The sequence below is a fragment of the Streptomyces sp. NPDC054783 genome, from assembly GCF_053611725.1.
Window position 1 is genome coordinate 1 of the sequence record NZ_JBSHAY010000002.1, and the last position, 227,945, is coordinate 227,945.

The following is a 227,945-nucleotide window of genomic DNA, read 5'->3' on the forward strand; positions in this document are numbered from 1 at the left end:
ACCGCCGCCGAGGCACTGTCGGAGGCCAGGTGCAGCGACACTCCGGCCTGGCAGTTGGTGACCTTGCCCGCGGTGCCGGTGTACTGCCTGGCCACGCACGCCGAGGCGTCCCCGTCCTTGAGGAAGCCCGTGTCATCCACGACGAACGCGGTCGGCTTGATCACCTGCTGCATCCGCCAGGCCAGACGCGCACGCACATGCGCCGCCTCCCACGGACTGGAGGTGATGAAGTGCGCCAGGGCCTGCCGGTTGCCGTCCTCACCCAGCCGGGCGGCCATCGGCTCCACCGACTTGCGCCGCCCGTCCAGCAGCAGCCCTCGCAGATAGACCCCGCCCCACCGGCGCTGATCCGCCCGCGCGAACGGCTCGAACATCTCCGCCGCGAAGTCCTCCAGATCACACCGGACCGCGGCCAACTCCCCACCCAGCACACCCGGTCAACGACACACCCGATCAAACAGACACGCCACCGGCGAATGAACCTGACCAAGCACTACTAGCGGATCTTCAGAAGTGGCGCACCTGCCAACCCGTACCTCCCTAGCATTAGGTGACGGGCGTCACAGCGGAGGATAAGTGTCAACAATTGCAACTATTGCTGCCGATTCGTCCAGTTTGACAGACATGCAGCAAAAGCTGATCGTCGGGTTGACGAGTGCATTCGTCGGCATCTTCGGAACCCTCCTGGTTCACTTCCTCAAATCGCGCCAAGAGCCGCGAAAAAAGGTTTCCTGGGATTCCATCACAGAGCCCGGCCTCGGCGGCATCGACCCTAAACTCAGAGATAAATTGCGGATCTCCTACAATGGAACGCAAGTAGATAACCTATTTTCCGCCCGATATAGGCTCACAAATAGCGGAAATACGGTTATCAAGAATCAGAGGATTCGCTTCTCAATCCCGCCCGATGTGAAGGTTTTGGAACTCGCTCCAGCGCCGGACCCTGAACCGGAGTTGAAGGTTGAGAGAAGTCCAGAATCAACAAGTGGGCAGATCGTTTACACAATCGGACAGCTAGAGCGGGGCGAGGAGGTAAGTTTCAGCCTCGTCCTCAACGGCCAAAACGCACGGCAATGGAAAGCTAAGACGTCCAACGAGGAGGGGGACGTAGACGTTAATGAGCGTGACGCTCAGCGAAACGTCGAAGACCGAGCTCATGTAGTACCCTTCTTGACTTCAGCGTTCCTCCTTTTCACTGTGCCTCCGATGGTTAGCAATCTCCTGTTCGACGATGCACTGGGGGATGCACTTGCCGCTCTACTTGGCATCACATTCCTTTTGTCGTCCCTCCTCCACTTGCACCCGACCCTCCGGCTCATCAGGGATACTTTTTTCTCAGGCGGAACCAAAGGCACGAACATCGAAGGGGATGCTTTGTTCTTTAACGGCGCCATCGGGGGAGACGTAACAGGAAAACTCGTGCAGCACAGGAAACAAGGAGATGACACAGCGCAGATCTGAATTAACACAACCAATTGCATCCCGCACCAGGGCCTGTGGCACCTTATTGGCTAATTAGCCACCAGACTTCTTCTGGTGCCACGCTTGCATGTCTATAGGGCGGCGGAGCGGCTTTGGGCTGGAGCTGATTTGGCGCGAGTGATCATGGCCCCTTAAGCTTCCGGCGAGTCGGGCAGTCTGTGGACCTGCCCGTTAAGACACCGTTTCTTTTGGCGGGGCGCGGCGTTAAGCCCACGTGGAGAGGCTTGTAGAGCATCTGGTTCCGGACGGTTTATGGGAGTTGTTCCGACGGGTTGTGCCGCCGACGGTCGTGCAGCGGCCGCAGGGTGGTGGCCGTCGGCGTGCTGGCGACCGGGAGGTGCTGGCGGCGATCGTGTTCGTCGCCACGTCCGGCTGCACCTGGCGCCAGCTCCCCCCAGTCTTCGGAGCCCGTTGGCAGACGGTCTACCGCCGGTTTGCCCAGTGGAGCCGGGACCGAGTGTGGGCCCGGTTGCACCGAGTCATCCTTGACGAACTCGGCGCCCAGGGCGAGCTGGACTGGTCCCGGTGCGCCATCGACTCGGTGAGCATCCGCGCCGTCAAAGGGGGCCACTGACGGGACCGAATCCGAAACCGGCACCGCTCGGTCAGCGGTCATCAGGGCGCCTACGACATGCGGGAGACATCAGCCGGCACCCGCCCGCCGCCGTGACGCTGCCCTGGCGAGCGGTCGACGGTGCACCGGTCACGGCATCCGTGCTCTTCAGCAGAAGTCAGGGCCGCCCGGTGAACCGAAACGACTTCAACCGCGGGGCCTGGCGCCCGGCCCTCGATGCGTCGAGCATCCCTCTCGGCCGGGCGAGCGGCATACATTCGCTGAGGCACTTCTACGCCTCGGTCCTGTTGGACGCGGGGGAGAGCATCAAGGCTCTGTCCGAGTACCTCGGGCACCACGACCCGGGCTTCACCCTGCGGACGTACACGCACCTGATGCCCAGCAGTGAGAAGCGGACTCGCGACGCGGTGAACCGTGCCTTCGCGGACGGCCCGGACACCGATGACGGCCCCACGACGGCCCCGGGGGAGTGAGGAGGCAGGAGACACGCAGGTCAGCCCGAGCATGGCCTGACTTGCCGGTCTACTGATCACGGGTCCCCCCCGAACGGCGGGACCGACGAAGCCCACGGCTCTGACCAGTTCAGATGCCGTGGGCTTCTGTCGTTGGTGGTCGGCGTCGATCGTACGTTCCAGCCGCGTTCAGACGGGACTCGAGTTCCTCCTCCTAGCTTTGGTGATCGCCAGAGAGACGACGTTCTCAACTGCCACAGGGAGACTCGATGTCCGACAAGACCACTGCCATCCTCGCTGCCCTCGACGGTGACAAGACCCTGCGTTCGGCGATCATCCAGCACCTCGCCACGACCCACGCGCAGGAGTTCGTCAACCCGCTGCGCGCCGAGCTCGGCGGCAACGACGACCTTTCGCTGGGCGCCGTGAACTCCAACAAGGAGTGGCAGGAGTAACGAGCCGCGACCCCGGCCGGGTTCCCTCCGGGGGGCCCGGCCGCCCGTTTTTCCCCACACCCCTTGTCCAAGTCGAAACGGCGGTGATCGCCTTGCCCACCCTCGCCCCCGACGCGTGCGCCGTCGGGCCCGGTACGACCCGCGCGCTGCTGCTGCGCGACGACCGGGAGGCCCGCACGGAGCTGCTGCTCCGCCTGCTCTACTCGAAGACGTCCGCCGACGTGGTCGCTGACGCGCTGGCCGCCGGCGAGGTGCGGGTGTGCCCGGAGACGGCCGCGGTGCTCGCCACCGTCGACTTCCACGCCCTGACCGTGGAACGCGCGGCCCGGCTGCGGAACCTGAACCGCCACCTGCAGCGCACCTGCCCGCCGCTGTGGCAGTGCCTCGACAAGAAGACCCTCACGCCGCTGGTCGAGGGCTACGCGGACTCCGACGCGTTCTGGCGCAGCACCGGTCGCACGCTGTTCGAGAACTTCTGTCTTTACGCCCACGGCGCCGTCCGGGGCCGGTCCGCGCTGCTCGGGGACGTCTTCCAGCTCTTCGGGCTGGTGAGCCGCTTCTCCGCGCCCGAGCTGATCGCGCCGCCCGAGGACGTGTGCGCCTGTACGACCGGGATCCCGGGCGAAGGCATGGACATGACGAAGTCGGCCTTCTCCCCCTGGGACGACGACGGGCTGCTGCCGCCGGTCGTGCCGGGCGCCCTCCAGGTCGAGTCGTTCCGGTCCGCCTGGCGCCTGGTCGACGAGCGGGGCCGGCTGCCGCGCTCCGCGGAGCCCGGCGCACTCGAACCCGGTGACCACCAGATCGTCGTAGCCGCCTTCCCCGGTCACCGGGTGACGGCCGCGGCCCTTCCGCTGTGAAGCAGGTCAGCATGACACCAGCAAAGGCTCAGACCATCGCCCGGCTCGGCTTCGGGCTCGACTGGCAGTACCGCGACCGCTACCCGCAGAGCATGGCCGAGCTGCGTACCAAGTACGACGGCCGGCTCAGCCACCTCTCGGTGGTGTCCCTGCCCAGTGCCGGGGACGCGCGGGTCTTCATGGACGAGTGCGCCCGCGGGCTGCCCGTGGTGCATCATCTGCCCGGCGTGGCACCGGCGGCGCCAGGCGGCCCCAACCTCGAGCTCTACACCCGCCTGGAGGCGGTGAGCGACGTCCTGGACGCCGTGTGGACGTGCGAGGACATCGGTCTGTGGTCGATCGGCCCGTATCCGCTGCCGTACTTCACCCCGCCCCTGTTCGAACCCGAGCTCGCCGACCACGTCGTCGAGGGCATCCGCACACTGCACCGCCTCGGCCGCTACCCGTTCGTGCCGGAGATCCCCTCCTGCACGCTGGCGGTCGGGCGGATGAGCCTCGGCGACTTCTTCCACCGGGTCACCGACGGCGCCGACTGCGATCTGCTGCTCGACGTCGCCCACGTCTTCTCGTACGCGGTCGCCGCGCGCCGGCCCTTCGCGGAGGTGCTGCGCTCGCTGCCGCTGGAACGGGTGGTGGAGATCCACGTGGCGGGCGGCTACATCGACCCGACCTTCGACAACCGCTACCTCGACACCCACAGCCACTCGGTGGCCCCGGCCGTCATCGACCTGCTCCAGGAGGCGGTGGCCGCCTCGCCGCGGCTGCGGGCCGTGACGTACGAGATCGGGGTCGGCCTCGACGCCGGGAACCTCGACGAGGACTTCGGCCGGATCGAGGAGCTGCTCGCCCAGACCGACTGGACGCCGGCGGTCGTAGGCGCGTCCGGCCTGGCCCCGGCGGGTGCGGCATGACGGGGATTGGGGCGGGTGTCCGCGTCCTCGTGATGAGCGACGGGTCCGTACCGGCCGCGGAGGGCTCGCCCACCGACGGCCACACCGAGCGGGTGGCCCGGCTGTGCGCGCGGCTCGCGCCCGGCGCGGAGATCGGGTACGCCTGCGCCGCGGACCTCAAGGCCCGCACTCTCGCCGCCGATCTGCGCCGCATCGTCACCGGCTGGGACGTCGTCGCCATGCCCTGGTCCTCCCCCGAACCGGACGCCGAACGTCTCGGTGTGCGACGCGCCTTCGAGGAGGTCGCCCGCGATCCGGCCATGCCCCTTTTCGTCGCCGCCGCCGGCCACGACGGCCCGGGACGCCTGCGCTTTCCCGCCTCCTGTACGTCGGTGCTGGCGGTCGGCGTGACGGGGGCCGACGGGGCGCCGACGGCGTACTGCGGGACGGACCTGGTGGGCCGTAAGCCACAGGTGCTGGTCGCGGACGGGGCGTATCCGACCGAGTCCGCGTCCGGTGGGTTCGAGCCGATGCGGGGGACCTCGGCGGCGGTCGGGGTGGTCGCCGGGTGGGCGGCCGTGGTGCTGGGGCGGTTGCGGGGCGGTGGGAAAGCGGTGCCCTCGGCGTTGTTGCGGGCCGCGCTGCTCGCCTCGGCCGGGCCCGGTGGCGTGCTGGAGGGCGGGCCCCAGGACCTGGACGCGTCGGCTGCCCAGGGTGCCGACGTGCAGGTGTTCGCCCTGGACAGCGGGGAGTTGCGGCTGCGCGTCGGCAGCGGGTCGGCGCGGGTCGCCGTCGTCGCGGCGGGGGCCGCGGAAACCGTCTTCGGCGGAGACCGGCCGCTGTGGCAGCCGCCCGCGGCCGAGATGTCCGTAACGGTTTCACGGGCCGAGCGTGCGACCGGCGCCGGGTGGCTGGTGGCGGACGCCGAGGAGGGCACCGTCACGGTCGAGTGCTCCGGCCCGGCCTATGCGGCCGTGGGCGGGAGGGTCGTGGCGGAGGAGACCGGGCGGGCTCCGCACGCCGCACCCGCCGCTCGGCGCGGGCCCGTCGTCCTCGGGCTGTCCGCCAGTCACGACGCCTCCGCGTGTCTGCTGAGCGACGGGGTGCCGCGCGTCGGTGTGCAGCAGGAGCGGGTCACGCGGCGCAAGCACGACGGGGTCGGCTATCTGAACTCCCGTGCGGCGGCCGACTACTGCCTGGGCTCGGCCGGGGTGGGCGTCGCGGAGGTCGACGCGTTCGCGTTCAACGCGCAGCCGCTGCTGCCCGGTTACGTCGGTCTCTCGGTGCCGTCCGCGGCGCGGGACTTCGACCTCTTCGGCCCGTTCGACGAGCGGGTCGTGTACGTCTCGCACCATCTCGCCCACGCCTTCTCGGCGTTCTGGACCTCGCCGTTCGAGGAGGCGGTGGTCGTCGTCTGCGACGGCTCGGGCGGTTCCGTGCTGGGCGCGGACGACCTGCTGATCAGCGGGCCGGAGCTGAAGGAGTACCTGGAGCGGCCGCTGGAGGGGCGGCTGCCGCGGATCCACGTCTTCTCCGTCTACCACTTCGACCGCGGCGGATACCGGCTGCTGTTCAGGGAGCTGGCCGACTCCTTCAACGTACGCGTCGGATCGTCGTCGATCGGGGAGACGTACGCGGCGGTCAGCCAGTACGTCTTCGGGGACTGGCAGGAGGGCAGCGGCAAGCTCATGGGCCTCGCCCCCTGGGGCAAGCCCGGCAACGCGGGGCCCAGTCTGCTCGAGGACGGCCCCGACGGTCTGCCGCGTTTCCGCGCCGACTGGAAGGACCTGTACCGCCGCCCGTCCGACGGCAGCGATCCGCTGGACCACGCAGACCTCGCCGCCCGCGTCCAGGCCGACCTGGAGGAGGCGCTCCTCGCCCGGGTGCGGTACGCGATGACGCTGGTCCCAGGCTGCCGGAACCTCGCCTACGCCGGCGGTGTCGCACTCAACTCCGTGGCCAACGACCTGATCGCCCGGGAGAGCGGCGCCGACCGCTTCTTCGTGGTGCCTGCGGCGAGCGACGCCGGCGTCTCCCTGGGCGCCGCGGCGGCCGCGCACTTCCGGCTCACCGGCTCGACCCGACGGGACATCGGCGAGTTCGACGACTACCTGGGCCATCCCTACACCCAGGAGGACCACGACAGCGCCCTCGCGCTCGTCGGGGACCGGGTCGCGGCCGAGCCGCTCAGTCTGCCCGGCCTCGCGGACCGGGTCGCGGCCGGCGAGGTGATCGGCTGGTTCCGGGGCGGCTCTGAGTTCGGGCCGCGCGCGCTGGGCCACCGGTCGGTGTTCGCGGACGCCCGCAGCCGGGACACCTGGGACTTCATCAACGCGCAGATCAAGTTCCGGGAGGACTTCCGCCCGCTGGCGCCGATCGTGCCGGAGGAGGTCGCCGCGAAGTACTTCGAACTCGACGCCCCCTCCCCGCACATGCTGCGGGTGGTCAAGGTGCGCGAGGAGTACCGGGCCGAGCTGGCGGCCGTCACCCACGTCGACGGCACGGCCCGGGTACAGACCGTGTCCGAGGCCGCCAACCCCGAGGTGCACCGGCTGCTGCACCTGGTCGGAGAGCGCACCGGCTTCCCGGTGATGGTCAACACCTCCCTCAACCGGCGCGGCGAACCCATGATCGAGACACCCGGCCAGGCCCTCGACATGCTGCTGGCCACACACCTGAGCGGCATGGTCCTCGGCGACCGCTTCGTCCGCCGGCTCGCCGGACTCGGTACGACGCTCGACCTCGACTCCTGCATCGCCCTGGCACCCGGTGCCCGCCTCCGGTGGGAACAGGACGGGTCCGCAATCCGGCTGCGCATCACCGGCGGAGCCGAGGGGAAGGCCGGGCTGCGCCTGCCGGAGTGGGCGTTCACCGCGCTGTCGCGGGCCGGGTCGGGACGGCCGTTGTCCGCGTATCTGCCGGGGTGCCTGAAGGGCACGGACACCGAAGTCGACGCGGCGCTGGCCTTTCTGACGGCACTGCACGCGCGCTGCCTGGTGGTCGTGACACGCACGCGTGCCGTGGCCGACCGGACGACCGCGCCGACGGACGACAGCACGCCCGAGCCGCATCCACCCGTACGCCCCCGTCAGGGAGGCAGGCCATGACCGACCTTCTCGCGCCCGCTCAGACCCACGCCCTCACCTGGCTGGAGGAGCGCGGAGGCGCCCCCGCCATGGTGTCGTGCGGCACCTCGCACCGGTCCGTGGCCGCCGAGGAGGCCGTCGCCCGGGTGTGGCCGCTGCGCAACCGGCTCGGCATCAGCCGGGTCGCCGACCTCACCCCGCTGGACGTCCTCGGCATCCCGGTGTTCAGCGTGACGCGGCCGGGCGCCCGCGCCGGTCAGATCACCCTGTGCCAGGGCAAGGGCAACGGAAGGACCGAGGCGCTGGCCTCCGCCCTGTTCGAGGCCCTGGAACGGCACTGTGGTTCCCTGCCCCGCCCGCTGCGGACCGCCCGGCCGTCCGAACTCGACGCCGCCGGCCTCGTACGACTGGACGCCGCCGACCTCGGACTGTCCGCACTGCCCGACGAACCCATGGAGTGGATCGGCGGCACGGACGCCCGCGACGGAACCGACGTACTGCTTCCGGCCGCCGAGGTGGTCTTCCCGTACGACACCCCGCCGGGCCACGTACGGCCCGTACGCCCGAGCACCACAGGGCTGGCCTCCGGCGCGACCTTCGCCGAGGCCGTGCTGCACGCCCTGTACGAGGTGGTCGAGCGGGACGCCACCTCCCGCTATCTGCACGGCGGTCCGGGGCGGCTGGTCGGCCTGGACACCATCAACGGCGCCGCCGAGGCGGAGCTGCTGCACAAGTACGCGCGGGCCGAGGTCGACACCGTGGTCGTCGACCTCACCCATACGACGGTCCTGCCGACGTTCGCCGTGTTCCTGTCCGACCCGAACGCCGCCCAGGCCCACCTCGCCGTCTCCGGCTTCGGCACCCATCCCAACGCCGGGGTCGCGCTGCGCCGGGCGCTGACCGAGGCCGCGCAGGCGCGGGCCACCGCGATCCAGGGCAGCCGGGAGGACCTCGACCGGGTCGCCGACGTCTACCGTGCGGACCCGGCCCGGCAGCGCTCGGTGTTCCTGCGGCGCGCGCTGGCCGCCAAGGTCGAGGGCGTCACCGACTTCCGCGAGCTGCCCGACCCGCCGCCGCGGTCGACCCGCGCCACGCTGCGGCACGTCGCCGAACGGCTGGCGTACGGCGGTTACGACCGCGTCGTCTGCACCGACCTGACCGTCCAGGAGTTCGGCCTGCCCGTCGCCCATGTCGCGGTGCCCGGCATGGTCGACTCCGTCGTCGACCCCGGCAGGAGCCATCGTGTGGCCCAATGACGCAGCCAGGCCGATCGTGTTCGGCGCCGCCTCTGTCCACCCGCTGGACCCGGCCGTGCTGGCCGGCGTGGAACTGCGGCCGCCGGTGCGCCGCGGCGACCTCGCGCCGCTGCTCGACCGCAGGCCCGGCACGGTGGTGCTGATCGACGGGCTGTTCGGCGGGTCGATGGCCGTCACCCCGACCGAGTGCCGGGAACTGCTCGACGCCGGCTGGACGATGGTGGGCGCCTCCAGCATGGGGGCACTGCGGGCCGCCGACCTGTGGCCGCTGGGCGCGATCGGCATCGGCGACGTCTTCACCCTGTACCGGCTGGGCGCGCTGACCTCGGACGCCGATGTCGCCACCCTGCTGGACGCCGACGCCGACCACGCCGAGCTGACGGTGTCCGTCGTCCACCTGCGGGCGGTCCTGGCGGCCGCGACCGGCTCGGGCGTCCTCGCCCCCGCCCTGCGGACGGCGATGTCCCGGGCCGCCGAGGACGTCCACTGGACCGAGCGGTCGTGGCCGGCGTGCCGGGTGGCCTGGCGTGAGCTGGGTGTGGCCGAGCCGGTGATCGCCGCGGTGCTGCGGCTCGGCCGGGAGACGTCCCTGCACCCGAAGGTGCGCGACGCCGACACCGCGCTGCGCTCGGTGCTGTCGAACGCCTGGACCGGCGACGGCATCGATCCGGTACGGCGCTGCCCGGCCTGCCAGGAGCGCCTGGAGGGTGCCCTGTTCTGCCCCACCTGTGTCTCCGAGGCGCACGAGACGTGCCTGTGAGTCACCACATGTCTGTGGATCACCAGGAAAGGACCGGTGACTGATCATGCCGATGTCGGTGGCCGCACGGTTCAGGATCCGCCCCACCGGCCCGACCGAAGGACGGCTGCTGACGACGGTCGGCATCGATGCCGTCGGCGGCGGCCTGTTCCTGGCCGGGGCCACCCTCTTCTACTCGCGGGTGGCCGGGCTGTCCGCCGGCCAGATCGGCGTCGGGCTGTCCGTGCTGGGCGTGGTGGCGCTCGCCGCGACCGTCCCCAACGGCGCCCTGGTGGACCGGATCGGGCCGCGGCGCGCGCTGATCGTGCTGCATCTGTGGCGCGCGCTGTGGTGTTCCGCGCTGGCCTTCGTCGGCTCCTTCTGGCAGTTCCTCACCGTGCTGGTCCTGCTGGGGCTCGCCGAGTACGCCGGTATGCCCGCCCTCCAGACCTACGTCGGTGCTGCCTTCTCGGACGCCGAGCGGGTCGGCGTGATGGCCAGGGTGCAGGTGCTGAAGAACGCCGGGTTCCTGGTGGGCGCGCTGCTGGCGGCGGTGGCCGTGGGCGTCGGCTCGGATCTCGCGTACCGGTCGCTGCTGCTGGGCGACGCCCTGTCCTTCGTCGTCGCGGCGGCGCTGATGGTGTCGGTGCGCGAGGTGGGCGGCCGCTGCAAGGGCCGGGCGCGCACGGCGCTGGCGCCGTTCCGCAACCGTCGGTTCCTGCTGCTGACCTGCTGCAACGGATTCCTCCAGCTCAACCTGTCGGTGCTGGTGATCGGCATGCCGCTGTGGGTGACCCGCGCGACCGAGGCGCCGGAGGCGATCGCGCCGCTGCTCATCGCCGTCAACACCGTGATCGCCATCGCGCTCCAGGTGCCGATGAGCAGGGGCGCCGAGACGGTGCCCGGCGCGGGCCGGCACATGCGGCGCGCGGGGATGTCCCTCGCCCTGATGTGCGGCACGCTGACGCTCGCGTCCTGGGTGCCGCCGACGGCGGCCGTGACGCTGATGCTGGCCTCGGTGGTGCTGCACACCCTCGGCGAGATCTGGCACGCCTCGGGCGGCTGGGGTCTGCAGTTCGCGCTGTCCCCCGAGGCCGAGCGCGGGAGTTACGCCGCCGCCTACAGCCTGGGCCCGACCGCCGAGGGCATGGTCGGGCCGTCGCTGGTCGCGGGCGGTGTGGTGGCCGCGGGGGCGGTTGGCTGGACGGTGCTGGGCGTGCTGTTCGCGGCCGCGGGGCTGGGCGCGCACACGCTGGCGGTGCGCGCCGCCCGGGTCACAGAACCGGGTGGTCGTCGTGCAGCACTCGCTGGAACATCCGGTGGTCCCGCCACTGTCCGTTGATGTGCAGATAGCGCGGGGCCATGCCGATCGCCTCGAACCCGCACTTCTCCAGCACCCGTTGGGAGCCGGTGTTCTCCAGGAGGGTGGTCGCCTCGAGACGGTGCAGCCCGACCTTGTCCCGGGCGATCTGGCAGACCCGCTCCACGGCTGCGGTCGCGAGTCCCCGGCCCTGCTGGTTCTCGGCGACCCAGTAGCCCAGATAGGAACTGCAGAAAGGCCCCATGACGATTCCGGACAGCGTGATGGCCCCCACGATCCGCCCGTCGGACTCGAAGAGCCAGGGCACGAGCCGGCCGTCCGCGTACTGCCGTTCCTGTTCTTCCAGGCGCTGTGCCTGACCGTCCACGGTGAAGAAGGATTCCGGGCGGCGCGGCTCCCAGGGTTCGAGGTATTTCCGGTTCTCGACATAGGCGGTGCACAGCGCCGGGGCGTCCGCCGGTTCGGCGAGCCGCAATATCACGCCGTCCGTGATTTCTTCGCTTCCGATGTCCATGCGCGCACCCTAGTGTCCTGAGTCGGAGACTCGTCGGCTGTCGGTCGGCACTTAGCGGCAGATCCGTCACCGATACCTCGAACCGTGCCGGGACGCCCGTCCGGGTCAGGAGCAGACCTTGCCGTCCTTCGGCACCGTCCCGTTCAACAGGTAGGCGTTCACCGTCGAGTCGACGCAGTCGCTGCCGTTGCCGTACGACCCGTGCCCCTCGCCCTTCCAGGTGAGCTCGACGCCGACGCCCTTGCCGAGTTCGTCGGCCATCCTGCGGGCGCCCTCGTAGGGCGTGGCCGGGTCGCCGGTGTTGCCGACCAGCAGGATGGGTGCCGCTCCCGGTGCGCTGACCTCCGGAGTCGTGTACTGGCCCGGCACCGGCCAGTCGTGGCACCAGCCGGCCGTGTCCCAGCCCAGGAAGTCCCCGAACACCGGCGAGATCCGCTCGAACTGCGCCAGCCGCTTCTTCGTCTCCGCGAGCGTCGGCCGCTCCTTCTCGTCCAGGCACGATATGACCCGCTGAGAGTGGGACGTCGTGCCGTAGCGCCCCGAGGAGTCCCGTTCGTCGTAGCCGTCCGCGAGCGTCAGCAGCGGTGAACCGTCCCCCTTCTGCGCCGAGTCGAGCGCAGCGGTCAGCCTCGGCCAGCTGGACTCGCTGTACAGCGGCAGGACGATCCCGGTGACCGCCAGGGTCTCGGTCAGCTTGCGCCCGGACGACGTCGGCAGCGGTCGCGCGTCGATCCGCCGCAGCAGGGCCGCGATCTTCCGGGTGCCCTGTTCGGGGTCCTGGCCGGTCGACTTCAGGTAGTCGTCCAGAGCCCGCTGGAAGCCCCGGGTCTGGTTCTCGGCTTGGCCCACCGTGTCCGCGGTCGGGTCGACCACCGCGTCGAGGATCAGCCGTCCCACCCGCTTCGGGAACAAGTGGGCGTACACACCGCCGAGTTCGGTGCCGTAGGAGATGCCGAAGTAGTGCATCCGTGCATCGCCGAGGACCTGGCGCATCAGGTCCATGTCGCGGGCGGTGTCGGTGGTGGACACATGGGCCAGCAGCTTGCCGGCGGCCTTCTGACAGCCCTTGCCGAAGTCCGTGGCGTCCTGGAAGAACGCCTTCTCCTCCTGCGGGGTGTCCGGTGTGGCGTCCACGTCCTCGGCGGCCTCGATCTGCCGGTCGCCGCGGCAGCGGACGCCCTCACTGGCGCCGACCCCGCGCGGGTCCCAGCTCACCAGGTCGTAGCGCTCACGGAGTTTCGGCACGGTGGCCGCGTAGTACGGCATCATCTCCCGGCCCGAGCCGCCGGGGCCGCCGAAGTTGAACAGCAGCGAGCCGATACGGTTCCCGCCCGTCGCCCGCGCGCGGATCAGTGCCAGGCCGATCGTCGCACCGTCCGGCTCGGACCAGTCCAGCGGCACCTTGAGCGTCGCGCACCGCCAGTCGCCGCTCGGCGCGGGGGAGTCCCCCGTGGCCTTGCAGCCGTGCCAGTCGAGGCGCTGGGAGGTGAGGGAGGCGGGCAGGTCCGTCGCAGGCGCCGATGGCGGAGCCGCCCTCGTACCCTTGTCCTCGCCGCCCTCGTGCCCCTTCCCGTTGCCGCCCCCGTCCGACGAGCCGCCGCCGCAGCCGGCCATCAGCAGCGCCGCGGCCACCGCGGCCGTCCAGCGCAGGAATCGCCTCATACGCGCCCCCCTCACAGGCCCTTCGCGTCGTGCCGCGCCGGGCGTTCAGGCCATGGTAGGCGCACCCGACCGAGCCCGTGACGACCTGTGGATAACCCTCTGACCAGCGATTTCTCCATGGCTGTGGGGTTTCAGGTTCCGGGGTCCTCAGAAGCAGACCGTGCCGGCCTGCGGTTCCCTCCCGTCCAGCAGATAGCCGTTCACCGCGCTCTGCACGCACCTGTTCTTGCTGTCGTACGCGCCGTGTCCCTGGCCCTTGTACGTCAGCTCGACGGCGACGCCCTTGCCGAGCGCGTCCACCATCTTCTTCGCGCCCTCGTACGGGGTGGCCGGGTCGCCGGTGTTGCCGACGACGAGGATGGGCGCCGAGCCCGGCGCGCTGACGTCGGGATGGTCGGCGGCACCCGCCACCGGCCAGTCGGTGCAGCTGAGCATGCCCCAGGCCAGGTAGTCCCCGAACAGCGGGGAGGCCGCACGGAACTCGGGCAGCTTCTGCTGGACGTAGTCGGCGGTGTACCGCGGCTTCTGGTCGGCGCAGCTGATGGCGATGTTCGCCGCGGTGATGTTGCTGTACTCGCCGTCCTCGCTGCGGCCGTTCATCGAGTCGGACAGCAGCATGAGGATCTTGCCGTCGCCCGCGTACGCCTGCTCCAGGCCTTCGGTGAGGTACTCCCAGAAGTCCTTGGAGTACAGGGACTGCGCGATGCCGTTCGTCGCTGCGGTCTGGGTGAGCTGGCGCGGCGCGATGCCGGGGATCGGCCTCTTCTCCAGGTCGTCCAGCAGTTTCGCGATGCGGTTCTTCACGTCCTGCGGGGTGGTGCCGATCGGGCATTCCGCGGGCTTCGACGTGCAGTCCTCGGCAAAGTTGTCCAGCGCGAGCTGGAAGCCCTGGGCCTGTCCGAGCGAGCTCTGTTCGGGGTTCTGCGTGGGGTCGACGACGGCGTCGAGCACGGCCCGGCCGACGTTCTTGGGGAACAGGTGGGCGTACACACCGCCGAGTTCGGTGCCGTAGGAGATGCCGAAGTAGTGCAGTTTGTCGTCGCCGAGGACCTGGCGCATCAGGTCCATGTCGCGGGCCGCGTCGGTGGTGGCCACGTGCGGCAGGACCTTCTTGGAGTTCTTCTCGCAGGCCGCGTTGAACTGCTTGGTGCGGTCCAGGAGCCGGGTGCGCTCGGCGCTGTTGTCCGGGGTGGCGTCCTGCTGGAAGTACGTGTCGAGCTGGGAGTCGCTCTCGCACTTCACCGGCGCGCTGCGGCCGACCCCGCGCGGGTCGAAGCTGACCAGGTCGTAGCGGGTGCGCAGGGCGGCGTAGTCCGAGGCGAACGCGGGCAGCGTGCTGACGCCGCTGCCGCCGGGGCCGCCGAAGTTGAACACGAGCGAGCCGATCCGCCGGTGCGCGGGGCCGCTGGCCTTGGCGCGGATCAGGGCGATGCCGATGGTGTCGCCCTTCGGGTTGCTCCAGTCCAAGGGCGCCTTCATGGTGGCGCACTGCCATGTGCCGCCGTTCGGCAGCGGAGACGGGGCGCTGCCGCCGCCCTCGGCCTCCGACGGAGCCGGGCAGTTCTTCCAGTCCAGCTTCTGCGCCGCGAGGCCGCCGTCCTTGACGCCGTCGCCGCACCCGGCCAACGGGGTGCAGAGCAACAGGGCAACGGTGGCCAGGGCAGCGGCGCGCAGCCGGGAGGGGTTCGCCATGTTCCCATCCTGGAGGCGTGCACGCCGGGGCGCGCGGGGCGCGAGCCGTACGAGGTACGGGCGCCCGGTGCCGTCGTAGGGCTCCCTACAGGGCTCCCTTGCGGGTGAGCTGGTTGAAGGCCAGCCAACCCGGCAGCACGGGCAGCCACAGCGTCAGCAGGCGGTACAGCAGGACGGCCGGGGCGGCGACCTCCTTGGGCAGGCCGACGGCGATCAGGCCGACCGTCAGGGTCGCCTCCACGGCGCCCACGCCGCCCGGGGTGGGCGCCGCGGACCCGAGCGCGTTGCCGGCGAGGAAGACCACGGCGACGCTGGCGATGCTGAGCGAGGCCGAGCCGTCGCCGAACGCCCGGATGGAGGCGTCCAGGCACATCACGAAGCAGAACGTCAGCAGCAGGATGCCGCCGATACCGGTGATCAGCTTCTGGGGTCGCTGCAGCACATCGAGCATGCGGGGCACGACACCGGCGAACAGTGACCGCACACGCGTGACGACGAATTTCCGCAGGAACGGCACCGAGGTCACCACGAGCACCAGCACCGCGACCGTCAGCAGACCCGCGATGACCGTCCGGGACGGCGACAGGGACGGCGTTTTCTCGGTGCCGGTGAGATAGCCGAAGGACAGCAGCATCAGGATGTGGAAGCCGAGCCCGGCCAGCTGCGAGGCGCCCACGCTCGCCACCGCGAGCCCCGGCCTGACCCCCGCACGCTGCAGATACCGCGTGTTGAGGGCCACACCGCCGACCGCGGCCGGTGCCACGATCTTCACGAAGGAGCCGGCCACCTGGGCCCCCACGGCCCGCAGGAACGGCACCCGCTCCGGCACGAACCCCAGGAGCTGCATCGCCGCCGCGACATAGCTGAGCGCCGAGAACAGCACGGCGGCGACGACCCAGCCCCACTGGGCGTTGGCCACGAGCGGCCCGAACTCGATGTGTGTGAGCTGCGTCAGCAGGAAGTACGCGCCGATCGCACCGGCGATGAAACTGATCAGCGTGCGCGGCCGCACCCGCTCCAGCCGGGCCGGCTCCACCGGCGCCTGCGGCCTGATCCGCAGCACCTCATGGCGGATCTGGGTGAGCAGATCCTCCTCGCGCGCCTCCTCCAGAGCCTCGTCGACGGCACGCTTCTCGGCCCGCGCCTGGGCGCGTACGGCCTTCTTGGCGGCCTTCCCCAGGGCCTGCGTGCCCTCGCCCTCCGCTCCGGCTGCCTCCGGACGCGCCTGCTTGGCCTGCCGGGACGCCTCCAGCACCGCCTCGCGCTCGCGCTGGGCCTGTTCCCGGGCCAGTTTGCGCAGCGTCGCGCGCGTGGAGCGGGTCAGGGCGATCGGCTGGAGCAGCGGCAGGCAGTCGGCGACCGCGTCGGGCCCGAGCACCCGGACCGCCGAGGCCACCGCACGTTCGGCGCCCACCCGCAGGCCGAGCGTCGTGACCAGCTGGGCCACGTCCATGCGCAGCAGCAGCTCGCCGGCCGCGATCTCACCGCCGCGCAGTTCGGTCAGGATCACCCTGCCGGAACGATCCACCAGAATCGCGTCACCCGCGAGTCTGCGGTGTGCGATGCGCCGCGACTGCAGCGCCTGCGCCTGGTGCCAGGTGTTGCGCAGCAGCTCGTCGGTGATCTCCTCGTCGGCCAGCGAGTCGAGCGTGCGCCCGCCGGTGTGCTCGTAGACGAGCATGACGGCGTCCGGACCGAGTTCGGCGGTGGCGATCAGCTTGGGTGCGTTGGCGCCCGCCGCGATCGCCGCGTACGCCAGCAGCGCCTCCTGCTCCAGCGCCTGGCGCAGCGACTGGAGGCTGGAGCGGGTGGCGAAGCCGCGCAGGGTGAGATTGCGCCACGCGCGGTAGAAGAAGCCCTGGGCCTGCTGTTCCCGGTCCACGACCGTGACGTCCAGCGGCGGGCCGTCCTCCAGGGTGACGAAGTAGCGTCGGCCGCGGTCGCCGTTCTCCGTCTCCACGGCCTCCTCGCGGGCCGCGCTGACGGGGTGGAAGCCGACGTGCCTGAGGCCCGCCATCAGGGTCTGCCCGGTGGGGCGGACGTTGGGGGAGCCGACCGCGTACAGCGTGCCGTAGGCGATGGTCCAGCCGATCAGCACCGTCAGGATGATCGAGAAGGGGGTCGTGTAGCCGGTGACCAGCATCGAGAACGCGTCGAGCAGCAGCACGATCCACAGCACCGCGCGCCATCTGGGTCTGCGGGACATGCCGACGGCCGTCATGTAGGCGATGACGGGTGCCAGATAGCCGTGCACGGGATCGGTCAGGGCGTGGATGTCGCCCGGGGACGGCTGGGTGAGCGCCTCCTGGAGCGAGTCCGGTGCGGCCCGCGCGACCCAAAGGTCTGTGGCGAGGGTCACCCCGTGGGCCAGGACCGCCGCGAGGACACCGTCGGCGATGCGCAGCCCGTCGCGTTTGATCAGCCGCTCGATCGCGAAGGCGACCGGCACCAGCAGGATCGCGATGCTGGAGGCCAGACCCGCGATCTTGATGAGCAGGTCGGGGGCCTGGCCGGTGCCCTTGTTGATGTCCTGCTCGAAGCCCGAGGTGGTGCCGTGCGCGAATGCGGCGATCGCGAGCAGCACCACGATGGCGAGCACGCCCACCATGAGCCGCATGAGGTCGGACGGACGGTGCACGCGCGCGGGGAGCAGCGGTTCGTCGCCCTCCACGGCCTCGGCGTGCGAATCGTCGCCGGCGCCCGGACCGTGGCCGTGAGAGGTGTTCTCCGGAACGTGCGCTCCCTTGGTGCTGTCGTCTGCGTCGGCCGCGCTGTTCTCACGCGTCTCACACGCGCGTGTGCCGTCGTCCCCCGCGCCTCCGGCGGTGTCGGGGCGCGCGGCGGCGTCAGGGGTGCCCGCCGCGTCTTCGGGGTGCACGCCCTGCTGCTTCATGCTCTCTTCTTGGTCTCGTATCACCAGTCACCGCCCGCACGATGGTGGCATGCCCCACCGGCACACGCGGGCATCAGGGTGCGGATGCGCGGGCGCACAGTCTGCCGGAAGCGCCGTCCGGGGGCGAGAGGGCCGCTCCTCACGGTCCGCGCCGCGTTGTCGGTGGGGTGCGGCAGGATGGGGCGAATGAGCGAGCAGAGCCGTGCCGAGGACACCCCCGAGGAGTACGCGGACGCGCTGCCCGAGTACGCCGAGCGGGTGCTCGAGGTCGCCGAGCGGATCCCGCCGGGCCGGGTCATGACGTACGGCGATGTCGCCGAGTGGCTCGAGGAAGGGGGGCCGCGGCAGGTCGGCCGGGTGATGTCGCTGTACGGAGGCGCCGTCCCGTGGTGGCGCGTCGTACGCGCCGACGGGGTGCTGCTGCCCGGCCACGAACTGCGCGCGCTGGACCACTACCGCGCGGAGGGCACCCCGCTGAAGGAGGCGGCCAGGAGCGCCGAGGGGCATCTGCCGCGGATCGACATGCGGCGGGCCCGATGGGACGGCGGGGCGGGCGCGGTGGCTCACACCTGACAGCTTCCGCCATCCGATGCCCTCGGGGAGAGCCCGTGGCACGAATGGGTGACCTGGGGGACATCCGTGGCATGACGTACGTTCGTGGGTGGTGGGGCGCAAGTGGCACGAGCGCCGCGAGGGAAGAAGCGGAAGCCCTGCTTCCGTCCGGAGCGGCGGCGTAGCGTCGGCTGCACGCGTCCCCCTCACCCCGCGGCCACCGCCTCGCGCCCGTGACCGCCCGCCCACCAGCACGAACACCAGGACCGGCCAATCACGTGAGCTCCTCTTCCTCCACCAGGCGCCTGTCGCACCCTCCGGTGCGGCAGGGGGGCCGTGGCGCTTACCGACTGGTCCGTACCCCGCCGGCTGCCGTCGACCCCCCTCGTCTGGACGCGGCACAGCGTGCCGTGGTTGACCACCGCAGCGGACCCCTGCTCGTCCTCGCCGGTCCCGGCACCGGCAAGACCACCACCCTCGTCGAGTCCGTGGCCGCGCGGATCGCCCGCGGCGCCGACCCCGAACGCATCCTGGTGCTGACGTTCAGCCGTAAGGCCGCCGTCGACCTGCGCGACCGCATGGCCCTGCGCATCGGCGCCGCCCGCGCACCGCGCGCGACGACGTTCCACTCGTACTGCTACGCACTGGTGCGCGCCCACCAGGACAGCGGCCTGTTCACCGACCCGCTGCGACTGCTCTCCGGCCCGGAACAGGACGTCACCGTCCGCGAGCTGCTCGCCGGGCAGCCCGAATTGCAGCGGCTCGGACTGGCGCACGTGCGCTGGCCCGACGAACTGCGCGCCTGCCTGACCACACGGGGCTTCGCCGACGAGGTCCGCGCGGTCCTCGCCCGCAGCCGTGAGCTGGGCCTCGGTCCCGACGCACTGGACGCCTTCGCGCGCCGTATCGGCCGCCCCGACTGGCGCGCCGCGGCCGCGTTCCTCGCCGAGTACCTGGACGTGCTCGACATGCAGGGCGTGATCGACTACGCGGAACTGGTCCACCGCGCGGTCCTGCTCGCCCACCGCCCCGAGACCGCCGCACGGCTCGCCGCCCAGTACGACGCCGTGTACGTCGACGAGTACCAGGACACCGACCCCGCCCAGGTGCGGCTTCTGCACGCGCTGGCCGACGGCCGCACGCTGCTTGCCTTCGGCGACCCCGACCAGTCGATCTACGCCTTCCGGGGCGCGGACGTGAACGGCATCCTCGACTTCCCGGCGGCCTTCCCGCGCGCGGACGGCCGCCCCGCCCCCGTCGAGGTGCTGCGCACCTCCCGCCGCTGTGGCGCCGCCCTGCTCGCCGCCACCCGGCTGATCACCCAGCGCATGCCGTTGCCCCGGCTGCCCGCCGACAAGGTCCGCGCCCACCGGGAGCCGGCCGCGGTACGGGACGGGGGCCGCGTCGAGGTCTACACATACCCGACAGCAGGTACGGAACTGGACAACATCGCGGACATCCTGCGCCGCGCGCACCTGGAGGACGGCACCGCCTGGAGCGACATGGCCGTCCTGGTCCGGGCCGGCTCCCGCACCTTGCCCACCCTCCGCCGCGCCCTCACCGCGGCCGGCGTCCCGCTGGACATCGACGGCGACGACCTGCCTCTTCGCCACGAGCCGGCGGTGGCCCCGCTGCTGACGGCCCTGCGCGCGGTGGCCACGGCGGAGGCACACGGCCGAGAGGAGGACGCCACCGCACTCGGCCCGAAGAGCCCACCGGCCCCCGACGAAGTCCGAGAAGACACTCCTGACATCCCCTGGCTCGACACCGAGACCGCGCTCACCCTGCTCGCCTCACCCCTCGCCGGCATGGACCCGGCCGACCTGCGCCGCCTCGGCCGTGCCCTGCGCGAGGAGGAGCGGGCGGCCGGCAACCCGCTGCCGCCCCCCTCCGACGTACTGCTCGCGCGGGCGCTCGCCGAACCCGAGCGCCTGGCCGTGCACGACCCGGCGTACGCGCGCGGGGCGCAGCGCCTCGGCGCGCTGCTCCGCAAGGCCCGTGAACGGCTCGCAAGCGGCGGCACGGCCGAGGAGACGCTGTGGGACCTGTGGGAGGGCACTCCGTGGCCCGCGCGCCTGGAGCGGGCCGCCCGGCGCGGCGGCGCGGCCGGCCGCAACGCCGACCGGGACCTGGACGCCGTGTGCGCGCTGTTCGCCACCGCCGCGCGCGCGGAGGAGCGCACCGGAGGCCGGGGCGCGCTGAACTTCCTGGAGGAGACCGAGGCCGAGGACATCGCTGCCGACACGCTCACGCGCCGCGCGGTACGCCCCGACGCCGTACGCCTGATGACCGCGCACCGCGCCAAGGGCCTGCAGTGGCGGCTGGTCGTCGTCGCCGGTGTCCAGGAAGGCCTGTGGCCCGACCTGCGCCGCCGCGGCTCCCTCCTGGAAGCCGACCGCATCGGCCGCGACGGACTCGCCGAACCGCTCACCCCGGGCGCACTGCTCGCCGAGGAGCGCAGGCTGTTCTACGTGGCCGCCACGCGTGCGCGTGACCGCCTCGTCGTCACCGCGGTGAAGGCACCGGCCGACGACGGCGACCAGCCGTCCCGCTTCCTGACCGAGCTCGGCGTGGAGCCGAAGGACGTCACCGGCCGCCCCCGCCGTCCGCTGTCCGTGGCCGCGCTCGTCGCCGAGCTGCGCGCCACCACGGTCGACCCGCGCGTGTCCGCCGTCCTGCGGGAGGCCGCCGCGCGCCGCCTGGCCCGGCTCGCCGCCCTCGCCGACGAGGACGGCCGCCCGCTGGTGCCGTCCGCGCACCCCTACCGCTGGTGGGGCATGTACGACCCGACGGAGAGCAAGGTGCCGCTGCGCCACCGCGACCGGCCCGTCGTGCTCTCCGGCAGCGCCCTGGACCAGCTCGCGAACACCTGCGCCCTCCAGTGGTTCCTGGGCCGCGAGGTGAAGGCCGACGCCCCGGCCACCACCGCACAGGGCTTCGGCAACGTCGTCCACGTCCTCGCCGACGAGGTCGCCTCCGGCCGTACCCCGGCCGACCTCGACGTCCTCATGGAACGCCTGGACTCGGTGTGGAACGCGCTCGCCTTTGACGCGCCCTGGAAGTCGCAGCAGGAGAAGGACAACGCGCGCGTGGCGCTCGAACGCTTCCTGAACTGGCATGTGCTGGATCGCACCGGGCGCACCCCGGTGGCGAGTGAGCAGGACTTCGACGTCACCCTCGAAGCGGGCGACTACCAGGTCCGCATCCGCGGCCAGATGGACCGTGTGGAGACGGACACCGAGGGCCGCGCCTACGTGGTCGACTTCAAGACCGGCAAGCAGGCGCCCAGCGCCGCCGAGGTGGCCCGCCACCCTCAGCTCGCCGTCTACCAGCTCGCCGTCCACGAAGGCGCCGTCGACGAGGTCTTCGACGGCGTACGTCCCGAACCCGGCGGCGCGGAACTGGTGCACCTCAGGCAGGGCGCCGCCAAGCGCGACGGAGGCGACGGCCTGCCCAAGACGCAGGGCCAGGAGCCGCTGTCGGGGCAGTGGGTCGGCGATCTGCTGGCCGCGGCCGCCGGCAAGGTCCTGGACGAGCGGTTCGCGCCGAACACCGGCCAGCACTGCACGCACTGCGCCTTCCGCGCATCGTGCAGCGCGCGGCCCGAGGGGCGGCACGTGGTCGAGTGAGCCACCGGGAGGTGCCGGAGTTCACCGGAAAGGGGCCGGAGTCCACCGGGAGATGCCGGAGTGACGCACGGCACCACAGGAGCTGACCTGCGCTTCTTCCTCCCCGGACGGCCGATCCGGGCTCGACTGTCAGTGTCCGCCGCTAGCCTTTTCCGACATGCCCGCCCGTATCAGCGACCCCGAGCAGCTCAAAGAGCTCCTCGGCATCCCGTTCACCCCGGAGCAGACGGCCTGCATCACCGCGCCGCCCGCCCCGCAGGTGATCGTGGCCGGAGCCGGGTCGGGCAAGACCACCGTGATGGCCGCCCGCGTGGTCTGGCTGGTCGGCACCGGCCAGGTCGCCCCTGAACAGGTCCTCGGCCTGACCTTCACCAACAAGGCCGCCGGCGAGCTGGCCGAACGCGTCCGCAAGGCACTGATCAGGGCCGGCGTCACCGACCCCGATGTCGTCGACCCCGACAACCCGCCCGGTGAACCGGTGATCTCCACCTACCACGCCTTCGCCGGCCGCCTCCTCACCGACCACGGCCTGCGCCTCGGCCTGGAGCCCACCTCCCGGCTGCTCGCGGACGCCACCCGCTACCAGCTCGCCGCGCGCGTGCTGCGCGAGGCTCCCGGCCCCTACCCCGCGCTGACCCGCTCCTTCGCCGACCTCGTCAGCGACCTGCTCACCCTCGACTCCGAACTCGCCGAACACCTCGTCGACCCCGAGGAACTGCGCTCCTGGGACGCGGACCTGCTGCGCACCCTCCAGAACGCCAAGCTCACCAACGCCGACCTGCGCAAAATCCCCGAGACGGCCGCCGCCCGCCGCGAACTCGCCGACCTCGTCCGCCGCTACCGGACGGCCAAACGCGAACGCGACCTGCTCGACTTCGGCGACCAGATCGCCCTGTCGGCCCGCCTCGCCCGCATCCCCGAGGTGGGCCGGCTGCTGCGCGAGGAGTTCCACGTGGTGCTCCTGGACGAGTACCAGGACACCTCCGTGGCCCAACGCGTCCTGCTGGCAGGCCTGTTCGGTGACGGCACGGGCCATCCCGTGACCGCGGTCGGCGACCCCTGCCAGGCCATCTACGGCTGGCGCGGCGCCTCCGTCGCCAACCTGGACGACTTCCCCGCGCACTTCGCGCACGCCGACGGCCGCCCCGCCACCCGGCAGGCCCTCAGCGAGAACCGCCGCAGCGGCGGCCGCCTCCTCGACCTAGCCAACGGGCTCGCCGAGCCGCTGCGCGCCATGCACGCGGGCGTGGAGGCCCTGCGCGCGGCCCCCGGCGCCGAGCACGACGGCGTGGTCCGCTGCGCACTGCTGCCCACCCACGCCGAGGAGATCGACTGGATCGCCGGCTCGATCGCCCACCTCGTGCACACCGGCACCGCCCCCGGCGAAATCGCCGTACTGTGCCGCACGGCGACCGACTTCGCCGAGATCCAGGGCGCCCTCGTCGCGCGGGACGTCCCCGTCGAGGTGGTCGGCCTGTCCGGCCTGCTGCATCTGCCCGAGGTCGCCGACCTCGTGGCCGTCTGCGAGGTTCTGCAGGACCCCGGCGCCAACGCCTCCCTGGTGCGCCTGCTGACCGGCCCGCGCTGGCGCATCGGCCCCCGCGACCTCGCCCTGCTGGGCCGCCGCGCCCGCCTGCTGGTCGCCCACGCGCGCGTGGACGACGGCGACGACCCCGACCGCCGCCTCGCCGCCGCCGTCGAAGGGGTCGACCCGGCCGAGGTGATATCGCTCGCGGACGCCCTCGACACGTTCCTCGAAGCGCCCATGGACGCTGAGGCCGATGACGTCGGGCTGCCGTTCTCGCCGGACGCGCGCGTGCGCTTCGCGCGTCTGGCCGCCGAACTGCGCGAGCTGCGCCGCTCGCTGTCCGACCCGCTGATGGACGTCCTGCACCGCGTGCTCGCCGTCACCGGCCTGGAGGTGGAACTGTCGGCATCCCCGCACGCCCTGGCGGCCCGCCGCCGCGAGACCCTGTCCAACTTCCTGGACGTCGCCGCGTCCTTCGCGGCGAGCGACGGCGAGGCCACTCTGCTCGCCTTCCTCGGCTTCCTGCGCACCGCCGCCCAGTACGAGAAGGGCCTCGACAACGCCCTGCCCGGCGGTGAGAACACCGTCAAGGTGCTCACCGCCCACAAGTCCAAGGGCCTGGAGTGGGACGTCGTTGCCGTCCCCGGACTGGTCAAGGGCACCTTCCCCAGTGCACAGGGCCGCGAGAAGTGGACGGCGCAGGCCAAGGTGGTGCCGCACGCACTGCGCGGCGACACCGACACCCTGCCCGACGTCGACAGCTGGGACGCGCGCGGGCTGAAGGCCTTCCACGAGTCCATGAAGGACCACCAGCACACCGAGGAGCTCCGCCTCGGCTACGTCACCTTCACCCGCCCCCGCTCCCTCCTGCTCGGTTCCGGCCACTGGTGGGGCCCCAGCCAGAAGAAGCCACGCGGCCCCTCCGACTTCCTCCAGGCCCTGCACGACCACTGCGCCGCCGGACACGGCGAGATCGAGGCCTGGGCCGAGGAGCCCGCCGAGGACGCGGAGAATCCCGCCCTGCACACGGCCGGCGCCGATCAGGTGTGGCCGCTCCCGCTGGACGCCGCCGCCCTGGCCCGCCGCCGCGCGGCCGCCGAGATCGTCCTCGCCCACCTGGACGCCCTCGCGGCCCAGGACGCCACCCACCCGCAGGCGGCCCACGACCCCGCCGCCCTCGACGACCCCGACTGGCCGTCGCCCCCGGACGACGACCCCTACGGCGAGGAGCCGTACGACGAGCACGAAGGGGACGTCCCGTACGACGATGGCTTCCCGTACGAGGAGCACGACGAGTTCGACGAGGGCATGCCGTACAGCGAGCGCGGCGCGGACTTCCCCCACGAGGAGGACACCTTCGGCGCCGCGGCCGCCTTCGGCGAGGAGGAAGCGCCGTACGACGCGACCGCCCCCGGCCCGGACGACCCCGCCGACCGGTACGCCTGGAACACCGACCGGTACGCCCGGAGCGCCGGCCGGCCCACGGTCCCGCACCAGGCACCCGCCCCGCCGCACCGCCCCCGCCCCGCCGAGCCGCTGCCCCACCCCGACCTCACCCCGGAGGAGGCCCGCACCATCGCCTCCTGGGACCGGGACCTGGACGCGCTCACCGGCGAGCTGCTGCGCGCCCGCCGGACCGTCACCGACGTCCCGCTGCCCGCCACGCTCACCGCCTCCCAGCTGCTGCGCCTGGCAGAGGACCCGGACGGGCTCGCGCAGGAACTCGCGCGCCCCATGCCACGCCCTCCGCAACCGGCCGCGCGCCGGGGCATCCGGTTCCACGCCTGGGTAGAAGCCCGCTTCGAGGAACTGACGCTGCCCCTGCTGGAACCCGACGAGCTGCCCGGCAGCGACGCCGAGATCGCCGACGAACAGGACCTGGAAGCCCTGAAAGCGGCCTTCGAACGCACCGAGTACGCCCGGCGCACCCCCTACCGGGTCGAGGCTCCCTTCCAGCTCACCCTCGCCGGCCACGTCGTACGAGGCCGCATCGACGCGGTCTACAAGCACGGCGACGGTGACGGGGCGACGTACGAGATCGTCGACTGGAAGACCAGCCGCACCCGCACCGCCGACCCGCTCCAGCTCGCCGTGTACCGGCTGGCCTGGGCCGAGCAGCAGGGCGTGCCGCCCGAGTCGGTCACGGCCGCCTTCCTGTACGTGCGCACCGGCGAGGTCGTACAGCCGCCGGACCTGCCGGACCGGGCCGCCCTGGAGCGGCTCCTCGCGGAAGACTCCGAAACGGCACACCAGGCAACCTGAGTGTGACGAACCGCCCGCCGAGGATGTCGGGGCGGGCCGATAGGCTCGTGAGCATGAGCCAGACCCCGGACAGCGCCGTCCGCACGTACATCGAGCAGCACCGCGCCACCTTCCTCGACGACCTCGCGGCATGGCTGCGCATCCCCTCCGTGTCGGCCCAGCCCGACCACGCGCCCGACGTACGGCGCAGCGCCGACTGGCTCGCCGCCAAGCTCAAGGAGACCGGCTTCCCGACCGCCGAGGTCTGGCAGACCCCCGGCGCCCCGGCCGTCTTCGCCGAGTGGCCCTCCGGTGACCCCGAGGCGCCCACCGTCCTCGTCTACGGCCACCACGACGTGCAGCCCGCCGCCCGCGAGGACGGCTGGGACAGCGACCCCTTCGAGCCGGTCGTCCGTGGAAACCGCCTCTACGCCCGCGGGGCGGCCGACGACAAGGGCCAGGTGTTCTTCCACACACTCGGCGTCCGCGCCCACCTCGCCGCCACCGGCCGCACCGCCCCGGCGGTCAACCTGAAGCTGCTGATCGAGGGCGAGGAGGAGTCCGGCTCCCCGCACTTCCGGGCCCTGGTCGAGGAGCACGCGGGACGGCTCGCCGCCGACGCCGTGATCGTCTCCGACACCGGCATGTGGGCCGAGGACACCCCGACCGTGTGCACCGGCATGCGCGGCCTCGCCGAGTGCGAGATCCGGTTGTACGGCCCCGACCAGGACATCCACTCCGGCTCCTTCGGCGGCGCCGTACCCAACCCGGCCACCGTCGCCGCCCGTCTGGTCGCCGCCCTGCACGACGAGCACGCGCGCGTGGCGATCCCCGGCTTCTACGACGGCATCGTGGAGCTGACCGACCGCGAGCGCGAACTCTTCGCCGAGCTGCCCTTCGACGAGGAGCGCTGGCTGGACACCGCCAAGTCCCGCGCCACCCACGGCGAGGCCGGCTACAGCACCCTCGAACGCATCTGGGCCCGCCCGACCGCCGAGGTCAACGGCATCGGCGGCGGCTACCAGGGCCCCGGCAGCAAGACGATCATCCCGTCCTCGGCCATGGTGAAGCTGTCCTTCAGGCTGGTCGCCGGCCAGGACGTCGACCACCTCGAGAAGGCCGTCCGCGCCTGGGCCGAAACGCAGGTGCCCGCCGGGATCCGGTACGAGATCGTCTTCGGCTCGGCCACGCGCCCGTGCCTGACCCCGCTCGACCACCCCGCGCTGCAGTCCGTGGTCCGCGCCATGGGCCGCGCCTTCGAGAAGCCGGTCCGCTTCACCCGCGAGGGCGGCTCCGGACCCGCCGCCGACCTGCAGGAGGTCCTCGGCGCTCCCGTGCTCTTCCTGGGCATCTCCGTCCCCTCCGACGGCTGGCACGCCCCGAACGAAAAGGTCGAGCTGGACCTCCTCCTCAAGGGCGTCGAGACCAGCGCCTACCTGTGGGGTGACCTGGCCGAGCACTGGCGTCCCACGCCCTGACCGGCCGGTGCCGTACGGGAGGGCATCGCGCGCGGGGCACACTGGAAGAACCGCCCGCCCGTCCCACCCACGTCCGGCCCGGTGCCCTCCCGCCCACGTCCCGCCGAACCGCCCGCCGAACGAACCGCTGCACTGGGGGAGTTGGAAGCACCCGTGACCACCTGGACCGACGACACAGCCGATCGACCCATCTCGCTGACCGCACCGAGCGGCATCGACCGCGCCGCCCACCACCGGCTCGACGAGGCCTGGCTCGCGGCGGCGTGGAGCCACCCCACGACCCGCTGCTTCGTGGTCTCCGGCGGCCAGGTGCTCATCGACGAGACCCCGGACGGCCGGACCGAGCTCGTCATGACGCCCTCCTTCGAGGCCCCGCTCACCGAGGCACACCGTTACTTCCTCGGCATCGACGAGGACGGCGTCAGCTACTTCGCGCTCCAGAAGGACGCGCTGCCCGGCCGTATCGACCAGTCCGCACGCCCCGCCGGGCTGCGGGAGGCCGGGCTGCTTCTCTCGCCGCGCGACACCGGGCTGATGGTGCACGCGGTCGGTCTGGAGAACTGGCAGCGCACCCACCGCTTCTGTTCCCGCTGTGGCGAGCGCACGGTCATCGCCGCCGCCGGTCACATCCGCCGCTGCCCGGCCTGCGGCGCCGAGCACTACCCGCGCACCGACCCGGCCGTGATCATGGCCGTGACCGACGCGGACGACCGCATTCTGCTCGGCCGCCAGGTCCACTGGCCCGAGGGCCGCTTCTCCACGCTCGCCGGATTCGTCGAACCCGGCGAGTCCATCGAGCAGGCGGTGCGCCGCGAGGTGTCCGAGGAGGTCGGCATCACCGTCGGCCCCGTGGAGTACGTGGCCAGCCAGCCCTGGCCCTTCCCGTCCAGCCTGATGCTCGGCTTCATGGCCCGCGCCACCTCGACCGAGATCGACGTCGACGGCGACGAGATCCACGAGGCCCGCTGGTTCTCCCGCGAGGAACTGCACGACGCCTTCGAGTCCGGCGAGGTGTTGCCGCCCTACGGGATCTCCATCGCGGCCCGCCTGATCGAGATGTGGTACGGCAAGCCGCTGCCGACCCGCAGCTTCGTCTGAGACCCAGCGCTTCTTCCCAGACACAGCAGGGCGGCCACCGATCTCTCGGGGGCCGCCCTGTTGCGGTCACCGCGGAAACCCGCGGAGCGTCACGCGGCGAGCTTCTGCTTCACCTGGGCGAGCGACGGGTTCGTCAGCGTCGTGCCGTCCCCGAAGAGCACGGTCGGCACCGTCTGGTTTCCGCCATTCGCCTTCTCCACGAAAGCGGCGGACTCGGGGTCCTGCTCGATGTTGATCTCGGTGTAGGCGATGCCCTCCCGGTCCAGCTGGCTCTTCAGCCGCCGGCAGTAGCCGCACCAAGTCGTGCTGTACATCGTCACAGTGCCCTGCATGTCTCTCGCGCTCCTCAGGCAGCTCGGAAAATCGTCCAGGGGAAGAACGTACGCGAGCCACCGGCCATTCCCACCCGGGGTATCCGTCCGGTGTGCCACCCGTGGAGTCCGCCCGAGGCCGGCCCGCCCGGGGCCTTCGCGCGAGAGTATCCACAGGCCGCTGTGACACCTGCCGCATTCGTACGACTATCTGCGCCCGCCTGTGGACAACCGGCACGGCAGTCCCAGGCGACCTGGCAGCATGGCGGTGTGACAGCAGCAACGCACTCCACCCTTTTCCCGCAGACACCGGACTCGGCCGACGCGGTGCTCGAAGGGCTCGATCCCGAGCAGCGCGCGGTGGCCACCGCCCTGCACGGCCCGGTGTGCGTCCTTGCCGGAGCGGGCACGGGCAAGACACGGGCGATCACGCACCGCATCGCCTACGGCGTACGCGCCGGCATCCTCCAGCCCTCCAGCGTGCTAGCCGTCACCTTCACCAACCGCGCCGCCGGAGAGATGCGCGGCCGGCTCCGCCAGCTCGGCGCCCACGGCGTCCAGGCCCGCACCTTCCACTCCGCCGCCCTCCGTCAGCTCCAGTACTTCTGGCCGAAAGCGATCGGTGGCGGCATGCCCCGGCTCGTCGACCGCAAGATCCAGCTCGTCGCCGACGCGGCCGCAAGCCTGGGCACCCGGCTCGACCGGGGCGAGCTGCGGGACGTCACCGCCGAGATCGAATGGTCCAAGGTCACCCAGACCATCCCCGCCGACTACCCGTACGCGGCCGCGAAGGCCGGCCGCGACACCCCCCGCGATCCCACCGAGATCGCCCACCTCTACGCCGCCTACGAAGACCTCAAGCGCGACCGCGCCGTGATCGACTTCGAGGACGTCCTGCTGCTGACCGTCGCCATCCTCCAGGATCGGCACGACATCGCCGAACAGGTCCGCGCCCAGTACCAGCACTTCGTCGTCGACGAGTACCAGGACGTCAGCCCGCTGCAGCAGCGACTGCTGGAGCTCTGGCTCGGCGAGCGCGACACCCTGTGCGTCGTCGGCGACGCCAGCCAGACCATCTACTCGTTCACGGGAGCAACACCCGACCACCTCCTCGACTTCCGTACCCGGCACCCCGGCGCCACCGTCGTCAAACTCGTCCGCGACTACCGCTCCACCCCCCAGGTGGTCCACCTCGCCAACGGCCTCCTCGCCCAGGCCCGCGGCCGCGCCGCCGACCACCGGCTGGAACTGGTCTCCCAGCGGGCCCCCGGCCCCGAGCCCGTCTACACCGAGTACACCGACGAGCCGGCCGAGGCCGAAGGCGCCGCCCGCCGCATCCGCGAGCTGATCGACGCGGGCGTCCCGGCCGCCGAGATCGCCGTCCTGTTCCGTACGAACGCCCAGTCCGAGACCTACGAGCAGGCCCTCGCCGACGTCGGCGTCCCCTACCAGCTGCGCGGCGCCGAGCGCTTCTTCGACCGGCCCGAGGTGCGCAAGGCCGGCATCGCCCTGCGCGGCGCGGCCCGCTTCGGCGGCAACGACTCCCTGCTGGACGACGCCGTCGACCTGCCCTCACAGGTGCGCGCCGTCCTGTCCGGAGAGGGCTGGACCACCGAGCCCCCGGCCGGCTCCGGCGCCGTCAGAGAGCGCTGGGAGTCCCTCGCCGCCCTGGTCAGCCTCGCCCACGACCTCGCCGCAGCCAGACCCGGCGCCACCCTCGGCGACTTCGTGACGGAACTCGACGAGCGGGCGGGCGCCCAGCACGCCCCCACCGTCCAGGGCGTCACCCTCGCCTCCCTGCATGCCGCCAAGGGCCTGGAGTGGGACGTCGTCTTCCTGGTCGGCATCGCCGAGGGCATGCTGCCGATCACGTACGCCAAGACCGACGAGCAGATCGAGGAGGAACGCCGGCTGCTCTACGTCGGCGTCACCCGAGCGCGGGAACGGCTCCATCTTTCCTGGGCGCTGTCCCGGTCACCCGGCACCCGCCCCAACCGCAGACCCAGCCACTTCCTGGACGGACTGCGCCCAGGCACCACATCGACCGTCGGCCACAGCGGCGCCACCGTCACCGGAGGCATCGAGCGCGGGACCACCACCGGCACCATCGCCGCGCCCCGGCGTACCCAGCGCACCCCCGCCCGCTGCCGGGTCTGCGGCCGCACGCTCACCGAGGCGGGCGAGATGAAGCTGATGCGCTGTGAGGACTGCCCCTCGGACATGGACGAAGCGCTCTACGAACGGCTGCGGGAATGGCGGGCCGTCCAGGCCGAACGCAGCGGACAGCCGGACTTCTGCGTCTTCACCGACCGCACCCTGATGGCCATCGCCGAGGCACGGCCCGAGAGTCCCGCCGAACTCTCCCGCATCCCCGGTGTCCTCAGCCGCAAGCTGCGCAGCTACGGAACCGACGTTCTGGCCATCTGCGCAGGCCACGAGGCCGGAGAAGGCGACGAGGACGACTGATACGAACTCGTCGAAAAAATAGTTTGCGCATGCCCCGGCAATCCCCATAGGTTCTAGGCACGGAAGCAGCGGCCTTCTCGAAGGGCCCTGCTCCGTGATGTACTTGCATATCCGAACGGACTGGTTCACCCCAGTCCCATGAGACGCCGAGAGGAGGCGAGTCCAGTGATCAGCATCAACAGCAGCACCACCGGCACGGCCAAACTGACCGATCGCTCGACCGCCTCCCTGTGCATGCTCGGCGCCTCCCACCAGGGCACCGGTCTGTCCGGCATTCGTGCCGACCGTCCGGCGTCCTCCCACGCTCCCGCGGGCCTTCCCGTCCGTGAGCGCAATGAGCGACCGACCAAGGCACTGGAAGCGGTAGCGGCACAGGCACAGGCCTATGCCTTTGCGGCGGCCGGTGCCGGATTCCGGAAGCAGACGACGCAGCACCACCTGATGTGGGCCTTCCGTGGGCCAGAACCCTGGAGTGATCCAGCCTGATCCGATCAGGCCGGCGCCTTCAGGGCCGCGGAACCCCATCCGGGATCCGCGGCCCTTCTGTTTTCCCCGAATCGGGGACGACGGAACGAAGGGGCCTCGGGACAAGAAAAGAACCCGGTACCAAGCCGACACCCGGTCAACCGGCCGGACCGACCAGACGAGGAAGACCAACCGTGCAACTCGAAGCGCACGCCCCGTCCGTACCGCCTTCGCAAACGATCCCCCCGCCCGGCCTCACGGAGGACTCCACCTTGACCCCCCTCACCGCGCTCACCGCGCTCGACGACGCCATCGAGAACCTCGGCGTACCCGTCCCCTGCCGCTCCTACGACCCGGAGGTCTTCTTCGCCGAGTCGCCGGCGGACGTCGAGTACGCCAAGTCCCTCTGCCGCACCTGCCCGCTGATCGAGGCCTGCCTCGCCGGCGCCAAGGAGCGGCGTGAGCCCTGGGGCGTCTGGGGTGGCGAGCTGTTCGTCCAGGGTGTCGTCGTCGCCCGGAAGCGGCCGCGTGGTCGCCCGCGGAAGAACCCGGTCACGGCATGAACACCGCAGGAACGATCGACCGTCCCCTCACGCACGACCCCAAGAAGCAGGCCCCGATGAAGCCGTCCACCAGCGAGCCCGCAGGCTCCGCGACTCCAGACGTCACCACCATTGGTGCGACCGAAGCGCGCCAGAACAGGACCCGAGAGATGCAACTCATGCAAGAAGCCCTGGCTCGTGCGCATATGCACGAGCGACTCCATCACGCCGTGCGGGAACGCCAGGCCGTGCGCCTGGCGGTCGCCCAGCGGATGCAGCGCCGGGCCGAGCGAGCCTCGCGGCGCGCCCGCCGCGCGCTCGCCATGGCGGTCATGCAGTAGCGATCACACCTGCAGAAGCGGTGGCCTCCCGGCCCTGGGAGGCGAAGCCTTCTCGAGTGGGGGCCGGTCCGGCCGAACGGACCGGCCCCCGCGGTGCGTTGCGCGGCGATCCGCCGCCTGCGGAGTTATCGTCGCCAGGTGACGAGTCTTCCCGGAGAACCTGATCAGGGCGGCTCCACCCCGGAGCACCGCGTGCTCGTGTGCGCCCGCTGCGGGGCCCCCGCCGACGGCCCCCCGCCGGCCACCTGGACCTGCTCCGTGGAGAACGGCGTCCGCCAGTACTTCTGCGACATCTGCTCCAGGGAGAACCTGAGGGCGATCGAGGGGCGGCTGGACTCGTCCTGGTGGTGAGCCGCTTCTCGGGGCCCTTCCCCCCTCCCCCCACCCCCCTCCCGCCCCACTTTCAAGCAACGCCGGCCACCCGATTCCGGGCAGCCCGGATCACGCCTCCGCCGCAGGCTCCTCCTCGCACAGTTCGTCATCCGCCAGTTCGTCATCCGTCAGCTCGTCGTCCACCAGTTCGTCCTCGGGGATGTCGGGGACGAACCCCGGCAGCCACTCCTCCAGTTCCTCGCGGAGCCGTACCGTGGCGCTGAGTTGGCACAGGACGCCGATGGTGCTCAGGGTCACTCGGTGGATCAGCAGATAGGCGGGCGGCAGGTTGAGCCGCTTGCCCAGCTGGTAGGCGGGGGAACGGGGGTCGGCGATGCGGGCGGCCTGGTTGCGCATCCAGGTGCGGTTGAAGGCGAACGCCTCGACCCGGGCCGGCTCGATGATCGGCAGCAGGTAGTCGAGGACCGCGTCGGGGTCCAGCTCTATGGACTCCTTCACGAATCCTTCCTCGCAGAGGAGCTCGTAGACCGGCTCGGCCTCGCCGTCCAGCGTCATGCGGAGCGAGATGCCGATCGGTGTCGGCAGACCGCCGGGCAGCCGGTCGACCGTGCCGAAGTCCAGGACGCCCAGGCGCCAGTCGTCCTCGCCGGCCGGGCCGCCGGGCAGCAGCCGGAAGTTGCCGGGATGCGGGTCGGCGTGCAGCAGGCCGGTGCGGGCTGGGCCCGAGAAGAGGAACCGGGCCAGGAGCTGACCGGCGCGGTTGCGCTGCTCCGGGGTGCCGTCCGAGATCACCTCCGACAGCGGGATGCCATCGATCCACTCGGTCACCAGGACCTGGTCGCACTGGTGCACCACCGCCGGGACCACCACGTCCGGGTCGTCCGCGAACTCCTCCGCGTGAACGGTCTGGGCCTGTGCCTCCAGCGCGTAGTCCAGCTCCTCGGAGACGCGGTCTCTCAGCTCCGCGATCAGCGGCTTGATGTCCATGCCGGGAATCAGCGGTCCCAAGAGGCGGGCGAAACGGCTCAGTTGGCCGAGATCGGAGAGCAGGGCCTCGCCGGCGCCCGGGTACTGCACCTTGACCGCCACTTCGCGGCCGTCGTGCCACACCGCCCGGTGCACCTGGCCGATCGAGGCCGCCGCCGCGGGCTTGTCCTCGAACTCCTCGAACAGATCACGCCAGTCCGGACCGAGCCGCTGCTCGAGCACCGCGTGCACCGTGCGGGTCGGCATCGGCGGCGCCGCCTCCTGGAGCTTGGTCAGCGCGGCGCGGTAGGGACCGGCGATCTCCTCGGGCAGCGCGGACTCGAAGACGGACAGGGCCTGCCCGAACTTCATCGCACCGCCCTTCAGCTCGCCCAGCACCTTGAACAGCTGCTCCGCCGTCCGCTGTTGCAGTTCCCGGCCGACGATCTCCGCGGACTCGCCCACGATCCGCTTGCCCAGCCCCCAGGTCGCCCGGCCGGCGAAGCCGAGCGGGAGCGCGGCGAGCTTGGCGGTACGGGTGACCGCCTTCCGGGGAAGATCAGACATGCGCCCTCCAAGTCCCAGTCGGCCGCGTCGCGCCTGCCTTGCGTCGGCGCTCCGTCGACGGCCGTTGCACCGCCATTGTCGCGCGCGCTTCGCCGCCGGTTGAGGAGTGCTCCTCTTTAGGTCTGTCCGCAGCGCCGCACCCGCATGCCGCATGCGGCCGGACCGGTCGGGCGTGCCAGTTCAGGCCGGGTGTGGACACCTCCCAGCGGGTGCCCGTGCTGGACGGCGACTCCCCGTCGAGGAAGGCGAGCGCGTGCGCCGCGGCCAGTCCGGCGACCGCCGTGGCCAGCGTCAGATCGCAGGCCTCGATCCGGCGGGCCCTGGCGCACCGCCACTGAGCGGTCAGCCGCGGCCAGGCCGGGTCCCGGTCGCCGCGGTCGAGGTGCAGACAGCGGGCGCAGCCCGACTCGCCGGGCAGGACGAGCGGTCCGACGACCCCTGTGCCCTCGACGACGCCCGCGTACAGGTGGGGTGTCCCGGAGGTCATCAGCGGCTCGGCTTCGGCCGGGTCCGGTGCGTGGACGGCGACGTCGTCCCGGGGGGTGAGGATCACCAGGGAGAGCCCGGGGTCCTGGATGCCGGATCCGGGGGCGTGGGTGCGGCGGGGTGGGCGGTCGGGTGCCGCGCGGCGCACGGCGGCGCGCGCCGCGGTCTCCCGGCGCTGGCCGAGCGACTCGGCGGGCAGCCCGCCCGGCGCCACGTCCCACGGCTCCACGCGTCCCACGTCGCGCACGTCGATCTCGCCGACCCCTGCGGCCGAGAGCGCCGACGCGAGCGGCGCGCCGACCCGTCCGGCGCCCCGCACCTGTACCCGCAGTGCACGTCGGGCGGCGAGCCGGGCGAGCGCGCCGCCGGGCTCGGCCGTGGTCAGGGACAGCGCGGCGAGGTCGGGGCGCAGCCGCCGCAGGACGTCCGTCCTCGCGCGCAGTGCGTCGGCGGCGGGGCCGCCGCCGCGCGCGTCGTCGACCAGGCCCGTGCGGGTCAGCCGTTCCAGCAGGGTGTCGACACGGCCGGCCGGGAGCCGCATGCGGCGGCCCTCCTCGCGGAGCAGCGGCAGCCCGCGGGTGCCGTTGAGCAGATCCAGGAAGTCGCGGGTCGCCGGGTCCATCGGTCCCAGTGTCTGCGCGTGCGCCGGGGTCATCCCGAACTGCACGGTCTCGCGATCACGCCAGCCGCGCCGCAGCGCGGGTTTCATCACCGGATGCATGACTGGCCCCCGTATCCGTGGAAAGCGTCCCGAACATCGCGTCGCCGGTGGAACCGGTCACGTTCTCCCGACGCCTGCCAGCATGCCCTGCCCGTCGGTCCGGCGCTGAGAGTTATCCACAGGTTGGGGGTGTTCGTCATATAAGACGGTCGGGCAAGGTGTGAGGAAACGGACGTGCGGAGTCTCGTAAACCGGATGTGCGGATCAGTCATAGGAATCATAGGAATCAAACGCATGGTGGGGGATCGGCATCGAACCGTTCCGGAGCCGGGACTTCGGCCACGCCCAGCGGGTAACGTCGGGGCGTGCCCGCCGACCCACTGCACCGCGCCGGAAAGCCACAGCGCAGCACGACGAGCCAGCCGCCCGGCGGCTCGGGGGCGAGCGCGATCGAGGTCCGCAGGAGCAACCGGCGCCGCCGGACGGTCTCCGCGTACCGCGAGGGCGATCGCACCGTCGTACTGATCCCCGCCCGGATGTCGAAGGCGGAGGAACAGCGCTGGATCACCGTCATGCTCGACAAACTCGCCGCCCAGGAGAGCAGGCGGGTGCTCGGCGACGCCGAGCTCGCCGAGCGTGCCGCGCGGCTGTCGGCCCAGTACTTCGACGGCCGGGCGCGACCCGCCTCCGTACGCTGGGTCACCAACCAGAACACGCGCTGGGGTTCGTGCACCCCGGCCGAGGGCAGCATCCGGCTCTCGCACCGGCTGCAGGGGATGCCCGAGTACGTCGTCGACTACGTCCTCTGCCATGAGCTGGCCCATCTGCTGGTCCCCGGTCACGGCCCGGACTTCTGGCGGCTGCTGGAGGCGTACCCGCGCACCGAGAGGGCCCGCGGCTACCTCGAAGGGGTGGTCGCCGCGGAACGGCTGCCGTACGTGCCCGGGGCGCACGGGGAGTGAGCCGGGCGCCGTCCGTCCTCCTCCGGGCGCGGTTGTGTACCGGGTCTGTACCGGCTGCGTGCGTTGTCGGACTTTGCCGTTAGCCTGGCGCGACGCACTCACATTCGGGATGGGGGACGGTCGTTACGCATGGCCAGGGAATTCCAACGCGGCCACAAGGCCAGGATCAGTGACCTGACGACGGGCACGGATCTGTACGTAGGCGTGCAGATCTCCGGCCCCGGGCTGACCTTCGACATCAGCTGCTTCGGTCTGGACGCCGACGAGCGCCTCTCCGACGACCGGTACTTCGTCTTCTTCAACCAGCCGAAGTCCCCGGAGGAGTCCATCCAGCTGCTGGGTGCCCAGGCGGGCGACACGGAGTCGTTCCGGGTCACGCTGGACCGCATCCCGTCGCAGATCCGCAAGCTGTCCTTCACGGCGACCATCGACGGCACCGGGCAGATGTCGCAGGTCGCTCCGGGCTACCTGCGCATCGTGGCGGGTGGCGAGGAGGTCGCGCGGTACTCCTTCAACGGTGCGGAGTTCTCCACCGAGCGGGCCGTGATGCTCGGCGACATCTACCTGAAGGACGTGTGGCGGTTCGCCGCCGTCGGACAGGGCTTCGACGGCGGACTGGAGGCGCTGCTGAAGAACTTCGGCGGCGAGGTGCTGGAGGAGGAGGCGCCCGCCGCCCCGCAGCAGCCGCAGACCGGCGCCGCCCCCGGCTTCGCCCCGCCCTCCCAGGCCACGACCCCGCCTCCGTTCGCCGCCCCGCCCGCCCCCGCGCCCGCCCCGGCCCCTGCGCCGCAGCCCGCCGCTCAGGGTTTCGCCCCGCCGCCCGGAGCAACTCCCGCCCAGGGCTTCACTTCGTCGCCCGGAGCCGCACCGCCGCAGGGCTTCACGCCGCCCGGCCAGACCCCGATGGGCCACACCCCGCCTCCGCCTCCGGCGCCGGCCCCCGCGCCGAACGTGCACGGCGCGCCGACGGTCATCGCCCCCCTGGCTTCGCCCGTCGGCGGCACCGTACCGCCGCCCGCCCCGGCCCCCGCGCCGTACGGACAGCCCCAGCAACAGCCGTACGGCCAGCCGCCCCAGCAGCCGTCCTACGGCGGCCAGCCCGGCGCGCCGATGCCCCCCGGCTACGGCCAGCAGCCGCCCTCCTACGGCGGCCAGCCCGCCGCGCCCATGCCCCCGGGATACGGGCAGGTCCCGGGCCAGCAGCCCGGCGGCTACGGGGTGCCGCAGGGCGCCCCGCAGGCCGGTGCCGGTGTGACGGCCGCGCTCCAGGCGTTCAAGGAGACGCCGACCGGGCAGCGCTGGACACAGCAGAACAAGAAGCTCGTCCGCGTCGACCTCGGTATCGGCGGGCAGCCGGTGCTGGCCCGGCAGGGCAGCATGGTGCTCTACCAGGGCAAGGTCGACTTCAGCTACAAGGGCGCCGGATTCGCCGGGCGGATCGTCGGCAACGCCACCGGCCAGGAGATGCAGCTGATGCGCTGCACCGGCAACGGCCAGGTGTTCCTCGCCGAGAACGCCACCCATGTGCACCCCGTCGAGCTGCAGGGCGACGCGATCTGCGTGTCCGCCGAGAACGTCCTCGCCTTCGACGAGAGCCTGCAGTACGAGGTCCGCCGCATCGAGGGCCACGGCATCCCCGGCGGCGCCCTGTTCACCATGCAGTTCCAGGGCAGCGGCACGATCGTCGTCAAGACGCACGGCACACCCGTGGTCCTGCCGGTCACGCCGACCACCTTCGCCGACTGCAACGCGGTCGTCGCCTGGTCGGCCGCCTCCCAGGTGATCGTCTCCAGCCAGGTCCGCATGCGCCGCAACGCCTACCCGGGCGACACGGGCGAGAGCGTCAACCTCCAGTTCCGGGGCGCGCCCGGCAACTTCATCGTCGTCCAGCCGTACGAGGTCTAGAGGGAGCCCGTCATGAACCAGCCGCTCGCGGGCTACGCTCCCGCACCCGTCACCGCCCGCATGGAGAACCACGGCAGCCACATGCTGAAGGTCGCCATGCAGACCGGAAACGACCTCCTCGCGCGCGTGGGCTCGATGGTCGCCTACGAAGGCTTCATCCAGTACGAGCCCAACCCGCCGGCCGTCCGCCAGATCGCCCGCGACTGGATCACCGGCGAGGGCGCGCCCCTGATGAAGTGCACCGGCGACGGCCTGCTCTACCTCGCCGACTACGGCGCCAACGTCGTCGTGATCAACCTCAACGGCGACGGCATCTCCGTCAACGCCACCAACCTGCTGGCCTTCGACGCCCACCTCACCTGGGGCGTGGAACGGGTCAAGGGGCTCGCGAAGTTCGCCGGGCAGGGCCTGTGGAACACGAAGATCTCCGGGCAGGGCTGGGTCGCGCTGACCTCCCGGGGCAAGCCGATCGTCGTCGACTGCGGCGGCGGCGAGGACGAGACCTACGTCGACCCGGACGCGCTCGTCGCCTGGTCGCCGAACCTGAGGGTGAAGGGCAAGCGCAGCTTCAAGGCGCAGTCGCTGATCGGCCGGGGCAGCGGTGAGGCCTACCAGATGGCCTTCTCCGGCCAGGGCATCGTCGTCGTCCAGCCCAGCGAGGACAGCACCGACCGCATCCGGATCCGGGGCTGAGGGGGAGTCAGTAAGCCATGCAGAGCCCGCTTTTCGCGCACAACGACCTCCAGACACAGGAGCGTTGGAGCCTGCAGAACGCGCAGCTGCTCCGCGTCACCCTGGAGGGCCACGACGACATCCTCGCCCGCAAGGGCACCATGGTCGCCTACCAGGGGCTGATGGAGTTCGACGCCGAGTACCAGAACAACAACCAGGCACGCGCGCGTGCGTACACCGGCGAGGGCCTGGACCTGATGCGCTGTCACGGACAGGGCACGGTGTATCTCGCCAACCTGGCCCAGCACGTGCACATCATGGACGTCGAGCAGGACGGGCTGACCGTCGACAGCTCCTACGTCCTCGCCATGGACTCCTCGTTGCACTACGAGGTCGTCGCCGTCGACAGCCTCTACGGCATCTCCGGATCCGGGAAGTACCAGCTGAACATCACCGGGCGCGGCAAGGTCGCCCTGATGACCTCGGGCGGGCCGCTGCTGATGCAGGTCACGCCGGACAAGTACGTCAACTGCGACGCGGACGCGATCGTCGCCTGGTCCACCGGGCTGCGCGTGCAGATGCAGGCCCAGACGCATTCCTCCGGCGTGTGGCGCCGGCGTGGCAACACCGGTGAGGGCTGGGAGCTGAGCTTCATGGGCTCCGGGTTCGCGCTGGTCCAGCCCAGCGAGCTGCTCCCGCCGCAGAACGCGGTCATCGGGCAGGGCCTCGCCGCCCAGTTCGGCATGGGGCAGCACGGGGCGCACGGGCAGAACCAGGGGAACGTCTGGAGCTGAGCCCGGGATCCCCGAGATCCGGGCCCGGAAAGCAAACGTAAGGGGCGGTCGCTTCAGCGGTCGCCCCTTACATGCTCACAGCCGCGCGACATGCTCACAGCCGCGCGCGGGTCGCCTCCAGCAGGCGTACGACCGACTCGTCGGCCACCTCCGCCACCTCGTCGTAGGCGAACCAGCGCAGGTCCAGTGACTCCTCGCTGATCGCGTGCTCGGCGCCCGCCGGGGCCAGGGCCGCGTACTGGACGTCGAAGTGCCAGTGGCACGGCGCCGGGATCGGATGCCGGTCCAGGCGTAGTGGCCCCCCGGGCAGCAGGGTCAGCCCGGGCACGCCGGACTCCTCGGTGGCCTCGCGCAGCGCCGCCGCCGCGAGCGAGGCGTCGCCCGGCTCGCAGTGGCCGCCCATCTGCAGCCACATCCGCAGCTTCCTGTGCAGCGTGAGCAGCACCCGGCCGCGATCGGGATCGACCACCAGGGCGCTCGCCGTGACATGGCCCGCCTGGCAGGCCTTCCACATGCCGTCCGGGTGGGCCGCCAGATGGTCCAGGTAGTCCTGGCGCAGCTCGTCCTGGCCTGCGTACCCCTTCAGCACGAGGACCGCGTCGTCGTACAGGCTCACTCGGTGTCGTCGCCCTCGGTGTCGGCGTCCTTCTTGCGCAGGTCCGGCTTGCCGTGCGAACCGCCGGCCGCCTCGCCCAGCATCTTGTCCAGCTCGGAGAAGTCCAGCTGCTCCCGGTGCACGAAGCCGTCCGGGTCGTCCAGGTCGGTCGCCGTCGGCAGCATGTCCGGGTGGGCCCACAGGCCGTCCCGGCCGTCGACCCCGCGCGCGTCCGTGAGCGAGGCCCACAGGCGGGAGGCGTCGCGCAGCCGGCGCGGGCGCAGCTCCAGGCCGATCAGCGTGGCGAACGTCTGCTCGGCGGGGCCGCCCGTGGCGCGGCGGCGGCGCAGGGTCTCGCGCAGGGCGTCGGCGGTCGCCAGACGCGGTTTCGCGGCCGCGTGGACCACCGCGTCCACCCAGCCCTCCACAAGCGCCAGAGCGGTCTCCAGACGGGCCAGGGCGGCCTTCTGCTCCGGGGTGTCCTCCGGCTGGAACATGCCCTGCTGGAGCGCGTCCTGCAGCTGCTCGGGGTTCTGCGGGTCGAACTGGCCGACCACGTCCTCCAGCTTGGCGGTGTCGACCTTGATCCCGCGCGCGTACCCCTCGACCGCGCCGAACAGGTGCGAGCGCAGCCACGGCACGTGCGCGAACAGGCGCTGGTGGGCGGCCTCGCGCAGGGCCAGGTACAGCCGCACCTCCTCCTGCGGCACGCCGAGGTCCTTGCCGAAGGCCTCCACGTTGGCCGGGAGCAGCGCGGCCTTGCCGGCCGGACCGAGCGGCAGGCCGATGTCGGTGGAACCGACGACCTCGCCCGCGAGTACGCCGACGGCCTGCCCGATCTGCGTGCCGAACATGGCGCCGCCCATCGAGCGCATCATGCCGATCAGCGGGCCCGCCATGGCCTGCATCTCCTCCGGCAGGACGTCACCCATGGCCGCGCCGACCCGCTCGGCGACCGGGTCGACCAGCTCCTGCCAGGCGGGCAGGGTCGCCTCGACCCACTCCGCGCGGGACCAGGCCACCGCCGAGGCCGAGCCCGACGGCAGGGACGTCGCGTCGTCCAGCCACAGGTCGGCCAGGCGGACGGCCTCCTCGACCGCCTTGCGCTCGGCCGGGCCCACGCTGGCGTCCTTCGTGCCGTCCGGGGTGCCCTGGGCGACCGTCTGACGGGCGATCTGCTTGGCCATGTCCCAGTTCACCGGGCCGCCCTCGTAGGAGAGCATCTGGCCCAGCTGCTGGAACGCGGCGCCCAGATCCGTGGGGTTCAGCGACCCGAACATCGCTGCGAGCGGATTGTCGGCGCCGGGGCCGCCAAAGCCGCCGGCTCCGGGCAGGCCGCCGAAGCCGAACGGGTTGGCCGGTCCCTGCCCACCACCGCTCTGCTGGTCCTTCTTCTTGCCCTCGTCGCCGTCCTCCGGCTCCTCCGGCGGAAGGCCGAAACCGAATGGGGTGTCACTCACGGGATTCCTCGGCTGGTAAGGCCACCGGTTCTCTCCGGCGGCGCGGCTGCCCGACAACACCACCCAGCGTAGACACCCGGACCCGATCGGGCCTCGGTGCTTCGCCCACGGCAGGCCTGCGGCAGGATGGATGCACCTGGTACGTACGCGTCACTCGCGCCCGTACTGAAGACAACCGCTGGAGACGCCCGGTGAGTTCCCCAGATCCGCAGGTTCGCGCAGCGCGAAACCCGTCACCCCCTCCCGCCCTGCGCGGCCCCGTCGTCGCGGTCACCGGCGCCGCCACCGGGGTCGGTGCCCTGCTCACCGAGCGGCTCGCCGCCTCCGAGGAGATCAAGCAGGTCATCGCGATCGACGAGCGGCGCGGGGAGTGCGCCGAGGCGCAGTGGCACATCCTCGACGTGCGCGACCCCGCCATCGCGGACAAGCTGCGCGGCGCCGACGTGGTCGTCCACCTCGCGCTCGACCTCGATCTGGAGACCGATCCGGCCGCTCGCACGGCTTACAACGTCCGGGGGACACAGACCGTCCTGACGGCCGCCGCGGCGGCCGGCGTGCACCGGGTCGTGCTGTGCACCTCGGCGATGGTCTACGGCGCGCTGCCGGACAACGAGCTGCCCCTTTCGGAGGACGCCGAGCTGCGCGCGACCGCAGAGGCCACCGGGGTGGGGGACCTGCTGGAGATCGAACGGCTGGCCCGGCGGGCGCCACGCGCGCATCCGGGGCTGAACGTCACCGTCGTACGGCCCGCGGTGCTGGTCGGGGGCACCGACACCGCGCTGACCCGGTACTTCGAGTCGCCGCGGCTGCTCGTCGTCGCCGGGTCGCGGCCCGCGTGGCAGTTCTGCCACGTGGAGGACCTGTGCAGTGCCCTGGAGTGCGCCGTCCTGGAGAAGGTCGACGGGGAGCTGGCCGTCGGCTGCGACGGGTGGCTGGAGCAGGAGGAGGTCGAGGAGCTGAGCGGGATCCGGCGGATGGAGCTGCCGTCGGCGGTGGCGCTCGGCGCGGCGGCCCGGCTGCACCGGATCGGGCTCACACCGTCTCCGGCCGGCGATCTGGCGTACACGATGTACCCGTGGGTGGTCAGCGGGAGCCAGCTGCACGACGCCGGGTGGCGGCCGCGGTGGACCAACGAGGAGGTGCTCGCGGAGCTGCTGGAGGAGGTCTCCGGGCGGCACACGGTCGCCGGACGGCGGCTCGGGCGCAAGGACGCCACGGCCGCGGGGGCCGCGGGGGCGACCGTGGCTCTGCTCGGCGCGGCGGCTGTCGTACGGCGGGCCCGGAAGGCCCGGCGGCGGGTCTGAGCCGGGCGGGCCGGGCGGGCTGGGTCTCGTGCTCGCGGCCGCGTCGTACAAGCATCCAAAAAGCCCTACGCGCGTGCCTGGTGAATCTCGTATTCCCGCGTGTCACAGGCGTGCGGCACGATGGGGGTATGGCACACGCGAACGAGCACCCCGGTGAGCAGGCGGCGCAGGATCCCATCAAGTTGATCGGTGTCCGGGAGACCGCGCTCTCCGTGGACGAGGTGTTCCAGGCCGTCGGGGACGACGCCGCCGGGGGCATCGCCCTGTTCGTGGGGACCGTGCGCAACCACGACGGGGGTGCGGACGTGGACGCGCTCGGGTACTCCTGCCACCCCAGCGCCGAGGCCGAGATGCGGCGGATCGCCGAGAAGGTGGTGGCCGAGTACCCGGTGCGGGCGCTGGCCGCCGTGCACCGGGTGGGGGACCTGCAGGTCGGGGATCTCGCCGTGGTCGTCGGCGTCGCCTGTCCGCACCGGGCCGAGGCCTTCGACGCCTGCCGCAAGCTGATCGACGACCTCAAGCACGAAGTGCCCATCTGGAAGCACCAGAGGTTCTCCGACGGCACGGAGGAATGGGTCGGGGCCTGCTGAGGCACGCAACCGGGCGCACACGGCCCCGTGTACGTCACCCGGAGCACTCGCGACCCCCCGTGTTGCGTAACCGGCACCCTCGCGTGAGCGTTGTCAGTGCGGATGGTTAATCTGCTGATCAGTCATTTGCGGACGCTCATGGCGTTGGGAGGTCGGCATGGGGGCGCTTGTCTGGCTGCTGATTCCGCTTGTGGCCGCGATCGGCGGCGGACTGTGGGGCAGTTGGGCCAATCGGACTCGTAGGGTGCGCGGTGACGGCCCGGAGCTGGACGGGTATGCCCGGTTCCGCGAGGCCATGGAGAGATCCCACACGGGTGCCGGCGGCGCGTGACGGGGGTGCCCTGACGGTGCGCTGACAGAGGCGTCCCGTACTGTCGTGGCATGCCACGCCGCACCGCGACGATGCTCGCCTCCACCCTGATGCTGATCGCGCTCCTGTGCGCGGGAGTACTCATCCCCGTGCCGTACTCGGAGATGTCTCCCGGCCCGACCGTGAACACGCTCGGGGACCACGACGGCGAGCCGGTGCTGCAGATCACCGGGCACGACACGTACAAGACCAGCGGCAACCTGAACATGACGACCGTCCGGGTGACCAGCGCGGACTTCCGCATGAACCTGGTGCAGGCCGTCTACGGCTGGCTGGACCCCGACAGCAAGATCGTCCCGCACGACACGCTCTACCCGAACGGGACGACCGAGCAGCAGTCCTCGCAGCAGAACGCCGAGGAGTTCAGCCAGTCCCAGGAGAGCGCCAAGGTCGCCGCCCTGAAGCAGCTGGCCATCCCGGTGAAGTCCTGGGTGATCGTCTCCACCGTCGTCAAGGACTCGCCCGCCGAGGGCAGGCTGCACGCCGGTGACGTGATCAAGGCCGTCGACGGCACCGCGGTGAAGCAGCCCTCCGACGTCGCCAAGCTCGTCACCAAGCACAAGCCCGGGCAGAACGTCGTCTTCACCGTCGTCCCTGCCAAGGAGCAGGCCGCCGCCGAGAAGGCGCACAGGACGGCGACGAAGACGCAGGACGTCACCATCACCACGACCACGTCCGACGACAGCGGCGCCAAGCGGGCCATCGTCGGGATCTCGGCCGGGACCGACCACACCTTCCCGTTCAGCATCGACATCAAGCTCGCCGACGTCGGCGGCCCCAGCGCCGGTCTGATGTTCGCCCTCGGCATCTACGACAAGCTGACCCCGGGGAAGCTGACCGGCGGCAAGTTCGTCGCAGGCACCGGAACCATCGACGACAACGGCACCGTCGGACCGATCGGCGGCATCGAGATGAAGACGGTCGGCGCACGTGACGCGGGCGCCCAGTACTTCCTGACGCCCGCCGACAACTGCGCGGCCGCCGCCGAGGACACCCCGAGCGGGCTCACTCTGGTCAAGGTGAAGAACATCGGCGACGCGCTCGACGCACTGAAGGACATCCGCAGCGGGAACACCGCCGCGCTGACCAAGTGCACCACCAAAGGCTGAGCCGGCCATGACACGGCCGGACTCCTGACGCGGCTGGGGCGCCTCGCGAGAGAGCTGGGGCGCCCCGCGAGAGGGGGGGGCGCCCCGCGAGAGGGGGGCGCCCCCATCGCCGTACCGAACCTGCCGGAATCAGTCCTCGAACGTCGCCGCCAGGGCCTCGGCCAGGCCGGGCACCAGGTCGGGGCCGGTCAGGACCTCCGTCGGGGAGTCCTTCTCGCGCAGCCGCAGCGCCGACTCGCGGCCGCCGTCGCGCAGCACCGCGACCGTCATGCGCACCTCCTGGCGCTCGGGGTGGTCGGTGACCCACTTGGCGAGCTTGGCCTCGCTCAGGTTCTGGGGGACCTGCGCCTCGGCGGCGGGCGGCAGCATCAGGCGCTCCACCGAGAGCGCGCAGCCGACCACCGCGTCGGGCCAGGCGATGGTGCCGAGGAACTCGTCCAGCGGCTTGCCGGACGGGATCTCGTCCTGCTCGATCGGGGTGAGACCGGCGGAGGCGGACTCGTCCTCAAGGCCCAGCTGGGCCGCGAGCGCGGGTTCCTGGGCCCGCAGCCGTGCGGTGTCGACGAGGGCGAAGAGGCGAGCGGGCTGGTCCCAGCCGAGGCCGGAGACGTACTCGTCGATCTCGAGTACGGCCCGGGTGAGCGGGCTCGCTGCCATGGGAGTGTTGGACATGGTCACAATCCTGCCTCGTTCACCACCCGAATCGGGAACCGACCAAAGCGTGAGTAAGTTGCATAGGTGTGGGTCCGCGATCACGGGGGGCCACGGCGGGTCCGCGAACACGAGGGCCTGACGTATCGACAGCGAACTTCGAGGTGCGCACCTTGGCTTTCCAGATGCCGGACCGCGGCGGAGGCCCGACGGGGCCACGGATCAGAGCGGGGCGACCGTCCCGGGGTGTCCGGACCCTGCTGATGACGCTGGGCGTGCTGGCCGTCCTCGGCATGGCGTTCACCATGTTCGCGGGCTTCTGGACGGACTGGCTCTGGTACCGGTCGGTGCACTACTCGTCCGTGTTCACGACCGTGCTCTGGACCAAGATCGGCCTCTTCTTCGTCTTCGGTCTGCTGATGGCGGTCGCGGTGGGGGTCAACATCTGGCTGGCGCACCGCCTGCGGCCCCCGCTGAGCGCCATGTCCATGGAGCAGCAGAGCCTCGACCGCTACCGGATGGGCATCGCGCCGTACAAGAGGTGGCTGCTGCTCGCCGTCACCGCGCTCGTCGGACTGATCGCCGGCGCCTCAGCGGCCGGCCAGTGGCGGACCTGGCTGATGTGGGTCAACGGCGTGCCCTTCCACCAGAAGGACCCCCAGTTCCACCTCGACGTCTCCTTCTACGCCTTCGACCTGCCCTGGTACCGCTTTCTGCTCGGCTTCGGCTTCGCCACCGCCATCCTGTGCCTGATCGCCGCCGCGCTCACGCACTACCTGTACGGCGGGCTGCGCGTCACCAGCCCCGGCGCGCGGGCCACCGCCGCCGCGACCGGGCATCTGTCGGTGCTGCTCGGCATCTTCGTCGCCCTGAAGGCGGTCGCCTACTGGCTCGACCGGTACGGCCTGGCCGTCAAGTCCAGCGACTTCAAGGCGACCGGCAACTGGACCGGCCTGCGCTACGTCGACGCCAACGCCTATCTGCCGGCGAAGACGATCCTGTTCTGCATCGCCGCCATCTGCGCGCTGCTGTTCTTCGCCACGCTGTGGCGGCGCACCTGGCAGCTCCCCGTCATCGGCTTCGGCCTGATGGTCCTCTCCGCGATCCTCATCGGCGGCCTGTACCCGGCGATCGTGCAGAAGTTCCAGGTCGAGCCCAACGAGCAGGCCAAGGAAGCCCCGTACGTCCAGAAGAACCTCAAGGCGACCCGCGAGGCGTACGGCATCGACGACACCAAGGTCACCGAGTACGCCGGCAAGTCCACGGCCTCGGACACGGCCTCGGACGCGACCAGGCTGCGGGCCGACGCGGACGACGCGGCGAGCATCCGGATCATGGACCCGAACATCGTCTCGCCGACGTTCCAGCAGGCGCAGCAGATGAAGAACTACTACGCCTTCCCGACCAACCTGGACGTCGACCGGTACCCCGCGAAGGACGGCACGGACGCCAAGGAGCAGGACACGGTCATCGGGCTGCGCGAGCTGAACCTGGACGGCGTCCCGAAGAACAACTGGATCAACGACCACTTCCGCTACACGCACGGCTACGGCGTGGTCGCCGCCAAGGGCACCGAGGCCGATGACCAGGGCCAGCCGGTCTTCACCGAGTCCAACCTGCCGTCCAAGGGTGACCTCGGCACGTACCAACAGCGGGTCTACTACGGCGAGAAGACCACCACGTACTCCATCGTCGGCGGACCGCAGAAGGAGGTCGACTACTCGGCGGACAACGGCGACGAGAAGACCACCAGCTACACCGGCAAGAGCGGCGTCAACCTCGACAATCCGATCAACCGGGCCGCGTATGCGGTGGCGTTCAACGAGCCGCAGATCCTCTACTCCGGCGCGATCGGCAAGGGCTCGCGGATCCTGTACAACCGCACGCCCAAGGATCGCGTCGAGGCGGTCGCGCCCTGGCTGACCATCGACGGGGACGCCTATCCGGCGGTCGTGGACGGCCGTATCCAGTGGATCGTCGACGCGTACACGACGTCGAACGGCTACCCCTACTCCTCCCGTACGACCCTCGGGGACACGACGGCCGACTCGTTGACCGCCGCCAACAACAACCGCGCGGTGGTGGCCCAGCAGAACCAGGTCAACTACATTCGCAACTCGGTGAAGGCGACCGTCGACGCGTACACCGGCGAGGTCAAGCTCTACCAGTGGGACACCCAGGACCCGGTGCTGAAGACCTGGATGAAGGCCTTCCCCGGCACGGTGCAGCCGCGCAAGGCCATCTCCCAGGACCTGATGGGCCATCTGCGCTACCCGCAGGACCTGTTCAAGGTGCAGCGCGAGCTGCTCTCGCGGTACCACGTGACGGACGCGCAGACGTTCCTCAGCGGCAGCGAGGTGTGGCAGGTCCCCGATGACCCGACCAACGACTCGGGCAGCGCGGTGCCTCCGTACTACCTGAGCATGAAGATGCCGGACCAGAGCAAGCGGTCGTTCTCGCTGACGACGACGTTCACACCGAACGGACGTGACAACCTCAGCGCGTTCATGGCGGTCGACTCCGACCCGGGCACCAGTGACTACGGCAAGATCAGAATCCTGAAACTGCCCACCAGCACGACGGCCGACGGTCCCAAACAGGTGCAGAGCCAGTTCAACTCCCGGCCGGACATCGCGGAGACGATCAGCCTGCTCACCCGCGGGCATTCCAAGGTCGAGTACGGCAATCTGCTGACCGTGCCGCTCGACGGCGGACTGCTGTACGCGGAGCCGGTCTACGTCCTCGGCGGTAAGCTCAAGTACCCCTTGCTGGGCAAGGTGCTGGTCACCTACAACGGCAGGACGGCCTTCGAGAACACCCTGGACGAGGCGCTGAACAAGGTCTTCGGCGTGCAGGGGTCGACCACCCCGCCGGACACCGGCACCACCAGCCCGCCCACGTCCTCCAACCCGACCGTCCAACAGGCCCTGGACGAGGCCCAGAAGGCGTACGACGCGGGGCAGAAGGCCCTGCAGGCGCCGAACGGGCCGGACTGGTCCGCGTACGCCAAGGCCCAGAAGGACCTGAAGGACGCGCTGCAGCGGGCGCAGCAGGCGGAGGCCAAGGCCGGCCAGTCCGGCGGCGGCAAGAACGCCGACAAGCGCACCGGCGAAAAGGGCACTTGATCAAGGCCACTCCGCGCCGTGGTACGGTTGACGTGCAACGGCGCGGGGTGGAGCAGCTCGGTAGCTCGCTGGGCTCATAACCCAGAGGTCGCAGGTTCAAATCCTGTCCCCGCTACTCCAGTCGAAGGCCCGGATCCAAAGGGATCCGGGCCTTCGTGGTGTGCGAACTCATGTGCTGAGGGGAGGGACGGCCGCGCCGCCGTGGGGAGTTGAGGGGTGTGTGTTTGACTTGTCGTCCTGTGGGCATGTCGACAAAACGCTGAAGTGACCTCACGGGCTGCGGTATACCGGGTGTACCCGGGGTGCAGGTGGTGCGACGATGGACGTTATGGGGGAGAAGGCAACTCTGTTCGAGTCAGGGCGATTTGTGCAGCCTTCCGATGGGGAACCGCCCCGTGACGAGCTGACCGACATGGGGGAAGCCGCCGAGGAGGTACGCCTCGGACTCGCCGCACAGAGCGGCGACGCCGAGGCGGCGAGCGTCCTCGGAGCCATGCTGCTGCGCCGCGGCGACCTCGACGGAGCCGAACCCCATCTGCGGGCCGCCACCGCGGCCGGCGACCGGGCCGCCGCCAACAACCTGGGCGTCCTGCTGCACCAGCGCGGCTACCCCGAGGAGGCCGCAGGCTGGTGGCGCATCGCCGCCGTCGCCGGATCCGCCGCCGCAGCGCACGCGCTGGGCCGCTACCACCGTGAGCGCGGTGACGAGCCGGCGGCCGAGTACTGGCTGCGCCAGTCCGCCGAGCAGGGCCACGTCCTGGGCGCCTACGCGCTCGCCGACCTCCTGGAGCACCGCGGGGACGTCGGCGCCGAGCACTGGATGCGGGCCGCGGCCGAGCGCGGACACCGCGAGGCCGCCTACCGGCTGGCCCGCGCGCTCGACACCGCCGGGCGCGAGGACGAGGCCGGGGCCGACAACGCTGTCGCGGAGGCGGAACAGTGGTACCGGCAGGCCGCCGCGCGCGGCCACCGGCGTGCCGCGCTGCACCTCGGGGCGATCCTGGAGAAGCGCGGGGAACTGAAGGAGGCCGGGCGCTGGTATCTGACCTCCGCCAAGGACGGCGAGCCCCGGGCCGCCTGTGCGCTCGGCTTCCTGCTGCGCGACGCCGGGGACACCGAGAGTGCGGCCGTGTGGTGGCTGCGCGCCGCCCAGGAGGGCGACGGCAACGCGGCCAACGCGCTCGGCGCGCTGCACGCCGAGCGCGGCGAGACCCAGACCGCCGAGCGCTGGTACCGGGCGGCGCTGGACGCCGGTGACGACAACGGCGCCTACAACCTCGGGCTGCTCTGTGCCGAGCAGGGGCGGACCGCGCAGGCCGAGCAGTGGTACCGGCGGGCGGCCTACGCCGGACACCGGGAGGCCGCCAACGCGCTCGCCATCCTGCTGCTCCAGGGCAGCGACACCACCGGCGCCGAGCCGTGGTTCTCCAAGGCCGCCGAGGCCGGCAGCGTGGACGCCGCGTTCAACCTCGGCATCCTCTACGCCGGACGCGGCGAGGAGACCACGGCGCTGCGCTGGTACGAGCGGGCGGCCGCCGCCGGGCACACCGAGGCCGCGCTCCAGGTCGGGATGGCCCGACTGCGCGGGGGCGAGGAGCAGGAGGCCGAGCGGCATCTGCGGTGCGCGGCGGGCGGGGGCAGCGCGGAGGCGGCGTACCGGCTGGCGGCGCTGCTCGACGCGCGGCGGCCGCCGGAGCCGGCGCACGAGCTGGGCGAGACCGTGCACGAGAAGACCGAGTGCGAGGAGTGGTACGAGCGGGCGGCGACCCAGGGGCACCGGCGCGCGCAGGTGCGGGTCGGGATGCTCGCTGCGGCCCGGGGCGACGTGGTCGAGGCGGCGCGGTGGTACCGGGCGGCGGCGGAGGCCGGGTCGCGCAACGGCGCCTTCAACCTCGGGCTGCTGCTGGCGCGCGAAGGGAGCGAGCCGGAGGCCGCGGTGTGGTGGACGCGGGCGGCTGACGCCGGGCACGGCCGGGCGGCGCTGCGGCTGGCCCTGGTCTACGCGCGTCGGGGCGAGCTGGCGGAGGGGCAGAAGTGGGCCGACCGGGCCGTGGAGCTGGGGCCGGCGGAGGTTTCGGAGCGGGCAGGACGGCTGCGGGACGCGCTACGGGAGGAACTCTCGGCGTGACGCTGCGCTGGGGTTCAGCGGATAATTTCTCACCCGCCCACCCGTCTCGGTCGGCTGTGAAGTGAGCCCGCCCACGTCTGAGGCAACTGATTTGCTTCCGTCGACCTCCCTCGCGTAATGTCGTGTTCACCGACGCGGGGTGGAGCAGCTCGGTAGCTCGCTGGGCTCATAACCCAGAGGTCGCAGGTTCAAATCCTGTCCCCGCTACTGAAGGCCGAGGGCCGGAATCCAGAGATGGGTTCCGGCCCTCGGTGTTTGTGCGCGCGTGCGATACGAAATGTGCGCGCGTGTGCGATACGAAAAGAGCCCCGGTGGTCGCCGGGGCTCCAGGGAAGCGGTGAGTCACGCCCGCGCGCAGTCCGGGCACAGCCCCCGGTACGTCACCTCGACGTCCGACACCGTGAAGCCGAAGCGCTCGGTGTCGGGGAGGTCGGCGAGCGGGTTGCCCGTGGGGTGCACGTCACGGATCGCGCCGCACCGGGCGCAGACCAGGTGCTGATGCGGCCGGTGCGCGTTCGGGTCGTAGCGCTTGGCGCGTTTGTCCGTCGCGACTTCCAGCACCTCGCCGAGCGAGACCAGCTCGCCCAGCGTGTTGTAGACGGTCGCCCGGGAGATCTCGGGCAGCTTCGCGACAGCCCGTGCGTGGACCTCGTCGGCCGTCAGATGGACGTGCTCGCCGTCGAGGACCTCGGCCACGACGCGCCGCTGCGCGGTCATCCGCCATCCGCGTCCCCGCAGCCGTTCCAGAAGGTCGCTCATGGCCACCAGCCTAACAGCAAGGGGGACCAGGACGGGAATAGGTGTGAGTTTGGATCGACATTTGATTTAGATCTAGTCCAATGTAGGATCTGGACTGGCTTTGGCTGCAGGACAGGACTGGGACAGGAGTAGTCGGTAATGACGCAGGAGGCGCGCGTGACGCAGGGACCGCTCACCACGGAGGCCGGTGCCCCGGTCGCGGACAACCAGAACAGCGAGACGGCGGGCGTCGGCGGACCGGTCCTCGTCCAGGACCAGCTCCTGCTGGAGAAGCTCGCCCACTTCAACCGGGAGCGCATTCCGGAGCGGGTCGTGCACGCGCGGGGTGCGGGCGCCTACGGCACCTTCACCGTCACCGCCGACGTCACGCCGTACACGCGTGCCGCCTTCCTCTGCGAGGTCGGCAAGGAGACCGAGGTCTTCCTGCGCTTCTCGACGGTGGCCGGCAACCTCGGCGCGGCGGACGCCGTCCGTGACCCGCGGGGCTTCTCGCTGAAGTTCTACACCGAGGAGGGCAACTACGACCTCGTCGGCAACAACACCCCGGTGTTCTTCGTCCGGGACGCGATCAAGTTCCCGGACTTCATCCACACCCAGAAGCGCGACCCTTACACCGGCTCCACGGAAGCCGACAACGTGTGGGACTTCTGGTCGCTGTCGCCGGAGTCGACGCACCAGGTGACCTGGCTGTTCGGCGACCGCGGCATCCCGGCGTCGTACCGCCACATGGACGGCTTCGGCTCGCACACCTTCCAGTGGAACAACGCGGCGGGCGAGGTCTTCTGGGTCAAGTACCACTTCAAGACCGACCAGGGGATCCGGAACCTCACCGAGGAAGAGGCCGAGGTGCTCGCGGGCCGGGACCCCGACTCGCACCAGCGCGACCTGCGCGAGGCGATCGAGCGCGGGGAGTTCCCGAGCTGGACCGTCGGTGTGCAGATCATGCCGGCGGCCGACGCGGCGACGTACCGCTTCAACCCGTTCGACCTGACCAAGGTGTGGCCGCACGCGGACTACCCGGTCGTCGAGATCGGCAGGCTGGAGCTGAACCGCAACCCGCGGAACATCTTCGCCGAGGTCGAGCAGTCGGTCTTCAGCCCCGCCCACTTCGTGCCGGGCATCGGCCCCTCGCCCGACAAGATGCTCCAGGGCCGCCTCTTCGCGTACGGCGACGCGCACCGCTACCGCGTCGGGGTCAACGCCGACCACCTGCCGGTGAACCGCCCGCACGCCACCGAGGCGCGCACCAACTCCCGGGACGGCCACCTCTACGACGGCCGGCACGGCGGGGCGAAGAACTACGAGCCGAACAGCTTCGGCGGGCCGCAGCAGACCGGCCGTCCGCTGTGGGAGCCGGTCTCCGTCGACGGCCCCACCGGCAACCACCCGACGCCGGTGCACGCCGAGGACGACGCCTTCGTGCAGGCGGGCAACCTCTACCGGCTGATGCCGGAGGAGGAGAAGGAGCGCCTCGTCGCGAACCTGGCGGGCGCGATCTCGCAGGTCTCGCGCGAGGACATCGTCGAGCGGGCCATCGGCAACTTCCGCAACGCCGACGCCGGCTTCGGCAAGCGACTGGAGGCGGCGGTGCAGGCGCTGCGCGGCTGAGTCGGTCCTGGCCGAGTCGGCCGTACTGAGTTGGCCGTACTGAGTCGGTCGTACCGAGTCGGCCGTATTGAGTCGGCAGCACGACCGTGCTGCTGGGCGGGCCGGACCCCATGGTGCTCGGGGTCCGGCCCGTTCCGCTTGTCGCTCTCTGTCGCTCTGTCCCTCTCCGTCTCCTTCCGGCCGCTCAGAACGCCGGTGCGGGCTCGGGGGCCGGGGCCCAGCAGCGGATGATGTCGCGGACCGAGACGATGCCGGCCACCTCGCCGCGGTCGAGGACGACCAGATGCCGGAAGCCGCCGTGCGCCATGGCGCGTGCGGCCTGCTCCAGGGTCCAGGTCGGGGCGGCGAAGACGACGTCGGTGGTGGTGTGGGCGTGGGTGCGTTCCGTGTCGGGGTTCTGGCCGAGCCCGACGGAGTTGAGGATGTCGCGTTCGGTGAGGATGCCGATGCCACCGGCGTCCGGGTCGAGGACGACGGCGGCGCCGACGCGGCGGGCGGACATCAGGGCGGCTGCCTGGCGGAGGGTGTGGGCGGGGCCGACGGTGAGGATCACCGTGCTCATGGCGTCACGGACGAGCATGGATGGGGCCACCTCCTAGGAATCCAGTGCGCTAGTGCCTGGATTCACAAATTCACAAGTGGGGGTAGCCTCAGATTGACAGGTAAAGCGCGGGTCAACAAGGGGGCGCGCGAAGTCAGTTGAGGGCGTATCGGGAGTGCCCTCCCTGCTCAGTGGCGCGGGTTGAGATATCCCAGCAGCTCGTCGTGCAGCAGGCCGTTGGACGCCGCCGCGTTGCCGCTGTGCGGGCCCGAACGGCCGTCCAGGCCCGTGAAGGTGCCGCCGGCCTCCGTGACGATGATCGCGTTGGCGGCCATGTCCCAGAGCGACAGCTCCGGCTCCGCGCAGATGTCCACGGATCCCTCGGCGACCATCATGTACGGCCAGAAGTCGCCGTACGCGCGCGTGCGCCACACCTGGCGGGTGAGGTCGAGGAAGCCGTCGAGGCGGCCCTGCTCCTCCCAGCCGGAGAGGGAGGAGTAGGCGAACGACGCGTCCTCGAGCTTGCCGACGCCGGAGACGTGGATACGGCTTGCGGAGGTCAGGCTGCGGCCGGTGAAGGCGCCGTGGCCCTTCGCGGCCCACCAGCGCCGGCCGATGGCGGGGGCGGAGACGAGGCCGACGACGGGCTGGTAGCCGCCCTCAGCCGCTTCCATCAGGGAGATGAGCGTCGCCCAGACGGGGACGCCGCGTACGTAGTTCTTGGTGCCGTCGATGGGGTCGATCACCCAGCGGCGGGGGCCGGAGCCCTCGCTGCCGTACTCCTCGCCGAGGACCGAGTCTCTCGGGCGGGCGCGCTGGAGCTGGCCGCGGATCAGTTCTTCCGCCGACTTGTCCGCTTCGCTCACGGGGGTCATGTCCGGCTTCGTCTCGACCTTCAGGTCGAGGGCCTTGAAGCGGTCCATGGTGGCGGCGTCGGCGGCGTCCGCTAGGACGTGGGCGAGGCGCAGGTCGTCTAGGTAGTCCGGCATATATGGAACCGTATCCGCCGGGGTCGGTGGGGGCCAGCAGCGGCGGGCGGTGTCGGTGCACTGTGCTGCGGGTGGGCGTGCGCGCGGTGCTGCGGCCGGGCTGGTTTGTGTGCCGCCCCAGCGGCACGACCGCCCGCAGGCTCTGCGGATACGGCTGCCCGCAGCTCCCCGTACGGCAACCGGCCCCCGGCCGAACCGCTCCCCGAACCTCCGCGAACCCTTGACAGTGCATACAAGCGCGTCAAATCTGGGCGCAGAGCCGCTCCGCCCCCAGGGAGGCGATGATGCCTGCTGCCCGGGAGTCCCTGTTGGACGCCGCCCATACGGCCCTCGCGCGCCGGCCGTGGTCCGCGGTGCGGATGGTCGACGTGGCCGCGGCGGCTGGGGTGTCCCGGCAGACCCTGTACAACGAGTTCGGCAGCAAGGACGGGCTGGCCCGCGCGCTGGTGCGGCGGGAGGCCGACGGCTATCTCGCCGGAGTGGAGAGGGCCCTCGCCGGGCCGGGCGAGGCGACGCAACGGCTCACCGCCGTCGCCGAATGGACCAGCTCCGCAGCGCGGGACAACGCGCTGGTACGGGCCATGCTCACCGGCTGCTGGAGCGAACGGCTGCCCGCCCCACCGCTCGCCGCCGTACCGTCCTCCTCCTCGGTGCCGGCGCAGCGCCGCGCCGACGGCCCGCTGCCCACGCCCCGCGACTTCGTACGGATCGTGCGGGACCGTGCGGTCATCGCGCTGGCCGGCCCCGCCTCCGGCCCCACCGACACCGCCGACCTGGCCCGCCCCTGTGAACTGGCCGTACGCCTCGCCCTGTCCTGCGTCGCGGCACCGCCGGGGGAGAACGGCACGGCGGAGCTGATCCGCGCGGTCTTCCCCCGCCAGCCGGTGTGATCCGCAGGTCTCAGCGATCCGCAGGTCTCAGCGATCCGCAGGTCTCAGTGATCCCAGCCCCCGGTGATCGAAGCTCGCACTGATCTCAGTACGGGCCGCCCCGGAAGTACCGGGCCCCGTACGGCCGGGCGCGGTCGCCGTGCTCGTGGGCCGCGTCGGACCGGTCCTCGGGAGCCGAACGCTCCGACAGCGCGCGCAGCCGCTCCAGGCCGGCCAGCACCTCCGGACGGCGGCCGGACTCCTTCATCCACCGGGGCAGCCGCGGGAACATCGCCCTCGTGGCACCGGTGCCGCCCTCGCGCAACACGGCACCGACATAGGCGGCCAGCGCGTCGACGTGGGCCACGTTGTAGGCCCACAGAACCCGGCTCGCACAACGGGTCTGCAGCCACAGGGGCCGCCGGAAGAACGGGTCCTCGGTCCCGCCGAGCTGCGCCGCGACCAGCCCGCCGCCCTGCACGGCCGCCGTCCACTCGGCGTGCGCGCCACACGCTCCACACGTGAGCCGACGAGGCCTGAACAACAGCTCGGAGTAGTACTTGAGGGCGGGCAGACCAGGGCGCGGAGTGACGTCCGCCCGGCCGCCGCAGCGGGGGCAGACCACCAGGATGCGGTCGGCGAACCGGGCCGGCCACTCCCCCTGGTCGCGGTGCCGGACGGGGCCGGTGTCCTGCTCGGAGTCCATGCCCGGGGCCCTAGTGCGCCGACCCCGACAACTGCAGCCCGATCACCCCGACGATGACCAGGCTGATCGAGACGATCTTCAGGGTGGACACCAGGTCGCCGAGGAAGACCATGCCGTAGATCGCGGTGCCGGCCGCGCCGATGCCGGTCCACACCGCGTAGGCCGGGCCCACGTCGAGCTTCTTCAGGGACAGGGTGAGCAGACCGAAGCTGCCGAGGGCGAACGAGGCGAAGGCGATGGTCGGCCAGAGCCGGGTGAACCCGTGCGAGAGCTTCAGGCACACGGCGAAACCGGTCTCCAGCATCCCGGCCACGATGACCAGCAGCCACGCCATGTGTGGTCCTCCCGTTGATCCGGATCTCCGGCTCGGTGCGATTATGCACTTACCGAACCCGGGCCCCGGCAAACAACGCAAGGCCGCTCAGTCGCCTTCCGTGCGCTCCCGCGTGGCCAGCAGACGGCGCAGCGAGTACAGGCGCGCCGGGTCCGCGTGGCCGTCCGCGACCCAGGCGTCCAGCGCGCAGTCCGGCTCGTCGTGGCTGCACGCGCGCGGGCAGCCCTCCGTGCCGGGTTCCAGATCCGGGAAGGCGTGGATCACCCGGGACGGGTCGATGTGCGCCAGGCCGAAGGAGCGGACCCCGGGGGTGTCGATGACCCAGCCCTCCGCATCGGACAGGGGGAGCGCCAGGGCCGATGTCGTGGTGTGGCGGCCGCGGCCCGTCACCGCGTTGACGCGTCCCGTCATACGCCGCCGCTTCTCGGGGACCAGCGCGTTCACCAGCGTCGTCTTGCCGACGCCCGAGTGGCCCACGAACGCGGTGACCCTGCCGTCCAGGTACTCCCGCACCCGGTCCGCCGCGTCCCCGTTCTCCAGTTCCTCGCGGCTGGTGACGAGGTACGGGATGTCGAGGGCGCCGTACAGCTCCAGCAGCTTGTCCGGCGGAGCCAGGTCCGACTTGGTCATCACCAGCAGCGGCTCCAGGCCGCCGTCGAAGGCCGCGACCAGACAGCGGTCGATCAGACGCGGGCGCGGTTCCGGGTCGGCCAGGGCCGTGACGATCGCCAGCTGGTCGGCGTTGGCGACGACCACGCGCTCGTACGGGTCGTCGTCGTCGGCCGTGCGCCGCAGCACCGACGTACGCTCCTCGATGCGGACGATCCGGGCGAGTGTGTCCTTCTTGCCGGTCAGGTCGCCGACCAGGGCCACCCGGTCCCCGACCACCGCCGCCTTGCGGCCCAGTTCGCGGGCCTTCATCGCGAGCACGGTCCGGTCGTCGACCAGGCAGGTCAGCCGGCCCCGGTCGACCGTGAGGACCAGGCCCTCGGCGGCGTCCTCGTGCTTGGGCCGGATGTTCGTACGAGGCCGGGTGCCCCGGCGGCCGGGACGGCTGCGGATGTCGTCCTCGTCGGTGTGCTTGCCGTAGCGGCGCATGGCGTACGTCCCCTACTGCCCGAGCATCCCGGTCCACAGCTCGGGGAAGTCCGGCAGGGTCTTCGCCGTGGTCGCCACGTTCTCGATCCGCACGCCCTCGACGGCGAGACCGATGATCGCACCGGCGGTCGCCATGCGGTGGTCCTCGTAGGTGTGGAAGACGCCGCCGTGCAGCGGGCGCGGGCGGATGTGCAGGCCGTCGGCGGTCTCGGTGACGTCACCGCCGAGCTCGTTGATCTCCTTGGTGAGCGCGGCCAGCCGGTCCGTCTCGTGCAGCCGCAGATGGGCCACGCCCCGCAGGGTCGAAGGGGAGTCCGCGAGGGCGGCGACGGCCGCGACGCCCGGGGTCAGCTCGCCGACGTCGCCCAGGTCGACGTCGATGCCGTGGATGGCGCCGGAACCGGTGAACACCAGCCCGAACTCGGTGAGTTCGCAGGACCCGCCCATCTCGGTGAAGATCTCCCGCAGCCGGTCACCCGGCTGCGTGGTGCGCTCCGGCCAGTCCGGGATCAGCACCTTGCCGCCGGTGACCAGGGCCGCCGCCAGGAACGGCTGGGCGTTGGACAGGTCCGGCTCGATCGTCAGGTCCCGGCCGAGGAGCGCGCCCGGCGTCACGCGCCACACGTTCGGCTCGCCGCCCGACTCCGGGGTGTCGACCTGGGCGCCGACCGCGCGCAGCATGTCGACGGTCATCCGGATGTGCGGCATGGAGGGCAGGGTCGCACCGGTGTGGCGGACCTCGACGCCCTGGTTGAAGCGCGGACCGGACAGGAGCAGGGCCGACACGAACTGCGACGAGGACGACGCGTCGATCGACACCGGGCCGCCGTCCAGGGCCCCGCCGCCGTGCACGGTCAGCGGCAGCGCGCCACGGCCGTCGTCGTCGATCCGGGCACCGAGCTGCCGCAGCGCGTCGATCACCCCGTGCAGGGGGCGCTCGTACGACCGCGGGTCGCCGTCGAACCGGATCGGGCCGTCGGCCAGCGCCGCCACCGGCGGCAGGAAGCGCATCACCGTGCCGGCGTTGCCGACGTCGACCGTGGCCGGGCCGCGCAGGCCCGTCGGCAGCACCCGCCAGGCCTCGCCGGTGCCGTCGGGGCCGACCCCCTCCTCGATCTCCACACCCATCGCACGCAGGGCACCGGCCATCAGCAGGGTGTCGCGGGAGCGCAGCGGGCGGCGCAGCCAGCCGGGCTCGGAGGCGAGGGCCGCCAGCACCAGGGCGCGGTTGGTGACCGACTTGGACCCGGGCACGTGGACCGTCGCGTCGACGGCTCCGCTCGCGTGCGGGGCGGGCCAGAGGGCGGTGTGTGCGGGGTTAACGGTCATGGCCCCACTTTAGTGGCTGGGGACGGCCGGGCCCCTGCACGCGGGAGGCGCCGGCCCGAGCGGGCCGCGGGTGTCGATTCGCCGCATCTCTCCTACGGTTCCCCGTCGTCGCGGCCGTGGCGACCTGCTTCAATGCCGACCGCAGGTACGGGGTCTCCTGCCGCGGAGGAATACGGCTGTCGTCTCCCGCCGGATTCCGGCAGTGCCGAAACGGAACGGCGAGAGCGTGCCCGTGAACGGCTGCCGCGGAAAGGCCGTGGCGGATCTCGACGCCAGGTTCAGGGAAGGTGCGCGGGCGAGCGTGGCCTGCCAGGGCCTTTCGTACGGTCCCCCGGACGTCACGTCTGAAGCAGCCAGCGGCCCCCGCCGATCAGCGAGGACAGCGACACCGCGTGGAACAGGAACAGCCACAGCCCCGCCGGTACGTGCGTCAGCCGCGACAGCTGGTCCGCGTCCGAGTCCCCGGCGCCACCCCGTGACCGCTTCAGCTGCAGCTCGAACGGCGGCCGTACCCCGCCGAACAGCAGGAACCACACCACCGCATACGCGAACGCCGCCTGCACCTGGGGCCCCGTCAGCCACGACACCAGCAGGAAGGCACCCCCCGCCAGCACCACGGTCAGGACGCCGTACGCGTTGCGGATCATCACCAGCATCGCCACCAGCAGCGCCGTCGCCGCCCACAGCAGCAGCGTGATGCGGCCGGCCGCCAGCAGGGCGGCGCCGCCGAGGCCCAGCAGCGAGGGGGCGGTGTACCCGGCCGCCGCCGTCAGGATCATGCCGAGCCCGTACGGCTTGCCCCGGCTGACCGTGAGGCCGCTGGTGTCGGAGTGCAGCCGGATGCCGGTGAGCTGCCGGCCGGTGAGCAGCGCGATCAGACCGTGGCCGCCCTCGTGCGCGATGGTGATCGCGTTGCGGGATATCCGCCACAGGGTGTGCGGGACGACGACGGCGAGCGCGGCCGCCGAGGTGGCGAGCACCACCCACACGTCGGGATCGGGCTGGGTACCGGTGAGCCGGTCCCAGAGGTCGGGCAGCGCGAGGGCGGCGAGGCTGTCCATGTCCGGTGAGGGCTCCCTGTCGTCGTGCGGAGTCTGGCAGTGTGGCACGTACGTGCGGACGATATCTGGGACGCCTACGCGGCAGCGATCGTTCCTGACGGCAAACGTGCAGGTCACAGCGCCAGAGCCCCGGAGTGATCCGGGGCTCTGGCGCTACCTGTGCTGACTGTGTGCTGACCGGCGGGCTGTTGGTCAGCCGATGGTCGCGATGCCGTCGGTGGTGACGGTCGGGCGGCCCGAGGTGCCCACCACGACGATCTTCAGGGTGTGCTTGGCGGAGCTGGACCAGGTCTTCGTCCAGATCGCCTGGCGGTACAGAGTGGTCGAGGACTTCAGGTCGACCTCGGTGACCTTGGTGCCGTCGACGTAGATGTACGCCTGGCCGGAGGTCGAGGCCCGCGAGACGATCCAGGCCACCGAGCGGCCGGTGAAGGTCCAGCTGATCGAAGCCCCGGCGGAGGAGGAGCTGTAGGAGTAGCCGCCGAGGTAGCTGGTGCTGCTCCTGTGGGTCCAGGTGCCGGTGCGGGTGGTGGAGGTCTCCTGGATGATCGACGGCGTCCGGTAGACGGAGGCGCCCACGCTGTTCCCGGCCACGTCGTACGCCTTCAGCGCGAACAGGTCAGAGCTGCCGGGCTTGGCGCTGGTCGCCCAGGAGGTCACGGTCGGGCCGAAGGTGGCCGAGGACGGCGAGGTCGCCATGACCTTGGCGAGCGCCGCGTTGTCGGCGGCCTTCCAGGTCACCGTGACCGGGACCGCGGTGGAGCTCACCGTGCCGGTGCGCATCTGCACGCCGGGAGCGGTCGGGAAGGTGGGCGCGGTCGTGTCGCCGACCAGGGTGACCGAACCGGACGGGGTGGTCGAGCCGCGGACGTGGGTGGCACGGACCTGGACGGTGTGGCTGCCGGCCGCGACCGAGATCGCGGCGGAGCGCGCGGAACCGGAGGTGTGCGCCACGGCCTTGCCGTCGACCAGCACGTCGAAGCCGGAGATCACGGCGGACGGCGTGGCGGTCGTCCAGCTCACCGTGGCCGCGCCCTTGGTGTAGTAGCTCGTGCCGGACTTGGTCGCCCCGCCGGACATCCCGGTGACGGAGACGGCACCGACCGGCCCGGCCGCGTAGGAGCGGATCGTGCTCAGGGCGTTGTAGAGCTGGTTGCCGGGGCAGTCGGTGGCGAAGCCGTTGCGGTGCCCGGAGACGACGTTGAAGCTGTAGCTGGTGCCCAGGGCGAAGCCGTGGCTGTCGGAGGCGCCCTCGGGCAGCGACGCGGTACCGGTGCTCGGGTTCACCCCGGTCATGCCGAACTTCCAGGCGGCGATCCGGGCGATCGAGCCCAGCATCGCCTGCGTCGGCGTGGCCCCCGGGAAGGTGCTGGCCGTGGCGTCGCCGCCGCTGAAGTCGGTGTACGTGCCGATGGCGGCCACGCCCATGCTGTTGGTGTTGAACCCGTAGGTCTGCGCGCCGACGACAGGCAGCGCCATCCCGCCGAAGCGGCCCTCGAAGATGGTGCCGCACTTGTCGACCAGGAAGTTGTAACCGAGGTCGCGCCAGCCCTGGTTGAGGTGCTCGGCGTAGATGCCCCGCACGATCGCCGGGGAGTCGGCGCAGGAGTAGTTGTTCGTGGTGTCCGTGTGGTGGACGAACATCACCTTCACCGCCGAGCCGTACGACGGGTAACCGGACTCCCTGGCGCATTCGTCCGCGCCCCAGCCGGCCCGGGTGACCACGGTCGGCGGCGCCACCGTGGAGGTGGTCGCGGCCGGCATCGGGTCCGGCGCGGTCGGCGACGCCGACGCGGAGGGGCTGGCCGAGGAGGCCGGGCAGGACGGGTACGCCTGGTCCATGGTCGGCAGCTGACTGGGCCAGGACGTCGGCGAGGCGCTCGGCGAGACGGAGGCGGAGGGGGACCCGGTGGCGGAGGAAGAGGCGCTGGTGGAAGGCGCGGCGGAGGTGGAGTCCGTGGCCGTCGGGGTGGCCGGGCCCGTCGCCGTCGCCGTGTCGGCCGGGGTGGCGCTGTCGGTGGCCGTTGCGGTGCCGGTCGCGCCGGCCGTGTCCGTCGGCGTGGCCGCGTCGGTGGCCGTAGCGGTGTCGGTGGCCGTCGCGTCCATGGCGTAGCCGGCCGGGGCCATGCCGGAGCCCGTCGTGCCCCCGGTGCCCGCGGCGGCCTTGCCCGGGTCGATCAGGTCCACCCGCAGTCCGGCGGGCAGCGCGGCCGTGCGGTGCGCGCCGGCCGCGCGGACCTGGATGCCGTTCGACGGCCCCGCCCACATCGGCGACATCCCGCCCCGTACTCCGGGACGGTTCAGTTCGGCCGGGTCGGGTATGTCGTCGGGCTGTTGTATCTTCAGCCACGGCGTCCAGTGACCGTTCGCGGCCGAGCGGGTGCGTACCGTCACCGTGCCGTGCAGCGAGGTGTGCGCGCCGTTCCAGGTGATGCCCACCATGCTGAACGGGGCCGTGGACCGGGCCCCCAGCGTCTTGAGCGCCGCGCTCGAGCCGGTCAGGGCCAGCGAGTGCACATGGGTCTTGACCGGCCCCGGCGCCGCTCCGGAACCGCCGCCCTGCCCGGCCGCCGCGACGGCTGCCACCGCCAGGCCGCCTCCCGCGACGACCGCTCCCAACGCCACCCAGGCGCGCTTCTTCAGTCCGGACGGACGCGCTCGCCGGCTTCTGTATGCAGTTCTCATGCCCCACCCTGAGGAAACGTGGCATCACTTGCCACACGTCGAACCCATGGGGACCGGATGACGTGGCCCCGCCAACCCGTGACCGTCGGGCCGTTACGCGATCCCCAAGAGACCCAGCGCATCACCTGTCACTTTCGTTTCTCCGACTTCGTTTCTCCGACCGGCGAACGCCGTGTTCCGGGCGATCTCCGGGACTTCGGTCGTCACCTCGGACCGCTCGTCTTCCTTGCGTAAGGTAGTGAAGACCCTGGGTTTAGCGTTTCCGCAGGTCGGATGGGTGGTTCCTTATGTGCGGACGGTATGCGTCGAGTCGTAGGCCCGAGGATCTCGCAGGAATCTTCGAGATCGAGAAGTGGGAGCCCGAGGAGACCCTGGATCCCGACTACAACGTGGCCCCGACCAAGGAGGTCTACGCCGTCCTGGACCGTCCCCTGAAAGAGGCGTCCGAGCCGCGGCCGGTTCGGCAGCTGCGCAAGCTGAAGTGGGGACTGGTGCCGTCCTGGGCCAAGACGCCCGAGGGCGGCGCCCGGATGATCAACGCGCGCGCCGAGACCGTGCACGAGAAGCCCGCCTACCGCCGCGCCTTCGCCGCCCGGCGCTGCATCATCCCCGCCGACGGCTACTACGAGTGGGTCACCGGCGAGCAGGAGCGCGACCTGGAGGTCGAGGGCAGGAAGAAGCGGCCGCGCAAACAGCCGTACTTCGTGCTGCCGGCCGACGGCTCGGTGTTCGCGATGGCCGGACTGTACGAGTTCTGGCGCGACCGGACCCTGCCCGACGACCATCCGCAGGCCTGGTGGGTCACCTGCTCGGTGATCACCACGGAGGCCGAGAGGACCCCGCTGGCCGTGGCCCCCGCCGACGGACCGCACTCCCTGGTCGACATCCACCCCCGGATGCCGCTGATGCTCACCCCGGACCGCTGGGACGCCTGGCTCGACCCGGGCCGCACCGACCCCGACGGCCTGCGCGACCTGCTGGCGCCGCCCCCGCCCGGCCTGATGCGCGCCTACCCGGTCTCCACGGCCGTCAGCAACGTCCGCAACAACGGCCCGGAGCTGCTGAAGGAGCTCGAGGCGCCGGAAGAGGGCACACTCTTCTAGCGTGATCGAGATTGTCGAGACCGACGCCGGGACCGCACGCATCACCTGGCACAGGGCGAAGCGGGCCCGGCTGGTGCTGGCCGTGAGTCACGGCGCGGGCGGTGGCATCGAGGCACGGGACCTCCAGGCGCTCGCCCGGGTGCTCCCGGAGCACGGCGTGACCGTGGCCCTCGTGGAGCAGCCCTGGCGCGTCGCCGGGAAGAAGGTCGCCCCCGCGCCGAAGACCCTGGACACCGGCTGGCGCGGCATCTGGCCCGCGCTGTCCGGGATGGAGCTGCCGGTGGTCTCCGGCGGCCGCAGCGCCGGGGCCCGGGTCGCCTGCCGTACGGCGGCCGAGCTGGCCGCACACGCCGTACTCGCGCTCAGCTTCCCGCTGCACCCGCCGGGCAGGCCCGAGAAGTCCCGCGCCGAGGAGCTGCTCGGGTCCGGCGTGCCCACGCTGGTCGTGCAGGGCGGCAACGACCCCTTCGGCAAGCCGGAGGAGTTCCCCGAAGGCGGCTTCGGGCTGATCGAAGTGCCGTACGGGGATCACGGGTTCGCGATCCCCAAGCGCGCGGAGATCACCGAGGAGCGGGCCCTGGAGATCATCACCGACGGTGTCGTGGAGTGGCTCGGGTCACTCGGGTGACGGCCGGGAATGCCCCGCGCCGGACCACTGTTGTGGCGGACAGAAGTGCTGAGGCCTCGGCACCGACGTCGTAGGAGAGGAAGTCCGCCGCATGGGTTCGACCATCTGCCCGGCCCGCAGCAGCAGTCCCGACCTGGACTGGACGGTGCTGCACGCGGCCAAGACCGCTCCTATTCGAGGGGCGGCAGGCACGGGTCGTGTTCTATCCTCCGAAACGAGTGGGACCGGTCTCGGTCCTGCCCGGGATCTTGAGGAGGTGGGTCCGGTCACCGGTACCGACGCAGGGACCGACAACGGCCAGGCGGAGCAGCCCGAGGGCCAGGGCGTGAGCGCGGAGGCGATCTCCGAGTCCACCGCCGAGCGCAGTGCGCGCTTCGAGCGGGACGCGCTCGAGTTCCTCGACCAGATGTACTCGGCTGCGCTGCGCATGACGCGCAACCCGGCCGACGCCGAGGACCTGGTGCAGGAGACCTATGCCAAGGCGTACGCGTCCTTCCACCAGTTCCGCGAGGGCACCAACCTCAAGGCGTGGCTGTACCGGATCCTCACCAACACCTTCATCAACTCCTACCGCAAGAAGCAGCGCGAGCCGCAGCGCTCCGCCGCGGAGGAGATCGAGGACTGGCAGCTCGCCCGCGCCGAGTCGCACATGTCGACGGGTCTGCGCTCCGCCGAGTCGCAGGCGCTCGACCACCTGCCCGACTCGGACGTGAAGGAAGCGCTGCAGGCGATCCCCGAGGAGTTCCGCATCGCCGTCTACCTCGCGGACGTAGAGGGCTTTGCGTACAAGGAGATCGCGGACATCATGGGGACACCCATCGGTACGGTGATGTCCCGGCTGCACCGGGGCCGCCGTCAGCTGCGCGGCATGCTGGAGGACTACGCCCGTGACCGCGGGCTGGTCCCGGCGGGCGCCGGAGAGTCGAACGAAGCGAAAGGCTCGGGCTCATGAGCTGCGGAGAGCCGCACGAGACGGACTGCAGTGAGGTCCTCGACCATCTGTACGAGTTCCTCGACAGCGAGATGCCGGAAGTCGATCGCGACAAGTTCCAGCACCACTTCGAGGAATGCTCCCCGTGCCTGGAGAAGTACGGCCTGGAGCAGGCCGTGAAGAAGCTGGTCAAGCGGTGCTGCGGGCATGACGACGTACCCGCGGACCTGCGCGCCAAGGTCATGGGACGGATCGACCTGATCCGCTCCGGGCAGGCCGTGCCCGAGCACGACGTGACCGCCACTCCGCAGGAGAGCTGACCGCCACCGGCCTGGGTTGTCACCCGAACGTGCTAATCCTCAGGTCGTAGACCCCGCACCCCCCGATTCCCGCCCTAGGCTCCGAGCCCGGGCAGGCACGGTCGGGGAGGGGAGCGATGGAGGCGGTACCGGCGAGAGCACGCGGCTGGGTGGCCGCCGTCGCCCTGCTGGCGCTGCTCTGCCTCCTGCCGCTCCCGGCGATACGCACCCCCTGGTGGGCGCTCGGCCTGCTCTCCGTGCTCTACGCCGCCTGTGAACACGTCGTGCGCCGGCGCTTCGGCGGCACCTTCTACCCCGTGCTGCTCGCCGGGGCGTTCCTGCTGCCCCCGCCGGCCGCCGCCCTGGTCCCGCTGCCCGCGGCCCTGCTCTCGCCGGCCGAAGGGGCCGGGCACCGGCCCGCGCCGCTCCGGCGCGTCTGGCGGGCCGCGCGGCCCGCGCTCGCCGTGTGGGGCGCCGCCCGGGTGCACTGGGCACTCGGCGGCCGGGACGCGGTCGTCGCCTCCGACTTCCCGTACGCGCTGCTGCCCGCCGGCGCTGCCGTCCTCGCCTTCTGCCTGATCCTCACCGTCCTCGACGGCGGCACCCGCGCCGTCGCCCTGGGCATCCCGCTGCGCCGGGCCTGGCGCGGGCTGCTGTCCCGCTGCCTCGCGCCGGTCGCGGTGCACGGACTCGCCGGGCTGATGATGGCCGTGCTGTGGCGCAGCCCGTACGGCCCGGTCGCCGCGCTGCTCGTGTTGCTGCCGATGTGCGTGTCCTGGTGGATCTTCGCCCAGTACCACCGGGAACGCGCCGCCCACCAGGCCACCATCCGCGCCCTGGTGCAGGCGGTCGACATCAAGGACGGCTACACCCGCGGCCACAGCGAACGCGTCGGCCAGGCCTCCGTGATGATCGCCCGCGAACTCGGCATGGACGACGACCGAGTCGAGGTCCTGCGCTTCGCCGGCATCCTGCACGACGTCGGCAAGCTCGGCGTCCCGACGAGGCTGCTGCGCAAGGACGGCCCGCTGACCCCCGAGGAACGCCGGATCATCGAACTGCACCCCGAGTACGGCCATGAGATGGTCCGCGGGATCTCCTTCCTCGGCGAGGCCCGCGCCGCGATCCTGCACCACCACGAACGCCTCGACGGCAGCGGCTACCCGTACGGCCTCCTCGGCACCCGGATCCCCGAGTGCGCCCGCGTCGTCGCCGTCGCCGACGCCTTCGACGCGATGACCTCCACCCGCTCCTACCGCCGGGCCCGCCCCGTCGAGGCCGCCGTCGCCGAGCTGGAGGCCTGCGCCGGTACGCAGTTCGACCCGCGCATGGTGGACGCGCTCGCCCGCGCGCTGGGCCGCTACGGCTGGCATCCCACGGTCACGTCCGAGGACACCGGGACGCCGCAGGAGAGCCAGGGCCGGACGCCGGTCATCGGGACACCCGGGTGACCGCGCTGCGGATCGTCCACGGCGCCGCCGCCCTCGCCGCGGCCGGCTCCCTCGCCGTCACCCTGTGGACCGGGCTCGACGGACGGGGCGTCGCCCTCGCCTTCGGGGTGCTCATAGCCGTCGGCGAGCTGACCCGCTGGAGCGGCGCCCAGGTACGGCAGGCCGCCCCCCTCGCCACCGCGGGCTCGCTGTCGTACGCCCTGCTCGCAGCAGTGGCCGGGCGGCCCACGCACCACAACGCGGCGCAGGTCGTCACCGTGGTCCTCGCCGCCGCCCTGCTCGGCGCCGTCCCGCACATCTGGCACGGACGCACCCCCACCCTCGACCATCTGGCCCGCCGCGTGCTCACCGTCGGCTTCGCCGCCGTCTGCTTCCAACCCCTCTACAACAAGGGCGTGTTCACCTCCTGGAGCGGCCCCGAACACGCCCTGCTCCTGGTCGCCCTGCTCTGCCTCACCGCCCTGTGCGACGCCGTCCTGGCCGCCGCTCTGGCCCACTCCCGCACCCGCTGGCCGTTCGGCCCGTGCCTGCGCGAGGAACTGCGCGGGCTGCTCGGCATCGGCTCCGCCGTCTGCGCGACCGGTGCGGTGATGGCGCTCGGGGTCGCCGTCGCCGGGCTGTGGGCGCTGCCCGTGTTCTGCCTGCCCCTGCTGCTCACCCAGTTGTCCCTGCGCCGGTACGCGGCCGTCCGCGCCACCTACCGGCAGACCATCGCCTCCCTCGCCCGCGCCACCGAGATAGCCGGCTGCACCCCGGCCGGGCACGCCCGCCGCGTGGCCGCGCTCAGCCTCGCCGTCGGCCGGGATCTCGGCCTGACCGGGGACGAACCGACCGTCCTGGAGTACGCGGCCCTCATGCACGACATCGGCCAGCTCAGCCTGGTCGACCCGGTCCCGGCCGGCGCCACCGCCGCCCTGCCCGCCGCCGAGCAGCGGCGCATCGCGCTGCTCGGCGGGGCCGTCGTGCGGCAGACCGGTGTGCCCGCGGCCGTCGCCGTGGTGGTGGAACAGCAGGCGGAACCCTGGCGTGAACAGCCCGTCGCCGCCCGGATCGTCCGGGCCGTGAACGCCTACGAGGAGAAGACCCGGGACGCCGGCCCCGAGGGGCCCCTGCGGGCGCTGGAGGAGCTGCGTCTCGGCACCGCCGGTGACTACGATCCGGAGGTGGTGGAGTCCCTGTCCCGGGTCCTGGCCCGGCCACGGACCTGGTGGGACAGCGCGCCGGTGGGGGGCGAGGGGAGACGCACGGCACTGTCTGACCCCGCTCCCGGCTGGGTAACCCATGGGTAATGAGCGCCTTTCCCACCGCACGTGGTTGGATGCGAGGGAGAGGGTGTCCGGGGGCACAAGCCAGCCCACTGTGCGGAACTGGAACTGGCAGGCGGGAATCGTGAGGATCTTCGGAAAGGGACGGCACCGGCCCTCCGCCTCCTGGCGGCAGGCCACCGACCGCGCGTTCACGCTGATCGGCGACGGCCGGTACGAGGACGCGGGCGAGCTGCTGACACGGGCCGCCGATCTGGAGCCCTGGCTGTCGGAGTCCTGGTTCAACCTCGCCCTGCTGCACAAGTTCCGGCACGACTGGGAACAGGCCCGCGCCGCCGGTCTGCGGGCGGTCGCGCTGCTGGACCGGGAGGCCGGGGCGCCCGACTGGTGGAACGTCGGCATCGCCGCCACCGCCCTGCAGGACTGGCCGCTGGCCCGCCGCTCCTGGCAGGCGTACGGGCTGAAGGTGCCCGGCGGCGCCGCCGTGGCCGGGGAACCGGTCGGCATGGAGTTGGGCAGCGCGGCCGTACGGCTCTCCCCGGAGGGCGAGGCCGAGGTGGTGTGGGGCCGCAGGCTGGACCCGGCGCGGATCGAGGTGCTGTCCATCCCGCTTCCCTCGTCCGGGCGGCGCTGGGGCGAGGTCGTGCTGCACGACGGGGTCCCGCACGGCGAGCGCACGACGTCCACCGGCCATGCCTACCCGGTCTTCGACGAGATCGAGCTGTGGGCGCCCTCACCCGTTCCGACCTGGGTGGTGCTGCTGGAGGCGGCCACGGAGGCGGACCGGGACGCGCTGGAGCAGCTGGCCGCGGACGCGGGGTTCGCCGCGGAGGACTGGTCCTCCTCGGTGCGGCTGCTGTGCCGGATGTGCTCGGAGTCGCGGATGCCGTCGGACGAGGGCGAGGGCGATCACCTGGATCCGCACGACCACAGTGAGCCCGGTCATCCCGGGCCGCTGGGGCATCGGACGGACGGGCAGCTGTGGGTGCCGGAGCGGGAGTGCGGGGTGTCGGCGCCGGCTTCGCTGGTGCGGGGGTTGCTGGACGGGTGGGTCGCGGACAGCCCGGACTCCAGGGACTGGCGGGACCTGGAAGAGGTTTGCTGAGCCGCCGACGACCTGCCGCCTTTAGGCTGTACCCGAGACTTTTCCCAGGTTTGCAGGAAGGCGTACGTCGGTCATGGCGCAGCAGGACACCGATCAGCAGCACGCGGGCGTGCTCCCCGTCGACGAGGAGGGGTACGTCGTCGACACGGAGGACTGCGAGGAGCGCGAGGAGGCCTGGCGGGAGCGGGGGACCTCGCGGCCGATCACGGTCGTCGGCAACCCGGTGCTGCACAAGGAGTGCAAGGACGTCACCGAGTTCGGCGAGGAGCTGCAGCAGCTCGTCGCCGACATGTTCGCCAGCCAGCGCACCGCCGAGGGCGTGGGCCTGGCCGCCAACCAGATCGGTGTCGACCTGAAGGTCTTCGTGTACGACTGCCCCGACGACGAGGGCGTCCGGCACGTCGGGGTGGTCTGCAACCCCAGGCTCGTCGAGCTGCCCGCGGACAGGCGCCGCCTGGACGACAGCAACGAGGGCTGCCTGTCCGTGCCGACGGCGTACGCGCCGCTCGCCCGGCCCGACTACGCCGAGGTGACCGGCCAGGACGAGCGGGGCAACCCGGTCAAGGTCCGCGGCACCGGCTACTTCGCCCGGTGTTTGCAGCACGAGACCGACCACCTCTACGGCTACCTGTACATCGACCGGCTGTCCAAGCGGGACCGCAAGGACGCGCTGCGGCAGATGGCCGAGAACGAGCCACGTTATCCGGTGGTCGCCAACGACTAGTCGGCAGCGGGACCTTGGGGCGCCCGGCCGGGATCGCTCCCGGTCGGGCGCCCTTTGCATGACCTCGCCCGGATCGTCAGTGCGTCGTACAACCGATCGCTTCTATCCTGCCGGTGATCCTTAATCGGTCACGCAAGGGGGGATTCTCGGCATCCTGGGGTAGTGAGTGAAGCAAATCCGTTCCCATGACGGTCAGTTGTGGTGCTGAATGGAAGTGCGGGGATACGCAACGGCGCACGCCCGGCACGACGGGAGGGGTGTGCGCTCCTGGCGGCTGAGAGGGGTTTGTACGTGCATGCTTTCCCACATGGCACCACAGCGGCGCCGATGGCGGTCGTAGTACCACCCTCGCTGGCACTTCCGGTGATCGAGTCCGCCTTTCCTCGGCAACTGCACCCGTATTGGCCACGACTCCAGGAGAAGACGCGGCTCTGGCTGCTGGAAAAACGGCTCATGCCTGCGGACAAGGTGCAGGAATATGCCGACGGACTGTGCTACACCGACCTCATGGCGGGCTACTACCTCGGCGCCCCCGAAGAGGTCCTGCAGGCCATCGCCGACTACAGCGCATGGTTCTTCGTCTGGGACGACCGCCACGACCGGTATGTCGTCCACGGCCGGGCCGACGACTGGCGGCGCCTCCGGCACCGCCTGCACGCGGCCCTCGACGCACCCCGGCACCATCTGCACCACCCGGACCCGCTGGTCGCCGGGTTCGCGGACGGCGTGCTGCGGCTGTACGGCTTCCTGCCGCGCACCTGGAACCAGCGGTTCGCCCGGCACTTCCACACGGTGGTCGAGGCCTACGACCGAGAGTTCCGCAACCGCACCAAGGGATACATTCCCGGCGTCGAGGAATACCTCGCCCTGCGCCGGCACACCTTCGCCCACTGGATATGGACGGACCTGCTGGAGCCGAGCGCCGGGTGTGAACTCCCGGAATCGGTACGGAAAAACCCGGCCTATCGCCGGGCCGCGCTGCTCAGTCAGGAATTCGCCGCCTGGTACAACGATCTGTGCTCGCTGCCGAAGGAAATAGCGGGCGACGAGGTCCACAATCTCGGCATCAGTCTCATCATCCATGAGGGGCTGACTCTCGAGGAATCGGTGGACGAAGTGAGGCGGCGCGTCGAGGAATGCATCAGTGAATTCCTCCAAGTCGAGCAGGAAGCCCTTCGATTCGCCGACGGCCTCGCCGACGGCACCGTCCACGGAAAGGAACTGAGCGCCGCGGTGCGCGCCTGCGTCGGCAACATGCGGAACTGGTTCAGTTCCGTCTACTGGTTCCACCACGAGTCCGGCCGGTACATGGTCGACACCTGGGACGACCGGTCCACGCCCCCGTACGTCACGAACGAAGCGGCAGGTGAGCAATGACCGTCGAGTCTGTGCACCCCCTGACCTCCGAGACCACCGAGCTGCGTGAACCCCCCCTGGCCGGGGGCGCCGTGCCGGGCCTCGGGCACGGCCTGAAACTGGTCCGCGACCCGCTCGCGTTCATGTCCCGGCTACGCGACCACGGCGACGTCGTACGCCTCAAGCTCGGCCCCAAGACGGTGTACGCCGTCACTGCCCCGGAGCTCACCGGCGCGCTCGCGCTCAACCCCGACTTCAAGATCGACGGACCCCTGTGGGAGTCCCTCGAAGGGCTGCTCGGCAAGGAGGGCGTGGCCACCGCCAACGGCCCCCGGCACCGGCGTCAGCGGCGCACCATCCAGCCCGCGTTCCGTCTCGACGCGATCCCCGACTACGGGCCGATCATGGAGGAGGAGGCGCACGCGCTGACCGAGCGCTGGCGGCCCGGCCGGACCGTCGACTGCACCTCGGAGTCCTTCCGGGTGGCCGTCCGCATCGCCGCCCGCTGCCTGCTGCGCGGCGAGTACATGGACGAGCGCGCCGAGCGGCTCAGCGTCGACCTCGCCACCGTCTTCCGCGGCATGTACCGGCGGATGGTCATCCCGCTCGGGCCGCTGTACCGGCTGCCGTTCCCGGCCAACCGCGAATTCAACCGGGCACTGGCCGATTTGCATCTGCTGGTGGACGAGATCGTCGCCGAGCGGAGGGCATCTGGTCAAAAGCCGGACGATTTGCTGACGGCATTGCTGGAGGCAAAGGACGACAATGGCGACCCCATCGGGGAACAGGAGATCCACGACCAGGTCGTCGCGATACTCACCCCCGGAAGCGAAACAGTGGCTTCCACGATCATGTGGCTGCTTCAGGTCCTCGCGGAACACCCGGAACACGCCGAGAAGGTACGGACCGAGGTCGAATCCGTGACCGGCGGCCGACCGGTCGGATTCGAGCACGTCCGCTCACTCACGCACACCAACAATGTCGTCGTCGAGGCCATGCGGCTCAGGCCGGCCGTATGGATATTGACGCGGCGCGCGGTGACCGACACCGCGCTCGGCGACTATCGCATTCCGGCCGGGGCGGACATCGTCTACAGCCCCTACGCGATCCAGCGCGACGCCCGCTCCTATGACCGCCACCTCGACTTCGACCCCGACCGGTGGCTGCCGGAGCGGGCCAAGGAGGTGCCCAAGTACGCCATGAGCCCCTTCAGCGTCGGCAACCGCAAGTGCCCCAGCGACCACTTCTCCATGGCCCAGCTGAGCCTGATCACCGCGGCGATCTCGGCGAAGTACCGGTTCGAGCAGGTCGCCGGGTCCGACGACACGACCCGTGTGGGTATCACTCTCCGCCCGCACAACCTGCTGCTGAGGCCGATGCCTTGGTAGGAGTGTCTGGGTAGGACACCTGGTACCGGCGCGCGCTCAGGCGGCCTCAGGGCCCCGGAACGCGCGCCGGTAGGCGTTCGGGGTGGTGCCGAGCGCCCGGACGAACTGGTGCCGCAGCGCCGCCGCCGTACCGAACCCGGTGCGCCAGGCGATCGCGTCCATGGTCTCGTCGGTCCCCTCCAGCAACTCCTGTGCGCGCAGCACTCGTTGGCGCAGGATCCACCGGTAGGGAGTGGTTCCGGTCTCCTGCTGGAAGCGGCGCGCGAAGGTACGCGGCGCCATGTGGGCGCGGGCGGCGAGCTGCTCGACGGTCACCTCCTGGTCGAGGTGCTCCTCCATCCACACCAGCACCTCGCCGACGGTGTCGCACGGCCCCTTCGGCAGCGGCCGCTCGATGTACTGCGCCTGCCCGCCGTCCCGGTGCGGCGGCACCACCATCCGGCGGGCGATCTTGTTGGCGACCTCGGGACCCTGCTCCTTGCGCACGAGATGCAGACAGGCGTCGATCCCGGCGGCGGTGCCGGCCGAGGTGATCACGGGGTCCTCGTCGACGTAGAGCACGTCCGGCTCGACGGTCAGCCGCGGATACCGGCGGGCCAGCTCCGCCGCGTGGTGCCAGTGCACGGCACAGCGCCTGCCGTCCAGCAGCCCGGCGGCGGCGAGCACGAAGACGCCCGAGCAGACGCTGAGCACCCGGGCACCCCGGTCCACCCCGCGGCGCAGGGCGTCGAGCAGCCCGGGCGGGAACGCGCGCGATTCGTAGCAGGCCCCGGCCGGTACGGCGATCAGGTCGGCCGACTCCAGACGCTCCAGGCCGTGCTCGACCTGCAGGGAGAACCCGGCGTTCGAGCGCAGCACCGGGCCTTCGGCCGAGGCGACCGCGAAGTCGTACACCGGCAGGCCCTCATCACTGCGGTCGATGCCGAACACCTCACAGACGACGGCCATCTCGAAGGGGTTCACGCCGTCCAGCAGGACGGCGGCCACGTTCTGCAGCATGCTGCCAGTGTGCCTCGCCGGTGGCAGTAAATCGAGGGTGTACGGCAGTCCTGCCACTCCCGGTAAGGAGTATCCGGCGCGACAGTGGTGTACATGGACGTGACACAGACAGAAGGACTGCTCGGAATGATCGCCGTGATCGGGATCCTGGGCCTCCTGGTCCTCCCGGCGGTGATCGGCATCGCGCACGACAGGATCATCGACCGCCAGATCAGAAGGTCACAGCGGGAGGAGGCGACGAAGACGAAGGCGAAGAAGGAGACGGGGAGGCCGAGCCGGCCCCGCAGGCACCACGGCGCGGCCCGCCCCGTCTGAACAGCCGGTCAGAAGTCCTCGTCCAGGTCGACGGTGCCCTCCACCGCGACCTGGTACGCCGACGGGCGGCGCTCGAAGAAGTTCGTCAGCTCCTGGACGCCCTGCAGCTCCATGAAGGAGAACGGGTTCTCCGAGCCGTACACCGGGGCGAAGCCGAGGCGGGTCAGGCGCTGGTCGGCGACGCACTCCAGGTACTGCCGCATCGACTCGGTGTTCATGCCCGGAAGGCCGTCGCCGCACAGGTCGCGCGCGAACTGCAGCTCGGCCTCGACGGCCTCCTCCAGCATGTCGGTGACCTGCTGCCCCAACTCGTCGTCGAACAGGTCCGGCTCCTCCTTGCGGACGGTGTCGACCACGTCGAAGGCGAAGGACATGTGCATCGTCTCGTCCCGGAACACCCAGTTGGTGCCGGTGGCGAGACCGTGCAGCAGGCCCCGGCTGCGGAACCAGTAGACGTACGCGAAGGCGCCGTAGAAGAACAGACCCTCGATGCACGCGGCGAAGCAGATCAGGTTGAGCAGGAAGCGACGGCGGTCGGCCTTCGTCTCCAGCCGCTCGAGCTTCTCCACCGAGTCCATCCACTTGAAGCAGAACTGCGCCTTCTCGCGGATGGACGGGATGTTCTCGACGGCCGCGAAGGCCGCCGCCCGGTCGTCCGGGTCGGGCAGGTAGGTGTCCAGGAGCGTCAGGTAGAACTGGACGTGCACGGCCTCCTCGAAGAGCTGACGGCTCAGGTAGAGCCGTGCCTCGGGGGAGTTGATGTGCTTGTACAGCGTCAGCACCAGGTTGTTGGCGACGATCGAGTCACCGGTCGCGAAGAAGGCGACCAGGCGGCCGATGAGGTGCTGCTCCTCGGGCGTCAGCTTCGCGAGGTCGGCGACGTCCGAGTGGAGGTCGACCTCCTCCACGGTCCAGGTGTTCTTGATCGCGTCCCGGTAGCGCTCGTAGAAGTCCGGGTAGCGCATGGGACGCAGGGTCAGCTCGAAGCCCGGGTCGAGGAGGTTGGTGTTGCGGGTGGTGGCCGGGTGACGGGTGGGCATTACTGGCAGGCCTCGCAGGACTCGGGGTTTTCCAGGGAGCAGGCGACGGCGTCGGGGTCGGCGACCTGCTGGACGGGGATGGTCTTCTGGGTCTGGGCCTGGGCCGCGCGGGCGATACGGGTCGCCGGGCGGGAGCGCAGGTAGTACGTCGTCTTCAGGCCCGACTTCCAGGCGTACGCGTACATCGAGGAGAGCTTGCCGATGGTCGGCGTCTCCAGGAAGAGGTTCAGGGACTGGGCCTGGTCCAGGAACGGGGTGCGGGCCGCCGCCATGTCGATCAGCCCGCGCTGCGGGATCTCCCACGCCGTGCGGTACAGCGCCCGTACGTCGGCCGGGATCCACGCGAAGTCCTGCACCGAGCCGTTCGAGTCGCGCAGCGCCTCACGGGTGCGGGCGTCCCACACGCCCAGCTCCTTCAGGTCCTGCACCAGGTACGAGTTGACCTGCAGGAACTCACCGGACAGCGTCTCGCGCTTGAACAGGTTCGACACCTGCGGCTCGATGCACTCGTACACGCCCGCGATGGAGGCGATGGTGGCGGTGGGCGCGATGGCCAGCAGGAGGGAGTTGCGCATGCCGACCTCGGCGACACGGCTGCGCAGGGCCGCCCAGCGCTCCGGCCAGGTCAGTTCGACGCCGTAGTGGTCGGGGTGCAGCACACCCCGGGCCGTACGGGTCTTCTCCCAGGCCGGCAGCGGGCCGTTGCGCTCGGCCAGGTCGGCGGAGGCCTCGTACGCGGCGAGCATGATCCGCTCGGCGATCCGCGTGGACAGGGCCCTGGCCTCCGGCGAGTCGAAGGGCAGGCGCAGCTTGAAGAAGACGTCCTGCAGACCCATCGCGCCGAGGCCGACGGGACGCCACTTGGCGTTCGACCGTCCCGCCTGCTCGGTCGGGTAGAAGTTGATGTCGACCACGCGGTCGAGGAAGGTGACCGCGGTGCGGACGGTGTCGTCCAGCCGCTGCCAGTCGATGTCCCCGTCGGCCACGAAGGCACCGAGGTTCACCGAACCCAGGTTGCAGACCGCCGTCTCCCCGTCGTCCGTGACCTCCAGGATCTCCGTGCAGAGGTTGGAGGAGTGGACCACGTGCCCCGGCAGGGCCGTCTGGTTGGCGGTGCGGTTCGCCGCGTCCTTGAAGGTCATCCAGCCGTTGCCGGTCTGTGCGAGGGTGCGCATCATCCGGCCGTACAGCTCACGCGCCGGCATGGTCTTCTTCGCCAGGCCCGCCGCCTCGGCCTTGCGGTACGCGGCGTCGAACTCCTCGCCCCACAGGTCCACCAGCTCCGGCACGTCCGCCGGGGAGAACAGCGACCACTGCGCGTCGGCGTCGACCCGGCGCATGAACTCGTCCGGGATCCAGTGCGCGAGGTTCAGGTTGTGCGTACGGCGGGCGTCCTCACCGGTGTTGTCCCGCAGTTCCAGGAACTCCTCGATGTCGGAGTGCCAGGTCTCCAGGTACACGGCCGCGGCGCCCTTGCGCCGGCCGCCCTGGTTCACGGCGGCCACCGAGGCGTCCAGCGTCTTCAGGAACGGCACGATGCCGTTGGAGTGCCCGTTGGTGCCGCGGATCAGCGAACCGCGGCTGCGGATCCGGGAGTACGACAGTCCGATGCCGCCCGCGTGCTTGGAGAGCCGGGCCACCTGGTGGTAGCGGTCGTAGATGGAGTCCAGCTCGTCCAGCGGGGAGTCGAGGAGGTAGCAGGACGACATCTGCGGGTGCCGCGTGCCGGAGTTGAAGAGCGTGGGGGAGGACGGGAGGTAGTCGAGCCGGCTCATGAGCCCGTGCAGAGCGGCCACTTCGTCCAGGGAGCGGGTCGTGTCGTCCTCGGCCAGGCCGCTCGCGACCCGCAGCAGGAAGTGCTGGGGCGTCTCGATGACCCTGCGGGTGATCGGGTGCCGGAGCAGGTAGCGGCTGTGCAGGGTGCGCAGGCCGAAGTAGCCGAAGCGGTCGTCGGCCCGCCGGTCGATCAGCGCGTCGAGCCGTTCGGCGTGCAGCCGTACGAAGTCGGCGGTGCGGTCGGCGATGAGCCCCTCGCGGTGCCCCACGGCCACGGACTCGGTGAAGGACGTCACGCCCTGCGAGGCGGCCTCGGCGCGGATGGAGACGGTCAGCAGCCGGGCGGCCAGCCGCGAGTAGGCCGGATCCTCGGAAATGAGCCCGGCGGCGGCCTCCGTGGCCAGCTCGCGCAACTCCGCCTCGTCAGCCCTCGCCGACCGGCCCCGCAGCGCGGCGGCGGCGACCCGGCCGGGGTCGGCGTCGGGAAGGTCGGCGGTCAGCTCGGTCAGGGTCCGCAGCAACGCGGTACCGGGACCGTCGGTCTCCAGGCCGCCGGCTGAAACCGGATCTGCTGGCGCGATGGTCACGTGGGGCTCTCCCTCGCTCGGCACGGGGGCCTTGTGGAGGGCAGGGGGCAGCCACGAGCGCGCACGGCGTCGCGTCCACCGGCCCATCCCACGAGGCCCGGACGTCTGAAGGCCACCCGAACCGGACGGCCGGGTGCGCTGTCGGCAGGTCCTCGGACTGACTCCTGAGCGCAGACGCGCACAAGTACACCGTTGCGGGACAGTTCCGGATTCACACCGGATTCCCCTGCGGCGACAGCGAGGAAGAGCATACATCTAGTGCCGGGTTGCGGTGACACCCCCAGATGTTGTGTCGTGACGGTGTCAGAGCGTCAACTTGTAGGTGAGCAGAGTGATGTCGTCCAGTTCCGGGATCGGGTTCCAGTCGCGTTCGGGGACGCGGACGAATCCCAGGCGCTCGTAGATGCGGTGGGCCGCGTGCATGGTGCGCTGGGTGGACAGGACGACCGCCGTGCAGCCCTGCATGGCCCGTGCGCGGTCGATGCAGGCCCGGACGAGGGCCTCGCCGGCGCCCTGGCCGCGAGCGGCTCCGGAGACGGCCAGCATGCGGATCTCGGCCTCTCCGGGGCGGGCGATGTCGGCCATGGGGCCGGGGGACGGTACGAAGGTGACTCCGCCGAGGAGGGTGTCGTTCCGTACGGCCGCGAGAACCTCCGCCACGGCCGCCCGCTTGGCCACGTCTCTCAGTTCGCCCAGGTACCCGTCGCTCTCCCCGAAGTCGAGGAGGCCGTCCTGGAGGTAGGCCTCGGCGGTGATCTCGCCCAGGGCGTCGTACTCGTCGGGGATGGCCTGCCGGATCGCGATGTCCATGGCACCGAGTGTGCCGGAGGGGTACGACAACGGGCCGCCGGATTCTCCTCCGGCGGCCCGTCGTACAGCAGTCGCTCAGTGACCGGCGCCCGCGGTGGCCGGCGGCAGTTCCACCTGCACCCCCGGGTCGCCCGCGTCCGCCGTGTAGTCCTCCGGCCTGGTCTCGTCCGTGCCCTCGGGGGCCTTCACGGCCTTGAGGACGAAGGTGAGGACCACGGTGACCACGACGTTGAGGACGAACGCGGTGAGGCCGATGTAGCCGATCTCGCCGATGCCGGGGATCTCCTTGGCCGAGCCGCCGAAGTGCTTCTGGGTCGGGGAGGCGACGCCGTACGCGGCGACCGTGCCGTACGCCATGCCGACCGCCCAGCCGGCGAGCAGGGCCCAGCGGTGGAACCAGCGGGTGAACAGGCCGCCGACCAGGGCCGGGAAGGTCTGCAGGATCCAGATGCCGCCCAGCAGCTGGAAGTTGATGGCGACGGTCTTGTCCATGGTGAGGACGAAGACCAGCGCGCCGACCTTCACCAGCAGCGAGACGAGCTTGGAGACCTGGGCCTCCTGCTTCGGCGTGGCGTCCGGCTTGATGAAGTCCCGGTAGATGTTGCGCGTGAAGAGGTTCGCCGCCGCGATCGACATGATCGCCGCCGGGACCAGCGCGCCGATGCCGATCGCCGCGAAGGCCACGCCCGCGAACCAGTCCGGGAACATGTTCTCGAACAGCTGCGGGATGGCCAGCTGGCCGTTGGTGACCTTGACCCCGGCCGCGATCGCCATGAAGCCCAGCAGCGCGAGCAGGCCGAGCATCAGGGAGTACAGCGGCAGGATCGTGGTGTTGCGGCGGATCACCTCACGGCTCTTGGAGGACAGGGTCGCGGTGATCGAGTGCGGGTACATGAAGAGCGCGAGGGCGGAGCCAAGGGCCAGGGTGGCGTACGTCCACTGGCCGGCCTGCGGGGGTACGAGCGCGCCGCGCGGCTTGCCGGTCGCCGGGTTGACCTGGCTGAACGCGTGGCCCGCCTTGGCGAAGATGTCGTCGAAGCCGCCCAGCTTGATCGGGATGTAGATGATCGCCACCGCGATGACGATGTAGATCAGCGCGTCCTTGACGAACGCGATCAGGGCGGGGGCGCGCAGGCCGGAGGAGTAGGTGTAGGCCGCCAGCACGCCGAAGGCGATCAGCAGCGGCAGGTCCCGTACGAACCAGTTGGTGCTGCTGTCGCCGCCGACGCCCATGACGTCCAGCACGGCCTGGATGCCGACGAGCTGGAGCGCGATGTACGGCATCGTCGCCAGGATGCCGGTCAGCGCGACCGCCAGCGACAGACCCTTGGAGCCGAAGCGGCCGCGGACGAAGTCCGAGGTGGTGACGTATCCGTGGCGGTGCGAGACCGACCACAGGCGCGGCAGGAACGTGAAGATCAGCGGGTAGACCAGGATCGTGTACGGCACCGCGAAGAAGCCGGCCGCGCCCGCCGTGTAGATCGCCGCCGGCACGGCGACGAAGGTGTACGCCGTGTAGAGGTCGCCGCCGAGCAGGAACCAGGTGATCCAGGTGCCGAACGACCGCCCGCCCAGGCCCCATTCGTCCAGGGAGTGTTCGTCGTCCGCCCTGCGCCAGCGGGCGGCCAGGAAGCCCATCACCGTGACGGCCAGGAAGAAGAAGATGAAGACGCCGAGCGCGACGCCGTTGACGCCGTTCTTCACTTCACCTCACCGCCCTTCTCTGAAGCTGGGGAGGCGGGGGAAGCGGGGGAAGCATGGGCGCCGCGGGTGCGCTGGTCGCGCTGCCACAGCATGTACGCGGTCATCGTGAGCGCGGTGGAGATCAGCACCCAGAGCATCTGGTACCAGTAGAAGAACGGGATCCCGACGAAGGCGGGGTCCGTCTTGGCGTAGGAGCCGACCCAGGGCATCGCCACGAAGGGCGCGACGAGACACAGGCCGATGATCACGCGGACCGGTGTCACCACCGGTGGTCTCACTTCAGGCGTTTCGGACATGCCACGTGCTCCGTCCCCTCGCTGATCACCTGTGCAATGCGCAGGCAATCTAGGTGACGGTGTCGTGGCAGTGGAAGACCTCGTCCGTATCTCGGTATATCGATTCAGCGAAGGTCCCCGGCTTCTGCTTGCCTACTCCACAGGCCGCTTCAGCCTCGCGACGAACTTGTACCGGTCGCCCCGGTACACCGACCGCACCCACTCCACCGGCTTGCCCTCGCGGTCCAGGGAGTGTCGGGAGAGCATCAGCATCGGCAGACCCACGTCGGTGCCGAGCAGACCCGCCTCGCGCGGGGTGGCCAGCGAGGTCTCGATGGTCTCCTCGGCCTCGGCGAGGTGGACGTCGTAGACCTCGGCGAGGGCGGTGTAGAGGGAGGTGTACTTCACCAGGGAGCGGCGCAGGGCCGGGAAGCGCTTGGCGCTCAGGTGGGTGGTCTCGATGGCCATCGGCTCGCCGTTGGCCATGCGCAGCCGCTCGATGCGCAGCACCCGTCCGCCCGCGGCGATGTCGAGCAGCCCGGCGAGCCGGTCGTCGGCGGTGATGTAGCCGACGTCCAGCAGCTGCGAGGTCGGCTCCAGACCCTGGGCGCGCATGTCCTCGGTGTAGGAGGTGAGCTGGAGCGCCTGGGAGACCTTGGGCTTGGCGACGAAGGTGCCCTTGCCCTGGATGCGCTCCAGGCGGCCCTCGACCACCAGTTCCTGCAGGGCCTGGCGGACGGTGGTGCGGGAGGTGTCGAACTCGGCCGCCAGCGTGCGCTCGGGCGGGACCGGCGTGCCCGGCGCCTGGGTCTCCGTCATGTCGAGCAGGTGCTTCTTCAGGCGGTAGTACTTGGGCACGCGCGCCGTACGGACGGTCGTGCCGGCCTCGTTCTCCGCACTGCTGACGTCGGTGGTCATGCTCTGCCTTCCCGGCTCCCGGTGCCGAAAGCGACCGACTGACATCGGCCACGGCTCACATCGTGGCACGGGTTCTTCTGTCAGGACTCCACCCGCACGCTCCGTGATCTCCTCTATATATCGTTGCAACCGAGGTTGGTCTAGTCCATCGGCCCGGGCGTCCCGGCCTAGATCCCCTGCCAGTCCGGCTTGCCCGCGAACGTGTGCCGGAAGTAGTCGGCCAGCTTCAGCTTGGACGCGGCCGCCTCGTCGACGACCACCGTGGCGTGCGGGTGCAGCTGCAGCGCGGAGGCCGGGCAGACGGCCGCGACCGGGCCCTCGACGGTCGCGGCGACCGCGTCCGCCTTGCCCTCGCCGGTCGCCAGCAGCACCAGGTGCCGGGCCTCCAGGATGGTGCCGATGCCCTGGGTGATGACGTGGTGCGGCACCTGCTCGATGTCGCCGTCGAAGAAGCGTGCGTTGTCGACACGGGTCTGTTCGGTCAGCGTCTTGATCCGGGTGCGCGAGGCGAGGGACGAGCACGGCTCGTTGAACCCGATGTGCCCGTCGGTGCCGATGCCCAGCAGCTGCAGGTCCACTCCGCCGGCCGCCGCGAGCGCGCGGTCGTACGCCTCGCAGGCCGCCTGGACGTCCTCGGCGGTGCCGTCGGGACCGAGGAACTTGTCCATGCCGATGCCGAGCGGCTCCAGGACCTCCCGGCGCAGCACCGAGCGATAGGACTCGGGGTGGTCGGCGGGCAGCCCCACGTACTCGTCGAGCTGGGCTATGCGCGCCCGCGAGGTGTCCACGGCGCCGGAGCGCCACTTCGCGGTCAGCGCCTGGTAGACGGGCAGCGGGGTGGAGCCGGTGGCCACGCCGAGCAGGGCGTCGGGCTTGCGTCGCAGCAGCTGTGCCATGGCCTCGGCGATCAGCTCGCCGCCCGCCGCGGCGTCCGGAACGATGACAACTTCCACGCTGGGCCTGCCGTTCTGAAGTGGGCTCTGGACGACTCTGTGTGGTTTAGACCAATCTAACAGAGGCGGGTCTCCTGGGGTGAGCCCCTGTATTTTTCTAAGGGCCGCTATAAAATGCCCTCCATGGTGAGCGGTCAGGACACGGGAACGCGGGCCGGGGCCTCCAGATCGCGCGGCCGCCCGCGCTCCTTCGATCGTGCCACCGCGCTGGAGAAGGCGCTCATGGCCTTCTGGAAGCACGGCTACGAGGCCACCTCGGTCGCCGACCTCACCAGGATCATGGGCATCGGCGCCCCGAGCCTGTACGCGGCCTTCGGTGACAAGCGGACCCTGTTCGAGGAGGTCGTGCGGCTCTACACCGACTCGTACGGCGCCTTCGGTGAGCGGGCCCTCGCCGAGGAGCCCACCGCCCGCGCCGCCGTCACGCGCATGCTGCGCGAGGCCGCCGCCGGGTACACCGACCCCGCGCACCCGTACGGCTGCCTGGTCGTGCACGCCGCCACCAACTGCACCAGCCCCGAGGTGGAACGGCTGCTGCGCGAGCGGCGCACCGCGGACATCGCCGCAGTGGAGTCCCGGATCCGGGTGGACGTCACGGAGGGCCGGCTGCCGTCCGGCACCGACGCCACCGCCCTCGCCCGGCACACCGGCGCCATGATCCAGGGCATGTCCCAGCAGGCCCGCGACGGGGCGAGCCGGGAAGAACTGGAAGCACTCGCGGAAATTGCCATGTCCATCTGGCCCCGCAGCTGACCAAGGCGGGCTAGGCTGCGTGGCATCGGGTGCCATCGTCTACGTCATACAGTCTTCGTGCATGCCGACAAGACCATGGACACACACTTGTGGTCTAGTCCACAATCAAAAGTGAACAAGCCTCCGTCTTCCCCGCACAGGAAGGCGGATCGAGGGACCGGAGCTCTCTGCCCTGACTGCCCCGGCTCCTCGACCTTCGGCCGACCGGGACCGCACACCCCACGGCCGATGATGCTCCGGGCTGCGGTGCCGGGAGGGTTGAGGGTCCCTTCCAGGCGCCGCGGCCCGCGGGTGTTTTCCGGGGCCGGTCACGGGTGTTTTCGGCCATCCGAGACCCGCGGGTACGCTCACAACGTGCCCTCCATGAACGAACTGGTCCGCCAGCACACCGCCCTCGACGACTCCGACCTCGAGTGGCTCCATCTGCTGGTCTCGGAGTGGCAGCTGCTCTCCGACCTCTCCTTCGCCGACCTGGTCCTGTGGGTCCCCACCCGGGACGGCACCCGGTACGTCTCGGTCGCCCAGATGCGCCCCAACACCGGCCCCACCTCCTACCAGGACGACATGGTCGGCCACCTGGTCCCGCGCGGCCGGCGGCCCATGCTGGACGCGGCGCTGGACGAGGGCCGGATCGTGCGCGAGGGCGACCCGGAGTGGCGCGAAGAGGTCCCCGTACGGGTCGAGTCCATCCCCGTGCGGCGCGAGGGCCGCGTGCTCGGCGTGATCGCCCGCAACACCAACCTGCTCACGGTCCGCACCCCGAGCCGTCTGGAGCTCACCTACCTGCAGAGCGCCTCCGACCTCGCGCAGATGATCGCGGCAGGTTCCTTCCCCTTCCCGAACCAGCAGGTCGACATGGACGCCTCGCCGCGCGTCGGCGACGGCCTGATCCGGCTGGACATCGACGGCCTCGTCCAGTACGCCTCCCCGAACGCCCTGTCCGCCTACCACCGCCTCGGCCTCGCCGCCGACCTGGTCGGTCAGCACCTCGGGCAGACCACCGCCGAACTGGCCCCGACCCGGGGACCGGTCGACGAGGCGCTCGTCAAGCTGGCCAGCGGCTGGGCGCCGCGCGAGTTCGAGATCGAGGCCAACGACGGCGTCATCCAGTTCCGGGCGATCCCGCTCAAGCCCAAGGGCACCCGGATCGGTTCGCTGGTGCTGTGCCGGGACGTCACCGAACTGCGGCGCCGCGAGCGGGAGTTGATCACCAAGGACGCGACCATCCGGGAGATCCACCACCGGGTGAAGAACAACCTCCAGACCGTCGCCGCGCTGCTGCGGCTGCAGGCGCGGCGCATCGAGTCCGAACGCGGCCGGGAAGCCCTGGAGGAGGCCGTCCGCCGGGTCGGCTCGATCGCGATCGTGCATGAGACGCTGTCTCAGAACCTGGATGAGCGCGTGGAGTTCGACGACATCGCCGACCGCGTGCTGGCGATGGTCGCCGAGATCTCGCCGGGCAAGGTGACCGGCCGGCGCAGCGGGCGCTTCGGGATCCTCGACGCCGAGGTGGCCACCCCGCTGTCGATGGTCCTCACCGAGATCCTGCAGAACGCCCTGGAGCACGGCTTCCGCGAGGGCGACACCGGCACGGTCGAGGTCTCGGCGGTCCGTGGCGGTACGACGAAGGAGGCCCGGCTCCTCGTCACGGTCCAGGACGACGGCGTCGGCCTGCCCGAGGGCTTCGACCCGCACCGCTCGGGCAACCTGGGGCTGCAGATCGTACGGACGCTGGTGGAAGGGGAGTTGGGCGGCTCCTTCGACATGGTCCCGGCGCCGGGACAGGGGACCAGGGTGATCCTCGACATTCCGGTGCGGGCGCAGAAGCAGTAGCCCAATGGCCGTACAGTGGCGGCCGGTTACAGCGGCGACCGGTTGCGGACAGCAAAAAGCCCCGGACCGCCGTCGGTCCGGGGCTTGTGCTCGTTGCTGCTCTGCTTATATCGCTAAGCGCATCGGGGGATACTGCGCGCTGCGGCTCGGGGGCGGGAGATGCGTGCGTGCTGCACGCGCCGCCAAGCTCAGGCTGTCAGCAGGGGTGGGTGTGTCAGGCGGAGGCCTGACGGGCCCGGTTGCGGGCGGCGCGGCGCTTCATGGCGCGGCGCTCGTCCTCGCTGAGACCACCCCAGACGCCGGAGTCCTGACCGGACTCGAGCGCCCACTGCAGACACTGCTCGATCACCGGGCAGCGACGGCAGACGGCCTTGGCTTCCTCGATCTGCAGCAGCGCAGGACCGGTGTTGCCGATGGGGAAGAAGAGCTCGGGGTCTTCCTCGCGGCAAACGGCGTTGTGACGCCAGTCCATGGCTGCTACCTCTCCTAGGTTCTCTGAACGTATTACGTACAGGTTGCTTGTGAATGTGAACGCTTTCACGAATCCCTCAACAAGTGAAGGGCCGACCGCCAGGTCTTCCCCGGCGTGGTCCTTGGTTTGAAGAGGGGTTCCGGTGATCAGTGGAGGCCGGTGTTGCGGGCCGTCCCGATCGCCACGTAGAGACTCGCAAACCTCGGCGACGGATACAACCCCTTCCGGAAAGTTTTTTTTGATTCCTCGGTGTCGACTAGGTCACAGCCGTACTTCCATGGGGTGGATCCTGGCCTAAACGTTCGAGTGAAAGGACTTTCGCCCGTTCCGCTCACACAATCACACGCAGTGCACGGCGTACGCCTGTGAACGTCACGCTCGTACGCAGTCCCAGATGGTCACCGTCCATCTGTAGGGGCAGAGGCACCTTCGAATGCAAGGTGAACTGATCCAGATCATGCAGCGAGACGACATGTCGACCATGGGGTCCGCGCTCGGGGGACGAAGTGAGCAACTGGGTGCCATACCGGGCAACCGCGGCCGACGACAGGCGGCTGAGACCGAGTACGTCGATGCCGGTATCGAACGAGGCCTTAGGTGATGTGTACATGGGGCGATTGCCGAGATACGTCCAAGGGGACGTGTTCGAGATTATGGCGACCACAAGATCGGCAATCGGATCCTCGCCGGGTTGCTCCAGCGTGATCGACCCGCGCCGGCGGTTCTGCTCACCGAGGAACTGCCGGATCACCTGACGTACGTACAACGCGTGCGTCGACTTCTTCCCGCGCTCGCGCTGCTGCTCCACCCGGCCGACGACACCCGCGTCGAATCCCAGTCCCGCGTTGAAGGTGAACCAGCGGTCCGGGACCGCCTCGTCCTCGGTGCCGGGCGTGCCCGAGGTCAACCCGAGCCCGACGAGCCGTTCCCGGCTCTCCCGCAACGCGTCCAGCAGGGCGCCGGTGGCCTCGACCGGGTCGTTGGGCAGGCCCAGGGCGCGGGCGAAGACGTTCGTGGAGCCACCGGGTACGACGGCGAGGCCGGGCAGGCGCTCCGGGTCGGGGCCGGCGTGCAGCAGGCCGTTGACGACCTCGTTGACCGTGCCGTCGCCGCCGAGGGCCACCACGAGATCGATGTCGTCACTGTCCGCCGCCTGCCGGCCGAGGTCGCGCGCGTGTCCGCGGTACTCGGTGGTGACCGCCTCCAGCTTCATCTCGCTCGCCAGCGCGTGGATCAGCACGTCACGCCTGCGTGCGCTTGTGGTGGTTGCCGCCGGATTGACCACGAGAAGTGCACGCATGGACTGCAGCGTACCTACTGGGGGGTACCGGGCCCATATCGAGGTAGGGATCGGGTAAGAGGTGGGGGCGTGAACCTGGACACTCGGAACGCTGCCGGCCGTCGGATCCCTGCCGGCGCGGGGAAGCGCACCCGCCCCTGCCCGCACCGGGCCGACGGCTACTCTTCTGGTGTGAGCAGTGAGCAGAACCCCGCCCCCAACCCCGCCGACACCGCCGACACCGCCGAAGCCGGCGCAGCGGGCCGTCCCCGCCGGCTGACCTACGCCGCCGTGCTGGCCGGGCTGGAGGGCCTCGCCCTCGGGGCCGGCGGGCTGTGGGTGCTCGTCCTCGGGCTCACCGGCTCCCCGGACGACCGGCAGCAGGCCGTGACCCTCGGTGTCACCCTCGCCGTGCTCGCACTGCTGCCGCTGCTCGCCGCGCGCGGACTGCTGCTGCGGCGCAGCTGGAGCCGTGGCCCCGCGGTGATCACCCAGATCATGGCGCTGCCGATCGCCTACAACCTGCTCAAGGCCGACAGCATGGCCATCCCGGCCGGCATCGCCCTTGCGGTGGTGGCCGTGGCGGCGCTGATCCTCCTCGTCAACGGCGAGACGACCCGGGCCCTCGGCATCAAGGGACCGGGCCGCGCCGAGTAAGGCCCTTACTCCTCCACGAGGAGCTTCTCCCGCAGCTGGGCCAGCGTGCGGGCCAGCAGCCGGGAGACGTGCATCTGGGAGATGCCGACCTCCTGCGCGATCTGCGACTGGGTCATGTTGCCGAAGAAGCGCAGCAGCAGGATCCGCTTCTCCCGCGGGGGCAGATCCTCCAGCAGCGGCTTGAGGGACTCCCGGTACTCCACGCCCTCCAGCGCCTCGTCCTCCGCGCCGAGGGTGTCGGCGACCGCCGGGGACTCGTCGTCGGTGTCGGGGACGTCCAGGGACAGCGTGGAGTACGCGTTGGCGGACTCCAGGCCCTCCAGGACCTCCTCCTCGGAGATCGCGAGCTTCTCGGCCAGCTCGTGGACCGTGGGGGAGCGGCCGTGCAGCTGGGACAGCTCGGCCGTCGCCGTGGTCAGTGCGAGCCGCAGCTCCTGCAGCCGGCGCGGCACGCGGACCGCCCAGCCCTTGTCGCGGAAGTGCCGCTTGATCTCGCCGACCACGGTCGGGGTGGCGTACGTGGAGAACTCCACGCCGCGCTCCGGGTCGAACCGGTCGACGGACTTGATCAGCCCGATCGTGGCCACCTGGGTGAGGTCGTCCAGCGGCTCGCCGCGGTTGCGGAACCGGCGTGCCAGGTGCTCCACGAGCGGCAGATGCATACGGACCAGCCGATTGCGCAGCTCCGCGTACTCCGGGCTGCCCTGCTTCAGGCCGCGCAGCTCCACGAACATCGCCCGTGCCCCGCTGCGGTCCGCCGGGTCGTGCTGTACGGCCTGCACGGCCTGTACGGCCTGCACGGGCTGCGCGCCCGGTGCGTCGTCCTCGGCGTACCGCTCGTGCTCGCTCATCGTCCCGCCCGTAGCCCTTCCCCGAGCCCTGGCCCCCGCGCGGTGCCCCGCCGTGGGCGCGCCCTGCGCGGGCGCCTCGCCACCGGCCCGCGCGGAGTCGTCCTGCGGGTGCGGTCTGGCCTGCTCGGGGATGCCGTCGATGCCGTCCGCCATGCGCCGGGAACCGTCCTGGGGAGCCTCCCCGGAGAGGTCGCCCGCGCTCGGCCAGGGGGAACCCCCGTCCCCGGCCGGCAGCTCCCGTGTGCCGCGCTCTTCGTCCCGCACCGGACCGTCCCCGTTCCTCACGCCGGGCCGGGGCCCGCGCCGCGCTGTTTGTAGAGGCTGATCGACACGGTCTTGTCCTCGTCCACGGCGGACGAGACCTTGCCCGCGAGGGCCGAGAGCACGGTCCAGGCGAAGGTGTCCCGCGAGGGGGCGTGGCCGTCCGTGGTCGGTGCGGAGACCGTGACCTCCAGCGAGTCGTCGACGAGTCGGAAGACACAGCTGAGCACCGAGCCGGGCACGGCCTGCTGGAGCAGGATCGCGCAGGCCTCGTCCACGGCGATGCGCAGGTCCTCGATCTCGTCCAGGGTGAAGTCCAAGCGGGCCGCGAGTCCGGCCGTGGCCGTCCGCAGCACCGACAGGTAGGCACCCGCGGCCGGCAGCCGGACTTCCACGAAGTCCTGGTTCGCCGCGGGCTCGCCTGCGATCTGGGACACCCTCACCTCCAAGGTGGTACAAGCTTTACGGGGCCGAGGGTCGCCCCCCGGGGTAACGCGGACGCGGTTCCGCGGTGACGCTATCGCGCTCCGAATGTTCCTGTCCCGGGACCCCAACCCCCCTGGCGTCACTCACAGTAAAGCTGTGCATACGCTCCGTGTCTAGAGGGTTTGCGGGCCCAAATGGGAAGAGCGCGCGCCGGGTTGACGTACCCAGACGCCCGACGCTCGAACCGTCGTGCGGTCACCGCCGAATGCAGTGTCACACGAGAACGCGGTCGGGCGGGAATGCGATCACACGGAAAGCCGCTCGGTAGAAGGTCGGAACAGGGTCGGAACGGGGTCAGACGAGTACGTGGTCCACGAAGCACCACCGCCAGTCCTCGCCGGGCTCGAAGGTCCGCATCACCGGGTGACCGGACATCTCGTGGTGCTGCGTCGCGTGCCTGCCGGGCGAGGAGTCGCAGCAGCCGACATGGCCGCAGGTGAGGCACAGCCGCAGCTGCACCGGGTGCGTGCCGTCGCGCAGACACTCGGGGCAGGTCGGACCGAGAGGCTCCGGTTCCGGGAGCGGCAGCGCGTCGGCGTGCGTGCACTGTTTCATGATTGCCAGATTACGACGGTCGTGCGGGTGGCCGCGCGGAAAACGAGGGTGGGCGAGGATCATGGATGTGATGCCGCTGCTGTTGCTGGTGGCGGGCAGCGCGGGGATCGCGGGGGCCGCGCGGCGCACTCCGGTGCCGGCGCCGCTGCTGCTGGTCGCCGTGGGCCTCGCGGTCTCGTACGTCCCGGGCATCCCGCACTACACCCTGGACCCGGAGATCGTCCTGCCCCTGGTGCTGCCCCCGCTCCTGTACAAGGAGGGCACCGAGAGCTCGTACCTCGATCTGCGCGCCCAGATGCGGCCCGTGGGGCTGCTGTCGATCGGATACGTGCTCTTCGCGACCTTCGCCGTCGGCTGGGTCGCCTATCTCGTCGTACCGGGGCTGCCGCTGCCCGCGGCGCTGGTGCTGGGCGCGGTGGTCGCGCCGACGGACGCGGTCGCGGCCGCGGCGATCGCGCGCCGGGTCGGCCTGCCCTCCAGGATCACCACCATCCTCCAGGGCGAGTCCCTGCTCAACGACGCCACCGCGATCACCGCCTACAAGGTGGCCCTCGCCGCGGCCGTCGGCGCGGGCGCGACCTGGGCGGGCGGGTTCGGGGAGTTCCTGCGGGCCGCCATCGGCGGGGTCGTCGTCGGACTGGTGCTCATGGTGCCGATCCACTGGCTGCGCACACACCTGACGGAGGCCCTTCTCCAGAACACCCTCTCCCTGCTGATCCCGTTCGTCGCCTACGGCGTCGCCGAGCAGTTCCACGGCTCCGGCGTCCTCGCGGTCGTCGTGGTCGCGGTCTATCTCGGGCACCACGCGTGGGAGGTCGACTTCGCCACCCGGCTCCAGGAGGACGCGGTCTGGCGGATGGTCGCCTTCTTGCTGGAATCGGCGGTCTTCGCGCTGATCGGCCTGCAGCTGCCCACCGTCCTCAAGGGGCTGGCCGCGTACCACGGGGCCGACGCGGCCTGGTACGCGATCGCGGTCTTCCTCGTGGTCGTCGCGGCCCGCTTCGTCTGGGTGTACCCGGCCACCTTCGTGCCCCGCCTGCTCTTCCGGCGCATCCGCGAACGCGAGGACAACCCGACCTGGCGGGCGCCGATCGTCACGTCGTGGGCCGCCATGCGCGGTGTGGTGTCCCTGGCCATCGCCTTCTCGATCCCGCTCAAGGTGCACGGCGGCGCCCCCTTCCCGCAGCGGAACCTGATCCTCTTCCTGACCTTCAGCACGGTCATCGGCACCCTCGTGGTGCAGGGTCTGACCCTCGCGCCGCTGATCCGCCTGATGAGGTTCCCCGGCCGCGACCCGCAGGCCGAGACCCTCGCCGAGGCCAACGCCCAGGCCCAGGCCTCCCGCGCCGCCGAGAGCCGCCTCGACGACCTCCTCGCCGACGACCGCAACGCCCTGCCACCACCGCTCGCCGACCGCCTGCGCACGGTCCTGGAACGCCGCCGCAACGCCGTCTGGGAACGCCTCGGCCAGACCAACCCCGTCACCGGCGAATCGGTGGACGACACCTACCGGCGTCTCTCCCGCGAGATGATCAGCGCCGAACGCGAGGTCTTCGTCAGGCTCCGCGACCACCGCTACATCGACGACGAGATGCTGCGCGCGCTGCTCAGACGCCTGGACCTGGAGGAGGCGGCGGCCTACCGGGAGGCGAGTTAGCCCTACGGGAAGGGCCGCCCGGTGACGACGGCCGCGATCGCCGTGCCGCGCGTGAAGGCGCCCTCTGCCGCGAGGGCGACAAGTCCGTAGAGCAGCTTGGCGACATAGAGACGTTCTACGGGCAGCCCGTGGCGGTCCTCGAAGTCCTCGGCGAACGCGTGCAGTTCGGGTGTCGTACGGGCGTAACCGCCGAAGTGGAAACGCTCGTCGAGGGACCAGGAGCCGGTACGGCCGCCGAAGGCACGTTCCTGCAGTGCCTGTATGCCGTCTTCCAGGAAGCCGCCCCTGAGGACCGGCACGCCGAGCGCCCGCTGCCCCGGGGCCAGACCAGCGGCCAGCCCGGCGAGCGTGCCGCCGGTGCCGCAGGCTACCGCGACGACGTCGGCGTGGCCGCGCAGCTCCTGGCCGAGGGCCCGGCAGCCGCGTACGGCCGCGCTGTTGCTGCCGCCCTCGGGCACGACGTACGCCTCCTCGGCGCCGGCCGCGCGCAGGACGGCGCCCAGCGTCTCCGGCTCGTTCTTCTGCCGGTACGTCGATCTGTCGACGAAGTGCAGCCGCATGCCGTCCGCCGCGCACCGGGCCAGGGAGGGGTTGAGCGGGCGGTCGGCCAGCTCGTCGCCGCGGACCACGCCGGTGGTCGGCAGCCCGAGGATGCGGCCCGCGGCGGCGGTGGCCCGCAGGTGGTTGGAGTAGGCCCCGCCGAAGGTCACCAGCGGCCGCCCCGCCGCCGCCTCGATGTTCGGCACCAGCTTGCGCCACTTGTTGCCCACGAGGTCGGGGTGGATCAGGTCGTCGCGCTTGAGGAGGAGCCGGAGTCCGTGCTTTTCGAACCGCTCGTCCCCGACCTCTTGGAGGGGGGAGGGGAGTCGGGAGGTGAGGGCGGTCCGGCTGGTCACTGCTTCATTGTCGCCCGGGTGGGGGCGGGAACCGTGCGACCGGCCACGACGCACGCGCACCCGGAGCCGGTCCACACTCCCACGGCACTGGCCCTTCAACCGCTCCGCCACCCGATCCCGTAGCCACCCCATCCCCGACCCCCATTACCGTCTTCTTGGCCCCGCAACGGGGTTCCCGGCCTCCGGGCCCGGCATGCCACGTCCTCGTCGCCGAGCCGGGCGTGGTCGGCGCGCCCGTAGCCGGCCAGGTGGACCGTGCCGTCCGGTGCACCGACGCCGGCCGCCGGCAGCAGAGGCACTGCACGGGATCCCTCGTCGAGATCCCTCTTTGTGCCCAGTAGTCCGATGATCCATTCCCGCTCTTTCGGGTAATGGTGTGACCACGCACCGTGATGGAAGGCTCGGTGCCGAGACCGGCGCCCCCTGCGATTCGGTGCCGGGCATACCTGGGAGGCAATTCTCTATGTCGGTAGGCGAAGAGGTCCGCACGGAACAGGGCAAGCCGCAGCAGTCCCTCGGGACCGCGGCCGCGCGGAACCTGGCCACCACCACCAAGTCCGTTCCTCAGATGCAGGAGATCAGCTCCCGCTGGCTGCTGCGCACACTCCCGTGGGTCGACGTACAGGGCGGTACATACCGCGTGAACAGGCGGCTGACGTACTCCGTCGGCGACGGCCGCATCACCTTCGTGAAGACCGGGGACCAGGTCGAGGTCATCCCGGCCGAACTCGGCGAGCTGCCGGCCCTGCGCTCGTACGAGGACGAGGAGGTGCTGACGGAACTCGCCCGGCGCTGCCGCCAGCGCGACTTCGCGCCGGGCGAGGTGATCGCCGACTTCGGCAACCAGACGGGCGAGGTCTACCTGCTGGCGCACGGCAGGGTCGAGAAGATCGGCTCCGGCCCCTACGGCGACGACGCCGTCCTCGGCGTCCTCGCCGACGGCGCCTACTTCGGCGACCAGGCGCTGCTGGACCCGGACGCCATCTGGGAGTACACCGTCCGCGCCGACACCGCGACCACCGTGCTGATCCTCAGCCGTCAGGACTTCCAGCAGGTCGCCGAGCGCTCGGACAGCCTGCGCGACCACCTCGAGCAGCTGCGCTCGCTGCCGGAGCAGCGGACCAACAAGTACGGCGAGAAGGAGGTCGAGCTGGCGGCCGGCCACTCCGGCGAGCCCGACATCCCGCACACCTTCGTGGACTACGAGGCGCGGCCCCGTGAGTACGAGCTGAGCATCGCCCAGACCGTGCTGCGCATCCACACGCGCGTGGCCGACCTCTACAACCAGCCGATGAACCAGACCGAGCAGCAGCTGCGGCTCACGGTCGAGGCGCTCAAGGAGCGTCAGGAGCACGAGCTGATCAACAACCGCGACTTCGGTCTGCTCAACAACTGCGAGTACGACCAGCGGATCCAGCCGCACGACGGCGTGCCCGGACCGGACGACATGGACGAGCTGCTCAGCCGCCGGCGCAGCACCAAGCTGTTCCTGGCCCACCCGCGCGCGATCGCCGCGTTCGGGCGCGAGCTGAACAAGCGCGGACTGGTCCCGGAGACCGTCGAGATCGGCGGCAACCGCATCCCGACCTGGCGCGGAGTGCCGATCTACCCGTGCGCCAAGATCCCGGTCACCCCGGAGCGCACGACGTCGATCATCGCGATGCGCACGGGTGAGCAGGACCAGGGTGTCATCGGCCTGCGGCAGTCGGGCATCCCGGACGAGATCGAGCCGAGCCTGTCCGTGCGGTTCATGGGCATCAACGAACAGGCCATCATCAAGTACCTGGTGACGGCCTACTACTCGGCCGCCGTCCTGGTGCCCGACGCGCTCGGCGTGCTGGAGAACGTCGAGATCGGCCGGTGGAGGTGACGTTTCCGCACTTCGCGGCCGTGTCCCCGCCCTCCGGGGAGGGTAGACCCTCGGAATATGCGTCCGGCCGGGCCGGCGACGCCGGTGTCCGCGGACCTGGCGAGGGGGAGACATGGCCGAGTTCATGACGGAGACCGAACAGCGTCCCCCCGCCGTGCCGCACCCCGGCACGACGGGGGAACGGCGGGGGAGGACCGGCGACAGCGGTTCCGGTCCGCTCGACGGGCATGCCGAGGGACAACCCGAAAAACATGCCGAGGAACTTCGCGAAGGACCTCCCGAGGAACATCCCGAGGGGCAGCTCGACCAGCATGAGGCGGCGGCGCTGCTGGAGCGCACCCGGGCCGTCGTCGACCCGGAGCTGCGGGCGGCCCTGGAGTCGCTGCCCGCCCCCATGCGCCGGGTCGCGCTCCACCACTTCGGCTGGCAGCACGCGGACGGCACCCCGGCAACCGGCAACGCCGGCAAGGCGATACGGCCCGCGCTCGTCCTGGCGGCGGCCGCGGCCCTCGGCGGCACGGCGGCCCGTACGGCGGCGGTCCGGGCGGCTGTCGCGGTCGAACTGGTCCACAACTTCACGCTGTTGCACGACGACGTGATGGACCGGGACACCTCCCGCCGGCACCGGCCCACGGCCTGGACCGTGTTCGGCGACGCCGACGCGATCCTCGCCGGTGACGCCCTCCAGGCGCTGGCCCTGCGGCTGCTCGCCGAGGATCCGCACCCGGCCGCCGGTCCGGCCGCGGTCCGGCTCGCGGACTGTGTCGTGGAGCTGTGCGCCGGCCAGCACACCGACACGGACATGGAGCGCCGCGCCCCGGACGAGGTCACCCTCGACGAGGTGCTCGCCATGGCCGAGGCGAAGACCGGCGCGCTGCTGGGCTGCGCCTGCGCCCTGGGGGCGCTGTACGCGGGCGCCGGCCAGGAGGAGGTGTCGGCGCTGGACGGCTTCGGCCGCCAGGCCGGGCTCGCCTTCCAGCTGATCGACGACGTCATCGGGATATGGGGTGACCCACGGCGCACCGGGAAGCCGGCCGGTGCCGATCTCGCCGCCCGCAAGAAGTCGCTGCCCGTGGTGGCGGCCCTGTCCTCCGGAACCGAGGCCGCGGCAGAACTCGCCGAGCTGTACGGGAAGCCGTACGTCTCCGGTGACGAGGAGGGCATCGCGCGTACGGCGCTGGCCGTGGAGCGGGCCGGCGGCCGGGACTGGGCGCAGGCCGAGGCGGCCGACCGGATGGCCCGCGCCGTGCAGGAGCTGTCCCGCGCCGTCCCCGTCCCCGAGGCGGCGGGTGGTCTGCTGGCGCTTGCCGAGTTCGTGACCCGGCGCAGGAGCTGAGGTCTGCCGGCCCCGGCAGCCGAGAGGAACCCGGGGCCCCGGGGCGGTGCGGCTCCTGACCCCGCACGGTTTTCGGGGCTCCGGCCTGGCGGCCCCCGCGTATCCCCACGGTGCGCGGGGCCCGCTGCTTCTCCGAGCCTGCGCAGGCGCGTGACGAGCCGTGGGGGCGATCGCCGTCACGCTCCGTACCGCAGGAAGCGCCGGCCCCCCGCCCGCCCTACCCTGAGGACATGGCCAGCGAGGACCACGTCTGTCCCGTCTGCGGACAGCCCGTCGAGACGGTCGTCGGACGGCGCAAGACGCTGGGCGCCTGGGTACCGGTGTGGGGCCCCGGCCCCTGCCGCAACCCCGACTGCCCGGCCTACGGGGAGCCTGCCGAGCCGGCGGCTCCGGCCGAGGGGACCGAGCAGCCGCGCCCCGGTGAATCCGAGGCCGAGAAATCCTGAGCCGTGCCGAGGAGGTCTTGAGCCGAGGGAGCGGACCAGTGAGGTACCTGGTGATGGTGCAGGGCACGCAGGCGGAGTACGACGCGATGGCCGGCAAGTCCACCCGGCACGCCCCGGCCTGGACCGAGGTGCAGCTCAAGGCCATGTACCTGTACATGGGCGCCATCAGCGACGGCCTCGCCGAGTCCGGCGAACTCGTGGAGGCCCAAGGCCTGGCCGAACCCGCCCGCACCCGGCTGGTCGCGCGCGGCAAGGACGGCGAGACCGTGATCACCGACGACCCGTACGGCGAGACCGAGGCGCTGATGGCCGGTTACTGGGTGGTGGACTGCGCGAGCCTGGACCGGGTCACCGAGATAGCCGAACGCGTGACCCGCTGCCCCGGCCCGGAGGGCCTGATCGACTACCCCGTGGTGATCCGGCCCCTCATGGACGGCGCCGACGACACCGGCGCCGGACGGACGACATCGGTGCCGGACAGGACATCGGCGCCGAAGACGGCGCCGGTGCCGGACGGGGCGACGCGCGCGGCCGGGCCGGGACCGTAGCGTGGCCGCATGCCGAAACTTCCGAACATCGTCCACATCACCGAGCGCTCCCTGTGGGAGGCGGCGCGCGAGCGCGGCACCTATGAGGTGTCGACCCGTGGCCGCACCCTCCAGGAGGAGGGCTTCATCCACTTCTCCACCCGCGAACAGCTCCCGCGCATCGCCGAGTTCCTCTACGGCGACTACGACGGCCCGGACGAGCTGGTAGTGCTGGTCGTGGACCCTGCCCTGGTCGGCGCGCCGGTGAAGTACGAGGCCATGGAGCCCGGCGGGGAGGAGTTCCCGCACGTGTACGGGCCGGTGCCGGCCGACGCCGTGGTGGACGTCGAGCCCTGGGGGTGACCGGGCAGGGGGAACGGAACGCCTAGCCGCCGGTGGCTGTGGGCGGTGACGGTCCGGGCGCTCGCCGTGGCCGTGGCCGGCACACCGGGTCGTGTGCCTCTACGCGACGACGGCTCGCCGACCGCCGCCCGGCAGACCGCCCGTCTCAGGGTCGCGGCCGGTCAGGCAGTAGACGCCGCCCGCCGGATCGCGCATCACGGTCCAGTGCGGACCCTCGTTCACCGAGGCGGCGCCGTGCTTCTCGTGCCGGGCGCGGACGGCGGCGATGTCCGCGCAGGCGAGGTCGAGATGGGCGGAGGCGGGGCGTTCGTCGTCGAGTCGCTGGAGCAGGATCCGGACGGGCAGCCCCGCCGGCGGCCTCAGCACCTCGAACTCGGGCCGCGATCCCGTGAGCCGCTGCCAGCCGGTGAGCCCGGCCCAGAACGCGGACTCGGCGGCGTACGCCGACGGCGGGATGTCGAGGCACACCTGGTCGAGCCTGCTGCCGGCCACCACCGGCGGCCGTACCGTCTCCCCGTGCCAGGGCACGGCACAGAACAACTGGCCCGCCGGGGAGCGCAGGACGGCCCAGCCGCCGTGGTCCGCCACCAGCTCCGCACCGAGTTCCAGGGCCGCCGAGGTCAGCTCCCGTACGTCCTCGGCACAGAGGTCGAGGTGGGCGCCGCCGCAGCCCTCGGTGACGCCCTGGAGCTTCACGCACGCGTCCGTACCGGCCGCGCCCTCGGGCAGCAGGGTCATGAACTCGCCCCGCTCACCACGGGGCGGGGACGACCGGGTGCCGGTGACGGCCGTCCAGAAGGCGCGCGCCTCGGGCAGCCGGGCGGCGGGCCGGTCGGCGAAGGCGTACGTCCAGCGAATGATCACGTGGGGAGTGTAGGCGTGAACTCCCCGTCGGAGCCGGGAAATTCACGCTGGTGGGGCGGCAGGCCGGTCACCCCGCGGACCGCTGGAGGAAGCGCAGTTGGTTGCCCGCCGGGTCCCGGAAGGCGCAGTCGCGCACCCCGTACGGCTGGTCCGTCGGCTCCTGCAGCACATCGGCGCCGGACTCACGCACCCGCTCGTACAGGGCGTCGCAGTCCTCGGTCGTGAAGATGACACCCCTGAGCATGCCCTTGGCGAGCAGCTCGGCGAGCGCCTGCCGGTCGGCGGGCGAGGCGTCCGGGTTCGCGCCGGGCGGCTCCAGCACGATCTCGACGTCCGGCTGCAGCGGCGAGCCCAGCGTCACCCAGCGCATGCCCTCGAAGCCCACGTCGTTGCGGACCTCCAGGCCGAGCACGTCACGGTAGAAGGCGAGCGCCTTGTCATGGTCGTCGACCGCGATGAAGCACTGCTTGAGTTTCACGTCCATGGGCTCACGCTAGGCCCATCCGGGCGCAGCCGCGCGCGAGCCGACAAGGCCGCCGGGCACCGGGGGAGGGAGGAAGGCCGACGGCACGGGCGGCCGGTGGGAGTTGTGGGTGCGAAAGGGTCGGTGAGGGCGGCGGTGCGGCGCTGCGGGCGATGGCGCGGGCGGTGCGAAGAGGTTGAGGGTGATGGCCCGGGGCGGGGCGAACGGGGCGGTGAGGGCCGTGACCGCGGGGGCGTGGGGAGGCTGAGGTCAGCCATGCGTGCGGGTCGGCGTGGGCAGCGGGGCGGAGCGGAGGCGCTGAGCGCGGTGGTGCGGGCCGGGCCGAGGCGATGCGGGCGACGCCGAAGCGTTGAGGGCGGTGGTGCGGGCGGCGCTGAGCGGCGGTGGTGCGGGTCGGGTCGTGAGGCCGGTGGTGTGGAAGGGGACGTCGGGGGCCGGTCTCGCAGGAGCGGCCGGCGGAGGACAGCGCGAGCGGCTCAGTACGGTCTGCGGCGAGGGCGGGTGAACGTGCGGGCCACGCAGGACGGGATCACCGCGCTCTCCTCGTGGTCGCGGGCCCGGTACGCGCTCGGCGTCTCCCCGACCAGCTCGGTGAAGCGGGAGCTGAAGGAGCCGAGCGAGGTACAGCCCACGGCGAGGCACACCTCGGTCACGGTGAGGTCGCCCCGGCGCAGCAGCGCCTTGGCCCGCTCGATCCTGCGGGTCATGAGATAGCTGTACGGCGTCTCGCCGAAGGCCTTGCGGAAGCTGCGCTGGAAGTGCCCCGGCGACATGTGGGCGCCCCTGGCCAGCTCGGTCATGTCGAGCGGCTCGGCGTACTCACGGTCCATGCGGTCCCGTACGCGCCGCAGCCGTCTGAGGTCCTCCAGGGTCACGTCCACAGCTTGGCACAGGGCACTGACACCGGGAGAACACCGGGAGATGCAACGGTTTCGCACAGGACCGCACAACAGGCTTCCCCATATTCGACACGCCGTTCGCCTTCAGTTCTCCGCGCATTGGCCCGCCCTTGCTTGCCTTGGGGAATGGACCACATCACGTTCCTCGTGGCGGTCGTCATCGTCACGGCACTGGCGTTCGACTTCACGAACGGGTTCCACGACACCGCGAACGCGATGGCGACCTCCATCGCCACCGGCGCGCTCAAGCCGCGCGTCGCGGTTCTGGTCAGCGGGATCCTCAACATCGTCGGGGCCTTTCTGTCCACCGAGGTGGCCAAGACGATCTCCGGCGGGATCGTGGACGACACCCTGGTCAGCCCAGCGATGATCTTCGCGGGGCTGGTCGGTGCGATCCTGTGGAACCTGGTGACCTGGCTGGCCGGACTGCCCTCCAGTTCCTCCCACGCCCTCTTCGGCGGGCTGATCGGCGCGGTCTGGGTCGGCGCGGGCTCCCACGGCGTGCACTTCGACAAGGTCGTCGACAAGGTGCTGATCCCGGCCGTGGTCTCCCCGGTGGTGGCCGGACTGGCTGCCCTGCTCGCCACCTACCTCGCCTACAAGCTCTCCGCCCGCGCCCGACAGGACTCGGTGACCAAGGGATTCCGCCTCGGCCAGATCGCCTCCGCCTCCCTGGTCTCCCTCGCTCACGGCACCAACGACGCGCAGAAGACCATGGGCGTCATCACGCTGACCCTGATCTCGGCGGGCGCGCTCGGCCACGACGCCGGCCCGCCGGTGTGGGTGATCGGCGCGGCCGGCCTCGCCATCGGCCTCGGCACCTACCTGGGCGGCTGGCGGATCATCCGCACCATGGGCAAGGGCCTGACAGAGATCCAGTCGCCGCAGGGCTTCGCCGCCGAGACGGCCTCCACGACGGTGATCCTCACCTCCGCCCACCTCGGTTTCGCGCTGTCCACCACGCAGGTGGCCTCCGGCAGCATCCTCGGCGCCGGTCTCGGCCGCCGGCTCGCCGAGGTCCGCTGGGGCGTGGCCGGTCGTATGGTGCTGGCCTGGCTGATCACCCTGCCCGCCGCCGCGCTGGTCGGCGGCCTCGCGGCGAGCGTGGTCAAGCACGGCGGCAATCTCGGTACGGCGGTCATCGCCCTGGTCGCCCTGGCCCTCGCCGTCGTCATCGTCGCCGCGTCCCGCCGCAATCCGGTGCGCGCCGGCAACGTCAACGACCACCACGAGGTCACCCTCCGCACCCCGGCCCCGACGAACGTCGGCACGGCCGCCTGAACCTCCGGGAGCCCCCATGCATGTCGACTGGTCCGCCCTCGGCAAGGTCGCCGCGGTCAGCCTCGGTGTCACGGTCGCCGTGGTCGTCGTCTTCACCTTCGGCGTCCTGGGCCTGTCCCGCGCCGAAGCCGACGGCGCAGAAACCGACGGCGCCGAAGCCGGCCGCTCCGCAGCCGCCACCGTGGGTCGGCTCCAGGCCGCCCTGTGCTTCCTCGCCTGCGCGGCGGTGGTGGCGTACGGGATCTATCTGATCGTGCCGCAGTTCCACTGACGGACACGCAAGCAACGGCCACGCGAGTAACAGCCACGCAAGCAACAGCAGGGGCCCGGTCGAGGGGAAACCGACCGGGCCCTTTTTGCCGTGGTGTTCGGAGCCTCGCGCGTCTGCGGCGCTCGCGGCCTCAGGCGCGCGAAGACCCGCCGTCGGTCTCCCGCTCGCTTTGGAGAAGGGGTGCGGTGGTGGCCCGCGGGATCAGATGGGTGGGCAGCACGATGTGCTGCTTGTGGTCCGACTCGGAGTCGTTGATCAGCTTCAGGGCCAGCCGGCCGGCCTCGCGTCCGATGTCCGAGGGTGACTGGGCGATGGTGGACAGGTCGAACCAGTCGGCCACCGGCTGGTCGTCGAAGCCCAGGACGGACATCTGCTCGGGTACCTCGATCCGGGTCCGGCGCAGCGTCCGGATGACGGCGACGGCGACCTCGTCCTGTTCGGCGAAGACGGCGGTGGGCGGCTCGCGGAGGCTCAGCAGCCTGCCGAGCGCTTCGGTGGTGGCGCGTTTGTCGCCGACCGGCAGGGCGGCCACCAGGTCGTCGTCGAGCGTGCTGCCCGCTTCGGTGAGCGCCTGCTGGTAGCCGAGCAGCCGCTCGTTGGAGCTGAAGGAGAAGCCGCTCGCGCCCACCGTCTTGATGAAGGCGATCCGGCGGTGGCCGAGGTTGAGCAGGTGCCGGGTGCCGTGCAGGGCGCCGGCCACGTCGTCGACGTACACGCTGGGGCGGCCGTCGACGTGCTGGCTGACGTAGATGACCGGCATGCCGAGGTTGTCCAGTCGGTCGGTCTCCTCCTCGGTGAGGTCGAAGGAGAAGACGAGCAGCGCGTCGGCGTTCCGGCGGGCGGGCAGCCGGTCGAAGAACGAGGTGCGCTCGGCGAGATCGGGGACCACATAGACGGTCAGCTCCATGCCCGCCGCCCGCAGCAGCGGGCCCAGGCTGGAGAGGGCCGCGCCCATGAACCAGGCGTTGAGTGTGGGGACGAGCACGGCCACGGTGCCCGTCTTCCCCGTGACAAGGCTTGCGGCCTGACGCGAGACGGCGAAGTTCAGTTCGCGGGCGGCCTGTTCGACGCGGGCGCGCACCTCCGGCGAGACGGTGCTCAGGCCGCGCAGGGTCCGCGAGACGGTGGAGGCGGATACCCCGGCCCGTTCGGCGACGTCAGCCATCGTGGGGTGTCGCTGAGCTGGTGGCATGTGCCGGACGGTAGCACAGGAAACCCCGCGTCCCGCCCTGGTGTGACAGCGCTTTCACGACTCTGATGCCCCGCCTTCCTCTCATTACCCAGAAGTAACGCATTGACTTCCGCTTACCCCGCTCCTAGCGTGCAAGCGTTGTCTCGACCGGGTCAAAGCCGTTCCTCGGACGCTCGCTGCAGCCGCTTTGACCTGTGTGTTTGATCAAGAAGTTGCTTTGACAACGCAGTCTCACAACAGAGTCGCCTTCGGTTCCGCACGACCAGGAGAGACAGACAGTGAAGACCAGAACAGCCAGAGCCCTTCGGTGCTCGGCCGCGCTCGCCGCCGCCGGACTCCTCCTAGCCGCCTGCGGCTCGTCCGACGACGGCGGCTCCGCCGGGCAGTCCGGGACCACGTCGTTCACCGGCCGCGGTCCCATCACCTACGTGGCCGGAAAGGACACCACCGGCGCCGTACAGCCGGTCCTCGACCGCTGGAACAAGCTGCACCCGAAGGAGAAGGTCACCTTCATCCAGCTGCCGACGGACGCGGACGCGCAGCGCCAGCAGATGATCCAGAACGCGGAGACGAAGTCCGACGCCTATACGGTGCTCTCCCTGGACGCCGTGTGGACGTCGGAGTTCGCCGCGCACCAGTGGATCGACCGGCTGCCCGAACAGCGGTTCCCGCTGGGGAAGATGCTGAAGCCGGTGGTGGAGACGGCGAGGTACCGCGGCGGACTGTATGCGGCCCCGGCCAGCTCGGACGGCGGCCTGCTGTACTACCGCACCGACCTGCTGAAGCAGGCCGGCGTCACCCAACCCCCGGCCACCTGGGCCGAGTTGAAGGCCGACTGCGCCAAGGTGAGGAAGCTGCCCGCGGCCAGGGGCATGTCCTGCTACGCCGGGCAGTTCCAGAAGTACGAGGGCCTCACGGTGAACTTCTCCGAGGCCGTGAACTCCGCGGGCGGTGTCGTGACCGACGCCGACGGCAGGCCCGATGTGGACACCCCCGCGGCGAAGAAGGGACTCGACTTCCTCGCCGGCTCCTTCCGGGACGGGACGATCCCCAAGGAGGCCATCACCTACCAGGAGGAGGACGGCCGCCAGGCGTTCCAGGCCGGCAAGCTGGTCTTCCTTCGCAACTGGCCGTACATGTACGCGCTCGCCGGCAAGAGCAAGCTGGCCGGCAAGTACGCCGTCGCGCCGCTGCCCGGCCTGAACGGTCCCGGCTCCTCCAGCCTGGGCGGCCACAACCTGGCCCTGTCGTCCTTCGCGAAGAACAAGGCGACGGCACTGGACTTCATGAAGTTCTTCAGCGGCGAGGACACCGCGCGGACCTTCCTGGAGAAGGCCTCCCTCGCCCCGCCGTACACCGGCCTGTACGACGACACGTCACTGGCCCGGCAGTACCCGTACCTCCCGGTCCTCAAGCAGTCGATCCTGCGCGCCGTACCGCGCCCGCGGGTGGTGAGCTACGGCGATGTGACCTCGGCCGTCCAGCAGGAGGCGTACGCGGCGCTGACCGGCACCAAGAGCAGCGCACAGGCGCTGAAGGACCTGCAGCGGGAGCTGCAGAAGTCCACGGCGCAGTGAGGAGCGGGGCCATGACCGACGTCGAGATCCCGACCGGAACCGCCGCAGCCGAGGCCCGCCGCACGTCCCGTACACCGGTGAGGGGCCTGCGCACCCGGTCCCGCGCCACGGCCGGCTCGGGGCGGATGGCGGCCCTGCTGGTCTCCCCGACGCTCCTGGTGCTGACGATCGTCGTGCTCTACCCGACGGTCATGGCACTGCGGGAGTCGTTGTACGGGCCGAAGGGCCTCGACCCGAAGACCGGCTTCATCCGCAGCACCGAGCCGTTCGTCGGGCTGAAGAACTACGCCGACATCTTCGGCGCCGCCGGGGACCGGTTCTGGAACGCCTTCTGGAACACCACCTTCTTCACCGTCGTCACCGTCGGGCTGGAGACGGTGATCGGCGTGGCCATGGCCCTGATCATGCACCGGGCGTTCAGCGGCCGGGCCCTGGTCCGGGCGGGCATCCTCGTCCCCTGGGCGGTGCCCACGGCCATCTCCGCCCTGCTGTGGCGGTGGATCTTCAACAGCGACGGCATCGCCAACGCCCTGATCGGCCACCAGATCCTGTGGACCACCGAGGGCTTCCACGCCAAGGTCGCGGTCATCGTCGCCGAGGTGTGGAAGACCGCCCCGTTCATCGGGCTGCTGGTCCTGGCCGGACTGCAGGTCATCCCGAACGAGGTCTACGAGGCGGCCCGCATCGACGGCGCGAGCGCGCTGCGCCGGTTCTGGCACATCACGCTGCCCCTGGTGAAGCCGGCGCTGCTGGTGGCGATGCTGTTCCGCTGCATGGACGCACTGCGGATGTTCGACCTGCCGTACATCCTGATCGGCGCGCAGAAGAACTCCGTGGAGACGCTGTCCATGCTGGCCCAGAACGAGGCGTCCAACGTCCGCTTCGGCCCGGCCTCCGCCTACGCCGTCCTGCTCTTCCTCTACGTCTTCCTCGTCGCGCTCGCCTTCGTACGGCTGCTGGGCGCCGATCTGGTCGGCGGCGCCGGGGGCGGCCGCCGCAAGAGGACCGGGCTCTGGTTCGCGCGCCGCGCGGAGGTGACGGTATGACAGCCATGACGCCCAGGGGGACCACGGCGAAACGGCGCGGCCGGCTGCTGTACGCGGGGGTCGCCGCGGTGGTGGCCTACTGCCTGGCGCCGTTCTACTGGATGCTGGTCTCCAGCCTGCGCCGCACCTCCGACATCTTCGACACCTCGCTCGTCCCGTCCCCGGTGTCGTTCGAGAACTACCGGTCGCTGTTCGGCGCCTCCCAGGGGTTCACGCGGGCGCTGCTCAACAGCCTCGTCGTCGCCGGCATCACCACCGTGCTGGCGCTGTTGCTGGCCACGTTCACCGCCTACGCGATGGCGAGGCTGGAGTTCCGTTTCAAGCGGCTGATCCTGACCCTCATCATCGCCACCTCGATGTTCCCGGTGGTGTCGATCGTGGTCCCGCTGCTGAAGCTGTTCACGGACATCGGCTGGATCAACACCTACCAGGCCATGATCGTGCCGAGCATGTCCTTCGCGCTGCCGCTGGCGGTGTGGAACCTGACCACGTTCTTCCGGCAGATGCCGGACGAGCTGGAGCACGCCGCCATGGTCGACGGCTGTACCCGGGGCCAGGCCTTCCGCAAGGTCATCGTCCCGCTCGCCGCGCCCGGCATCTTCACCACCGCGATCATCACGTTCATCGCAGCCTGGAACGAGTTCCTCATCGCCCTGTCGATGACCAACCGGCCGGACATGCAGACCGCACCGGTCGCCATCTCCAAGTTCACCGGCGCCACGACGTACGAGACGCCGTTCGGCAGCCAGATGGCCGCGGGCGTCCTCGTCACGATCCCGCTGGTGGTCATGGTGCTGCTCTTCCAGCGCCGCATCGTCGCCGGCCTGACGGCCGGTGCCGCGAAGTAGACCCTCCCACCGTGAAGGAACAGCATGCCCGGTACCGCACCCTGGTGGCGCAGCGCCGTCATCTACCAGGTCTACATCCGCAGCTTCGCCGACGGGAACGGTGACGGCATCGGCGACATCGCCGGCATCCGCTCCCGCCTGCCGTACCTGAAGTCGCTGGGCGTCGACGCCCTGTGGATCAACCCGTGGTACAAGTCGCCCATGGCGGACCACGGTTACGACGTGGCCGACTACCGCGCCATCGACCCGCTGTTCGGCACCGTGGCCGAGGCCGAGCAGCTCATAGAGGAGGCCCACCGGCACGGGATCCGCATCATCCCCGACATGGTGCCCAACCACACCTCCGACCGGCACGCCTGGTTCCAGGCGGCGCTCGAGGCCGGACCGGGCAGCCCGGAGCGCGAGCGCTATGTCTTCCGACCCGGCCGCGGCCCCGACGGTGCCCTGCCGCCCAACGACTGGGTCTCCTCCTTCGGCGGCCCGGCCTGGACCAGGCTGCCCGACGGGGAGTGGTACCTGCACCTCTTCGCCCCCCAGCAGCCCGACCTGAACTGGCAACACCCCGAGGTGCGGGCCGAGTTCGAGTCGGTCCTGCGGTTCTGGTTCGCCCGGGGCGTGGACGGCTTCCGCATCGACGTGGCGCACGGCCTGATCAAGCACCCCGAACTGCCCGACCTGCCACCGCCTCCGGCCGGGGTCGGCCGGCGCCGGCAGCACCTCGACCACCCCCACTGGGACCGCGACGAGGTCCACGAGATCTACCGCGCCTGGCGCAAGGTGGCCGACGAGTTCCCCGGCGACCGGTGCTTCGTCGCCGAGGCCTGGGCGGACACCCCCGAGCGGCTGGCCGCCTACGTCCGCGCGGACGGCCTGCACACCGCGTTCAACTTCGACTTCCTGATGTCCCGTTGGGACCCGAAGGACCTGCGCGCGGTCATCGACGACTCCCTCGCCATGCTCGGCGCGGTCGGCGCGCCCGCCACCTGGGTGCTCTCCAACCACGACGTCATGCGCCACGCCAGCCGGTACGGCCGCAAGGCGGCCCGGCGCTGGGTGGCCAACGAGCGCTACGAACCCGAAGGCCCCCTCGACCTCGAACTGGGCACCCGACGCGCCCGTGCGGCCGCCCTGCTGATGCTCGCCCTGCCCGGCGGCGCCTACGTCTACCAGGGCGAGGAACTCGGCCTGCCCGAGGTCGAGGACCTCCCCGACTCCGTCCTCCAGGACCCCGTCTGGGAACGCTCCGGCCACACCGACCGCGGCCGCGACGGCTGCCGGGTGCCGATCCCCTGGTCCGGGCGGACGGCACCGTACGGTTTCAGTCCCGAGGACGCCTGCGCCGCGCCCTGGCTGCCGCAGCCGGCGGACTGGGCCGCGCGCACCGTCGAGGCGCAGAGCGGCGACGCGACCTCCATGCTGGAGCTCTACCGCACCGCCCTGCGCCGGCGCCGCGAGCACCCCGCCCTCGGCGACGGCACTCTCACCTGGCTGGACGCCCCGGCGGGAGTCCTCGCCTTCCGCCGCGACCCAGGCTTCGTGTGCGTGGTCAACCTCTCCACCGAGCCTTACCCGCTGCCCGCCCACACCGCGATCCTGCTGGCCGGCGAACCCGTCGTGGACGGCTTGCTGGGCCCGGACCAGGCGGTGTGGCTGGCGGTGTAGCGCCGCGCTCCGGTTTCCGAAGGCGCGTCAGTGTGCGTCGTAGATGCCCCGATAGTGGCCGAGCGCGGTGTCGCGGACCTTCTGGTCGCTCCAGGAGGCGAACCGACAGGGATCGAGCCGCTCGGGCTCCACGAGCAGGTCGCCGGTCTCCAGGAGCATGTTCGCGAGTTGGCGGCCGACGCCGCCCGCGTGGGTGACCCAGGAGGCCTCGGCGCACCACAGGCCGTCCACCCCGGTCGGGCCGACCAGCGGGAGTTCGTCCGGGGTCAGCGCGAAGACGCCGTTGAGCCGCCGCCCCAGGGGTGCCGACCGGAAGGCCGGCACGAGGGCGGCGGCTTCGCGGAGGGCGGCGCCGAAGTCGGTCTCACGGAAGGGGAGTTCGGCGGAGGCGAGCGCGGCCGACGGGTCCAGCGGGAGCGGCGCGTGGGCGTAGCTTCCCAGCCCGTAGCGACGGCCGTGGCGGCGGGTGTAGACGGTGTGGTCGGGGTAGCGGACGATCGGCGCGTCGATGGGGGTGTCGTCGAGCCCGGGCAGCTCCGCGGTGAACTGGTAAGGATGCTGGACATCCACCATGGGCAACCGGACCCGGGCACCGGCCGCCAGCACGGGCCCCCAGATCCCGGTGGCCAGGACGACCCTTCCTGCCCGCACCGGCTCGCCGTCGGCACCGGCCCGCACGCCCACGACTCGCCCGTCCTGCGTCTCCAGCGCGCGCACGGGCGTGCCGAACCGGAACCGCGCTCCGCCCTTCTCCGCGGCCTCGACCAGGGCATGGGTGATCGCGGCCGGATCGGCGGCACCGTCGGAGGGCATGTACAGCCCGCCCAGGGCACGGTCGGGGTCGACCAGTGCGGGGGCCAGGGCGACGGTCTCGGCGGCATCGACCACCCGCGCCTCGATCCCGGCCCGCCCGCCCTGCTCGACGTCCCGGTGGGCCTGCTCCAGCCGCGCGGCCGTGGTGGCCACCTCCAGACAGCCGACCTGCCAGAACACCGGCGCGGGCGCGGTCGCCGAGAGCGCGAGGTAGGTGCCGACGCTGTCCTTGGCCAGCACCGTCAGCTCCGGGGTGGCGCTGAGCTGTCCGACGAACCCGGGTGCGAGCCCGGTGGATCCGGTCAGCGCCGCACGCTCCCGGGCATCCAGCACGGTCACCCGCTCATGCCCCAGCCGAGTGAGGTGCCAGGCGACCGACGCCCCCACCACACCGGCCCCGACGATCAAAATCTCTTCGCCGAGCCGCTTCCCCGTACCCGTGCTCAAGTCCGTCTCCCCTGTTTCCGGCCGCGCCACGCTCCGGCGCCGCTGACCCGCAGCATCTTCGGCCATACGCGACGACGGACCAAGCGCCGGTCCACCATCCGGCCATGCCGACAACAGGCAGGGGCCCGGCCGGAGAAACCGACCGGGCCCCTTTCAAACCGGGGGAGAAAGCCTCAGGCCTTCTTGGTCTCCTAGTAACGGGCCAGGTCGGTGACCTGCGGGAAAGTTTCCTGTGGGGCGCTGACCTGGCCCTTTGGCGATTGGTGGCGATGGGGTGCGACGGTCTTGAGCGGGTGTCTTGCGGACTGTGTGCGGACTGCTGATCCAGCTGATCGGCACCGTCTCACCGGTCCTGGGGGCACGATCAGCCGCATGGACCGGTCAGACGTCACGGCGGCGCACCACGATGAGGGCGGCGAGAAGCGTGAGGAGCGGCCAGAAGGCGAGTGCGGTCCAGGACTGGAGTGCCGTGGGAGGGAAGGGACCGACGTTGTCCCACTCGGTGCTGAGGCTGGTCAGGGTGTTCCACGCGTTCTGGGGTGCCGAGTTACTCAGGGCGGCCGTCAACTGGTTGCTTCCGGAAGGTACGGCGCCTAGCAGGACCGGGCCCAGGACGGCTGTGAACAGGGCGGCCGCGGCGGTTCGGATGAGTGTGCCGATGGCCATGCCGATGACCGCGCATACCGGCAGGATTGCGGTGGATGCCACGAAGCCTTGCAGGACACCGGGCTGACTGATCGAGATGCCTAGTTGGTCGCCGGACAGGATCGTCTGGGCGGTGATGAACGAAGCGATCGCGGTGATGAGGCCGACGACGCACGTGACGCTCGCGAGGACGACCGCCTTGGCGAGTACGACACGCAGGCGGTTCGGGACGGCGAGGAAGGTCGTGCGGATCAGTCCACTGGAGTACTCGCTGCTCATCGCCAGGACACCGAGCATGCTGGCGCCTGCCATGAGGAAGCCCCACGTGCCGGAGTTGAAGGAACCTCTCAGCGGATCGTAAGCGGCGTGCGCCGACGCGCCGACAAGGTGGACACCCGAGCAGGTGAACCACTCGCCGCAGACGGTGATCAGCGGAGCGAGTGCCAGCAGGACGTAGGTCGAGCGCTGCGAGAACAGTTTGATCCTTTCGGCGGCGAGCAGGTCGCGGAACCGGCCGCGGAGTTCGTCGCCGGCTACGACTGTCGGCGGTTTGGTGGTTGTGGCCATCAGGGCCCCTTGTCGTATATGTCAGTCCAGAGTGGGGCGTGCTTCGTCAGGTGTCCGGCGTAGGTGGCGCCGTCACACGTCGCGGTGGCGCAGGACCGTCACGGCGATGGCGACCGAGACGACGGCCCAGACGATGAGCGAGATCCAGGCCGCCGGGACGGAGGAGACGTGTTCGACGAGGTGCCCGTGGCTCATGATGGTCAGGCGGCCCCAGGCGTACGCGGGAAGGGTGTTGCCCAGGTCTGCCCGCTGGTTGGCGGACAGCAGGGGGAGGGGTGCCTTGACGGCCAGTGGACCGACGAGGAAGAAGACGAGGACTGCGAAGACGGTGCCGGCCGTGTTGCGGATGAGCGTGGCGACGGCCATGCTGATCAAACCGCAGACCGGGACCATGACCGTGGTGCCTGCGATGAGACGCCAGATGCCGGGGGTCGTGAAGGAGAAGCCGGTGATCCGGTCCGAGATGACGGCCAGGGTGATGCCCCAGCACCCGATCCCGATGAGCAGGCCGAGGACGGCCAGCACGGCGCACACCACCATGACCTTGGCGAGCACCACGCGGCCTCGGGCAGGCACAGCGATGAGGGTGATGCGGATCAGTCCGCTCGCGTGTTCACCGGCGACATTCATCGCGCCGATCGTGCCGGCGGTGGCCATCAGCAGGAGGAACTTCGGGAAGTCGAAGGCGTCGTGCGCTGGGTCGGGATCGAGCTTGGCGTAGGCGGGCCACACCGGGTAGGAGTCGTGGGCGAGCTGGGCGGCGCGGTAGGCCAGGTAGAGGTAGAAGACGAGGAGAAGGCCCAGCACGATGGGGGTCGAGCGCAGCGACCAGAGTTTGATCCACTCGGCGCCGAGCAGATCGCGCCAGCGGGCGGGTACGGCAGCGCCGCGTCGGGTGGCAGCTGTGCGGGGCGTCGAGAGGGCGGTCATCGGTCCGTGCTCCTCTCGGGCGTGGCTGAGGCGCGGTACTGGACGCTGGCGGCTGTCAGTTCCATGAATGCGTCCTCCAGCGTTCCGTCGTGCGCGGCGACCTCGTGGACCAGGACACGGTGGGTGAAGGCGAGTTCGTTGATGCGAGCCGCGGTGAGGCCGGTCACGGTGAGGCCGTCGCGGCCCTGCGACAGCACCGAGGCTCCCGCGTTGCGCAGCACCTCGCCCAGCACAGCCGGGTCGGGGGCTCGCACGGTGACGCCGGCGCTGGTGGCACGGGCGGCGAAGTCGGCGAGGGACTCGTCGGCGAGCAGCCTGCCGCTGCCGACGACGACGAGGTGGTCAGCGGTGTGCTCCATCTCGCTCATCAGGTGGCTGGAGACAAAGACGGTACGTCCCTCGGCGGCCAGGCGACGGAACAGCTCGCGGGCCCACCGGATGCCCTCGGGGTCCAGGCCATTGATCGGTTCGTCGAAGAGCAGGACCGGTGGGTCGCCGAGCAGGGCGGTGGCGATACCCAGACGTTGACGCATGCCGAGCGAGAACCCGCCGACCCGCCGACGGCCTGCCTCGCCCAGACCTACCATCTCAAGCACCTCGTTGACCCGGCGGCGTGGCAGGCCGTTGCTGCGAGCCAGTGCGGCCAGGTGTGCCTTCGCGGTGCGTCCCCGGTGGACGTCACCCGCGTCCAGCAGGGCGCCGACGTGGCACAGGCCGGTACCGAAGTCCTGGAAGCGACGGCCGTTGATGGTCGCGGTGCCACTGGTGGGGGCGTTCAGGCCGAGAAGCATGCGCAGCGTGGTGGTCTTGCCGGCGCCATTGGGACCAAGGAACCCGGTCACCTGCCCGGGGCGGACGCAAAAGGTCAGACCGTCGACGGCCAGTACGCTGCCGTAGCGCTTGGTCAGCTGGTTGATTTCGATCACGCCACCCAGGCTGTCGGCGACCGGGTCGTGTCACATCGGTCTGCGGGCTCCCGCCTCGTCAGCCCACGGGATGCAGACCACGGTCCGATACCACCGTCGACCTCGGTGGATAGCATCGCCGAGTGCGACCCCGCCTCCTTACGCCCGCGGCCTTGCTTCGCCGGTTGTCGCCGGACCCGCTGACGGCACTCGGCTGGTGCGCCGTCCCCGCCTTCGCGCTGGTTCTCTACACCGCGATGCCTCAACCCGCGCACCCGGTCTTCCTGCCGTTCGGTCACTTCGTTCGCATCGGGCGCTGGGCCTTGGTGGGGATGGCTCTGCTGATGGCATGGCCGGCCGGCTGGGCGAGTCGCCGACCGTTGCCGGTCCTTGCGGTGCTGCTGACCGAAGCGGTCGTGGCCCGGATGTGCGGGGATACGACGTGGCCACTGTTCCTCGCAGCGGACGTCCTGGTCTTCTATATAACCATCACCCGTTCGCGCCGGGCCGCCGCCGGCGCGGTGGCCGGCGTGCTGGCCGTGTGGGTGCTGGCTGCGACGGCCTTCGTCCCGGGAGCTGGGGCCTTCGAGATCCTCACCGGTCCGTGGTCGGTCCTCGTCGTGGCCACTGCCGGCGCCTGGATCCTCGGCAGTTGGATCCGACTGCGGCAGGACCACGCCGAGGCCCTGCGAGCACAGGCCGCGACGCAGGCAGTCCAGGCCGAGCGACTGCGGATCGCCCGGGAGATGCACGACATGGTGGCCCACAGCATCGGCGCCATCGCGATCCAGGCCGGAGCGGCGAAGCGGGCCGTCGACAGCCAGCCGGACGGCGTGCGCGAGGCACTGGGCATCATCGAGCAGACCAGCCGGGAGACGCTGACCGGTCTGCGGCGCATGCTCGGCGTCCTGCGCGAGGCCGAATCGGAACCGGCGCCGTCCGCCCCGGCGCCGGGCTTGGAGGACATCGACGGGTTGGCCGCGACGGCGGCGGACGCCGGGGTGCGGCTCGAGGTGCAGTGGCATGGCCGACGACGCCCGCTCACCCCCGAGGTCGAGCTCGCCGCCTACCGCGTCATCCAGGAGTCGGTGACCAACGTCGTACGTCACGCCGACGCCGCCCACTGCCTCGTCCGCGTCGAGTACGAGGAGGAGGAGCTGTCCGTCGAGATCACCGACGACGGACACGCAAGGGCGACCACGAACCCGCGTAGCGGCTACGGAATCACCGGAATGCGCGAGCGCATCGCGCTGCTTCACGGCCACTTCAGCTCCGGACCGCAGACCGAAGGCGGCTTCCGGGTCGAGGCTAGGCTGCCCATATGACGATCCGTGTGCTCCTCGCCGACGACCAGCCGGTGGTCCGCGCCGGACTGCGCATGCTGATCAACGACATCCCGGACATCGAGATCGTCGGTGAAGCCGGGACCGGCGCCGAGGCGGTCCAGTTGGCCACCGATCTCCACCCCGACGTCGTCGTGATGGACATCCGGATGCCCGCCATGGACGGTATCGAGGCCACCCGGCTCATCAAGGCAGGAACCTCGGCGAGCGTGGTCATCCTCACGACCTTCGACGACGACGAGAACGTCTACGCCTCGCTGCACGCCGGCGCGAGCGGCTTCCTGATCAAGGACATGGTGCTGGACGACATCGTGACGGCGGTCCGCGTCGTCGCCGCCGGCGACGCCCTGATCGCACCCGGCGTCACCCGCCGCCTCATCCAAGAGTTCACCGGCCGGGGCGCCATGCCCTCCCGGCGCCGACGTGAGATCAAGGGGATCACCGACCGCGAACGCGAAGTGCTGACTCTTATCGGACGAGGCATGTCCAATGCCGAGATCGCCGCCCACCTGTACATCAGCATGGCCACCACCAAGAGCCATGTGGCGCGTCTGCTGACCAAGCTCGACGCCCGCGATCGAGTCCAACTCGTCATCGCCGCCTACGAGGCAGGCATGGCCTGACCATCCGACAGGAACCCTGCTGGCGGACTCGATCGGCGCCCCGGACCGCGGAAGGGACGGCCAGCGGTTCCGTCTCCTTCGGCTTCACAGATCGGCACTCGAATCCGTGCACGCATGCGTCCGCGCAATAACGGCGTTGATTGATCAGCCGCCCTGGTCTTCTGACAGGGAGGGCAACGAAGTCGTCACCCTTGCCGGATCAGGCTTGCGAATAGGCGAGTTGCTCGGTCTCAAGGTCTCGGACGTCGACTTCAAGGTCGGCACCATCCGCGTCGAACGTCAGCGACTCCAGTCCGGGAAGATCGGCCCGCCGAAGACCGCCAAGTCGCGGCGTACCGTCCCGGTCGGTGAGGTGGTCACAGACGCCCTCCTCACGCACGTCGCTGCACGCCCCTCCAAGGAGTCGGAGAACGAGGCGGCCGAGCGCGAGGGCCGCAAGCCCGTCGAACTCCCGCACATGGTGACCCACGACCTGCGCCACTCCTGCGCCTCCACCCTCATCGCCGACGGAGCCGGCGTCAAGCAGGTCCAGCTCGTCCTCGGACACGCGTCCGCCGTCATCACACCGCGGATCTACGCGCATTGGCCGGGCGAAAAAGACCGCACCCGGACCGCCACGGACGCCGTTCTCGGCGGCCTGCGGGCCGGGTGCGGACCGGGAGGCCCTGCGACCGAAGTGATCGCAGGGCAGAAGGTCTGACCGAAGATCAGGCCTTCTTGGTCTCCCAGAAGATCTTGTCGATCTGGGCGATGTAGTCCAGCGCCTTCTGGCCCGTCGCCGGGTCGGTGGACGCCTTGGCGGCCGAGAGGGCCTTCAGGGTGTCGTTGACCAGCTGGTGCAGCTCCGGGTACTTCTCGAAGTGCGGGGCCTTGAAGTAGTCGCTCCAGAGCACGGAGACGTGGTGCTTGGCGAGCTCCGCGCGCTGCTCCTTGATGACGGTGGCACGCGCCTGGTAGTGGGGGTCGTCGTTGCCGGCCATCTTCTCCTGGACGGCCTTCACCGACTCCGCCTCGATGCGGGCCTGGGCCGGGTCGTACACGCCGCAGGGCAGGTCGCAGTGGGCGCTGACCTTGACCTTGGGGGCAAACAGGCGGGAAAGCATGGAGCATTCCTTCCTCGTGATCGTCTTCTCAGGTGCGACATTACTCCCTGAGGAAGGCGATTTCTCGGGTGCCCCCTAGGGCTTAGGACAAAAGTCCAGGGTCAGACTGAGACTGGTGGAGGAACGGACCGGGGAGGTGCCGGGGATGCCGGAGCTGTCGCAGGAGACCGAGCGGGGGAGGGCCGTGGCGCCCTTCGGGGTGGCGGAAGTGACCGGGCCGTCCATGGTGCCCACGCTCCGTCACGGGGACCTGCTGCTCGTGCAGTACGGCGCGTCGGTCAGGGCGGGGGACGTCGTCGTCCTGCGGCATCCGCTCCAGCAGGACCTGCTCGTCGTCAAGCGGGCCGTGGAGCGCCGCGAGGGCGGCTGGTGGGTGCTCGGGGACAACCCGTACGCGGGCGGGGACAGCACGGACTACGGGGTCGTACCCGACGAGCTCGTCCTCGGGCGCGCGCGCTTCCGGTACCGGCCGCTGCCCGCCGGTCAGCGCTCGCCGCTGGCGCTGGTGCGCTGGGCGCTCTCGGCGGCGAGGCCGCTGCTGCCCGACCGGTCGGCCTCCAGGCGCTTGCGGGCCCGGTAGGCGGCCACGTTCGCGCGGGTCGCGCAGCGGTCGGAGCAGTAGCGCCGGGAGCGGTTGGTGGAGGTGTCGAGGTAGGCGTTGCGGCAGGGGGCCGCCTCGCACAGGCCGAGACGGTCGACGCCGTACTCGGTGAGGTGGAAGGCCAGGCCCATCGCGGCGATCGCCGCGTAGCCCGCAGTGGCGTTCGACGGGTGGTCGGCCAGGTGCATGTGCCACAGCGGGCGGCCGTCCTCGTCCCGGTGGTCGTGGCCGGAGATCTGCGGCGACACCGGGAACTCCAGCAGGAGTGAGTTCAGGAGGTCCACGGCCAGCGTCTCGTCGCCCTTGTCCGCCGCTTCGAAGACCGCACGCAGACGGGCGCGCACCGAGCGGAAGCGCGTGACGTCGGCGTCGGTGGCGCGGCGGGCCGCCGACATGTCACCGAACAGGTCGCGGACGGCCTCGACCGAGGTCAGCGAGTCCTTGCCCCGGGCCGGTTCCTCGCTGTTGACGAGACGGACGGCGTAATCCGAGTAATAGGCCAGTTCCACTTGTAGTCCTTACGGGGGCGCTTTATGGTCGTGTCTGCGGTCGGGTAACAGCCGGTCGTGCTTCCAGGGTATTACGCAGACAAGGGGGACAGGCTTCATGACGATGAGCACGGGCACCGACTGGGCGGTCTGGCAGGAGAGCTGGGACCGGCAGCAGCAGTGGTACATGCCGGACCGGGAGGAGCGGTTTCGGATCATGCTCGACATGGTCGAGGCGCTGGTCGGCACGGCGCCGCGCGTCCTCGACCTGGCCTGCGGCACCGGCAGCATCACCGCCCGGCTGCTGCAGCGCTTCCCGGAGGCCACCAGCACCGGCGTCGACCTCGACCCCGCCCTGCTCGCCATCGCCCGAGGCACCTTCGAGGGCGACGAGCGGGTCTCCTTCGTCACCGCCGACCTCAAGGACCGCGACTGGCCGGCGAAGCTGCCGTACGACTCCTACGACGCCGTCCTGACCGCCACGGCCCTGCACTGGCTGCACAGCGAACCCCTCGCGGCCGTCTACGGTCAGGTCGCGGAGCTGGTCCGCGACGGCGGTGTCTTCATGAACGCGGACCACATGATCGACGACAGCACGCCCCGGATCAACGCGGCCGAGCGCGCCCGGCGGCACGCCCGCATGGATCAGGCCAAGCGCGACGGTGCGCTGGACTGGGCCGAATGGTGGCAGCTCGCGGCGCAGGACCCCGTCCTCGCCGAGCCCACCGCCCGCCGCTTCGAGATCTACGGCGAGCACGCCGACGGGGACACGCCCTCGGCCGCCTGGCACGCGTGCACGCTGCTGGCGCGCGGCTTCACCGAGGCCAGGCCGGTGTGGTGCTCACCGTCGGACACGCTGCTGCTCGCCGTGAAGTAGGCGGGTACGTGCGAGGGGCGGTACGGAAGTCCGTACCGCCCCTTCCCGGCGCGGTCGGGGAACCTTCGACAGGAACGACTGCGTCCGCCCGTGCTGAGGGTTCGTCAGGACGTCGCGCGGATGGCCCGATTCGACCACCACGCCCTCGTCCGTGAACACCAGGCTGTCGCCCACCCCGCGTCGGCCCGGTCGGCCAGGCCCACGCGCTCCGGCAGCTGCAAGTTCGACCAGTAGCCCTTGTGGGGCGGAGGTCCAGGTCCAGGCCGACGGCCTTGCCGGAGGGGTCCTTGCTCTTGTCCCTGGTCTGGTCACCGCAGCCGGTGAGCGGCAGGGCGCCCGCGACCCGCGATCACACCGGCCGCTGCCAGAGGGGAGGCGGGCGGCGGTCGTACGACGGGTGGAGCTTGCGGTCACCGTGGTTCCAACGCATCTTGCCATTCGGTCTACGCCGTTCAGGGGCGTCGCCATGTCAAAATCACATAACGGGTCACCCCCGAACCGCATCAGGTCGGTACATCCTTGGTCGTTCACCTTCGGACCATCTGCGGGAATCCGCCCCTCCGACCGGAAAATCTTCGGTGCGTCTCACGATGTGGTCGGCGCGGGCATCGGCCTGCCAGCGTCTTCACATGCTCGGCGCGGTTGTCAGCCGCACGTCATCTCGCCGTGGCTTTCCGGTTCCGAGATGTGACCTTGCACCTAATGGACTCGTCGTGGGTACCGTCCGTCCGGTAAGAAGGTTCTTTACACCCCTCATCCGGGGCTCAGGGCGCGTGTGCGGCGCGCCCGTCGCGTATGGCCCGTACGTATCAGCAATCGGGCGGTACGCGGTGCCCGCCCACCCCTCACCAGGAGTGGTCGACCCTCAAACCATGCATACCTAAGGGGTAAAACGAAGTGGCAGCGGAGATCGTCAATCCTCGCAGCGACAGTACGGACCAGGACGGCGGGGCCGAGCCCCTCGATTCCTTCGATCCGGCATTCGCGCTGCACCGCGGCGGCAAGATGGCCGTGCAGGCCACCGTGCCGGTCCGCGACAAGGACGACCTTTCCCTCGCGTACACGCCCGGCGTCGCGCGCGTGTGCACCGCGATCGCGGAACAGCCGGAGCTGGTCAACGACTACACATGGAAGTCCTCCGTGGTCGCCGTCGTGACCGACGGTACGGCCGTGCTCGGACTCGGGGACATCGGTCCCCAGGCCTCCCTCCCCGTGATGGAGGGCAAGGCGATCCTGTTCAAGCAGTTCGGCGGCGTCGACGCGGTGCCGATCGCGCTCGACTGCACCGACGTGGACGACATCGTCGAGACCGTCGTCCGGCTCGCCCCGTCCTTCGGCGGAGTGAACCTGGAGGACATCTCGGCACCCCGGTGCTTCGAGATCGAGCGCCGGCTCCAGGAGCGCCTGGACATCCCGGTCTTCCACGACGACCAGCACGGTACGGCCGTCGTGACGCTCGCGGCGCTGCGGAACGCGGCGCGGCTCAGCGGGCGGGAGATCGGGCAGCTGCGGGCCGTCATCTCGGGCGCCGGCGCGGCCGGTGTCGCCATCGCCAAGATGCTGGTCGAGGCCGGCATCGGGGACGTGGCGGTGGCGGACCGCAAGGGCGTCGTGTCGGCCGACCGGGAGGACCTGACCCCGGTCAAGCGGGAGCTCGCGGGCTTCACCAACAAGGCGGGCATCACCGGCTCGCTGGAGGACGCCCTCGCGGGCGCGGACGTCTTCATCGGCGTCTCCGGCGGTACGGTCCCGGAGGAGGCCGTGGCCTCCATGGCCAAGGGCGCCTTCGTGTTCGCGATGGCCAACCCGAACCCCGAGGTGCACCCGGAGGTCGCGCACAAGTACGCGGCCGTGGTCGCCACCGGGCGGTCCGACTTCCCGAACCAGATCAACAACGTGCTGGCGTTCCCGGGCATCTTCGCGGGCGCGCTGCAGGTGCGGGCCTCTCGGATCACCGAGGGGATGAAGATCGCTGCGGCGGAGGCGCTGGCCGCGGTGGTGGGGGACGACCTCGCCGCCGACTATGTGATTCCTTCGCCGTTCGACGAGCGGGTTGCTCCTGCGGTCACGGCGGCGGTTGCGGCTGCCGCGCGGGCCGAGGGTGTCGCTCGTCGCTGACGTCGCGCGGAAATGGCCCCGTCCGTTTGGGCGGGGCCATTTTTTCACCCTCCCGGCCACCCGTTCAGGTGGTGCAGAGGCACCCTTGAGAGCGTGGGTGCTCGGCTGCGCCGCACGGGTGCCGTCACGCAAGAGGGCATGTGTCACAGCGCCGTGCAGTTCCGCCGGCTGCACAGCGCACCTATCGTCAAGGTCATGTTCGCTGTCTACGCCGCCCGAATCGACCGCGACCAGCCGCTCACCGGCCTGGAGTTGGGGGAGCTTCCGGCCCCCGAGGTCCGGCCCGGCTGGAGCACCATCACGGTGCGCGCCGCCTCCCTCAACCATCACGACCTCTGGTCCCTGCGGGGCGTCGGCCTCGCGGAGGACAAGCTGCCGATGATCCTCGGCTGCGACGCCGCCGGCGTCGACGAGGACGGCAACGACGTCGTCCTGCACTCCGTCATCGGCCAGACCGGCCACGGCGTCGGCCCGAACGAGCCGCGCTCCATCCTCACCGAGCGCTACCAGGGCACCTTCGCCGAGCAGGTCGCCGTACCGACCTGGAACGTGCTGCCCAAGCCCAAGGAACTGTCCTTCGCCGAGGCGGCCTGTCTGCCGACCGCCTGGCTGACGGCGTACCGGATGCTGTTCACCAACGCCGGGGTACGACCCGGTGACTCGGTCCTCGTGCAGGGCGCGGGCGGCGGTGTCGCCACGGCCGCGATCGTGCTCGGCAAGGCGGCGGGGCTGCGCGTCTTCGCGACCAGCCGGGACGAGGCGAAGCGGAAGCGGGCGCTGGAGCTCGGGGCCGTCGAGGCGGTGGAGACGGGGGCGCGGCTGCCGCAGCGGGTGGACGCCGTCATCGAGACCGTGGGCGCCGCGACCTGGTCCCACTCGGTGAAGTCGCTGCGGCCCGGCGGCACGATCGTCATCTCCGGTGCCACCAGCGGGGACCGGCCCTCGCACGCCGAGCTGACCCGGATCTTCTTCCTGGAGCTGAAGGTCGTCGGCTCCACCATGGGCACCAAGGATGAGCTGGAGGACCTGCTCTCCTTCTGCGCCGCGACCGGGGTGCGGCCCGTCATCGACGAGGAACTGCCGCTGGACCGCGCCCGCGAGGGCTTCGAACGGCTCGCGGCCGGCGAGCAGTTCGGGAAGATCGTGCTCACCAACTCCTGAGGGTTTCCCGGCAGGTGGGCTGTGGGGCGGGTCCGGATGTCCGGGCCCGCCTCTTGCGTGCCGGAGTGTCAACTGGGGTTGACATCCCGGGCGTGTCAACGTAGGTTGACATCATGACCGAGGCAACCGATCTCGCCGAGCGCGCCGGTGACCGAGATCCGCGGGTCGGACTGCGGGCCGTGGCCGCGCTGCGCAGGCTGCTGGAGCAGCTGGAGGCGGTACAGGTGCGCAGTGCGCGCAATCAGGGCTGGTCGTGGCAGGAGATCGCCGCGGAGCTCGGAGTCAGCAGGCAGGCCGTGCACAAGAAATATGGGAGGCAGTGATGTTCGAACGCTTCACCAAGGACGCCCGTGAGGTCGTGAAGGGCGCGTTCGTCCACTGCGAAGGTTCGGGTGAACAGACCGTCGGCGCCGAGCACCTGCTGCTCGCCCTTCTCGACCGGGAGGGCAGCCGTGCCTCCTTCGCGCTGGCCGCGCTGGGTCTCGGGGAGCGCAGGGCGTCGGTACGGCAGGCGCTGGAGGAGGCGCGGCGGAGGGCCGGGCTGTCGCGGGCCGACTCGGACGCGCTGGCGGGGCTGGGGATCGATGTGTCGGAGATCGTCGCCCGGGTCGAGGACGTGCACGGCGTCGGGGCGATGTCCGGCGACCCCGAGGACCGGCGCCGGTGGTCCGGGCGACGGCCGGGCTTCGGCCGGAGCGCCAGGAACGTCCTGGAGAGGGCGCTGCGGGTCGCCGTCGGGCACCGCGACCGGTACATCGGGGACGAGCACCTCCTGCTCGCGCTGACCGTCCTGCCCGGGGTGGTGTGCGAGGTGCTCGCGGACCACGGGGTGACCCACGCGTCGGTGACGCGCGTGCTGTACGGCGCGGGAGAGGCCCAGGCCGGCTGAGAAACCGCCGACCACCATCCCGGCCAGGACGGTCAGGCCTCCGGTGCCGGCCGTCCTGCTCCCGCCGGTCAGGCCTTTGAGGCTCACCCGCCGCGCTCCCGCCGGTCAGCCCCTCGGCGTCCGTCGTCCTGCCGCCGCCCGGTCGGGTCTCCGGTATCTGCCGCCTGCTGTCACCGGTCAGCCTCTCGGCGTCCGCCGCCGCACTCCCGCTGGTCAGCCCTCGCTACCCGCCGCCTGCTCCCGCTGGTCGGTCCTTCGGTGTCCGCCGTCGCGCTCCCCGTCGGCCGGGTCTTCGGTACCTGCCACCGTGCTCCCGCCGGTCAGCCCTCGGCGTCCGTCGTCCTGCCGCCGCCCGGTCAGGCCTTCGGGGTTCGCAGGAGTGCGCCGATGTGGGCCGCTGCCGTGGAGAGGTGGTGGCGGGCCTCCCGGAGCTGGGTGGGGGTGACTCCGTGGTCGCGGGCCGCGTCGCGGATGTCGTCGCGGAAGCGGTCCAGGAGGCGGTCCAGGTCGCGGGCCGGGTCGCCGGTGGCGTCCTCGTGGGCCCAGGTGGGTTCGTACTCGGCCGGGAAGTCCTCGACGGGAGAGACGTAGTGCGCGTCCGACGGTGCCGCGGCGGCCTTCGGGGCCGGTTCGCCGGGGGTGCGGGGGGAGCCCCAGTTCATGCTGAAGTCGCCCAGCTCCCTGGCCAGTTCGGACAGGCCCTCGCGGACGCCCGTCGGCCAGTCGCCCTGGGCGAAGTGATCTTGCACGCGGTCCTGCACCTGGCGGGCGATGCGCTGCATCTCTTCCTGTGCCTGGGCCCGCGCCCGCGCCTGCGCCTCCTGGGCCTGGCGGCGGGCCCGCTGGGCCTCCTCTCGGGCCCGGCGGCTCTCGTCCTTGGCCCGGCGGGCCTGGTCCTTCCACTCCTGCCTGGCCCGGCGCATCTCCTCCTTGGCGGCTCGCCAGGCCTCCTTGTCGCCGAGGTCGCCGTACTCCCCGAAGGGGCCCGCGGTGCCGCCCGTCTTCGCGCCCCGGCGGGCCTCGGAGGCGGCCGCGCGCATCTCGCGGCGCAGATCGCCGGCCGCGCCGCGCACGTCGGCCCTGATCTCGGCGGCCAGTTCCGCGACCGACTCGCGGATCTCCAGCTCCAGGTCGGCCAACTCCTCGCTGCGGTCGGACAGTTCGGCGCGTCCTGCGTCCGTGATGGCGTACACCTTGCGGCCGCCCTCGGTGGTGTGCGTGACCAGCCCCTCGGCCTCCAGCTTGGCCAGTCGGGGGTAGACCGTGCCCGCCGAGGGGGCGTACAGCCCCTGGAAGCGCTCTTCCAGGAGCCTGATCACCTCGTAGCCGTGGCGCGGAGCCTCGTCCAGCAGCTTGAGCAGGTACAGGCGGAGGCGCCCGTGGGCGAAGACGGGGGGCATGTCAGAGCACCTTCTTGTCGGTCGTGCCGTCGGCCGGGGCGTCGGCGCCGTCGGGGGCGTCGGTGCCGTGGCCGGAGACGGAATTGTCCCCCGGAACGGCCGGGGCGCCGGTGGCGGGGGTGGTGCCGGGGTCCCGTGGCGGCGCGGAGGGGCCGGAGGGCTCTGCGGGCCGGGCCTCCCGTGGGGTGTCCGCCTCGTCCTCGCGCGGCGGGCGGCGCAGCAGGGCGATCGAGCCGGAGACCGTGGTGGCCCGGAGCCTGCCCGTGCCCGCGCCGAGCCGGCCGGTGATCTTGTGGGCGCCCCACTGGCCGTGCACCCGCAGTCCGTCGAAGGCGTTGGAGATCGTGCCGCTCGCGGTGTTCGCCTGCACCTCGGCGTCTCCCGGGTGCGGCAGGCGGATGGCGATCTCGCCGGAGACGCTGGTGAGGCCGACCTCCGTCGGGCCGTCCGGGTCCAGGTCGACGATCATGGAGCCGCTGACGGAGTCGGCGCGGACGGAGCGGCCGGAGCCCTCGACCACCGTCAGGTCTCCCGAGACCGAGTTGAACCGCAGGTCGCCGGTGACCGCCTGAGCCTCCACGTTGCCCGACACGGTGTCCGCGCGGACCGGGCCCGAGACGCCGACCAGGGTCGTGTCGCCGGTCACTCCCTTGACCACCGCCGGGCCCCGGATGCCGGAGACGACCGCGCCGGCGCCGACCACGCCCACCTCCACGCGGGTGTCGGCGGGGACCGTCAGGGAGACGATCGCGCTGCGGCGCCAGCCCTTGCGGTCGAGCCACTTGAGGAAGCCCTTCCAGGGCAGGTCCTCGTAGGCCACCGTGAGGGTGTCGCCCTCCTGGGTGACCACCAGGGGTGGGCCTTCGATCTCCGAGATCTCGAGGCGCGCGGAACCGTCCTCCGTGCCCACCACGTTCACCGTTCCGTTGACGATGCGGACCCGGAGGTCGCTCACGCGGGTGTCGAAGGTCAGCTTCTGGGGCTCTTTGACGGACCACTCGGGCATGGGTGACCTCCTAGGCCGGGCACGGTTCAACACGCCATATCGCGTCCTCTGCAAAACACGATATATCGCGGCTGTCGGAAGTCAAGCCACCCTTTCGTGTGAGCGATGCCGCAGGGCCTACCCTGGACAAGTAGGCCCGTCCCCGTCAGGAGCGAGAGTTGTACTTCACCGACCGTGGCATCGAGGAACTGGAGAAGCGGCGCGGCGAGGAGGAGGTCACCTTCGAGTGGCTCGCCGAGCAGCTGCGGACGTTCGTCGATCTCAACCCGGACTTCGAGGTGCCGGTGGAGCGGCTGGCGACCTGGCTGGCGCGGCTGGACGACGAGGACGTCGAGTAGGCCGCACGCATAGTCCTGGAACCACCGTGGGTATTAGCCTCGTCGCTGTTGAAGTGGGTGCCGTCCAGGGTCGGTCGACCTGACGGCCCGGGCTCTGCGGGGGGAGCGGAATGAGTCACATCCAGGACATCGAGCTGCCGGACGGCACGGTGGTCACCGCCCGGATCGGTGCGGGTGAGGCGTACGACGACCAGGAGGACGTCGGTTTCACCGAGGCCGCCGTCGCCAAGGTCGAGCGGCTCCAGGAACTGATCAGGGCCGTCGGAGGCAGCGTTCTCGACGCCGCCCGCGCCGCCAAGCCGCACGAGGCCTCCATCAGTTTCGGCGTGGAACTGACCGCCAAGGAGGGCCTGGCCGTGGCCGTGCTCGCGCGCGGGGAGGCCAAGGCGTCCCTGGAGGTCACTCTCACCTGGCAGTTCGATCGGGGAACCGCGAGGGAGGGCGAGGACGGAGCGGTCGGCGCATGAGCGAGCGCGACGACCGTCTCTTCGATCTCGTCCGGGCCGCCACCGTCCATTTCCTCCCCGCCGACGGGAAGGACGGCCCCTTATGGGGCAGCGGTTTCTTCGTCGCGCCCGGCTGGGTGCTCACCGCCGCCCATGTGCTGCGCCCGCACCTCGTGGCGGACCGCACGACCGTCTTCCGGGTGCGCGGCGAGGGCATCGAGGCCGAGGCCCGCCTCGCGCAGTGGCTGCTCACCGATCCGCGCAGCAACAAGGTCCCCATGGCCGAGGACCTGGCCCTGGTCCGGCTGGCCGCCGAGCACCCGCACGAGTGCGTGTGGCTCACCGACCGGGCCGCCCGCCACTCCGGCGCACTCAAGGCCTGCGGCTACTACCCCGGCCCGCCAGAGGCTCACTTCCGTATCGTGGACGCCGAGATCAACGGCCACGAGGACACGTACGGGCTGATCATCAAGCCCGACATCGACTTCCCGAGCGGCATGTCGGGCGGTCCACTGCTCGACCCCGGCACGGGAGCCGTCGTCGGGCTGATCAAGTCGCGACGCAAGGAGAAGGACGGCGGCAAGGCTGTGGCGATCGCCGCGCTGCGCCGGTTCGGGGAGACGTACCGCGAGGTCATGACCGCCCACGACCACTGGCACGGCGAGGAGCCGGTCTCGGAGACCGGGGACAACTGGATCGACCTCCAGTGCGGCCCGGCGGCCGACCCGGGCGCGGTCTGGACGCCCCGCGACCGCCGCAAGGCGCTCGCCCTGCTCGCCGCGCTGCCGCACCCGCCCGACGAGCCCACCGTCAAGCTCATCGCCAAGGAGGCCCGCAGCGGCAACCAGTGGCCCGGCGGCACACCCGAACTGCGCACCTGGCGCGACGGCCTCGGCCTGCTCTACGAGGGCACCGCCCCGCTCGACCCGCTCGTCTTCCTGCGTTACCTCAGGCTCGTGGAGGCCCACGCCTGCGCGCGCGACGCAGGGAGTCCCCTCCTGGCCGGCTGGATCACCAAGCGGCTGCGTCACGACACCCGCCGGCACTTCCACGCCATGGTCCGCGACGTCACCCTCCCCGACGAGCTCCGGCCCCGCCCCCAGGGCGAAGGCCCCGAGCGCGTCGTGATCTCCTACCCCGGCCCGGGCGACGGCCCCGTCGTGGCCCTGCTGCTCGACCCGGTGATCGGCTCGCAGCCCGTCCGGTTCTTCTGGCAGATCTGGTACGACGACGGAGACGGCCTGCCCGAGGTGCACGAGACGGACTCCTCGGTGCACGGATTCCGGCCCGACGAACTCGTCCAGGCACTCCGTGTCCCGCTCGGCGGACTTCTGGAGTCCAAGGACCGGGAGGGCCATCCCGTACCGCTCGAGGTCGCTCTGCCCGCCGAGCACTTCGACACCGCCGTGCACCGCTGGCGGTTCGCGGACATCGCCGCGCTGAACGACCCCGGACACCTCGGCGCGCGCCGCCGCCTGGTGCTGCGCGCCCTTGAGCGCCGGGGAGATCCGGACAATCTCTGGCTCGACCGCTGGCGGCACATGGCGGGCGGGCGCCGCTTCCAGGGCTGGCGCATGCCCCCGCCGGGCGCCGTCGACCCCTCCGGCTACCGCAGCGCCGAGCGCGACCGCATCCCCGTGATGTGCCGCCCCGCCGGACAGGGCCCCGGGCGGGTCGCCATGAAGCACGCGCTGAACAGCGGCCACGCCGTCGCGCTGTGGCACATCGGCCCGCACCCGGAGCGTGGCGTCTGTCTGCCGGAGTGCGACACGCTGCACGCGCGCGTGGAGAAGTTCCTCGAGAGGCTCGGCTCGCTCGCCGAACTCCCCGACCGGCTGCGGATCGTCCGGCAGGACATCAGCGAACAGCACCCCGACAGCACCTGGGCCGAACCGCTCGCCCTGCTCTACGACGACCCGCGCCGGCCGCTGCCGGGCGAGGAGACCGATCCGGTGGACGCGCCGTGAACACCGTCGAGGGCTGGCCGAAAGCACCCGGGTACCACGGCCGCTCCGGGTATGTTCCCAGGGGCCCGTTGCGGGCGCACAACGCCCCCGTCGGCCAGGACGTGGAATACCACCGACCGTCGGCGAGGAGCGTTTCATGAGCGAGTGGTTCGTCTACCAGGGCATCGGGCAGCCCGATCCGGCCAGGATCGACGCGCTGCCAAAGCCGCCGCCCTGGCGGAGGTTCGACGCTCCGCCCGTCGACTACGAGGTCCCGGAGCTCGACTCCGCCACCCACCGCAGGCTCGGCGAGCGTACCGTCCCGTTGCCCGTCCAGGACCCCGACGCCCTCGAACTCGTCAACGCTGCCCTGTACCTGAGGCGCCCCCTGCTCGTCACCGGCGAGCCCGGCGTCGGCAAGTCCACGCTCGCCCACTCCGTCGCCTACGAACTCGACCTCGGCCGCGTCCTGGAGTGGCCCATCGTCAGCCGCAGCGAACTGCGCGACGGCCTCTACACCTACGACGCCATCGGCCGCCTCCAGGACGCCCAGCTCCCCGGCGAGGCCGCCGCCCAGGACATCGGCCGGTACATCAAGCTCGGCCCGCTCGGCACCGCGCTGCTCGCCGCCGACAAGCCCCGGGTGCTGCTCATCGACGAGCTCGACAAGAGCGACATCGACCTGCCGAACGACCTGCTGAACGTCCTGGAGGAAGGCCGCTTCGCCATTCCCGAGCTGGAGCGCATCGCCGACCGCGCCCCCGAGGTGCGGGTCCTCACCCACGACGGCCGTCGTGTCACCGTGCGGGAGGGGCAGGTCCCGTGCCGCGCCTTCCCGTTCGTCGTCATGACCAGCAACCGCGAGCGCGAGTTCCCCGCCGCCCTGCTGCGCCGCTGCATCCCGCTCGATCTGAAGGCCCCGCGCGACGAGCGCCTCGCCGCCCTCGTCCAGGCCCACTTCGGCCAGGGCGCCTACGACGCCAACCACGATCTCGTCGACCGGTTCACCCAGGCCGAGGCGGACGGCGCGCTGCGCCCCACGGACCAGCTCCTCAATGCCATCTTCCTCGCCCAGCACGCCGCCCGCGAGGCCGGCCAGCGGCGCGAGGAGATCTCGGAGCTGCTGATGCAGCCCCTCGACCGGGGACCGCGCTAGCCCATGACCTCCCGCGCCCCCGGTGACCCGACGAGCGGCGTGAGCCCGGTGCTCACGGCGCTGGTCGCGCGCATGCGGGACGCGGGGATCGCGCCCGGGGTCGAGGAGCTGGCGGATGCGCTGTGGCTGGCGCGGTGGCTTCCGGGACCGGCGGAGGGATCAAGGGCCGAGGCCGGTCCGCCCCTTGCCCAGGAGCTGTCCGCCGGCACGGGCACGCAGCCCCCGCGACCGGTGCCGTCGGTGCGCCCGCGCACGGGCGGCGAGGAGCCCGCACAGCCCGACGGCGCCCGCCTGTTCGCCCCCGGCCCGGGCGGCGACGGCACCGGGACCCGGATGACCCCGGTCCACGTCCCGGCCGCACCGGTCCTGCCCGAACCCCTCGCCCTGCAAAGGGGGTTACGGCCCCTCCAGCGCTACCGCGCGCCCGTACGACCGGTGCCGCGCACCCTCGACGAGCAGGCCACCGCCGAACGCGCCGCCGAGTCCGGGCTCGTCCTGCCCGTCCTGCGCACCGACCGGCGCCGGGAGGCCCGTCTGCTGCTCCTGATGGACGTCTCCACCTCGACGGTCGTCTGGCAGCAGGCTCTCGACGAACTCCGCCAGGTCTGCGCCCGCGCCGGCGCCTTCCGCGAGGTGCAGATGCGCTACCTGCACGAGGCGCCCGGCGGACTGCCCGGCTGCGCGGCCACCCCGGAGCCGGGTGCCGCGCTCTCCGCACCGGAGCAGCTCAGCGATCCGACGGGGCGGCGTGTCACGCTGGTCCTCAGCGACTGCGCCGGGCCCATGTGGCGCAACGGCCGGGTGCAGCGGCTGCTGCACCGCTGGGCGGCCACGGCACCCGTGGCCGTCGTACAGCCGTTGCCGCAGCGGATGTGGCTGCGGACTCATCTGCCCGCGCGGCGCGGGGTGTTGCACCGCAGTGAGGGCCCTGCCGGGTCACTTCGGTTCCTGCCCGACCGGGGGCCCGTGGAGGCCGGTGCGCTGCCGGTGCCCGTGCTGGCGCTGCGGCGGGAGTCGGTGGAGGGCTGGGCGCGGCTGGTGTCCGGCGCCACGGCGCAGTCGCTGGCCGCTGCGGCCGGGTGGGTGCGGGCCGGCCACCCGGCGTCCGGGGCGCCCTTGCGGGCGGCGCAGGAGCGCGGCGCGGAGGAGCGTGTGCGCGGGTTCTGGCGCCGGGCGTCCTCCGAGGCGCGGCGGCTGGCGGTGTATCTGTCGGCGGTACCGCTGTATCTGCCGGTGATGCAGCTCGTGCAGCACGCGATGCTGGCCGGGAGCGGGCCGGACGTCCTGGCCGAGGTGCTGTTGAGCGGGCTGCTGCGGCGGCAGGAGGACGTGGACGATGCGCGGGGCGTGCGGTACTACTTCCTGCCCGGCGTCGCCTCCGAGCTGCGGTCGCGGCTGACCGTCGAGGAGGTGGAACTGCTCTTCAAGCACTGCTCCGAGTACGTGGAGCGGAAGTTCGGGCGCAGTGCGCGGAACTTCCCCGCGCTGGCCGGGGCGTTTCTGCGGGGAGCGGTACCGCCGGACGGGGAGCTGCGGGCCGTCTCGGGGGAGCGGGAACCGGCAGGGCTGAGGGCGTTCGCCGAGGTCTCGGCGGCGGTGCTGCGGGATCTGGGCGCGCGGTTGCCGCCGCTGCCGGTGGCCGTGGCGGCCGGGCAGACACCCGTGGACCTGCTGGAGCTGGGGCGGCGGGCGCTGGCCCGGTTCCACGAGGAGGGCCTCACCCGGGAACTCGACGCGGCGGTGGGGTACTTCGGCGTGGCGGCGACCGATGCCCGCTCGGACACCGAGCGGCTCTCCGCACATGAGGACCTGGCCGACGCGCTGCTCACCCGGTGGCGGGTGCGGCGCGTGGGGGACGACCTCAGGGAGGCGTGGGAGGCGGTCGAGCACACTTCCTCCCTCTCCGGGCGACTCGTCCGGGGGCTGGTGTGCTGGACGCAGGCGCAGGAGGTCCGGTACGCGGGGGTCGACTTCGACGGTGTTCCGGAGAGCCTGCGGGAGTGGGCTCGCCAGGAGCCGCGGCGGGCCGAGGAGCGGGCTCTGCGCGTGTTGCTGTACGTGGCCGAGGCGAGCCTTGCGGCCGTCGTGGACGCGCGGGACGCGCCTTCGGAGCGACGCGAGATCGCTGCCGAGGTGCTGACGGACGTGCGGCGCGACATGGCGGAGCTGGGACCGGACGAAGGGATCGACGCCGAGTTCTGGTACGTCCGTCACCTGGAGCGGGCCGGCGACGCGGTGGAGGTGTGGCTGGGGGGCCGGGACGGGCTGGTCGTACGGGGGCGGCTGTGGCTGGACCTGGCCCGGCAGTATGCGGGTCAGGGGCCGGTCGCCAGGCCGGCACCCGACCGGTGGCGTGCCGAGTACTGTGCCGCGCGGGCCGGTGACGACCTCGTCGAGGCGGCCGGCGGAGACACCGCCCTGCCGGACGCGGAGCGCTGCCGGATCTGGCTGGACGCGGCGGCCGCCATCGAGATCGAGCAGCCCCCGCGCGACGACGGCCGGGAGCGGCGGACGCTGGTGTACGCGGTGGACGAGGCCCTGCGGGCCGCGGGCGACGACGAGGCGCTCAGATTCGAGTGCCATGCGTGGGCCGCCAGGATCTACAGTGACCGCTACGCTCACTCCGCGGACCGCACCCAGCTGGACCGCGCCATCGACGCGTGGTCGCAGGCCCTGTCGCTGCTCGGCGAGGACGACCCCAGGCGCCCGCAGGTGCTGACCGGCCTCGGCCTGGCGCTGTCGGTACGCTGGCACGGGTCGGAAGAGGCCCAGGACGCCTTCAGGAGCGTCGACCATCTGCGCGAGGCCGTCGACCTGTCCCCGCCGGACGATCCCCAGCTGCCCGTGCGGCGCCGGAGTCTGGCCGACGCGTACATCATGCGCTACCGCCTGACCGGCGTACTGACCGAGCTGTACGAGGCCGACTGGCTGCTCGGCGAGGCCGTTCGCGGTGCCGAGGATCCGGTGCTCCTCACCCAGTGCTGGAACAGCCGCGCGAACCTGTCCCTGGAACTGTACGAGCGCACCGAGGCGGTCGTGCACCTGCACACGGCGATCGACCGCTACAGCAAGGCCGTCGCGTACGCCGAGGAGGCCGGGGATGACGAACTGGTGGCCTTGGCCCTCATGGGGCGAGGCCTGGCACGCGAGCGGCAGGGCAGGCCCAATACGGCCCGGAGCGACTACGCACGTGCTCAAGGTCTGACCAGCCGCGCGAGCACCGGCGACATCCGCCGGCGCCCCTCCCGCCTGTCCCCCGAAACGGCCGACGAGTGACCCTTCCCACCGACGACACCTGCATACCTCTCCCGGAGATCGCCCCGCCCGACCGCACCGACCACCCGGTGCTGGCCGCGATCCTCGTCGAACTCCGGGCACGGGAGGGGGAGTCCACCGTCGTCGCCCACTACGAGGACGCGCCATGACGACCCACCCGGCATGGCCGTACGACACCCTGGACACCCGCGCCCACGAGCCCGTCGCGTTCCGGCAGTTCGTACTGAAGGTGCACGGCCGCTGCAACCTCGACTGCACCTACTGCTACCTCTACCAGGGCCCCGACCACGGCTGGCGCGCGCGCCCGCGGAGCACCTCCGCCCGCACCATGCGCCGCACGGCGGCCCGTATCGCCGAGCACGTCCGCACCCACCGCCTCGACGCCATCCGCATCGAACTCCACGGCGGCGAACCCCTCCTCACCGGCCCCGACCCCGTCCTCGCCTACGTCGACGCGGTACGCGGAGCCGTCGACTGCCAGGTCACCGCCACCGTCCAGACGAACGGCACGCGGCTGACGCACAGGACGCTCGACCGCCTCGCCGACGCCGGCATCCGCGTCGGCCTCAGCCTCGACGGCGGCCGCCGCGCGCACAACGCCCGCCGCGTCGACCACGCCGGCCGCCCCGCCTGGCCCGCCGCCCGCGCGGCGGCCCTACGGCTCGCGGAGCGCCCGCAGTCGTACGCCGGAATCCTCTGCACGATCGACCCGACCGCCGATCCGCTCGACGTCTACGGCTCCCTGGTCCGACTGCACCCACCGGGCATCGACTTCCTCCTCCCGCACGCCAACTGGGGCACACACGGCCGGCCCCCGGGAAGGCACCGCCCCGTACCCACCCCCTACGGCGACTGGCTCAGCACCGTCTTCGACGCCTGGTGGGGCGGGCAGCACCCCGGAGTCCCCACCCGCGTCCGCCTGTTCCAGGAGATCGCCGCCCTGCTCCTCGGCGCTCCGAGCCGCGCCGAGGCCGTAGGACTGTCGCCCATGGCGGCCGTCGTCGTGGAGACGGACGGTGCCATCGAGCAGGTCGACGCGCTCAGGTCGGCGTACGCGGGCGCCTCCGAGACCGGGCTGAACGTCCACCGGCAGTCCTTCGACGACGCACTGCGCCACCCGGGCATCGCCGCACGCCAGTTGGGCGCGCGAGCGCTCGCCGCCGAATGCCTGGGCTGTCCCGTGGGGAAGGTGTGCGGAGGCGGGAACTATGTGCACCGGTACGCTCCTGGGACAGGGTTCCGGCACCCCAGTGTCTACTGCGCCGATCTGGAGCGGCTCATCCGGCACATCGCGCACCGCCTGGAACGCACGGCCGCACCGATGACCTGACCGGGAACATGCTCAACACAGCACCTCTGAAGCTGATTTGACGCACAATTGAATAGCCTGTGCGCACTCGTGACCAGGTTCAGTCGAGGGGAACGGCAAGATGGCGGCGGAACTCGGACACGTCACGGTGGTGTTCGCCGGACAGAGCGAGTCCTGGGCCAAGTGGATCGACCACCAGATCCGGGCCGCGGGACGGGGCACCACGCTGGTCAGGTGGAACCCGCTGCGCCGACCCCCGTCCGCCGAGGCGTTCGCCGACCTGCTGAGCGCGCCGGGGCGCGTGCTGCTGGTGATAGACGACTGGCACGAGCGGCTCGGCACCGAGCGGTTCGAGGCCTGGGCCGAGGCCCTGCGGCAGGTGCTGCCGGCGTACCAGGACCGCATCGCCGCCGTGAGCATCACCGCCCGGCCCATGCCGGAGGCCGTCATCGCCCTGGCCCCCGTCGAACTGCGCGGTCTGAGGCCGGAGATCGCGCGCAGCCGCGTTCTGGAGTGCGCGGGCATCCCGGCCCCGGGCACCCTGATCGACCTGTGCCGCGGCCCCCGCTTCCCCGACGACCCGCCGGACGTGTGGCAGGTCCCGCGCCGCAACCGCCGTTTCATCGGCCGCACCGAACTGCTGGAGAAGGTCTACGGCGCCTTCTCCGCCGCCGGGCCCGACGGCGCCGCCGTGGCGCTGCTCGGCCCGGGCGGCTTCGGTAAGACGCAGCTGGCACTGGAGTACGCCCATCGGTTCGCCGGCGAGTACGACATCGTGTGGTGGGTCAGCGCCGGCCAGCGTGTCACCGCCCGCCAGCAGTTCGCCGAGCTCGCGACCGCGCTGGAACTGCACGACGCCGGTGATCTCGCGGCCACCATCACCGCCGTACGGCGGGAACTCGACCGCACCCGGCGACCCTGGCTGCTCGTCCTGGACGGCGCCGGGGACCCGGAGCGGCTGGTCGACCTGCTGCCCGAGGGGTGCGGACACGTCCTGATCACCACGCACCGCAGCGAGTGGGGCGCCCACGCCGAGAACATCGCCGTGCCCGTCTTCGAGCGCGGCGAGAGCGTCGCCTTCGCCTCGCGGCGCACACAGCGGCTCAGCGACACCCAGGCCGCACGTCTCGCCGAGGCCGTCGAGGACATGCCGCTGCTGCTCGACCAGACGGCCGCCTGGCTGGACATCAACCCGACCGTGCCGGTCGACGACTACATCCGGGACATCCGCGACGGCCGCCCGGACCGCTTCGGCGTGATGCCCTCCGGCCAGTACCCGGAGAGCTTCGAGGTCGCCTGGGCCAAGCTCGTCAACACCCTGCGCGAGGGCTCCGAGTCCGCCTGGCAGCTGCTCAACCTGCTCGTGTGCTTCTCGCACGACGTGGTGCCGGTACGGCTGCTGCAGACGGCCCGGCACGGCGACCTGCCCGCCGAACTGGCCGACCTGATCTCCGAGCCCAGCAGCTGGAACACCGCCCTGCGCCGGCTGTCGGAGATCACCTCCATGCGCATCGAGTACGAACCCGGCCCGCGGATGGACACCCAGACCATCGGCACCCTGCGCATGCACCGCCTCTTCCACCGCTTCGTCCGCTCCATCCAGTCGCCCGCCGACGCCGAGCGCTATTCGGCGGCCGCCCGCAAGGTCCTCGTCTCCGCCGACCCCCGCGACTCCTCCTCGGCCGGCAACTGGGCCCGCTACGCCGCCCTCATCCCGCACCTGGAACCGTCCGGCGCCCTGGAGTCGGCCGACGACGACGCCCGGGAACTCGTCCTGAACTGCATCGAATACCTGCGGATGCGCGGCGAGTACCACGACGGCTGGTGGCTCAGCCGCACGGCCGTCAAGCACTGGCGGGCCACCTCCGGCGACACCGACCGCTCCGTGCTGGTCGCCGTCCACCAGCTCGCCAACATGCTGCGCCGCCTCGGCCGGTACGAGGAGGCGAAGACGATCGGCCAGGACACCCTCGGGCGCCTGGTGCGCGCCGAGGACGTACGGCCCATCGAGCTCATCCGCGCCAAGGACGGCCTCGGCGGCACCCTCATGGCGCTCGGCCGGTACGCCGAGGCCCGCGCCCTGTTCGAGGAGGCCGCCACGACCGCCGCCGCGGAACTCGGCGGCGAGCAGGTGCCACGCACCCTCACCATCCGCAGCAACCTCGCCGTCGCCGTCGGCCTCCAGGGCCGCTACGCCGAGTCCCTGGCCCTGCACCGCAAGGTGTTCGAGGCCCGGCTGGACATCCTCGGCGGCCGCGACGCCCTCACCCTCAACTCCGCGCTGCGCACCGCCTGGATGCTGCGGCTGCTCGGCAGCTACCGGGAGGCGCTGGCCATCCAGGGCCACAACTCCCGGGTGCACAGCCAGGTGCTGGACCGCACCCACAGCCAGACCCTGCTCGCCGAGCACAACCTCGCCCTGTGCGCCCGCCGCGTCGGCGATCTGCAGTTCGCGCACGCCATGCTGCGCGGGGTCCGGGAGAAGCTGATCCGCCGGCGCGGCCCGCTGCACCCGGAGACGCTGATGGTGTCCTGCGACTACGCGATGCTGCTGCGCGACCTGGAGCGCACCGAGGAGGCCCGGGACCTGGCCGAGGCCACCGCCACCCACTACGCCGCCCAGCTCGGCGAACGTCACCCGTACGCGATCGGCGCGCGGGACAACGTGGCGACCGTCATGCGGGACCTGGGCGAGCACCGGGTGGCGCTGGAGCTGTCCCGGCAGGCCGCTCATCAGATGCGGCGGGCGGTCGGCAGGGACCATCCGTGGGCCATCGGCTGCGCCAAGAACGAGGTCGCCGCGCTGGCCGCCGTGGGACGGACCGACGAGGCGGCGGTACTGGGCCGGGAGGCGGCCGACCGGTCCGCGAGGGTGCTGGGCGACGCGCACGTCCTCACCATCAGCCTGCGGGCGGGCCTCGCGCTCGACCTGGCCGAGCTCGGCGAGCGCGAGGAGTCCGAGGCCCTGCACCAGGACGCGGTGACCCGCCTCACCTCACTCCTCGGCGCCGACCACCCCCACACCCGCCACATACTCGAGCGCCACCGCCCCTACTGGGACTTCGAGCCCCAGCCGATCTGACCGCCCGGCGGGAGGGCCCGCTGGGCAGGCGAAGGGCCCGGCTCCGAGTCGCTGTGAACTCGGCGCCGGGCCCTTTTCGGCTGAACCGCCCAAGGCTTACGCCTCGAAGACCTCACGCACCAGCTGCTCCTGCTCGGCCTGGTGGCGCTTGGCCGAACCCACCGCCGGGGACGAGCCGTGCGGGCGCGAGATGCGCCGCAGACGCTCGCCGTGCGGGACGTCCGCGCCGACCGCCAGGTCCAGGTGGTCGATCAGGTTGAGCGCGATGAACGGCCAGGCACCCTGGTTCGCCGGCTCCTCCTGCGCCCACAGGTACTTCTCGGCGTTCGGGTACTTCTTGATCTCCGCCTGGAGCTCGGCACCCGGCAGCGGGTACAGGCGCTCGATGCGGATGATCGCGGTGTCCGTGACGCCGCGCTTCTGCCGCTCGGCCTCCAGGTCGTAGTACAGCTTGCCGGCCACGAAGACGACCTTGCGGACCGCGGCCGGGTCCACCGTCGCGTCGCCGATGACGGGACGGAACTGACCCGACGTGAACTCCTCCGTCTTCGACGCGGCGGCCTTCAGACGCAGCATCGACTTCGGGGTGAACACCACCAGCGGCTTGTGGTGCGGGTTGTGCACCTGCCACCGCAGGAGGTGGAAGTAGTTCGACGGGAGGGTCGGCATGGCGACCGTCATGTTGTTCTGGGCGCAGAGCTGGAGGAAGCGCTCGACGCGGGCCGAGGAGTGGTCCGGGCCCTGGCCCTCGTAGCCGTGGGGGAGCAGGAGCGTCACGCCGCTCATCTGGCCCCACTTCTGCTCGGCCGCCGAGATGTACTCGTCGACCACCGTCTGCGCGCCGTTGACGAAGTCGCCGAACTGCGCCTCCCACATCACGAGCGCGTCGGGGCGGGCGAGCGAGTAGCCGTACTCGAAGCCCATGACCGCGTACTCGGACAGCAGGGAGTTGTAGACGTTGTAACGCGCCTGGTCCTCGGAGAGGTACTGGAGCGGGGTGCGCTCCTCGCCCGTCTCACGGTCGATCAGCACCGCGTGGCGCTGGCCGAAGGTGCCCCGCTGGGAGTCCTGCCCGGACAGGCGGACCGGGGTGCCCTCCAGCAGCAGGGAGCCGACGGCGAGGGTCTCGCCCATGCCCCAGTCGATCGTGCCGTCCTCGACCATCGTCGCCCGGCGCTGCAGCTGCGGCAGCAGACGCGGGTGCACGTGGAAGGAGTCGGGGATGTTGACCTGGGACTCGGCGATCCGCTTGACGACCTCCGTGGAGATCGCGGTCGGGACCGCGACCGGGAAGCCGTCCTGCGGCACCTGGACGTCGACGACGGCCGGCTGGGACGTGGCCTCGCGGACCTCGGTGAAGACCTTCTCCAGCTGGCCCTGGTAGTCCTGCAGGGCCTGCTCGGCCTCTTCCAGGGTGATGTCGCCGCGACCGATCAGGGACTCGGTGTAGAGCTTGCGCACCGAGCGCTTCTTGTCGATCAGGTCGTACATCAGCGGCTGGGTGAAGGCCGGGTTGTCCGACTCGTTGTGACCGCGGCGGCGGTAGCAGATGAGGTCGATCACCACGTCCTTGTTGAACGCCTGGCGGAACTCGAAGGCGAGCCGCGCCACGCGGACGACGGCCTCGGGGTCGTCGCCGTTGACGTGGAAGATCGGGGCCTCGATCATGCGGGCCACGTCCGTCGCGTACATGGAGGAACGCGAGGACTCGGGGGCCGCGGTGAAGCCGACCTGGTTGTTGATGACGATGTGGACCGTGCCGCCGGTGCGGTAGCCGCGCAGCTGCGACATGTTCAGGGTCTCGGCCACCACGCCCTGGCCCGCGAAGGCCGCGTCGCCGTGGATCGCCACCGGCAGGACCGTGAAGTCCGTACCGCCCTTGTTGATGATGTCCTGCTTGGCCCGGGTGATGCCCTCGATGACCGGGTCGACCGTCTCCAGGTGGGACGGGTTCGCGGCGAGCGAGACCTTGATCTGCTCGCCGTCCAGGCCCGTGAAGGTGCCCTCGGCGCCCAGGTGGTACTTGACGTCGCCGGAGCCGTGCATCGACTTCGGGTCGAGGTTGCCCTCGAACTCGCGGAAGATCTGCGCGTACGACTTGCCGACGATGTTCGCCAGGACGTTCAGGCGGCCGCGGTGGGCCATGCCGATGACGACCTCGTCCAGGCGGGACTCGGCGGCGGAGTCGATCACCGCGTCGAGCAGCGGGATGACGGACTCGCCGCCCTCCAGCGAGAAGCGCTTCTGGCCGACGTACTTCGTCTGCAGGAAGGTCTCGAAGGCCTCCGCCGCGTTCAGGCGGCGCAGGATGCGCAGCTGCTCCTCGCGCTCCGGCTTGGAGTGGCCGCGCTCGACCCGGTCCTGGATCCACTTGCGCTGCTTGGGGTCCTGGATGTGCATGAACTCGATGCCGGTGGTGCGGCAGTACGAGTCGCGCAGCACGCCGAGGATGTCGCGCAGCTTCATCATCGACTTGCCGGCGAAGCCGCCGACGGCGAACTCGCGCTCCAGGTCCCACAGGGTGAGGCCGTGCTCGACGATGTCCAGGTCGGGGTGCTTGCGCTGGCGGTACTCCAGCGGGTCGGTGTCGGCCATGACGTGACCGCGGACCCGGTAGGAGTGGATCAGCTCGAAGACGCGGGCGGCCTTGGTGACGTCGTCGTCGTGGCTGGCGTCGATGTCCCTCAGCCAGCGGACCGGCTCGTAGGGGATGCGCAGCGACTCGAAGATGTCGTCGTAGAAGCCATTCTCGCCGAGCAGCAGGTTCGCGACCTGGCGCAGGAACTCGCCGGAGGCGGCGCCCTGGATCACCCGGTGGTCGTAGGTCGACGTGAGCGTCATGACCTTCGAGATGCCGAGCTTGTTCAGGGTGTCCTGGCTGGTGCCCTGGAACTCCGCCGGGTAGTCCATGGAGCCGACGCCCATGATCACCGACTGGCCGGGCATCAGACGCGGGACCGAGTGGACGGTGCCGAGGCCGCCGGGGTTGGTCAGGGAGACCGTGACACCGGTGAAGTCGTCCATCGTCAGCTTGCCGTCACGGGCGCGGCGGACGATGTCCTCGTAGGCCTGCCAGAACTCGAAGAAGTTCAGCGTCTCGGCCTTCTTGATGGCCGCGACGACCAGCTGGCGGTCGCCGTTGGGCTTCACCAGGTCGATGGCCAGGCCGAGGTTGACGTGCGGCGGCTTGACGAGGGTCGGCTTGCCGTCCTTCTCGCCGAAGGACCAGTTCATCGACGGCATGGCCTTGATGGCCTGCACCATCGCGTACCCGATCAGGTGCGTGAAGGAGATCTTCCCGCCCCGGGCGCGCTTGAGGTGGTTGTTGATGACGATCCGGTTGTCGAACAGCAGCTTCACCGGGACCGCGCGGACCGAGGTGGCGGTCGGCAGCTCCAGCGAGGCGTTCATGTTCTTGGCGACCGCGGCGGCCGGGCCGCGCAGCGTGATCAGCTCCGGGCCCGCCGGGGCCTCGGGGGCCTTCGCGGCGGGAGCGGCCTTCGGCTTCGGCTGGGCGGGCGCCTGTGCGGGCTGCGCCGGCTTGGCCGGGGCCGGGGCCGCGGCACTCGCCGCGGGGGCTGCGGGAGCCGGCGCCGGAGCGGCGGCGGGCTTCGGGGCCGCCGGAGCCGGCGCGGGCTGGGCCTTCGGAACCCTGGTGGTGGTCTCTGCGGCCCCCGCGGCCGCAGTACCCGCCGTAGCCGGGGTGACAGGAGCACCCGGCTTGTAATCGGCGAAGAAGTCCCACCAGGCGCGGTCTACCGAATTCGGGTCCTGGAGGTACTGCTGATAGATCTCGTCGACGAGCCACTCGTTCGGACCGAACGCGGCAGCGGGGTTCTTCCCGGCTTGGTCGTCGGTCGAGACGCTCGGGTTACTGGGGGACTGTGGCGACACGGCGGCAACCGCCCTCTTCCGCTTCACAAGGTGATGGACAGCGGAAATAAAGGCTACGCCTCCACAGCCGGGAAGGTCAGGTCGAGCAAGGTCATCGTCGCGTAAGTCACATCGGAAATCTTGTTTCAGGGCTTGATATGGCGGGAAACAAGCGTGGTTCCGCAGCTGGGAGGATGCACCGGCCCCGGCCCGGCGCTTCTTCGTGCGACCGATCGCGCGGGCCTGCTCCTGATCACACGTGTCCAGCTGCGCGGAAAGGGCGCGGACGCTCGTGGATCTTGTGCTTCCGGTTCGAACCTTACGTCAACCTGGAACGGAAGACAGTCCCGGAAGGGTGACGATGATCCGGCAGCCCCGCTCGGATTCGGCCACACCGATCCGGCCGCCGTGCAGATCCACCGCCCAGCGGGCGATCGCCAGACCGAGCCCCGTGCCGCCGTCGCTGCCCGGCCCGTGCGGCCGGGTCACCGCCCCCCGGTTGAACCGCTCGAACACCCGGTGCCACTCCGACCGGGGGATTCCGGGACCCTCGTCCAGGACCTCCAGCTCCAGCGAATCCGGCCGTGGACCGCGCCGCGCCCTCACCGTCACCCGGCCGTGCGGCGGGCTGTGCTTGACCGCGTTGTCGATCAGGTTGGCGACGACCTGGTGGATGCGCTCGGGATCCGCGTGCGCGGTCAGCTCCGGCGGGGAGACGTCCAGGTGCAGATGGACGTCGGTGCGCGTGTGGCTGCCGGAGCCGGAGGCTATGCCCGCGCGTGCCGAGGCCACCATGTTGGCCTCCTTCAGCACGCCCGAGAGGTACGGCCACACCTCGAAGCGCCGCATCTTCAGCGGTACGACGCCGTTGTCGAGTCGGGACAGGTCCAGCAGGGTCTCCACGAGCCGGCCGAGCCGCTCGGTCTGCTTCAGGGCCGTCCGCATGGTCTCCGGGTCGGCCTCGGTGACCCCGTCGACGATGTTCTCCAGCACCGCTCGCAGGCCCGCGATGGGGGTGCGCAGCTCGTGGGAGACATTCGCGACCAGTTCCTTGCGCTGGCGGTCCTGGGCCTCCAGCTCGTCCGCCATGACGTTGATCGTCCGGGCCAGGTCGCCCAGCTCGTCCCGGCGGCCCTCGCTCACCCGGCGGGTGTAGTCACCCTCGGAGATCGACCGCGCCACCGTGTTCATCTCGTCCAGCGGCATGGTGAGCGAATGAGCCACGAACTGCGTGATCAGCAGGGTGGCGATCATGGAGAAGACCGTGATGAAGCGCAGCTCGGTCTTGGTGTGCACCGCGATCATCGACAGACCGGTGGTGATCAGCACCGAGATGACGACGAGCGCGCCCAGCTTGGTCTTGATCGAGAACGGGCGTACGCCGCCCCAGGGATCCTCCCCGGGGCCTCTGCGCGCGGCCTGACGCCCGTCGCTGCTCATGGCGTGGGCGTCTCCAGCGCGTACCCGACCCCGTGCACCGTACGGATCCGCTCGGCGCCGATCTTCCGGCGCAGCGCCTTGATGTGGCTGTCGACCGTACGGGTGCCGGAGGCGTCCGCCCAGTCCCACACCTCGGCCAGCAGCTGCTCCCGGGAGAGCACCGCGCGCGGGGTGTTCGCCAGGCACACCAGCAGGTCGAACTCGGTGGGCGTGAGGTGGACGTCCTCGGACTTCACCCGCACCCGGCGCTGCGCGTGGTCGATCTCCAGCTCGCCGAGCCGCAGGATGCCGGAGCGCGGGGTGGTCGCGGCCAGCGCCGCCCGCTCCACCCGGCGCAGCAGCACGTGCACGCGTGCGGCCAGCTCACGCATCGAGAACGGCTTGGTCATGTAGTCGTCCGCGCCGACCCCGAGACCGACCAGCATGTCCGTCTCGTCGTCGCGCGCGGTCAGCATCAGCACCGGCACGGGGCGCTGCGCCTGCACCCGCCGGCAGACCTCCAGGCCGTCGAAGCCCGGCAGCATGATGTCGAGGATCAGCAGGTCGGGCTGCCAGGCCTCGGCCGTGTCGACGGCGGCCGGGCCGTCCGACGCGGTCTGTACGAGAAATCCCTCGGCGCGCAGCCGGGCCGCGATGGCGTCGACGATCGTCGGGTCGTCCTCGACGACCAGTACCCGGCGCTGTGCGCCCGGGGTGGTCGTCGCCGCGCCGCTCTGGGAGGTGTGTGTCTGCTCCATCGCCCGCCCCTGCTTGTTGCTTTCCGGAACCCGTGGGGTGATCCCATGTCTGCGATTGACGCTTGAATGATCCGCGTCACGGCAGCACATTACGGGGATACACCGCGCTGTCGCTATCCAGGGCGTACGCCGAGGTGCACCGCGTCCGGAACGCCCCGGGCAACGGGCACCTCTTCGGTACGCACCTGCTGGAACCCGGCATTCCACAAGGTACCTTCAAATTCCGGCGACGGTTCGGCGGACCACACCGCGAGCACCCCGCCGGGGCTCAACACCCTTGCGCAGGCGGCGAGTCCGGCCGGTGAGTAGAGGCTGCGGTTGCCGTCCGTGACCGTCCAGCCGGGACCGTTGTCGATGTCCAGGCAGAGTGCGTCGTACGTGTCGGATGTCTCATTGACGAACGCCAGGAGATCGTCCTGCACGATCTCGGTGCGCGGATCGCCGAGCGCCGTCGCGGACACCTCCGCCAGCGGCCCGTCCCGGTGCCAGTCGACGACGGCGGGCTCGCGCTCCACGACGGTGATCCGCCCCCACCCGGGGTCGGCCGCGGCATGTGCGAGTGAGAATCCCACGCCCAGCCCGCCGATCAGCACCTTCGCCTCCGGCCGCCCGTCCAGCGCCCGGTACGCGGCGTCGACCAGCAGCCGCTCCGAGCGGCCGTCGGAGGTGTCCATCAGGAAACAGCCGTTGGCGATGATCTGCAACAGCGCCCCGTGCCGGCGCAGCACCACCTCGCCGTACGGGCCGTCGCGTCGGTCGAGGACCACGGGGGAGTCGTACACGGCAGTCATGCCCCCATCTTCCTTGAACACACCTTGACCTTCACGGGAATTAGGGATGTCGCACTGACGTGCACCCTTTCGGTGCGGGGCGCGGACGCAGCCGGAACGTAGGAGGTTGCTGTGAATCGGCTCTCGCGTGGCGTCGGTCATAGACAGCGGCCCCTGGAAGCCGAAGGGTTGGGGCACGACGGAAGGAGTGCCACAGCGTGGAACGGACCGCGACGGGCCCTGCGGCGGCCGCGTCCCCGCCCCTTACGGGCGCGCCCCTCCCGGACGGCATCGCCGCCGTCCCGGTGCCCGCGATCGCGGATCTGCTGGACGGCGTGCCACGCCAGCGGCACGCTGCGCCCCTCGCCCCCGCTCCCGGACCCGCCCCCGTCGACCGGCGTCCGACCGCACCGCTGTCGCTCCCGCTTCCGCGGCTGTGGCGCCTGCTGCCCACGCCCGCCGGCACCCCGTTCACCTTCGCCTACACGGCCGTCCTGGCCGTCACCTCCGTGTTCGCGGCCCTGGCCGACCCCGCCCTGGTGCACACCCTCTACCAGGACTCCAGCACGGACGTGGCCCACCTGGTGCGCACACCCGCGCTGGTGCTGCCGGCGAGCGCGCTGTGGATCGCGGGCGGCGTCCTCTCGCCGTACGCGCTCGCGTTCGTGCTGGTGCTCACCGCGCTGGAACGGCGGACAGGGGGTGCGCGTGCGGCCTGCGTCTTCCTCGCCGGGCACGTCCTGGCCACGCTCGCCACCGAGATCCCCGTGGGCCTAGCCGTCCTGGTCGGCCACCTCCCGCCCACCTCACTGCACCGCCTCGACTACGGCATCAGCTTCGGCGTCGCGGCCAGCATCGGCGCCCTCTCCGGCCTCCTCGGCCCCTGGCTGCGCTGGCCCCTCCTCACCGTGACGGCCGCCGAGCTCCTCGGCGACCTGATCGCCTTCGAGGACCCGATGACGAACTGGGGCCACCTGATCGCGCTGACGATAGGTGTGGCGAGCTGGCCTCTGGTGCGCCGGTGGCAGAAGGCGCCCCGCTAGGGGCGCAGGGAACTGGCGTCCCCTTGGGTGAACTTGACGGCACCCCTCGGCGAGCTTGATGGGACCCCCCTTGGGCGAGCTTGATCGCTGAGAGCGAACAAGCAAGGGGAACACCAGCCCCTCCCCACCGGTTGAGTCGGCATAGCTCAACTTGACTGCCGAAGGGGAGATCATGGCTACTGAGTCACCGGCGTTCACGCTCGTCCTGCCCGTGCTGCCGCTCGACGACGAGGTCGTGCTGCCCGGCATGGTGGTCCCGCTGGACCTGAGCGACGCCGAGGTACGGGCCGCGGTGGAGGCCGCACAGGCCGCCGCCCGGTCGGAACCGGGCAAGCCCAGGGTGCTGCTGGTGCCCCGCATCGACGGCACGTACGCGAAGACCGGTGTGCTGGGCACGGTCGAGCAGGTCGGCCGGCTGGCCGACGGTGACCCGGGGGCTCTGATCCGCGGCCGGAGCCGCGTGCGCATCGGCGCCGGCACCACCGGTCCCGGCGCGGCCCTGTGGGTCGAGGGCGCCCGCGTCGAGGAGAGCGTGCCGGACCCGCTGCCGGGCCAGGCCGCCGACCTCGTCAAGGAGTACAAGGCGCTCGCCACCACCTGGCTGAAGAAGCGCGGCGCCTGGCAGGTCGTGGACCGCGTCCAGGCCATCGACGACGTCTCCGCGCTCGCCGACAACTCCGGCTACTCGCCGTTCCTCGCCATCGAACAGAAGGTCGAACTGCTGGAGACCGCCGACCCGGTGGCCCGGTTGAAGCTCGCCACACAGCAACTCCGCGACCACCTCGCCGAGCAGGACGTGGCCGAGACCATCGCCAAGGACGTCCAGGAGGGCGTCGACAAGCAGCAGCGCGAGTTCCTGCTGCGCCGCCAGCTGGAGGCCGTCCGCAAGGAACTGCGCGAGCTGAACGGCGAGCAGGACGGCGAGGAGTCCGACGACTACCGCGCCCGCGTCGAGGCCGCCGACCTGCCGGAGAAGGTCCGCGAGGCCGCGCTCAAGGAGGTCGACAAGCTGGAGCGGTCCAGCGACCAGTCCCCGGAGGGCTCCTGGATCCGCACCTGGCTGGACACCGTCCTGGAGATGCCCTGGAACGAACGGACCGAGGACGCGTACGACATCCAGGGCGCCAAGGCGATCCTGGACGCCGAGCACGCGGGCCTGGAGGACGTGAAGGAGCGCATCACCGAGTACCTCGCGGTGCGCAAGCGGCGCGGTGAGCGCGGGCTCGGCGTCATCGGCGGCCGGCGCGGAGGTGCCGTACTGGCCCTGGTGGGCCCGCCCGGCGTCGGCAAGACCAGCCTCGGTGAGTCGGTCGCGCACGCCATGGGCCGCAAGTTCGTCCGAGTCGCCCTCGGCGGCGTCCGCGACGAGGCCGAGGTCCGCGGCCACCGCCGTACCTACGTCGGCGCGCTGCCCGGCCGCATCGTGCGGGCCGTCAAGGAGGCCGGGTCCATGAACCCGGTGGTCCTGCTGGACGAGATCGACAAGGTGGGCTCCGACTTCCGCGGCGACCCGGCCGCGGCCCTGCTCGAAGTCCTGGACCCGGCCCAGAACCACACCTTCCGGGACCACTACCTGGAGGTCGAACTCGACCTGTCGGACGTGGTGTTCCTGGCCACCGCCAACGTCATGGAGGCCATCCCGGAGGCGCTCGCCGACCGTATGGAGATCGTCCGCCTGGACGGCTACACAGAGGACGAGAAGGTCGTCATCGCCCGCGACCACCTGCTCCCGCGCCAGCTGGAGCGGGCGGGACTGGGCGCGGACGAGGTCACGATCGACGAGAGCGCCCTGCGCAAGCTGGCCGGCGAGTACACCCGCGAGGCGGGCGTGCGCACCCTGGAGCGCTCGATCGCACGGCTGTTGCGCAAGGTCGCGGCCCAGCACGAACTCGGCGAACGGGAGCTGCCGTTCACCGTGACGGACGCCGACCTGCGCGACCTGGTCGGGCGCCCGCACCACGTGCCCGAGTCCGCCCAGGACCCGGCCGAGCGCCGTACATCCGTCCCCGGCGTGGCGACGGGTCTCGCGGTCACCGGCGCGGGCGGCGACGTGCTCTACGTCGAGGCCTCCCTGGCCGACCCGGAGACGGGCGCCGCGGGCCTGACCCTGACCGGTCAGCTCGGGGACGTGATGAAGGAGTCGGCGCAGATCGCGCTGAGCTTCCTGCGCAGCCGCGGCGCCGAACTGGAGTTGCCCGTGGGCGACTTGAAAGACCGGGGCGTGCACATCCACTTCCCGGCGGGCGCGGTCCCGAAGGACGGCCCGAGCGCCGGCATCACGATGACGACGGCCCTGGCGTCCCTGCTCTCCGGCCGCCTGGTCCGCACGGACGTCGCCATGACCGGCGAGGTCTCGCTGACCGGCCGGGTACTGCCCATCGGCGGCGTGAAGCAGAAGCTGCTCGCCGCGCACCGCGCCGGGGTGACCACCGTGATCATCCCCAAGCGCAACGAACCCGACCTGGACGACGTCCCGGCCGAGGTGCTGGACAAGCTCGGCGTCCACACCGTGACCGACGTCCGCCAGGTCCTGGAACTGGCACTCGCGCCCGCGGTGAACGGCGCGACGCCGGAGGTTCCCGTGGCGGCGTGACGGACGGTGCCCATCAGCGGGCTCCGCCCGCGGGCATGGGACGAGTGGAGGCCCGGGTCCCGTGAGGGAGGCCCGGGCCTCCACCATATGTGCGTGCGGGGATCGTCGTACCGCGCTCATACCGGCATGGGTCGATAGAATTCAGGCGTGAGTTGGCCCCCCAAGAGCCCCTCCGGTCTGATCGGGGCCGAGATCGCGGGCTACAAGGTGGAGCGCGAACTCGGTCGCGGAGGCATGGCCGTCGTCTACCGTGCCAGGGACCTGCGCCTCGGCCGGACGGTCGCCCTCAAGCTGCTCGCCCCCGAGTACACCAGGAACGACGCCTTCCGCCGCCGTTTCGCCCAGGAGTCCCGGGTGGCCGCCGCCATCGACCATCCCAACATCGTCCCCGTCTTCGAGGCCGGCGAGTTCGACGGGCTGCTCTACATCGCCATGTGCTACGTCTCCGGGCAGGACCTGCGCGCCCTGATCGACAGCGAGGTCCGGCTGCCGGTGCCGGTCGCGCTGCGCATAACGGCCCAGCTGGCGTCCGCCCTGGACGCGGCCCACGCGCGCGAGCTGGTGCACCGGGACGTCAAACCCGGGAACGTCCTGATCGCCAAGGTCGTCGACAGCGACCACCCCGAGCACGTCTATCTCACCGACTTCGGACTGGCGAAGAAATCGCTGTCGCTCACCGGGTTCACCACCGCGGGCGAGTTCGTCGGCACCCTCGACTACGTGGCGCCCGAGCGGATCGCCGGGCGCCCGGTGGACGGCCGGGCCGACCTGTACAGCCTGGCCTGTGTGGTCCACGAGATGCTCGCGGGCGCCCCGCCCTTCCAGCGGGAGGACCACCTGGAACTGCTGTGGGCCCACCAGTACGACCCGCCACCCCCGCTCAGCAAGGAGCGTCCGGACATCCCTGCCGCCGTCGACGACGTGCTGACGAAGGCCCTGGCGAAGGCCCCGGGCGACCGTCACGACACCTGTCTGGAGTTCGTCGCGGCCCTGCGCTGCGCCCTCGCCGAATGTTCCGCCCCGCAGCGCCGTACGCCCACGCTGGTCGATATCCACGCGCCCCGGACGCTCCCCGCCGCCTCGGTACCCGACCCGCCCTCCTGGGCCGGCCCGGTTCTCCGGGGACCGGAGTAGTACCGGGCTTCTGCTCAGGAATTCTTTTCCCGCAAGGGAAAGTGGTGAGAGTTGTCGAATGCCGTCCATGAAATTTCCGTGGGCAGTTTCGGCGGCGGGACTCATGTCGCGTATACCGCGTTGTCGGGGCTTTCGCGTACGACACGGCAGGACGACGAAACCCGCCACGGTCGTGTGGCGGGTTTCGTCGTCGAGGCCGGTCGGTACGGGTGCGGGTTCAGCCTCCCGGCCCGGGACGTGACTCCTACTGGTTGACGTTGGCCTGGTTGGTCTTGCCGTCGCCCTGGTTGACGTTGGCCTGGTTGGTCTTGCCGTCGCCCTGGTTGACGTTCGTCTGGTTGACCTTGCCGCCGCCCTGGTTGACGTTCGCCTGGTTGACCTTGCCCTTCTTGGCCTTGACCTTGCCCTTCTTGACCTTGCCGTGGCCCTGCTTGACGTTGACCTGGTGGACCTGGCCACCGCCCTGGTTGACGTTCGCCTGGTCGGCGCCGCCACCGCCCTGGTTGACGTTCGCCTGGTCGGCGCCGCCGCCGCCCTGGTTGACGTTGGTCTGGTTGATGTTGTTGGTCTGGTTGACGCTGGTCTGGTTGATGTTGGCCTGGTTGGTCTTGCCGTCGCCCTGGTTGACGTTGGCCTGGTTGGCCTTGCCGTCGCCCTGGTTGACGTTCGTCTGGTTGGTCTTGCCGTCGCCCTGGTTCACATTCGCCTGGTTGGCGTCGCCTCCGCCCTGGTTGACGTTGGCCTGGTTGGCGTCGCCTCCGCCCTGGTTGACGTTGGCCTGATTGGCGTCATCGCCGCCCTGGTTGACGTTGGCCTGGTCGGCACCGCCGCCGCCCTGGTCCACGTTGGCCTGGTCGGCACCGCCGCCGCCCTGGTCCACGTTCGCCTGGTCGGCACCACCACCGCCCTGGTCCACGTTCGCCTGGTCGGCGCCCCCGCCACCCTGGTCCGCGTTCGCCTGGTCGCCGTCCCGTACCACGCTCGGCGCGGCCTTGACCGTCTGAGGAGCGGCTTGAGCGCCCGCAACTCCTGCCGTGCCGGCGAGAACCGCAGCAATGAAAGTAGCGCCGATAATCCGGGGGATCTGCACGCGAATGTTGACAGCCATGGTTTTTCTCCTTGAGTGAAAGGTGGGAGTTCTATGTGCCTGTTTGCGTCACCTCTGAGGTGGTGACTCGGCGCTTTGCCTGAATCCAGATTGGCCCACCACGGGGGCCGGAAAAAGCGACGCATATTCGGGGCTTGACAAGCCCGATACAGGACCTAGAATTCCGCGCCCTGCCAGCTGCGGTCGGGAAGCGACGGCCGGGCCGGGTACCGGGCCGCACAGGAACCACGCGGGCGCCCGGCCCCGGCCACCAGGCGTCCTCTGCCGCCGGTCCCCCGGTACGCAACGCGGGTCAACCAGGCCGACGCCAACCAGAGCGGCAGGACGTCAACCGGGCCGACGTCAACCAGGCCGACGCCAATCAGAAGCAGCCAAGAAGACGGCAGTGCCGGGTCAGCCCGTCGTGAGCGACTGCTCCGCCCACACGGTCTTGCCGACCCGGTCGTGCCGGGTGCCCCAGCGTTCGGCGAGCTGGGCGACGAGCAGCAGGCCCCGGCCGCCCTCGTCGAAGATGCGGGCGCGCCGCATGTGCGGGGTGGTGCCGCTGGAGTCGTACACCTCGCAGATCAGGGTCGAGTCCTGGTGGATCAGCCGGAGCTGGATGGGCGGGCGGCCGTACCGCATGGCGTTGGTGACCAGCTCGCTGACCATCAGCTCGGTGGTGAACGCGGCCTCGTCCAGGCCCCACGCGGACAGCTGGTCGCAGGCCAGCCGGCGGGCCCGGGAGACGTCCGTCCAGTCGCTCTTCAGCTCCCAGGCGGCGACCCGGTCCTCGTGCAGGACCCGGGTGCGGGCGACGAGCAGGGCGATGTCGTCGTCGGGGCGGTGGGTCAGCAGCGCGGTGAGCACGTGGTCGCAGACCGCGTCCAGCGAGGCCGCGGGCCGGACGAGCGCGGCGAACATCTTGTCCAGCGCCTCGTCGATGTCGTGGTCGCGGGCCTCGAACAGCCCGTCGGTGTACAGGGCGAGCAGGCTGCCCTCGGGCAGTTCGCTCTCAGTGGCCTCGAACGGCAGCCCACCGAGGCCCAGCGGCGGCCCCGCGGGCACGTCCAGGAAGCGCACGGCCCCGTCCGGCGTGACCACGGCGGGCGGGGGATGGCCGGCCCGGGCCAGGGTGCACCGGCGGGAGACCGGGTCGTAGACCGCGTACAGACAGGTGGTGCCGATGCCGCCGGCGGTCTCGGCGGACGGGTCCGTGCTGCCCTCGTCGGCGGCGAGCCGCAGCACCAGGTCGTCGAGGTGGGTGAGGAGTTCGTCGGCCGGCAGGTCCACGTCGGCCAGGGTCCGCACGGCGGTGCGCAGCCGGCCCATGGTGGCCGAGGCGCGGATGCCGTGGCCCACCACGTCCCCCACGACGAGCGCCACCCGCGCCCCGGACAGCGGGATCACGTCGAACCAGTCGCCGCCCACCCCGGCCCGGGTCGCGGCGGGCAGATAGCGGGTGGCGATCTCCAGGGCCGCCTGGTCGGGCAGCGTGTGCGGGAGCAGGCTCTGCTGGAGGGCCATGGTGGTGGTGCGGGCCCGTGCGTAGGAGCGGGCCTGCCGGATGCCGGCGGCCGCCTTGGCCGTGAACTCCTGGGCCAGCCGCAGGTCCTCCGGGCCGAACGGCTCCCGGCCCGGGCGCCGGCCGAACAGCGCCACGCCGAGCGTGCTGCCCTGGGCGAGCAGCGGCACCGCCAGCAGTGAGCGCGCCCCGGACGCGCGCAGCCACGCCGCGCCCGGGTCCACCGCCGCCCACTCGGCGACGAGCGGGTCCGCAGTGTCGTACAGCAGCGGCTGGCCCGCCGTAAGACACCGGGCCGGAGGCGAGTCCGGCGGGCAGACGACCGCCTCGCCGATGCCGCTGCCGTAGGCCGGTCCGACGCCGTCGGGCATGGCGCGCAGCGCGGCGCGGCGCAGGACGACCGGGCCGGGCCGGGGGGCGGGTGCCTCGCCCGTGGCGCGGGGGGCGTCGAGCAGGTCGACCGCCATGACGTCGGCGAGCCGGGGGACGGTGACCTCGCCGAGCTCCTGCGCGGCGCGCGCCTGGTCGGCGGCCGTGCCGGCGCGCGAGCCGCTCTCGCCCGAGGGGCGCTGCCGGGCGGCGGAGTCCTGCGCGGGCGTCTGCGTGGACAGGCAGACGGCGCGCACCCGGCCGTCGGCGTCCTTCAGCGGGGTGAGCACGGCGGCGCGGCCCAGTTCCGCGCCGAGCCGGGCCCGGGCCTCCTGCGGCCGGCCGGCCTCCAGCGCCAGCCGCATCGACCGGTCGGCCTCCTCGCTCGCGGCGCCGGGCACGATGTGCGGCAGCCGCAGTCCGCGCATCGCGGCCTCGGGCAGGGCGAGGGCGTGCTCCATCCGCCGGTTGGCGCGCACGAGCCGCAGCTCGGCGTCGAAGATCGCCAGCGGGAAGGGGGACTGCAGGAACGTCCACTCCTCCAGGGGTTCGCCCCGGGGCGGCTGCGCACGGGCCGTCACGGCGCTCACCACGAGCCAGTCGCTGACGCCGGTGTCCGAGGTCCGGCGGTGCGCGAGCACGCCCAGCTCCAGCAGCCGGCCGTCGCGGTGCCGCAGCGGGACGGTGCCGTTCCAGCGGTCCCGGCCGGCGACGATACGCCGGGCCGCCGATCCGTCGGTCGCGAGGAGCGCGGTGGCGGGCCGTCCGACGACGGCCGGTGAGTCGTAGCCGAGCAGCCGCTCGGCGCCTTCGCTCCAACCGATGAGGATGCCCTGCTCATCGATGGTGGCCGTGGCCGTGTACGTCGACTGTCGCTCCGGTCGCTCCATCGCCGCTCATCTCGCCCTTGCTCGGCAGGCTCTCCTGACCAGCATGATCCCGGGTGGCGCGGAGCACCAACGCAGGGCCGCGGGAAGAAAACCGCGGTCGTCCGCAACCGGCCGGGGCCTCCCGGCATGGAGAAGACAAATGCCCTTATTACGGCACTACCCATCCCGCTGGGGGGTGACAACAGGGAGGACTCGATGACTGGCGGTACGGCCCGGCCGCCGACCGGCCGCGAACGACAGGTGCCGGATCCGCGCCGGACTCGGCCGCATGAGTGTGGCCGAGTAGGGCGCGGATCGCGGTATCCCTGGGTCTGTGAGGGCTCAGCCGTTGGCCAGGGCCTGCACCCGGTCCAGGGCCCCGTTGAACTTGTCGTGGTCGCCGACGGTCGGGCCGGAGGAGGTGTACTGCCACATCGTGTAGTACGACCAGCCGGCCGGCAGCGTCCCCGGGTCCGAGGCGTAGCGGGCGATCCACAGCGGGTTGTTCGCCGCGAAGCCCCCGTAGTTGCCGGTGCAGTCGCTCCACCAGCTGCTCGCCGTGTAGATCACGGCGTCCCGGCCGGTCAGGGACTTGTAGGTGTTCAGGAAGTCGGCGATCCAGCTGACCATCTGGCTCGCGGTCCTGCCGTAACACTCGGCGCCGTACGGGTTCCACTCGATGTCGAGCGCGCCGGGCAGGGTCTTGCCGTCCCTGGACCAGCCGCCGCCGTGGCCGACGAAGTAGCTCGCCTGGGTGGCGCCGCTGGTGGTGTCCGGGGTCGCGAAGTGGTAGGCGCCGCGGATCATGCCGATGTTGTACGAGCCGTTGTACTGCTGGGCGAAGTACGGGTTCGTGTAGTACGTGCCTTCCGTGGCCTTCGTGTACGCCCAGCGCACCCCGCTGTTCCACAGGGTCGACCAGGCGACGTTGCCCTGGTAGCCGGAGACGTCCACGCCCTCGGTCTGGGTGACGTCACCGGAGGTGGGGGTGCCGTTCCGGCCGTCGTGCGCGAGCACGCCCATGCCCATGTAGGCGGAGCCGCGGCTGGGCGTGCTCGCGGCGTGGGCGGAGGTGAGCGGGAGGGTGAGAGAGAGCGCCGCGAGCAGGGCCGCGACCAGGGCGGCGAGGGGGCGCGGGCGGAGGGAGCGGTCGGAACGGTCGGAGCGGTCGGAGCCGGGTCTGTGCACGGGCATGACGTGCCTCCGGGGAGTGGGGTGGGGGGAACGTGGCTGTGACCGTGTACCGGATGCCGCACTGGCGTGGGCATGCCATTCATTGCCTGATAAAGAAGCTACGCACGTAGATGAGACGTGGGAAGGGGGTCCGGGCTCCGCCGTTGGTCTAGCCCTGCGAAATACTTACAGAGCTGCGGCAATGACGACTTTTGGCAGAAACTTTCAGGACCGCGAAACCGAGCAGGGGTGCTGACGTGCACGAGGACGGAAACGGCGACGCACACAGCGGCGCCCAGAAGATGACGCCCAGTGGTGCAGACCAGGAATTCCTGGCACTGGAACGGGAGTTGACCGTGCTGCTCCGCCGGGCCCGGGCCAACCAGGGTGAGATGGCCCGCGAGGTCCATCCCGACCTGGAGTCCTCCGCGTACGGCCTGCTCATCCGCCTGGACGAGTGCGGCGGCCAGCGGGCCACGGACCTCGCCGCCTACATCGGCGTCGGCAAGGCCACCATGTCCCGCCAGCTGCGGGCCCTGGAGGAGCTGGGCCTGATCGCCCGCGAACCCGACCCCGCAGACGGCCGCGCCTGGCTCGTCACCGTGACCGAGGAGGGACGCGGCCGGGTCGGCAAGGTCCGCGAGGCGCGCCGCGCCCGCTACGTCCGGCAGCTCGCCCACTGGGACCGCCGCGAGGTCGCCGAACTCGCCCGGCTCCTGCACCAGTTGAACGGCGTCATGGAGAAGTAGGACCGCCCGGAAGGGGCGGTGCGGAAGAACGGCGGAGCCGGGGGGCGCGCACGGCCGGAGTCGGCGAGGGGCTTACGGCCGGGCTCGGCGGGGGCTCATGGCCGGAGTCGGCGGGGGGCTCATGGCCGGAGTCGGCGAGGGGTTCACAACTGCACGTAGACCACCGTCGCGTCGTCGTGCGTCTTGCTCCGCCCCAGGAACGCCCGCTCCTCGCGGTCCGCCGCCTCCAGCTGCCGCACCCGGTCCACCAGGGGCCGGGCGCCCTCCTTCGCGACCGTCTCGAACAGGGCCTGCCAGTCGCCCTCGTGGAACTTCTCCGTCCAGCGGGTCGCGCCGTCCGTCAGCGCGGCCAGGGCGCGGACCCCGGCCCGGGGCACCGTGCCGGCGACCGCGCGAGCGGCCACCGCGGGGTCGGCGGCGGCCGTGAAGAAACCGCCCTCCTTGTTGCGCAGGGTGGCGTCCACCAGGGCGTCGGTGGCGAGCGCGGAACGCGGGAGGCGGGTCAGCCGGTCGTCGAGGACCGGGGTGACCGTCCCGTCGGTGCCCTGCAGCAGCAGCGCGGAGTCGGACAGCACCAGGTACTCGACGGTGCCGGTGGACCAGCGGGCCAGGGCGACGGTTGCCTGGGGGGTTCGCGGGTGAGAAAGTTCACAGGTTTGCGCATGGGCCTCGGCGGTGCGGCCGATCGCCCGCGAGAGAATCTCCGAGAGTGTCAGATCTCCGCACGAAACGGTCAGTTCGGTCAGTGCGCCGCCGAGTCGCGCGGTGAACCAGGGGACGGAATGCAGACACCCCGTCTCACCCCGCGGCGGAGTCACCCCGTCCAGGACGATCGCACAACCTCCCTGCCCGGAGGCGGGTAGTCCGACAGCGGCGAAGTCCTCGTTGGGTCGGTTTGCGTCGCCGGGTTCCGAAACGAGATCAGATCGCATTCGGCCAGTCTGCACGAGCCCTTCACAGGATTCGCCAAAGGCTGGCAACCACCGCCGAATTGGTACGACCCCGCAGGTCAGGCGCCTGGTTTGGGCTGGAATGATCCACCCCGGGAAGGCGTGGTGGCGAATACTGTCAAAGCCTGCCCCGCGCGTCCAACCGGCATGCCGCAGGGCAGCGCCACACCCGCCACGGGAACTTGCCCGCCAACTCCCCTCCGATGTTCACTCCTTCGGGTGGCGGGTCAGGTGATGCGCGACCACTGCTCACCGGCGCTGGGAGGGTCGGGAACCGTACGAACCGGGTGTACGCACCACTTGGCACCGATATGACGGGGCGCCACCCGGGCCCTTGGGTAGACGAGTTCAGGAATGCGAGCACCGGTGCAGATGAAGCGGCCTCGGCGCACAGGCAGGCAGACGGACCCCACGGGGACCGCCCAGCAGACCCCCGTGGGCACCGGCCGCCCCACCCATGTGCGCACCCGGCTGATCGTCGCCGTCGCCGTGGTGGCCGCGGCCGTCGCGGGAGCCGGCGCGCCCTCCGTGCTCAGCGCCTCCCAGGACGTCGGCGATTCCCAGGACCTGGTGACGCTGGCCGCCCGTACCCAGGACGCTCTCGCCCTCGCGAACTCCCTCGCCGACGAGCGCGACGAGGTCACCTCCTACATCGCCGCGGGACGCCCCAAGGCGAAGGCCCCTTCCGAGGACCGCAGCGCCCGCGTCGACCGGCAGGTCGAGGACCTGCGCGCCGAGGAGGACACCCCGGCGAGCCTGCGCGCTGACCTCGACGGCATCGGCGCCGTCCGCCGGGCCGCCCTCACCGGCCGGAGCACGGCCCTCCAGGCCCACCAGGCGTACTCGGCGGCCATCACCGAGCTGCACCGGATCGCCGAGCAGCTGGCGGACCGGACGCCCCCGCGGGCCGGCTCCGGCGCCCACGCGCTCGCCGAGCTGGACACCGCCGTCCAGCAGTCCGCCGCCGCCCGCGGCCTGCTGCTCGCCGCGCTGAACGTGCCGTCCTCCACCGGGACGGTGATCAACCCCGTCACCGGCCTGCCCACCACGACCTCCACCACCTCCGAGGCCGATCGCAAGCAGCGCGACCAACTGACCGCCGCCGCCCAGCAGGCCCGGCTGCGCGCCGACGCCGCCCTCGCCGACTTCCGCGCCACCGCCCCCAAGACGGCCGTCGACTCCTACGACTCCACGGTCGCCGGCACCGACGTCAACTCGGCGGAGAAGTACCTCGCCACGCTCACCGACCAGCCGACGCTGGCCGACAGCGAGCTGGCCACCAGCACCAAGAAGCTGGACGCGGCCCTGTCCGCCCGTGTCGACCTGATGCGCGGCGCGGAATCGGCCCTCTACGACCACCGCACCAAGGACCTGGCGAAACTCCGCGACGACGACGTCACGGCGCTGGAGATCCGCATCGCCGTGCTCGGCGCGCTCATGCTGGTCGCGGTCGGCCTCGCCACGGCCATGGCCCGCACCCTGACCCGCCCCCTGTCGGTGCTGCGCCGCGGCTCGGCCCGGCTGGCGGAGTCCGCGGACCCGGCGACCCAGGAGCCGCTCACCTTCACCGGCCGCAACGACGAGTTCGCCCAGGTCGTCCGCTCGGTCAACGCCCTGCACGCGCACGCGGTCGCCCTGCGCGAGCAGACCGTCGCCGCGGGCGAGCGGGTCGCCACCCTGGAGACGGACCGCAAGCACCTGGTCGGCCAGCGCCAGAAGATGGCCGAGGCCCGCGAGGCCCTCCAGGCCGAGCTGGTCCAGTCGGCCGACATGCTGGAGCGGCTGCGCACCGGCATCGGCGGTACGTTCGTCAACCTGGCCCTGCGCACCCTCGGCCTGGTCGAACGCCAGCTCGCGGTCATCGAGGGCCTGGAGGACCGCGAGCAGGACCCCGACCGCCTCGCCACGCTCTTCAAGCTGGACCACTTCGCCACGGTCATGCGCCGCCACAGCGAGAACCTCCTGGTCCTGGCCGGCGCCGAGCACGTCCAGCAGCACCACGGCCCGGTGCCGCTGGTCGACGTGGTCCGGGCGGGCGTCAGCGAGATCGAGCGCTACGAGCGGGTCCGTATCGCGGCTCTGCCGCCGCACGCGCACGTGGCGGGCTTCGCCGCGGACGACCTGTCCCACCTGCTGGCCGAGCTGATGGAGAACGCCACCTCGTTCTCCCCGCCGGAGATGCCCGTCGAGGTCTCCGGCTGGCTGCTGGAGAGCGGCGAGGTCATGCTCTCCGTCCAGGACGAGGGCATCGGCGTGGCGGCCGACCGCATGGACCGTCTCAACGCCCGCCTGGCCGACTTCGACCCCGAGTCCTCCTACGACCACGAGGGCGACGCCGGTCTCGGCCTCGGCCTGTACGTCGTCGCCCGCCTCGCCCACCGCCACGGTGTCCGTGTGCAGCTGCGCGAGCAGAAGCAGGGCGGCGTCGCGGCGGTCGTCGTCCTGCCGGCCACCCTCCTCACCGAGGCCCCGGCCACCGCCCTGCCCCCGCAGACCTCGTCCGGGAACACCACCGGCACCTTCTCCCTCCCCGGCGCCGACGCCGAGGTCAACTCCAACGTCCTCCACGCCCGCACCAAGGACACCGACCCGCTGGTGGCCCTGGCAGAACAGGCGGTCCGCACCGCAACGGCCTCCGGCGGCCCGACGACGGCCTCCGGCGATCCGTCCCCGGCCTCCGGCGATCCGTCCTCGGCCTCTGCCGGTGCGTCCGCGGCCTCGGCCGGTGCGGCCATCGCTTCTGCGGGTTCGGTCACCGACTCGGGCAGTCCGGTCTCCGCCGACCCGTCCCCGGCCTCTGGCCGTCCGACCACGGACTCCCGCGGTCCGGCAACGGCCTCGGGCGGCCCGGTCACGGCGTCTGCGGGTTCGGTCACCGACTCGGGCAGTCCGGCCACCGACTCGGGCGGTCCGGCCACCGACTCGGGCGGTCGGGCCGCCGACTCCCGCGGTCCGGTCGGCGAGACCGACGGCCCCGTGCAGCCGACGGTCCCGACGCCCGCGCAGGCCCCCGCGGGGGAGACCACGACGGCCTTCGGCACGCTCGCCGAGGAGACCGCCTCGGCTGGACCGAGCGGTGGGACGAAGGGTGCCCTCGGCGGCTCGGCCGAGGATGCGGTGTGGGATGCCTTCGGCGGCCGGGCCGGGGATCCGGTGGAGCAGGCCGTCCATGAGCAGGCCGCCCCGGTCGGCCAGGACGCGGAGACCCGCCCGAAGGCCCCGGCGGAGACCTTCGCCGAGTCGACGATGGAGCTGCTGCTCCCGGACCTGACGCAGCCCCCCACGTCCCCCACGTCGCCCACGGCCCCGGCGGCCGCCGATGGCGAGGACGCCCCACAGGGGCCGCCCGCACCCGACCACGAAAGCCGCACGGGTGGTGCGGGTGGGAACGAAATCCTCGCCGAAGGCGAAGCCGAGGGGGAGGAGCAGCTGACCAGCAAGGGTCTCCCCAAGCGCACGCCCAAGATCACCGTACCGACCCAGGCCCCACGCCAGCGGACCCGCTCTGTGGACGCCGAAGCCCTCCGCAGAAGGCTGGGCGGCTTCCGCCAGGGCGCCCAGGCCGGCTACCGCGACGTAGAGGCAGAGAACGCAGCACGTACCGAAAACGCCACGGGGGGCACAGCCGAGGAGGCAAGCAGTTGACCGCGCCCAGTACCTACGGACTCAGCAGTGAAGCCCGCAACCTGCACTGGCTGCTGACCAACCTGGTCGAGGAAGTCCCCGGCATCCAGTCCGTCGCCGTGGTCTCCTCGGACGGCCTGCTCCTCCTGTCGTCCGACCCGGCCCTCCGCCACGCTCGAACCCACTCGCGCGGGGGGACCCCCATCGCCGCATCCCGCGAAAAGCGCCCGGTGAAGGGCCCGAGGGGCTCCTCCGCAGACCTCGCCACCATCGTCTCCGGCATCGGCAGCCTCACCCTCGGTGCCGCGAAGCTGATGGATTTCGGCGGCGTCAAGCACACGATGATCGCGATGGAGGAGGGCAGCCTGTTCGTGATGTCGATCAGCGACGGCTCGCTGCTCGGCGTGCACGGCTCCGCCGAGTGCGACATGAGCGTGGTCGCGTACCACATGGCGCTGTTCGTCGGCCGCGCCGGCCACGTGCTGACCCCCGAACTCCGCAGCGAGTTGCGCAAGTCCCTGCAGGCCGAGTCGGCGGGGAGCGCCCGATGAGCGGCCCCGGGAAGAAACTCCCCGTACGCGGCGGCGACCGCAAACCCGCCCGCGTCCGCCCCTACTCGCTCACCGGCGGCCGTACCCGCTTCGGCCACGTCCTCCTCGTGGAGACGTTCGTCGCGGCGCTGGAGGCCGCCGAGGAGCGCAAGGAACTGACGGGGGGTACCGCCCACGCCATTGGCAGTGGGGGAGGTTCCCTCAGCACCCGGGTGATGCCCGAGATACAGGCCATCGTCGAACTGTGCCGCCGTATGCGCACGGTGGCCGAGATCGCCGCGCTGCTGCAGATGCCGCTCGGCGTGGTCCGCGTGCTCCTGAGCGACCTCGCGGACCAGGGAAAGATCCGTGTGTACGGAACCGGCACCGGTCACGGCACCGGCCGCCCGGACCGCGCGCTGCTGGAAAGGGTGCTGAGTGGACTCCGTCGTCTCTGACACCGCCGCCTCCCCCGCCGGAGGCACCCCTCTCGTCGCCGGATTCACCGAGCCCGACGAGGACCTGAGGTCCTGGCAGACGGACCGCACCCGCGCCCCCATCGCCACGAAGATAGTCGTGGCGGGAGGCTTCGGTGTCGGCAAGACAACCCTCGTGACCGCCGTCTCGGAGATCAGGCCCCTGCAGACCGAGGCGCTGATGACCGAGGCGAGCGAGGAGACCGACGACCTCACCGCCACGCCGGGCAAGCTCACCACCACCGTGGCCATGGACTTCGGCCGCATCACGCTCGACGACGACCTGGTGCTCTACCTGTTCGGCACGCCGGGCCAGCAGCGGTTCTGGTTCATGTGGGACGACCTGGTGCGCGGCGCGATCGGCGCGGTCGTCTTGGCCGACACCCGTCGGCTGAAGGACTGCTTTCCGGCCCTGGACTACTTCGAGAGCTGCGGACTGCCGTACGTCGTCGCGGTCAACCACTTCGACGGCAGCGAGCTGTTCGAGCCGGAGGACGTACGGGAGGCGCTGACGATCCCCGCGCACGTCCCTGTCATGATCATGGATGCGCGGCGTCGTATTTCGGCCATCGAGACACTGCTGGCCCTGGTCGGCCACGCGCTGGACGAAGCCCCCGAGTAGTCCCCGGGCAGTACCCGTTAGGAGTCCCCACCCGCATGCGGAAGATACTCGTCGTCGGAGCCGGTCAGTCCGGTCTCCAGCTCGCCCTCGGCCTGCAGTCGCACGGCTACGAGGTCACCCTGATGTCGAACCGGACCGCGGACGAGATCCGCACCGGCCGGGTCATGTCGACGCAGTGCATGTTCCACACGGCACTGCAGCACGAGCGCGATCTGAAGCTGAACTTCTGGGAGTCCCAGGCCCCGAAGATCGAAGGACTCGGCGTCTCGGTCGCGGCCCCCGGCTCGCACGACCCGGGCCCCACCCAGCGGGCCATCGACTGGGTGGGCAGGCTGGACGGGTACGCGCAGTCGGTCGACCAACGGGTGAAGATGGCCGGCTGGATGGAGACGTTCGCGCAGCGTGGCGGCCAGCTGGTCATCCACGGCGCGGCGGTCGGCGACCTCGACTACTTCTCCCGCACCTACGACCTCGTCCTGGTCTCCGCCGGCAAGGGTGAACTGGTCCAGATGTTCGGCCGCGACGCCTCGCGGTCCCCGTACAGCGAGCCGCAGCGCGCGCTGGCGGTGTCGTACGTCCACGGGCTCGGCCCCCGCCCGGAGCACCCGGACTTCCTGGCCGTCCGCTGCAACCTGGTCCCCGGGGTCGGGGAGCTGTTCGTCATGCCGACGCTCACCACCTCCGGACCGGCCGACATCCTGTTCTGGGAGGGCATACCCGGCGGCCCGCTCGACGTCTTCAACGGCGTCAAGGACCCGGCCGAGCATCTCTCCCTGACCCTGGAACTCATGGAGAAGTTCACGCCCTGGGAGTACGCGCGGGCGACCAAGGTCGAACTGACCGACGCGGGCGGCACACTGGCCGGACGTTACGCCCCGACGGTCCGCAACCCCATCGGCCGGCTGCCCGGGGGCGGGCTGGTCCTGGGCGTCGCGGACGTCGTCGTGGCCAACGACCCGATCACCGGCCAAGGTTCCAACTCCGCGTCGAAGTGCGCGGCCGCGTACCTCGCCTCGATCCTGGAGCAGGGTGAGAAGCCGTTCGACGAGGAGTGGATGCAGGCCACGTTCGACCGGTACTGGAACACCGCGCAGCACGTCACCAAGTGGACGAACGCGATGCTCATGCCGCCGCCGGAGCACATCCTGAACCTCATCGGCGCGGCCGGCCAACTCCAGCCCGTGGCCGACCGCTTCGCCAACGCCTTCAACGACCCGGCCGACTTCGAGAACTTCTTCTACGAGCCGGAGAAGACGGGCGCCTACCTGGCCTCGGTCTCCGGGGCCTGACAGGCCTGTGACCAGCACTCCGACGGGCCGGCGCGCTGGTACTGACCAGGTCCGAACCACGCGGACGGCAGCAGATGCCATGCGCAGCCCGACTGCGGCTGCAGACACAGCCGCAGTCGGAACCGCCGGGTGACCGTACCGGCACCGGCCCGACGCAGTCAGAACCAGCCGTAGAGCCCGCCGTAGAGCCAGGGCGCATAGACCCGGTGGATGATGCCGCCTCCTCCCGTGCTGTCCTGGTTCAGGTTGCCCGGTCCAGGCCGGTTCGGGACCTGGTCGCTGCCGTCGCCGCCGTCGCCGCCGTCGTCGGGACCAGGACCGCCTCCATCGCGGTGGGTCGCCGTGGCTATGTGCGGTGCTGCCGGGGCGGCGGCGAATGCCGTGGCGGGCAGCAGCGCACCTCCTCCGATCAGGGCGGCCGTGGATGTGAGCATGAGGAGACGCCGGGTGTTTGAGATGCGCTTCATGGGATCTCCGTAGATGAGAAGTGACTGGTGACTTTCGAGTGGACCACTCGGTTCGCGGACCATTTGCCGAAATATTTTCTGCGGGGACACCGCCAGGCATTTCCGAACGGTGCCGGCGAGCCGCCTGCTCTGCGCAAACCCGCCTTCTTCATTGAGTCCCAAAAACAAAACAGCGTCATGTCCCGGAATTCCGTGACACGCATATTCGGGACTTGACACATGAAGGAAATGCCGATAGGCCCGTCACCGGGCGGCTCCGGAGTGCTCCGCCGACCGGCCGCAGACGCGTGGCCCTGATCGACCGCTCCGTCTTGACGTCTTCCCTGACGGGACTCAGTCCACGGGCTGATCAGCGCGACGCTGAGTGCATTGCAGTCAAGAACGCACGCGCAAGGCAGTCGCGACCGTGTATGACAAGGCCCAGCACAGGGTCTGACGGCCCACGGCCCGTCAGCGGCCGCCTACCTGGCCTCGGTGGCGGGAGCCTGACCATCCGGTCGTACGGCACCGAGCACCGGGTTGGAAGCCAGCGGTGACACCTGGACCTTCTCCCCGGGTCTCGGTGCCTGTACGACCTTGCCCTCGCCCACGTACATCGCCACGTGGGTCGCGTCCCGGAAGTACACCACCAGGTCACCGGGGCGGAGGTCACCGAGCGGGATCCTCTTCAGGTGCTTCCACTGCTCCTGGCTGGTGCGGGGGATGGCCCTGCCCGCGTGTTCCCAGGCCCGAGTGGTGAGGCCCGAGCAGTCGTAGGAACCGGGCCCCTGAGCGCCCCACTCGTACGGCTTGCCGAGTTGTCCCAGGGCGTAGCGGACCGCGCGGGCGCCCTCGGCCGAGGCGGGGCGGCCCGCGGGGAGGGAGCCCGCGGTGGCGAGCTTCTGCTGGGCCTCGGTGACACCCCGCTGCTCCAGCGCGGCGACCGCGGCCAGCTGGGCCGGGGTGAGGGCGGTGAGCAGCCGCTCCACGTCGCCCAGCTTGCCCCGCACCTCGTCGCGCTGCTTCTTCTGCTGGTCGGCGAGGGTGAGTTGGGCGTCCAGGGCCTTGCGGGCCGCCCGGGCCAGGGCGTCCCGCTGCTTCTCCACGGCGGTCAGCCGGTGCACCGTACGGGCCTGCACGCGGGCCAGCTCGCCGATGACATGGCCCTCGTCCAGCGCGTCCTGCGGATCGGGCGCGAGGAGCAGGCGGACGTACGGGCCGAGGCCGCCGGTGCTCTGGTACTGCCGGCGGGCCAGCCGGCCGGCGTCGGTCCGGCTGTCCTGCAGGGCGAGCCGGGTGCGGGCCAGTTCGCCGTCGAGGCGGGCCACCTCGGCGCGCCGGCGCTTCAGCTTCTCGGCGGTGGCGTTGTAGGTCTCGGTGGCCTGTTCGGCCTGCCGGTACAGCTGCTGAAGGTCCGTCAGCAGCTGGGACGCGGACCGCTGCGGGACCGCACCGGGCCGCTGCGGGTCCGGTACGGCCGCGGCGGGTGCGGGCACGAGCACGGCCTGGGCCGCCAGCGCGGTCGTACAGGCCAGGCGCACGAGCATTCCTGACACGTGATCACCTCGGGTGCGGGGAGGGGAATCCCGGCGGGCGGGCTGTTCGCCTCCTATCGCACCGCGATAATCAGATGTATCCGTGCGGGGCGCGCTCCCGGTGTGCGCGGTTCGGCGCAAGCTGTCACTCGTTCGTGGCGTCCGGCTCGGCGGGCGGCGCGGTGGCCGGCTTCGACCACGGCCACCTGAGCCTTCCGCCGGAGGTGTCGTCCGGGTCGTACTGGTACTTCCACCCCTGGATCAGCCCCAGCCGCTTGCTGTGCCCGCGCGGCACCCGGCGGTAGACGAGCACGGTGGGCGGGCCGCCCTCCGGGTCCGGGACGGGGATGCGGTACGTCTTCGGGGGGTGCCCGGTGGGACCGACCATGACCGGCAGCACGCGCCCGTCCATGGGGCCGCCCTCGAAAGGGGTGTCCTCGCTCTTCACGGTCCCAGTCTCAGGCATCCGCGCCGAGCGCGCCGACGACGGCGGCCGTCTGCTCGTCCCGGGCCGCGGTGACCGTGAGGACGGCCACGAACTGCTCCACCAGCCAGTCGCGCAGCTCCTCCACCGGGGGCTGCTTGTCCTCGTCCAGCCAGATCAGGGAGGCCGCCTCCACGGCGGTGATCCAGGTCCGGACGGTCATCCGCAGCCGCGGACCGGGTTCGGCGACGCCGAGATGGCCGTAGATGTGCTCGGCGGCGGCGCGCCGGACCCCGTCCACGATGGCCGTGGTCCGCGAGGTCTCCACCACGCTGCCGCCCTGGAGCAGCGCGCTGAACCCGGTGTCGTGCTCGTCGACGAAGCTCAGATACCGGTCCAGGGCGCGGGACAGGCGGGGCAGCAGGGATCCCTCGCGGGGCTCGTCGAAGCACAGCTGCAGTTCTTCCGCGGCCGAGCGCAGCGCGGCCTCGTACAGCTGCTGCTTGCCGCCCGGGAAGTACCGGTACACCAGGGGGCGCGACACTCCGGCGGCCTCCGCCACGCCGTCCAGCGACACGTCCTCGGGGGCGTGGTGAGCGAACAGGCCCAGGGCGGCGGCGAGGAGCTGGCTTCGCCGCTCCTCGACGCTGAGGCGGCGGTAGGCGGGGGTGGCGGCCGGGGTCATGGCCGTCAGCCTAATCGCCGCGGGGGCGCGGGAGCGTCGGCGCCTGCGGGTCCGTGGTGGTTGCTCGCGCCCACGCGGCGGAGCCGCACATCGATACGGGCCCGCGCCCCCGGTCGGGCATCCGCGCTCTACGCCAAGAGGCCGGACGACCTCCACAGCCGCCGCCCGACCCCCCGCAGTACGCCGATGTCGTCCAGGAAGTCCGTCAGCCGCTTCGCGCCTGTCTGCATGACCTCGCGTCGGTGTCCGCTGGCCTTCACCTGGGCCATGGCCTCCCGCTTGTCCAGCCCCACGTTCGTGTAGACGTCGGGGTTCACGAAGGCGATCGCGAAGACACGCGCGAACTCACCGGACGTGATCCTCGTGAACTCCTGGGACCACTTCGGCGCCGTCACCATCTGACGCCGCAGCTCCTCGCGGGCGTACCGGACGTGCCGGGCCTCCTCGACGACGTGGATGCGGGTGACGCCACGGATGAGGGGCTGGATCCGCTCGTCCGGGAACGTCAGCCGCTGCATCCAGTCCAGCACCTCCTCGCCGAGCAGCGTGGCGGTGAAGGAACCGGGGGTCGTGGAGATGGTCTTGAACAGGCGGCCCAGGTTCTGGTGGACCTTGCTGACCGGGTACCAGGGCGTGCCGCCGTGCGAGATCAGGCGCGCGAACATCTTCGAGTGCCGGCACTCGTCCTCGATCTCGGTCAGCGCGTAGCGGACGTGCGCGCTCGTCGCCGCCTTGTCGTAGATGTGCCGCACCAGCAGCTGCATCAGGATGATCTCGAACCAGATGCCGAGCGACGCCAGCGCCGCCGCCTCGTGCTGGGAGAGCAGGATCCGCTGCTCCTCGCTCATCCGCTTCCACATCGGCGTGTCGTACAGCGAGACCAGCTCCGGCGGCCAGAACCACTTGCCCTCCTCGAAGGGCGCGTCCCAGTCCAGTTCCCTGTCCGGGTCGAAGGAGTGCTTGGCGGAGGAGGCGAGCAGCCGTTCGGCCACCTGCTCCCGGTCCTTGAGCAGGCCGAGCGCATCGCGCAGACCGTCCAGCGCGTCCGCTTCCGTCAGGGTCGTCATGGCTCCCTCACCTCGTTACCCGGGGGTAGTCGTCCTGACTCTTATGAGACTGCCTGTCAGCAAGCTCGTCAATCCCTTGCACATGACTTGTTGACTCGGCGTCTACGTGTGAGCCTGCGAGGTATGCCGACCCATGACCTGTACGCCAACGACCCCGGAGACTCCCCCTGGCAGGTGCCCGCGAGCGGCGCCGCCCGGTTCAGCTGGGAGTACGACGACGGCCGCGAACGCCTGCTCGCCCTGTACCAGAAGGGCAAGGACAAGCAGTGGGACGGGCAGCAGCGCATCGACTGGGACCTGGAGGTCGACCCGTACGACGCGCTCGGCACGCCCGAGGAGGCCATGACCCTGTACGGCACCAGGTACTGGGACAGGATGACCGAGAAGGACAAGGGGGAGCTGCGGCGGCACTACGCCTCCTGGCAGTTCAGCCAGTTCCTGCACGGCGAGCAGGGCGCGATGATCTGCGCGGCCCGCATCGTGGAGTCGGTGCCCGACCTGGACGCCAAGTTCTACTCCGCGACCCAGACCATGGACGAGGCCCGGCACGCCGAGATCTACGGCCGGTTCCTGCACGAGAAGGTCGGGCTCGTCTACCCGATCAACGACAACCTCCAGTCCCTGCTCGGCGACACCCTGCGCGACAGCCGCTGGGACATGCCGTACCTCGGCATGCAGGTCCTCATCGAGGGGCTGGCGCTGGCCGCCTTCGGGATGATCCGGGACACCACCGACAAGCCGCTGCCCAAGCAGATCCTGACCTACGTCATGCAGGACGAGGCCCGGCACGTGGCCTTCGGCCGGCTGGCCCTGCGGGACTACTACAAGCAGCTCACCGACGCCGAATTGCGGGAGCGCGAGGAGTTCGTCATCGAGGGCTGCTATCTGATGCGCGACCGGCTCCGGGGCGTGGAGGTCCTGGAGAACTTCGGCATCCCCAAGGCCGAGGCGGAGGCCCTGAGTGAGCGCTCGGAGTTCCTGCAGCTGTTCCGCAAGCTGCTGTTCAGCCGGATCGTGCCCTGCGTCAAGGACATCGGGCTGTGGGGCAAGCGGCTCCAGCAGGCCTATGTGGACATGGGCGTCTTCGAGATGGGCGACACCAGCCTGGACCTGCTGATGGCCCAGGACGAGGAACTGGCCGAGCAGCTCGACGCACGGCGCTTCGCAGCCGAGGAGCAGGAGCGGATCGCGGAGGTCCGGGAGGCGATCGAGTCGGGGGCGGGGGAGAGCTGACGCGGGTGGAGGCTGGGGTGGCGGAAGTCCGAGGCGGGTGGAGGGCTGAGGCGGCGGAGGGGTGAGGCGGCGGAGGGCTGAGGCTCAGCCCACGCCGTTCCATTCGACACACGCGGCCGCCCCGCGCCTTTCGACTCGACCCCCAGCCGCCCGGCACCCTTCCGCCGGTCCCGCGGCCTCCCAACGCTCCGCCCGCTCGCCGGGTGGAGGGCTGAGGCGGGTGGAGGGTCGAGGCGGGTGGACTGCTGGCGCGGTGGACAGTTGCGGCGGTGGAGGGCTGAGGTCCGGCCCGCGCTGTTCCGCTCGAGACGCGGCCGCCCCGTGCCTTTCGACTCGACCATCAGCCCCCCCGCATCCCTCTCCCCGGCCCCGGCCCCCGGCCCCCGCGCGCTCCGCCCCGCTCGGCGGTGGACCGGCTGAGGTGACTGTCGGGCCGTTCACCTGCGTGCAGTAGCGTGCTGGCGTGTCCATGCCTCCGCCCCCGCAGCCGTACCCGAACGGTCAGCCGTGCCCCACCGGCCCCCAGCAGTCGCCGAACCCGTACGCCCCGCCCCCGCAGGCCGCCCCGGGGCCGTACGGTCCGCAGCCCCCGCAGGCCGCCGCCCCCGGCCCGTACGGATCGCCGTACCCCCAGCAGCAGCCGTACCCGCCCCAGCAGCCCTACGCCCAGCAGCCGTACCCGGGCTGGGGCGTGCCGCCCATGGCGCCGCTGCCGAAGAAGCGGCGGGTCGGGCTGATCCTCGCGATCGTGGGCGGCGCCGTCGTGGCGGTCGTCGTGGTGCTCGTCCTGATCGGGATGGCGGTCGAGAGCGGCTTCCCCGAGGCGAAGAACAAACTCACGCTGCCCCAGACGCTGCTCGACGGGAAGTACCGGCTGGCCCAGGACCTCTCCGACACCGAGGGCAAGAAGATCGAGGACGAGGCCCACGGCGCCTGGGACGCCAAGGACCTGCACGGCGTGGTCGGCACGTACAACGTGGACGGCGACGCGACCAAGGGCACCCTGGTGGTCTCGGGCATGTACGGCCGGTTCAAGAACACCGACGTGGCCCGCAGGAACATGATGAAGGGCGCCGCCGAGGGCGCCAACGCCAAGGTCGCCGTGCCCGCGAAGGACTTCGACCTGAGCGGCGTGACCATCAGCTGCGAGGTGGTGACGCAGGAGCAGATGGGCACGAAGTTCACCGTGCCCATGTGCGCCTGGGCCGACGGCAACACGGGCGCCACCGTCGCCACCGTGAACACGCCGCTCGCGTCCCAGAGCCCGTCGGACATCGACCTGGAGGCGGCCGCGAGGAACACCCTCGAGGTCCGCTCCGAGGCGGTCAAGCCGATCGGCTGACCCTCCTCTCCAATCAGGACGTGACGCGGGCGGTGCTCACCGGCCGAGCACTGCCCGCATCACGTCCCGCGCGATCGGTGCCGCGTTCCCGCCGCCACTGATCTCGCCCCGGTTCGCCGAGGCGTCCTCCACCACCACCGCGACCGCCACCTGCGGTTCCAGGGAGTTGTCCGCCTGCGCCCAGGAGACGAACCAGGCGTACGGCACACCCGTGTTGCCGACCCCGTGCTGCGCGGTGCCGGTCTTGCCGCCCACCAGGGCGCCGGGGATGGCCGCCCTGGTGCCGGTGCCCTCCCGGACCACGTCGGCCATCAGCTCCTTCAGCCGTTCGGCGGTCGAGGGGTTGATCACCTGCCGCACCGGATGCGCCCCGCTCCCCGCCACCGTCTCGCCGTTGCGCCGGGTCGTCCGCTCCACCAGGTACGGCGACCACAGCTGCCCGCGGTCCGCGACGGCCGCCGCGACCATCGCCATCTGCAGCGGAGTGGCCCGCGTGTTGTACTGCCCGATCGAGGACAGCGCCAGCTGCGCCCGGTCCACGTGCGGGTCGAAGGTGCTGGGCGCGACGGAGAACGGGATCCGCAGCCCTGGGTCGTTGAACCCGAACGCCTGCGCCGTGGCCACCATGTTCTGCACCCCGACGTCCACGCCGAGCTTGGCGAACACCGTGTTGCAGGACCACTTGAAGGCCGACCGCAGCGAGGCGTCCCGGCAGCCGCCGGCCTCGTTGGTCAGCCGGGTCCTGGTGCCGGGCAGCCAGTAGGGGTCGGGGGAGCCGGTGTGCGCGTCCAGGTCGGTGACCGCCCCCGCGTCCAGCGCCGCCGCCGCGGTGACCACCTTGAACGTCGACCCCGGCGGATAGGTCTGCCGTACCGCCCGGTTGAGCATCGGCTTCTCCGGGTCGTGGTTGAGCCGCGCCCACGCCGAGGTCACCGCCTCGCCGTTGCCCGACAGCACCCCGGGGTCGTACGACGGACTCGACACCAGCGCCAGGACGCGGCCCGTGGTCGGGTCGATCGCGGCCACCGCGCCCTTGCGTCCGGCCAGCCCCCGGTACGCCGCCTCCTGCGCGCGCCGGTTCAGCGTGGTGACGACGTTCCCGGCCGGACCGGACCGGCGCGTCATGTCGTTCCACAACGGCAGCGGCGACAGCATGGGATCCGTGCCGGAGAGCACCCCGTCCCCGGCGTGCTCCAGGAACGTGGTGCCGTACGACTGCGAGGCGAAGCCGGTGACCGGCGCGTACAACGGGCCGTTCTTGTAGGTGCGTTCGTAGCGCAGCTGCTCGCCGGTGTCCACGGAGCCGGTGACCGGCTCGTCGCCGACCAGGATGTCGCCGCGCGGATGGCCGTAACGGGCGATCTCGGCACGCCGGTTGGCGGGATTGTCGTCGTAGACCCGGGACTGCACCACCTGCACGCGGGCCGCGTTGACCAGCAGCGCCGCCAGCAGCAGTGCGCAGAACGCGCAGGCGTGCCGGATGTAGCGCGCCATCGGCCGCCCGCCGCCGTAGTCGCTCACGGTGCCTCCCGTACGGCGTACTCGCTCACGGTGCCTCCCGCCCGGCGTGCTCGGTCATGGTGCCTCCCGCCCGTCGTACTGGCTGCGCGCCGAGTCGCTCACCCGGATCAGCAGCGCCACGATCGCCCAGTTGGTGACCACCGAGGAGCCGCCCTGGGCGAGGAACGGCATCGCCATTCCGGTCAGCGGGATCAGCCCGGTGACCCCGCCCGCGATCACGAACACCTGCAGCGCGAGGATCGAGGCCAGTCCGACCGCGAGCAGCCGGCCGAACGGCTCGCGCAGGGCGAGACCCGCCCGGTAACCGCGCTCCACGAGCAGCGCGTACAGCAGGAAGATCGCCGCGAGCCCCGCGAGCCCCAGCTCCTCGCCCGCCGTGGCCAGGATGAAGTCCGACTTGGCGGCGAAGCCGATGAGGACCGAGTGCCCGAGCCCGAGCCCGGTGCCGAGCATCCCGCCGGCCGCGAAGGCGAACAGCGACTGGGAGAGCTGGTTCGGGCCCAGCCCGGCCTCGATGGTGGCGAAGGGGTGCAGCCAGTCCTCGATCCGCTGGTTCACATGCGGCTCCATCCGCCCGACGGCCACCGCACCGAGGACGGCGAGCAGCAGGCCGACCGCCATCCAGCCCGTCCGCCCCGTGGCGACGTACAGCAGCACCACGAACAGCCCGAAGAACAGCAGCGAGGTGCCCAGATCCCGCTCCAGGACCAGCACCCCGACGCTCAGCAGCCAGATCGTCACGATCGGCCCGAGCACCCGCCCGGTCGGGAACTGCAGCCGCCACAGCCGGCGGCCCGAGTAGGCGAGCGCGTTGCGGTTGGCGGCCAGGTAGGCGGCGAAGAACACCGCGAGCAGCACCTTCGCGAACTCGCCCGGCTGGATGGAGAATCCGGCGATCCGGATCCAGATCCGGGCGCCGTTGACCGCCGGGAACAGGATCGGCAGTGCGAGCAGCCCGAGCGCGGCGGCCACGCACACATACGCGTACCGCTGGAGCACGCGGTGGTCGCGCAGCACCAGCACCACCGCGATGAACAGCCCGATGCCGAGCGTGGACCACACGAGCTGGGTGGGGGCCGCATGGTCGTGCGGGGTCTCCCGGTCCAGCCGGTAGATCAGGACCAGCCCGAGCCCGTTGAGCAGCACGCCGATCGGCAGGAACAGCGGGTCGGCGTACGGCGCCCGGACACGCACCGCGAGATGCGCCGACAGCGCGAGCACACCGAGCCCGGCGCCGTAACCGACGGCCCCCGGCGGGACGGTACCGGTCCGTGCCAGACCCACCGCGCAGTAGCCGTACACCGACAGCAGTACGGCCAGCACGATCAGGGCGAGTTCGATGCCGCGGCGCCGGGGGAGACGCACGACGGCTGCGGGAGTCTGCGCCGCCGCCACGGGGGTTCCGGTGGTTCCGGCCTTGGTCATGCCCGGAACCTACCCAAACCGGGCAGTGCGCCCCAAAGGCGCGCGGGGAACGACGGGAGAAACCACGAACACCCCGCACCCGGCGGACCACCGGTGCCCCCGAGCCCTCTACCGCCGCTCCACCGCGGGCAGGACCAGCGTGGCGACGGCCCCGCCGTCCACCGCGTTGGCGAAGAACAGCCGCGCCCCCAGCACCTCCGCCTGCCCCACGGCGATGGTCAGCCCCAGCCCGTGCCCGGTCGCCCCGCCCTCGGTACGGAACCGCTGCGGCCCATGAGCCACCAGGTACTCGGGATACCCCTCCCCGTGGTCCCGTACGGTCACCACGGCCCCGTTCACGGTGAGCACCACCGGCGCCCGCCCGTGCTTGTGCGCGTTCGCCACCAGATTCCCCAGCACCCGCTCCAGCCGCCGCCGGTCGGTCTCCACCCGGGCGTCGGCCAGCACCCGCACCTCCGTGTCGGTGCCCGAGGCCCGTACCACCCGCCCGGCCAGCGCCCCCAGCTCCTCGGTGTCCACCGCCGGCTTCTCCCGCCCGGTGTCCAGCCGGGAGATCTCCAGCAGGTCCTCGGTGAGGGTGCGCAGCGCCGCCACCCGGTCCCGCACCAGCTCCGTCGGCCGCCCCGGAGGCAGCAGCTCCGCCGCCGCGTGCAGCCCGGTCAGCGGGGTGCGCAGCTCGTGCGCCACGTCCGCGGTGAACCGCTGCTCGCTCAGCAGCTTGCTCTGCAGGCTCGACGCCATGGAGTCCAGTGCCGCCGCCACCGCGGCCACCTCGTCCTGCGGGCGGGACGGGTCCTTCGTACGGGGGTCGTCGACGCGCGCGTCCAGGTCGCCCGCGCTGATCCGCCGGGCCACCCGCGCCGTGCCGTGCAGCCGCCGGGTCACCCGGGTCACCGCGAACACGCCGACCAGCACCGTCGCCCCGATCGCGAGCGCCGACGACCACAGGATCGAGGTGTCGAGCCCGCTGATGGTGCGGGACTGCTGCGAATAGTCGACCGCCACGGCGAGCGCCCGGTGCCCGGCCACCGGGCCCGCCGCCCACATGGTCGGGCGTCCGTCGTGCTTGGAGACCATGGTGCCGCGCGCGCCGGCCGCCGCCAGGGCGCGCAGCGGCGCGGGCAGCCCCTGGGGGTCCACCCCGGCGTTCGGCATCAGCGTGTCCCCGGCCTCGTACGCCTCGGTGGCGTCCGCGAGGCGGGACAGGGCCCTGCTGCGGGCCTGGCCGACGGTCTGGTTGGTCACGGAGACGTGCACCAGGACGCCGAGCAGCGCGGCCAGCGCACAGCACATCACCGTGATGAACGCGGCCGCCTTCACGGCGAGCGGCCCGGCCCAGCGGGGCAGCGCGAGCCTCACCGCACGCTCGCGGAGGAGGAAGCCGGCGAGGGAGAGGAGGTGAGCGTGGGCGTGGGCGAGGGCTTCTTGGCGTGCCGGCCGTTGCCCGTGTGCAGGTACTCGTCACGGGAGAACACCATCGCCCGCTGCCCCGGGTCCCACACCCAGGTCGTGCGGTACTCGTAGCCGGAGATGTCGGCCGGCGAACGCTCGATCAGCGACCGGCCGGCCAGCTCCACGCCGAGGATCGCGTCGTTGTCGGCCAGCACCTGCACCAGTCTGTGCTTCTCGACGGTGTAGACCCGCACGCCCGTCTGGTTGGTCGGGTAGAGCCGGAAGCCGAGCGTCATGTCGTCCCGGCCGTCTCCGGTGAGGTCCCGGTAGTACGGCTTCAGCAGCGGGCACCCGGCCCCGTCGCCGCCCGCCCGGCAGTTCTTCAGCCGGTCCACGGTCGCGTGGTACGCCCCCTTCGAGCCGTAGTCGTCCGGATGGGCCTTTATCTCGGCCTCGACCACGTGCACCGGGTCCACCTTGCGGATGTCGTCGCCGGGGACCGTGATGCCCTTGACGACCTCCCTGGTCGCCACGTCGTAGGGGTACGCCGGGCTGGACGCCGGGCGCAGGTCCGGCCAGAGCTTGGCGGGGCTGACGGCGGCCGGAGTGCCGCCGGCGCCCCGCAGTCCGCCGGCGTCCCCGCAGGCCACCGCCGTCACCGACAGCAGAGCGACGGCGGCCGCGGTGAGGGCGGTGCGCGCGGGACGGCGGGCTGGCACGGTGCTCCTGGGGTGTCGGGGTCACTGGGGTCGCTCGGGCCCCGTACACCCTATGCGTAGACGAGTAAATTCCGATGTAAGTACTTTTTGCGTCCATGGGAGTGACGCTGGTGACGCTGGAGGAGAGGCTACTCGGGGCTCCTCGGCGGGCGCAGGGAGGCTCCTCGGCGGGGGCAGGGGGTATTCGGCGGGCGTGGGGAGGCTCCTCGGCCGGTGAAGTGAGGTTCTTCGGTCGGCGCGGAGAGCTGCTCGGTGGGGGTAGAGGGGCTGCTCGTCGGGCGCTGAGGGCTGCTCGTCGGGTGCAGGGAGGCTGCTCGGTCGGTGCAGGAAGACTCCTCGGCAGGCTTCCCGGCGGGCGAAAGAGCTACTCGGCCAGCTCCTCCAGCAGCCGCACCGTCGACAGGCCCGCGCGCAGGTACTCCACGAACAGCTCGTTGTGCAGTGCCCACGCCGAGCGCCGGGCCCGGATCAGCCGGATCACCTCGTCGGGCGAAGCATGCCCCCGCTGGGCCAGCGCGTGCGCGACGACCAGGCCCGAGCGGTTGTACCCGTGGTAACAGCGCACGAGTACCCGGCGCCCGGCGTCCAGCGCCTCGTTCGCCGCCCGGGCCAGCCGGATCACCCCGGCGAGCTGCGTGCCGTCCAGCGGGCCGTCCGGTATCGGCCACACATGGTGCTCGACCGCCGGATCGGGGCCGTACCCCGGCAGCCGCAGCAGCGTCTGCACCACATCGAACTCATCACGTACGACGGCGAGCTCCGGCCGTCCCGAGCGGCCCCGGAACTCGTGCCCGCCCATCCACAGACCGGGCACGATCTCGTTCCACGGGCTCTCCGGAACCGGTACGTCGGGCTGCTTTCCGCGGATCCGCAACGGCGCCTCCCCAACTCCCCCTCGCGGGGCCGCCCTCCACGGTAACCGGTCTTGCCCCGGGAGCACCCCGCCTGTTCCCATGGTCGAGGGGTGATGGCGCATGAGCGCACTGCGCGTGGTGCCGGCCTATCGGCACGGCCGGGAACGGCTGTTCGTCTGCCGCCCGGACGGAAGCAATGTTGCCTGGTACGACCGTGAGACGGGCCGGGTCAACCTGCTCGGCGAGGAGGCCAGGGACGCCGTACTCCAGGCCCTGGAACCGTTCCTGACCGGCCCGGTCACCGTGGGCCCGCCGCCGGTGCCGACCCCCGCGGAACTCGCCCGGCTGACCCTGCACCCCGACGACGACCTGGCGCCCAACCGCCCCGGCGAGGCCCTGCTCGTCGCCCTCGACCGCGACCCCGGCCCCGCCCACAGGCTGCGCCCGGACCCGCGCCGGCGCGCCCTGCTGGCCGAGGAGACCGTCGGAGCGGCCCTGGACGACCTGGAGGGCGCCGGCTGGCACACCCTGCACTCCATATGCCTGCCCGGCGGCGACCGCATCCACCATCTGCTCCTCGGCCCCGGCGGCCTGTTCGCCGTACACGCCCTCTACGCCCGCAAGGCCCGGGTCCAGGTCGCCGACCCGATGGTCGCCGTAGGCCGCCGCGAGGCCGAGCCGCTGCTGCGCCGGCTGCGCTCCGTCGCCGACCGGGCCTCCTACGCCCTGACCGCCGAGGTCCGCCCGGTACTGGCCCTGGCGGGCCCGGCCGAGGTGACGGTGACCGCCCCGCCACGCTCGGCACGCATCCTGAAGGACACCGAGCTGGCGGGCCTGGCCCGGCTCGGCGGGGTGCTGAAACCGGCGGACGTGGAGGCACTGCACGGGATGGCGCGGGACCGGAACACGTGGGGGAAGGTGTAGCTCAGGGGAGCGCCGCGGCCGTCTCCGGATCCAGCAGTCCGGCCATGAGATCCCCGAGGTCCTGCAGCCGCGGCGCGATGTCCTCCGCCCGGAACTCCAGCTGCGCCGGGTCGCGGCAGTCGGCGACCTCCTCCCAGGTCACCGGCGCGGACACCAGCGGGGCCCGGCGGGCGCGCAGCGTGTACGGCGTGGCCGTGGTCTTGCGGGCCGCGTTCTGGCTCCAGTCGACGAACACCTTCCCCGGTCTGAGGCTCTTCGTCATCCGGTGCACCACCAGTCGCGGCATCGCCCGCTCGGCCTCCACGGCGAGCGCCTTCGCGTACTCGCTCGTCCGCTCGGAGGACGAGCCCCGGACGCAGGCCAGCAGGTGCAGCCCCTTCGACCCGGCCGCCTTCGGGTACGCCTCGATGCCGTCCGCCGCGAGCCGCTCGCGCAGCCACAGGGCCACCTGGCAGCAGTGGACGATCGTCGCGGGCGCGCCCGGGTCGAGGTCGAAGACCAGCCGGTCGGCCTCGTTTGGGGTCTGCACCAGCCACTGATGGGTGTGGAACTCGGTGACCAGGTTCGCCGCCCAGACCAGGCTCGCCAGATCCTGCAGGACCACCATCCGGGCCGGGCTGTCCGCCGAGGACCGCGGCACCTCGGCGGTGGTGACCCACTCGGGCGTACCCGGCGGCACGTTCTTCGTGAAGAACACCTGCCCCTCCGGCCCGTCCGGATAGCGCAGGAAGGACACGGCCCGGTCGCGCAGGTGCGGCAGCAGCACGTCGGCGCTGGTCGCGTAGTAGTGGACCAGCTCCGCCTTGGTGAAGCCGGTCTCCGGATACAGCACCTTCTCCAGATTGCTGAGCGCGACCCGCCGCCCCTCCACCTCTGTGATAGGCGTCATACGATGACAATCCCAGAAAAAGGGATGAAACCAGTTGAACCCCCGGAACCGGTGGCAACGGTGTGTGGCAACGGTCGGAACCGGTTGAACCGATGAACCTGTCCCATCGGCAGAGGAAGGGTGCGGCACGTGCGATCCATATGGAACGGCGCCATCTCCTTCGGTCTCGTCAGCATCCCGATCAAGCTGGTGAACGCCACGGAGAGCCACTCGATCTCCTTCCGCCAGATCCACACCGAGGACAACGGCCGCATCCGCTACCGCAAGGTGTGCGAGCTGGAGGACCGCGAGGTCAGCCAGGCCGAGATCGGCAAGGCGTACGAGGACGCGGACGGCACGATCATCCCGATCACCGACGACGACCTCTCCCACCTGCCGATCCCGACCGCCCGCACGATCGAGATCGTGGCCTTCGTGCCGGGCGACCGGATCGACCCGCTCCAGATGGGCGCGGCGTACTACCTGGCGGCCGGCGGGGCCCCTGCGGCGAAGCCGTACACACTGCTCCGCGAGGCCCTGAAACGCAGCAACAAGGTGGCCATCGCGAAGTACGCCCTGCGCGGCCGCGAACGCCTCGGCATGCTCCGGGTGATCGGCGACGCCATCGCCATGCACGGCCTGCTCTGGCCCGACGAGGTCCGCGCCCCCGAGGGCGTCGCCCCCGACGCGCACGTCACCATCCGCGACAAGGAGCTCGACCTCGCCGACGCCCTGATGGACACCCTCGGCGAGGTCGACCTGGAAGACCTGCACGACGAGTACCGGGAGGCCCTGGAGGAGGTCATCGCCGCGAAGGCCTCCGGCGAGGCCCCACCAGAGGCCCCGGAGCCGGCCGCCGGCGGCAAGGTGCTGGACCTGATGGCCGCACTGGAGAACAGCGTCCGAGCGGCACGCGAGTCGCGCGGCGAGACGGCGCCCCCCGGGGGTCCGGCCGAGGTCAGACCCATGCCACGGAGAGCCGCCCCCAAGGCTGCGGGCGGCAAGAAGTCCACGTCCACGGCAAAGAAGCCGGCCACCACGAAGAAGGCGGAGCCGGCGCGCAAGTCGACGTCCAAGACGGCGTCCAAGGCGGCTCAGGGGGCGAAGAAGACGGCGGCGGCGAAGAGCACGGCGAAGAAGACGGCGGCGAAGAAGACGACGACGTCCCGCAAGCGGACGGCATGACGGTCAGGCCCGCCCATCGTCCGACCAGGGCTCGCCCCACTCGGACGCAAAGCGCCCACCGGCAGCCGATCACGAGTGGCGGGTGATTGGGCACCGACCTCGACCCCCGAGAGCGTGACCATGACCGACGTGACCGACCGTCCACGCCGGCCTGGCACACCCTGCTGGCGGCCTCCGTGGTTGTGGCCCTGTCCGGTTCCTTCACCCGTATCTGTACGGCATCACGCGGTGTCGGACCACTGGTGGGCGAAGATCTCGAAAGCCCTGGAGGGGGAGGGCGACAGGAGCCAACTGACAACTGGTGCCCGGGGTTTCCGCTGTATTCCATGGTCGTGCTGCCCCTGACACCATGGGTACGGCTGCGTGACGGGAGTGCTGAGGGGGAGCCGTGGCCCAGTCTGAAGTTCCAGTGGCTTGGATCGGTCTTGGCGGCGTGATAGTGGGCGCCGTAGCTACCGCGCTGGGGGCCAGATATACGTCACTCGGGACCGTCAAGGCCGCGACCATTACACAACTCGATCCCCTCCAAACCGAACTCCACTCCTTCACATCACCGTTCATCGAGGCAAGGATCCAGCTGATGCCGGCATTGGGAGGAGAAACCCCGTCCGACAGGTGGACAGGGATCGCGCCAACCTTGCCGCGTGCTGCCCCCAGGTGGTGTTCCATGGCATCTGACCCGCTGGAGCTGTTCGAGAAGCCGGTGATCGTGCGAAGCCACGCTCACCAGGTCGATGGCCAAATACGCTCTCATCAGGCCCGCGGCGCTCACACACTGGATCCAGACGCCCATGCATCCGTACGCGCCCTCCACAAAGAGCTCGGTGATGCAGTCGACCAGTTCTCACGCGCCCTCAAACGCCTCGCGAAGCGAGGGCTGGGTGTCGTGTAGCCACTCCGAGGTGTGCCGGAGCGCCCTGCAATCGGCTGAGTACCGCATATCAGTCCACGAGTGGTCCACGATCCCCAACGGGTCGAGTGTGGTCTTCGACGATCCCCCCCCGTGAGCCCCGCCAGGCCGGGGGGACCGGCAAGTCCGTTGACAATCGAGTGCCGGTGCTGCGCGTGGTCAGGGCTTGACCGCGAACACCATGCCGATGTCGCCGGCCTGCTGCACCGGGTCCTGTTCGGTGCTGACCGTGAAGCCGTGCGTGAGGAGGACCTCGCAGACTGTGTCGCGGTTCTGCTCCCAGCGCTCCACCTCGACGACGGCCTGGCGGATCAGCGGCCAATGCCGTTCCTCGATGCCTCTGAGTACATCGAGTTCGGCGCCTTCCACGTCGACCTTGAGCAGGTCGATGTGGTCGATGCCCTGCTCGTCGAGCGCTGATGACAGGGGCCTGACCTGCACCCGGTGCGTCTCAAGCCGCTGCATCACCCGCAGCTTGCGGCTGACGAGAAGAGTGAGGATGGGAGCGGATACGCGGCGCAGGACCGGTCCCAGGCCGCCCTGGCGGATCATTTCGACAACGCTGGCGGTGACCCGCCGCCGCTCAGCCTCGATGTTCCCCTGATCCCGCGAGGAGGACGAGAAGATCGTGGCGGCCGGAACGTAGCTGAAATCGAGCTCGTCGTCACGGGATGCCAGGCCGTAAGGCAGTGCGGTCAGACGTCCGTTGAAGAACTCGCGGGCATTGCGTTCGAGTGTCGCGTGGAGTGGCGGCAGCGGCTCGAAGGCGTAGATCCGCACGTCTCCGTCCAGCCGCTCGTAGACGGCTGCCGAGAACACACCGATGTTGGCACCGACGTCAAGTACCGTCGCGCCCGGCGTGCACTCGACGCCGTGGGTGAAGTAGCCGCCCACCTCCTCGCGCAGGAAGGACGCCTCCCAACGATTGATACTGTGCAGTTCAATCGCATTCATGGCCATGACAAGGTCATTTATCAGGGTTGGAGCCAACAATCCAGCCCGCACGCCTCACTTCGGCCGACCTGCGGCGAAGAGGCGTAGACGGCGGGTGGACCGTGGGCGGGTTCCCCGCTGTTCGCCGTGGCTCCCCGTACGATCTGGCACGCTCGCCGAGGTGCCGACCCTCGCCCTATCGGGGCTTTGGAGAAGACACCGCGCCGGCTGGGGAGCGGACAGTCGCGCTGCTCGTACTGCGGCTTACCGCAAGATCGGGTGGCGACGCTTGAGTATGACTGGGTGATGTTGGAACCGGACATGGCTCCACTGGCCCACACGGTGCCCGCGGAGCACCGGTGGATCGAGCTGTCTCATGGGCGGGTGACCGTCTACGGGGTTTGTCCGCCGGATCAGTTCCCGCGGTGCCGTATCGAGCACCGCCCGGCCTGCCCGGCACAGCCGCTGCCGGATCTGTGGCCGTGGCTGACGGCCCTGCGAGGGGAGAACGCGCGGCAGGCGGAACGGGACGAGCCGGAGCCGCCTCCGCCCTCCGAGCAATGGCCGGACGCCGGCCGACGAGCCGCCGTCCCGGCGCGGGCGCCCGGCAGTGGTACGCCGGGCGCCCGCGTCTCGGGGACAGGATGCGGTCAGCCCGCCTTGGCGAGGGCCGGGACGAAGCGGGCCGCGTCGATCGTTCCGACACCGGTCGCCATGTCGTAGCCCTTCACCGCGGTGTAGCCGGTGACTCCCGCGTAGCTGTTGTTCGTGCCGTCCTTCACGTCCACGATCCCGGTGGACGGGTTCGACGAGGACTTCGCGTACAGCGAGTACAGCGCCTGGTGGATGTCCCCCAGCCGGTGCCCGGCAACCTGGTCGGCCAGGGCCACGATTCCTGCGAAGAGCGGGCTGGCCTCGCTGGTGCCGACGTAGACCTCCCAGCCGACCCGCTTGGGGTCGTAGCTGGAGTACACCCATCCGCCGCCCTTCAGCGCGGCGGACATGGAGACGTCCGGGGTGCTGCGGTGATTACCGGCCACCCCGTTCTGATACGAGGGGCGGGCGAAGACGTGGGACTGGCCGCCGCCGCTGGCGCCGTGGTCGTTGTAGACGCTGTCCGGCGCGATGCGGTTGCCGTTGGCGTCCAGGTGCAGTTGGGTGCCGCCGACCGAGACCACCAGGGGGTCGTCGGTCGGCCAGGCGTTGACCCTGTACGGATAGGTGGTCTGGCCGTTCGAGGTGGTGTCGGTGGGTCCGCTGTCGCCGGAAGCGTCGGTGACGGTCACATGGTGCTTGGCCGCGTCCTTGTAGGCGTACCGCAGGTTCTGGATGCTGGAGAAGTCGCCCTTGCTGAAGCCGGGGAAGTTGTTCTCCGCCACGCCCCAGCTCTGGCTGATCACATCGCCCACGCCGCGGTCGATGAGCGACTTCTCGGCGTCCATGACCTCCCGCAGGCCGGTGGTGCCGTCCCCGATCCGGCCGACCCCGGTCTCCGCCAGGACGATGTGCGCGTCCGGGGCGACGGCATGCGCCATCTCCACGTCGAGGGTGGTCTCCCCGGCCCAGCCGATCTGGTCGGCGTCGCCGGGGTCGAAGCGCGGGACGTTGCCCCACTTGACCACGTCGACATGGGTGCTCTTCATGCCGAACCGGGCGCTGTAGACATCCAGGTCCTTCTGGATGGTCGGCGAACCGAACGGATCCACGATCACGATCGTGCGCCCCTTGCCGGTCACTCCTGCCTTGTACAGCGGGTTCAGGTTGTACGCCTGGCGGTACTGGATCGCGTTGTAGCAGTCGAACCCCCACATCGCCCGGCACTGCGCAGTGGTCATCAGGCTGCCGGCCCCGCTCTTCGACTGCTGCCCGGCCGCCGGCACGGGCTTGACTTCTTGCGCCGGTCGCACGGGGGCAGCGACGGCGACGGAACCAGACAAGAGCGCTGTTATCGCTGCGAAACTGGTGAGGCTGGTGAGGCTGGTGACCCAGGCCGCGGCGACAGCAGTGCGCCGCCGCGCATGAATCCTGCGCATGGATGCTCCTCGTAGTGGACTAGACCACGCTCGGCCGTGGACTGCGATCCCACCCCGAGGCCGTCCATGAGGCAAGGGATTGCCTCTGTGTCACTTGTCACTGCTTCATCCGATTCGATGCCCTATGTCCATGGCGGGCGTGTCCCGCACGGCCTCGGCAACCCATCGAGGGCGCGCATGCCGGCCTGGTTGTTGCGCGGCTTCAGTCCAGGTGGCAGTGGGGCCTTTGCGTGTTGGGCTGTCTCCTGGGCAGTCGCGACGGGCGCGATATCCGCTATATCGGTTTTAAGAGATAACTCAGGTGTGACTGCTTAATGAGATACGTCACGGTCTGACCGTTGAAGAGCGGGCGACGCTTGAGCGGGATCGGGTGCCGCTGGAGCCGGACATCGCGCCACGCGTCCACTCGATGCCGAGCTGAGCGGTCGGTGGCGTCGGAGCCCTCGGAGGGGCGGCCGGACGCAGGTGCCGGTCCGTCGAATGTGGCGGCTGACCTCGGCAGACGCTCCAAGATCCTGTCCACGAATAGTCCACAGACCCCGTCCTGGGGCCGCTCAGCGCTGCCTACGCCTGCGCATACGCGAAGACCCCGTCCTCAGCGTTCTCGCTGGTGGCGGGATCTTTGGGCACCTTATACAGGGTGCCCCGGCGGGGACTCGGAAAATGGGCACAGCGAGAGCCACTGGTCGGGGGCGGGAAGCTGGTGATCCAGGCGCTTGTCCGGCTGAATCGGTAGCGCGTGATCACGGCGATGGTGGCGGCGGTTCTTGTCGCTTCGGACATGCATGGCCATCGGGTGCGCCGGCCCTGACACGGCCCGCTCCCCGGGACACCGTGCCCGGAACGACTTCTGGCTACCGGCAGTTGGACCCGTGATTCAACAGGCGCGATGACCCTTCACGTTGGTTGTCTTGTCAGTGTCCCCTGCCATCATCTCGCCTATGTTCTACGAAGCCTTGGTGGCCGAATCGCGTAGGAACGACTCGCTCGACGACGTGAGGTCTGCCGCCCTCGACGGCGTCCGCTGGCTCGTCGACCTCCTGGACCGTCAGCGGACGGAGCCCCGGTGGGACGCCTCCGCGGCGTTGCGAGGACCGCAGGAATTCGAGCGAATCCAGGCGATACGCGCGGCGACCCAGTCCGAGATCGACGGGCGGCTTGCGGCCTCCTCGGACGAGGAGGGCAGGGCCGCGGCCCTGTGCCTGATGCTGGCCTCCCGCTTCGACAACACCGGATCCTGGCGGTACGACTCCGAGATCAAGACCGTGGTCTCACGGGTGCATGGCTGGACCCCGGACGAGGTCGCGGTGATGCTGTGCCACGTCACCGAGTTCGACATGGGCTTCTGGTCTGCCGGCTCCCTAGGGGCGGCGCTGGATGCCGCCGAGCGGCTCGGCGCCAACGGCTGCCGTGCGATCGCCCCCAGGCTGCGGCACGCTCACGCGAAGCTCATGAGCGGCGATATCCCCGCGCACCAGCACGGACCGCTCGTCAAGCGCCTCCGCGCGCTGCTCGCGAGCGTGGACGAGGCGCGCATCCCCGAGGGGCTCATCCCGCCGTACGCCCCCTGGGCCGCCGCGCTGCGCGACCGCGCGAACACGGTGCCGACGCCGGAGCTGGCCGACTTCGTCCGGCACCTGGGGAGTCTGTCGGGGCCGCGTCCCTCGCAGCGGTGGCGGCGGACGTGCCGCACGCTCATGGACGCCGCTTCGGCGCGCGATCTGGCGGCCGAGATCCTGCGGGCGCTGGCCGAGGACGATCCGCTGTGCAGCCGGGAAAGCGGCCCGGCCACCCGTTGGAGCTCCGGCGCGTACCACTACCACTACGTCGTTCACCAGAACGACGGGGATCTGGCGCGCGGCATCGTCTGGGCAGCCACACTGACCGGCGGGCCGACAGCTGTGCCGTATCTCGGCGCGCTCGCCCTGCGGACCGGCGGCCCCAGGGCCGACGTGGTCGAGGACCTCAGGCTCGCGGGCGCGGCGATCAACGCGCTGGTCGAGGTCGACGATCCGGCCGCACTGGAGACTCTGTGGCGGCTGCAATCGCAGATCAGGCACCGGGCTCTGCTCAAGCAGCTCGACACCGCGCTGGTGGCGTCCGCCGCAAGGCAGGGGGTCACGGCGGGCCAGCTGATCGAGCGCAGCGTGCCCGGCCACGGTCTGGAGCCAGACGGCTCGTTCGAGCGGGAGCTGGGTGGATACCGGGCGCGTGTGACGGTAGAGGACGCGGTGACGGTGCGGCTCACCTTCACGGGCCCCGACGGCCGGACGTCCCGTACGGCCCCGGCGACAGTGAAGGACGGCTTCCCGGACGAGCTCAAAGAGTTGAAGGCCCTGGCCAAGGAGGTGCGGGGGACACTGTCGGGGGAGCGGGCCCGTGTCGAGGCGCTGATGTCGGCCGGGCGCGAGTGGCCGTATGACGAGTGGTGCCGCTACTACCGCGACCATCCGGTCACCGGAACTCTCGTCCGCGGGCTGATCTGGGAGTACCGGAACGTCGAGGATGCGGACGGCGAGTGGCGTGCGATGTCCCCGATGGCCGAGCCGCCCGGCGAACCCGAGCGCGTCCGGTTGTGGCATCCGATCCGGGCGACGGCGGATGACATCAGGACATGGCGGGAGCGGCTCGTTGCCGAGCGGCTGCGGCAGCCGTTCAAACAGGCCTTCCGGGAGATCTACCTCCTCACCCCGGCGGAGGAGGAGACCGGCGTCTACTCCAACCGGTTCGCCGCCCACATCGTCCACTACCGGCAGCTCTACGCGCTGTTCAAGGAACGCGGCTGGCAGGCCAACTTCCTCGGCCGGTACGACGGCGGTTACGACGGGAAGGCGCGGGGAGAGTTCGGCGACGGCCAGTGGCGGGCATGCTTCCACCACGAGCCCGCCGCGGACGACGACGGCGGCTACGCGCCCGAGCACGCCGCGACGGACCAGGTCCGCTTCGAGCGGCGGGTTGGCCGGCGCTGGCGGGAGGTTCCGCTGGCGGAGGTGCCCCCGCTGGTGTTCAGCGAGGCGATGCGGGACGTCGATCTGTTCGTGGGCGTGGCATCGATCGCCGCCGATCCCGACTGGACCGACCGGGGCGAGGATCGCTATGCCGGGTACTGGCGGACGGCTACGTTCGGTGCGCTGACAGTGAGTGCCGAGGTCCGCCGCGAGACGCTGGAACGAATCCTGCCGCGCCTGAAGATCGCCGGCCGGTGCTCGCTCGACGGCCGCTTCCTGGTGGTCCGCGGGGACCTGGGCACGTACAAAATCCATCTGGGTTTGGCCAACATCCTGATGGAACCGGACGACAGCTACCTGTGCATCGTCCCGGCACGGCGCTCGGGGGACGGCAAGGTGTTCCTGCCGTTCGAGGATGAACGGCTCTCCCTGATCCTCAGCAAGGCGTTCCTACTCGCGACCGACACGAAGATCACCGACAAGACGATCCTCCGACAGATCAAGAGAGGCGCCTGACGGACCTCGCCGCCCGGCTAATGCGCGCGCTGACCGACCCGGACTTCCCACTTCAGGACCAGGACAGGCACCCGGATCTGTCGCAGGTCTCCGACGAGAAGCTCGGCAGCCTGCTCGTGGCGGCTTACCGAGTGGACGCCTCGGCCGCACCCGCGATGAGGATGGTCCGCTTCCCGGTGGAGGACGCGGCTGGGGAACGACAGCCGCGCTATACGCCCGACGCATGCTGCCGGATGTTCGAGATACTCGTCGAAAGGTACGAGGTGGCGCCTCCGGTGGGTGGTCGCAGGGCGGGTGCACGGCGGCACGTTCACCACATTGGCTCTCGCGGAGAGCCGACGGTCCGAGCTGTGGCAGGCCATGAATCGGCGTGGTGAAGCATTCGAGATCGAATCGGGGCTGCCGGAGTCCGAGGTACGCGCAGCGGCCAAAGCCGCCGAAGCAGCGGACGCCGAACCGCCCGCGCGGTGGTTCGAGTTCTGCCGCAAGTACGTGGCCGGGCGATGGCGCACAGCTGCGGCCAAGACCCGTGAAGGCATGGCCGACGGTCTCGCCGCCGTGACTCTCGCCATGGTCAAGCGCGGGGACGACGCTCCTGACGATGAGACCCTTCGTCTGGCCTTCCGGTGGGGGATCGTGCCCGCGGACGAGGGGGAGGACCCGCCGGCCGAACTCAAGGCCGCGTACGAGTGGGTCACCACGACCGACCGGCCGTTGGGCGACCTTGCCGATGCTGAGGTGTTCGAGGAGGTGCTGTACCGCGTCAGCTACAAGCTGGACGGCACCCCGGCGGCGGGCGACACGTACAAGCGGCGCCGCCGCGGCCTGAACACCGCCCTCGAACACGCCCTGGTCGCCGGGGAGATCCCGGAGAACCCGCTTCAGCGGGCCCGCCGGAAACACATCGGCTCGAATGACGTGGTGGACCGCCGCGTCCTGGTGAACGCCGCGCAGGCGCGGCAGTTGCTCACAGCCGTCTCCTACGTTGGGTCGTGGGATCGCTGCCGTGGGCGGCGCCTGGTGGCCCTCTACGCGGCGCTGTACTACGCGGGGCTCCGGCCCGCCGAGGCGGTTGGGCTTCGACTGTCGGACTGCCACTTGCCCGACTCGGGTTGGGGCACGCTGACGCTGCGCGAGACGCGTCCTGTCTCCGGCAAGCAGTGGACCGACTCCGGGGAGCGGCATGACCGCCGGGGTCTGAAGGCGCGGGAGGCAACCAGCGACCGGCCGGTGCCCATCCCGCCCGTCCTGGTCACTATCCTCCGGGCGCATCTGGAGGAGTTCGGGACAGCCAAGGAAGGGCGCGTGTTCGGCAACGAGCGCGGGGGAGTGGTCGGCTCGTCCACTTACTGGCGCGTGTGGGAAGAGGCACGGAAGTACGCGCTTCCGCCCGAGCGCGTGGACTCGCCCTTGGCCGGACGTCCGTACGACTTGCGGCACGCTTGCATCACACGATGGCTGAACGCGGGCGTTCCGATCGCTGAAGTAGCTCGCCGGGTTGGTAACTCGCCAGAGGTGATTCACCGGCGGTACCACGGGTGCATCGACGGCCATGAGGAAGTCGCCAATGCGCGAATCGATTTAGCGTTGAGGCAAGAGGGAGACGAATAACAGAGATTGGTCATGGGTGCTGCGGGGTTAGCTATGTGTCATCCCCGCAGCGCCTTCTTTTATCCCTGGATAACGTTCTTCTATCCATAGTGTGTGATAGTAACTATTAAATCTGCACCGTGCGCATATCTGGCATGTCTCGGTTGTCGATGGACGTTACAACGCGTTCGGGCCGGACGGCGAGGAAGATCCTCTGTGAAGACGCGCCAGCAACCTCTCGGAACCCCGCGTGCCGTGGCGCCAGAAGGCGACCGCAGTAATGATGAGAACCGTCGTGGCAAGTGCATATTGTTCTTGCACCCGCAGTAGCCACATCGCTGGCACGCATACCATGAATGACAGTCCTAGGCCAACGCTGACGGTGATGGCCCACTGCTGACCTTCCAGGCGGTCACCGTCAGTGCCCGTCAGTTCCTCGTCGGGCAGAAGGGCACATATACGCCCAGCGGCATGATTGTCAGCGATCCGGATTCCATGCTGTGCAAGCCTTCTGAGTGCCTCGTCGGGGCCGGTGTAAAGCTCGTTTTCTGTGGCATACAGAGCCGCGATCACTTTGCAAGCATGGGTTCGCATGGCTGTGCGCTGCGCGCGTCGGTTGGTCATGCCGCCGCCATGGCGTGCGGCCGCGTTCAGGCTGCGCGCGAGGCGCTCTGTGGCATCCTCGACTGCAGCGATCTTCTGATTCCTCGCCCCCAAAGGGGACCGGAAGGCATCCCGGCAGGAGGTCACCAAGTCAACTGCCGGGCCTACAGGAGTGTTCAGCAACGCAGGGCGCCAGATCGATCGCCGATCGGTGAGCCCCAGAAGGATGAGCCAGAGGAGTGCTCCAACAAGGAGCTCATGAAATAGCCACATAAGAAACACCGCCGTCATGGCGCGCCATCCGAGATTGGCGGTCGCCCAAGCCCCCGCGGCCCCCAAACCATGATTCAGCATCTGAGCCCACGTCTCATTGATCTGTCCAGGAGTGAAGCGCTCAGGGGTGCCGGTGAGCCATTGGAACCACAGAAATGGTATCGAATTGGGGCGTTCTGTAGTGTATACGGCAAATGCAATGTGTTCAAGAATGCCAAGGATAAAGATTCTTAGCGCTTGGCGTCCGAGCCCGACCAACCTCCTTTTTGAGGCTATGAGTGCATTCTCCATGGCGTCCCAGTTGAGCGGCCCGTAGTCGATGCCGAGTTGCTGTAGGGCCAGCCTGGCGCGCTCTACTCGCCCCTCATGCGGCGACGGAGCATCCGCATACCCCGGAGGCGTGACGGCTTCGTTAAGCATGTCGCGAGCGTACTGGTGCCAGGGGCGGGCTGTGGTTGTTTCCGAGGGAGGGCCATCCTTTCGGGATCCCCGGCCTCCTTGCCGCGCTTGGCGTCTCTGTTGTCTGTACGTACCCCTTTGGGGAACTTGTCCTGCCCATCCAGGCCGACAATGTCGGCTGCGACGTTCGCCGGGCATTCCGATGCTCCTGGGTGGGGCGCACGCGCTGCGAGCCTCATTCGAGCCAGTGGGCGAATTCCGCCGGCTCCTGGCCAAGCGGGCCATCGTTGGTGGGCGGCAGAGTGTGTCGGAGGTGTGTCGCGACCACTGAGAGACAACGAGAGAGGGCGGGAGTCAGTGAGACTGACTCTCGCCCTCTTCTCTCGGCATCCGCCCTGGTCAGCGCCTGATTTCTGCTGATCCTGGGCGAGTGCCCCCGGCAGGATTCGAACCTGCGCACACGGCTCCGGAGGCCGTTGCTCTATCCCCTGAGCTACGGGGGCGTGTCGGCTGCGGAGCTCTTCGCTCGCGGCGACGGGTAGAACACTATCAGGTCGGGCGGGGTGATCAGGAACCCGTTTCCGCGGGTGCCGGACAGGGTGGGTCCACTGCGTGCCGGGCTGGTCCCCTGTACGGGGTGGAAGTGGGGAAAACCCGGACGCGGTGGCCGGTCCGGACCTACTCTCGACTTGTGCCAGGCGCCTCGGGTCGGGTGCTTGTTGTGGACGACAACAAGGTCATCCGGCAGCTGATCAGGGTCAACCTCGAACTGGAAGGGCTCGAGGTCGTGACCGCGGCCGACGGTGCCGAGTGTCTGGACGTGGTGCACCAGGTGCGGCCCGATGTCGTGACGCTCGACGTCGTCATGCCCCGGCTGGACGGCCTGCGCACCGCGGCCCGGCTCCGGGCCGACCCCCGTACGCATCATCTGCCCCTCGCCATCATCAGCGCGTGCACGCAGTACGAGGTCGACACCGGCCTCGACGTCGGCGTGGACGCCTTCCTCGCCAAGCCCTTCGAGCCCGCCGAGCTCGTACGACTCGTCAAGCAGCTGATCGAGCGCGGGGGCGGGGGTGGGGGCGACGGGGGAGACGGGCGCGGGGGAGGACGGAGAGGACATCACGGCGGCGGTGGGGGCAGCGGCGGAGAGGGTGATGGGGACGGGGACGACGGCGCGGGTGGCGCGGGTGGAGGCGGGGGTGACGGCAGGGTTCCCGGGGGCGTCGCCGACGGGATCTCCGATGGCGTGCCGGGTGGGATCTCGTCCGGTGGCTGAGGTGGCCGTCCGCCGGGCCGGCCACGGATCGGTTGCGAGTGCGGCGCGGTCGTAGGGCCGTCCCACAGTAAGAACCGCTTCGCCTACCCACCCCCCTCCTCCCCTACGCTTGTCCCGTGACCCCCGTCGAGTTGTCCCGCACCGTGCTGCACGCGGTGCGTTGTGCTGTCGACGACGGGGAGCTGAGTGTGGCCGTGCCCGAGCGGGTCGTGGTGACCGAGCCGGGGCCCGGGGGGTGCGGGGACTTCGCCACCAACGTCGCTCTGCAGCTCGCCCGGCCCGCCGGGCAGCCCCCGCGGCGGGTCGCCGAGATTCTGCGGCCCCGGCTCGTCGGTGCCGCCGGCATCCGGGACGTCGTCGTGACCGGGCCGGGGTTTCTCAACATCAGCCTCGATGAGCGGGGCGGCCTCGTCGCCGGGCTCGTCCGGGAGATCCGGGACCGTGGTGCCGCTTACGGGCACGGCGACGCCCTCGCCGGGCAGGTCGTCGCGCTGCGGGTGCCGTACGAGGTGCGGGCCGAGGTCGTCGCGGACGCCGTCGTACGGATCGTGGCCACGCAGGGCGGGCGGGCCACCGTCGAGCACGGTGAGCCCGTCAATCTGCGGCCCGTGCCCGCGCCGGAGGATCCGGCGCCGCTGGGCCACGACGCCTCCCAGTGGGCCCTGTTGCATCCCGCCCCGCACGACCGGCCCCGGGTCACCGCCGACCATCTGGTCCAGCGGGAGAGCAATCCGCTGTTCCGGGTGCGGTACGCCCATGCCCGTATCCGGTCCCTCAGCCGCAACGCCGCCCGCCTGGGTTTCGCCGCCGAGCCCGGCCCGCTCGACGCCGGCACGCTCGATACCAGCATGCCTGGGGCCGGTCCACTCGACTCCGGTCCACCCGAGTCCGGCCTGCTGGACACGGCCCGGGTCGACCCCGGCCCGCTCGACCCCGGCCCCTCCGCCGACGCCCGCCCAGCCCGCACCACCCCGGCCACCGCCGTCAACGGTGTCACCGTCGATGGCCCCACGAGCAGCCGTGCCACCGCCGTCAACGGTGTCACCGTCGATGGCCCCACGAGCAGCCGTGCCACCGCCGTCAACGGTGTCACGGTCGATGGCCCCACCAGCAGCCGTGCCACCGCCGCCAACGGTGTCACCGTGAACGGCCCCGCCAGCAGTCGTGCCACCGCCGACGGCACCACCCTCATCACCCTCCTCGCCGACCACCCCCGCATCCTCGCCGCGGCCGCCACTCACCGTGCCCCGGACCGGGTTGCCCGGCATCTCGTCACCGTCGCCGATGCCGTGCTGCCCTTCCTGCCCTGCGTGCTTCCCTGCGGTGAGGAGAAACCCTCGGCCGCCCACCGCGCCCGGCTCGCCCTCGCCGAAGCCGCCGGGACGGTGCTGGCCGGTGGCCTGTCCCTGCTCGGCATCGACGCACCCGAATACCTCTGAGGCCTCTCGCGAGAGATGCCCGGAGAGAGACAGAGAGTCTGAGAGTCACCGCCATGAGCCGTTCCGCCCATCCCGCCGGGCCCCGTCACGCCGACGTCCTGCCCGAGGGGCACTACTCCGCGCCGCCCGCCGACCTCAACGCCCTCGACCACAAGGTGTGGGCCCAGACCGTCGGGCGTGACGCCGACGGGGTCGTCACCGTCGGCGGCGTCGATGTGAAGACCCTCGCCGAGGAGTACGGCACCCCCGCCTACATCCTCGACGAGGCCGACTTCCGCGCACGCGCGCGTGCGTGGCGCACCGCCTTCGGGGCCGGCGCCGACGTGTTCTACGCCGGGAAGGCGTTCCTGTCCCGTGCCGTCGTGCGGTGGCTCGACGAGGAGGGGCTCAACCTCGACGTGTGCTCCGGGGGCGAGCTGGCCACCGCCCTGTCCGCCGGCATGCCGGCCGAGCGCATCGCCTTCCACGGCAACAACAAGTCCGTGGGGGAGATCGACAGGGCCATCCGCGCCGGGGTCGGGCGGATCGTGCTCGACTCCTTCCAGGAGATCGTGCGCGTCGCCCATATCGCGCAGTCCCTGGGCAAGCGGCAGAAGGTCCAGATTCGGATCACCGTGGGCGTCGAGGCGCACACGCACGAGTTCATCGCCACCGCCCATGAGGACCAGAAGTTCGGGATTCCGCTGGCCGGCGGGCAGGCCGCGGAGGCCGTGCGGCGGGCGCTGCAGCTCGACGGGCTCGAGCTGATCGGGATCCACTCCCACATCGGGTCGCAGATCTTCGACATGTCCGGCTTCGAGGTCGCCGCGCACCGCGTCGTCGGGCTGCTCAGGGACGTTCGTGACGAGCATGGTGTCGAGCTGCCCGAGATCGACCTCGGGGGTGGGCTCGGTATCGCCTACACCAGCGACGACGACCCCCGCGAGCCCCACGAGATCGCCAAGGCGCTCACCGAGATCGTCACGCGCGAGTGCGAGGCCGCCCGGCTGAGCACCCCTCGCATCTCCGTCGAGCCCGGGCGCGCCATCGTCGGGCCGACTGCCTTCACGCTCTACGAGGTCGGCACCGTCAAGCCGCTGGACGGGCTGCGGACGTACGTGTCCGTCGACGGCGGCATGTCCGACAACATCCGCACTGCCCTGTACGACGCCGAGTACAGCGTCGCCCTGGTGTCCCGGACCTCCGTCGCCGAGCCCATGCTCGCCCGCGTGGTCGGCAAGCACTGTGAGAGCGGGGACATCGTGGTCAAGGACGCGTTCCTGCCGGCCGACCTTGCGCCGGGGGATCTCATCGCCGTGCCGGCCACCGGTGCGTACTGCCGGTCCATGGCCAGCAACTACAACCATGTGCTGCGGCCGCCCGTCGTCGCGGTGAAGGACGGCGAGGCCCGGGTGATCGTACGGCGTGAGACGGAGGAGGACCTCCTGCGTCTCGACGTCGGCTAGCCCCCCACTGGAGGGCTGGAAGATCTCCGGTCTTTCAGCCCCGAACCCATGAAATACATGTCTCACGATCCGGACCAAGGGTAGAAACTCCCGTCCGGTGAGTGAGACTGGTCCAACCGTAGACGGTATGAGGAAACGAGGTCGGATGATGCGTACGCGTCCGCTGAAGGTGGCGCTGCTGGGCTGTGGGGTTGTCGGCTCAGAGGTGGCGCGCATCATGACGACGCACGCCGACGACCTCGCGGCCCGGATCGGGGCGCCCGTGGAGCTCGCGGGCGTGGCCGTACGGCGCCCGAGCAAGGTGCGCGAGGGCATCGACCCGGCCCTCGTCACCACCGACGCCACCGCCCTCGTCAAACGGGGCGACATCGATGTGGTGGTGGAGGTCATCGGCGGTATCGAGCCCGCCCGGACCCTCATCACCACCGCCTTCGAGCACGGGGCGTCCGTCGTCTCCGCCAACAAGGCCCTGCTCGCCCAGGACGGCGCCGCGCTGCACGCCGCGGCGGACGAGAACGACAAGGACCTCTACTACGAGGCCGCCGTGGCCGGCGCCATCCCGCTGATCCGCCCGCTGCGCGAGTCCCTCGCCGGCGACAAGATCAACCGGGTGATGGGGATCGTCAACGGCACGACCAACTTCATCCTCGACAAGATGGACTCCACGGGCGCGGGCTACCAGGAGGCGCTCGACGAGGCCACCGCCCTCGGGTACGCGGAGGCCGACCCGACCGCCGACGTCGAGGGCTTCGACGCCGCAGCCAAGGCCGCCATCCTCGCCGGCATCGCCTTCCACACGCGCGTGCGCCTCGACGACGTCTACCGCGAGGGCATGACCGAGGTCACCGCCGCCGACTTCCGCTCGGCGAAGGAGATGGGCTGCACCATCAAGCTGCTCGCCATCTGTGAGCGCTCGAAAGACGGGGCGTCCGTCACCGCGCGCGTGCACCCCGCCATGATTCCGCTGACCCATCCGCTCGCCTCCGTGCGCGGCGCGTACAACGCCGTCTTCGTGGAGAGCGACGCCGCCGGTCAGCTGATGTTCTACGGCCCGGGCGCCGGCGGTGCCCCGACCGCCTCCGCCGTGCTCGGTGACCTCGTCGCCGTGTGCCGCAACCGACTCAACGGTGCAACGGGGCCCGGTGAGTCGGCGTACGCCGCCCTGCCCGTCTCGCCCATGGGCGAGGTCGTCACGCGCTATCACATCAGTCTCGACGTCGCCGACAAACCGGGTGTTCTCGCCCAGGTCGCGACCGTGTTCGCCGAGCACGGGGTGTCGATCGATACGGTGCGCCAGCAGGGCAAGGACGGCGAGGCCGCCCTCGTCGTCGTCACCCATCGCGCGTCCGACGCCTCCCTGTCCGGGACCGTCGAGGCGCTGCGCAAGCTCGACACCGTGCGGGGTGTCGCCAGCATCATGCGGGTTGAAGGAGAGTAACCAACAATGACCCACCAGTGGCGCGGAATCATCGAGGAGTACCGGGACCGTCTGCCGGTATCCGACACCACGCCGGTCGTGACGCTCCGCGAGGGGGGCACGCCCCTCGTGCCCGCGCAGGTGCTCTCCGAGCGCACGGGCTGCGAGGTCCACCTGAAGGTGGAGGGGGCCAACCCCACCGGGTCCTTCAAGGACCGCGGCATGACCATGGCCATCTCCAAGGCGAAGGAGGAGGGGGCCAAGGCCGTCATCTGCGCCTCCACCGGCAACACCTCGGCCTCCGCCGCTGCTTACGCCGTGCGGGCCGGCATGGTTTCGGCCGTCCTCGTCCCGCAGGGCAAGATCGCCCTGGGTAAGATGGGCCAGGCCCTCGTGCACGGCGCGAAGATCCTCCAGGTCGACGGAAACTTCGACGACTGCCTCACCCTCGCGCGCTCGCTGAGCGAGAACTACCCGGTGGCGCTGGTCAATTCGGTCAACCCGGTGCGTATCGAGGGCCAGAAGACGGCTGCCTTCGAGATCGTGGACATGCTCGGCGACGCCCCCGACATCCACGTTCTGCCGGTGGGCAACGCGGGCAACATCACCGCCTACTGGAAGGGCTACAAGGAGTACGCCGCCGACGGCCTCGCCACGAAGACCCCGCGCATGTGGGGCTTCCAGGCCTCCGGCAGCGCTCCGATCGTGCGCGGGGAGGTCGTCAAGGACCCGTCGACCATCGCCACCGCCATCCGCATCGGCAACCCCGCCTCCTGGCAGTACGCCCTCGCCGCGCGCGACGAGTCGGGCGGCGCCATCGACGAGGTGACGGACCGTGAAATCCTGCGCGCCTACCGGCTGTTGGCCGCGCAGGAGGGCGTCTTCGTGGAGCCCGCCTCCGCCGCCTCCGTGGCCGGTCTGCTGAAGGCCGCCGAGCAGGGCAAGGTCGACCCGGGCCAGAAGATCGTGTGCACGGTCACCGGCAACGGCCTGAAGGACCCCGACTGGGCCGTCGCCGGCGCCCCGCAGCCGGTCACCGTCCCGGTCGACGCGGTCGCCGCCGCCGAGCGCCTCGGCCTGGCCTGAACCCCGGGAAAACCCTGACAGGGTGCACAGGGGGCTTGCGACACGCATCGTGCGCCTCCTGTGCGCCCTATGTCGCCACAGAACCTTCCTTCGATAGGCTGTACTGAACCCGCCCGTTGCATATGCCTGGCACATGGCTGCGCATATGGGCGACGCCGCGCCGTCTGCGCGGCCGGAGGGTCTCCACGTACGTATCGAATGTCTTCGACAGTCACGCAGCTCAAGGAGAGTCAACGAGCGATGGCCGGTCCAGCGTTCCGCGCCGCCGCCGTCCGGGTGCGCGTTCCCGCCACCAGCGCCAACCTCGGCCCGGGCTTCGACGCCCTAGGCCTCGCGCTGGGGCTCTACGACGACGTGGTCGTCCGGGTGGCCGACTCCGGGCTGCACATCGACATCGCGGGGGAGGGCAGCGAGACCCTTCCGCGTGACGAGTCTCACCTTCTCGTCCGCTCCCTGCGCACCGCCTTCGATCTGCTGGGCGGGCAGCCCCGGGGCCTGGAGATCGTCTGCGCCAACCGCATCCCGCACGGCCGCGGCCTCGGCTCCTCCTCCGCCGCCATCTGCGCCGGCATCGTCGCCGCCCGCGCGGTGACCATAGGCGGCGAGGCCCGTCTGGACGACGCGGCGCTGCTGGCACTGGCCACCGAGATCGAGGGCCACCCGGACAACGTGGCCGCATGTCTGCTCGGCGGTTTCACCCTGTCCTGGATGGAGGCCGGCGCCGCCCGGGCGATCAGGATGGAGCCCGGCGATTCCATCGTTCCGGTGGTTTTCGTGCCCGGAAAGCCGGTCCTGACCGAGACCGCGCGCGGCCTGCTGCCGCGCACCGTGCCGCACGTCGACGCCGCCGTCAACGCGGGCCGTGCCGCCCTGCTCGTCGAGGCGCTCACCCGGCGCCCCGAGCTGCTGCTGCCCGCCACCGAGGACCGCCTCCACCAGGAGTACCGCGCCCCGGCCATGCCGGAGAGCGCCGCGCTGGTGGAGCGGCTGCGCGCCGACGGCATCCCGGCCGTCATCTCGGGCGCCGGACCCACCGTCATGGCGTTGGCCGACGCCGAGAGCGCCGACAAGGTGGCCCACCTCGCGGGCGTGGGCTGGGCCGCGAACCGGCTGGACCTCGATGTCCAGGGAGCGAGCGTGCTGCCGCTTGCGACCTGACACACGGTTGCCGGATTTGGAGAGGGGGAATGTTTGTTGGATCCGGTAGTGTTAACCTCAAGTCTGCACCCGACCCCACCATGGCGAGGTGCCTCGTGTCCCAGTCCGGGACAGACATTCTTCCGGGAGCCCCCCACGCCACTCCGTGTTCCGTACGCCGTACCTGGGCAGTACGTCGTATGCGGGCACTGAGCGGGCCGCCGGGCACGCTCCGGAATCGGTGCTACCACGCCACGTGACACTCGGTGCCACGGCTCGCGGAAGCGCCAATCAACGCACATTTCCTCCGCCGCTTTGGCGGACCACCGCCCCGGCACGGTTCACGGAAGACAGGACCGTAGCCGGACAGCACAACCGGTCGCCGAGCCAGACAGGCCGACGTCCGCTCCAGGGAAGGACCCTTCGTGAGCGACACCACCGATCTGATGGGCGCACGTGTCGAGGAGACCGCTGCCGCGCCCGCCACGGACGCCTCCGCGCCTGCCACCGGTGCCGGCTCCCGGCGGCGCCGCGGTACCGGCCTCGAGGGCATGGTGCTGGCCGAGCTGCAGCAGGTCGCCTCGGGCCTCGGCATCAGGGGCACCGCGCGGATGCGCAAGAGCCAGCTGATCGAGGTCATCAAGGAGGCGCAGGCCGCCGGGGGCGCCGCCCCCAAGGCCGAGACCGCCACCGAGACCAAGCCGAAGCGCCGCGCCACCTCCAAGGCCCGTACCGGCGACGACGCCGAGAAGAAGGCGGAGGCCAAGACCGAGGCCCCCGCCGAGAAGGCCGTGGCCCAGCAGCAGATCGAGATCCCGGGCCAGCCGGCCTCCGACGACGCCCCGACCGAGCGCCGTCGCCGCCGCGCCACCGCCGAGGCCGGCAGCCCCGCCCCGAGCAGTGCAGAGACCGTGGCCGCCGAGGCCAAGGCGGAGCCCAAGGCCGAGACGCCGGCCCAGCAGCCGCAGGCGCAGGGCGACGCCGGTGACGGCGACGGCCGTGGCCGCCGCGACCGCCGGGAGCGCGGCCGGGACCGCGAGCGTGACCGCGACCGCGACCGCCGCGGCAAGGGCGACGACCAGCAGGGCGGCCAGCAGCGTCAGCCGCAGGGCCAGCAGCAGGGCGGCCGCCAGGACCGCCAGCAGGACGACGACGACTTCGAGGGCGGCCGCCGGGGCCGGCGCGGCCGTTACCGGGACCGCCGAGGCCGCCGTGGCCGCGACGACATCGCCGAGCCGCAGCTCGCCGAGGACGACGTCCTGATCCCCGTCGCGGGCATCCTGGACATCCTCGACAACTACGCCTTCATCCGGACCTCCGGCTACCTGCCGGGCCCGAACGACGTGTACGTCTCCCTCGCCCAGGTCCGCAAGAACGGCCTGCGCAAGGGCGACCACGTCACGGGTGCGGTCCGTCAGCCGAAGGAGGGCGAGCGCCGCGAGAAGTTCAACGCGCTGGTCCGCCTCGACTCCGTCAACGGCATGGCGCCCGAACACGGCCGCGGCCGCCCGGAGTTCAACAAGCTGACCCCGCTCTACCCGCAGGACCGGCTCCGCCTGGAGACCGACCCGGGCGTGCTGACGACCCGCATCATCGACCTGGTCTCGCCGATCGGTAAGGGCCAGCGTGGTCTGATCGTGGCCCCGCCGAAGACCGGTAAGACCATGATCATGCAGGCGATCGCCAACGCGATCACGCACAACAACCCCGAGTGCCACCTGATGGTCGTCCTCGTCGACGAGCGTCCGGAAGAGGTCACCGACATGCAGCGGTCGGTGAAGGGCGAGGTCATCTCCTCGACCTTCGACCGTCCGGCCGAGGACCACACCACGGTCGCCGAGCTCGCCATCGAGCGCGCCAAGCGTCTGGTGGAGCTGGGCCACGACGTCGTCGTGCTGCTCGACTCGATCACGCGTCTGGGCCGTGCCTACAACCTGGCGGCTCCGGCCTCCGGCCGCATCCTGTCCGGTGGTGTCGACTCGACCGCGCTGTACCCGCCGAAGCGGTTCTTCGGTGCGGCGCGGAACATCGAGGACGGCGGTTCGCTGACCATCCTGGCCACGGCTCTCGTGGACACCGGGTCCCGCATGGACGAGGTGATCTTCGAGGAGTTCAAGGGCACGGGCAACATGGAGCTCAAGCTCGACCGCAAGCTCGCGGACAAGCGGATCTTCCCGGCCGTGGACGTCGACGCCTCCGGTACGCGTAAGGAAGAGATCCTGCTCGGGGCCGAGGAACTGGGCATCGTCTGGAAGCTGCGCCGAGTGCTGCACGCGCTCGACCAGCAGCAGGCGATCGAGCTGCTGCTCGACAAGATGAAGCAGACCAAGTCGAACGTCGAGTTCCTGATGCAGATTCAGAAGACGACGCCGACGCCCGGCAACGGCGACTAGTCGGTAGAGACTGGATAAGAAAGAGGGCCGCCCCCCGTCAATCGGTGACGGGGGGCGGCCCTTTGGCGCTGAGAGGTACGGGTGCGTGTCACGCGCCCCTTCTGACTCATCGCTTCATGGGGGGACTCTTTTGTCCACACCTCTGCCCCGCGCCGGCCGGCACAGACGCCGCATACGCATCGGCCTGCCCGTCGCCGCCGCCGGTGTCGCCGCGGCCGTCGCCGCCGCGCTGCTGACCACCTCCGCCGGTGCCACGACGGCCTCGGCCTCGCCGACCGTCAAGCCGGCCACCAGCTCCGCGTCCCTCACCGAGCTGACGGACCGCGTCGCGGGCGCGCTCACCACCGACAAGGACTTCAAGAAGGCCTCGGGGACCAAGGACACGAAGGGCACCGGGACGGCTGCTTCGTCTTCCGCGTCGTCCCCGTCGTCCTCGTCCACGACGTCCGGCACCGGCACCGTCAGCCCGATGATCATCGGCGGTACCACCACGAGCATCACCTCGGCCCCGTGGATGGCCCAGCTCTGGTACTACGACGACAAGGGCACCACGGCCACCGGCGACGACGTCGGCTTCTTCTGCGGCGGTGCCGTGGTGGCGCCGACGAAGATCCTGACCGCCGCGCACTGCGTCAAGGGCTTCGACTGGCACGCCAACGGCGCCATCGTCACCGGCACCGACCAGCTGCCCACCACCGACACCTCCGGCAACACCGACCTGCACGGCGGCACGGTCTCCGGTGTCTGGCGGCAGTGGAACCACCCGTCGTACAACGCGACGGCCATCGACAACGACATCGCCGTTCTGACCCTGCCGAGCCCGGTCAAGGCCACGCCGATCCGCATGACGACGTCGACCGACACGGCGTCCTACGCGGCCGGCACGAGTGCCAAGGTCTACGGCTGGGGCCGCACCAGCTCCACCAGCCAGGACATCTCGCAGACGCTCAAGACGGCGACCCTGCCGATCCAGTCCGACAGCACGTGCGCGACCGCCTACAAGCAGCCCGACGGCAGCGACCCGTTCATCGCGGGCCACATGGTCTGCGCCGGCAACCCCGCGTCCGGCAGCGACTCCGGCACCACGGCCACCTGCAACGGCGACTCCGGCGGCCCGCTGGTCGTGAACAACCGCATCGTCGGCATCGTCTCCTGGGGCGTGGAGAACTGCGTCGCCAAGGGTTCCTACAGCGTGTTCAGCAAGGTGAGGACGTACGTCGGCGCCGCCTACCCGCGCATCGACGACACCAACCTCAGCGGCGACCACAAGGCCGACCTGTTCGTCCGCAGCCAGTCCACGTCCACCGGCTACGAGAAGGACTCCCAGGGCACCTCGTTCGGGGCCCGCATCTCCTGGGGCAGCTTCTCGGGCTACAACACGATCCTGCAGACGGACCTGGACCGGGACGGCTACCAGGACTTCGTCCTGCGCCGCAGCAGCGACGGCGCGGTCTTCTGGCTGCACTACATCCCGGCCACCCAGAGCTGGAGCAAGAAGGAGATCTTCAGCAACTGGTCCACCCGGAAGTTCACCGTCGCCCCCGGTGACGTCACCGGCGACTACCTGCCCGACCTGCTCTCGGTCGACTCCTCCGGCAACCTGTGGATCTACCCGGGCAAGGGCGACGGCTCCTTCGCCTCCCCCGTCAAGGTGGGCTCCGGCTGGGGCCAGTACAACTCCCTGCGCGGCCACGGCGACTTCGACGGCGACGGCAAGGCCGACCTGATCGCCCGCCAGAGCAGCACCGGCGACGTGTACCTGTACCGGGGCACCGGCACATCCGGCTCGGGCGCCTTCGCCGCCCGGATCAAGGTGCGCAGCGCCTGGACCGGCTACAACGCCTTCGACGCGGTCGGCGACATCACCGGTGACGGCAAGGCCGACTTCCTGGCCCGCAACACCGGCGGCACGCTCTACCTGTACCCGGGCACCGGCAAGGCGACCAGCGAGATCTTTGCCACAAGGATCTCGGTCGGCACCGGTTTCCAGGCGTACGACATCTGGGGCTGAAACCCCAGGTGAGCGAGGCTCACCGCCCGTAACCCGATGACGCACAGTGCCCATCGCCGCACGCGATGGGCACTGTGCGTTGTGCAACCCTTGCCCGAGTTTCTCCGTCTGCCCTTACGGAGCGACGATGGAGCGGTACCGACCGCGCCTGACCCTGAAAGCAGGGGGTAACCGAGCGACGAGACCTAGGAGTGTTGTGTCCGCCGAGAGCACGCCGGAGCCCGCCATAACCACGCCGGGTGAGACCGGCCCCCGCCGCAGCGGCGAGGGCCGCCGCCGCAAGGCCCGCGGCAAGAGCCGCAAGGGCGTACGCGTCGCGGCCTGGACGGCCGCCGGTGTGGTGGTGCTGGCGGGGACGGGCGCGGGGTACCTGTACTTCAAGCTCAACGGCAACATCCGAAGCGTCGACATCGACCAGGCCCTCGGCAACGACCGGCCCTCGAAGATCGACAACGGCTCCGAGAACATCCTCGTCCTCGGCTCGGACACCCGCTCCGGCTCCAACAGGAAGCTCGGCGGCGGCACCGACGACGGCAGCGCCCGCTCCGACACGGCGATGATCGTCCACGTCTACGAGGGCCACAAGAAGGCCAGCGTGGTCTCCGTCCCCCGGGACACCCTGATCGACCGCCCGGCCTGCACCGACACCAAGGGCACCACGCACCCGGCCGCGAACGGCACGATGTTCAACGAGGCCTACTCCACCGGCGGCGCGGCCTGCGCGGTGAAGACCGTCGAGTCCCTCACCGGCATCCGCATGGACCACTACCTCGAGGTCGACTTCGCGGGCTTCCAGAAGCTCATCGACGACCTCGGCGGCGTCCCGGTCACCACGGCCAAGACCATCGACGACCCGCAGAGCCACCTGAACCTCGAGGCCGGCACCCACACCCTGAACGGCCGGCAGGCCCTCGGCCTGGTCCGTACCCGGCACGGCGTGGGCGACGGCTCCGACCTGGGCCGCATCCAGCTCCAGCAGGCCTTCGTCAAGGCGCTGCTCAACCAGGTCAAGCACGTCGGCGTCCTCACCAGCCCCAAGAAGCTGTACGACCTCGCCGACACCGCCACCAAGACGGTCACCACCGACTCCGACCTGGGCTCGGTCAACTCCCTCATCGACTTCGCGGACGGCCTCAAGGGCATCGCCGCCAAGAACATGACCATGATCACCATGCCGGTCCAGTACGACCCGGCGAACCCCAACCGCGTGCTCATGGAGAAGCAGAAGGCCCAGCTGGTCTGGGACGCGCTGAAGAACGACCGCCCGATCCCCAAGTCGGCCACGGCGGGTACGGCCACGGGTGAGGCCAACGGTGTGGTGAGGTAGCCGGCGACACACCCGCTCACCCGCGGGAATAGAACAACCGCACCCCCGGTTTGGGTGGATGGCCCCAGTCCTGGCAGACTGGTACGTCGGCTCCGGTTCACGCTCCCGCACCCCGCGGCAGCGACCCGGCGCCCTCCCGAAACCTAGGAGACACCTTGAAGCGCGACATCCACCCCGCGTACGTCGAGACGCAGGTCAGCTGCACCTGTGGCGCGTCGTTCACCACCCGTAGCACCATCGAGTCCGGCACCATCCGGGCCGAGGTCTGCTCCGAGTGCCACCCGTTCTACACGGGCAAGCAGAAGATCCTCGACACCGGTGGCCGTGTGGCCCGCTTCGAGGCCCGCTTCGGCAAGGCTGCCGCCGGCTCCAAGAAGTAGCGAGCCCCATTTCGCCGGTCCACGGTCACGCCCTCGTGGGGGTGTGCCCGGGACCGGCGTTTTTGGTCGCCCGCCCTTCCCTCACCCGCAGTACAGGAGCCCAAGATGTTCGAGGCCGTCGAGGAACTCGTCGCCGAGCACGCCGATCTGGAGAAGAAGCTCGCCGACCCGTCGGTCCACTCCGACCAGCAGAACGCGCGCAAGCTGAACAAGCGCTACGCCGAGCTCACCCCGATCGTCGCCACGTACCGCTCCTGGAAGCAGGCCGGCGACGACGCCGAGACCGCGCGTGAGCTGGCGGCCGACGACCCCGACTTCGCCGCCGAGGTCAAGGACCTGGAGAAGCAGCGCGAGGAGCTCACCGAGCGCCTGCGCTTCCTGCTGATCCCGCGCGACCCGAGTGACGACAAGGACGTCATCCTGGAGATCAAGGCGGGCGCGGGCGGCGACGAGTCGGCCCTCTTCGCCGGCGACCTGCTGCGCATGTACCTGCGCTACGCCGAGCGCGTCGGCTGGAAGACCGAGATCATCGACGCCACCGAGTCCGAGCTGGGCGGCTACAAGGACGTCCAGGTCGCGGTCAAGGCCCGCGGCCAGCTCGAACCCGGCCAGGGCGTGTGGGCCCGGCTGAAGTACGAGGGCGGCGTGCACCGCGTGCAGCGCGTGCCGGCGACCGAGTCGCAGGGCCGTATCCACACCTCCGCCGCCGGTGTCCTCGTGACCCCGGAGGCCGAGGAGGTGGACGTGGAGATCAACCCCAACGACCTCCGCATCGACGTCTACCGGTCCTCCGGCCCGGGCGGCCAGTCGGTCAACACGACCGACTCCGCGGTGCGCATCACGCACCTGCCGACCGGCGTCGTCGCCTCCTGCCAGAACGAGAAGAGCCAGCTGCAGAACAAGGAGCAGGCGCTGCGTATCCTGCGCTCCAGGCTGCTCGCCGCGGCGCAGGAGGAGGCCGAGCGGGAGGCCGCCGACGCCCGCCGCAGCCAGGTCCGCACGGTCGACCGCTCCGAGAAGATCCGCACCTACAACTTCCCGGAGAACCGCATCTCCGACCACCGCGTCGGCTTCAAGGCGTACAACCTGGACCAGGTCCTGGACGGCGACCTCGACGCGGTCATCCAGGCCTGCGTCGACGCCGACTCGGCGGCGAAGCTGGCGGCTGCGTAAGACACCTACGCACGTACGAGCACGACACGGAGGACTTGCGTGAACCTGCTGCTCGCGGAGGTGGCCCAGGCCACCCAGCGGCTGGCCGACGCCGGCGTGCCCTCGCCGCGCACCGACGCGGAGGAGCTCGCCGCGTTCGTGCACGGTGTGAAGCGCGGCGGACTGCACTCCGTGAAGGACTCGGACTTCGACGCCCGGTACTGGGAGGTCATCGCCCGGCGCGAACAGCGCGAGCCGCTGCAGCACATCACCGGGCGGGCCTACTTCCGCTACCTGGAACTCCAGGTGGGGCCGGGCGTGTTCGTGCCCCGGCCCGAGACCGAGTCCGTGGTGGGCTGGGCCATAGACGCCGTACGCGCCATGGACGTCGTCGAGCCGTGCATCGTCGACCTGTGCACCGGCTCGGGCGCCATCGCGCTCGCCCTCGCCCAGGAGGTCCCGCGCTCCCGTGTGCACGCCGTGGAGCTGTCCGAGGACGCCCTGGTGTGGACGCGGAAGAACGTGGCGGGGTCCAGGGTCGACCTGCGCCAGGGTGACGCCCTGACGGCCTTTCCCGACCTCGACGGACAGGTCGACCTGGTGATCTCCAACCCGCCGTACATCCCGCTCACGGAATGGGAGTACGTGGCCCCGGAGGCCCGTGACTACGACCCCGAGTTGGCGTTGTTCTCCGGCGAGGACGGCCTGGACCTGATCCGGGGCATCGAGCGCACCGCTCACCGGCTGCTGCGCCCGGGCGGTGTCGTCGTGATCGAGCACGCCGACACCCAGGGCGGCCAGGTGCCGTGGATCTTCACCGAGGAGCGGGGCTGGGCCGACGCGGCCGACCACCCCGACCTCAACAACCGCCCCCGGTTCGCGACCGCCCGCAAGGCGCTGCCGTGAGCACCCCTCCCGCAGTCTTTTCCGAAGTCCCGCATTACGTGTACGAGGAGGCCCGCTAGACATGGCACGGCGATACGACACCAACGACGCGACCGACCGCGCGACGGGTCTGCGCGAGGCAGCGTCCGCCGTCCGCCGGGGCGAGCTGGTGGTCCTGCCGACCGACACGGTGTACGGCATCGGCGCCGACGCGTTCTCCTCGGAGGCGGTCGCCGACCTGCTCGCCGCCAAGGGCCGGGGCCGCAGCATGCCCACCCCTGTCCTCATCGGCTCCCCGAACACGCTGCACGGCCTCGTCACGGACTTCTCCGAGCTGGCCTGGGAGCTGGTCGACGCGTTCTGGCCGGGCGCCCTGACCCTCGTCGCCAAGCACCAGCCGTCCCTGCAGTGGGACCTGGGCGACACACGGGGCACGGTGGCCGTCCGTATGCCGCTGCACCCGGTCGCGATCGAACTGCTCACCGAGGTCGGCCCGATGGCCGTCTCCTCCGCCAACCTCACCGGCCACCCGGCGCCGGAGAACTGCGACGCCGCCCAGGACATGCTCGCCGACTCCGTCTCCGTCTACCTCGACGGCGGCCCCACCCCGGGCAACGTGCCGTCGTCCATCGTGGACGTCACCGGCCGGGTGCCGGTGCTGCTGCGCGAGGGCGCGATCTCGCCGGAGGAGCTGCGCAAGGTCGTACCCGACCTCGAGGTGGCGAATTGACGGCCCCTGAAGCGGGGCGTGGCATAGGCATCGGGGAACGTGCGGCGGAGCAGACGACGACGTTCGGCTTTCCGCGCGACACCTTCCGCATCCTCCACGTCAGCACCGGCAACGTGTGCCGCTCGCCCATCACCGAGCGGCTGACCCGCCATTTCGTGGCGGAGCGGCTCGGCGTGCTCGGCGGCGGGCTGATCGTGGAGAGCGCGGGCACCTGGGGCCATGAGGGCGCGCCGATGGAGGCCAACGCGGAGGCCGTGCTGGCCGACTTCGGCGCGGACGCCTCCGGCTTCACCGGCAGGGAACTGCTCGACGAGCACGTCATCATGGCCGACCTGGTCCTCACCGCGACCCGCGACCACCGCGCCCAGGTCATTTCCATGGGCCATTCGGCGGGCCTGCGTACCTTCACCCTGAAGGAGTTCACCCGCCTGGTCCGTGCGATAGACACGGCCACGCTGCCGCCCCTGGAGGACGGCGTGGTCATGCGCGCCCGCGCCCTGGTCCGGGCGGCGGCGGCGCTGCGCGGGTGGCTGCTCGCGCCCACGGCGGAGGCGGACGAGGTCCACGACCCGTACGGGGCGCCCCTGACGTTCTTCCGGTCGATCGGGGACGAGATACACCAGGCGCTGGATCCGGTGGTGACGGCGCTGACCGGGGTACCGGCGCGTACGTAGACGCTGGACGTCGATACCGGGCATACCGCACATCCCGGGCCTACATTGGTGATACGTCACCGTCGACCGCCCCGGGAGCCCGCCATGTCGGTCACCCCTACCCTCGAGACCGACGTCCTGCGGCGGCAGGACCCGGCGATGGCCGAGATCCTCCTCGCGGAGCTGGACCGTCAGTCCACCACCCTGCAGCTGATCGCAGCCGAGAACTTCTGCTCGCCGGCCGTGCTCGCCGCGCTCGGCTCCGCGCTCGCCAACAAGTACGCCGAGGGCTACCCCGGTGCCCGGCACCACGGCGGCTGCGAGATCGTCGACCTCGCCGAACGCGCCGCCATCGACCGCGCCAAGGAGCTGTTCGGCGCCGAACACGCCAACGTCCAGTCCCACTCCGGCTCCTCGGCCGTCCTGGCCGCCTACGCCGCCCTGCTGCGCCCCGGCGACACCGTCCTCGCCCTCGGACTGCACTACGGCGGCCATCTCACCCACGGCTCGCCCGCGAACTTCTCCGGCCGCTGGTTCGACTTCGTCGGCTACGGGGTGGACGCGGAGACCGGGCTCATCGACCACGACCAGGTGCGGCACCTGGCCCTGGGCCACCGTCCCAAGGCGATCGTGTGCGGCTCGATCGCCTATCCCCGGCACATCGACTACGCCTTCTTCCGTGAGGTCGCCGACGAGGTCGGGGCCTATCTGATCGCCGACGCCGCGCACCCGATCGGGCTGGTCGCCGGCGGCGCGGCGCCGAATCCGGTGCCGTACGCCGACATCGTGTGCGCGACCACCCACAAGGTGCTGCGCGGTCCGCGCGGCGGGATGATCCTGTGCGGCAGCGAACTGGCCGAGCGCGTCGACCGGGCGGTGTTCCCGTTCACCCAGGGCGGCGCGCAGATGCACACGATCGCCGCGAAGGCCGTCGCGTTCGGCGAGGCGGCAACACCGGCCTTCGCCGTGTACGCCCATCAGGTGGTCGCCAACGCACGGGTTCTCGCCGGTCACCTGGCCGGCGAGGGCCTCACGGTCACCACCGGCGGCACGGACACCCACCTGATCACCGCCGACCCCGCCCCGCTCGGAGTGGACGGCCGTACCGCGCGCGGCCGGCTGGCCGCCGCCGGGATCGTGCTGGACTGCTGTGCGCTGCCGCACGGCGACGGCCGGGGCCTGCGCCTGGGCACGGCCGCGGTGACCACGCAGGGCATGGGAGAGCCGGAAATGGTGCGGATCGCCGCGCTGATGGCTGCCGTGCTGCGCGGCGAGCGGGAGCCGGCCGGGGCCCGGGACGAGGTGCGCGTTCTCACAGCAGCTTTTCCGCCGTATCCGGGCTGAACGGGGGTAGGCGTTGTCCCGTACATCCCGGTGTGCGCCATGACCCACAGCCGGGCGTGCAACCATCGTGGCTACCCGGAAGTCCCCATCCGTATACGTCCATCGCTAGGGTGTGGGGCTGTGATGGCCAGCGAGACCCGTGGGGAAGCCTGTGCGTGAATACCTGCTGACGCTCTGTATCACGGCCGTGGTGACGTACCTGCTGACAGGGCCGGTACGGAAGTTCGCGATCGTGGCCGGGGCGATGCCGGAGATCCGGGCGCGTGACGTGCACCGGGAACCCACTCCGCGCCTCGGCGGTATCGCCATGTTCTTCGGCCTGTGCGCGGGGCTGCTGGTCGCGGACCACCTGACCAACCTCAACGAGGTCTTCACGAAGTCGAACGAGCCGCGGGCCCTGCTCTCCGGCGCGGCCCTGATCTGGCTGATCGGCGTCCTGGACGACAAGTTCGAGATCGACGCGCTGATCAAGCTGGGCGGCCAGATGATCGCCGCGGGCGTGATGGTGGTCCAGGGTCTGACGATCCTGTGGCTGCCCATCCCCGGCGTCGGCAACGTGGCGCTGACCCAGTGGCAGGGCACGCTGCTGACCGTGGCGCTCGTCGTCATCACGATCAACGCGGTGAACTTCGTGGACGGCCTGGACGGCCTCGCGGCCGGCATGGTCTGCATCGCGGCGGCAGCGTTCTTCCTGTACTCGTACCGGATCTGGTACTCGTACGGCATCGAGGCCGCCGCCCCGGCGACCCTGTTCGCGGCGATCCTGATGGGCATGTGCCTGGGTTTCCTGCCGCACAACATGCACCCGGCGCGGATCTTCATGGGCGACTCCGGCTCGATGCTGATCGGCCTGGTGCTGGCGGCCGGCGCGATCTCGATCACCGGTCAGCTGGACCCGGACGCGCTCGCGCTGTTCACGGGGTCGGAGAAGGCGGCGGTGCACCAGACGGTGCCGGTCTACATCCCGCTGCTGCTGCCGCTGACGATCATCGCGGTGCCGGCGGCGGACCTGGTCCTCGCGATCGTACGGCGCACCTGGCGCGGCCAGTCCCCGTTCGCGGCCGACCGCGGCCATCTGCACCACCGCCTGCTGGAGATCGGCCACTCGCACAGCCGGGCGGTGCTGATCATGTACTTCTGGTCGGCGCTGATCGCCTTCGGCGCGCTGGCCTACTCGGTCAACTCGGCCTCGATGTGGATCGTGCTGGGCGTGGTCTTCCTCAGCGCGGTGGGCCTGGTCCTGCTGCTGCTCCCGCGCTTCACGCCGCGGGTGCCGGTGTGGGCCCAGCGGTTCGTGCCGCCGCGCTACCGCCTGCGTCGCCGTGCGGCCGAGGCCGCTGTGGCCAGGGAGGCCGACGAGCCGCAGGAGATGCCGGAGACGCAGGAGGCCGGGGAACGGTCCCCCGTCACCGCCGGGATCTCGGGCGTCAACGGAGCGACCGCGATCGGCGCTCGTTCGCGTTTCCTTGACCGACACTGAGACAGTCCAAGGTAAGAATCTGACTAGAGCATTGCCGACTCATGGGGGAGCAAAGGCCCCTAATACCAGACAAGTGGGTGTCACATCTGCACAGACGCGCACTGTCATTCTCATGTGTGACGGCAAGCACACCCACCAGGTAAAGACCTCATCAAATAGTTTGTGATACGGTTCACGAGAACCCGGAGAGAGTCGAAGGACCCAAGTGCGTGGGCCCCTCGACCTGAGGATTCGATCACTCAGCCCGGGACTACGCTCGTCCATGACGACACCCTGCCCCCTGTGAAAGCGGAGTTGCCGCCATGCCGTCCAATGACGTCCGGATTCTGGCCCAGGCTGCCGTGCCCACGGCTGCCGTCGGCGCGATTGCCGCCGTCGTCAGCGGTGTGGTCGCGGGCGGCAAGGGGGCGATCGGGGCCGTCGTCGCGACGCTGATCGTGATTCTCTTCATGGGGCTGGGCCTGTACGTGCTCCAGCGCACCGCCAAATCGCTTCCGCATCTTTTCCAGGCCATGGGACTGATGCTGTACGCGGCCCAGATCCTGCTGCTGTTCGTCTTCGTGGCCGCGTTCAAGCACACCACGCTCTTCAATCCCAGGGCCTTCGCGCTCACGCTCGTCGCCGGCACCCTCACCTGGATCGCCGCGCAGACGCGGGCGCACATGAAGTCCAAGATTCTCTACGTCGAACCCGATTCGACCTCCTCCTCGAACAACGAAAAGTCCCACAAGTCGGGGCACTCGTCGTGAGAGGTAGGGCCGGGATAAAGACGCTGGAGAGACCCTGCTATCGTCCGGTGCCAACTGCGGCATCGCGGGCGCGGGCATCCGAGCTGACGCCTGCTCAATCGCGAGGCGAGATGCCCCCCGGCCGCCCCCACATCCGTAACACCAGTCCCGTGCCGAACCGCGGCCATGCGCCGCGCCGACACAACGAGGTTGCCGTACCTATGCGCCACGCTGAAGGAGCCCGCGGTGAGTGCTGACCCGACGCAGACGCTCGCTTTCGACTCGAGCTGCCACCTGTTCTCCGGGTGCGGTTTCGACACCGTCGCTCCGGGCCTGCACTCGTTCCTCTTCAAGCCGCTCTGGGGCGACACGAACGGCATCTACTTCAACAAGCCGATGCTCCTCGCCCTGCTGGGCTCCATCGTCGTGGTGGGCTTCTTCTGGGCCGCGTTCGCCAGGCCCAAGGTCGTCCCGGGCAAGCTCCAGCTGGTCGCCGAGGCCGGTTACGACTTCATCCGCCGCGGCGTGGTCTACGAGACCATCGGCAAGAAGGAAGGCGAGAAGTACGTCCCGCTGATCGTCTCGCTGTTCTTCTTCGTCTGGATGATGAACCTCTGGTCGATCATCCCGGTCGCCCAGTTCCCGGTCACGTCGATCATCGCCTACCCGATGGTCCTGGCCCTGATCGTCTACCTCGTCTGGGTCCCGCTCACCTTCAAGCGGCACGGCTTCGTCGGCGCCTTCAAGAACTTCACCGGCTACGACAAGTCGCTGGGCGCGGTGCTCCCGCTGTCCATGACCATCGAGTTCTTCTCGAACCTGCTGGTCCGCCCGTTCACGCACGCCGTACGACTCTTCGCGAACATGTTCGCCGGTCACACGCTGCTCGTGCTCTTCACGGTCGCCAGCTGGTACATGCTGAACGGCATCGGCATCGCCTACTCCGCCGTCTCGTTCTCGATGACGATCATCATGACCGCCTTCGAGCTCTTCATCCAGGCTGTCCAGGCGTACGTGTTCGTCCTGCTGACCTGCTCCTACATTCAGGGCGCGCTCGCCGAGCACCACTGAGCTGCCCCGCTCCGCACCCCCCTGGTCGTCCGGTGGCCAACCCCCACCGGTCCGTAAAGAAAAGGAAGAACTGGCATGTCCCAGACCCTTGCCGCTGTCACTGGCTCGCTCAGCTCCGTCGGTTACGGCCTGGCCGCCATCGGCCCCGGCGTCGGCGTCGGCATCATCTTCGGCAACGGCACGCAGGCCCTCGCCCGCCAGCCCGAGGCGGCCGGTCTGATCCGCGCCAACCAGATCCTCGGCTTCGCGTTCTGTGAGGCGCTGGCCCTGATCGGCCTCGTCATGCCGTTCGTCTACTAAGACGGACGTCAGCGACAGCCCATTCGACGAAAGGCACTGAGATGACCCACTCATGGGTTCAGTTTGCGGCGGAGAAGGAGAATCCCCTCGTTCCGCCGTGGCCGGAGCTCGTCATCGGCCTGATCGCCTTCGTCATCGTCTTCGGCTTCCTCGCCAAGAAGCTCCTCCCGAACATCAACAAGGTTCTGGAAGAGCGTCGCGAGGCCATCGAGGGCGGTATCGAAAAGGCCGAGGCCGCGCAGACCGAGGCCCAGAGCGTCCTTGAGCAGTACAAGGCCCAGCTCGCCGAGGCCCGGCACGAGGCCGCGCGCCTGCGCCAGGAGGCGCAGGAGCAGGGTGCCGCGCTCATCGCCGAGATGCGGGCCGAGGGCCAGCGGCAGCGCGAGGAGATCGTCACCGCCGGTCACGCCCAGATCGAGGCCGACCGCAAGTCCGCCGCGCAGACGCTGCGCCAGGACGTCGGCAAGCTCGCCACCGAACTGGCCGGCAAGCTCGTCGGCGAGTCCCTCGAGGACCACGCCCGCCAGAGCCGTGTGATCGACCGCTTCCTCGACGAGCTCGAGGAGAAGGCCGAGGCCACGCGATGAACGGAGCGAGCCGCGAGGCCCTGGCAGCCGCACGTGAGCGTCTCGACGCGCTGACGGACTCCACGTCCGTCGACGCCGCTTCGCTCGCCGACGAGCTGGCGGCCGTCACCGCGCTGCTCGACCGCGAGGCCGGCCTGCGCCGGGTCCTCACCGACCCGGCGCAGCCCGCAGAGGCCAAGGCGGAGCTGGTCCAGCGTCTGATCGGTGGCCAGGTCAGCAGCGCGACCGCCGACCTGGTGGCCGGGACGGCGCGCTCCCGCTGGTCGCAGCCCCGCGACCTGGTGGACGCGCTGGAGGAGCTGGCGAGCATCGCCGACCTCACGGCCGCGGAGAAGACGGGCACCCTCGACGACGTCGAGGACGAGCTGTTCCGGTTCGGCCGGATCGTCTCCTCCAGCACCGCGCTGCGCGCCGCGCTGACCGACCGCGCCGCCTCGGCGGCGGCCAAGACCGAGCTGCTGCACCGGCTGCTCGGCGGACGGGCCAAGCCGATCACGGAGCGTCTGGTGACGCGCCTTGTGACCGCGCCGCGTGGACGTAGCCTGGAAGCGGGACTGGAGTCCCTGTCCAAGCTCGCCGCCGAGCGCCGGGACCGGATGGTTGCCGTGGTCACCTCGGCGGTGCCGCTGAGCGACGGCCAGAAGCAGCGCCTCGGCGCCGCCCTCGCCAAGCTCTACGGCCGCCGGATGCACCTCAACCTGGACGTGGACCCCGAGGTCGTCGGCGGTATCCGGGTACAGGTCGGTGACGAGGTCATCAACGGCTCGATCGCGGACCGCCTGGACGACGCCGCCCGCCGCATGGCGAGCTAGCAGCAACTCGATATTTCGAGACAACTCGATATTTCGAGAAAAGCAGTACGTACTTACGGCCCTGGTTGGGCCGTGCAGAGGATTCACCTCTTATAGGGGGGAGTCCCCATCCCCCCCAAGTGAAACTTCGGGCCCAACAAGGAGAGCAGGGAACCCAGATGGCGGAGCTCACGATCCGGCCGGAGGAGATCCGGGACGCGCTGGAGAACTTCGTCCAGTCGTACAAGCCGGACGCGGCCTCGCGCGAGGAGGTCGGTACGGTCACCCTTGCCGGCGACGGCATCGCGAAGATCGAGGGTCTTCCCTCGGCCATGGCCAACGAACTGCTGAAGTTCGAGGACGGCACCCTCGGCCTCGCCCTCAACCTCGAGGAGCGCGAGATCGGTGCCATCGTCCTCGGTGAGTTCAGCGGCATCGAGGAGGGTCAGCCGGTCACCCGCACCGGTGAGGTCCTCTCCGTCGCGGTCGGCGAGGGCTACCTCGGCCGCGTTGTCGACCCGCTCGGCAACCCGATCGACGGCCTCGGCGAGATCGAGACGTCCGGCCGCCGCGCCCTCGAGCTGCAGGCCCCCACGGTCATGCAGCGCAAGTCGGTGCACGAGCCGATGGAGACCGGCTACAAGGCCGTCGACGCGATGACCCCGATCGGCCGTGGTCAGCGTCAGCTGATCATCGGTGACCGCCAGACCGGCAAGACCGCCCTGGCCGTCGACACGATCATCAACCAGCGCGACAACTGGCGCTCGGGCGACCCCAAGAAGCAGGTCCGCTGCATCTACGTCGCCATCGGCCAGAAGGGCTCCACCATCGCCGGCGTGCGCCGCGCGCTGGAGGAGAACGGCGCCCTGGAGTACACGACCATCGTCGCCGCCCCGGCGTCCGACCCGGCCGGCTTCAAGTACCTGGCGCCGTACACCGGTTCGGCCATCGGCCAGCAGTGGATGTACGAGGGCAAGCACGTCCTCATCATCTTCGACGACCTCTCGAAGCAGGCCGACGCCTACCGCGCCGTGTCCCTGCTGCTGCGCCGCCCGCCGGGCCGTGAGGCCTACCCGGGTGACGTCTTCTACCTGCACTCCCGCCTGCTGGAGCGCTGCGCCAAGCTCTCCGACGACATGGGTGCCGGTTCGATGACCGGTCTGCCGATCGTCGAGACCAAGGCCAACGACGTCTCGGCGTTCATCCCGACCAACGTCATCTCCATCACCGACGGTCAGTGCTTCCTGGAGTCGGACCTGTTCAACGCCGGTCAGCGTCCCGCGCTGAACGTCGGTATCTCCGTCTCCCGAGTCGGTGGTTCCGCCCAGCACAAGGCGATGCGCCAGGTCTCCGGCCGTCTCCGCGTGGACCTCGCCCAGTTCCGTGAGCTGGAGGCCTTCGCCGCCTTCGGTTCCGACCTGGACGCGGCCTCGAAGGCCCAGCTGGAGCGCGGTTCGCGCATGGTCGAGCTGCTGAAGCAGGACCAGTACCAGCCGATGGCCACCGAGGACCAGGTCGTCTCCGTCTGGGCCGGCACCAACGGCCGTATGGACGACGTGCCGGTCGGCGACATCCGCCGCTTCGAGAAGGAACTGATCGACTTCCTGCACCGGAAGCACCAGGGCCTGATGACCTCCATCAAGGAGGGCGCGAAGATGTCGGACGACACGATCCAGGCGATCGACGACGCGGTGGCGGAGTTCAAGAAGCAGTTCGAGACGAGCGACGGCAAGCTGCTCGGCGAGGACACCCCTGCCGCTGCCGCCAAGTGACGTAAGGAAGGGACCTGACTCATGGGAGCCCAGCTCCGGGTCTACAAGCGTCGCATCCGATCCGTCAGCGCGACCAAGAAGATCACCAAGGCGATGGAGATGATCGCCGCCTCGCGCGTCGTCAAGGCGCAGCGCAAGGTGGCGGCCTCCACGCCGTACGCGACCGAGCTGACACGCGCGGTCACGGCGGTCGGGACCGGCTCGAACACCAAGCACCCGCTCACCACGGAGGCGGAGAACCCGACCCGTGCCGCGGTCCTGCTCCTCACGAGCGACCGCGGCCTGGCCGGCGCCTTCAACTCCAACGCCATCAAGACGGCGGAGCAGCTGACCGAGCGCCTGGAGCGCGAGGGCAAGCAGGTCGACACGTACATCGTCGGCCGGCGCGGTGTCGCCCACTACAACTTCCGTGAGCGCAAGGTCGCGGAGTCGTGGACGGGCTTCACGGACGAGCCGACGTACGCGGACGCCAAGAAGGTCGCGGCGCCCCTGATCGAGGCCATCGAGAAGGAGACGGCGAACGGCGGCGTGGACGAACTCCACATCGTCTTCACCGAGTTCGTCTCGATGATGACGCAGACGGCGCTGGACGCCCGGCTGCTTCCGCTGCGCCTCGAAGAGGTCGCCGAGGAGGCTCACCCCAAGGGGGAGATCCTCCCGCTGTACGACTTCGAGCCCTCGGCGGAGGACGTCCTCGACGCCCTGCTGCCGCGCTACGTGGAGAGCCGTATCTACAACGCGCTGCTCCAGTCGGCCGCTTCGAAGCACGCCGCCACGCGGCGCGCGATGAAGTCGGCCACCGACAACGCCGGTGAGCTCATCGATAACCTCACCCGGCTTGCCAACGCGGCCCGTCAGGCCGACATCACCCAGGAAATCAGCGAGATCGTCGGTGGCGCGAGCGCCTTGGCCGACGCGACCGCGGGGAGTGACCGATAAATGACCACCACTGTTGAGACCGCGACGGCTACGGGCCGCGTCGCCCGGGTCATCGGCCCGGTCGTCGACGTGGAGTTCCCCGTCGACGCGATGCCGGACATCTACAACGCCCTTCACGTCGAGGTCTCCGACCCGGCGAACGCGGGCGAGAAGAAGACGCTGACCCTGGAGGTCGCCCAGCACCTGGGTGACGGCCTGGTCCGCACCATCTCCATGCAGCCCACCGACGGTCTGGTCCGCCAGGCCCCGGTCGTCGACACCGGCGACTCCATCACGGTGCCCGTCGGCGACTTCACCAAGGGCAAGGTGTTCAACACCCTCGGTGAGGTGCTGAACGTCGACGAGCAGTACGAGGGCGAGCGCTGGGGCATCCACCGCAAGGCCCCGAACTTCGACGAGCTCGAGTCGAAGACCGAGATGTTCGAGACCGGCGTCAAGGTCATCGACCTTCTCACCCCGTACGTCAAGGGTGGAAAGATCGGTCTGTTCGGTGGTGCCGGCGTCGGCAAGACGGTGCTCATCCAGGAGATGATCTACCGTGTCGCCAACAACCACGACGGTGTCTCCGTGTTCGCCGGTGTCGGTGAGCGCACCCGTGAGGGCAACGACCTGATCGAGGAGATGTCCGACTCGGGCGTCATCGACAAGACCGCGCTGGTCTTCGGTCAGATGGACGAGCCCCCGGGCACCCGTCTGCGCGTCGCGCTGGCCGGCCTGACCATGGCCGAGTACTTCCGTGACGTCCAGAAGCAGGACGTGCTGTTCTTCATCGACAACATCTTCCGCTTCACGCAGGCCGGTTCCGAGGTCTCCACGCTGCTCGGCCGTATGCCGTCCGCGGTGGGTTACCAGCCGAACCTGGCCGACGAGATGGGTCTCCTCCAGGAGCGCATCACCTCGACCCGCGGTCACTCGATCACCTCGATGCAGGCGATCTACGTCCCCGCGGACGACCTGACCGACCCGGCCCCGGCCACCACCTTCGCCCACCTCGACGCGACGACGGTTCTGTCCCGTCCGATCTCGGAGAAGGGCATCTACCCGGCCGTGGACCCGCTGGACTCCACGTCCCGGATCCTGGACCCGCGCTACATCGCCGCGGACCACTACAACGCCGCCATGCGCGTGAAGACGGTCCTGCAGAAGTACAAGGACCTCCAGGACATCATCGCGATCCTCGGTATCGACGAGCTCGGCGAGGAGGACAAGCTCGTCGTCCACCGTGCCCGTCGCGTGGAGCGCTTCCTGTCCCAGAACACCCACGTCGCCAAGCAGTTCACCGGCGTCGACGGGTCGGACGTGCCGCTGGAGGAGTCGATCGCCGCGTTCAACGCGATCATCGACGGTGAGTACGACCACTTCCCGGAGCAGGCGTTCTTCATGTGCGGTGGCCTGGAGGACCTCAAGGCCAACGCCAAGGAGCTGGGCGTCTCCTGAGCCTCGTGCTCCGACGGAGGGGGCGGGGTGCGTCCCGCCCCCTCTCTCACGCCCACTAGAATTGACCCCAACACCCGGCGCCCCTGCCGGGTGGTGACCCGAGGAGCCACCCTTGGCTGCTGAGCTGCACGTCGAGCTGGTCGCCGCCGACCGCCAGGTCTGGTCCGGCGAGGCCACCCTGGTCGTCGCGCGCACCACGTCCGGCGACATCGGCGTCATGCCCGGTCACCAGCCGCTGCTCGGTGTGCTGGAGTCGGGCCCGGTGACCATCCGTACGAGTGACGATGGAACGGTCGTCGCCGCGGTGCACGGCGGTTTCATCTCGTTCGCGGACAACAAGCTGTCCCTGCTGGCCGAGATCGCCGAGCTGTCGGACGAGATCGATGTCCAGCGCACGGAGCGGGAGCTGGAGCGCGCGAAGGCGGAGGGCGACGCCGCCGCCGAGCGCCGCGCAGACGTCCGCCTCCGCGCGGCGGCGGCGCGCTGAGTCCAGCGCGCGGTATGACGTCACTCAGCCGCGGCCGGCCCGGAGCAATCCGGTGCCGGTCGCGGCTGAGGCAGATGTGGGTGTTTTTTCCGTTTCATTACTCAGTAACAGAAGCAGTTCCTAGGAGACGAGGAGGTCGGTGCCGGTGGTCCTCGCTCTGACTGTGTGCGGGATCGTGGTCGCGCTCGTGGTGGTGGGACTGTTCCTGTTCGGGCTGCGGCGCAGGCTCATCCAGCGCTCCGGCGGCACCTTCGACTGTTCCCTGCGCTGGGCCGTGACCGAGAAACCCGACGCCAACGGCAAGGGCTGGTCCTACGGCGTCGCCCGCTACAACGGCGACCGCATCGAGTGGTACCGCGTCTTCTCCTACGCCTTCCGCCCCCGCCGCACCCTGGAGCGCGCGCAGATCGAGGTGGCCGGCCGCCGGCTGCCCGAGGGCGAGGAGGAACTGGCGCTGCTCTCCGACGCGGTGGTCCTCGCCTGTACCCATCGGGGCACGCGCCTCGAACTCGCCATGAGCGAAGACGCGCTGACCGGATTCCTCGCGTGGCTGGAGGCAGCCCCGCCCGGTCAGCGCGTCAACGTCGCTTAGGGGATCTGTACCTACAGGTTGCTGCTGATGGCGTTCACCAGCTCACCGTCGCTGGTGTCGCCGCTGAACTCCCAGAAGAACGCACCGCCAAGGCCCTGGGACTTGGCCCAGCTCATCTTCCCGGCGATGGTCGACGGGGTGTCGTACGACCACCAGTTGCTGCCGCAGTGGGCGTACGCCGTGCCCGCGACGGTGCCGGTGACCGGGCAGGACGTCTTGAGCACCTTGTAGTCCTCGATGCCCTGCTCGTAGGTGCCGGCCGCGGGTCCCGTGGCCGTGCCGCCCGGGGCGTCCTGGGTGACGCCGGTCCAGCCGCGGCCGTAGAGGCCGATGCCGATGAGCAGCTTGGACGTGGGGACGCCGACGGACTTGTACTTGGCGATCGCGTCGGCCGTGTCGAACCCGGCCTTCGGGATGCCGTTGTACGAGGTGAGCGGGGAGTGCGGGGCGGTCGGGCCCTGCGCGTCCCAGGCACCGAAGAAGTCGTACGACATCACGTTGTACCAGTTGACGTAACTCGCGGCGCCCGCGTAGTCGGCGGCCTCGATCTTGCCGCCGGAGGAGCCGTCCGCGGTGACGGCCGCGGTGACCAGGGCGCTGGAGCCGAACTTGGCGCGCAGTGCGGCCATGACGTTCTTGAAGGCCGCGGCCCCGCTGGTGTCGCAGGACAGACCGCAGGCGTTCGGGTACTCCCAGTCGATGTCGATGCCGTCGAAGACGTCGGCCCAGCGGGAGTCCTTCACCAGGTTGTAGCAGGAGTCCGCGAAGGCGGTCGGGTTGGCCGCCGCCTGGGCGAAACCGCCGGACCAGGTCCAGCCGCCGAAGGACCACAGCACCTTGAGGTTCGGGTACTTGGCCTTCAGCTCGCGCAGCTGGTTGAAGTTGCCGCGCAGCGGCTGGTCCCAGGTGTCGGCGACGCCGCTGACCGACTGGTCGGCGGTGAACGCCTTGTCGTAGTCGGCGTAGGAGTCGCCGATCGCGCACTGGCCGTTGGTCACGTTGCCGAAGGCGTAGTTGATGTGCGTGATCTTCGACGCGGAGCCGGACGTCACCAGGTTCTTGACGTTGTAGTTGCGGCCGTAGATGCCCCACTCGGTGAAGTAGCCGAGCTTGACCTTGTCGCCGGTGGTCGGGGGAGTGGTGGTGCCGCCGGTGGTGTGCACCTTGACCGCGCCGCTGACCGGTCCGGTCTGGTCGGCGGTGTCACGGGCCTGCACGGTGTAGGAGTAGTCGGTGCCGGCGGTCAGAGCGCTGTCGGTGTACGAGGTCGTCGTCACCGTGCCGACGACCTTGCCGTCGCGCAGGACGTCGTAGTTCTTCACGCCCTTGTCGTCGGTGGCCGCGCCCCAGGAGAGGTTGACCGAGGTGTCGGTGACGTTCGAGGCGGTCGGGGTGCCGGGCGCGGAGGGCGCCGCGTCACCGGGGACCGTCGTACCGTCGCAGCTGTCGCCGTTCAGCTTGCAGTTGGACGGGGAGCCGGGGCCCGCGCCGTTGAAGCCGAAGGAGACCGAGGCACCGGGGGCGATGGTGCCGTCGTAGGACTTGTTCTTGGCGGTCCAGTGGGTGCCGGAGCTGGTGACGTCCGCGTCCCAGGCGGAGGTGACGGACGTCCCCGAGGGGAAGTCCCACTCGACGGTCCAGGAACTGATGCTGGTGGTGCCGGTGTTCTTGATGGTCCACTGGCCGCCGAAGCCGGTTCCCCAGTCGCTGGTCTTGGTGAAGCTCGCCGTCGCGTTCGTCGCGGCCTGGGCGGGGCTCGCGAGACCGACGAGGCCGGCCAGGGGGAGCAACAGGGTCGCGAACCCTGCCGCGGCTCTGTGTCTGAAGCGCATGCTGCGCCTCCTCGTTATGGGGTTGTGGGATTGGGGGTTCAGGGGCATGACTGAGCCTTCACGCCCACGGTGCTGCGAGAGTAGAAAGGTCTGGACCACGGGTCAATAGGTCTGGACCAATTCCCTGGCGATTGCCCCTGTATTCCCAACTCCTGTGCCAGTACGGCCGCTTGGTACGTCGGCGACGGCCGCGACCCCCGTCCGAAGCGGGCCCGGCAGCTGCGGCTGCGCGCGCTCCTCGATCAACCGGGTCATCGCCGCCGGCTGCACGGTGTTCCCGAAACGGGAGCCGGCCGGGCAGCGCCCTCGGCGCGAGCTCCGGCGCCGCCCCTGACCCGGCGGAGGCAGCCCCCGCCCACCACACTGCCGCGCGCCCGGTGCGGGGTCGTACGCTGACCGGCGACGAGGAGGGGGCGCATGACGGACACGGCGGGCTCTGGTGCGGTGCTGGTCGTCGACGACGACGCGGCGATCCGGCGCTCTTTGGAACGGGGCCTGAGACTGAGCGGGTTCGCGGTGCGGACCGCCGCCGACGGGCCGGAGGCGCTGGCGGCGATCCGGGAGGCGGCGCCCGACGTGCTGGTGCTCGACGTGTCGATGCCCGGCATGAGCGGCATCGAGGTGTGCACCCGGCTGCGCGACGAGGGCCGGGACCTGCCCGTCCTGATGCTCTCCGCGCTGGACGAGACCGCCGACCGGATCGCCGGGCTGCAGGCGGGCGGCGACGACTACCTGGTCAAGCCGTTCGCCCTGCAGGAACTGGTGCTGCGGCTGCGCGCCCTGCTGCGCCGCCGCCCGCCCACGGGCCGGGCCCGGCTGCGGGTCGCGGGCCTGGTGATCGACCCGGCCGCCCGCACCGCCGAGCGGGACGGCAGGCCCCTCGACCTCACCCGGCGCGAGTTCGAACTGCTGGAGGTACTCGCCCGCAACGCCGGACTGGTCCTCACCCGCGACCAGCTCCTGGAGAGAGTCTGGGGCTACGACTTCGACGTGCGCACCGACGCCGTCGACACCTTCGTCAGCTATCTGCGGCGCAAACTGGAGGCGGACGGGGGCGGCAGGCTGATCCACACGGTACGGGGCGTCGGCTTCGTGCTCAGGGAAGCGCGGGACGCGCCGTGAGACTCTCCACCCGCATCGGCATCGCCGTCGGCTGCACCGTCCCCCTGCTGGTGCTGGCCTGCGGCTGGCTGCTGCTGCACCTGGTCGCCCGCGATCTGCACCGCACCGAGGACCAGCATCTGCGGCAGCGCGCGGTGGCCGTCGCCCCGCAGGCCCGGGCACTGCTGCGGGCCACGGCGAACGCCCGGCCCAAGGCGGCGGACACCCGGGAACGGCAGCTGTTCAGCGCCGCGCTCGACGTCGGCGTACGCGTCGTCGGACCCGGCGCGGACTTCAGCGGCGGACCCCAGCCCGGCCCCGCCGTGGCCCTGTCCGAGCAGTCCTCGGGCTTCGTCACCGTCCGCGACGGCGGGCGCAGTTGGCGCGCCCTGGCCCGGCCCCTGAAGAGCCCCGCCGTCTCCGGCACGCTGTGGGTCTTCTCGCCCGACACCGCCGACCGCACCCAACTCCAACTGGTCCGGCGCCGGGTGATCCTCACCGCCGTACTCGCCGCACCCCTGTCCGGGCTGGTCGCCTGGGGCCTGGCGACCGGTGTGAGCACGCCGCTGCGCCGCCTCACCCGCCGTACCGCCGGCCTCGACCCGCGCACCAGCACGGCCCGGCTCTCCGGGGAGCGGACCGGGGTGCGCGAGGTGGACGAGCTGGCCGCCACGGTACGGACCGTGCTCGCCCGCTACGACGAGCAGGCCGCCCGCACCGCCGAGGCCCTCGACACCGCCCGGTCCTTCTCCGCCGCCGCCGCGCACGAACTGCGCACCCCGCTGATGAGCATGGGCACCAACCTCGACATCCTCACCGACCACCCCGGCCTGCCGGACTCCGACCGCACCGAGGTGCTCGCCGACCTGCGGCGCGAACACGCCCGGCTGCTGGGCCTGCTGGTGATGCTGCGCGAGCTGGGGCGCGGGGACCTGGTGGAGGCGGAGGCGTTCCGGGACGTCGACGTGTCCGAGGTCGCCGATGCGGCCGTGGCCGAGGCCCGCCGCCGTGCCCCGGACGCCGACATCGCCCTGGACGCGGCGCCCGGGCTCACCGTGCACGGCTGGGAACCGGGCCTCAGGCTGCTGCTCGACAACCTGGTCGGCAACGCCCTCGCCCACGGCCGGGACAGCCGGGGCCGGGCACGGGTGCGGGTCGGGGTGCGCGGCGCCGCCGCGGAGGGGCGCGGCACCGCCGGTCACGTCCGCATCACCGTGGACGACCACGGGCCCGGCGTACCGCCCGGCGCCCGCGCCCGGATCTTCGAGCGGTTCCAGCGGGGCCCGGACAGTGCGGGCTCCGGGCTCGGCCTCACCCTGGTCGCCCAGCAGGCGGCACTGCACCGGGGGAGCGTCACCGTGGGCGAGGGGCCGGACGGAGCCGGGGCGCGCTTCGAGGTGCGGCTGCCGTCGGGCGGCGCGGTCCTGCCCGGCCGCCGGGACTGGCTGATCGATACAGTCGCGGCAAACCGGTCACAGAGTTTCCCCAAAGACCCTTCCTAGCCTCCGTTGCGTGGACGGACGACCGGCCCGTCCGGAGAACGAACGGAGAGACAGATGAACGCACGTCGACGTACGCGCACCCTCCTCGCCGGGTGCGCGGTGGCGGCCGTACTGGCGGGCACCGCCGGAGTGGCCTCGGCCGACAGCAGCACGCCCAGCAGCGCCCCCGCGCCCGGCCCCACCGGCGACGGCGCGAAGGCGCTGTGCAAGCGGGTGCCCAGGATCGACCGCCGGATCGAGCGGGCCCTGAAGCGGCTGGACGCCGGGCCCGGCACCCGTGGCTCGGTCGCCCGCCTGCAGCAGCGCGTGGACAACGCGAAGAAGGCGGGTCACACCCAGGTCGCCACCTTCCTCCAGGACCGGCTGGACTTCCGCAAGTCGCTGGTCACGAACCTGCAGCAGCGGCAGAAGGACCTGAACGACGTGAAGTCCTGGTGCCAGGCGAGCGGCGGCGGGAAGGCTGCGAGCTGATGCGGGCACGCCGGGCGGCACTGCCGGCGGTGGCGCTGCTCGTGGCGCTCACCGCGGGCTGCGCCCACCACGACGGGGCGTCCCCGAAGACGCCGTCCGCCTCCGGCACGCCCTCGGGCTACGCCGAGATGCAGAAGAAGGTGAACACGGCCGAGTCCGCGGCAGCCGCCGCCGACCGCGACGCGGCCCGCGACGGCAACTGAGACAGCGCTCCCCGCCCGGCACCCAGAGCACGTCACCGGTGCTCTTGTCGGCGGTGCGGGCCAGGATGCCGCATCTTCCGGGGGGCAACCACCGGACCTCCGGCCGTCGGATGTTCAGCGGCGTTCCCCGCCGGGCACCCAAAGGACGTCGCCGGTGTCCTTGTTCGCGGTGCGGGCCAGGATGAACAGCAGGTCGGACAGGCGGTTGAGGTAGGTCGCGGTGAGCGGGTTCATGGTCTCGCCGTGCACCTCCAGGGCCGCCCAGGTGGAGCGCTCGGCCCGGCGTACGACGGTGCACGCCTGGTGCAGCAGGGCCGCGCCGGGCGTGCCGCCGGGCAGGATGAAGGAGCGCAGCTTCTCCAGCTCGGCGTTGAACCGGTCGCAGTCCGCCTCCAGCCGGTCGATGTAGAACTGCTCGACCCGCAGCGGCGGGAACTCGGGGTTGTCCACCACCGGCGTCGACAGGTCCGCACCCACGTCGAACAGGTCGTTCTGCACGCGGGTGAGGACCTTGACGACGTCCGCGTCCAGGCCGCCCAGCGCGATGGCGGTGCCGATCACCGCGTTGGCCTCGTTGGCGTCCGCGTACGCGGAGATCCGGAGGTCCGTCTTGGCGACCCGGCTCATGTCACCGAGCGCGGTGGTGCCCTTGTCGCCGGTCCTGGTGTAGATGCGCGTCAGATTGACCATGTGGCCAGCGTAGTTATGCCCCGGCCGTCCGGAACACTCGTGTGCCCACCGTCACGGCGAGCGCGGCGAAGCCGGCGGCGACGAGGACGCCGTAGACCATGTGCGCACTCGCGTAGTGCCCGACGTAGGCGTCGCGCACCGCGTCCACGAGGTAGCGGAACGGCACGAAGTGCGACAGCACGTTCAGCCAGGCGGGCGCGAGGGACATCGGGAGCATCAGGCCGGACAGCAGCATCGACGGCATCGACACCATGTTGATCAGCGGGCCGAACTCCTGCGGGGTGCGGACCTTCAGGCCGAGCGCGTACGACAGCGCGGCCAGGGCGAGGGTGAGCACCGCCACGAAGGCGAAGCCGATCAGGATGCCCGCGAAGGGCGCGCGCAGGCCCATCGCCAGCGCGGCCAGCACCAGCAGCACCGCCTGGAAGACGAAGACCGTGGCGTCGCGCAGCACCCTGCCGAGCAGCAGGGCGAGCCGGCTGACCGGGGTCACCCGCATCCGCTCCACCACCCCCTGCCCCTTCTCCACGATGATCGTGAAACCCGCGAACAGGGCGCCGAACAGGCCGAGTTGGAGCAGCAGTCCCGGCACGAGCACCTGCCAGGAGGTGCCCCCGCCGCCCAGCGGCAGACCGGTGAGCAGCGGGCCGAAGAAGAGGAGGTAGAGCAGCGGCGTGAGCACGCCGAAGAGCAGGGCGAACCGGGAACGAAGGGACTGGCGCAGATAACGCCCGTAGACGAGGGCGGTGTCGTTCAGGAGCATGCTGGATCCCTATACGGCTACGGGGGCGGTGTCGGCCGGGGCGGGCCCCCGGCCGGTGACGGCGAGGAAGGTGTCCTGGAGGGTGGCGTCGATCGAGCCGCCGTAGCGGAGCTTCAGCGCGCTCGGCGTGCCCTCGGCGGCGACCGTGCCCCGGTCGACGATCACCAGGCGGTCGGCGAGGGCGTCGGCCTCGTCCAGGTAGTGGGTGGTCAGGAAGACGGTCGTGCCGTGGTCCTCGCGCAGCCGGCGGACCAGGTCCCACAGGTCGGCGCGGCTGCCCGGGTCCAGGCCGGTCGTCGGTTCGTCCAGGAACAGCACCTTCGGGCGATGGGTGAGTGCCATCGCGATGTCCAGACGGCGCCGCTGGCCGCCGGAGAGCGCGGCGGTCCTGCGGTCGAGGAGGCCGGTGAGGCCGAGCTCGCGGGCCAGCTCCTCGGCCCGCGCGACCGCCTCGGCCTTCGGCAGGCGGTACATCCGCCCCTGGGTGACCAGCTCCTCCCGCACGGTGATCTGCGGGTCGACCCCGCCGGACTGGGCGACGTACCCGCTCGCCGCGCGCACCCCGGCCGGATCGGTCGCCAGGTCGTGCCCGGCGACGGTGGCGGCCCCGCCGGTCGGCTTCAGCAGGGTGGTGAGCATCCGCAGGGTGGTCGTCTTGCCGGCGCCGTTGGGCCCGAGGAAGCCGAGGATCTCGCCCTCGCGGACGGCGAGGTCGATGCCGCGTACGGCCGCCACGGGGCCGGCCTTGGTCTGGAAGGTGCGGGCGAGTCCCGCCGCGCTGATGACTGCTGCCATGCGCACAGAAAAACAGAGTCCCCGAAAATTTGCAACAACCCCAAGTTTGCTGCAGGCCTAAGTTTTCAGGGCCGCCAAGGTTTCATGAGCCCCAGCGAAGTTAGGATGCGGGCATGGCAGAGGGGCTCAGGGAGCGGAAGAAGCGGCAGACCAGGCAGTACATCTCGGATGTCGCCACGGGGCTGTTCGTCGGGCGCGGCTTCGACGCGGTCACGGTCGCGGAGATCGCCGAGGCGGCGAACGTCTCCGTCAACACCGTCTACAACTACTTCCCCACCAAGGAGGACCTCTTCTTCGACCGCTCCGCCGGCATGGTCGACCGGCTGGCCCGCTGGGTCCGCGGCCGCCCCGAGGGCGAGTCGGCCGCCGCCGCGGTCCTGCGTGAGCTGCGCGAGGAGGTCGAGGCCGTCTCCCCTCGGGTCGGCCTGCTCTCCGGCTACGCCGCCTTCATGAAGGTCATCGAGGAGGCCCCCGCCCTGCGCTCCCGCCTCTGGGCCCTCGCCCAGGAGGTCCAGGCCAACCTGGAAGAGGTCCTCCGCGAGGAGACCGGCGCACCCGCCGACGACGAACTCCCGCACCTGATGGCCGGTCAGATCGGCTGGATCCACGGCACGGTCATCACGGTCATCGGCCGCGAAATGGTCAAGGGCCGCGAACCACGCGAAGTGTCCCGAGAGGTCCTCACCCTCCTCGACGACATCGAGGACCTGTTGAGCGAACGGGTGCTGAACTACGCCGTGCGGGCAGCGGCCTGAGCGCCCTTTCCGAAGCGCCAACCGGCGCCGAGCCGCAAGGGATTGGCGCATCGGCAGCGGCGCCCGGAATCCCGCCGGACGAGCCGGCTAGAGCAGCGCCGAGTGTGCCGACCGGAACGTGACGGGTGTCTCACCGTCTGAGACCGTGACACGCGTTACTAACCGCTCACTCAGCGCCGCCGTAGCGCTATGGTCCGCCGGAGAAGCAGACTTGGAGCGCGTTCAAGGGAGTCGGAGTGGCACGGAAGCTCGCCGTCATCGGGGCCGGTCTCATGGGGTCCGGGATCGCTCAGGTCGCCGCGCAGGCGGGCTGGGACGTCGTCCTGCGGGACGTCACCGACGAGGCACTGAAGCGTGGCACCGACGGCATCAAGGCCTCGTACGACAAGTTCGTGAGCAAGGGGAAGATGGAGGCGCAGGACGCCGAAGCCTCCCTGGCCCGCATCACCCCGACCACCGACCTGGACGCCGCCGCCGACGCCGACATCGTGGTCGAGGCCGTCTTCGAGAAGCTGGAGGTCAAGCACGAGATCTTCCGCGCGCTCGACAAGCTCGTACGCGAGGACGCCGTGCTGGCCTCCAACACCTCCGCCATCCCGATCACCAAGATCGCGGCGGCCACCGAGCGCCCCGAACGGGTCGTCGGCGTCCACTTCTTCTCGCCGGTGCCGATGATGCAGCTCGTCGAGCTGGTCCGCGGCTACAAGACCAGCGACGAAACCCTCGCCACCGCACGGGAGTTCGCCGAGTCCGTCGGCAAGACCTGCATCGTCGTCAACCGGGATGTCGCGGGTTTCGTGACGACCCGGCTCATCTCCGCCCTCGTGGTGGAGGCGACCAAGCTCTACGAGTCCGGTGTCGCCACCGCCGAGGACATCGACCTCGCGTGCAAGCTGGGCTTCGGCCACGCCATGGGCCCGCTCGCCACCGCCGACCTCACCGGCGTGGACATCCTGCTGCACGCCACCGGCAACATCTACACCGAGTCCCAGGACGAGAAGTTCGCCCCGCCGGAGCTGATGCGCCGGATGGTGGACGCCGGTGACATCGGCCGCAAGAGCGGGCAGGGCTTCTACAAGTACTGAGCACCATCTGTACGGACATTCGCCGGATCTCACCCCCGGGAGTATCACTCCCCGGGGTGAATTCGGTATCGGTTCGCTTACAAGCAGCAACCGCACCACCACTCGCACAGTCAGACGTTGCAACGTCACGGAGTACGCCAACCGCACTCAACGGGGAGCGCATATGCATATCAGGGGCGACCATGCCGAGCTGGTCGTCGGGGGCCGCCTCGACGTCCGCAGCGCGGCGGACGCCCGTACGGCCCTGCACTCGGCCGTCGACGACGGCGTCGGCGACCTCGTCCTCGACCTGTCCGAACTGGACTCCTGGGACGCCACCGGACTCGGGGTGATCATGGGGGCCCACCGGCGGGCCGGCCGCCGCGGCCGCCGTCTGGTGCTGCGCGGCGTACCGCCGCAGATGCAGCGCCTGCTGGTGGCCACCCGGCTGCACCGCATCCTCGCCATCGAGGGCGGCATCGGGGTGGAGTCGCTGCCACGCGTGTGAGGTTCGTGCGCGTGTGAGGCACGTACGGGTGTGAGCCGGGCGGAGACTCCTGCGGCCGGCGAGAGGCGGGCGCAGCCGTCGAAGCGCCCGACAGGGGCAATCCTCACCGGACTGTGATGTCTCGGACCGCACGGCACCCCGCCCTGTCGGAGATACTGAGCGAAGGTTTAGGGTTCGGTCGCCCGCCGCCTCGCAACCCTCGACCGAGCGGGCCCGGACCAGAAGCGACAGCGCGGTGTGCGACGAAGCCGGGAGGGGCCGGAATCCGGGCACACGACGCTTTTGGGGGGTTTGAACCCATGGAACCCATGGATCCCATGGACCCGATCAACCGGGGACCCGAGGAGCACGCTCAGGCGGCGAGCCGTCGTCCGCCCCGGGAGTCCCTCACCTCGGACTTCGGTCAGAGCACGCCCGCGCTCGCGCGTACGGCGCACGTCGTGACCGGCGACCTGTTGCTGACCGTGAACCCCGTCGACGGCAGCGAGATAGAGCCCTGCCCGCCGGTCGAGCGGCCGGAGCGGCCCCGCAAGCGCACCGCCGCCGAGCGCGCCGAGGCCGAGCGTGCCGCCCGGCCCCCCGTGCCGCCCGGTCCCGCCCAGCCGGCACGCTCCCTGCTGGAACGCCAGGACGAGCGCGAGCGCCTGGTCCGGCTGCTGGCCCGCGGCCGTTCCGTACGGCTCACCGGGCCCGGCGGCTCCGGCCGTACCGCCCTGCTGGACCTGGTCGCCGAGGACTGCCTGGACCTCGCCCCCGACGGCGTGGTGCGCCTGAACGGCTTCCACCGCACGGCGAGCGACCTCCTGTACGACCTCTGCCATGCCGTGTACGACGCCCCGCGCCACCGCCCCGATCCGGACGAACTGCACGCCCTGGTCCGCGAGATCGGCGCGGTCGTCGTCCTGGACGACATCGAGTTCGGCGGCGCCGCCCTCGACGAGTTCCTCGACGCCACCCCCGAGTGCGCGTTCCTGATCGGCGCCACTCCCGACGTGCCCGCGCCCTCCGACACGTCCGAGGTCGAGGAGGTCTTCCTCGGCGGTCTCGACCGCGCCGCCGGCGTGGAGATCCTGGAGCGGACCGTCGGCCGCGTCCTCACCGAGGAGGAGGCCAACTGGGCCGGCGACCTGTGGTTCGAGTCCGAGGGACTGCCGCTGCGGTTCGTCCAGGCCGGCGCCCTGCTCCGGCAGCGCGACGAACTGCGGGCCAGCACGGGAGCCGTGGACGAGTACGGCGTCTTCGAGGACGTACGCGAACCGGCCGAGTTGTCCCTGGAGACGGCGGACGAGGTCCCCTTGCCGTCCCTCGGCGAGGCCGCCGCGCCCGCCCCGCTGCTCGCCTCCCGGCTCAGCGCCTCCGCGCGCGCCGCCCTGCGCTTCGCCGTCGCCCTCGGCGGCGAGGTGCCGCACCAGGCGCATCTGCCGGCGCTGATCGGCGACACCCACGCCGACGCCGCCCTCGGTGAGCTGGCCGCCTGCGGACTGGTCTCGCCGGTCGGCGGCCGCTTCCGGCTCGCGGCCGGTGTGCAGACCCAGCTGGAGGCAGCCGGGTACGCCGACGACGCCCCGGTCCAGGCGCTGGCCGCCGCCGAGCACTACGCCTGGTGGACCGGGCATCCGTCGGTCACTCCCGAGCGGGTGTGCGCGGAGGCGGACGCGGTCCTGGCCGCGCTCGCCGCGATCGTCCCGCTCCCGGCTCCGTCCACCGAGGGGGAGGAGAGCTGCGCGGTACGGCTCGCCCGTACGGCCGGGCCCGCGTTCGCCGCCGGGCTGCACTGGAACGCCTGGGAACGGGCCCTGCGCTCCGGCGCGGAGGCCTCCCGGCTGGCGCATGAGGTGTCCGAACAGGCTTATTTCCACCACGAGTTGGGTGTCCTCGCGCTCTGCTTCGGCCAGCTCGACCGGGCCCGCGCCGAGTTGGAGGTGTCCATCGGGCTGCGCGGGGCGCTCGCCGACAAGCGGGGCACGACCGCCGGGCGCCGGGCGCTCGCGCTGGTCGCCGACCGCTCGGGCGACGTGCCCGGGATCGCCGTGACCGCGTGGGAGGAGCTGCCGGAGGTACGGCACGAGGAGTCGGCGCCGCCGCCGTACGTGCCCCTCGGCGACCCCCTGGTCACGACCCGGTTCCCGGCCGCCCCGGAGCGGGGCGGGACCTTGCGGCGGCTGGCCCGCCGCAACCTCGTCGCGGTCGGTTCCGGGGCGCTGCTCGCCGCCGTGCTGGGTACGGTCGTCACGCTCGGCATGACGTCCAACGAGAACGCCGACAAGAATCCGGCCGGCAAGGTCGACGTCAACCCCTCGGCGAGCCAGGGCACGGACAACGGCACCCTGGGCGCCGACCCGAACCAGACCACGCCCGCGGGCGCCGGATCCCACCGGCCCACCAGCAGCCCGACGAACCCTGGCCCCGACGGCACCTACGGCACGACGGACGACCCGACGCCGTCCCAGCCGGCCACATCGCCTTCGGCCGACCCGAGCCACACCAAGGGCACGGGCAGCGGGGGCACGACGCCGACGCCGTCCAAGTCCAGGACGACCAGGCCTGGTTCACCGACGCCGACGAGGACGACACCCACGGGCACACCGACCTCGCCCTCGCCGACGTCCAGCTCGCCGACACCGACACCCACGACCCCGACGGCCACGAGCCCGGCCACGACGAACACCGCGAGCGGCCCGACGACGCCGGACAGCTCGGGGAGCGCCTCGCAGTCCTCCGGCTCGGTGATCTAGGTCATGTCCCGCCCGCCGCTGGACGGCGCGGCGGGACACGGATCAACGATCGCCGATCAGAACAGGCGGAGCTTGTCGTCCTCGATACCGCGCATGGCGTCGTAGTCGAGGATCCGGCAGTCGATGCCGCGGTCGGTGGCGAGGACGCGCGCCTGGGGCTTGATCTCCTGGGCGGCGAAGACGCCACGGACCGGCGCCAGGTGCGGGTCGCGGTTCAACAGGTCCAGGTAACGGGTGAGTTGCTCGACGCCGTCGATCTCGCCCCGACGCTTGATCTCCACCGCGACCGTCCGGCCGTCCGCGTCCCGGCACAGGATGTCCACCGGTCCGATCGCCGTCATGTACTCGCGGCGGATGAGGGTGTAACCCTCGCCGAGCGTCTCGATGCGGTCGGCGAGCAACTCCTGCAGGTGCGCTTCCACGCCGTCCTTGATCAGACCCGGATCCACGCCGAGTTCGTGCGAGGAGTCGTGGAGGATCTCCTCCATCGTGATGATCAGTTTCTCGCCCGCTTTGTTGACGACGGTCCACACGCCCTCGTCCTCACCCGCGCCCTCCTTCAGCGTGCAGGGCGGCGACATCCAGTTGAGGGGCTTGTAGGCCCGGTCGTCGGCGTGGATGGAGACGCTGCCGTCCGCCTTGACCAGGATCAGGCGGGGCGCCGAGGGCAGGTGGGCGGTGAGTCGGCCGGCGTAGTCGACCGAGCATCGGGCAATGACGAGACGCATGGTCGGCAACGCTACTCGACGCCCCTCGGTGCGCGCGATTCGCCCGCCCTGCTCCCGATCGATCGTCCCAATTGTCCCTGGAAACTCTTGTTCATCCCTGGCCGATTGTGCCCGTAACGGGACCGTTCCATATACGCATTCTGCTGGTGTGGTCACCGACGGTTGCCTACCGTAGTGAACGGGAGGTCGCCGCATATGTACTGAGCGTGTTCGAAATCGCGAACTCCCTTACCTGTCCGGCAACCCCTGCTCTTCGGGGGTGCGAGAGGAGTACCCATGTCGCTCGACGTCTCACCGGCCCTACTCGAACAGGCCGAGCGAGGCGAGGTCGACGAAGCAGAATTCGTCGACTGCGTCCGGACCTCCCTGCCCTACGCATGGGAGATGATCAGCTCCCTGGTGGCCCAGCTGAAGGTCGACGGCGGAGCGTTCGCCGACAACCAGACGCCCCCGCCGGACGAGCAGGCACGCGGTCAGCTGCTGCGTGCGCTCGCGAGTGACGCCATCCGCGGCGCCCTGCAGCGGCACTTCGGTGTGCGGCTGGCCTTCCAGAACTGCCACCGGGTGGCGGTGTTCCCGCTGGACGCCTCGGTGGACGAGACGTTGGCCCGCTTC

195 protein-coding genes, 3 tRNA genes, 5 pseudogenes and 1 riboswitch (1 of these 204 running past the window's edge) are annotated in these 227,945 nt (G+C 70.9%); of the genes and pseudogenes, 128 read left to right on the forward strand and 75 right to left on the reverse strand.

Features of this window, described 5'->3' with window-relative positions:
* The coding region (locus ACWGJ5_RS04320) for an IS701 family transposase (RefSeq protein WP_453308288.1) at positions 1–431 on the reverse strand (431 nt) is incomplete at its 3' end.
* A 193-nt stretch (positions 432–624) separates the two neighbouring features.
* Here ACWGJ5_RS04320 and ACWGJ5_RS04325 point away from each other — a divergent pair.
* The 10 genes and pseudogenes from ACWGJ5_RS04325 (at position 625) to ACWGJ5_RS04370 (ending at position 11,136) form a co-directional block, all read left to right on the forward strand.
* Positions 625–1,461, forward strand: a complete 837-nt coding sequence (locus ACWGJ5_RS04325; RefSeq protein WP_453308289.1) for a hypothetical protein — start codon at positions 625–627, stop codon at positions 1,459–1,461.
* A 235-nt stretch (positions 1,462–1,696) separates the two neighbouring features.
* Positions 1,697–2,070 (forward strand): annotated as a pseudogene (locus tag ACWGJ5_RS04330) (transposase); the annotation flags it as partial.
* A gap of 54 nt (positions 2,071–2,124) precedes the next feature.
* Positions 2,125–2,529, forward strand: a pseudogene (locus ACWGJ5_RS04335) (tyrosine-type recombinase/integrase); the annotation flags it as partial.
* Between the two features lie 248 nt (positions 2,530–2,777).
* Entirely contained in the window at positions 2,778–2,963 is a 186-nt protein-coding gene (locus ACWGJ5_RS04340) for a hypothetical protein (protein WP_228623374.1), read from the forward strand.
* Between the two features lie 92 nt (positions 2,964–3,055).
* A complete protein-coding gene (locus ACWGJ5_RS04345; RefSeq protein WP_453308290.1) occupies positions 3,056–3,823 on the forward strand; it encodes a hypothetical protein in 768 nt (255 codons plus the stop codon).
* An 11-nt stretch (positions 3,824–3,834) separates the two neighbouring features.
* Positions 3,835–4,734, forward strand: a complete 900-nt coding sequence (locus tag ACWGJ5_RS04350) for a multinuclear nonheme iron-dependent oxidase (protein WP_453308291.1) — start codon at positions 3,835–3,837, stop codon at positions 4,732–4,734.
* Positions 4,731–7,820: a carbamoyltransferase C-terminal domain-containing protein gene (locus ACWGJ5_RS04355; RefSeq protein WP_453308292.1), complete on the forward strand. Its 3,090-nt coding sequence runs from the start codon at positions 4,731–4,733 to the stop codon at positions 7,818–7,820. Before ACWGJ5_RS04350 ends, ACWGJ5_RS04355 begins: the two co-directional genes overlap by 4 nt.
* Positions 7,817–9,055: a YcaO-like family protein gene (locus tag ACWGJ5_RS04360; RefSeq protein WP_453308293.1), complete on the forward strand. Its 1,239-nt coding sequence runs from the start codon at positions 7,817–7,819 to the stop codon at positions 9,053–9,055. Before ACWGJ5_RS04355 ends, ACWGJ5_RS04360 begins: the two co-directional genes overlap by 4 nt.
* Entirely contained in the window at positions 9,042–9,815 is a 774-nt protein-coding gene (locus ACWGJ5_RS04365) for a TfuA-like protein (RefSeq protein WP_453308294.1), read from the forward strand. Before ACWGJ5_RS04360 ends, ACWGJ5_RS04365 begins: the two co-directional genes overlap by 14 nt.
* Before the next feature lie 46 nt (positions 9,816–9,861).
* Entirely contained in the window at positions 9,862–11,136 is a 1,275-nt protein-coding gene (locus ACWGJ5_RS04370) for an MFS transporter (RefSeq protein WP_453308295.1), read from the forward strand.
* On the opposite strand, the gene ACWGJ5_RS04375 is transcribed toward ACWGJ5_RS04370, so the two are convergent.
* From ACWGJ5_RS04375 to ACWGJ5_RS04390, 4 genes are all read right to left on the reverse strand, one after another.
* Positions 11,069–11,629, reverse strand: coding sequence for a GNAT family N-acetyltransferase (locus ACWGJ5_RS04375; protein WP_453308296.1), 561 nt, complete (start codon positions 11,627–11,629; stop codon positions 11,069–11,071). The two genes, ACWGJ5_RS04370 and ACWGJ5_RS04375, sit on opposite strands and share 68 nt — an antisense overlap.
* A gap of 105 nt (positions 11,630–11,734) precedes the next feature.
* Positions 11,735–13,291: an alpha/beta hydrolase gene (locus tag ACWGJ5_RS04380; protein ID WP_453308297.1), complete on the reverse strand. Its 1,557-nt coding sequence runs from the start codon at positions 13,289–13,291 to the stop codon at positions 11,735–11,737.
* Positions 13,292–13,438: 147 nt separating this feature from the next.
* Positions 13,439–14,983 carry an alpha/beta hydrolase gene (locus ACWGJ5_RS04385; RefSeq protein WP_453308298.1) on the reverse strand — a complete coding sequence of 515 codons (1,545 nt, stop codon included), beginning with the start codon at positions 14,981–14,983 and terminating at the stop codon, positions 13,439–13,441.
* Between the two features lie 85 nt (positions 14,984–15,068).
* Complete coding sequence (locus ACWGJ5_RS04390; protein ID WP_453308299.1) at positions 15,069–17,876, reverse strand: lysylphosphatidylglycerol synthase domain-containing protein; 2,808 nt, start codon at positions 17,874–17,876, stop codon at positions 15,069–15,071.
* A 186-nt stretch (positions 17,877–18,062) separates the two neighbouring features.
* On the opposite strand from ACWGJ5_RS04390, the gene ACWGJ5_RS04395 reads away from it, so the two are divergent.
* From ACWGJ5_RS04395 to nudC, 5 genes are all read left to right on the forward strand, one after another.
* Positions 18,063–18,449: an MGMT family protein gene (locus ACWGJ5_RS04395; RefSeq protein ID WP_453308300.1), complete on the forward strand. Its 387-nt coding sequence runs from the start codon at positions 18,063–18,065 to the stop codon at positions 18,447–18,449.
* Between the two features lie 257 nt (positions 18,450–18,706).
* The gene (locus ACWGJ5_RS04400) at positions 18,707–22,057 is read left to right on the forward strand and encodes an ATP-dependent helicase (protein ID WP_453308301.1); all 3,351 of its coding nucleotides are present in this window, start codon (positions 18,707–18,709) and stop codon (positions 22,055–22,057) included.
* Between the two features lie 157 nt (positions 22,058–22,214).
* On the forward strand, positions 22,215–25,847 hold the full coding sequence (locus ACWGJ5_RS04405) for a UvrD-helicase domain-containing protein (RefSeq protein ID WP_453308302.1): 3,633 nt from the start codon (positions 22,215–22,217) through the stop codon (positions 25,845–25,847).
* 53 nt (positions 25,848–25,900) lie between these two features.
* The gene (locus ACWGJ5_RS04410; RefSeq protein ID WP_453308303.1) at positions 25,901–27,304 is read left to right on the forward strand and encodes a dipeptidase; all 1,404 of its coding nucleotides are present in this window, start codon (positions 25,901–25,903) and stop codon (positions 27,302–27,304) included.
* A gap of 153 nt (positions 27,305–27,457) precedes the next feature.
* Positions 27,458–28,402: an NAD(+) diphosphatase gene (nudC, locus tag ACWGJ5_RS04415; protein ID WP_228623388.1), complete on the forward strand. Its 945-nt coding sequence runs from the start codon at positions 27,458–27,460 to the stop codon at positions 28,400–28,402.
* An 89-nt stretch (positions 28,403–28,491) separates the two neighbouring features.
* Here the strand turns inward: nudC and ACWGJ5_RS04420 are convergent, their stop codons facing one another.
* Positions 28,492–28,734, reverse strand: a complete 243-nt coding sequence (locus ACWGJ5_RS04420; protein ID WP_351608420.1) for a mycoredoxin — start codon at positions 28,732–28,734, stop codon at positions 28,492–28,494.
* A gap of 162 nt (positions 28,735–28,896) precedes the next feature.
* Here ACWGJ5_RS04420 and ACWGJ5_RS04425 point away from each other — a divergent pair, with 162 nt between their 5' ends.
* From ACWGJ5_RS04425 to ACWGJ5_RS04445, 5 genes are all read left to right on the forward strand, one after another.
* The gene (locus tag ACWGJ5_RS04425) at positions 28,897–31,179 is read left to right on the forward strand and encodes an ATP-dependent DNA helicase UvrD2 (protein WP_453308304.1); all 2,283 of its coding nucleotides are present in this window, start codon (positions 28,897–28,899) and stop codon (positions 31,177–31,179) included.
* A 165-nt stretch (positions 31,180–31,344) separates the two neighbouring features.
* On the forward strand, positions 31,345–31,665 hold the full coding sequence (locus ACWGJ5_RS04430) for a hypothetical protein (protein ID WP_453308305.1): 321 nt from the start codon (positions 31,345–31,347) through the stop codon (positions 31,663–31,665).
* 173 nt (positions 31,666–31,838) lie between these two features.
* Positions 31,839–32,207 (forward strand): WhiB family transcriptional regulator, encoded by a 369-nt coding sequence (locus tag ACWGJ5_RS04435; protein ID WP_023546912.1) that lies wholly within the window; start codon positions 31,839–31,841, stop codon positions 32,205–32,207.
* A complete protein-coding gene (locus tag ACWGJ5_RS04440; RefSeq protein WP_453308306.1) occupies positions 32,204–32,527 on the forward strand; it encodes a hypothetical protein in 324 nt (107 codons plus the stop codon). Before ACWGJ5_RS04435 ends, ACWGJ5_RS04440 begins: the two co-directional genes overlap by 4 nt.
* A gap of 138 nt (positions 32,528–32,665) precedes the next feature.
* Entirely contained in the window at positions 32,666–32,878 is a 213-nt protein-coding gene (locus tag ACWGJ5_RS04445) for a hypothetical protein (protein WP_228623393.1), read from the forward strand.
* 90 nt (positions 32,879–32,968) lie between these two features.
* On the opposite strand, the gene ACWGJ5_RS04450 is transcribed toward ACWGJ5_RS04445, so the two are convergent.
* Together ACWGJ5_RS04450 and ACWGJ5_RS04455 are read right to left on the reverse strand one after the other, a co-directional pair.
* On the reverse strand, positions 32,969–34,393 hold the full coding sequence (locus ACWGJ5_RS04450) for an ABC1 kinase family protein (RefSeq protein WP_453308307.1): 1,425 nt from the start codon (positions 34,391–34,393) through the stop codon (positions 32,969–32,971).
* A complete protein-coding gene (locus ACWGJ5_RS04455) occupies positions 34,386–35,600 on the reverse strand; it encodes a TOMM precursor leader peptide-binding protein (RefSeq protein ID WP_453308308.1) in 1,215 nt (404 codons plus the stop codon). The genes ACWGJ5_RS04450 and ACWGJ5_RS04455 overlap by 8 nt, the downstream gene beginning before the upstream one ends.
* Positions 35,601–35,905: 305 nt before the next feature.
* On the opposite strand from ACWGJ5_RS04455, the gene ACWGJ5_RS04460 reads away from it, so the two are divergent.
* From ACWGJ5_RS04460 to ACWGJ5_RS04475, 4 genes are all read left to right on the forward strand, one after another.
* Positions 35,906–36,502 (forward strand): M48 metallopeptidase family protein, encoded by a 597-nt coding sequence (locus ACWGJ5_RS04460; RefSeq protein WP_453308309.1) that lies wholly within the window; start codon positions 35,906–35,908, stop codon positions 36,500–36,502.
* A gap of 129 nt (positions 36,503–36,631) precedes the next feature.
* On the forward strand, positions 36,632–38,407 hold the full coding sequence (locus ACWGJ5_RS04465) for a TerD family protein (protein ID WP_453308310.1): 1,776 nt from the start codon (positions 36,632–36,634) through the stop codon (positions 38,405–38,407).
* Between the two features lie 12 nt (positions 38,408–38,419).
* The gene (locus ACWGJ5_RS04470; RefSeq protein ID WP_453308311.1) at positions 38,420–39,100 is read left to right on the forward strand and encodes an AIM24 family protein; all 681 of its coding nucleotides are present in this window, start codon (positions 38,420–38,422) and stop codon (positions 39,098–39,100) included.
* A 17-nt stretch (positions 39,101–39,117) separates the two neighbouring features.
* Positions 39,118–39,873 (forward strand): AIM24 family protein, encoded by a 756-nt coding sequence (locus tag ACWGJ5_RS04475; protein ID WP_453308312.1) that lies wholly within the window; start codon positions 39,118–39,120, stop codon positions 39,871–39,873.
* 94 nt (positions 39,874–39,967) lie between these two features.
* Here ACWGJ5_RS04475 and ACWGJ5_RS04480 read toward each other — a convergent pair whose 3' ends face one another.
* Together ACWGJ5_RS04480 and ACWGJ5_RS04485 are read right to left on the reverse strand one after the other, a co-directional pair.
* Positions 39,968–40,489, reverse strand: coding sequence for an NUDIX hydrolase (locus tag ACWGJ5_RS04480; protein WP_453308313.1), 522 nt, complete (start codon positions 40,487–40,489; stop codon positions 39,968–39,970).
* Positions 40,486–41,928: a zinc-dependent metalloprotease gene (locus tag ACWGJ5_RS04485; protein WP_453308314.1), complete on the reverse strand. Its 1,443-nt coding sequence runs from the start codon at positions 41,926–41,928 to the stop codon at positions 40,486–40,488. The genes ACWGJ5_RS04480 and ACWGJ5_RS04485 overlap by 4 nt, the downstream gene beginning before the upstream one ends.
* 191 nt (positions 41,929–42,119) lie before the next feature.
* Between ACWGJ5_RS04485 and ACWGJ5_RS04490 the strand changes: the two genes are divergently transcribed.
* From ACWGJ5_RS04490 to ACWGJ5_RS04505, 4 genes are all read left to right on the forward strand, one after another.
* Positions 42,120–43,232 carry an SDR family oxidoreductase gene (locus tag ACWGJ5_RS04490; RefSeq protein WP_453308315.1) on the forward strand — a complete coding sequence of 371 codons (1,113 nt, stop codon included), beginning with the start codon at positions 42,120–42,122 and terminating at the stop codon, positions 43,230–43,232.
* 128 nt (positions 43,233–43,360) lie between these two features.
* Positions 43,361–43,822 (forward strand): molybdenum cofactor biosynthesis protein MoaE, encoded by a 462-nt coding sequence (locus ACWGJ5_RS04495; protein ID WP_228623403.1) that lies wholly within the window; start codon positions 43,361–43,363, stop codon positions 43,820–43,822.
* A gap of 157 nt (positions 43,823–43,979) precedes the next feature.
* Positions 43,980–44,153, forward strand: coding sequence for a hypothetical protein (locus tag ACWGJ5_RS04500; protein ID WP_453308316.1), 174 nt, complete (start codon positions 43,980–43,982; stop codon positions 44,151–44,153).
* Between the two features lie 50 nt (positions 44,154–44,203).
* Complete coding sequence (locus tag ACWGJ5_RS04505) at positions 44,204–45,301, forward strand: YlbL family protein (protein WP_453308317.1); 1,098 nt, start codon at positions 44,204–44,206, stop codon at positions 45,299–45,301.
* 129 nt (positions 45,302–45,430) lie between these two features.
* Here ACWGJ5_RS04505 and ACWGJ5_RS04510 read toward each other — a convergent pair whose 3' ends face one another.
* Positions 45,431–45,973: a PPA1309 family protein gene (locus ACWGJ5_RS04510; RefSeq protein WP_453308318.1), complete on the reverse strand. Its 543-nt coding sequence runs from the start codon at positions 45,971–45,973 to the stop codon at positions 45,431–45,433.
* 164 nt (positions 45,974–46,137) lie between these two features.
* Here ACWGJ5_RS04510 and ACWGJ5_RS04515 point away from each other — a divergent pair, with 164 nt between their 5' ends.
* From ACWGJ5_RS04515 to ACWGJ5_RS04530, 4 genes are all read left to right on the forward strand, one after another.
* Entirely contained in the window at positions 46,138–49,077 is a 2,940-nt protein-coding gene (locus ACWGJ5_RS04515; RefSeq protein ID WP_453308716.1) for a UPF0182 family membrane protein, read from the forward strand.
* Between the two features lie 41 nt (positions 49,078–49,118).
* Positions 49,119–49,192, forward strand: a tRNA-Met gene (locus tag ACWGJ5_RS04520).
* Between the two features lie 204 nt (positions 49,193–49,396).
* Positions 49,397–51,205 carry a tetratricopeptide repeat protein gene (locus ACWGJ5_RS04525; protein ID WP_453308319.1) on the forward strand — a complete coding sequence of 603 codons (1,809 nt, stop codon included), beginning with the start codon at positions 49,397–49,399 and terminating at the stop codon, positions 51,203–51,205.
* Positions 51,206–51,338: 133 nt separating this feature from the next.
* A tRNA-Met gene (locus ACWGJ5_RS04530) sits at positions 51,339–51,412 on the forward strand.
* A 135-nt stretch (positions 51,413–51,547) separates the two neighbouring features.
* Here ACWGJ5_RS04530 and ACWGJ5_RS04535 read toward each other — a convergent pair.
* Positions 51,548–51,964, reverse strand: a complete 417-nt coding sequence (locus tag ACWGJ5_RS04535) for a Fur family transcriptional regulator (protein ID WP_228623407.1) — start codon at positions 51,962–51,964, stop codon at positions 51,548–51,550.
* 156 nt (positions 51,965–52,120) lie between these two features.
* Between ACWGJ5_RS04535 and ACWGJ5_RS04540 the strand changes: the two genes are divergently transcribed.
* Positions 52,121–53,572: a catalase gene (locus tag ACWGJ5_RS04540; RefSeq protein WP_453308320.1), complete on the forward strand. Its 1,452-nt coding sequence runs from the start codon at positions 52,121–52,123 to the stop codon at positions 53,570–53,572.
* 184 nt (positions 53,573–53,756) lie between these two features.
* Here the strand turns inward: ACWGJ5_RS04540 and ACWGJ5_RS04545 are convergent, their stop codons facing one another.
* Together ACWGJ5_RS04545 and hisN are read right to left on the reverse strand one after the other, a co-directional pair.
* Positions 53,757–54,152: a CBS domain-containing protein gene (locus ACWGJ5_RS04545; RefSeq protein WP_453308321.1), complete on the reverse strand. Its 396-nt coding sequence runs from the start codon at positions 54,150–54,152 to the stop codon at positions 53,757–53,759.
* Positions 54,153–54,301: 149 nt separating this feature from the next.
* Complete coding sequence (hisN, locus tag ACWGJ5_RS04550; protein WP_453308322.1) at positions 54,302–55,102, reverse strand: histidinol-phosphatase; 801 nt, start codon at positions 55,100–55,102, stop codon at positions 54,302–54,304.
* A gap of 281 nt (positions 55,103–55,383) precedes the next feature.
* Here hisN and ACWGJ5_RS04555 point away from each other — a divergent pair, with 281 nt between their 5' ends.
* The gene (locus tag ACWGJ5_RS04555) at positions 55,384–55,992 is read left to right on the forward strand and encodes a TetR/AcrR family transcriptional regulator (RefSeq protein ID WP_453308323.1); all 609 of its coding nucleotides are present in this window, start codon (positions 55,384–55,386) and stop codon (positions 55,990–55,992) included.
* 85 nt (positions 55,993–56,077) lie between these two features.
* On the opposite strand, the gene ACWGJ5_RS04560 is transcribed toward ACWGJ5_RS04555, so the two are convergent.
* The 6 genes from ACWGJ5_RS04560 to ACWGJ5_RS04585 form a co-directional block, all read right to left on the reverse strand.
* Complete coding sequence (locus tag ACWGJ5_RS04560; protein ID WP_453308324.1) at positions 56,078–56,677, reverse strand: hypothetical protein; 600 nt, start codon at positions 56,675–56,677, stop codon at positions 56,078–56,080.
* Positions 56,678–56,687: 10 nt separating this feature from the next.
* Entirely contained in the window at positions 56,688–57,011 is a 324-nt protein-coding gene (locus ACWGJ5_RS04565) for a DMT family transporter (RefSeq protein ID WP_228623413.1), read from the reverse strand.
* 87 nt (positions 57,012–57,098) lie between these two features.
* Positions 57,099–58,109 (reverse strand): ribosome small subunit-dependent GTPase A, encoded by a 1,011-nt coding sequence (gene rsgA, locus ACWGJ5_RS04570; RefSeq protein WP_453308325.1) that lies wholly within the window; start codon positions 58,107–58,109, stop codon positions 57,099–57,101.
* Positions 58,110–58,121: 12 nt separating this feature from the next.
* A complete protein-coding gene (gene aroA, locus ACWGJ5_RS04575; protein ID WP_228623415.1) occupies positions 58,122–59,438 on the reverse strand; it encodes a 3-phosphoshikimate 1-carboxyvinyltransferase in 1,317 nt (438 codons plus the stop codon).
* Positions 59,439–59,776: 338 nt separating this feature from the next.
* On the reverse strand, positions 59,777–60,499 hold the full coding sequence (locus ACWGJ5_RS04580) for a M50 family metallopeptidase (protein WP_453308326.1): 723 nt from the start codon (positions 60,497–60,499) through the stop codon (positions 59,777–59,779).
* A 192-nt stretch (positions 60,500–60,691) separates the two neighbouring features.
* On the reverse strand, positions 60,692–63,124 hold the full coding sequence (locus ACWGJ5_RS04585; RefSeq protein WP_453308327.1) for an N-acetylmuramoyl-L-alanine amidase: 2,433 nt from the start codon (positions 63,122–63,124) through the stop codon (positions 60,692–60,694).
* A 347-nt stretch (positions 63,125–63,471) separates the two neighbouring features.
* Between ACWGJ5_RS04585 and ACWGJ5_RS04590 the strand changes: the two genes are divergently transcribed.
* The 10 genes from ACWGJ5_RS04590 (at position 63,472) to ACWGJ5_RS04635 (ending at position 73,434) form a co-directional block, all read left to right on the forward strand.
* The gene (locus ACWGJ5_RS04590; RefSeq protein WP_453308328.1) at positions 63,472–64,287 is read left to right on the forward strand and encodes an SOS response-associated peptidase; all 816 of its coding nucleotides are present in this window, start codon (positions 63,472–63,474) and stop codon (positions 64,285–64,287) included.
* A 1-nt stretch (position 64,288) separates the two neighbouring features.
* Positions 64,289–64,915: an alpha/beta hydrolase family protein gene (locus ACWGJ5_RS04595; protein ID WP_453308329.1), complete on the forward strand. Its 627-nt coding sequence runs from the start codon at positions 64,289–64,291 to the stop codon at positions 64,913–64,915.
* A gap of 256 nt (positions 64,916–65,171) precedes the next feature.
* Positions 65,172–65,867 (forward strand): RNA polymerase sigma factor SigR, encoded by a 696-nt coding sequence (sigR, locus tag ACWGJ5_RS04600; RefSeq protein WP_228623419.1) that lies wholly within the window; start codon positions 65,172–65,174, stop codon positions 65,865–65,867.
* Positions 65,864–66,166 carry a mycothiol system anti-sigma-R factor gene (rsrA, locus tag ACWGJ5_RS04605; RefSeq protein WP_228623420.1) on the forward strand — a complete coding sequence of 101 codons (303 nt, stop codon included), beginning with the start codon at positions 65,864–65,866 and terminating at the stop codon, positions 66,164–66,166. Before sigR ends, rsrA begins: the two co-directional genes overlap by 4 nt.
* Before the next feature lie 116 nt (positions 66,167–66,282).
* Complete coding sequence (locus tag ACWGJ5_RS04610; RefSeq protein ID WP_453308330.1) at positions 66,283–67,596, forward strand: HD-GYP domain-containing protein; 1,314 nt, start codon at positions 66,283–66,285, stop codon at positions 67,594–67,596.
* Positions 67,593–68,885 carry an HD-GYP domain-containing protein gene (locus ACWGJ5_RS04615; RefSeq protein ID WP_453308331.1) on the forward strand — a complete coding sequence of 431 codons (1,293 nt, stop codon included), beginning with the start codon at positions 67,593–67,595 and terminating at the stop codon, positions 68,883–68,885. Before ACWGJ5_RS04610 ends, ACWGJ5_RS04615 begins: the two co-directional genes overlap by 4 nt.
* 100 nt (positions 68,886–68,985) lie before the next feature.
* On the forward strand, positions 68,986–69,966 hold the full coding sequence (locus ACWGJ5_RS04620; RefSeq protein ID WP_453308332.1) for a tetratricopeptide repeat protein: 981 nt from the start codon (positions 68,986–68,988) through the stop codon (positions 69,964–69,966).
* Between the two features lie 73 nt (positions 69,967–70,039).
* A complete protein-coding gene (gene def / locus ACWGJ5_RS04625; protein WP_453308333.1) occupies positions 70,040–70,690 on the forward strand; it encodes a peptide deformylase in 651 nt (216 codons plus the stop codon).
* Positions 70,691–70,981: 291 nt separating this feature from the next.
* On the forward strand, positions 70,982–72,067 hold the full coding sequence (gene cyc1 / locus ACWGJ5_RS04630; RefSeq protein WP_453308334.1) for an epi-isozizaene synthase: 1,086 nt from the start codon (positions 70,982–70,984) through the stop codon (positions 72,065–72,067).
* On the forward strand, positions 72,064–73,434 hold the full coding sequence (locus ACWGJ5_RS04635; protein WP_453308335.1) for a bifunctional albaflavenone monooxygenase/terpene synthase: 1,371 nt from the start codon (positions 72,064–72,066) through the stop codon (positions 73,432–73,434). The genes cyc1 and ACWGJ5_RS04635 overlap by 4 nt, the downstream gene beginning before the upstream one ends.
* A gap of 36 nt (positions 73,435–73,470) precedes the next feature.
* On the opposite strand, the gene ACWGJ5_RS04640 is transcribed toward ACWGJ5_RS04635, so the two are convergent.
* Positions 73,471–74,433, reverse strand: coding sequence for a GlxA family transcriptional regulator (locus tag ACWGJ5_RS04640; protein ID WP_453308336.1), 963 nt, complete (start codon positions 74,431–74,433; stop codon positions 73,471–73,473).
* A 93-nt stretch (positions 74,434–74,526) separates the two neighbouring features.
* Here ACWGJ5_RS04640 and ACWGJ5_RS04645 point away from each other — a divergent pair, with 93 nt between their 5' ends.
* Entirely contained in the window at positions 74,527–74,748 is a 222-nt protein-coding gene (locus ACWGJ5_RS04645) for a hypothetical protein (protein ID WP_453308337.1), read from the forward strand.
* Between the two features lie 8 nt (positions 74,749–74,756).
* Here the strand turns inward: ACWGJ5_RS04645 and ACWGJ5_RS04650 are convergent, their stop codons facing one another.
* The 7 genes from ACWGJ5_RS04650 to nagB form a co-directional block, all read right to left on the reverse strand.
* Positions 74,757–75,788: a ribonucleotide-diphosphate reductase subunit beta gene (locus tag ACWGJ5_RS04650; RefSeq protein ID WP_453308338.1), complete on the reverse strand. Its 1,032-nt coding sequence runs from the start codon at positions 75,786–75,788 to the stop codon at positions 74,757–74,759.
* Positions 75,788–78,151, reverse strand: a complete 2,364-nt coding sequence (locus tag ACWGJ5_RS04655) for a ribonucleoside-diphosphate reductase subunit alpha (protein WP_453308339.1) — start codon at positions 78,149–78,151, stop codon at positions 75,788–75,790. Before ACWGJ5_RS04655 ends, ACWGJ5_RS04650 begins: the two co-directional genes overlap by 1 nt.
* 138 nt (positions 78,152–78,289) lie before the next feature.
* A riboswitch (adenosylcobalamin-variant (AdoCbl-variant) riboswitch) is annotated at positions 78,290–78,389 on the reverse strand.
* Positions 78,390–78,454: 65 nt separating this feature from the next.
* Positions 78,455–78,961, reverse strand: a complete 507-nt coding sequence (locus tag ACWGJ5_RS04660) for a GNAT family N-acetyltransferase (protein ID WP_453308340.1) — start codon at positions 78,959–78,961, stop codon at positions 78,455–78,457.
* A 75-nt stretch (positions 78,962–79,036) separates the two neighbouring features.
* Positions 79,037–80,665, reverse strand: coding sequence for a monocarboxylate uptake permease MctP (mctP, locus tag ACWGJ5_RS04665; protein WP_453308341.1), 1,629 nt, complete (start codon positions 80,663–80,665; stop codon positions 79,037–79,039).
* On the reverse strand, positions 80,662–80,961 hold the full coding sequence (locus tag ACWGJ5_RS04670) for a DUF3311 domain-containing protein (protein ID WP_453308342.1): 300 nt from the start codon (positions 80,959–80,961) through the stop codon (positions 80,662–80,664). Before ACWGJ5_RS04670 ends, mctP begins: the two co-directional genes overlap by 4 nt.
* A 132-nt stretch (positions 80,962–81,093) precedes the next feature.
* On the reverse strand, positions 81,094–81,858 hold the full coding sequence (locus ACWGJ5_RS04675; protein WP_228623434.1) for a GntR family transcriptional regulator: 765 nt from the start codon (positions 81,856–81,858) through the stop codon (positions 81,094–81,096).
* Positions 81,859–82,025: 167 nt separating this feature from the next.
* Complete coding sequence (gene nagB / locus ACWGJ5_RS04680; RefSeq protein ID WP_453308343.1) at positions 82,026–82,811, reverse strand: glucosamine-6-phosphate deaminase; 786 nt, start codon at positions 82,809–82,811, stop codon at positions 82,026–82,028.
* A 123-nt stretch (positions 82,812–82,934) separates the two neighbouring features.
* Between nagB and ACWGJ5_RS04685 the strand changes: the two genes are divergently transcribed.
* On the forward strand, positions 82,935–83,564 hold the full coding sequence (locus ACWGJ5_RS04685; RefSeq protein WP_453308344.1) for a TetR/AcrR family transcriptional regulator: 630 nt from the start codon (positions 82,935–82,937) through the stop codon (positions 83,562–83,564).
* Positions 83,565–83,927: 363 nt separating this feature from the next.
* The gene (locus ACWGJ5_RS04690; protein WP_228623483.1) at positions 83,928–85,397 is read left to right on the forward strand and encodes a sensor histidine kinase; all 1,470 of its coding nucleotides are present in this window, start codon (positions 83,928–83,930) and stop codon (positions 85,395–85,397) included.
* Between the two features lie 214 nt (positions 85,398–85,611).
* On the opposite strand, the gene ACWGJ5_RS04695 is transcribed toward ACWGJ5_RS04690, so the two are convergent.
* A complete protein-coding gene (locus ACWGJ5_RS04695; protein WP_003992873.1) occupies positions 85,612–85,869 on the reverse strand; it encodes a WhiB family transcriptional regulator in 258 nt (85 codons plus the stop codon).
* A 331-nt stretch (positions 85,870–86,200) separates the two neighbouring features.
* Positions 86,201–87,169 carry a diacylglycerol/lipid kinase family protein gene (locus ACWGJ5_RS04700; protein WP_453308345.1) on the reverse strand — a complete coding sequence of 323 codons (969 nt, stop codon included), beginning with the start codon at positions 87,167–87,169 and terminating at the stop codon, positions 86,201–86,203.
* Between the two features lie 171 nt (positions 87,170–87,340).
* Between ACWGJ5_RS04700 and ACWGJ5_RS04705 the strand changes: the two genes are divergently transcribed.
* Positions 87,341–87,805, forward strand: coding sequence for a hypothetical protein (locus ACWGJ5_RS04705; protein ID WP_453308346.1), 465 nt, complete (start codon positions 87,341–87,343; stop codon positions 87,803–87,805).
* A gap of 5 nt (positions 87,806–87,810) precedes the next feature.
* Here the strand turns inward: ACWGJ5_RS04705 and ACWGJ5_RS04710 are convergent, their stop codons facing one another.
* The 3 genes from ACWGJ5_RS04710 to ACWGJ5_RS04720 form a co-directional block, all read right to left on the reverse strand.
* Positions 87,811–88,920 carry an RNA polymerase sigma factor SigF gene (locus tag ACWGJ5_RS04710; protein WP_453308347.1) on the reverse strand — a complete coding sequence of 370 codons (1,110 nt, stop codon included), beginning with the start codon at positions 88,918–88,920 and terminating at the stop codon, positions 87,811–87,813.
* A 17-nt stretch (positions 88,921–88,937) separates the two neighbouring features.
* On the reverse strand, positions 88,938–89,354 hold the full coding sequence (locus tag ACWGJ5_RS04715; RefSeq protein ID WP_009190566.1) for an ATP-binding protein: 417 nt from the start codon (positions 89,352–89,354) through the stop codon (positions 88,938–88,940).
* 343 nt (positions 89,355–89,697) lie between these two features.
* A complete protein-coding gene (locus tag ACWGJ5_RS04720; protein ID WP_228623440.1) occupies positions 89,698–89,958 on the reverse strand; it encodes a UBP-type zinc finger domain-containing protein in 261 nt (86 codons plus the stop codon).
* A 61-nt stretch (positions 89,959–90,019) separates the two neighbouring features.
* On the opposite strand from ACWGJ5_RS04720, the gene ACWGJ5_RS04725 reads away from it, so the two are divergent.
* Complete coding sequence (locus tag ACWGJ5_RS04725; protein ID WP_453308348.1) at positions 90,020–91,615, forward strand: Na+/H+ antiporter; 1,596 nt, start codon at positions 90,020–90,022, stop codon at positions 91,613–91,615.
* A gap of 2 nt (positions 91,616–91,617) precedes the next feature.
* Here the strand turns inward: ACWGJ5_RS04725 and ACWGJ5_RS04730 are convergent, their stop codons facing one another.
* Positions 91,618–92,511 carry a 1-aminocyclopropane-1-carboxylate deaminase/D-cysteine desulfhydrase gene (locus tag ACWGJ5_RS04730; RefSeq protein WP_453308349.1) on the reverse strand — a complete coding sequence of 298 codons (894 nt, stop codon included), beginning with the start codon at positions 92,509–92,511 and terminating at the stop codon, positions 91,618–91,620.
* A gap of 463 nt (positions 92,512–92,974) precedes the next feature.
* Here ACWGJ5_RS04730 and ACWGJ5_RS04735 point away from each other — a divergent pair, with 463 nt between their 5' ends.
* From ACWGJ5_RS04735 to ACWGJ5_RS04755, 5 genes and pseudogenes are all read left to right on the forward strand, one after another.
* The gene (locus tag ACWGJ5_RS04735; protein WP_385313513.1) at positions 92,975–94,381 is read left to right on the forward strand and encodes a family 2B encapsulin nanocompartment shell protein; all 1,407 of its coding nucleotides are present in this window, start codon (positions 92,975–92,977) and stop codon (positions 94,379–94,381) included.
* A gap of 112 nt (positions 94,382–94,493) precedes the next feature.
* Positions 94,494–95,717, forward strand: a complete 1,224-nt coding sequence (locus ACWGJ5_RS04740) for a family 2 encapsulin nanocompartment cargo protein polyprenyl transferase (RefSeq protein WP_453308350.1) — start codon at positions 94,494–94,496, stop codon at positions 95,715–95,717.
* Positions 95,718–95,947: 230 nt separating this feature from the next.
* Positions 95,948–96,163 (forward strand): hypothetical protein, encoded by a 216-nt coding sequence (locus tag ACWGJ5_RS04745; RefSeq protein WP_228623445.1) that lies wholly within the window; start codon positions 95,948–95,950, stop codon positions 96,161–96,163.
* A 38-nt stretch (positions 96,164–96,201) separates the two neighbouring features.
* A pseudogene (locus ACWGJ5_RS04750) lies at positions 96,202–96,609 on the forward strand (YciI family protein); the annotation flags it as partial.
* A gap of 111 nt (positions 96,610–96,720) precedes the next feature.
* Complete coding sequence (locus ACWGJ5_RS04755) at positions 96,721–97,053, forward strand: DUF952 domain-containing protein (RefSeq protein ID WP_453308351.1); 333 nt, start codon at positions 96,721–96,723, stop codon at positions 97,051–97,053.
* Positions 97,054–97,152: 99 nt separating this feature from the next.
* Here ACWGJ5_RS04755 and ACWGJ5_RS04760 read toward each other — a convergent pair whose 3' ends face one another.
* The 3 genes from ACWGJ5_RS04760 to ACWGJ5_RS04770 all read right to left on the reverse strand — a co-directional run bounded on the left by ACWGJ5_RS04760 (position 97,153) and on the right by ACWGJ5_RS04770 (position 99,276).
* On the reverse strand, positions 97,153–97,917 hold the full coding sequence (locus ACWGJ5_RS04760) for a VOC family protein (RefSeq protein ID WP_453308352.1): 765 nt from the start codon (positions 97,915–97,917) through the stop codon (positions 97,153–97,155).
* A 67-nt stretch (positions 97,918–97,984) separates the two neighbouring features.
* Positions 97,985–98,401 (reverse strand): VOC family protein, encoded by a 417-nt coding sequence (locus ACWGJ5_RS04765; protein ID WP_453308353.1) that lies wholly within the window; start codon positions 98,399–98,401, stop codon positions 97,985–97,987.
* A 476-nt stretch (positions 98,402–98,877) separates the two neighbouring features.
* Positions 98,878–99,276, reverse strand: a complete 399-nt coding sequence (locus ACWGJ5_RS04770) for a helix-turn-helix transcriptional regulator (RefSeq protein WP_099055057.1) — start codon at positions 99,274–99,276, stop codon at positions 98,878–98,880.
* A gap of 150 nt (positions 99,277–99,426) precedes the next feature.
* On the opposite strand from ACWGJ5_RS04770, the gene ACWGJ5_RS04775 reads away from it, so the two are divergent.
* Both ACWGJ5_RS04775 and ACWGJ5_RS04780 read left to right on the forward strand, forming a co-directional pair.
* Complete coding sequence (locus ACWGJ5_RS04775; RefSeq protein ID WP_453308354.1) at positions 99,427–100,581, forward strand: anion permease; 1,155 nt, start codon at positions 99,427–99,429, stop codon at positions 100,579–100,581.
* Positions 100,582–100,597: 16 nt separating this feature from the next.
* Positions 100,598–100,852 (forward strand): hypothetical protein, encoded by a 255-nt coding sequence (locus tag ACWGJ5_RS04780; protein WP_453308355.1) that lies wholly within the window; start codon positions 100,598–100,600, stop codon positions 100,850–100,852.
* 130 nt (positions 100,853–100,982) lie between these two features.
* On the opposite strand, the gene ACWGJ5_RS04785 is transcribed toward ACWGJ5_RS04780, so the two are convergent.
* On the reverse strand, positions 100,983–102,017 hold the full coding sequence (locus ACWGJ5_RS04785; protein WP_453308717.1) for a LacI family DNA-binding transcriptional regulator: 1,035 nt from the start codon (positions 102,015–102,017) through the stop codon (positions 100,983–100,985).
* 305 nt (positions 102,018–102,322) lie between these two features.
* Between ACWGJ5_RS04785 and ACWGJ5_RS04790 the strand changes: the two genes are divergently transcribed.
* Genes ACWGJ5_RS04790 through ACWGJ5_RS04805 form a run of 4 tightly spaced genes read left to right on the forward strand, consistent with a single transcriptional unit; the run spans position 102,323 to position 107,177 of the window.
* Positions 102,323–103,621, forward strand: coding sequence for an ABC transporter substrate-binding protein (locus tag ACWGJ5_RS04790; protein WP_453308356.1), 1,299 nt, complete (start codon positions 102,323–102,325; stop codon positions 103,619–103,621).
* Between the two features lie 11 nt (positions 103,622–103,632).
* A complete protein-coding gene (locus ACWGJ5_RS04795) occupies positions 103,633–104,667 on the forward strand; it encodes a carbohydrate ABC transporter permease (RefSeq protein ID WP_453308357.1) in 1,035 nt (344 codons plus the stop codon).
* Complete coding sequence (locus ACWGJ5_RS04800; protein ID WP_453308358.1) at positions 104,664–105,515, forward strand: carbohydrate ABC transporter permease; 852 nt, start codon at positions 104,664–104,666, stop codon at positions 105,513–105,515. Before ACWGJ5_RS04795 ends, ACWGJ5_RS04800 begins: the two co-directional genes overlap by 4 nt.
* Before the next feature lie 24 nt (positions 105,516–105,539).
* On the forward strand, positions 105,540–107,177 hold the full coding sequence (locus tag ACWGJ5_RS04805) for a glycoside hydrolase family 13 protein (protein WP_453308359.1): 1,638 nt from the start codon (positions 105,540–105,542) through the stop codon (positions 107,175–107,177).
* A 27-nt stretch (positions 107,178–107,204) separates the two neighbouring features.
* Here the strand turns inward: ACWGJ5_RS04805 and ACWGJ5_RS04810 are convergent, their stop codons facing one another.
* The 4 genes from ACWGJ5_RS04810 to ACWGJ5_RS04825 all read right to left on the reverse strand — a co-directional run bounded on the left by ACWGJ5_RS04810 (position 107,205) and on the right by ACWGJ5_RS04825 (position 111,505).
* The gene (locus ACWGJ5_RS04810) at positions 107,205–108,437 is read right to left on the reverse strand and encodes an NAD(P)/FAD-dependent oxidoreductase (protein ID WP_453308360.1); all 1,233 of its coding nucleotides are present in this window, start codon (positions 108,435–108,437) and stop codon (positions 107,205–107,207) included.
* Positions 108,438–108,818: 381 nt separating this feature from the next.
* A complete protein-coding gene (locus ACWGJ5_RS04815; protein ID WP_453308361.1) occupies positions 108,819–109,649 on the reverse strand; it encodes a hypothetical protein in 831 nt (276 codons plus the stop codon).
* 72 nt (positions 109,650–109,721) lie between these two features.
* On the reverse strand, positions 109,722–110,579 hold the full coding sequence (locus ACWGJ5_RS04820) for an ABC transporter permease (RefSeq protein WP_453308362.1): 858 nt from the start codon (positions 110,577–110,579) through the stop codon (positions 109,722–109,724).
* On the reverse strand, positions 110,576–111,505 hold the full coding sequence (locus ACWGJ5_RS04825; protein WP_453308363.1) for an ABC transporter ATP-binding protein: 930 nt from the start codon (positions 111,503–111,505) through the stop codon (positions 110,576–110,578). Before ACWGJ5_RS04825 ends, ACWGJ5_RS04820 begins: the two co-directional genes overlap by 4 nt.
* A gap of 152 nt (positions 111,506–111,657) precedes the next feature.
* Between ACWGJ5_RS04825 and ACWGJ5_RS04830 the strand changes: the two genes are divergently transcribed.
* The 3 genes and pseudogenes from ACWGJ5_RS04830 to ACWGJ5_RS04840 all read left to right on the forward strand — a co-directional run.
* Positions 111,658–112,809 (forward strand): sensor histidine kinase, encoded by a 1,152-nt coding sequence (locus tag ACWGJ5_RS04830; protein WP_453308364.1) that lies wholly within the window; start codon positions 111,658–111,660, stop codon positions 112,807–112,809.
* Positions 112,806–113,450: a response regulator gene (locus ACWGJ5_RS04835; protein ID WP_453308365.1), complete on the forward strand. Its 645-nt coding sequence runs from the start codon at positions 112,806–112,808 to the stop codon at positions 113,448–113,450. The genes ACWGJ5_RS04830 and ACWGJ5_RS04835 overlap by 4 nt, the downstream gene beginning before the upstream one ends.
* Positions 113,451–113,631: 181 nt before the next feature.
* Positions 113,632–114,150: pseudogene (locus tag ACWGJ5_RS04840) on the forward strand (site-specific integrase); the annotation flags it as partial.
* 7 nt (positions 114,151–114,157) lie between these two features.
* On the opposite strand, the gene sodN reads toward ACWGJ5_RS04840, so the two are convergent.
* Complete coding sequence (gene sodN, locus ACWGJ5_RS04845) at positions 114,158–114,553, reverse strand: superoxide dismutase, Ni (protein ID WP_064535234.1); 396 nt, start codon at positions 114,551–114,553, stop codon at positions 114,158–114,160.
* Between the two features lie 145 nt (positions 114,554–114,698).
* Between sodN and sodX the strand changes: the two genes are divergently transcribed.
* Complete coding sequence (sodX, locus tag ACWGJ5_RS04850) at positions 114,699–115,133, forward strand: nickel-type superoxide dismutase maturation protease (protein ID WP_453308718.1); 435 nt, start codon at positions 114,699–114,701, stop codon at positions 115,131–115,133.
* Here the strand turns inward: sodX and ACWGJ5_RS04855 are convergent.
* Complete coding sequence (locus ACWGJ5_RS04855; protein ID WP_351613557.1) at positions 115,037–115,663, reverse strand: CGNR zinc finger domain-containing protein; 627 nt, start codon at positions 115,661–115,663, stop codon at positions 115,037–115,039. The two genes, sodX and ACWGJ5_RS04855, sit on opposite strands and share 97 nt — an antisense overlap.
* A gap of 97 nt (positions 115,664–115,760) precedes the next feature.
* Here ACWGJ5_RS04855 and ACWGJ5_RS04860 point away from each other — a divergent pair, with 97 nt between their 5' ends.
* On the forward strand, positions 115,761–116,519 hold the full coding sequence (locus ACWGJ5_RS04860) for a class I SAM-dependent methyltransferase (protein ID WP_453308366.1): 759 nt from the start codon (positions 115,761–115,763) through the stop codon (positions 116,517–116,519).
* Between the two features lie 60 nt (positions 116,520–116,579).
* Here the strand turns inward: ACWGJ5_RS04860 and ACWGJ5_RS04865 are convergent.
* Positions 116,580–116,699 (reverse strand): annotated as a pseudogene (locus ACWGJ5_RS04865) (ectoine/hydroxyectoine ABC transporter ATP-binding protein EhuA); the annotation flags it as partial.
* 717 nt (positions 116,700–117,416) lie between these two features.
* Between ACWGJ5_RS04865 and ACWGJ5_RS04870 the strand changes: the two are divergent.
* From ACWGJ5_RS04870 to ACWGJ5_RS04885, 4 genes are all read left to right on the forward strand, one after another.
* Entirely contained in the window at positions 117,417–118,637 is a 1,221-nt protein-coding gene (locus tag ACWGJ5_RS04870; protein ID WP_453308367.1) for an NAD(P)-dependent malic enzyme, read from the forward strand.
* Positions 118,638–118,832: 195 nt separating this feature from the next.
* The gene (locus tag ACWGJ5_RS04875; protein ID WP_453308368.1) at positions 118,833–119,798 is read left to right on the forward strand and encodes a zinc-binding dehydrogenase; all 966 of its coding nucleotides are present in this window, start codon (positions 118,833–118,835) and stop codon (positions 119,796–119,798) included.
* 113 nt (positions 119,799–119,911) lie between these two features.
* A complete protein-coding gene (locus tag ACWGJ5_RS04880; RefSeq protein ID WP_018571396.1) occupies positions 119,912–120,121 on the forward strand; it encodes a helix-turn-helix domain-containing protein in 210 nt (69 codons plus the stop codon).
* The gene (locus ACWGJ5_RS04885) at positions 120,121–120,687 is read left to right on the forward strand and encodes a Clp protease N-terminal domain-containing protein (protein WP_453308369.1); all 567 of its coding nucleotides are present in this window, start codon (positions 120,121–120,123) and stop codon (positions 120,685–120,687) included. Before ACWGJ5_RS04880 ends, ACWGJ5_RS04885 begins: the two co-directional genes overlap by 1 nt.
* Before the next feature lie 356 nt (positions 120,688–121,043).
* Here ACWGJ5_RS04885 and ACWGJ5_RS04890 read toward each other — a convergent pair whose 3' ends face one another.
* Both ACWGJ5_RS04890 and ACWGJ5_RS04895 read right to left on the reverse strand, forming a co-directional pair.
* Complete coding sequence (locus tag ACWGJ5_RS04890) at positions 121,044–122,087, reverse strand: PadR family transcriptional regulator (RefSeq protein ID WP_453308370.1); 1,044 nt, start codon at positions 122,085–122,087, stop codon at positions 121,044–121,046.
* Position 122,088: 1 nt separating this feature from the next.
* The gene (locus ACWGJ5_RS04895; protein ID WP_453308371.1) at positions 122,089–123,093 is read right to left on the reverse strand and encodes a DUF4097 family beta strand repeat-containing protein; all 1,005 of its coding nucleotides are present in this window, start codon (positions 123,091–123,093) and stop codon (positions 122,089–122,091) included.
* Between the two features lie 158 nt (positions 123,094–123,251).
* Here ACWGJ5_RS04895 and ACWGJ5_RS04900 point away from each other — a divergent pair, with 158 nt between their 5' ends.
* The 8 genes from ACWGJ5_RS04900 to fxsT all read left to right on the forward strand — a co-directional run bounded on the left by ACWGJ5_RS04900 (position 123,252) and on the right by fxsT (position 134,646).
* The gene (locus tag ACWGJ5_RS04900) at positions 123,252–123,431 is read left to right on the forward strand and encodes a DUF6104 family protein (RefSeq protein WP_453308372.1); all 180 of its coding nucleotides are present in this window, start codon (positions 123,252–123,254) and stop codon (positions 123,429–123,431) included.
* 110 nt (positions 123,432–123,541) lie between these two features.
* Positions 123,542–123,898, forward strand: coding sequence for a CU044_2847 family protein (locus tag ACWGJ5_RS04905; RefSeq protein ID WP_453308373.1), 357 nt, complete (start codon positions 123,542–123,544; stop codon positions 123,896–123,898).
* Positions 123,895–125,844 (forward strand): VMAP-C domain-containing protein, encoded by a 1,950-nt coding sequence (locus tag ACWGJ5_RS04910; protein WP_453308374.1) that lies wholly within the window; start codon positions 123,895–123,897, stop codon positions 125,842–125,844. Before ACWGJ5_RS04905 ends, ACWGJ5_RS04910 begins: the two co-directional genes overlap by 4 nt.
* Before the next feature lie 136 nt (positions 125,845–125,980).
* Positions 125,981–126,979, forward strand: a complete 999-nt coding sequence (locus ACWGJ5_RS04915) for an AAA family ATPase (RefSeq protein ID WP_453308375.1) — start codon at positions 125,981–125,983, stop codon at positions 126,977–126,979.
* Between the two features lie 3 nt (positions 126,980–126,982).
* Positions 126,983–130,255 (forward strand): SAV_2336 N-terminal domain-related protein, encoded by a 3,273-nt coding sequence (locus tag ACWGJ5_RS04920; RefSeq protein ID WP_453308376.1) that lies wholly within the window; start codon positions 126,983–126,985, stop codon positions 130,253–130,255.
* Entirely contained in the window at positions 130,252–130,404 is a 153-nt protein-coding gene (locus ACWGJ5_RS04925) for a hypothetical protein (protein ID WP_453308377.1), read from the forward strand. Before ACWGJ5_RS04920 ends, ACWGJ5_RS04925 begins: the two co-directional genes overlap by 4 nt.
* Positions 130,401–131,585, forward strand: coding sequence for an FxsB family cyclophane-forming radical SAM/SPASM peptide maturase (locus ACWGJ5_RS04930; protein ID WP_453308378.1), 1,185 nt, complete (start codon positions 130,401–130,403; stop codon positions 131,583–131,585). The genes ACWGJ5_RS04925 and ACWGJ5_RS04930 overlap by 4 nt, the downstream gene beginning before the upstream one ends.
* A gap of 100 nt (positions 131,586–131,685) precedes the next feature.
* Positions 131,686–134,646, forward strand: coding sequence for an FxSxx-COOH system tetratricopeptide repeat protein (fxsT, locus tag ACWGJ5_RS04935; RefSeq protein WP_453308379.1), 2,961 nt, complete (start codon positions 131,686–131,688; stop codon positions 134,644–134,646).
* Positions 134,647–134,742: 96 nt separating this feature from the next.
* Here fxsT and ACWGJ5_RS04940 read toward each other — a convergent pair whose 3' ends face one another.
* The 4 genes from ACWGJ5_RS04940 to ACWGJ5_RS04955 all read right to left on the reverse strand — a co-directional run bounded on the left by ACWGJ5_RS04940 (position 134,743) and on the right by ACWGJ5_RS04955 (position 141,487).
* Positions 134,743–138,540: a multifunctional oxoglutarate decarboxylase/oxoglutarate dehydrogenase thiamine pyrophosphate-binding subunit/dihydrolipoyllysine-residue succinyltransferase subunit gene (locus ACWGJ5_RS04940; RefSeq protein WP_453308380.1), complete on the reverse strand. Its 3,798-nt coding sequence runs from the start codon at positions 138,538–138,540 to the stop codon at positions 134,743–134,745.
* A 303-nt stretch (positions 138,541–138,843) separates the two neighbouring features.
* The gene (locus ACWGJ5_RS04945; protein WP_453308381.1) at positions 138,844–139,959 is read right to left on the reverse strand and encodes an ATP-binding protein; all 1,116 of its coding nucleotides are present in this window, start codon (positions 139,957–139,959) and stop codon (positions 138,844–138,846) included.
* Positions 139,956–140,696, reverse strand: a complete 741-nt coding sequence (locus tag ACWGJ5_RS04950; RefSeq protein ID WP_076096483.1) for a response regulator transcription factor — start codon at positions 140,694–140,696, stop codon at positions 139,956–139,958. The genes ACWGJ5_RS04945 and ACWGJ5_RS04950 overlap by 4 nt, the downstream gene beginning before the upstream one ends.
* Positions 140,697–140,809: 113 nt before the next feature.
* Positions 140,810–141,487: a spermine/spermidine synthase domain-containing protein gene (locus tag ACWGJ5_RS04955; protein WP_453308382.1), complete on the reverse strand. Its 678-nt coding sequence runs from the start codon at positions 141,485–141,487 to the stop codon at positions 140,810–140,812.
* 197 nt (positions 141,488–141,684) lie between these two features.
* Here ACWGJ5_RS04955 and ACWGJ5_RS04960 point away from each other — a divergent pair, with 197 nt between their 5' ends.
* The 3 genes from ACWGJ5_RS04960 to ACWGJ5_RS04970 all read left to right on the forward strand — a co-directional run bounded on the left by ACWGJ5_RS04960 (position 141,685) and on the right by ACWGJ5_RS04970 (position 146,236).
* Entirely contained in the window at positions 141,685–142,509 is an 825-nt protein-coding gene (locus ACWGJ5_RS04960; RefSeq protein ID WP_453308383.1) for a rhomboid-like protein, read from the forward strand.
* 172 nt (positions 142,510–142,681) lie between these two features.
* Positions 142,682–145,102 (forward strand): endopeptidase La, encoded by a 2,421-nt coding sequence (gene lon / locus ACWGJ5_RS04965; RefSeq protein ID WP_453308384.1) that lies wholly within the window; start codon positions 142,682–142,684, stop codon positions 145,100–145,102.
* A gap of 147 nt (positions 145,103–145,249) precedes the next feature.
* Complete coding sequence (locus tag ACWGJ5_RS04970; RefSeq protein ID WP_453308385.1) at positions 145,250–146,236, forward strand: serine/threonine-protein kinase; 987 nt, start codon at positions 145,250–145,252, stop codon at positions 146,234–146,236.
* A gap of 244 nt (positions 146,237–146,480) precedes the next feature.
* Here ACWGJ5_RS04970 and ACWGJ5_RS04975 read toward each other — a convergent pair whose 3' ends face one another.
* From ACWGJ5_RS04975 to ACWGJ5_RS04985, 3 genes are all read right to left on the reverse strand, one after another.
* Complete coding sequence (locus tag ACWGJ5_RS04975) at positions 146,481–147,344, reverse strand: hypothetical protein (protein ID WP_453308386.1); 864 nt, start codon at positions 147,342–147,344, stop codon at positions 146,481–146,483.
* Positions 147,345–147,737: 393 nt separating this feature from the next.
* Entirely contained in the window at positions 147,738–150,107 is a 2,370-nt protein-coding gene (locus tag ACWGJ5_RS04980; protein WP_453308387.1) for a SpoIIE family protein phosphatase, read from the reverse strand.
* Between the two features lie 321 nt (positions 150,108–150,428).
* Positions 150,429–151,280 carry a lysozyme gene (locus ACWGJ5_RS04985; protein ID WP_453308388.1) on the reverse strand — a complete coding sequence of 284 codons (852 nt, stop codon included), beginning with the start codon at positions 151,278–151,280 and terminating at the stop codon, positions 150,429–150,431.
* Between the two features lie 236 nt (positions 151,281–151,516).
* Here ACWGJ5_RS04985 and ACWGJ5_RS04990 point away from each other — a divergent pair, with 236 nt between their 5' ends.
* Positions 151,517–152,008, forward strand: a complete 492-nt coding sequence (locus ACWGJ5_RS04990; protein WP_372478068.1) for a MarR family winged helix-turn-helix transcriptional regulator — start codon at positions 151,517–151,519, stop codon at positions 152,006–152,008.
* Positions 152,009–152,151: 143 nt separating this feature from the next.
* Here ACWGJ5_RS04990 and ACWGJ5_RS04995 read toward each other — a convergent pair whose 3' ends face one another.
* Positions 152,152–152,940, reverse strand: a complete 789-nt coding sequence (locus tag ACWGJ5_RS04995; protein WP_453308389.1) for a protein phosphatase 2C domain-containing protein — start codon at positions 152,938–152,940, stop codon at positions 152,152–152,154.
* Between the two features lie 372 nt (positions 152,941–153,312).
* On the opposite strand from ACWGJ5_RS04995, the gene ACWGJ5_RS05000 reads away from it, so the two are divergent.
* From ACWGJ5_RS05000 to ACWGJ5_RS05020, 5 genes are read left to right on the forward strand one after another with little or no spacing between them, the layout of a single operon-like run.
* Positions 153,313–156,603, forward strand: coding sequence for a nitrate- and nitrite sensing domain-containing protein (locus tag ACWGJ5_RS05000; RefSeq protein WP_453308390.1), 3,291 nt, complete (start codon positions 153,313–153,315; stop codon positions 156,601–156,603).
* Complete coding sequence (locus ACWGJ5_RS05005; RefSeq protein ID WP_453308391.1) at positions 156,600–157,133, forward strand: roadblock/LC7 domain-containing protein; 534 nt, start codon at positions 156,600–156,602, stop codon at positions 157,131–157,133. The genes ACWGJ5_RS05000 and ACWGJ5_RS05005 overlap by 4 nt, the downstream gene beginning before the upstream one ends.
* Positions 157,130–157,570 (forward strand): DUF742 domain-containing protein, encoded by a 441-nt coding sequence (locus ACWGJ5_RS05010; RefSeq protein WP_453308392.1) that lies wholly within the window; start codon positions 157,130–157,132, stop codon positions 157,568–157,570. Before ACWGJ5_RS05005 ends, ACWGJ5_RS05010 begins: the two co-directional genes overlap by 4 nt.
* Positions 157,551–158,210, forward strand: coding sequence for a GTP-binding protein (locus ACWGJ5_RS05015; protein ID WP_453308393.1), 660 nt, complete (start codon positions 157,551–157,553; stop codon positions 158,208–158,210). Before ACWGJ5_RS05010 ends, ACWGJ5_RS05015 begins: the two co-directional genes overlap by 20 nt.
* 35 nt (positions 158,211–158,245) lie before the next feature.
* Positions 158,246–159,499 (forward strand): styrene monooxygenase/indole monooxygenase family protein, encoded by a 1,254-nt coding sequence (locus ACWGJ5_RS05020; RefSeq protein ID WP_453308394.1) that lies wholly within the window; start codon positions 158,246–158,248, stop codon positions 159,497–159,499.
* Positions 159,500–159,657: 158 nt separating this feature from the next.
* Here ACWGJ5_RS05020 and ACWGJ5_RS05025 read toward each other — a convergent pair whose 3' ends face one another.
* The 5 genes from ACWGJ5_RS05025 to ACWGJ5_RS05045 form a co-directional block, all read right to left on the reverse strand.
* Complete coding sequence (locus ACWGJ5_RS05025) at positions 159,658–159,966, reverse strand: hypothetical protein (RefSeq protein WP_453308395.1); 309 nt, start codon at positions 159,964–159,966, stop codon at positions 159,658–159,660.
* 461 nt (positions 159,967–160,427) lie between these two features.
* Positions 160,428–161,492 carry an NlpC/P60 family protein gene (locus ACWGJ5_RS05030; protein WP_453308719.1) on the reverse strand — a complete coding sequence of 355 codons (1,065 nt, stop codon included), beginning with the start codon at positions 161,490–161,492 and terminating at the stop codon, positions 160,428–160,430.
* Positions 161,493–161,625: 133 nt separating this feature from the next.
* Positions 161,626–161,928 (reverse strand): hypothetical protein, encoded by a 303-nt coding sequence (locus ACWGJ5_RS05035; protein WP_372478070.1) that lies wholly within the window; start codon positions 161,926–161,928, stop codon positions 161,626–161,628.
* A gap of 10 nt (positions 161,929–161,938) precedes the next feature.
* Complete coding sequence (locus ACWGJ5_RS05040) at positions 161,939–162,589, reverse strand: TetR/AcrR family transcriptional regulator (protein ID WP_453308396.1); 651 nt, start codon at positions 162,587–162,589, stop codon at positions 161,939–161,941.
* Between the two features lie 128 nt (positions 162,590–162,717).
* Positions 162,718–163,656, reverse strand: a complete 939-nt coding sequence (locus ACWGJ5_RS05045) for an AurF N-oxygenase family protein (protein WP_453308397.1) — start codon at positions 163,654–163,656, stop codon at positions 162,718–162,720.
* Positions 163,657–163,779: 123 nt separating this feature from the next.
* Here ACWGJ5_RS05045 and ACWGJ5_RS05050 point away from each other — a divergent pair, with 123 nt between their 5' ends.
* Together ACWGJ5_RS05050 and ACWGJ5_RS05055 are read left to right on the forward strand one after the other, a co-directional pair.
* A complete protein-coding gene (locus ACWGJ5_RS05050) occupies positions 163,780–164,889 on the forward strand; it encodes a ferritin-like domain-containing protein (RefSeq protein WP_453308398.1) in 1,110 nt (369 codons plus the stop codon).
* A 469-nt stretch (positions 164,890–165,358) separates the two neighbouring features.
* Positions 165,359–166,231, forward strand: coding sequence for a hypothetical protein (locus tag ACWGJ5_RS05055; protein WP_453308720.1), 873 nt, complete (start codon positions 165,359–165,361; stop codon positions 166,229–166,231).
* Positions 166,232–166,267: 36 nt separating this feature from the next.
* On the opposite strand, the gene ACWGJ5_RS05060 is transcribed toward ACWGJ5_RS05055, so the two are convergent.
* The 5 genes from ACWGJ5_RS05060 to ACWGJ5_RS05080 form a co-directional block, all read right to left on the reverse strand.
* On the reverse strand, positions 166,268–167,725 hold the full coding sequence (locus tag ACWGJ5_RS05060) for a penicillin-binding transpeptidase domain-containing protein (protein WP_453308721.1): 1,458 nt from the start codon (positions 167,723–167,725) through the stop codon (positions 166,268–166,270).
* An 81-nt stretch (positions 167,726–167,806) separates the two neighbouring features.
* A complete protein-coding gene (locus ACWGJ5_RS05065) occupies positions 167,807–169,177 on the reverse strand; it encodes an FtsW/RodA/SpoVE family cell cycle protein (protein WP_453308399.1) in 1,371 nt (456 codons plus the stop codon).
* A gap of 108 nt (positions 169,178–169,285) precedes the next feature.
* A complete protein-coding gene (locus ACWGJ5_RS05070) occupies positions 169,286–170,536 on the reverse strand; it encodes an ATP-binding protein (RefSeq protein ID WP_453308400.1) in 1,251 nt (416 codons plus the stop codon).
* Positions 170,533–171,288, reverse strand: coding sequence for a hypothetical protein (locus ACWGJ5_RS05075; RefSeq protein WP_453308401.1), 756 nt, complete (start codon positions 171,286–171,288; stop codon positions 170,533–170,535). The genes ACWGJ5_RS05070 and ACWGJ5_RS05075 overlap by 4 nt, the downstream gene beginning before the upstream one ends.
* A 364-nt stretch (positions 171,289–171,652) precedes the next feature.
* Positions 171,653–172,162 carry a protein-tyrosine phosphatase family protein gene (locus ACWGJ5_RS05080; protein WP_453308402.1) on the reverse strand — a complete coding sequence of 170 codons (510 nt, stop codon included), beginning with the start codon at positions 172,160–172,162 and terminating at the stop codon, positions 171,653–171,655.
* Between the two features lie 100 nt (positions 172,163–172,262).
* Between ACWGJ5_RS05080 and ACWGJ5_RS05085 the strand changes: the two genes are divergently transcribed.
* Entirely contained in the window at positions 172,263–173,066 is an 804-nt protein-coding gene (locus tag ACWGJ5_RS05085; protein WP_453308403.1) for an NERD domain-containing protein, read from the forward strand.
* Between the two features lies 1 nt (position 173,067).
* Here ACWGJ5_RS05085 and ligD read toward each other — a convergent pair whose 3' ends face one another.
* Positions 173,068–173,955: a non-homologous end-joining DNA ligase gene (gene ligD, locus ACWGJ5_RS05090; RefSeq protein WP_453308404.1), complete on the reverse strand. Its 888-nt coding sequence runs from the start codon at positions 173,953–173,955 to the stop codon at positions 173,068–173,070.
* A 129-nt stretch (positions 173,956–174,084) separates the two neighbouring features.
* Between ligD and ku the strand changes: the two genes are divergently transcribed.
* On the forward strand, positions 174,085–175,119 hold the full coding sequence (gene ku / locus ACWGJ5_RS05095) for a non-homologous end joining protein Ku (RefSeq protein ID WP_453308405.1): 1,035 nt from the start codon (positions 174,085–174,087) through the stop codon (positions 175,117–175,119).
* 1,069 nt (positions 175,120–176,188) lie between these two features.
* Here the strand turns inward: ku and ACWGJ5_RS05100 are convergent.
* Positions 176,189–176,989: an FkbM family methyltransferase gene (locus ACWGJ5_RS05100; RefSeq protein WP_453308406.1), complete on the reverse strand. Its 801-nt coding sequence runs from the start codon at positions 176,987–176,989 to the stop codon at positions 176,189–176,191.
* A gap of 120 nt (positions 176,990–177,109) precedes the next feature.
* On the opposite strand from ACWGJ5_RS05100, the gene ACWGJ5_RS05105 reads away from it, so the two are divergent.
* A complete protein-coding gene (locus tag ACWGJ5_RS05105) occupies positions 177,110–177,685 on the forward strand; it encodes a DUF6083 domain-containing protein (RefSeq protein ID WP_453308407.1) in 576 nt (191 codons plus the stop codon).
* Here ACWGJ5_RS05105 and ACWGJ5_RS05110 read toward each other — a convergent pair.
* Positions 177,613–178,842 carry a S53 family peptidase gene (locus tag ACWGJ5_RS05110; protein WP_453308408.1) on the reverse strand — a complete coding sequence of 410 codons (1,230 nt, stop codon included), beginning with the start codon at positions 178,840–178,842 and terminating at the stop codon, positions 177,613–177,615. The genes ACWGJ5_RS05105 and ACWGJ5_RS05110 overlap by 73 nt on opposite strands.
* Before the next feature lie 1,094 nt (positions 178,843–179,936).
* Here ACWGJ5_RS05110 and ACWGJ5_RS05115 point away from each other — a divergent pair.
* Both ACWGJ5_RS05115 and ACWGJ5_RS05120 read left to right on the forward strand, forming a co-directional pair.
* Positions 179,937–182,459: a DUF4132 domain-containing protein gene (locus ACWGJ5_RS05115; RefSeq protein ID WP_453308409.1), complete on the forward strand. Its 2,523-nt coding sequence runs from the start codon at positions 179,937–179,939 to the stop codon at positions 182,457–182,459.
* A gap of 279 nt (positions 182,460–182,738) precedes the next feature.
* Entirely contained in the window at positions 182,739–184,070 is a 1,332-nt protein-coding gene (locus ACWGJ5_RS05120) for a tyrosine-type recombinase/integrase (RefSeq protein WP_453308410.1), read from the forward strand.
* Between the two features lie 156 nt (positions 184,071–184,226).
* On the opposite strand, the gene ACWGJ5_RS05125 is transcribed toward ACWGJ5_RS05120, so the two are convergent.
* Together ACWGJ5_RS05125 and ACWGJ5_RS05130 are read right to left on the reverse strand one after the other, a co-directional pair.
* Entirely contained in the window at positions 184,227–185,345 is a 1,119-nt protein-coding gene (locus tag ACWGJ5_RS05125; protein ID WP_453308411.1) for a hypothetical protein, read from the reverse strand.
* A 410-nt stretch (positions 185,346–185,755) separates the two neighbouring features.
* Positions 185,756–185,827: transfer RNA gene (locus ACWGJ5_RS05130), tRNA-Arg, on the reverse strand.
* Positions 185,828–186,015: 188 nt separating this feature from the next.
* Here ACWGJ5_RS05130 and ACWGJ5_RS05135 point away from each other — a divergent pair.
* From ACWGJ5_RS05135 to ACWGJ5_RS05260, 26 genes are all read left to right on the forward strand, one after another.
* A complete protein-coding gene (locus ACWGJ5_RS05135) occupies positions 186,016–186,600 on the forward strand; it encodes a response regulator (protein WP_453308412.1) in 585 nt (194 codons plus the stop codon).
* A 116-nt stretch (positions 186,601–186,716) separates the two neighbouring features.
* The gene (gene nrtL / locus ACWGJ5_RS05140) at positions 186,717–188,039 is read left to right on the forward strand and encodes an ArgS-related anticodon-binding protein NrtL (protein WP_453308413.1); all 1,323 of its coding nucleotides are present in this window, start codon (positions 186,717–186,719) and stop codon (positions 188,037–188,039) included.
* Positions 188,040–188,092: 53 nt separating this feature from the next.
* Complete coding sequence (gene lysA / locus ACWGJ5_RS05145; protein WP_453308414.1) at positions 188,093–189,484, forward strand: diaminopimelate decarboxylase; 1,392 nt, start codon at positions 188,093–188,095, stop codon at positions 189,482–189,484.
* A 145-nt stretch (positions 189,485–189,629) separates the two neighbouring features.
* Positions 189,630–190,922, forward strand: coding sequence for a homoserine dehydrogenase (locus tag ACWGJ5_RS05150; RefSeq protein ID WP_453308415.1), 1,293 nt, complete (start codon positions 189,630–189,632; stop codon positions 190,920–190,922).
* A gap of 6 nt (positions 190,923–190,928) precedes the next feature.
* Positions 190,929–191,987: a threonine synthase gene (gene thrC, locus ACWGJ5_RS05155; protein ID WP_453308416.1), complete on the forward strand. Its 1,059-nt coding sequence runs from the start codon at positions 190,929–190,931 to the stop codon at positions 191,985–191,987.
* 240 nt (positions 191,988–192,227) lie between these two features.
* A complete protein-coding gene (thrB, locus tag ACWGJ5_RS05160; RefSeq protein WP_453308417.1) occupies positions 192,228–193,145 on the forward strand; it encodes a homoserine kinase in 918 nt (305 codons plus the stop codon).
* A gap of 404 nt (positions 193,146–193,549) precedes the next feature.
* A complete protein-coding gene (gene rho, locus ACWGJ5_RS05165; RefSeq protein ID WP_453308418.1) occupies positions 193,550–195,517 on the forward strand; it encodes a transcription termination factor Rho in 1,968 nt (655 codons plus the stop codon).
* A 130-nt stretch (positions 195,518–195,647) separates the two neighbouring features.
* Positions 195,648–197,528: a trypsin-like serine protease gene (locus ACWGJ5_RS05170; protein ID WP_453308419.1), complete on the forward strand. Its 1,881-nt coding sequence runs from the start codon at positions 195,648–195,650 to the stop codon at positions 197,526–197,528.
* A gap of 196 nt (positions 197,529–197,724) precedes the next feature.
* The gene (locus ACWGJ5_RS05175; protein WP_453308420.1) at positions 197,725–198,855 is read left to right on the forward strand and encodes an LCP family protein; all 1,131 of its coding nucleotides are present in this window, start codon (positions 197,725–197,727) and stop codon (positions 198,853–198,855) included.
* Between the two features lie 155 nt (positions 198,856–199,010).
* The gene (gene rpmE / locus ACWGJ5_RS05180) at positions 199,011–199,235 is read left to right on the forward strand and encodes a 50S ribosomal protein L31 (protein ID WP_014675000.1); all 225 of its coding nucleotides are present in this window, start codon (positions 199,011–199,013) and stop codon (positions 199,233–199,235) included.
* A 105-nt stretch (positions 199,236–199,340) separates the two neighbouring features.
* Complete coding sequence (gene prfA, locus ACWGJ5_RS05185; protein WP_453308421.1) at positions 199,341–200,408, forward strand: peptide chain release factor 1; 1,068 nt, start codon at positions 199,341–199,343, stop codon at positions 200,406–200,408.
* Between the two features lie 39 nt (positions 200,409–200,447).
* A complete protein-coding gene (gene prmC / locus ACWGJ5_RS05190) occupies positions 200,448–201,293 on the forward strand; it encodes a peptide chain release factor N(5)-glutamine methyltransferase (protein ID WP_453308422.1) in 846 nt (281 codons plus the stop codon).
* A gap of 61 nt (positions 201,294–201,354) precedes the next feature.
* Positions 201,355–202,002 carry an L-threonylcarbamoyladenylate synthase gene (locus ACWGJ5_RS05195; protein WP_228623577.1) on the forward strand — a complete coding sequence of 216 codons (648 nt, stop codon included), beginning with the start codon at positions 201,355–201,357 and terminating at the stop codon, positions 202,000–202,002.
* Complete coding sequence (locus tag ACWGJ5_RS05200) at positions 201,999–202,676, forward strand: arsenate reductase/protein-tyrosine-phosphatase family protein (protein ID WP_228623578.1); 678 nt, start codon at positions 201,999–202,001, stop codon at positions 202,674–202,676. The genes ACWGJ5_RS05195 and ACWGJ5_RS05200 overlap by 4 nt, the downstream gene beginning before the upstream one ends.
* Before the next feature lie 84 nt (positions 202,677–202,760).
* Positions 202,761–203,999, forward strand: a complete 1,239-nt coding sequence (locus ACWGJ5_RS05205; protein ID WP_453308423.1) for a serine hydroxymethyltransferase — start codon at positions 202,761–202,763, stop codon at positions 203,997–203,999.
* Between the two features lie 151 nt (positions 204,000–204,150).
* Positions 204,151–205,479, forward strand: coding sequence for an MraY family glycosyltransferase (locus tag ACWGJ5_RS05210; RefSeq protein WP_453308424.1), 1,329 nt, complete (start codon positions 204,151–204,153; stop codon positions 205,477–205,479).
* Between the two features lie 302 nt (positions 205,480–205,781).
* Positions 205,782–206,228, forward strand: a complete 447-nt coding sequence (locus ACWGJ5_RS05215) for a hypothetical protein (protein WP_453308425.1) — start codon at positions 205,782–205,784, stop codon at positions 206,226–206,228.
* Positions 206,229–206,453: 225 nt separating this feature from the next.
* Positions 206,454–207,278: a F0F1 ATP synthase subunit A gene (gene atpB / locus ACWGJ5_RS05220; RefSeq protein ID WP_453308426.1), complete on the forward strand. Its 825-nt coding sequence runs from the start codon at positions 206,454–206,456 to the stop codon at positions 207,276–207,278.
* 75 nt (positions 207,279–207,353) lie between these two features.
* Complete coding sequence (gene atpE, locus ACWGJ5_RS05225; protein WP_228623583.1) at positions 207,354–207,578, forward strand: ATP synthase F0 subunit C; 225 nt, start codon at positions 207,354–207,356, stop codon at positions 207,576–207,578.
* Between the two features lie 41 nt (positions 207,579–207,619).
* Positions 207,620–208,165, forward strand: a complete 546-nt coding sequence (locus ACWGJ5_RS05230) for a F0F1 ATP synthase subunit B (RefSeq protein WP_228623584.1) — start codon at positions 207,620–207,622, stop codon at positions 208,163–208,165.
* A complete protein-coding gene (locus ACWGJ5_RS05235; RefSeq protein WP_453308427.1) occupies positions 208,162–208,977 on the forward strand; it encodes a F0F1 ATP synthase subunit delta in 816 nt (271 codons plus the stop codon). Before ACWGJ5_RS05230 ends, ACWGJ5_RS05235 begins: the two co-directional genes overlap by 4 nt.
* A 158-nt stretch (positions 208,978–209,135) precedes the next feature.
* On the forward strand, positions 209,136–210,728 hold the full coding sequence (gene atpA / locus ACWGJ5_RS05240) for a F0F1 ATP synthase subunit alpha (protein ID WP_228623586.1): 1,593 nt from the start codon (positions 209,136–209,138) through the stop codon (positions 210,726–210,728).
* A 21-nt stretch (positions 210,729–210,749) separates the two neighbouring features.
* The gene (locus ACWGJ5_RS05245) at positions 210,750–211,667 is read left to right on the forward strand and encodes a F0F1 ATP synthase subunit gamma (protein WP_453308428.1); all 918 of its coding nucleotides are present in this window, start codon (positions 210,750–210,752) and stop codon (positions 211,665–211,667) included.
* Positions 211,668–213,104, forward strand: coding sequence for a F0F1 ATP synthase subunit beta (gene atpD, locus ACWGJ5_RS05250; RefSeq protein WP_453308429.1), 1,437 nt, complete (start codon positions 211,668–211,670; stop codon positions 213,102–213,104). It abuts the gene before it with no gap.
* A 112-nt stretch (positions 213,105–213,216) separates the two neighbouring features.
* Positions 213,217–213,591, forward strand: coding sequence for a F0F1 ATP synthase subunit epsilon (locus ACWGJ5_RS05255; RefSeq protein WP_228623589.1), 375 nt, complete (start codon positions 213,217–213,219; stop codon positions 213,589–213,591).
* A gap of 145 nt (positions 213,592–213,736) precedes the next feature.
* Positions 213,737–214,183, forward strand: a complete 447-nt coding sequence (locus ACWGJ5_RS05260; RefSeq protein ID WP_453308430.1) for a DUF2550 domain-containing protein — start codon at positions 213,737–213,739, stop codon at positions 214,181–214,183.
* 11 nt (positions 214,184–214,194) lie between these two features.
* Here the strand turns inward: ACWGJ5_RS05260 and ACWGJ5_RS05265 are convergent, their stop codons facing one another.
* Positions 214,195–216,015 carry a glycosyl hydrolase family 18 protein gene (locus ACWGJ5_RS05265; protein WP_453308431.1) on the reverse strand — a complete coding sequence of 607 codons (1,821 nt, stop codon included), beginning with the start codon at positions 216,013–216,015 and terminating at the stop codon, positions 214,195–214,197.
* A 417-nt stretch (positions 216,016–216,432) separates the two neighbouring features.
* Here ACWGJ5_RS05265 and ACWGJ5_RS05270 point away from each other — a divergent pair, with 417 nt between their 5' ends.
* From ACWGJ5_RS05270 to ACWGJ5_RS05285, 4 genes are read left to right on the forward strand one after another with little or no spacing between them, the layout of a single operon-like run.
* On the forward strand, positions 216,433–217,137 hold the full coding sequence (locus ACWGJ5_RS05270) for a response regulator transcription factor (protein WP_453308432.1): 705 nt from the start codon (positions 216,433–216,435) through the stop codon (positions 217,135–217,137).
* Positions 217,134–218,618 (forward strand): ATP-binding protein, encoded by a 1,485-nt coding sequence (locus ACWGJ5_RS05275; RefSeq protein WP_453308433.1) that lies wholly within the window; start codon positions 217,134–217,136, stop codon positions 218,616–218,618. Before ACWGJ5_RS05270 ends, ACWGJ5_RS05275 begins: the two co-directional genes overlap by 4 nt.
* 54 nt (positions 218,619–218,672) lie before the next feature.
* Positions 218,673–219,089 carry a hypothetical protein gene (locus tag ACWGJ5_RS05280; RefSeq protein ID WP_453308434.1) on the forward strand — a complete coding sequence of 139 codons (417 nt, stop codon included), beginning with the start codon at positions 218,673–218,675 and terminating at the stop codon, positions 219,087–219,089.
* On the forward strand, positions 219,089–219,292 hold the full coding sequence (locus ACWGJ5_RS05285) for a hypothetical protein (RefSeq protein WP_453308435.1): 204 nt from the start codon (positions 219,089–219,091) through the stop codon (positions 219,290–219,292). Before ACWGJ5_RS05280 ends, ACWGJ5_RS05285 begins: the two co-directional genes overlap by 1 nt.
* Positions 219,293–219,406: 114 nt before the next feature.
* Here ACWGJ5_RS05285 and ACWGJ5_RS05290 read toward each other — a convergent pair whose 3' ends face one another.
* From ACWGJ5_RS05290 to ACWGJ5_RS05300, 3 genes are read right to left on the reverse strand one after another with little or no spacing between them, the layout of a single operon-like run.
* Positions 219,407–219,982 carry a cob(I)yrinic acid a,c-diamide adenosyltransferase gene (locus ACWGJ5_RS05290; RefSeq protein ID WP_453308436.1) on the reverse strand — a complete coding sequence of 192 codons (576 nt, stop codon included), beginning with the start codon at positions 219,980–219,982 and terminating at the stop codon, positions 219,407–219,409.
* A 13-nt stretch (positions 219,983–219,995) separates the two neighbouring features.
* Positions 219,996–220,745, reverse strand: coding sequence for an ABC transporter permease (locus ACWGJ5_RS05295; protein ID WP_453308437.1), 750 nt, complete (start codon positions 220,743–220,745; stop codon positions 219,996–219,998).
* Between the two features lie 9 nt (positions 220,746–220,754).
* Positions 220,755–221,540 carry an ABC transporter ATP-binding protein gene (locus ACWGJ5_RS05300; protein WP_453308438.1) on the reverse strand — a complete coding sequence of 262 codons (786 nt, stop codon included), beginning with the start codon at positions 221,538–221,540 and terminating at the stop codon, positions 220,755–220,757.
* A gap of 113 nt (positions 221,541–221,653) precedes the next feature.
* Between ACWGJ5_RS05300 and ACWGJ5_RS05305 the strand changes: the two genes are divergently transcribed.
* The 4 genes from ACWGJ5_RS05305 to ACWGJ5_RS05320 all read left to right on the forward strand — a co-directional run bounded on the left by ACWGJ5_RS05305 (position 221,654) and on the right by ACWGJ5_RS05320 (position 226,602).
* Complete coding sequence (locus ACWGJ5_RS05305) at positions 221,654–222,295, forward strand: TetR/AcrR family transcriptional regulator (protein WP_453308439.1); 642 nt, start codon at positions 221,654–221,656, stop codon at positions 222,293–222,295.
* Positions 222,296–222,531: 236 nt separating this feature from the next.
* The gene (locus ACWGJ5_RS05310) at positions 222,532–223,380 is read left to right on the forward strand and encodes a 3-hydroxyacyl-CoA dehydrogenase family protein (protein WP_453308440.1); all 849 of its coding nucleotides are present in this window, start codon (positions 222,532–222,534) and stop codon (positions 223,378–223,380) included.
* Between the two features lie 163 nt (positions 223,381–223,543).
* The gene (locus ACWGJ5_RS05315; protein WP_228623601.1) at positions 223,544–223,867 is read left to right on the forward strand and encodes an STAS domain-containing protein; all 324 of its coding nucleotides are present in this window, start codon (positions 223,544–223,546) and stop codon (positions 223,865–223,867) included.
* A gap of 317 nt (positions 223,868–224,184) precedes the next feature.
* Positions 224,185–226,602: an ATP-binding protein gene (locus ACWGJ5_RS05320; RefSeq protein ID WP_453308722.1), complete on the forward strand. Its 2,418-nt coding sequence runs from the start codon at positions 224,185–224,187 to the stop codon at positions 226,600–226,602.
* 56 nt (positions 226,603–226,658) lie between these two features.
* Here the strand turns inward: ACWGJ5_RS05320 and nucS are convergent, their stop codons facing one another.
* A complete protein-coding gene (gene nucS, locus ACWGJ5_RS05325) occupies positions 226,659–227,330 on the reverse strand; it encodes an endonuclease NucS (protein ID WP_453308441.1) in 672 nt (223 codons plus the stop codon).
* 276 nt (positions 227,331–227,606) lie between these two features.
* On the opposite strand from nucS, the gene ACWGJ5_RS05330 reads away from it, so the two are divergent.
* Positions 227,607–227,945, forward strand: the 5' portion of a protein-coding gene (locus tag ACWGJ5_RS05330) for an SCO5389 family protein (RefSeq protein WP_355721006.1). It continues 54 nt past the right edge of the window; only the first 339 of its 393 coding nucleotides appear in the window; it begins with the start codon at positions 227,607–227,609; the stop codon falls past the right edge of the window.

Bases quoted from the DNA above. Each gene is read 5' to 3' on its own strand.
- ACWGJ5_RS04325 (WP_453308289.1), top strand. From the start codon at position 625: ATGCAGCAAAAGCTGATCGTCGGGTTGACGAGTGCATTCGTCGGCATC.
- ACWGJ5_RS04340 (WP_228623374.1), top strand. From the start codon at position 2,778: ATGTCCGACAAGACCACTGCCATCCTCGCTGCCCTCGACGGTGACAAG.
- ACWGJ5_RS04350 (WP_453308291.1), top strand. From the start codon at position 3,835: ATGACACCAGCAAAGGCTCAGACCATCGCCCGGCTCGGCTTCGGGCTC.
- ACWGJ5_RS04355 (WP_453308292.1), top strand. From the start codon at position 4,731: ATGACGGGGATTGGGGCGGGTGTCCGCGTCCTCGTGATGAGCGACGGG.
- ACWGJ5_RS04360 (WP_453308293.1), top strand. From the start codon at position 7,817: ATGACCGACCTTCTCGCGCCCGCTCAGACCCACGCCCTCACCTGGCTG.
- ACWGJ5_RS04370 (WP_453308295.1), top strand. From the start codon at position 9,862: ATGCCGATGTCGGTGGCCGCACGGTTCAGGATCCGCCCCACCGGCCCG.
- ACWGJ5_RS04375 (WP_453308296.1), bottom strand. From the start codon at position 11,629: ATGGACATCGGAAGCGAAGAAATCACGGACGGCGTGATATTGCGGCTC.
- ACWGJ5_RS04380 (WP_453308297.1), bottom strand. From the start codon at position 13,291: ATGAGGCGATTCCTGCGCTGGACGGCCGCGGTGGCCGCGGCGCTGCTG.
- ACWGJ5_RS04385 (WP_453308298.1), bottom strand. From the start codon at position 14,983: ATGGCGAACCCCTCCCGGCTGCGCGCCGCTGCCCTGGCCACCGTTGCC.
- ACWGJ5_RS04390 (WP_453308299.1), bottom strand. From the start codon at position 17,876: ATGAAGCAGCAGGGCGTGCACCCCGAAGACGCGGCGGGCACCCCTGAC.
- ACWGJ5_RS04395 (WP_453308300.1), top strand. From the start codon at position 18,063: ATGAGCGAGCAGAGCCGTGCCGAGGACACCCCCGAGGAGTACGCGGAC.
- ACWGJ5_RS04405 (WP_453308302.1), top strand. From the start codon at position 22,215: ATGCCCGCCCGTATCAGCGACCCCGAGCAGCTCAAAGAGCTCCTCGGC.
- ACWGJ5_RS04410 (WP_453308303.1), top strand. From the start codon at position 25,901: ATGAGCCAGACCCCGGACAGCGCCGTCCGCACGTACATCGAGCAGCAC.
- ACWGJ5_RS04420 (WP_351608420.1), bottom strand. From the start codon at position 28,734: ATGCAGGGCACTGTGACGATGTACAGCACGACTTGGTGCGGCTACTGC.
- ACWGJ5_RS04440 (WP_453308306.1), top strand. From the start codon at position 32,204: ATGAACACCGCAGGAACGATCGACCGTCCCCTCACGCACGACCCCAAG.
- ACWGJ5_RS04450 (WP_453308307.1), bottom strand. From the start codon at position 34,393: ATGTCTGATCTTCCCCGGAAGGCGGTCACCCGTACCGCCAAGCTCGCC.
- ACWGJ5_RS04455 (WP_453308308.1), bottom strand. From the start codon at position 35,600: ATGCATCCGGTGATGAAACCCGCGCTGCGGCGCGGCTGGCGTGATCGC.
- ACWGJ5_RS04465 (WP_453308310.1), top strand. From the start codon at position 36,632: ATGGCCAGGGAATTCCAACGCGGCCACAAGGCCAGGATCAGTGACCTG.
- ACWGJ5_RS04470 (WP_453308311.1), top strand. From the start codon at position 38,420: ATGAACCAGCCGCTCGCGGGCTACGCTCCCGCACCCGTCACCGCCCGC.
- ACWGJ5_RS04475 (WP_453308312.1), top strand. From the start codon at position 39,118: ATGCAGAGCCCGCTTTTCGCGCACAACGACCTCCAGACACAGGAGCGT.
- ACWGJ5_RS04495 (WP_228623403.1), top strand. From the start codon at position 43,361: ATGGCACACGCGAACGAGCACCCCGGTGAGCAGGCGGCGCAGGATCCC.
- ACWGJ5_RS04500 (WP_453308316.1), top strand. From the start codon at position 43,980: ATGGGGGCGCTTGTCTGGCTGCTGATTCCGCTTGTGGCCGCGATCGGC.
- ACWGJ5_RS04505 (WP_453308317.1), top strand. From the start codon at position 44,204: ATGCCACGCCGCACCGCGACGATGCTCGCCTCCACCCTGATGCTGATC.
- ACWGJ5_RS04510 (WP_453308318.1), bottom strand. From the start codon at position 45,973: ATGTCCAACACTCCCATGGCAGCGAGCCCGCTCACCCGGGCCGTACTC.
- ACWGJ5_RS04515 (WP_453308716.1), top strand. From the start codon at position 46,138: ATGCCGGACCGCGGCGGAGGCCCGACGGGGCCACGGATCAGAGCGGGG.
- ACWGJ5_RS04525 (WP_453308319.1), top strand. From the start codon at position 49,397: ATGGACGTTATGGGGGAGAAGGCAACTCTGTTCGAGTCAGGGCGATTT.
- ACWGJ5_RS04535 (WP_228623407.1), bottom strand. From the start codon at position 51,964: ATGAGCGACCTTCTGGAACGGCTGCGGGGACGCGGATGGCGGATGACC.
- ACWGJ5_RS04545 (WP_453308321.1), bottom strand. From the start codon at position 54,152: ATGCTCGTCCGTGACGCCATGAGCACGGTGATCCTCACCGTCGGCCCC.
- hisN (WP_453308322.1), bottom strand. From the start codon at position 55,102: ATGCCGGACTACCTAGACGACCTGCGCCTCGCCCACGTCCTAGCGGAC.
- ACWGJ5_RS04555 (WP_453308323.1), top strand. From the start codon at position 55,384: ATGATGCCTGCTGCCCGGGAGTCCCTGTTGGACGCCGCCCATACGGCC.
- ACWGJ5_RS04560 (WP_453308324.1), bottom strand. From the start codon at position 56,677: ATGGACTCCGAGCAGGACACCGGCCCCGTCCGGCACCGCGACCAGGGG.
- ACWGJ5_RS04565 (WP_228623413.1), bottom strand. From the start codon at position 57,011: ATGGCGTGGCTGCTGGTCATCGTGGCCGGGATGCTGGAGACCGGTTTC.
- rsgA (WP_453308325.1), bottom strand. From the start codon at position 58,109: ATGCGCCGCTACGGCAAGCACACCGACGAGGACGACATCCGCAGCCGT.
- aroA (WP_228623415.1), bottom strand. From the start codon at position 59,438: ATGACCGTTAACCCCGCACACACCGCCCTCTGGCCCGCCCCGCACGCG.
- ACWGJ5_RS04580 (WP_453308326.1), bottom strand. From the start codon at position 60,499: ATGGACAGCCTCGCCGCCCTCGCGCTGCCCGACCTCTGGGACCGGCTC.
- ACWGJ5_RS04590 (WP_453308328.1), top strand. From the start codon at position 63,472: ATGTGCGGACGGTATGCGTCGAGTCGTAGGCCCGAGGATCTCGCAGGA.
- rsrA (WP_228623420.1), top strand. From the start codon at position 65,864: ATGAGCTGCGGAGAGCCGCACGAGACGGACTGCAGTGAGGTCCTCGAC.
- ACWGJ5_RS04610 (WP_453308330.1), top strand. From the start codon at position 66,283: ATGGAGGCGGTACCGGCGAGAGCACGCGGCTGGGTGGCCGCCGTCGCC.
- def (WP_453308333.1), top strand. From the start codon at position 70,040: ATGGCGCAGCAGGACACCGATCAGCAGCACGCGGGCGTGCTCCCCGTC.
- ACWGJ5_RS04635 (WP_453308335.1), top strand. From the start codon at position 72,064: ATGACCGTCGAGTCTGTGCACCCCCTGACCTCCGAGACCACCGAGCTG.
- ACWGJ5_RS04640 (WP_453308336.1), bottom strand. From the start codon at position 74,433: ATGCTGCAGAACGTGGCCGCCGTCCTGCTGGACGGCGTGAACCCCTTC.
- ACWGJ5_RS04645 (WP_453308337.1), top strand. From the start codon at position 74,527: ATGGACGTGACACAGACAGAAGGACTGCTCGGAATGATCGCCGTGATC.
- ACWGJ5_RS04650 (WP_453308338.1), bottom strand. From the start codon at position 75,788: ATGCCCACCCGTCACCCGGCCACCACCCGCAACACCAACCTCCTCGAC.
- ACWGJ5_RS04660 (WP_453308340.1), bottom strand. From the start codon at position 78,961: ATGGACATCGCGATCCGGCAGGCCATCCCCGACGAGTACGACGCCCTG.
- ACWGJ5_RS04670 (WP_453308342.1), bottom strand. From the start codon at position 80,961: ATGTCCGAAACGCCTGAAGTGAGACCACCGGTGGTGACACCGGTCCGC.
- ACWGJ5_RS04675 (WP_228623434.1), bottom strand. From the start codon at position 81,858: ATGACCACCGACGTCAGCAGTGCGGAGAACGAGGCCGGCACGACCGTC.
- ACWGJ5_RS04685 (WP_453308344.1), top strand. From the start codon at position 82,935: ATGGTGAGCGGTCAGGACACGGGAACGCGGGCCGGGGCCTCCAGATCG.
- ACWGJ5_RS04690 (WP_228623483.1), top strand. From the start codon at position 83,928: ATGAACGAACTGGTCCGCCAGCACACCGCCCTCGACGACTCCGACCTC.
- ACWGJ5_RS04695 (WP_003992873.1), bottom strand. From the start codon at position 85,869: ATGGACTGGCGTCACAACGCCGTTTGCCGCGAGGAAGACCCCGAGCTC.
- ACWGJ5_RS04700 (WP_453308345.1), bottom strand. From the start codon at position 87,169: ATGCGTGCACTTCTCGTGGTCAATCCGGCGGCAACCACCACAAGCGCA.
- ACWGJ5_RS04720 (WP_228623440.1), bottom strand. From the start codon at position 89,958: ATGAAACAGTGCACGCACGCCGACGCGCTGCCGCTCCCGGAACCGGAG.
- ACWGJ5_RS04725 (WP_453308348.1), top strand. From the start codon at position 90,020: ATGGATGTGATGCCGCTGCTGTTGCTGGTGGCGGGCAGCGCGGGGATC.
- ACWGJ5_RS04735 (WP_385313513.1), top strand. From the start codon at position 92,975: ATGTCGGTAGGCGAAGAGGTCCGCACGGAACAGGGCAAGCCGCAGCAG.
- ACWGJ5_RS04740 (WP_453308350.1), top strand. From the start codon at position 94,494: ATGGCCGAGTTCATGACGGAGACCGAACAGCGTCCCCCCGCCGTGCCG.
- ACWGJ5_RS04745 (WP_228623445.1), top strand. From the start codon at position 95,948: ATGGCCAGCGAGGACCACGTCTGTCCCGTCTGCGGACAGCCCGTCGAG.
- ACWGJ5_RS04755 (WP_453308351.1), top strand. From the start codon at position 96,721: ATGCCGAAACTTCCGAACATCGTCCACATCACCGAGCGCTCCCTGTGG.
- ACWGJ5_RS04765 (WP_453308353.1), bottom strand. From the start codon at position 98,401: ATGGACGTGAAACTCAAGCAGTGCTTCATCGCGGTCGACGACCATGAC.
- ACWGJ5_RS04775 (WP_453308354.1), top strand. From the start codon at position 99,427: ATGGACCACATCACGTTCCTCGTGGCGGTCGTCATCGTCACGGCACTG.
- ACWGJ5_RS04780 (WP_453308355.1), top strand. From the start codon at position 100,598: ATGCATGTCGACTGGTCCGCCCTCGGCAAGGTCGCCGCGGTCAGCCTC.
- ACWGJ5_RS04785 (WP_453308717.1), bottom strand. From the start codon at position 102,017: ATGGCTGACGTCGCCGAACGGGCCGGGGTATCCGCCTCCACCGTCTCG.
- ACWGJ5_RS04795 (WP_453308357.1), top strand. From the start codon at position 103,633: ATGACCGACGTCGAGATCCCGACCGGAACCGCCGCAGCCGAGGCCCGC.
- ACWGJ5_RS04800 (WP_453308358.1), top strand. From the start codon at position 104,664: ATGACAGCCATGACGCCCAGGGGGACCACGGCGAAACGGCGCGGCCGG.
- ACWGJ5_RS04805 (WP_453308359.1), top strand. From the start codon at position 105,540: ATGCCCGGTACCGCACCCTGGTGGCGCAGCGCCGTCATCTACCAGGTC.
- ACWGJ5_RS04815 (WP_453308361.1), bottom strand. From the start codon at position 109,649: ATGGCCACAACCACCAAACCGCCGACAGTCGTAGCCGGCGACGAACTC.
- ACWGJ5_RS04820 (WP_453308362.1), bottom strand. From the start codon at position 110,579: ATGACCGCCCTCTCGACGCCCCGCACAGCTGCCACCCGACGCGGCGCT.
- ACWGJ5_RS04835 (WP_453308365.1), top strand. From the start codon at position 112,806: ATGACGATCCGTGTGCTCCTCGCCGACGACCAGCCGGTGGTCCGCGCC.
- sodN (WP_064535234.1), bottom strand. From the start codon at position 114,553: ATGCTTTCCCGCCTGTTTGCCCCCAAGGTCAAGGTCAGCGCCCACTGC.
- sodX (WP_453308718.1), top strand. From the start codon at position 114,699: ATGCCGGAGCTGTCGCAGGAGACCGAGCGGGGGAGGGCCGTGGCGCCC.
- ACWGJ5_RS04860 (WP_453308366.1), top strand. From the start codon at position 115,761: ATGACGATGAGCACGGGCACCGACTGGGCGGTCTGGCAGGAGAGCTGG.
- ACWGJ5_RS04875 (WP_453308368.1), top strand. From the start codon at position 118,833: ATGTTCGCTGTCTACGCCGCCCGAATCGACCGCGACCAGCCGCTCACC.
- ACWGJ5_RS04880 (WP_018571396.1), top strand. From the start codon at position 119,912: ATGACCGAGGCAACCGATCTCGCCGAGCGCGCCGGTGACCGAGATCCG.
- ACWGJ5_RS04885 (WP_453308369.1), top strand. From the start codon at position 120,121: ATGTTCGAACGCTTCACCAAGGACGCCCGTGAGGTCGTGAAGGGCGCG.
- ACWGJ5_RS04890 (WP_453308370.1), bottom strand. From the start codon at position 122,087: ATGCCCCCCGTCTTCGCCCACGGGCGCCTCCGCCTGTACCTGCTCAAG.
- ACWGJ5_RS04895 (WP_453308371.1), bottom strand. From the start codon at position 123,093: ATGCCCGAGTGGTCCGTCAAAGAGCCCCAGAAGCTGACCTTCGACACC.
- ACWGJ5_RS04905 (WP_453308373.1), top strand. From the start codon at position 123,542: ATGAGTCACATCCAGGACATCGAGCTGCCGGACGGCACGGTGGTCACC.
- ACWGJ5_RS04910 (WP_453308374.1), top strand. From the start codon at position 123,895: ATGAGCGAGCGCGACGACCGTCTCTTCGATCTCGTCCGGGCCGCCACC.
- ACWGJ5_RS04915 (WP_453308375.1), top strand. From the start codon at position 125,981: ATGAGCGAGTGGTTCGTCTACCAGGGCATCGGGCAGCCCGATCCGGCC.
- ACWGJ5_RS04920 (WP_453308376.1), top strand. From the start codon at position 126,983: ATGACCTCCCGCGCCCCCGGTGACCCGACGAGCGGCGTGAGCCCGGTG.
- ACWGJ5_RS04930 (WP_453308378.1), top strand. From the start codon at position 130,401: ATGACGACCCACCCGGCATGGCCGTACGACACCCTGGACACCCGCGCC.
- fxsT (WP_453308379.1), top strand. From the start codon at position 131,686: ATGGCGGCGGAACTCGGACACGTCACGGTGGTGTTCGCCGGACAGAGC.
- ACWGJ5_RS04945 (WP_453308381.1), bottom strand. From the start codon at position 139,959: ATGAGCAGCGACGGGCGTCAGGCCGCGCGCAGAGGCCCCGGGGAGGAT.
- ACWGJ5_RS04950 (WP_076096483.1), bottom strand. From the start codon at position 140,696: ATGGAGCAGACACACACCTCCCAGAGCGGCGCGGCGACGACCACCCCG.
- ACWGJ5_RS04955 (WP_453308382.1), bottom strand. From the start codon at position 141,487: ATGACTGCCGTGTACGACTCCCCCGTGGTCCTCGACCGACGCGACGGC.
- lon (WP_453308384.1), top strand. From the start codon at position 142,682: ATGGCTACTGAGTCACCGGCGTTCACGCTCGTCCTGCCCGTGCTGCCG.
- ACWGJ5_RS04975 (WP_453308386.1), bottom strand. From the start codon at position 147,344: ATGGCTGTCAACATTCGCGTGCAGATCCCCCGGATTATCGGCGCTACT.
- ACWGJ5_RS04980 (WP_453308387.1), bottom strand. From the start codon at position 150,107: ATGGAGCGACCGGAGCGACAGTCGACGTACACGGCCACGGCCACCATC.
- ACWGJ5_RS04985 (WP_453308388.1), bottom strand. From the start codon at position 151,280: ATGCCCGTGCACAGACCCGGCTCCGACCGCTCCGACCGTTCCGACCGC.
- ACWGJ5_RS04995 (WP_453308389.1), bottom strand. From the start codon at position 152,940: ATGCGATCTGATCTCGTTTCGGAACCCGGCGACGCAAACCGACCCAAC.
- ACWGJ5_RS05000 (WP_453308390.1), top strand. From the start codon at position 153,313: ATGCGAGCACCGGTGCAGATGAAGCGGCCTCGGCGCACAGGCAGGCAG.
- ACWGJ5_RS05010 (WP_453308392.1), top strand. From the start codon at position 157,130: ATGAGCGGCCCCGGGAAGAAACTCCCCGTACGCGGCGGCGACCGCAAA.
- ACWGJ5_RS05020 (WP_453308394.1), top strand. From the start codon at position 158,246: ATGCGGAAGATACTCGTCGTCGGAGCCGGTCAGTCCGGTCTCCAGCTC.
- ACWGJ5_RS05025 (WP_453308395.1), bottom strand. From the start codon at position 159,966: ATGAAGCGCATCTCAAACACCCGGCGTCTCCTCATGCTCACATCCACG.
- ACWGJ5_RS05030 (WP_453308719.1), bottom strand. From the start codon at position 161,492: ATGCTCGTGCGCCTGGCCTGTACGACCGCGCTGGCGGCCCAGGCCGTG.
- ACWGJ5_RS05040 (WP_453308396.1), bottom strand. From the start codon at position 162,589: ATGACCCCGGCCGCCACCCCCGCCTACCGCCGCCTCAGCGTCGAGGAG.
- ACWGJ5_RS05045 (WP_453308397.1), bottom strand. From the start codon at position 163,656: ATGACGACCCTGACGGAAGCGGACGCGCTGGACGGTCTGCGCGATGCG.
- ACWGJ5_RS05050 (WP_453308398.1), top strand. From the start codon at position 163,780: ATGCCGACCCATGACCTGTACGCCAACGACCCCGGAGACTCCCCCTGG.
- ACWGJ5_RS05055 (WP_453308720.1), top strand. From the start codon at position 165,359: ATGCCTCCGCCCCCGCAGCCGTACCCGAACGGTCAGCCGTGCCCCACC.
- ACWGJ5_RS05060 (WP_453308721.1), bottom strand. From the start codon at position 167,725: ATGGCGCGCTACATCCGGCACGCCTGCGCGTTCTGCGCACTGCTGCTG.
- ACWGJ5_RS05065 (WP_453308399.1), bottom strand. From the start codon at position 169,177: ATGACCAAGGCCGGAACCACCGGAACCCCCGTGGCGGCGGCGCAGACT.
- ACWGJ5_RS05085 (WP_453308403.1), top strand. From the start codon at position 172,263: ATGAGCGCACTGCGCGTGGTGCCGGCCTATCGGCACGGCCGGGAACGG.
- ligD (WP_453308404.1), bottom strand. From the start codon at position 173,955: ATGACGCCTATCACAGAGGTGGAGGGGCGGCGGGTCGCGCTCAGCAAT.
- ACWGJ5_RS05100 (WP_453308406.1), bottom strand. From the start codon at position 176,989: ATGGCCATGAATGCGATTGAACTGCACAGTATCAATCGTTGGGAGGCG.
- ACWGJ5_RS05115 (WP_453308409.1), top strand. From the start codon at position 179,937: ATGTTCTACGAAGCCTTGGTGGCCGAATCGCGTAGGAACGACTCGCTC.
- ACWGJ5_RS05125 (WP_453308411.1), bottom strand. From the start codon at position 185,345: ATGCTTAACGAAGCCGTCACGCCTCCGGGGTATGCGGATGCTCCGTCG.
- lysA (WP_453308414.1), top strand. From the start codon at position 188,093: ATGAGCCGTTCCGCCCATCCCGCCGGGCCCCGTCACGCCGACGTCCTG.
- ACWGJ5_RS05150 (WP_453308415.1), top strand. From the start codon at position 189,630: ATGATGCGTACGCGTCCGCTGAAGGTGGCGCTGCTGGGCTGTGGGGTT.
- thrC (WP_453308416.1), top strand. From the start codon at position 190,929: ATGACCCACCAGTGGCGCGGAATCATCGAGGAGTACCGGGACCGTCTG.
- thrB (WP_453308417.1), top strand. From the start codon at position 192,228: ATGGCCGGTCCAGCGTTCCGCGCCGCCGCCGTCCGGGTGCGCGTTCCC.
- prfA (WP_453308421.1), top strand. From the start codon at position 199,341: ATGTTCGAGGCCGTCGAGGAACTCGTCGCCGAGCACGCCGATCTGGAG.
- ACWGJ5_RS05195 (WP_228623577.1), top strand. From the start codon at position 201,355: ATGGCACGGCGATACGACACCAACGACGCGACCGACCGCGCGACGGGT.
- ACWGJ5_RS05205 (WP_453308423.1), top strand. From the start codon at position 202,761: ATGTCGGTCACCCCTACCCTCGAGACCGACGTCCTGCGGCGGCAGGAC.
- ACWGJ5_RS05215 (WP_453308425.1), top strand. From the start codon at position 205,782: ATGCCGTCCAATGACGTCCGGATTCTGGCCCAGGCTGCCGTGCCCACG.
- atpE (WP_228623583.1), top strand. From the start codon at position 207,354: ATGTCCCAGACCCTTGCCGCTGTCACTGGCTCGCTCAGCTCCGTCGGT.
- ACWGJ5_RS05230 (WP_228623584.1), top strand. From the start codon at position 207,620: ATGACCCACTCATGGGTTCAGTTTGCGGCGGAGAAGGAGAATCCCCTC.
- ACWGJ5_RS05235 (WP_453308427.1), top strand. From the start codon at position 208,162: ATGAACGGAGCGAGCCGCGAGGCCCTGGCAGCCGCACGTGAGCGTCTC.
- atpA (WP_228623586.1), top strand. From the start codon at position 209,136: ATGGCGGAGCTCACGATCCGGCCGGAGGAGATCCGGGACGCGCTGGAG.
- ACWGJ5_RS05245 (WP_453308428.1), top strand. From the start codon at position 210,750: ATGGGAGCCCAGCTCCGGGTCTACAAGCGTCGCATCCGATCCGTCAGC.
- atpD (WP_453308429.1), top strand. From the start codon at position 211,668: ATGACCACCACTGTTGAGACCGCGACGGCTACGGGCCGCGTCGCCCGG.
- ACWGJ5_RS05265 (WP_453308431.1), bottom strand. From the start codon at position 216,015: ATGCGCTTCAGACACAGAGCCGCGGCAGGGTTCGCGACCCTGTTGCTC.
- ACWGJ5_RS05270 (WP_453308432.1), top strand. From the start codon at position 216,433: ATGACGGACACGGCGGGCTCTGGTGCGGTGCTGGTCGTCGACGACGAC.
- ACWGJ5_RS05280 (WP_453308434.1), top strand. From the start codon at position 218,673: ATGAACGCACGTCGACGTACGCGCACCCTCCTCGCCGGGTGCGCGGTG.
- ACWGJ5_RS05285 (WP_453308435.1), top strand. From the start codon at position 219,089: ATGCGGGCACGCCGGGCGGCACTGCCGGCGGTGGCGCTGCTCGTGGCG.
- ACWGJ5_RS05290 (WP_453308436.1), bottom strand. From the start codon at position 219,982: ATGGTCAATCTGACGCGCATCTACACCAGGACCGGCGACAAGGGCACC.
- ACWGJ5_RS05295 (WP_453308437.1), bottom strand. From the start codon at position 220,745: ATGCTCCTGAACGACACCGCCCTCGTCTACGGGCGTTATCTGCGCCAG.
- ACWGJ5_RS05300 (WP_453308438.1), bottom strand. From the start codon at position 221,540: ATGGCAGCAGTCATCAGCGCGGCGGGACTCGCCCGCACCTTCCAGACC.
- ACWGJ5_RS05305 (WP_453308439.1), top strand. From the start codon at position 221,654: ATGGCAGAGGGGCTCAGGGAGCGGAAGAAGCGGCAGACCAGGCAGTAC.
- ACWGJ5_RS05315 (WP_228623601.1), top strand. From the start codon at position 223,544: ATGCATATCAGGGGCGACCATGCCGAGCTGGTCGTCGGGGGCCGCCTC.
- ACWGJ5_RS05320 (WP_453308722.1), top strand. From the start codon at position 224,185: ATGGACCCGATCAACCGGGGACCCGAGGAGCACGCTCAGGCGGCGAGC.
- nucS (WP_453308441.1), bottom strand. From the start codon at position 227,330: ATGCGTCTCGTCATTGCCCGATGCTCGGTCGACTACGCCGGCCGACTC.